This window comes from Pseudomonas sp. MPC6 (assembly GCF_006094435.1).
Classification (GTDB): domain Bacteria; phylum Pseudomonadota; class Gammaproteobacteria; order Pseudomonadales; family Pseudomonadaceae; genus Aquipseudomonas.
The window spans coordinates 1132719-1362618 of sequence record NZ_CP034783.1; the positions used below are offsets into that span (position 1 = coordinate 1132719).

Sequence of the window (229900 nt, forward strand, 5' to 3'; positions counted from 1 at the left end):
TCCGGTTCGGACCTTAAGGCTTCGCCGGTCACCGAGCGTCTCGAGTCCTTTGGCGCCCAGATCTTTATCGGCCACCGTGCCGAGAACGCCGCGACCGCCGATGTACTGGTCACCTCCAGTGCCGTGAACACGTCCAACCCGGAAGTCGCCACCGCCCTGGAACGCCGGATTCCGGTGGTGCCGCGGGCAGAAATGCTCGCCGAGCTGATGCGTTATCGCCACGGCATCGCCGTCGCTGGTACCCACGGCAAAACCACCACCACCAGCCTGATCGCTTCGGTGTTCGCCGCCGGTGGCCTGGACCCGACATTCGTGATCGGTGGCCGTCTGAATGCAGCGGGCACCAATGCCCAGCTCGGTTCCAGTCGTTACCTGATTGCCGAAGCCGATGAAAGCGACGCCAGTTTCCTGCACTTGCAGCCGCTGGTGGCCGTGGTCACCAACATCGACGCCGATCACATGGCGACCTACGACGGTGACTTCAACAAGCTGAAGAAAACCTTCGTCGAGTTCCTGCACAACCTGCCGTTCTACGGTCTGGCGGTGGTGTGCCTGGACGATCCGGTGGTGCGCGAAATCCTGCCATTGGTCAAGCGCCCGACCGTCACGTACGGCTTCGACGACGACGCCGACGTGCGCGCGATCAATGTACGCCAGCAAGGCATGCAGACCTTCTTCACCGTGCTGCGCCCTGACCGTGAACCGCTGGATGTCTCGGTGAACATGCCGGGCAACCACAACGTGCTCAACTCGCTGGCGACCATCTGCATCGCCACTGACGAGGGCGTCAGCGATGAAGCCATCGTCCAGGGCCTGTCCGGGTTCCAGGGTGTCGGCCGACGCTTCCAGGTCTACGGCGAACTGCCGGTAGAAGGCGGCAGCGTGATGCTGGTCGACGACTACGGTCACCACCCGACCGAAGTGGCAGCGGTCATTAAAGCCGTGCGCGGTGGCTGGCCGGAGCGCCGCCTGGTGATGGTTTACCAGCCGCACCGCTACAGCCGTACCCGCGACCTGTACGACGATTTCGTCAATGTATTGGCCGATGCCAACGTGCTGCTGCTGATGGAAGTCTACCCGGCCGGTGAAGAGCCGATTCCGGGCGCAGACAGCCGCAAGCTGTGCAACAGCATCCGCCAGCGCGGCCAGCTCGACCCGATCTACATCGAGCGCGGGGTCGACCTCGCGCCGATCGTCAAGCCACTGCTGCGTGCCGGCGACATCCTGCTGTGCCAGGGCGCCGGTGACATCGGTGGTCTCGCACCGAAGCTGTTGAAGAGTCCGTTGTTCGCTGGCGCCGTTGCTGCGCCGAGCGTGGGGAAGTTGAAATGACTGCTGCTTACGCCAACCTTGTCTCCACTATTGCACCGAAAGACTTCGGCCGCGTCGCCGTGCTCTTCGGCGGCAAGAGTGCCGAGCGTGAGGTCTCCCTGAAGTCGGGTAACGCCGTGCTCGACGCGCTGCTGAGCGCCGGTGTGGATGCGTTCGGTCTCGACGTCGGCGATGACCTGTTGCAGCGTCTGCTCAACGAAAAAATCGACCGCGCCTTCATCATCCTCCACGGCCGTGGCGGTGAAGACGGCAGCATGCAGGGCCTGCTGGAATGCCTGGGCATTCCATACACCGGCAGCGGCATCCTGGCCTCGGCACTGGCGATGGACAAGCTGCGCACCAAACAGGTCTGGCACAGCCTCGGCATTCCGACGCCACGCCATGCGGTGCTGAGCTGCGAAGCCGATTGTATTTCGGCGGCGACGGAACTGGGCTTCCCTTTGATCGTCAAACCGGCCCATGAAGGTTCAAGTATCGGGATGGCCAAAGTGACCTCCGCGTCTGAATTGATCGACGCGTGGAAAGCGGCCAGTACCTACGATTCGCAAGTGTTGGTCGAGCAATGGATTCAAGGTCCGGAGTTCACCATCGCCACCCTGCGTGACCAGGTGTTGCCACCGATTGCCCTGGGCACGACGCACAGCTTCTACGACTACGACGCCAAGTACGTGGCATCCGATACCCAGTACCGGATCCCCTGTGGCCTGGACAGCAGCAAAGAACAAGAACTCATGGACCTCACGGCCAAAGCCTGTGAGGCGCTGGGTATCGCCGGTTGGGGCAGGGCGGACGTGATGCAGGACGCCGACGGGCAGTTCTGGTTCCTGGAAGTCAACACCGCGCCGGGCATGACCGATCACAGTCTGGTGCCGATGGCGGCCCGTGCCGCCGGCCTGGATTTCCAGCAACTGGTATTGGCGATCCTGGCGGCCAGTGTTGCCGGTAACGCTGCCAGCCACGTAGCCAATAACAAAGAGCCGCGAGGTTAAGACCATGCAAGGCGCCCAGCTGAGACATCAGCCCCCCGCACCGACCGGCCGCAAGCCGGTGCCGCGGGGTGCCAGCCGAATGGTGGCCAAAGAGCCGATGTCTGCGCGCCTGCCGAAAGCCAATTTTGCTTTTGTCAAAAGCCTGTTCTGGCCGGTGCTGCTGGTAGTGCTGGGTTTCGGCACCTACGAAGGCACGCAGCGCTTGTTGCCGTATGCCGATCGGCCGATCAGCAAAATCGCCGTGCAGGGCGACTTGAGTTACATCAGCCAGCAAGCGGTGCAGCAGCGGATAGCGCCATTCGTGGCGGCGAGCTTCTTCACCATCGACCTGGCGGGCATGCGCACCGAGCTGGAACAGATGCCATGGATTGCCCACGCGGAAGTGCGCAGGGTGTGGCCGGATCAAGTGGTGATCCGCCTGGAAGAACAACTGCCGGTGGCCCGTTGGGGTGATGAATCGCTGTTGAACAACCAGGGTCAGGCGTTCACCCCGCGTGAACTGGCGAACTACGAACACTTGCCACAGTTGTTCGGTCCACAACGGGCTCAACAGAAAGTGATGCAGCAATACCAGGTGCTGAGCCAGATGCTCAGGCCATTGGGCTTCTCGATTGCACGGCTGGAGTTGCGTGATCGAGGCAGCTGGTTCCTGACCACCGGCGCCGGCAGCGCGGGTCCGGGGATTGAACTGCTGCTGGGACGCGGCAACCAGGTGGAAAAGATGCGCCGCTTCATTGCCATCTATGACAAGACGCTCAAAGAACAGATTACGAACATTGCGCGCATCGATCTGCGCTACGCCAACGGCCTCGCTGTTGGCTGGCGGGAACCTGTAGCGCCCACGACGGCCCAACCCGCTGTCGCGAAGAATTAAGAAGAGGCAGGACCAATGGCAAACGTGCAAAGCGGCAAAATGATCGTCGGTCTCGATATCGGCACCTCCAAGGTGGTGGCGCTGGTCGGCGAGGTCTCGGACGACGGCACGCTGGAAATTGTCGGGATCGGTACTCATCCGTCCCGTGGCCTGAAGAAAGGCGTGGTGGTGAACATCGAGTCCACCGTGCAGTCGATCCAGCGCGCGATCGAAGAAGCGCAGTTGATGGCCGGTTGCCGGATCCACTCGGCGTTCGTTGGTGTGGCGGGCAATCACATCCGCAGCTTGAACTCCCACGGCATCGTCGCTATTCGCGATCGCGAAGTCAGCGCCGCCGACCTTGAACGTGTGCTCGACGCCGCCCAGGCTGTGGCGATCCCGGCCGACCAGCGCGTGCTGCATACTCTGCCGCAGGATTATGTGATCGATAACCAGGAAGGCGTGCGTGAGCCGCTGGGCATGTCCGGCGTACGCCTGGAAGCCAAGGTCCACGTGGTCACCTGTGCCGTCAACGCTGCACAGAACATTGAAAAATGCGTGCGTCGCTGCGGCCTGGAAATCGACGACATCATTCTCGAGCAGCTGGCATCCGCGTACTCGGTGCTGACCGACGACGAGAAAGAGCTGGGCGTGTGCCTGGTGGACATCGGCGGCGGCACCACCGACATCGCGATCTTCACCGAAGGCGCGATCCGTCACACCGCGGTGATCCCGATTGCGGGCGACCAGGTGACCAACGACATCGCCATGGCGTTGCGCACCCCGACCCAGTACGCCGAAGAAATCAAGATTCGCTACGCCTGCGCCCTGGCCAAGCTGGCCGGTGCCGGTGAAACCATCAAGGTGCCAAGTGTCGGCGACCGTCCGCCGCGCGAGCTGTCCCGCCAGGCCCTGGCCGAAGTGGTCGAGCCGCGTTACGACGAGCTGTTCACGCTGATCCAGGCCGAACTGCGTCGCAGCGGCTACGAAGACCTGATCCCGGCCGGCATCGTGCTGACCGGCGGTACTTCGAAAATGGAAGGCGCGGTCGAACTGGCCGAAGAAATCTTCCACATGCCGGTCCGCCTGGGCGTGCCCCATGGCGTCAAGGGCCTGGACGACGTCGTCCGCAACCCGATCTATTCCACCGGCGTCGGCCTGTTGATGTACGGCCTGCAGAAGCAGTCCGACGGGATTTCGTTCTCGGGCATCAGCAGCCGCGACAGTTACAGCAATGAAGAGCCGAAAGTCGCCTTGCTCGATCGCTTCAAGAGCTGGGTCCAGGGCAACTTCTAAAGATTTACCGCAGCACCGTTGTAGATACAGGCAGTAGGCGCAAAAACTAGAGAAATGAAAGGAGAGGGAAAATGTTCGAACTCGTAGACAACATCCCCGCAAGCCCGGTTATTAAAGTTATCGGTGTTGGCGGAGGCGGCGGCAACGCCGTCAACCACATGGTCAAGAGCAACATTGAAGGCGTTGAATTCATCTGCGCCAACACTGATGCCCAGGCGCTGAAAAGCATCGGCGCGCGGACCATCCTGCAACTGGGCACCGGCGTGACCAAAGGTCTCGGCGCTGGCGCCAACCCTGAAGTAGGTCGTCAGGCCGCTCTCGAAGACCGTGAGCGCATTGCCGAAGTCCTGCAGGGCACCAACATGGTGTTCATCACCACTGGCATGGGCGGCGGTACCGGTACCGGTGCTGCGCCGATCATTGCTGAAGTGGCCAAGGAAATGGGGATCCTCACCGTTGCGGTGGTGACCCGTCCGTTCCCGTTCGAAGGCCGCAAGCGCATGCAGATCGCCGACGAAGGTATCCGTCTGCTGTCTGAAAGCGTCGACTCGTTGATCACCATTCCCAACGAGAAGTTGCTGACCATCCTCGGTAAAGACGCGAGCCTGCTGTCGGCTTTCGCCAAGGCCGACGATGTACTGGCTGGAGCCGTTCGCGGTATCTCCGACATCATCAAGCGTCCGGGCATGATCAACGTCGACTTCGCCGACGTCCGTACCGTGATGAGCGAAATGGGCATGGCAATGATGGGCACTGGCTGCGCCAGCGGTCCGAACCGTGCACGCGAGGCCACCGAAGCGGCCATTCGCAACCCGTTGCTCGAAGACGTGAACCTGCAAGGTGCACGCGGCATCCTGGTGAACATCACCGCCGGTCCTGACCTGTCCCTGGGTGAGTACTCCGACGTGGGTAGCATCATCGAAGCCTTCGCTTCCGAGCACGCGATGGTCAAGGTCGGTACCGTTATCGATCCGGACATGCGCGACGAGCTGCACGTGACTGTGGTTGCCACAGGTCTGGGCGCGAAAATCGAGAAGGCTGTGAAGCTCATCGACAATACCGTTCATACCTCCATGGCTTCCCAGCCACAACAACAAGCCCCTGCACGCCAGGAACAGCCAGCGGTAAACTACCGTGACCTGGACCGTCCGACCGTCATGCGCAACCAGGCTCAGGCCGGTGCTGCGGCTGCCGCGAAGATGAATCCGCAAGACGACCTGGACTACCTGGACATTCCGGCTTTCCTGCGTCGTCAGGCCGATTGATGGAATGTATCAGGGCTATGAAGGTGATTGGTGTTCAGCAAAGGCGTGGTCTGCTATTATCGCCAGCCTTTGTTGATACCAGTTCGCAATTTGCGCTGAAGCGGCCCAAGCCATGATTAAACAACGCACACTGAAAAATATTATCCGTGCCACAGGTGTAGGTCTGCACTCCGGGGAGAAGGTATACCTGACCCTCAAGCCTGCACCTATCGACACCGGCATCGTGTTTGTTCGTGCCGATCTGGACCCTGTGGTGCAGATCCCTGCTCGCGCGGAAAACGTTGGTGAAACCACGATGTCGACCACATTGGTCAGTGGTGACACCAAAGTGGATACGGTGGAGCACTTGCTCTCGGCCATGGCTGGCCTGGGCATCGATAACGCCTACGTCGAGCTCTCCGCGTCCGAAGTCCCGATCATGGATGGTAGCGCTGGACCTTTCGTATTCCTGATTCAGTCGGCGGGCCTGGAAGAACAGGACGCCGCCAAGAAATTCATCCGCATCCTGCGCGAAGTGACAGTGGAAGACGGCGACAAGCGCGCCACTTTCGTCCCTTTCGAAGGCTTCAAGGTGAGTTTCGAGATCGATTTCGATCACCCGGTTTTCCGTGACCGCACACAAAGTGCAAGCGTGGATTTTTCCAGTACTTCGTTCGTAAAAGAAGTCAGCCGCGCCCGTACCTTTGGTTTCATGAGTGACATCGAGTATCTGCGCAAGCACAACCTCGCACTCGGCGGCAGCGTTGAAAACGCTATTGTGGTCGACGCGGATGGTGTACTGAACGAAGACGGCCTTCGTTATGAAGACGAATTCGTGAAGCACAAGATCCTCGATGCTATTGGTGACCTCTACCTGTTGGGCAATAGCCTGATTGGTGAGTTCAAGGGCTTCAAGTCCGGACATGCTTTGAACAACCAGCTGCTGCGCAAGTTGATTGAGCAGACAGATGCCTGGGAAGTCGTGACTTTTGAAGACGCCAGCACTGCACCGATCTCTTACATGCGCCCAGTTGCGGCCGTGTAAGTAAAAAACCTCTCTAGTTTTTCAAGGCTGCCTTCGGGTGGCCTTTTTTTATGCCCCGAATTGGCGGTGTCTGGAAGGGCCTCATCGCCACAGCATTATTTCTCAGCCGGTAGCGACGACCCGATTACGCCCACTTTCCTTGGCCTGATACAACGCCTTGTCCGCGGCAAACAGCAATTGCTCCAGGCTCAAGTCGCTCTGCGGGGTCCAGGTGCTGATCCCGATACTGACAGTCATCGGCGACTCTGCATCCGCCCTCAACGGCAACTGCTCGACCGCTGAACGGAGCTGTTCGGCAATCCGCAGCGCACCCTGGCTGCCGGTTTCGGCAAGAATCACCGAAAACTCCTCGCCGCCATAACGGGCAACCAGATCCGCCGGCCGTCGGACATGGGCGCTGATCACCCGGGCCACCGTGCGCAGCGCATCGTCGCCAGCCTGATGCCCGTGGCGATCGTTGAACGCCTTGAAGTGGTCGGCATCGATCATCAGCAGCGACAGCGGCAAGCCCGAGCGTTGGGCACGAAACCATTCATGGCGCAGGACCTGATCCAGGGTTCGGCGGTTGGCCAGGCCGGTCAACGCATCCGTGGCGGCCAGTTGCGCCAGTTCCTGCTCGGCGTTATGCCGCAGGCGCAATTCCCGGCTGAACAACCAGGTCAACCAGAGCAGGCTCACGCACAGGGCCAGGGTCGCCAGGCTGACCACCAGCGCCGTGCGCTTCCACGCCGCATAGACTTCGTCGCTGGACAGGGCAACGATGACGATCAACGGCAAGTCGCCCACCTGGGAGAACGTGTACAGGCGTTCATCCTGGTAGAGGCTTGAAGTGCCGGTGAAGCTGCCGTTGCCTTCTTTGACGATGCGCTGGAAGTTAGGACGGCTGCTGAAGTCCTTGCCGGTCATGTCCTCGGCCGGGCGCGGTTGCAGGGCCAGGAGGATCCCGTCCTTGCTGATCAGGGTGATGGTGCTGTCCCGACCTATGTTCAAACTGTTGAACAACTGATCAAAGTAGTTCAAGCGCATCGCGGCTTCGGCCACACCCAGGAATTCGCCTTGGGCGCCACTGATCCGGCGGCTGAAGCTGATACGCCATTCCTGTCCTGCCTCTGCGGACTTGAACGGGCGGCTGATGAGCATGCCCGGGGTCCGCTTATTCACATGGGAGCGGAAAAATTCACGGTCGGCAAAGTTGCCCTTTCTGGGTACCACCGAGGCCGAGTCGGCCATCACGTTGCCCTGGTTGTCGAGCAACAGAATGTCGCCTTTATAGGGCGCAGCCGTGGCGCGGTCGAACAAGGCCAGGTGACGAATGAGCGGGGATACGGATTTGAGGTCTTCACGCTGCGAGGCGGCAATCAGGCCCAGCAACGACAGATCATAGAGTTGTATGTTGCGCAGGACGTCGGCGTCGATCAACTGCACGATATTGGATGCTGCGCGAGTGGCGGACAGCTCGGCGTTGGCGCGTTCACGGATCAGCAGGAAGGCGACAATGCTCATGATTGCAATCGCCAGCAGTAAACTGCCGAGAGTCAGAATCCGTTCCGGTCGCGTCGAACGGATCGAGTGGTGAGGTATCGCATGGCGCACACTCATGGTTCTGACTTCTACTGACAAGGCGATAAGAGACTTCTGGTGCAATCGCCGGGGCAGAGCGCCGGACACCGATTGCGTATACAGCGCCTGTATAAATCCCAAGCAAAAAAAAGGCCAGCAAAACATGCAGGCCTTTTTTGAAACGGGGGTCAGAAAAAGCTGAACGGGTCGTCGATGATCGCTCGGTTATCGTTACATCAATTGCAACGAACCGGCGAAAAAAAGCCGCTGATAGCAGCGGCTTGAAGACAACTTTCAACGGAAAGAGCCGATAAAAGTGTCGAGGGAAACAGAGTGGTTTCTAACGGTCAGCTGTCGTTCTCGAGTCCTGTCTGGGACCGGCTGGTCGACGCCTGAGGGGTTTGCGCGGCATCCTGAGCCTTGGCCGTCATTTCGCTCTGATACTCTTCGAACGCCGCGGCGCGTGCGGTGTTGTGCGCGGCGAAAGTCTGCGACTCTTCAGCCATGGCGACCGGAGACAGGAACAACGAGGACAAAACGAAAGCGCTGGCAATACCCATGGTGTTGGACATCTCTAAAACCTTCTTGCTTGGCAAGTGCTGTTTGGTGCGGCAAAGATAAGGCGCAATCAGGCGGGGAAAAAGAGCGAATTCATGAAAGGACTGTTGCGGAAAATACAAGGATCGAGTCTGTAGGAGCCGGCTTGCTGGCGAAGGCGTCCTCATGGGCGGTGCAAGGCTCGAGGGCCTCTTCGCTGGCAAGCCAGCTCCTACAGGGGGGCGTCAGACGGGGAGGTGGATACCGAAGGTATTCATGCCGTGATCACTGCGCACAAACACGTCCCCGCCATGCATCAGTGCAATCGCCTTGACGATCGCCAGGCCCAGGCCGTGGTTGTTGCCACTGTTGCTGCGCGACGCATCGACCCGATAGAAGCGCTCGAACAGTCGCGGCAGATGCTCGCTGGCAATCGGCGATCCCGGGTTTGCGACACCGATGCTGACCTGGTGCGCCTCGACCTCGATCCGCACCTGAATCACTTGGCCGGGTTCGGTATGCTGCACGGCATTGCTCAGCAGGTTGATCAACGCCCGACGCAGATGAGCGATTTCGATCCGCACCTGGGCATCGCCACTGACCTGCACCTGGACCTGGGCGTCTTCGAGGATGAAATCCAGGTATTCCAGGGTGGTTGCCACTTCATCCGCCAGGGAGGTGGACATCAGTTTGGTGGCCTTGCTGCCCTGGTCGGCGCTGGCGAGAAACAGCATGTCATTGATGATCGAACGCAGCCGTTCCAGCTCTTCGAGGTTCGATTGCAGCACTTCGAAGTAGTGTTCGGCTGAACGGCCACGGGTCAGTGCCACCTGCGTCTGGCCGATCAGGTTGGTCAGTGGCGAGCGCAGTTCGTGGGCAACGTCGGCGTTGAATGATTCCAGGCGCGAGTAGGCCTGTTCGACGCGTTCCAGCGTGGAGTTGAATGAGTTGACGAACTGATTGAGTTCCGGCGGCAGCGAGGCCAGTCGCAACCGCCCGGAACGCAATGGCGGGGCCAGGCGCTGGGCTTCCTGGGACAGCTTGATCAATGGCTTGAGGCCGATCCGTGCCACCCAATAGCCAAGTGCCGAGGCCAGTAACACCCCGATGATCGCCAGGCTGATCAAGGCGATCAACAAGTGGTGCTGAGTCTGGAAAAACGTTTCGGTGTCGATGCCGATCATGAAACGCAGCGGCGGTCGCTGATCCTTGGCGGGAAACTGGCTGACCAGCACCTTCAATGGATAAGGCTGATCCGGCAGTTTCAGGTCGCGCATGCCCAGCGGCCCCTGGGCAAAGGCGCGGATCTGCGGCGTCAGGTTGCCGTATTCGTAATGGGGGTCGCCGCTGATGATCCAGAAACTGATGCGCTTGTCTTCTTCACCCAGCAGCTTGAGCTTGTTGTTGATCTTCACCCAATGCTCCGGCGTGCCGTAACGGCCGACGGTGGATTCGAGCACGCTGTAGCGCGCATCCAGCTCGGCTTCGGGCAACAAGCCCAGGCCTTTGTCGACTTGCTGATAGAGCGCCCCGCCGATCAACAGGAACACCAGCAGCGCGACCAGGGTGAACATCCCGCTCAAGCGCAGGGCAATCGAATTACTGGACACCACGGCTCTCCAGCACATAACCCATGCCACGGATGGTGTGCAGCAATTTCTCCTCGAACGGCCCGTCGAGCTTGGCCCGCAGGCGCTTGATCGCGACTTCGACCACGTTGGCGTCGCTGTCGAAATTGATGTCCCAGACCATCTCGGCAATGGCGGTTTTCGAGAGGATTTCACCTTGTCGACGGGCCAGCACACTGAGCAGCGAGAACTCCTTGGCCGTCAGGTCCAGGCGCATGCCGGCGCGGGTGGCCTTGCGGCTGATCAAATCGATCCACAGGTCGGCGACGCTGACTTGCACCGGTTCATGGCCGCCGCTGCGACGCGTCAACGCCTGTAGCCGTGCCACCAGTTCGAGGAAGGAAAAAGGTTTGCCGAGGTAATCGTCGGCGCCGTCGCGCAGGCCTCTGATGCGGTCTTCCACGCGCTCGCGGGCGGTGAGCATGATCACCGGGGTTTGCTTGCGCGCACGCAACGCGCGCAATACGCCGAAGCCGTCCAGGCCCGGCAGCATGACGTCGAGGACGATCACCGCGTAGTCGCTTTCCAGCGCCAGGTGCAAGCCGCCGACGCCGTCGCGCGCCAGGTCCACGGTGTAGCCCTGTTCCGTCAGGCCGCGATGCAGGTAGTCCGCGGTTTTTTCCTCGTCTTCGATAATCAGAACGCGCATGACCCCGCCTCAGTCTGTGGTCGCCAGCACCGGTACCGGCGTTGGCTTGGGCCTATGGAATAGCCGCTCGAGCCACAAGTATATGACCGGAGTGGTGAACAGCGTCAGCGCCTGGCTTACCAGCAAGCCGCCGACGACCGCGATCCCCAGGGGCTGGCGCAGTTCGGCGCCGGTGCCGTAACCGAGCATCAGCGGCAGTGCGCCGAGCAGGGCGGCGAGGGTGGTCATGATGATCGGCCGGAACCGGGTAAGACAGGCCTGGTAAATCGCCTCTTCCGGTGGCAAGCCGCCTTTGCGCTGGGCTTCGAGGGCGAAGTCGATCATCAGGATGCCGTTTTTCTTGACGATCCCGATCAACAGCACCAGCCCGATCAGCGCCATGATCGAAAAGTCCTGGCCCCAGATCCACAGCATGATCACCGCGCCGAGCCCCGCCGACGGCAGGGTCGAGATGATCGTCAGCGGGTGCACGAAGCTCTCGTAGAGCACGCCGAGAATGATGTACACCGCCACCAGCGCCGCCAGAATCAGCCAGGGCTGGCTGGCCAGCGAACTCTGGAACGCCTGGGCCGCGCCCTGGAAGTTGCCGCTGATGGCCGTCGGCATGCCGATGTCGGCCTTGGCCTGATTGAGCATGATCACCGCATCGCCCAGGGCCACGCCGGGTGCCAGGTTGAACGACAGGTTGGCGGCCGGAAACATGCCGTCGTGGGCGATGGACAGCGGACCGATGGTCGGCGCATCGAATTTCGCCAGCGCCGAGAGCGGCACCATTTCCCCACTGAGCGGCGAGCGCAAGTAGAAGTAGTTGAGGCTTTCGGCTTTGCCGCGTTGCTGGGTGTCCAGCTCCAGGATCACGTTGTACTGGTTGGTCTGGGTCTGGAACTCATTGATTTGCCGCTGACCGAAGGCGTCATACAGCGCTTCGTCGACATCACTGGCCGTCAGGCCGAATCGTGCCGCCGCGCTGCGGTCGATGTTGATGTGGGTAATGCTGCCGCCCAGCTGCAAGTCGTTGGAAATGTCGCGAAAGGCCGGGTTGCCGCGCAGTTTTTCCGTCAGACGCTGGGTCCAGGTGCTGAGGGTCGCGCCGTCGTTGCTCTTGAGCACGTATTGGTACTGGGCGCGACTCGGGCCGGAACTGAGGTTGATGTCCTGGCCGGCGCGCAGGTACAGCACGATGCCCGGGACTTTCATCAGTTGCGGGCGAATCCGGTCGATGAACTCGCTGGCGGAGACGTCGCGATCGCCGCGTTTTTTCAGGGAGATCCAGAAGCGTCCGTTGGCAATCGTCTGGTTACTGCCCGAGACGCCGACCGAGTGGGAAAACGCCTCCACGGCCGGGTCGGCAGCGACGATTTCGGCCATTGCCAGGTGTTTTTTCACCATGTCGCCGTAGGAAATATCAGCGGCGGCCTCGGTGGTGCCGAGGACAAAGCCAGTGTCCTGCACCGGGAAGAAACCCTTGGGAATAAAGATGTAACCGGTGACGGCCAGCACGAGGGACAAGCCGAACACGCCGATCATCAATTTCTGATGGGCGAGGGCGCGACGCAGGCCTTTCTCATACCACGCCAGCAAGCGCTCGCCGAAACCCGGTTTGTCGTGGGGGTGATGCACCGGCGCACGCATGAACAATGCGGCGAGGGTCGGCGCCAGGGTCAGGGACACCACCACCGAGATCATGATGGTCGAGGTCGCGGTCAGGGCAAATTCCTTGAACAATCGCCCGACCACGCCGCCCATGAACAGCAACGGAATGAACGCCGCCACCAGCGAGACACTGATCGAGACCACGGTAAACCCGATCTCGCCGGCGCCCTTGATCGCCGCCTCGCGCATGCCGTCGCCCGCCTCCAGGTGCCGGTGGATGTTCTCCACGACCACGATCGCATCGTCGACCACAAACCCCACGGCCACCACAATCGCCACCAGCGTCAGGTTGTTCAGGCTGAACCCCATGATGTACATCAGGGCGAAACTGGCGATCAACGACACACCGAGCACGGCGGTCACGATCAAGGTCGCCGAGAGTTGGCGCAGGAACATCGCCATCACTGCCACCACCAGCATGATCGCAATCAGCAAGGTGATTTCCACTTCGTGCAACGAGGCGCGGATGGTCTGGGTCCGGTCGACCAGCACCCCGACCTGGACCGAGGCGGGCAGCATGGCCTCCAGCGTCGGCAAGGCTGCCTGAATCCGGTCCACGGTCTCGACGATGTTGGCGCCTGGTTGCCGGAAGATCACCAGGTTGACCCCCGGTTGATCGCCAGACCACGCCTGGACGTAGGCGTTTTCCGCGCCGTTGACCACTTTCGCCACATCTCTGAGATGAACCGGTGCTCCGTCTTTGTAGGAAACGATGAGTTGGCTGTATTCCTCAGGGTGGAACAACTGGTCGTTGGTGGACAGGGTCGAAATGCTCGACTCACCGTACAACGCACCTTTGGCCAGGTTGAGGCTGGTCTGTTGCAGCGCCAGGCGAATGTCCGCCAGGGTCAGGCCGATGGCCGCGAGTTTATCCGCCGACGCCTGGACGCGGATGGCCGGACGTTGCTGACCGGTGATGTTGATCTGGCCAACACCATCGATCTGGCTGATCTGACGGGACAGCAGGGTTTCGACCAGGTCGCTGAGTTCCGTGCCGGGCATTTGGGACGAGTTGACGCTGAGGATCAGCACCGGGCTGTCCGCCGGGTTGACCTTGCGCCAGGTGGGCAGGGTCGGCATGTCCTTGGGCAGTTTGCCAGCGGCGGTGTTGATCGCTGCCTGGACTTCCTGGGCCGCGGTGTCGATGCTTTTGTCGAGGGTGAACTGCAGGGTCAGGTTGGTCGAGCCCAGGGCGCTGCTCGAGGTCATCTGGGTCACGCCGGGAATGGCACTGAATTGCACTTCAAGCGGTGTGGCGACCGATGACGCCATGGTTTCCGGGCTGGCGCCGGGCAGTTGCGCGGCCACCTGGATGGTCGGGAATTCAGCTTCCGGCAGCGGCGCGATCGGCAGTCGCGGGAAGGCGATGGCACCGAGCAATACCAGGGCGAAGGTCAGCAGGATCGTCGCCACCGGGTGATCGATGCACCACGCCGAAACCGAGCCGTGCCCTTTCATGGTTGCACCTGCGACTGGACCACTTGTGGTGGCTCGGTCAGGACCTGGACGGTGGAGCCTTGCTTGAGGCGCGACTGGCCATCGCTGACGAGCACGTCGCCCGGCTTGACGCCTTTGATGATGTCCTGGCCGCTGCCTTGGTAAACCATTTGCACCTGGACGGTTTCGACCTTGTCACCGTTGACCCGGTAGACGAAATGTTGATCGAGGCCGCGTTGTACGACAGTGGGTGGCACTACCAGCGCGTCTTTATCCAGCGCTGTCTGAATCTTTACCGTCACCAACAGGCCCGGCCAGAGTTTTTGCCCGGCGTTGTTGAATTCGGCCTTGGCGCGGATCGTTCCGGTGTTGGCGTTGATCTGGTTGTCGATCAGGGTCAGATGGCCTTCGCCCAGCAGGTTGCCGGTTTCGCCATCGGTGTCGGCGCCGATGTAGGCCTTGACCCGGGCACGCTGTGGGTCGTTGATCAGGCCTTGCAGGGTCGGCAGCATTTGCTGCGGCAGGGAAAACTCCACGGCGATGGGGTCGATCTGGGTCACGGTGAACAAGCCTTGGGTATCGCTCATGCGCAGGAAGTTGCCTTCGTCCACTGTACGAATCCCGACGCGACCGCTGACGGGGGAGCGAATCTGTGTGTAGGAAAGCTGCACTTGGGCGGCGTCGATCGAGGCCTGATTGCCCTGGGCGGTGGCCTTGAGTTGATTGACCAGGGCTTGTTGCTGGTCGTAGGTCTGCTTGGACACGCCGTCGTCGACACTCAGCAGTTTGTAGCGCTTGAGGTTGACCAGCGCGACCTGCAACTGCGCCTGGCTTTCGCCCAGTTGCGCCCGGGCCAGGTCGAGGCTGGCGCGGATCGAACGGTCGTCGATGGTCGCCAGCAGGTCGCCTTTGTTCACCAGTTGGCCTTCCTTGACCAGGATTTTGGTGAGAATGCCGTCGATCTGCGGGCGCACGACGACGCTGTGCAGGGACAACACCGAGCCAATCCCGCTGACGTAGCGAGGCACATCTTTTTCAGCGACGGCGACCACCCGCACGGGGATGGCGGTGGGGGCGGCCAGTTTTGCCGTAGCGGGCTTGGTCAGGTACCAGGTGCCCAGCGCTGCCAGGGCAATCAGCAGACCGGCGATCAAGGCGGGTTTTTTCTGAATTCGCATGCGAGTGGGGCGCCGGGCTGGGTGGTCGGAGTGTTGTCAGGTTTATACCTTCCTTTATAAACCTGTTCGCCCGTCAGGAAGGTGACGGCTAACTGACGGCGCTGTCAGTTTGGGTGCTGTGGTGCCTGTTCTGGCCTCTTCGCTGGCGAGCCAGCTCCTACACGGGATTTGCGTACACCACGATCCCTGTAGGCGCTGGCTTGCCAGCGAAGGCGTCAGCCCCGTCACCCCAAAACCCGACAGACTTTCCTGCGGCGTGAAGCTTGCCGCTCCCGAGACAGGTATACTGCCGCCTTTCGTGGCTCGCTGACCGGGCCCGACTCTTTTGCATCACCCGGAGCTTTCATGACTTCCCCGACACAACCGCCGGTTGCCGACGCCTTGAGCGACGACCAGGCAGACCTGCCAGACAGCGTCGACTCCAGCGCAGACAGCGAAACCAAAGCCGCGATTCCGGCATTCAAGTTCCCGTTCAAACCGGGCGATCTGGCTGCAGCGAAGAATGCCAGTCAGCCCTGGTACAAGAATGGCGCGAAGAATGGCCATACCAAGACGCCGGGCGCTGCGCCTCCCGGCACGCGTCGTTCGATGGGCAAGCGTTAAGTTTTTTGATTCCTGCGGCGCCTGATCTGCCGTCTTCGCGAGCAAGCCCACAGTTCTGACCGCATCCCATCCTTGGAACGCGGTCAAAATGTGGGAGCGGGCTTGCTCGCGAAGGGGCCATCACAGGCGGCACACCCCTTGAATCAAGCCGCCCGCAACGAAATAAACGCATAGTTCAACGGCGCATCAGTCGCCACTTGCGCCCCAGCCTCCAGCACTTGCCCGGCGATGTCGTCGCCCGACAGATGGAACAGCCATTCGCTGCCCCAGTCATCCAGCGTCTGTCCAGCCACCTGGTCGATCACTGAAGCAAACGCAGCCATATCCGGCAGGTAAGCGGTGAATCCATCGCCCTTCAGTGCTGTCGTGCGAATGCCCAACAGCGCGCAAATGGCATCCTTGGTCCGGATATCGTCACGGTCCGCCTGACGGGAGCGCTGAATCAGGTCCACCAACCCCTGATCGACCAATTGGTTACCCACTATCAGATCCGGCCCTTTTTCCCATGACTCGGGCGGACATTCCTTCACCGCCGTGTTCAGGGGTATGTGCGGATTGATTTCCATCGGATAGATGCGGCACACCAGCGGCCGGCGATCATAGATGCGGCAGCGGTTATCGTCGTCAAGATTCCGGCAGGGACCGGCGTTGTAGGCGGCAAAGGTGATCGCCACGCAGGCCTCGGATACGCCACTGCGAACCCTCACCGAACGGCGTTCGGCGTGTTCGCGTTGCTCCACCGGCAAGCCCAGGCCATTGCCCAGGAAACCTTCCACCAGCACGATGACTTGACCGCCGTCGGCCACCCACATCCGGGTCTCGGCCAGGGTCAGGGGGACGTGGTGGTCGTTGCAGCATTTGCCACACCCTACGCAGGAAAACGTCGTATTCATTGAGCAGTCGGTCGCATTTGAGGGTAGGAAATGGCGACAGAAAGCCACCGTTGAGGCGGAGGTCAAAGCAAGTAATGCGCCAGTCACTGCGCCTTGGCGGTTGGGCGGATGGAGTCCCACTCGGTCACGTAGGCGGTTTTGCTTTTTTTGTTGAACAGGCACAGCTCGGTGCCTTGCTGGCCTTTCATGTGTTTTTGCGGGTATTGGCCTTGCAGCAGCAGTGCGGTGTAGCCGACCCGGTCATCGAACTGAGCGGCGTTGCCGACGGGTTTGGCATTCTTCAGGCCGCTGGCCTTGGTGCAGCCGGCGAGCACGGCTTTGTCGTAGGCGGCCCAGGCGTCGGGGCTGGAGGCCTGGGCGTGGGTGGCGAGGGCGGTAAGGCAGAGGAAAGTCAGGGTTGCAGCTTTCATGGGTGAGGCATCCTTGGGCATTTGGTTGGCCGAATGCCTGAAGTATGCCTGATGGTTTTGTGTTGAATGTGTCGGCCCCTTCGCGGGCAAGCCACGCTCCCACAGGTTTTGTGTCGTATTTATCCTTCGCGAACGACATACATCCTGTGGGAGCGTGGCTTGCCCGCGATGGCGGTGTGTCAGACCGGAACCGTTTCCCGGCGAACCACATACATCCCGGCACTTTCATACAGCCGCAGCGCCCGAAGATTGCCCTCCAATACCTTCAAATCCACATAACCTTCGCGCCGCTGCTGAAACACCTTGAAAGCATGCAGCAGCAAAGCACGCCCCAATCCCCGGCCCTGAGCTCGCGGATGCACCACCAGGCTCTTGATAAAGGCGCTGGTCCAGCATTGGCACACGCCCACGATGCCCTCGGCATCCAGGGCGATGAAGCACAAGGTCGGATCGTATTCGGGGTCGGTCTCGAAGCGCTGTTGCCAGACTTCCAGCGCCGGCACCCGACCGCCACCTTCCTGGTAGCCCAGTTGCATCAAGTGATGCACGGCGCTCGCTCGCTCGGGGCGATAGTCGCTCAGGACCACCCCTTGAGGCCAGGGGATAGCGGGTAGCGCCTCGGCAAGGTTACGCCTCAGCAGAAAGCAATAATCCTCGGCCAAAACTCAATGACCTTGTTCGGCGACGGCCTTGGCCGCTGCGATCAGGCATTTGGTCAGTTCTGGCGAGGAGAACTTGGTCAGTACCGCATTGGCCCCGGCCAGCCGGGCTTTCTCGCTGTTCATCGCACTGTCGAGCGAGGTGTGCAGCAGTACATACAGGTGCGAAAAGTCCGGCGTTTCGCGCAGGGTGCGGGTGAAGGCATAGCCGTCCATCTCCGACATTTCGATGTCGGAGACGATCAGGTTGATCTGCTGGGCGGTGCCTTGCAGGTCCAGCAGGCAGTCGATGGCTTCCTTGGCACTGCGGGCGGTGTGGACCTGCAGTCCGAGATTGCGCAGGGTGTGCACCGATTGCTGCAGGGCGACCTGGCTGTCATCGACCACCAGGATCCGCGCATTGCCGAGGATTTCGGCATCTTCCATGCTGAGTTCGGTCGGGGCCGTTTCGATCTGCGCCGGGGCGATGCCGTGGATGACTTTTTCGATGTCCAGCACCTGCACCAGGGCACCGTCGACCGAGGTCACGCCGGTGATGTACGAGCGCCCGCCGCCGGAGCCGAAGGGTGGCGGACGGATGTCGGTGGACAGGCAGTGGACGATCTTGCTCACCGCCTGAACGTGCAGGCCCTGCTTGGAGCGGCTGACGTCGGTGACGATCAGGCAGCCACCGTTGGGGTCTTCCAGGGGGCGCTCGCCGATGGCGCGGCTGAGGTCGATCACCGACAACGCAGTCCCGCGCAGGGTGGCGATGCCTTTGACGTGGGGATGCGATTCCGGCAACCGGGTCAGCGGCGGGCAGGGGATGATTTCACTGACTTTCAGCAGGTTGATCGCCATCAGCTTGCCGCTGCGCAAGGTAAACAGCAACAGCGAAAGTGAGTCTGCGCGGGCTTTGTTGGAAGACATAAATACCTTCTGTGGAAAAAGGTGGTGGGCGATCGCGGGATCGCCAACAGCTATCGTTGCCGGGTTATCGACTTGTCCGGGGCAGGCTTTAGCAATTTGGGTGAACCTTAGGGCCCCAGCGAGCGAGCTTGCTCGCGATGGGGCCATTACTTCATGCCCAATCGTTTGGCCATCCTTCCAAGGTTCGCCCGGTCCAGGCCCAGCTCACGCGCCGCACTCGCCCAGTTGTCATGGTGGCGTTCCAGGCATGCGCTGATCAATTGGCGCTGATAATTTTCGGTGGCCTCGCGTAAATCCCCCGATACCCCTGCCACGGGAACGGCAGTCGGTTGCTCGGAGGCGACTTCAACGCTGGCATTGGGCAAATCCAGGTCCGCCGCACTCAAACTGAGGATCTTCGGCCGTTCCTTGCAGCTACCCAATGCCTTCAGCGCACTGCGGCCGATCAAGTGTTCCAGCTCCCGCACGTTCCCTGGCCACGCATACGCCAGCAGTGCAGCCTGGGCGTCGTTGCTCAGGCGCAGGCTGTTGAGCCCCATGCGCGAGCGGTTCTGTTCCAGAAAAAAGCCGCTGAGCAGCAACACATCGCGCCCGCGATCGCGCAATGCCGGCACCAGCAAGGGGTAGACACTCAGCCGATGGTAGAAGTCGGCGCGGTAGCGCCCGCTGCGCACTTCCTCGGCCAGGTCGCGGTTGGTCGCGGCAATCAATCGCACGTCGACCTGATGCTCCTTGTCCGAGCCCAGGCGCTGCAACTGACCGCTTTGCAACACGCGCAGCAATTTGGCCTGCACGGTCAGGGACAGCTCGCCGACTTCATCGAGAAACAGCGTGCCGCCATTGGCCAATTCGAACTTGCCGCGCCGATCGTTCATCGCCCCGGTAAAAGCCCCGCGGACGTGACCAAACAGTTCGCTCTCCACCAACGTCTCCGGCAGTGCGGCGCAGTTGAGGCTGATGATCGGCTTGTCCGCCCGAGGCGAGGCGGCGTGGATGGCTTGGGCCACCAGCTCCTTGCCGACCCCGGTTTCGCCGGTGATCAGCACGGTCAGGTCGCTGCCGCCCACCAGATTGATCTCTTCCACCAACCGTTTGTGGGCCTTGCTCTGGCCGATCATCTCGCGGTTCTGCTGACCGCTGGCCTGGCGATAGACTTCGGCACGCTGATGTTCGTCTTCGACACGATTGGCCAGGCGCTCGATGCGCTCGGCGGCGTTGACCGTGGCGGCGGCAAGGCTGGCGAAGGCTTGCAGGGCATCCAGTTCGATGGGTTCGAAGCGCTCGGGGTCGAGGGCGTCGAGGGTCAGCAAGCCCCAGGGACGCTCGTCGATGAACAGCGGGCAGCCGATGCAATCGTGGACTTCCAGATGCTCCTCGAGGCCATCGACCAGCCCGTCGTAGGGGTCGGGCAAGTTGCTGTCGGCTGCAAACCGGGTCGGCCCCGGGCTGCTGAGCAACGCTTCGAATCGTGGGTGCTCGCTGATCTTGAAACGTCGACCGAGGGTGTCGGTGCTCAACCCGTCGACGGCCAACGGCACCAGCCACTCGCCATCGATGCGCAGCAGGGCGGCGGCGTCGCACGGCAGCAGGGCACGCATGGCTTCGAGCAGGCGCCGATAGCGCTCGCCTTCGGGCAATTCGCGGGACAAATCGGAAACCAGTGGCAGCAGGGCGGTCAGCAGGGATTTTGCAGTCATTGTGACTCCGTGTAGTCGTTATGACTATAAGCCTGACTAGGTCGTTATGACTATCTTATTTTTAACTTATTGATTTATAACGATTTAATTGTTGGCATGAAAGCTGATAAGTCTAGGGTATCCCATTAGATATCCGTCGTTCAGGAGTCACTTAATGCTTAGCGTTCAAGACCGTGCAATCGTCAAATCTACCGTGCCGTTGCTGGAAAGCGGTGGCGAAGCCTTGATCACTCACTTCTACCGCATGATGCTCTCCGAATACCCGGAAGTACGCCCGCTGTTCAACCAGGCCCACCAGGCCAGCGGCGATCAGCCCCGCGCCCTGGCGAACGGGGTCCTGATGTACGCGCGGCACATCGACCAGCTCGACCAACTGGGCGACCTGGTGGCCAAGATCATCAACAAGCACGTGGCCCTGCAGATTCTGCCGGAACACTACCCGATCGTCGGCAGCTGCCTGTTGCGCGCCATTTCCGAAGTGCTGGGTGACGAGATCGCCACGCCGCAAGTGATGGCGGCCTGGGGCGCTGCCTACGGTCAGTTGGCCGACATACTGATCGGTGCCGAAACCAGCATCTACGATCAGAAAGAACAGGCGCCGGGTGGCTGGCGCGGGGCGCGGGAATTCATCGTGGTGGCCAAGGTTGAAGAGAGCGCGGAAATCACTTCGTTCTATTTCGAACCGGCTGACAAAGGCGCGATTCTGGCGGCAGAGCCAGGCCAGTACATCGGTATGAAGCTGATCCTCGATGGCGAAGAGATTCGCCGTAACTATTCGCTGTCGGCCCTGGCCAACAAAGGCCAATACCGCATCAGCGTCAAGCGCGAAGAGGGCGGTCGCGCTTCCAACCACCTGCACGATCAACTGCACGTCGGCTCCAGCATCCAGCTGTTCCCGCCATCGGGCGAGTTCACCCTGACGGTCAGTGACAAGCCGCTGGTATTGATCAGCGGCGGCGTCGGCATCACCCCGACCCTGCCGATGCTCGAAGCCGCGCTGGCGTCCGAGCGCCCGGTGCACTTCATCCACTGTGCCCGCAACGGTAGCGTCCACGCCTTCCGCGACTGGATCGACGGCTTGGCCGAGCGTCATCCGCAGCTCAAGCGCTTCTATTGCTATGACGAAGACGATGGGGTCAGTCCGGCGGCGGACAAGGTCGGGCTGTTGAGCCAGGAGCAACTGGGCGAGTGGTTGCCGCAGCAGCGCGACCTGGATGCTTACTTCCTCGGGCCCAAGGGTTTCATGACGGCGGTCAAGCGCCACCTCAAAGCGCTGGGTGTGCCGGAGAAGCAAAGTCGTTACGAGTTCTTCGGGCCGGCTTCGGCATTGGAATAAGTCCGCAAATTAATTGTAGGAGCGAGCTTGCTCGCGATAAACCCGAGAACGCCTCGGGGTGTCAGGCAAGCAGCGTTATCGTTGGCGACCATCGCGAGCAAGCTCGCTCCTACAGGGGCTTGGCTTGCTGGCGATGGCGATCTTGAAGGCGCCTTCGCCAGCAAGCCGGCTCCTACAGGTTCGGATTTGCGTCAAATCCCGTGGCCGGCGCGATCCCCTGTAGGAGCTGGCTTGCCAGCGAAGGCGGCCTTGAGCCTTGCCGCGCCAATGAAGACGCCTTGGCCAGCAAGCCGGCTCCTACAGGTTCGGATTCGCGTCAAATCCCCTGGCGGCGCGGTCCCCTGTAGGAGCTGGCTTGCCAGCGAAGGCGGCCTTGAGCCTTGCCGCGCCAATGAAGACGCCTTCGCCAGCAAGCCGGCTCCTACAGGTTCGGATTCGCATCAAATCCCGTGGCCGGCGCGGTCCCCTGTAGGAGCTGGCTTGCCAGCGAAGGCGGCCTTGAGCCTTGCAGCGCCAATGAAGGCGCCTTCGCCAGCAAGCCGGCTCCTACAGGTTCGGATTTGCGTCAAATCCCGTGGTCGGCGCGATCCCCTGTAGGAGCTGGCTTGCCAGCGAAGGCGGCCTTGAGCCTTGCAGCGCCAATGAAGGCGCCTTGGCCAGCAAGCCGGCTCCTACAGGTTCGGATTTGCGTCAAATCCCGTGGCCGGCGCGATCCCCTGTAGGAGCTGGCTTGCCAGCGAAGGCGGCCTTGAGCCTTGCCGCGCCAATGAAGACGCCTTCGCCAGCAAGCCGGCTCCTACAGGTTCGGATTCGCATCAAATCCCGTGGCCGGCGCGGTCCCCTGTAGGAGCTGGCTTGCCAGCGAAGGCGGCCTTGAGCCTTGCAGCGCCAATGAAGGCGCCTTGGCCAGCAAGCCGGCTCCTACAGGTTCGGATTTGCGTCAAATCCCGTGGCCGGCGCGATCCCCTGTAGGAGCTGGCTTGCCAGCGAAGGCGGCCTTGAGCCTTGCCGCGCCAATGAAGACGCCTTGGCCAGCAAGCCGGCTCCTACGGATTCGGGTCGCATCGAATCGCACGACCTGCGTGGAACCTGCCTATTCGTATCAGCCCTTCAATTCCTTCAAATGCTTGTACACCGTCGCCCGCCCCATATTCAGCACGTTCGCCACATAGTTGGAGGCGCTTTTGCCTTTGAAGGCGCCTTCGGCGTGCAGGGCCAGGACCAGTTCGCGTTTGTGGTCGCGGGTCAGCAGGTTCAGGCTCAGCTGGCGCTCGCGTAGCCAGGCGTGGAGGAAGGTATTGATCCGCTCCTGCCAGTCATCGCGAAACAGTGAGTCCGGCTGCGGAATCAACTTGCTCGGCGACAGGAATAGATCCAGCGCCGCCTTGGCATTCTCGAACAGCGAAATATTCAGATTGATGCACAGCACGGCCAGCGGGTGACCTTCGCTGTCGCGCAGCACACTGCTGAGGCTGCGAATTTTCTGGCCATCCCAATTGAGCTTTTCGTACGGCCCGATGTTGCGTTCGCTGATGTCGTCGCTGAGCATGTCCTCCAGTGCCGAATCGTCACCGATTTCCCGTTTCGACAGGTTGTTGGCGATGTAGTCGACCTTTTGCGTGCGCAGATCGTGCAGCACCACTTCAGCATGAGGGAAGAACAGCGTGGCGATGGCATCGGCAATTGCGCGGAAGTTGTCCAGCGGCGAACTTGCCGGCGCAGAGGCATCCATTGCCGGATCTTGTTCGTGGGCGTTCATAGTGGAGCTCCAGGCAGCATCGGCACCCTGTGAAACAGGGTGCCGGAAGTTTGCCGCAATCGTGGGCAGACGTCACCTGAGGACGCCACTCAGCCCAGGCGGGCGGGGGAGAGCATGGCGGCGTTCAGGCCGAATTGCGTGAGTGGCTCGGGCAAGGCTTCACCGCGAACCAGCGCGGCGCTCGCCTGACCCATGGCGGGCGAAGTCTGGATGCCGTAACCGCCCTGTGCCGCGACCCAGAACAGCCCGGGCACGTGCGGATCGAAACCGGACAGCAAGTCACCGTCAGGGACGAAACTGCGCAGGCCGGCCCAGGTGCGGGTCGGACGGCGGATGGTCAGGGTGGTGGCTTCTTCGATCTGGTAGATGCCCATGGCGATGTCCAGTTCTTCAGGCTGCACGTCGTGGGGTTCTACCGGGTCGGCGTTGGCCGGCGAGCCGAGGAACATGCCGGCGTCGGGTTTCATGTAGAACGATTCGTCGAGACTGACCAGCATTGGCCAGTGGTGGATGTCCACGCCTTCGGGGCCAGCGAAAATGAAGGCGGCGCGGCGCTTCGGTTGCAGGCCCAGTGGTTTGGCGCCTGCCAGTTCACCGATCTTGTCGGCCCAGGCGCCTGCGGCGTTGATGATGATCGGGGCGCTGAACGTCTGGCCGTTGGTTTGCACCTGCCACACGCCTTCGGCATCACGGGTCAGACTCAGGACTTCGCTGTCGGTATGCACTTCACCCTGGTTGCGGCGGATACCGCGCAGGTAACCCTGGTGCAAGGCATCGGTGTCGATATCGCTGGCGGTCGGGTCGTAGATCGCGCCGTGGACTTTTTCCCGGCGCAGGATCGGCAGGCGCGCGCAGGCTTCGTCGGCGCTGAGCAGTTGCATCTCGGGCACTGTGGCTTTGGCGCTCAGGTATTGATTGTTCAATTCGGCCGGATCGCCGGTGAAATCCACGGTCATCTCACCGCGCGGGGTCAGCAGCGGGTGCTCGCAGAACCCGGCGGGTGGGGCGTCGAAGAAATCACGGCTGGCCTGGGTCAACGCCCGCACTTGAGGCGTGCCATAGGCGGCGGTGAACAAGGCAGCCGAACGTCCGGTGGAGTGGTAAGCCGGATGGGACTCGCGTTCGAGCACAATCACCCGGGCGTGCCGGGACAGCCAGAAGCCGGTGGAAGCGCCGGCAATCCCGCCGCCGATGATGATGAAGTCTGCCTGGCTCATGAACGTCTCCTGTGGGGGCGCAAATGCCGAAAATTGTCGAGATCCCCTAGTGGGAGCGGGCTTGCTCGCGAATGCGATTTGTCAGTCGACATTAGCGGTGGATGTCAGACCGCATTCGCGAGCAAGCCCGCTCCCACAGGTTTTGTGGTGTTAGGGCTGCAGGTGATAGATGGCGTTAGCCAGCGCGATGTCTTCCAGGCCCAGGCCGATCGAGCGGAAGAACACGTGACGGTCGTAGTCCGGACGCTGGACTTTTTCACTGAGCAGATCCGGCAGATCGCCGATGATCGAGCCCTTGTCCCAGCCATGCCGTTCCCCGGCAATCAGCATCTCGCCGGCCGAACCCGGCGTGGTCAGGCGATAGTCGCAGAACACCTGCATGGCATTGAGGCTTTGCGGCGGCACTTCGTGGGCACGCGGGGCGTTGGTGCTGATGGAGGTGATCAGCGCCGGTTTGCTCAAGCTTGAAGGGTCGATCACCGGGCCTGCGGACGAGGTGCAGAGCATGATCACGTCGGCGTCTTGAACGGCCGCCTCGCGACTGTCGACGATGGTCAGGCGTGGGTCGAGGGCTCGCAGCGATGCCAGTGCCTGGGCATTCTTGCCGCTCAGGCTCGGCGAGTAGAGGCTGATGCTCTGCCAGTCGCGCAGACCCTTGACGTAGTGCAGATGCGCCTGGGCCACCTTGCCACTGCCGATAATCGCCAGGCGCTGCGCCTTCAGCGGCGCGAGGGCATCGACCGCCACCGCCGTCGTCGCCGCAGTGCGGGCGGTGGTCAGTTCGCCGGCATCGCACAGCAGCAGCGGCTGACCGGTCTGCATCGACATCAACAGCGTCCAGGCCGTCACCAGTGGACCTTGCTCGCGCACGATGTAAGGCGAGGTCTTGACCCCGTAAACGCCGTCTTCAGCCAGCACACCCAAATAGTTGATGAAGTCGCCAGCGCCCTGGGGAAACTCCACCAGTTGCTGCGCCGGTTGCACCGCTTGCCCGGCAGCCAGGTCGCGGAACAGTTTGCGCAGGATCTGTGGCACGTCGACCTGTGCCAGCAGCTCGCGGGCCTGGTGTTGGGTGATCACGTAAGGCGTACTGGACATGGTCGGCTCCGAAGGCGGATAAACTAATTTGTCCATTATGGACTTTTAGTTTCTCCGGGCAATATGCAAGCGAAAAAAAAGCGCAGTCCGTTGCCGGCCGCGCCTTTTTTCAATGCGCCCGCGTTACGGGCGCTTGCGCTCTACCGCCCGCAGCAAATGCGTCGGAGGCGTTTCACAGCTGATCTTGCGGCCCAGCAGCGCCTCGATGGACGGTAGCTGGTAGGAGTCGTCTTCACCGGCAAAACTGATGGATACACCTTCGGCGCCGGCCCGACCGGTACGGCCGATGCGGTGCACGTAGTCGTCCGGGACTTCCGGCAGGGTGAAGTTGATCACATGGCTGATGCCGTCGATGTGAATGCCGCGACCGGCAACATCGGTGGCGACCAGCACGCGGATCTTGCCTTCGCGGAAACCTTCCAGGGTCTTGATGCGCTTGTGCTGCGGCACGTCGCCGGACAGCTGCGCGGCATTGACGCCATCGCGCACCAGGCGTTCTTCGATGCGCCGCACTTCATCCTTGCGGTTGGCGAACACCATCACCCGCTCCCAACCGTTATCGTTGACCAGGTTGTAGAGCAGTTTGTACTTGTCGGCACCGGCTACGGCGTAGATGTGCTGTTCGACGTTTTCGCTGGCCACGTTCTGCGACTCGATCTCGACGATCGACGGGTCGGTGGTCCATTGCTTGGCGAGGTTCATCACGTCTTCGGTGAAGGTCGCGGAGAACAGCAGCGTCTGACGCTCGTTCTTCGGCGGCGTCTGGCGAATGATCTGACGCACTTGTGGGATGAAACCCATGTCGAGCATCCGGTCGGCTTCGTCCAGGACCATGACTTCGACCATGTCCAGGTGCACGTCGCCGCGCTGGTTGAAGTCCAGCAGACGGCCCGGTGTGGCGACGAGGATGTCGCAGTGACGGGCTTCGAGGTTTTTCAGTTGCTTGTCGAAGTCCATGCCGCCAACAAACGTCATGACGTTGAGGCCGGTGTACTTGGTCAGGTCGGCCGCGTCCTTGGCGATCTGCACCACCAGTTCCCGGGTCGGCGCGATGATCAGCGCCCGCGGTTCGCCCATGTAGCGTTCTTTAGGCGGCGGGGTTTCCAGCAATTGGGTGATGATCGAGATCAGGAATGCCGCGGTTTTGCCGGTGCCGGTCTGGGCGCGACCGATGGCGTCTTTGCCCGCGAGGGTGAAGCCAAGCACCTGTGCCTGGATCGGCGTGCAATATGGAAAGCCCAGGTCCTGGATGGCATGCATCAGTTCGGGGGCGAGTTTGAAATCGTGGAAACGGGTTTTGCCTTCCTGGGGTTCGACGGCGAAGTCTTCGAGTTTCCAGGGAATGACCGGCGCTTTTGGCTTGGGTTCGCGACGCGGTTTTGCGGGTTTCGGCGCTTCGCTGCGCGGCGGCTCGGCGGCGATGGCCGGGGCAGAGGGGATGGCCGATGGGGGCGTCGGCGCGTGCTTCGGTGCCGCTACGGGGGCGGTCCGGCCAGGCTGATTACCGTCGGTGCGGTGGCTGGGGATGTGAGACGGAGCGCTGGAGACTGGCGCGAGCTGCTCAGTCTCGCTTTTACCGAACATTTTCTTGAGTGCTTTGAGCACGGTCATCTCATCAATTGATTAAGGAATATACGCCGGCCAGTGTAATGCAAGAACCGGGCGCGGCGTAGTGGGATGGATCAATGGGCTGTTTTTCACCTGAACCGTTAACGCAAACGCTCGGCGAGCCAGACGCCGATGTCGCGAATCTCCTCGGGTAACACTTCATGCCCCATTGGGTATTCCTGCCATGTCACGGTGACACCACGCTGCTTCAGATGCTCGTAGGCGGTCCGGCCCATGGAATTTTGCACCACGTCGTCGTACTGGCCGTGCAGGGACAGCACGGGAATGCGCTGCTGGCTGGCGGACAGTTCCAGTTCGTCGCTGAAGGTCGGTGCATAGGTCGAGAGGGCAAGTACGCCACCCAACGGCCCCTGCCATTTCACAAACGCGGTGTGCAATACCACGGCGCCGCCCTGGGAAAAACCTGCCAGGAAAATCCGCGAGGCTTCTATTCCGACGGCGCGCTGCACTTCGATCAGATTTATAACCCTCTGGGCCGACTCTTCCAGCTGCTCGCGGTTGATCGCGCGCGCGGGGCTCATGGCCAATATGTCGTACCAGCTCGGCATCTCGTAACCACCGTTGATGGTCACGGCGCAGGTCGGTGCCTGAGGGAAAACGAAGCGAGTGGTCAGCAGTGTCTCCTGCAACGCTTCGGCCACCGGCAGGAAGTCGTAGCGGTCGGCGCCCAGGCCGTGCAGCCAGATAACGCAGGCGTCTGCGGGCTTGACGGGTTCAAGAATCAAGGGCTCGGTCATGGGTGCTCCATATATGTGCGTGCGCTCCCGATCAGTGCGAGATCCGGGGGCGCGTCTGGTTGATCAGTTAAGAAGATGTCGCAAGGCTACAAGTTTTGCTATTGACCTGTCGCTTAAGCGCATTCCTGAGCGCTCTGGTACGGGCTTTGCTATGGGAAATCGGTACAACCGATCCCGCGCCTGGCGGTAACACTATCAGTGTACCGCTGGCGGTGGGATAGCAAAAAATCCGGTGATGGATGTTCGCCAGTGGCCGCTACGGGCTTCGCGAACGTGAAAGGGCTACCGCCCGTTCGGCCGATTGGTGAGAAGTGAGTTATCCATGCTGTGGATTTTCTCCTACTAGACTCATGGCGCAGGTCCGACGTCGGTTGACCCAAAAAAAAGCCAACATGGGTCTACAACGCCTCACAAGGGTGCGACAGGACTTACGCTCCGACACAACAAGAGCAAAACTGGAGGTTTGAATGAAGATGTTGAAATCCACCCTGGCCGTCGTGACTGCAGCCGCAGTGCTCGGCGTCAGTGGGTTCGCTCAGGCGGGTGCGACCCTGGATGCAGTGCAGAAGAAAGGTTTCGTACAGTGCGGCGTCAGTGATGGCCTGCCTGGTTTCTCGGTTCCGGACTCCACTGGCAAGATCCTCGGCATTGATGCCGACTTCTGCCGCGCTGTGGCTGCCGCGGTATTCGGCGACGCAACCAAAGTGAAGTTCAGTCAACTGAACGCCAAGGAGCGCTTCACCGCGCTGCAGTCCGGCGAAATTGACATCTTGTCGCGCAACACCACCATGACCAGCTCCCGTGATGCGGGCATGGGCCTGAAGTTTCCTGGTTTTATCACTTACTACGACGGCATCGGCTTCCTGGTAAACAAAAAGCTGGGCGTCAAGAGCGCGAAGGAACTCGACGGTGCAACCATCTGCATCCAGGCCGGCACCACCACCGAGCTGAACGTTTCCGACTATTTTCGAGGCAACGGTCTGAAATACACGCCGATCACCTTCGACACCTCCGACGAAAGCGCCAAGTCGCTGGAATCCGGTCGTTGCGACGTGCTGACCTCCGACAAGTCCCAGCTGTTCGCCCAGCGCAGCAAGCTGGCCGCTCCGAAGGACTACGTGGTTCTGCCGGAAACCATTTCCAAAGAGCCACTGGGCCCTGTCGTGCGTAACGGTGACGACGAATGGCTGGCCGTGGTCCGCTGGACTGGCTACGCCATGCTCAACGCTGAAGAAGCCGGCATCACTTCGAAAAACGTCGAAGCCGAAGCCAAGTCCACCAAGAACCCGGACGTCGCTCGTATGCTGGGGGCTGACGGTGAATACGGCAAGGATCTGAAGCTGCCGAAAGACTGGGTCGTCCAGATCGTCAAGCAGGTCGGCAACTACGGCGAAGTGTTCGAGAAAAACCTCGGTAAAGACACTCCGCTGGAAATCGACCGCGGCCTGAACGCGCTGTGGAACAACGGCGGCATTCAATACGCACCACCAGTGCGCTGATGGTTCTATCACCCGGTGGGCCAACCACCGGGTGATGTTCTGTTCCATTCTTTGCGGGGCACTTCATGCAAAATTCAATCGGCGCACCAAAGCAGAGGCTCAGCCTCAGCGATCCGAAAGTGCGTGCGTGGCTATTTCAGATCATCACCATTGTCGCGGTGGTCTCGATGGGCTGGTATCTGTTCGACAATACGCAGACCAACCTTGAGCACCGGGGCATTACCTCCGGTTTCAGCTTCCTGGAGCGCAGTGCCGGTTTTGGCATCGCCCAAACCCTGATCGACTACACCGAATCGGACAGCTATGCCCGGGTGTTTGTCATCGGTCTGCTCAATACCTTACTGGTGACTGTCATCGGCGTAGTCCTGGCGACGATCCTCGGGTTCATCGTCGGCGTGTCACGATTGTCGAAGAACTGGATCATCAACAAGCTGGCGACCGTCTACGTCGAGGTCTTCCGTAACATTCCGCCACTGCTGCAAATCCTGTTCTGGTACTTCGCGGTGTTCCTGACCATGCCAGGGCCGCGCAACAGCCATAACTTCGGTGACACCTTCTTCGTCAGCAGCCGCGGCCTGAATATGCCAGCAGCATTGGCTGCGGACGGGTTCTGGCCGTTTGTGGTCAGCATCGTTGTGGCCATTGTCGCCATCGTGCTGATGTGTCGTTGGGCCAACAAGCGCTTCGAGGCCACCGGCGTGCCATTCCGCAAGTTCTGGACTGGGCTGGCGCTGATGCTGGTGATTCCGGCACTGTGCGCGCTGATCTTCGGTGCGCCATTGAAGTGGGAATATCCTCACCTGCAAGGCTTCAACTTTGTCGATGGCTGGGTGTTGATCCCCGAATTGTTGGCCTTGACCCTGGCCCTGACGGTCTACACGGCAGCATTTATTGCCGAAATCGTGCGTTCGGGCATCGCCTCGGTCAGTCACGGCCAGACCGAAGCCGCTCACTCGTTGGGATTGCGCAACGGTCCGACCCTGCGCAAGGTGATCATCCCGCAAGCCCTGCGCGTGATCATTCCGCCGCTGACCAGCCAATACCTGAACCTGGCAAAGAACTCCTCGCTGGCAGCCGGTATCGGTTACCCGGAAATGGTCTCGTTGTTTGCCGGTACGGTGCTGAACCAGACCGGGCAGGCGATCGAAGTCATTGCCATCACCATGAGCGTGTACCTGGCGATCAGTATCAGCATTTCCTTGCTGATGAACTGGTACAACAAGCGCATTGCGCTGATCGAGCGGTAAGGAAAAGCGCATGACGACTCATACTTTCAAACCTGACATGCCACCGCCGAACCGCAGTATCGGCGTGGTGGCGTGGATGCGCGCGAACATGTTCTCCAGCTGGCTCAACACCCTGTTGACCCTGTTCGCGTTCTATCTCATCTACCTGGTGGTCCCGCCGATCCTGAGCTGGGCGATCCTCGACGCCAACTGGGTCGGCACCAGCCAGGCCGACTGCACCAAGGACGGCGCCTGCTGGGTGTTCATCCAGCAACGCTTCGGCCAGTTCATGTATGGCTACTACCCGGTGGACCTGCGCTGGCGCGTGGACTTGACCGTGTGGCTGGCGGTGATCGGCGTGGCCCCCTTGTTCATCTCGCGCTTCCCGCGTAAAGCGGTGTACGGGCTGAGCTTTCTGGTGCTGTATCCAATCATTGCCTACTTCCTGTTGCATGGCGGTCTCTTTGGCCTGACTAACGTCCCGACCAGCCGATGGGGTGGGCTGATGCTGACGCTGGTGATCGCCACCGTCGGTATTGCCGGTGCATTGCCGCTGGGTATCCTCCTGGCGCTGGGGCGTCGGTCGGACATGCCGGCGATTCGGGTGGTCTGCGTGACCTTCATCGAATTCTGGCGCGGTGTACCGTTGATCACGGTGCTGTTCATGTCCTCGGTGATGCTGCCGTTGTTCCTGCCTGAAGGCATGAACTTCGACAAACTGTTGCGGGCATTGATCGGCGTGATCCTGTTCCAGTCGGCGTACGTCGCCGAAGTGGTGCGCGGTGGTCTGCAAGCGATTCCCAAAGGTCAGTACGAAGCGGCTGCAGCGATGGGCCTCGGCTACTGGCGCAGCATGGGCCTGGTGATTCTGCCGCAAGCCCTGAAGCTGGTGATCCCCGGCATCGTCAACACCTTCATTGCGCTGTTCAAGGACACCAGCCTGGTGATCATCATCGGCCTGTTCGACCTGCTCAACAGCGTCAAGCAAGCCGCCGCCGATCCGAAATGGCTGGGCATGGCCACTGAAGGCTATGTGTTCGCGGCCCTGGTGTTCTGGATTTTCTGTTTCGGCATGTCGCGCTATTCCATGCATTTGGAACGCAAGCTCGACACTGGCCACAAGCGTTAGGAGCGTAGTTTATGAGTGAAGCGATCAAGCAGCCTGTGAGCCCTGAAGGCATTATTCAGATGCAGGGCGTGAACAAGTGGTACGGCCAGTTCCACGTGTTGAAAGACATCAACCTCAACGTCAAGCAGGGCGAGCGTATCGTGCTGTGCGGCCCGTCGGGTTCCGGCAAATCCACCACCATCCGCTGTCTCAACCGTCTGGAAGAGCACCAGCAGGGCCGTATCGTGGTCGATGGCGTGGAGCTGACCAACGACCTCAAGCAGATCGAATCGGTACGCCGTGAAGTCGGCATGGTATTCCAGCACTTCAACCTGTTCCCGCACCTGACCATCCTGCAGAACTGCACCCTGGCGCCAATGTGGGTGCGCAAGATGCCCAAGCGCAAGGCCGAGGAAATCGCCATGCATTACCTGGAGCGCGTGCGCATTCCGGAGCAGGCGCACAAATACCCGGGGCAACTGTCCGGCGGCCAGCAGCAGCGCGTGGCGATTGCCCGGGCGCTGTGTATGAAACCGAAAATCATGCTGTTCGACGAACCGACTTCGGCGCTCGATCCGGAGATGGTGAAAGAGGTGCTCGACACCATGATCGGCCTGGCCGAAGACGGCATGACCATGCTCTGCGTGACCCACGAAATGGGCTTCGCCCGCACCGTGGCCAACCGCGTGATCTTCATGGACAAAGGGGAAATCGTCGAACAGGCCGCGCCGAACGACTTCTTCGATAACCCGCAGAATGACCGGACCAAGTTGTTCTTGAGCCAGATCCTGCATTGATCGACGCCTGATAGTGAAATAAACCCGGACCTGTTCCGGGTTTATTTTTTCCCGCAGAAATACGCTGCCTTTGTTGACGCAAACCCTGTAGGAGCTGGCTTGCCAGCGAAGGCGATGTTCCATTCAGCATTAACGGTGACTGACACACCGCTTTCGATGGCAAGCCAGCTCCTACCGGGGGTTGTGAAACGTCGGGTTGCCCTCGTGGATAAAGCTGACTACCATGTCAGAAAATTCATCCTATGATTGGATGAAAGGGCGAATTCCATGTCAGACATGTCTCCATTAATCAAACGATCCCTCGTCGATCAGGCGCTGGACCAGTTGCGCCAGCGCATCAATGCAGGCACCTGGACCATCGGCCAGCGCCTGCCCACCGAACCTGAGCTGTCTGCCGAGCTGGGTATCAGCCGCAACACCGTGCGTGAAGCCATGCGTGTGTTGGCGTTTTCCGGTTTGATCGAGATCCGCCAGGGCGACGGCAGCTATCTGCGGGCAGTCATTGACCCCCTGGACACCATGAAAGCCCTGTCCCGCTGCTCCCATGAGCAGGCGCGGGAGACCCGGCACATCCTGGAAGTCGAAGCCATTGGCCTGGCGGCGTTGCGCCGCACCGATGAAGACCTGGTGGCATTGCGCGAAGCGTTGGGCGTCAGCGGCAGTCACTGCCACGGTGATCTCGATACCTACATCGCCTGCGATCTGGTGTTCCACCGGCGTCTGGTGGATGCGGCGCACAACCCGACCCTCAGCGAGTTGTATCGTTATTTTTCCAGCATCGTCGGCGCGCAGTTGCGCCAGACCCTGAACATCTCACCCCGACGCCAAGCGGTGTTCGACCTTCATGTCGAACTGCTCGATGCCGTCGAGCAACGCGACCCGGAACGGGCCAAAGCCCTGTCGAGGCAGTTGATCAATGAACCTTGAAACCGAGAAACCCATGTCCACCCAGCAGGCCAGCAACAGCAGCATCACGGAGCTCAAGCGTACGGCGGAGCTCGAAGAGCTGTTGATCGACGCCGAGGCCGATGACGAACAGGTTCAGCAAGCCCACCCTGTCCTGCGGCGGCCATGGTTGTTGTTGCTCGGCCTGATTCTGGTGGCGCTGAATTTACGTCCAGCATTGTCGAGCATGGCGCCGATGCTCAGCGAGGTCTCGAAGACGCTGGGGTTATCGGCTGCCCAGGCCGGTTTGCTGACGACCTTGCCGGTCCTTTGCCTCGGGTTGTTCGCCCCACTGGCGCCGGTGCTGGCACGACGTTTTGGTGCCGAGCGAGTGGTGTTGGGGATTCTTCTGATGCTGGCCGGCGGGATCATTTTGCGCAGCTCTTTCGGTGAGGTCGGCCTATTCGCCGGCAGCGTGCTGGCCGGCGCCAGCATCGGGGTGATCGGCGTGCTGCTGCCCGGCATCGTCAAACGCGACTTCCCGAAACAAGCCGGCACCATGACCGGCGTCTACACCATGGCCCTGTGCCTGGGCGCGGCCATGGCGGCTGGCGCGACCGTGCCCTTGAGCGAACATTTCGACAAAAGCTGGGCCCTTGGCCTCGGCTTCTGGGTAGTTCCAGCGTTGGTCGCGGCGATTTTCTGGCTGCCGCAAGTCGGTCAGCAACACGGCGCGCATCATGTTGCCTATCGGGTCCGAGGGCTGTTGCGTGATCCGTTGGCCTGGCAAGTGACCTTGTACATGGGCCTGCAATCGTCTTTGGCCTACATCGTGTTTGGCTGGCTGCCGTCGATTCTGATCGGGCGCGGCCTGACGCCAACCCAGGCCGGTCTGGTGTTGTCGGGTTCGGTGATTATCCAGTTGATCAGCTCGCTGGCAGCACCCTGGCTGGCAACACGTGGCAAGGATCAGCGGCTGGCGATCGTGATCGTCATGGCAATGACCCTCGGCGGTTTGTTCGGTTGCCTTTATGCACCGATCGACGGCTTGTGGGGCTGGGCGATCCTGCTGGGTCTGGGGCAGGGCGCTACGTTCAGCCTGGCCTTGACCCTGATCGTGTTGCGTTCGCGGGATGCCCATGTCGCGGCCAACCTGTCGAGCATGGCCCAGGGCTTCGGTTACACCCTGGCATCCATGGGACCGTTCGCGGTCGGCATCGTGCATGACTGGACCGGTGGCTGGACGGCCCTGGGCTGGATTTTCGGGGTCATCGGCCTCGGCGCGATCATTGCCGGCCTCGGTGCCGGGCGTTCGTTGTACGTTCAGGCGGTCAGCGAAAAGGTCTGACGACCCCGCACTCTCGGTATTCGGCCCACGAATGCCGATAGTGTTCCGCCCATTGGCAGACTATCGTGCAGGCAATCTTTCGTTGTCATCCTGCAAACCCGGGGAGCCTGCCCATGAGTGATGCCCATAACGCATTGATCACCCAGTTCTACCAAGCCTTCCAGCGGCTCGATGCCGAGGCCATGAGCGCCTGCTACACCGATGACGTGGTGTTCAGTGATCCGGCGTTCGGTGAACTGCGCGGCCGCGATGCCGGTGACATGTGGCGCATGCTCACCACGCGGGCCAGGGATTTCTCCCTGACCTTCGATAACGTGCGCAGTGATGAACGCACCGGCGGTGCGCACTGGGTGGCGACCTACCTGTTCAGCCAGACCGGCAACACCGTGATCAATGACATTCAGGCGCGTTTCGTGTTTCGCGACGGCAAGATTTGCGAGCATCACGACAGTTTCGATCTGTGGGCCTGGTCCCGACAGGCGCTGGGTTTCAAGGGGCTGTTGCTGGGCTGGACACCCGCGGTGCGCAACGCCGTCCGCGCTCAGGCCTTGAAGGGGCTGAAGGCATTCCAGGCCAGTCGCTGATAAGATCAGCGCTTGTTTACTTGCCAGCCTTGATCGTTACATGACCAGCCACAGCGAAAATCCTGTCGACGCCGATACCCCGGTGAGCAAATCCTGGTTCGTTTACCTCGTGCGCGCGGCCAACGGATCGCTTTACTGCGGGGTCAGCGACGACCCGGTCCGCCGCTTTGCCACCCACCAGCGTGGCAAAGGTGCGCGGTTTTTCCTGTCCAGCCCGGCCGTGGCATTGGTGTACACCGAAGTCTGCCGCGACAAAAGCGACGCCCTGCGGCAGGAGCGGCTGATCAAAAAACTGAAAAAAAGCGCCAAGGAATGCCTGGTGGCTAGTGAAGCACGCGCACCCCTGTAGGAGCTGGCTTGCCAGCGAAGGCGATATTCCATCCAACATTGACGGTGACTGACACACCGCCTTCGCTGCGGTGCGGCGATCCGAAAAGCCAGCGCCTACAGGTTATCAATCTGACTGATGAGTTCCCATCAGGCAGATGGGTGGGCTGCGTGTGGATTGCGCGCTAAGCTGCGGACTCCTTACCCGTGCGGCGGAGCCGAGCATGTCCGAGTTGATTCTTCATCATTACCCGACGTCCCCTTTTTCCGAAAAGGCCCGCTTGCTGTTGGGCTTCAAGGGGCTGTCCTGGCGCTCGGTGAAAATTTCGCCGGTGATGCCAAAACCCGATCTGACGGCGTTGACCGGCGGCTATCGCAAGACGCCGGTGTTGCAGATCGGCGCTGATGTTTATTGCGACACTGCCCTGATCGCCCGTCGTCTGGAACAGGAAAAAGCCTTGCCGGCGTTCTTTCCGGAAGGTCAGGAAATGATCGCTGCGACATTCGCGGCCTGGGCGGATTCGGTGGTATTCCAGCATGCGGTCAGCCTGGTGTTTCAACCGGAATCGATCGCCGTACGCTTCGGCTCTATGCCGCCGGAAGCGATCAAGGCGTTCATTGCCGACCGCGCCGGGTTGTTCAGCGGTGGCAGCGCCACACGCCTGTCGGCCGAGCAGGCCCGGCATCAATGGCCAACGATCATGGCACGCCTGGAGCAACAGCTTCAGCGCGAGCAGGGCGACTTCCTGTTGGGCGAGCCCTCGATCGCCGACTTTGCCCTGGCGCATTCGTTGTGGTTCCTCAAGGCGACGGCGATTACCTCTGCGTGGGTTGACGCGTATCCGGCGGTTTCGGCGTGGTTGGGGCGCGTAACGGGCTTCGGTCATGGCGCGTTCAGCGAGATGACATCCGGGGAGGCGTTGGAGGTTGCGCGCAATGCCACGCCGGCGGCGTTGCCGGATGAGCAGTTCGATGAGCCAAACGGGTTCGAGGCAGGCCAGCAGGTAGTGATTGCCGCAACCGATTACGGGGTTGACCCGGTGGCCGGTGAGTTGATGTTTGCGGGCTGCGAAGAGTTGATCGTGCGGCGCGAAGACGAACGTGGCGGCGTAGTGCATGTGCACTTTCCGCGGTTTGGATTCCGTATCGAAGCGCAATAAGCGCCAACACGGATCCCCGGTGATACACGGCCCCCTGTAGGAGCTGGCTTGCCAGCGAAAGCGGTGGGTCAGACACCCACTGTGTCGCCTGACACGACGCCTTCGCTGGCAAGCCAGCTCCTACAGGGGTACGTGTCGTTCTTGAGGGTTATTTCAAGGCGGCGAGGATGGCGTCCGGGTCATACCCGCGAATCAACGTCCCGTTCACATCGAGGATCGGAATCCCGCCGCCACCCAACGCCTCATAGGCCTTGCGCGCCTCGGCATCCTTCTCGATATCGAATTCCTTGTATGGAATGCCTTTCTGATCAAGAAAGCGTCGGGCCAGTTTGCAGTAACCACACCATTCGGTGGCGTAGAGTACGACGTTGGCCTTGGCCTGAGTTTGCTCGGATACCACTTGTGACGGGTTGAACAGCCGCTCGATCTTGCCCCAGTGCTGATAGACCACAACCACCAACAGGATCAGCAGGCATTTTTTCAGGACCCCGGTCAGCATCAGTTGCGTCGCTTGAGCTGGTCGGTGAGTTGGGTGGGCAGGCCTTTGATGATCAGCGTGCCGGCTTCTTCGTCATATTCGATCTTCGAGCCCAGCAGGTGCGCTTCGAAGCTGATCGACAGGCCTTCGGCACGGCCCGTGAAGCGGCGGAACTGGTTCAGGGTGCGTTTATCCGCCGGTATCTCCGGTGACAGGCCGTAGTCCTTGTTGCGGATGTGATCGTAGAAGGCTTTCGGCCGTTCTTCGTCGATCAGCTCCGAGAGCTCTTCCAGGCCCATGGGTTCGCCCATTTTGGCCTGGCTGCTGGCATAGTCGACCAGGGTCTTGGTCTTCTCGCGGGCGGACTCTTCCGGCAGGTCTTCGCTTTCGACGAAGTCGCTGAAGGCCTTGAGCAAGGTGCGGGTTTCGCCCGGACCGTCGACGCCTTCCTGGCAGCCGATGAAGTCGCGGAAATACTCCGAAACCTTTTTCCCGTTCTTGCCTTTGATAAACGAAATGTACTGCCTGGATTGCTTGTTGTTCTGCCACTCGGAGACGTTGATCCGCGCCGCCAGGTGCAACTGACCCAGGTCCAGGTGCCGCGACGGTGTCACGTCCAGCTGTTCGGTCACTGCGACGCCTTCACTGTGGTGCAGCAAGGCGATCGCCAGGTAATCGGTCATGCCTTGCTGGTAATGCGCAAACAGCACGTGGCCGCCCACAGAGAGGTTGGACTCTTCCATCAGCTTCTGCAGATGTTCCACCGCCACCCGGCTGAACGCCGTGAAATCCTTGCCGCCATCGAGGTATTCCTTCAGCCAGCCGCTGAAAGGATGTGCCCCGGACTCGGCATGGAACAAACCCCAGGCCTTGCCTTGTTTGGCGTTGTAGCTCTCGTTGAGGTCGGCAAGCATGTTCTCGATGGCGCTCGACTCGGGCAGTGCTTCGTCGCGGGCATGGAGAACTGCAGGTGTGCCGTCGGGTTTTTTGTCGATCAGGTGGACGATGCAATGACGGATCGGCATGGGCTTCTCGGCTGATTGAAGAGAGGAGGGCGTGCTCCCCGAAAAAGCGCTCAGTGTACCGCAACCACTGGTTATGGCGCGGCACGAAGGGCAATTCCAGCCCTCGCGACGGTGCTTATGCGGTTTTTTACAGTTTTAGTGTAATAAAGCTGACCAATTGGGTAGCAAGAGGCGGATATTTCCCCGTCTCTGTGCTAGTTTTGCCCGGTCTTGCGCGAAGTCACTGCGTTAAGCGTGCATTCAGCATTTGTCAGGTCGAACCAAACCCTGATTTCGGTATCTATAACCCCGATCCCGTGGTTATTGGCCGAGGGTGCCAGATCCAGAAGATCGGGCTCGATGGCTGACACTGCACTCTGCAATCCATATGAATTTGATAGGGAAGGAACACTACATGGCTCTTACTAAAGACCAACTGATCGCCGACATCGCTGAAGCTATCGACGCGCCAAAAACCACCGCGCGTAACGCTCTGGACCAACTGGGCCAAATCGTTGCCGATCAGCTGGAAAACGGCGGCGAAATCACTCTGCCAGGTATCGGCAAGCTGAAAGTGACCGAGCGTCCTGCCCGTACTGGCCGTAACCCTTCGACTGGCGCTGCCATCGAAATCGCTGCCAAGAAAGTGATCAAGCTGGTTGTGGCCAAAGGCCTGACCGACGCTGTCAACAAGTAAGATTTGTTAAAAAACCGTGCGACGGAGCAATCCGGGGCACGGTTTTTTTGTGTCTGCGATTTGGCGAATGCCAAGAACACCGCAAAACCAATGTGGGAGCGGGCTTGCTCGCGAAGGCGGTCTATCAGTCGATTATATAGTGACTGACACTCCGCTTTCGCGAGCAAGCCCGCTCCCACAGTTGACCTGCGTTAGCCCTTGCGAACCCAGCGTTCGCGCCAGGTCTGCTGCTCGGACTTGGTCTGGAAGGTCCAGGCGACGAAGCGGCTCTGCTTCTGCCCCTGGGACATTTCCACCACCTGGCTTTCCAGTACGCCAGCCTTTTTCAGCGCGGTCTGGATCACCGGCAGGTTGGAGGCCTTCGACACCAGGGTGCTGAACCACAGCACCTTGTGTTGAAAATGCGCGCTTTCGGCGATCAGTTGCGTCACGAAGCGTGCTTCGCCACCTTCACACCACAATTCAGCCGACTGACCGCCAAAGTTCAGCACCGGCAGTTTGCGTTTCGGGTCGGCCCGGCCCAGCGCGCGCCATTTACGCTCGCTGCCCTTGGTGGCCTCATCCATCGACGCGTGGAACGGCGGGTTGCACATGGTCAGGTCGAAGCGTTCGCCGGGTTCGAGCAGGCCCAGCAGGATGTGCTTGGGATTACTCTGCTGGCGCAACTGGATGGCTTTGTTCAGCCCGTTGGACTGCACGATGGCTTTGGCAGCGGCCACGGCCGTCGGGTCGATTTCCGAACCGAGGAAGTGCCAGCGGTAATCGCTGTAGCCGATCAACGGATAGACGCAGTTGGCGCCCATGCCGATATCGAGCACCTTGACCGGCGCACCCCGAGGGATCTCGCCATCATTGACGCTGGCCAGCAGGTCGGCCAGGAAGTGCACGTAATCGGCACGGCCCGGGACCGGCGGGCAGAGGTAATCGGCCGGGATGTCCCAATGGGCAATGCCGTAGAACGACTTGAGCAGCGCCCGGTTGAACACCCGCACCGCGTCGGGGCTGGCGAAGTCGATGCTTTCCTTGCCATACGGATTGATGATCACGAACTGCGCCAGTTCCGGCGTGGTTTTGATCAGCGCCGGGAAGTCGTAGCGACCCTGGTGGCGGTTGCGCGGGTGCAGGCTGGCCTTCTCGCGTGGTTCCACGGCTTTGGCCGGGGTCGCGGATTCGGGCTTCTTGCGCGCAGGGCGGGGTGTGCGGGGGGCGTTCATGGGCGTGGTCGATTCGGGTATGGCTAAAAGTGGCGGGTATTGTCCCACAGACAATGGCCGCGCGGGGGATCCCGTAGGAGCGAGGCTTGCCCGCGAAGAACGATAACTCGGTATGTCTGTTTGACCGGGTCGCGACCTTCGCGGGCAAGCCTCGCTCCTACAAAAAGCGGGTTTTGGTGTTTGGCGGGCATGAAAAAGGGAGGCCATCTGGCCTCCCTTTTTCAGTGCGATTCGCCGTTACAGGCTGGCAATCCGCGCATGCTGCTCGGCCAATTTGCCCAAAGCCTGTTCAGCTTCAGCCAGTTTGGCGCGTTCCTTGTCGATGACTTCGGCCGGAGCCTTGTCGACGAAACCGGCGTTGGACAGTTTGCCGCCCACCCGCTGGACTTCGCCCTGCAGGCGCAGGATTTCCTTGTCCAGGCGTGCCAGCTCGGCGGCCTTGTCGATCAAGCCGGCCATTGGCACCAGCACTTCCATCTCGCCCACCAGCGCGGTGGCGGACAATGGTGCTTCTTCGCCGGCCGCCAATACGGTGATCGACTCCAGGCGGGCCAGCTTTTTCAGCAAGGCTTCGTTCTCGGTGAGACGACGCTGATCTTCGGCGCTGACGTTTTTCAGGAACAGGTTCAGCGGCTTGCCCGGACCGATGTTCATCTCGGCGCGAATGTTGCGCGTGCCGAGCATCAGCGTCTTCAGCCATTCGATGTCATCTTCGGCGCCCTGATCGATGCGCTCTTCATTGGCCACTGGCCAAGGTTGCAGCATGATCGTCTTGCCTTCGATGCCAGCCAGCGGCGCGATGCGCTGCCAGATCTCTTCGGTGATGAACGGCATGAACGGGTGTGCCAGGCGCAGCGCGACTTCCAGCACCCGAACCAGCGTGCGACGCGTACCGCGCTGACGTTCGACCGGCGCGTTTTCGTCCCACAGCACAGGCTTGGACAGTTCCAGGTACCAGTCGCAATACTGGTTCCAGATGAACTCGTACAAGGCTTGCGCCGCCAGGTCGAAGCGGAACTGGTCGAGCTGACGGGTCACTTCGGCTTCGGTGCGTTGCAGCTGCGAGATGATCCAGCGATCGGCCAGCGACAGCTCAAAGGCTTCGCCGTTCTGGCCGCAGTCTTCGCCCTTGTCCAGCACATAGCGCGCGGCGTTCCAGATCTTGTTGCAGAAGTTGCGATAGCCTTCGACGCGGCCCATGTCGAACTTGATGTCGCGACCGGTGGACGCCAGCGAGCAGAAGGTAAAGCGCAGGGCGTCGGTGCCGTAGCTGGCGATGCCGTCGGCGAACTCGTCGCGGGTCTGCTTCTCGATCTTCTTCGCCAGCTTCGGCTGCATCATGCCGGAGGTGCGCTTCTGCACCAGTTCTTCCAGCTCGATACCGTCGATGATGTCCAGCGGGTCCAGGACGTTGCCCTTGGACTTGGACATCTTCTGGCCCTGGCCGTCACGTACCAGACCGTGCACATAAACGGTCTTGAACGGAACCTGTGGCGTGCCGTCTGCATTTTTCACCAGGTGCATGGTGAGCATGATCATCCGGGCAACCCAGAAGAAAATGATGTCGAAGCCAGTCACCAGCACGTCGGTGGAGTGGAATTTCTTCAGGAATTCGGTCTGCTCGGGCCAGCCGAGGGTGGAGAAGGTCCACAGCCCCGAACTGAACCAGGTGTCGAGAACGTCATTGTCCTGTTGCAGCGCAACGTCCGGGCCGAGGTTGTGCTTGGCACGTACTTCGGCTTCGTCGCGACCGACGTAGACCTTGCCCGACTCGTCGTACCAGGCCGGGATCCGGTGGCCCCACCACAACTGACGGCTGATGCACCAATCCTGGATGTCGCGCATCCACGAGAAGTACATGTTTTCGTACTGCTTGGGCACGAACTGGATACGGCCGTCTTCAACGGCAGCAATCGCAGGCTCGGCCAATGGCTTGGTCGACACGTACCACTGGTCGGTCAGCCACGGCTCGATGATGGTGCCGGAGCGGTCGCCCTTGGGCACTTTCAGGCCGTGATCGTCGACGCTGACCAGCAGGCCGGCGGCGTCGAATGCAGCAACGATCTGCTTGCGCGCTTCGAAGCGGTCCAGGCCGGCGTATTCGGCCGGGATCTTGCCGTCGATGCTTTCGTTCAGCGTGCCATCGAGGTTGAACACCTGGCAGGCGGGCAACACAGCGGCGTTCTTGTCGAAGATGTTCAGCAGCGGCAGGTTGTGGCGCTTGCCGACTTCGTAGTCGTTGAAATCGTGGGCCGGGGTGATTTTCACGCAGCCGGTGCCGAATTCGGGGTCGCAGTAATCGTCGGCAATGATCGGGATGCGGCGGCCGACCAGCGGCAGCTCGACAAATTGGCCGATCAGGGCTTTGTAGCGGTCATCGTTCGGGTTCACGGCGACGGCGGCGTCGCCGAGCATGGTTTCCGGGCGAGTGGTCGCGACGATCAGGTAGTCATTGCCTTCAGCGGTCTTGGCGCCGTCGGCCAGCGGGTACTTCAGGTTCCACAGGAAGCCTTTCTCGTCGTGGTTTTCCACTTCGAGGTCGGAAATCGCCGTGTGCAGCTTGGTGTCCCAGTTGACCAGGCGCTTGCCGCGATAGATCAGGCCGTCTTCGTGCAGGCGCACGAACGCTTCTTTCACCGCTTCCGAGAGGCCGTCGTCCATGGTGAAGCGCTCGCGGCTCCAGTCCACGGACGAGCCGAGACGGCGGATCTGACGGCTGATGTTGCCGCCGGACTGATCCTTCCACTCCCAGACTTTCTCGAGGAATTTTTCGCGACCCAGATCATGGCGATTCTGGCCCTGGGCTTCGAGTTGACGCTCCACCAGCATTTGCGTGGCGATACCGGCATGGTCGGTGCCCGGCTGCCACAGGGTGTTGCGACCCTGCATGCGGCGGAAACGGATCAGGGCGTCCATGATCGCGTTATTGAAGCCGTGACCCATGTGCAGGCTGCCGGTGACGTTCGGCGGCGGGATCATGATGGTGTAGGACTCGCCCGCGCCTTGCGGGGCGAAGTAATTCTCTGACTCCCAGGTGTTGTACCAGGAAGTTTCAATGGCGTGCGGCTGGTAGGTCTTATCCATGCGCGGCGGGACCCTATTGGCATTTATTCAGGAAAAGCCGGCAAGTATAGCGGGGCATGGGGCAGAGGGCGAGTTGATCGCGGGATGAGCTGACTATCAGCCATTGCACAAAAACAATGTGGGAGCCGGGCTTGCTCGCGAAGGCAGCCTGTCATCCAACACAAATGTTGAATGTTACTGCCTTCGCGAGCAAGCCCGCTCCCACATTGGAATGGTGGTGTCTATTCGTACTGGCTGAGCAACCGATCCATCCGCGCAGCGAGCCGGCGTTTGATTTCGGTTTCGATGTGCGGGGCGAAGTCGTCGATCACGTCTTGCATGATCAGCATGGCGGCGGAGCGCAGTTCGCCGTCCAGATGCAGCAGGGCGTCCGGGCCTTTATCGGCCGCAGGTGAAGGCTCGGCGGCAGGGGTGGGTGGCGTCGGTTCGGCTGTAGGCTGGGAGGCGCTGACCGCATCGAACAACATCGGAATCTGTTCCTGGTCATCGTCCTCGACCGTATCGGTCAGCAGGGGCGGTTGCAGGTTGTCGTCGCCGAGCAGTTGCCGGATCGACTCGAGGTCGTCCAGCAGGTGCGCGGACTGTTGCTGTTTTGGAGTGTCCATCGGAATGCTCAGAGTCGCTGTAGACGGTGATCTTGCAGAGGATAGCCCTGTTCGCGGTAGAAGCGGAAACTCTCCCGCGCGGCCTGACGAATTGTCGGATCTTCAACCACCACTTCCGCCACGCGGGCGAATTGCCCGGCGAAGGTCGGGATTTTCAAGTCGAGGTTGACCAGCAGATCCTGGTGCAGACCGCAGTCATCGCCAAGGCCCAGCACGATCACCCCCTCGGGCTCGCTTTCGGCGGGACCATGAGGCACGAAGCTTTCGCCCTTGAAGGCCCACAGGCGCGCATCGAGATCGTCACGCTGGGCGGCATCGCTGCAATGCAGGTAGATGCGGTGGCCCATGCGCCAGGCTTTCTCGGTGAGCTTGCAGGCGAAATCCAGCCGCGCCGACGGATCGGCGCTGGGCAGGATGTAGAAGTCGACTTTGGTCATTGCGGTTCCTGGAATCAACTTCCGCGGAATCTGTAGGAGCGAGCTTGCTCGCGAAGGTCGTCAACGATTACGCGGGAAACCAGGTTAATCGCGGCGATCTTGAGTTTTTCGCGAGCAGGCTCGCTCCTACAGTGGTCAGTGAGCGATATTTAGGCTTTGGCGCGGTCCAGCAGGTATTGGGTCAGCAGTGGAACCGGACGGCCAGTGGCGCCCTTGTCCTTGCCGCCACTGGTCCACGCCGTGCCGGCGATGTCCAGGTGCGCCCAGTTCAGGTTCTTGGTGAAGCGCGACAGGAAGCAGGCCGCGGTGATGGTGCCGGCTTTCGGGCCGCCAATGTTGGCGATGTCGGCGAACGGGCTGTCCAGCTGTTCCTGGTACTCATCGAACAACGGCAGTTGCCAGGCGCGGTCGTCGGCGGACTGGCCGGCGCTCAACAGTTGGCCGATCAGTTCGTCGTTGTTGCCCAGCAGGCCCGAGGTATGGGAGCCCAGTGCGACGACGCAAGCGCCGGTCAGGGTGGCGATGTCGATGACCGCTTGCGGCTTGAAGCGCTCGGAGTAGGTCAGGGCGTCGCACAGCACCAGACGGCCTTCGGCGTCGGTGTTGAGGATTTCCACGGTCTGGCCGCTCATGGTGGTGACGATATCGCCAGGGCGCGCAGCGTTGCCGCTCGGCATGTTCTCGGCGCAGGCCAGGATGCACACCAGGTTGATCGGCAGTTTCAGTTCGAGCACGGCTCGCAGGGTGCCGAAGACGCTGGCGGCGCCGCCCATGTCGTACTTCATTTCATCCATGCCGGCGCCTGGTTTCAGGCTGATGCCGCCGGTGTCGAAGGTGATGCCTTTGCCGACCAGTGCGTACGGCTTCTCGGATTTCTTGCCGCCGTTGTACTGCATGACGATCAGGCGCGGTGGCTGGGCACTGCCCTGGCCGACGGCGTAGAACGAGCCCATGCCCAGGTCCTTGATCTTCTTCTCATCGAGGACTTCGACTTTCAGGCTCTTGAATTCCTTGCCCAGGTTCTTGGCTTGTTCGCCGAGGAAGGTCGGGTGGCAGATGTTCGGCGGCAGGTTGCCCAGGTCGCGGGTAAACGCCATGCCATTGGCGATGGCGGTGGCGTGGGCCACGGCGCGCTCGACTTCGGCCTGGGCTGCCTTGATGGTCACCAGGGTGACTTTCTTCAGGCTGCGTGGCTCGGCTTTCTGGCTCTTGAACTGATCGAAGGAGTATTCGCCGTCCACCAGGGTTTCGGCCAGCAGGCGGGTCTTGCCATAGCTGTCACGGCCTTTGACCGCGACTTCGTCCAGGGCCAGCACGGCATCGCTGCCGCCCAGGCCTTTAAGGGTATTGAGGATGCCGGCGATGATCTTGCGGAACGGGCGGTCGCCCAGCTCTTCGTCCTTGCCCACGCCCACCAGTAGCACGCGTTCGGCCTTGAGGTTCGGCAGGCTGTGCAGCAACAGGCTCTGGCCGACCTTGCCGGCCAGGTCGCCGCGCTTGAGCACCGCGCTGATGGCGCCACCGCTCAGTTCGTCGAGCAGGCGAGCAGTAGCGCCAAGCTTGCGGCCTTCGCCGACGGCGACTACCAGCGTGGCGGTCTTCAACGTTTCTGGGTTAACGCTTTTTACAACCAGTTCCATGTCCGGGTCCCTGAATGAATGGTCAACAACGCAAGCGTATGAACTTGCTTATAAATAGAAAGACGCAAGACGCGGTCTGCGACAAAGGCCGCAGTTTGAACCTCGCTGCCCGCGCCTGACAACCCTTGGCCTTACGATTGTAGGAGCGAGCTTGCTCGCGAAAAACCCGAGGCCGCTGGGGGGGGATCAGGCTCCCCGCGTTATCGTTGACGTCCATCGCGAGCGAGCTCGCTCCCACACGCACCCCGCACCATTGCGCAGTGACAGGCGCACCCAATCACAGGATAATGCGCCAACTTTTTCGGCGGCTCTGCCCTGCGGGCCGTCTGATACGTTTGCTTGTTTGGCCGCCTTAGCCTGACAACCCTGGAGTGTCTGGTTTGATTGTCTTTCGTTATCTGTCCCGAGAAGTCCTGTTGACCTTGAGCGCCGTCAGTGCGGTGCTGCTGGTCATCATCATGAGTGGACGCTTCATCAAGTACCTCGCCCAGGCGGCTGCCGGTCTGCTGGATCCGGGCTCGCTGTTTCTGATCATGGGCTTTCGCCTGCCGGGTTTCATGCAGTTGATTCTGCCGTTGGGCCTGTTTCTCGGGATTCTGCTGGCCTACGGCCGTTTGTACCTTGAAAGCGAAATGACCGTACTGTCGGCCACCGGCATGAGCCAGCAGCGACTGTTGGCAATGACGTTGTTCCCCGCCACCCTGGTTGCATTGGTGGTGGCGTGGCTCAGCCTGAGCCTGGCGCCGCAAGGGGCCAATCAGTTCCAGTTGCTGTTGAACAAGCAGGATGCCCTGACCGAGTTCGACACCCTTGAGCCTGGCCGTTTCCAGGCGCTGCGCGACGGAACGCGGGTGACCTACACCGAAACGTTGTCGGATAACCGCGTCAACCTTGGCGGCGTGTTCATTTCGCAGAAGAACATCTCCTCGGACGACAAGAAGGATCGCGGGATTTCCGTGCTGGTGGCCGAGAAGGGGCGCCAGGAAATTCGCGCCGACGGCAACCGCTACCTGATTCTCGAGAACGGTTATCGCTATGACGGTAACCCGGGTCAGGCCGACTACCGGGCGATCAAATATGACGAGTATGGCGTATTGCTACCTAAGCCGGACGTCAGCGATGAAGTCACCGACCGTGACGCGATGACCACCAGTTCGCTGCTGGGCAGTGACGACATCCGCTCCCGCACCGAATTGCAGTGGCGCCTGTCCTTGCCGTTGCTGGTGTTCATCGTGACCCTGATGGCGGTGCCGTTGTCGCGGGTCAATCCGCGCCAGGGCCGTTTCCTCAAGCTGTTGCCGGCGATTCTTCTCTATATGGCTTACCTGACGATCCTGATTGCCGCCCGCGGCGCCCTCGAGAAGGGCAAGATCCCGCCGGCACTGGGGTTGTGGTGGGTGCATGCGATCTTCCTGGTCATCGGCCTGGGCCTGCTCTATTGGGAACCACTGCGCTTGAAAATGGCGAGTCGCCGCAGCGCGCTGGAGGTGGCCCGTGGTTAAACTCGATCGCTACATCGGCAGCAGTGTGTTCATGGCGATCCTGGCGGTACTGGGGATCATTCTCGGTCTGGCGACGCTGTTTGCCTTTATCGACGAGATGAGCGACGTCAGCGATACCTACACCCTGGTCGATGTGTTGAGCTACGTCCTGCTCACCGCGCCGCGCCGTCTCTATGACATGTTGCCGATGGCGGCGCTGATCGGGTGCCTGATCGGCCTCGGCAGCCTGGCCAGTCACAGCGAGCTGACCATCATGCGCGCAGCGGGTGTATCGGTCGGACGGATCGTCTGGGCGGTCATGAAGCCGATGCTGGTGCTGATGGTCGTGGGGCTGCTGATTGGCGAGTACGTCGCCCCGGCGGCGGAAGTCACTGCCCAGGCCAATCGCTCCCTGGCCCAGGGCAGCGGCGATGCGCAAAGCGCCAAGCACGGCCTGTGGCACCGCCAGGGTGACGAGTTCATCCATGTCAACTCGGTGCAGCCCAACGGCCTGCTGTATGGCGTGACCCGCTATCGCTTCGATGATCAACGCCACATGCTGTCTTCGAGCTTCGCCAAGCGCGCGGAATTCGACAAGGACCACTGGCAGTTGAGCGAAGTCACGACCACGGTATTCCATGAAAAAAGCACGGAAGTGGTGACGGCCCCGGTCGAGCGCTGGAATGTGGCGCTGAGCCCGCAATTGCTCAGTACGGTGGTGATGTCCCCCGATTCGCTGTCGATCACCGGCTTGTGGGGTTACATCCACTACCTGGCCGACCAGGGCCTGAGCAATGGTCGTTATTGGCTGGCATTTTGGGTCAAGGTGTTGCAGCCGCTGGTCACCGCTGCCCTGGTGCTGATGGCGATTTCCTTCATCTTCGGTCCGTTGCGTTCGGTGACCCTCGGCCAGCGGGTGTTCACGGGGGTGCTGGTGGGCTTTACCTTCCGCATCGTCCAGGATCTGCTGGGGCCTTCGAGCCTGGTGTTCGGTTTTCCGCCACTCCTGGCGGTGCTGTTGCCGGCCAGTGTCTGTGCCCTGGCCGGGCTCTGGATGCTGCGCCGGGCCGGTTGATCCCGGGTATTTGCGGCTCCAGTCGATGATAAAAAAACGCCCCTGTCGCAAGACCGGGGCGTTTTTGTACGTGCCGTCTGACCTGTAAACGTGACGCTTGGGCCGTGGATCAGGTACAATTCCCGGCTATTTTTCGGCGGGCTATGCCTGCAGCCTTTTTGAGTGTTGATCCGTGAGTGATTTGAGTCATATCCGCAATTTCTCCATCATCGCCCACATTGACCATGGCAAGTCGACGCTGGCCGATCGCTTCATCCAGATGTGCGGCGGCCTTGCCGAGCGCGAAATGGAAGCCCAGGTGCTGGACTCCATGGACCTGGAACGTGAACGCGGGATCACCATCAAGGCCCACAGCGTCACCCTGTATTACACCGCTCGCGATGGCATCAAATATCAGCTGAACTTCATTGATACCCCGGGCCACGTCGACTTCACCTATGAAGTCAGCCGCTCGCTGGCGGCGTGCGAAGGTGCGTTGCTGGTGGTCGATGCCGGCCAGGGTGTTGAAGCGCAGTCGGTTGCCAACTGCTATACGGCGATCGAACAGGGCCTGGAAGTCATGCCGGTCCTGAACAAGATCGACCTGCCGCAGGCCGATCCGGACCGCGTCAAGGACGAAATCGAGAAGATCATCGGCATCGACGCCACCGATGCGGTCGAGTGCTCTGCCAAGACCGGCCTGGGCGTCGACGAAGTGCTCGAGCGTCTGGTTCACACCATTCCCGCGCCGACCGGCAACTACGAAGATCCGCTGCAGGCGTTGATCATCGATTCCTGGTTCGACAACTACCTGGGCGTTGTGTCCCTGGTACGCGTGCGTCACGGCCGTGTGAAGAAGGGCGACAAGATCCTCGTCAAATCCACCGGCAAGATCCACCTGGTGGACAGCGTCGGTGTGTTCAACCCGAAACACACCGCCACCGTTGACCTGAAGGCTGGCGAAGTGGGCTTCATCATCGCCGGCATCAAGGACATTCACGGTGCGCCGGTCGGTGACACCCTGACCTTGAGCTCCACCCCCGACGTTGATGTGCTGCCCGGCTTCAAACGCATCCAGCCGCAGGTTTATGCCGGTCTGTTCCCGGTCAGCTCCGACGACTTCGAAGATTTCCGTGAAGCCCTGCAAAAGCTCACGCTCAACGACTCGTCCCTGCAGTACACCCCGGAAAGCTCCGATGCCCTGGGCTTCGGCTTCCGTTGCGGGTTCCTCGGCATGCTGCACATGGAAATCATCCAGGAGCGCCTGGAGCGCGAGTACGACCTGGACCTGATCACCACGGCGCCGACGGTAATTTTCGAGCTGTTGCTGAAAACCGGTGAAACGATTTACGTCGACAACCCGTCGAAGCTGCCGGACCTGTCCTCGATCGAAGACATGCGTGAGCCGATCGTGCGGGCCAACATTCTTGTGCCGCAAGAGCACCTGGGCAACGTCATTACCCTGTGCATCGAAAAGCGTGGCGTACAACACGACATGCTGTTCCTCGGTACCCAGGTCCAGGTGAGCTACGATTTGCCGATGAACGAAGTGGTGCTCGACTTCTTCGATCGTCTGAAATCCACCAGCCGCGGCTATGCTTCGCTGGACTACCATTTCGATCGTTATCAATCGGCTAATCTGGTGAAACTGGATGTGCTGATCAACGGTGACAAGGTCGATGCCCTGGCGTTGATCGTGCACAAGGATAACGCGCACTACAAAGGTCGCCAGTTGACCGAGAAGATGAAAGAACTGATTCCGCGCCAGATGTTCGACGTCGCGATCCAGGCCGCCATTGGCGGGCAGATCATCGCGCGGACTTCGGTCAAGGCACTCAGAAAGAACGTATTGGCCAAATGCTACGGCGGTGACGTTAGCCGTAAGAAAAAACTGCTGGAGAAGCAGAAGGCCGGTAAAAAACGCATGAAGCAAGTCGGCAACGTGGAAATTCCACAAGAAGCCTTCCTTGCAGTGCTCAGGTTGGATAGTTAGGTCCTATGTCACTAAATTTCCCGCTGTTGCTGGTCATCGCCGTGTTCGTCTGCGGCCTGTTGGCGTTGCTCGATCTGGTTTTCCTGGCGCCGCGTCGGCGTGCGGCCATTGCCTCCTATCAGGGAAGCGTCAGCCAGCCTGACGGGATGGTGGTCGAGAAACTGAACAAAGAGCCGCTGCTGGTCGAATACGGCAAGTCGTTCTTCCCGGTGTTGTTCATCGTGCTGGTCCTGCGTTCGTTCCTGGTGGAACCGTTCCAGATTCCTTCCGGCTCGATGAAACCGACCCTGGACGTCGGCGACTTCATTCTGGTGAACAAGTTTTCTTACGGGATCCGCTTGCCGGTGCTCGACAGGAAAGTCATCGCAGTGGGTGATCCGCAACGCGGCGATGTGATGGTGTTCCGCTACCCGAGCGACCCGAACGTCAACTACATCAAGCGAGTCGTGGGCCTGCCGGGTGACCAGATTCGCTATACCGCCGACAAGCGTCTGTTCGTCAACGGTGAGTCCATTGCCGAGCAACTGGTCGGCTCCGAGCCGGGCACGCTGGGCAGCGCCGAACTCTACAAGGAGAAACTCGGCATTGCCGAGCACCTGATCCGCAAGGAGATGAGCCGCTACCGCGCCGCGCCGGACCATTCGTGGACCGTGCCCGCCGGGCACTACTTCATGATGGGCGACAACCGGGACAATTCGAACGACAGTCGCTTCTGGGATGATCCGAGCATTCCCAAGGACCTGCTGGGCATGGTTCCCGACAAGAATATCGTCGGCAAGGCCTTCGCAGTCTGGATGAGCTGGCCAGAACCCAAACTCAGTCACCTGCCGAATTTCTCGCGGGTTGGCCTGATCAAGTAATCACTCACGGCGCTGTTGAACACAGCGCCGAATGCATTTCTGGAGTCGGCACAATCGGCGCCAGAAGCATGAAACAATGATATTCAGGACGTAATTTTTGAACACAGCGTTAATTGTCCCAAGCCTGCGCCGCACCACGGCGATGGCGGTGGAATCCAGCCACGAACTCAGCGTGGGTAAACCGTGAGCGTCTCCTTAAGCCGTCTAGAGCGTCAGCTCGGCTACACTTTCAAGGATCAGGAACTGATGGTCCTGGCCCTGACTCACCGCAGTTTTGCCGGGCGCAACAACGAACGCCTGGAATTCCTCGGTGATGCCATCCTTAACTTCGTCGCCGGCGAGGCGCTGTTCGATCGCTTCCCGCTGGCTCGCGAAGGCCAGTTGTCACGTTTGCGTGCCCGCCTGGTGAAAGGTGAGACCCTGGCCGTGCTGGCCCGTGGTTTCGATCTGGGTGATTACCTGCGTCTGGGTTCCGGCGAGTTGAAGAGTGGCGGTTTCCGTCGCGAGTCGATTCTGGCCGATGCCCTGGAAGCGCTGATCGGTGCGATCTACCTGGACGCCGGCATGGACATGGCACGCGAGCGCGTGCTGGCCTGGCTGGCCGGAGAGTTCGAAGGCCTGACGCTGGTCGATACCAACAAAGATCCGAAAACCCGTCTGCAGGAATTCCTGCAGTCGCGGGGTTGTGAGCTGCCGCGTTACGAAGTGGTGGATATCCAGGGTGAGCCGCATTGCCGGACGTTCTTCGTCGAATGTGAAATCACCTTACTGAACGAAAAAAGCCGAGGTCAGGGTGTGAGTCGTCGTATTGCCGAACAGGTAGCGGCCGCCGCAGCACTGATTGCCCTGGGTGTGGAGAATGGCAATGACTGATTCAACCGCAACACGCTGTGGCTATGTTGCCATCGTCGGCCGTCCCAACGTGGGCAAGTCCACGCTGCTGAACCACATTCTCGGCCAGAAACTCGCGATCACGTCGCGCAAGCCGCAGACCACCCGCCACAACATGCTCGGCATCAAGACCGAAGGCGCCGTTCAGGCGATCTACGTCGACACCCCGGGCATGCACAAAGGTGGCGAGAAGGCGCTGAACCGCTACATGAACAAAACCGCTTCGGCGGCGTTGAAAGACGTCGACGTGGTGATCTTCGTGGTTGACCGCACCAAGTGGACCGACGAAGACCAGATGGTCCTCGAACGCGTCCAGTACGTCACCGGCCCGCTGATCGTCGCGTTGAACAAGACCGATCGCATCGAAGACAAATCCGAGCTGATGCCGCACCTGACCTGGTTGCAGGAACAGCTGCCGAACGCGCAGATCATGCCGATCTCGGCCCAGCACGGGCACAACCTCGAAGCGCTGGAGCGGGTGATTGCCGGTTACCTGCCGGAAAACGATCACTTCTTCCCCGAAGACCAGATCACCGACCGCAGCAGCCGCTTCCTTGCCGCCGAGCTGGTGCGCGAGAAAATCATGCGCCAGTTGGGCGCCGAGCTGCCGTACCAGATCACCGTGGAAATCGAAGAGTTCAAGCAGCAGGGGAAAACCCTGCACATCCATGCGTTGATCCTCGTCGAACGTGACGGCCAGAAGAAAATCATCATTGGCGACAAGGGCGAGCGCATCAAGCGCATCGGCACCGAGGCGCGCAAGGACATGGAGCTGCTGTTCGACTCCAAGATCATGCTCAACCTGTGGGTCAAAGTGAAAGGCGGCTGGTCCGACGACGAACGCGCCTTGCGTTCGCTGGGTTACGGCGACCTGTAACACACCGCAGGACCCCTTGTAGGAGCGAGCTTGCTCGCGATGGACTTGAGAGCGCCGCGTTCATTCAGAAGGCCCGCGTCATCGTTATCCACCATCGCGAGCAAGCTCGCTCCTACAGTTCGGCGAGAACCCATGTCCCAAACCCCACCTACCGGCCAACCCGCCTTCGTGCTCCACTCCCGCGCCTACCGCGAAAACAGCGCATTGGTGGATTTCCTCACGCCACAAGGTCGGCTGCGGGCGGTGTTGCGCAGTGCGCGGGGCAAGACGGGGACGCTGGCGCGGCCGTTCGTGCCACTGGAAGTCGAATTCAGGGGGAGGGGGGAGCTGAAGAACGTCGGGCGCATGGAAAGTGCCGGCGTTTCCACCTGGCTCAACGGTGAGGCGCTGTTCAGTGGCCTCTACCTCAACGAACTGTTGATCCGCCTGTTGCCCGCCGAAGACCCGCATCCCGCTGTCTTCGATCACTATGCCGCCACGTTGCTCGCCCTGGCTGAAGGCCGTCCGCTGGAGCCGCTGCTGCGATCCTTCGAATGGCGGCTGCTGGATGACTTGGGTTACGGCTTCGCCTTGACCGCCGACATCCACGGCGAACCCATCGCGCCGGACGGTCTGTACCGCTTGCAGGTCGATGCCGGCCTGGAGCGGGTCTACCTGCTGCAACCCGGTCTGTTCAACGGTACCGAACTGCTGGCCATGGCCGACGCCGACTGGTCCGCGCCCGGCGCACTGTCTGCCGCCAAGCGCTTGATGCGCCAGGCGCTGGCCGTACACCTGGGCGGTCGTCCGCTGGTCAGTCGCGAGTTGTTTCGCAAGCCATAAGGGTCTGTTGACGCTTGATGGTGACCGCGACGACGCTCGTCGCGACCACCACCAAACGTCAACAGACCCTGGCTCCCCGTGTATGCTGTGCACCGAACTTTCCCTTCTTCAGGAGCGCTTCCGTGACCACCAGCAATCGCATTCTTCTTGGCGTTAACATCGACCACGTTGCCACCCTGCGCCAGGCCCGGGGCACTCGTTACCCGGATCCGGTCAAGGCAGCACTCGACGCCGAAGAGGCGGGCGCTGATGGCATTACCGTGCACCTGCGTGAAGATCGCCGGCACATCCAGGAGCGCGACGTGCTGCTGCTCAAGGACGTGCTGCAAACCCGCATGAACTTCGAGATGGGCGTCACCGAGGAAATGATGGCCTTCGCCGAGCGCATCCGCCCGGCGCACATTTGCCTGGTCCCGGAAACCCGCCAGGAACTGACCACCGAAGGTGGCCTCGACGTAGCGGGGCAGGAAGCGCGGATCAAGGCGGCGGTGGATCGCCTGGCGCAGATCGGCTGTGAAGTGTCGCTGTTCATCGATGCGGACGAGCGGCAGATCGCGGCGTCCCGTCGTGTTGGCGCGCCAGCCATCGAACTGCACACCGGTCGTTATGCGGATGCCGAGACGCCGACGCAAGTGGCTGAAGAATTGAAGCGCGTCGCCGATGGCGTGGCGTTTGGCCTGGCGCAGGGTTTGATCGTCAACGCCGGCCACGGCTTGCACTATCACAACGTCGAAGCGGTCGCCGCGATCAAGGGCATCAACGAGCTGAACATCGGCCATGCGCTGGTGGCGCATGCGTTGTTTGTCGGGTTCAAGTCAGCGGTGTCCGAGATGAAGGCGCTGATCCTGGCCGCTGCATTGAAGGGCTAAGACCGCGGCGCTGCTTTCGCTGGCAAGCCAGCTTCTACAGGTTCGTGTCGGACACATAATTGTCGTTTGACGCGGATCTGTAGGAGCTGGCTTGCCAGCGAAGGCGTCTTCAAAAGCAACACAGAATCAGAGCGGCGGGGTTTCCTGGTTCGGCTTGGTCTTGTCGACCCCCGGTACATGCAGACTGCCCTCGGCGACCTGGTCGCCTTCAAGTTGCGGCTGCGTGACCCAGGTCAGGATGTCGTAGTAGCGACGGATGTTCGCCACAAAGTGCACCGGCTCGCCACCCCGGGCGTAGCCGTAACGGGTTTTGCTGTACCACTTCTTCTCGGACAGCCGCGGCAGGATTTTCTTCACGTCCAGCCACTTGTCCGGGTTGAGCCCTTCCTTGGCCGCCAGTTTGCGCGCGTCATCCAGGTGACCGCCGCCAACGTTGTAGGCTGCCAGGGCAAACCAGGTGCGATCCGGTTCCTGAATCGAGTCGTCCAGCTGTTCCTTCACGTAGGCCAGGTACTTGGCGCCGCCCATGATGCTCTGCTTGGGGTCGAGGCGATTGGACACGCCCATGGCCTGGGCGGTGTTCTGGGTCAGCATCATCAGCCCGCGCACACCGGTCTTGGAGGTGACGGCCGCTTGCCACAGGGATTCCTGATAACCGACCGCGGCCAACAGGCGCCAATCGACTTTCTCTTCCTTGGCGTACGCCTTGAAGTGCTTCTCGTACTTGGGCAGCCGTTGCTGCAAGTGCTGGGCGAAGGTGTAGGCGCCCACATAGCCGAGCACATCGACGTGCCCGTAATAGCGGTCCTTGAGACGTTGCAGGGTGCCGTTCTTCTTCACCTTGTCGAGGTAGCTGTTGATCTCGTTCAGCAGGCTGTTGTCGTCGCCAGGCGCTACGGCCCAGCTCTGGTTGCTGGCATTGCCGAGATCGAAGGCCACTCGCACGTTGGGGAAGTAGACCTGGTTCATCGCGACTTCGTTGGAGTCGACCAGGGTCAGGTCGATCTGATCTTCATCCACCATGCGCAGCAGGTCGACGACTTCAACGGCGTCGGACTCTTCGTATTCAATGGCGGGATATTTCTTTTTCAGTTCCGCCAGCTGCTCGGCGTGGGTGCTGCCCTTGAGCACCATGATCTTCTTGCCCACCAGATCTTTCGCATCGGTTGGCCGCGATTGGCCGTTGCGATAGATGATCTGAGGGGTGACTTCCAGATAGGAGTGGGAAAACCGCACTTGCTTCTTGCGCTGCTCGCTGGCGACCAGGCCGGCGGCAGCCAGCACCGGGCCGTTGGGCTTGCCCACCTGGTTGAACAGGTCGTCGAGGTTGTCGGCGGTTTCAATCTTGAGTTCGACCCCCAGATCGTCGGCGAAGCGCTTCACCAGCTCGTATTCGAAGCCGGTTTCACCGTTGCGATCCTGAAAGTAGGTGGCAGGGCTGTTTCGGGTAACCACCCGCAGCACGCCATCCTCCTTTACGCGCTCCAGTGTGTTGGGTTTATCAACACAGCCACTGAGCATCAGGAAGAGTCCGGTTGCGATCAGCCATTTGGCGAACCGCGGACGCAAAGCCGTTGGGGAAAACATCTGCGCAGTATACGCAAAGGACCACGAGCGCCATATCTCGACAGCGAGCGGCTTGTCTGTTAGAGGGCTAAAAACACGCCCGGCGCCCGCAGGAACGGGCTTTTACGGCACTTAATGACACAAAAAATAACCCCTGGCGCGCCTATCGCAGAGCCCGGGTCACGGCACCGCGCAGGCGCTCCGACGTTCGGGTACAGCCGTGAGTACCGTTTCGAGTGATGTCGCGGTCTGTTTAGGCTAGAATGCACGGCCTCAAAGCACACCCCTTCCCGAGGCTGTCCCGAAGATGTTGATCCTGCGCGGCGCTCCTGCCCTTTCTGCCTTTCGCCACAGCAAACTCCTTGAGCAACTGAGCCAGAAGGTCCCGGCTGTCAGCGGCTTGTATGCTGAATTCGCTCACTTCGCCGAAGTTACCGGCGTCCTGACCGGCGACGAACAGCAGGTGCTCGCGCGCCTTCTGAAGTACGGCCCAACTGTTCCGGTACAAGAGCCGACCGGTCGTCTGTTCCTGGTGTTGCCGCGTTTCGGCACCATTTCGCCATGGTCCAGTAAAGCCAGCGACATCGCTCGCAACTGCGGCCTGAGCAAGATCCAGCGCCTGGAGCGCGGTATCGCGTTCTACGTCGCCGGCCAGTTCAGCGACGCCCAGGCTCAGCTGATCGCTGACGTGCTGCATGACCGCATGACCCAGATCGTCCTCGGCAACCTTGAACAGGCTGCCGGCCTGTTCCGCCATGCCGAGCCGAAACCGCTGACCGCGATCGACGTGCTGGGTGGCGGCCGCGCCGCACTGGAAACAGCTAACACCGAGCTGGGCCTGGCCCTGGCCGATGACGAGATCGACTACCTGGTCAATGCCTTCGTCGGCTTGAAGCGCAACCCGCACGACATCGAACTGATGATGTTCGCCCAGGCGAACTCCGAGCACTGCCGTCACAAGATCTTCAACGCCAGTTGGGACATCGACGGCCAGAGCCAGGAAAAAAGCCTGTTCGGCATGATCAAGAACACCTACGTGATGCACAGCGAAGGCGTGCTGTCGGCTTACAAGGACAACGCCTCGGTGATCGTCGGCAACGTTGCCGGCCGTTTCTTCCCGGACCCTGAAACCCGCCAGTACGGCGCGGTGCAGGAACCGGTGCACATCCTGATGAAAGTCGAAACCCACAACCACCCGACCGCGATTGCCCCGTTCCCGGGCGCTTCCACCGGTTCCGGTGGCGAGATTCGCGACGAAGGCGCAACCGGTCGTGGTGCCAAGCCAAAGGCTGGCCTGACCGGCTTCACCGTGTCCAACCTGCAGATCCCGGGCTTCGAACAGCCGTGGGAAGTGCCGTACGGCAAGCCTGAGCGCATCGTCACCGCGCTGGACATCATGATCGAAGGCCCACTGGGCGGCGCCGCGTTCAACAACGAATTCGGTCGTCCGGCCCTGACCGGCTACTTCCGTACCTTCGAACAGTCGATCACCACCCCGCGTGGCGACGAAGTTCGCGGTTACCACAAGCCGATCATGCTGGCTGGCGGCATGGGTAACATCCGTGCCGAACATGTGCAGAAAGGCGAGATCACCGTCGGCTCCAAGCTGATCGTGCTCGGCGGCCCGGCAATGTTGATCGGCCTGGGCGGCGGTGCCGCCTCCTCCATGGCTACCGGCACCAGCTCGGCAGACCTGGACTTCGCATCGGTTCAGCGTGAAAACCCTGAGATGGAACGTCGCTGCCAGGAAGTCATCGACCGCTGCTGGCAACTGGGTGACAAGAACCCGATCAGCTTCATCCATGACGTCGGCGCGGGCGGTCTGTCCAACGCCTTCCCGGAACTGGTCAACGACGGCAACCGTGGCGGTCGCTTCGAACTGCGCAACATTCCAAACGACGAGCCGGGCATGGCCCCGCACGAAATCTGGAGCAACGAATCCCAGGAACGTTACGTTCTGGCGGTGGGACCTGCGGACTTCGAACGCTTCCAGGCGATCTGCGAACGCGAGCGTTGCCCGTTTGCCGTGGTCGGCGAAGCCACTGCCGAGCCGCAGCTTACTGTCACGGATAGTCACTTCGGCAACAGCCCGGTGGACATGCCACTCGAAGTGCTGCTGGGCAAAGCGCCACGCATGCACCGTTCGGCCGTTCGCGAAAACGAGCTGGGCGACGATTTCGATCCGTCGACCCTGGAGATCGCAGACTGCGTCGAGCGCGTCCTGCATCACCCGGCCGTGGCGAGCAAAAGCTTCCTGATCACCATCGGCGACCGCACCATCACCGGCCTCGTGGCCCGTGACCAAATGGTCGGCCCGTGGCAAGTCCCGGTGGCCGACGTTGCCGTCACCGCCACCAGCTTCGACGTCTACACCGGCGAAGCCATGGCCATGGGCGAGCGCACTCCGCTGGCCCTGCTGGACGCTCCGGCGTCGGGCCGCATGGCCATCGGCGAAACCCTGACCAACATTGCCGCGTCGCGCATCAACAAGATCTCCGACATCAAATTGTCGGCGAACTGGATGTCCGCCGCCGGTCACCCGGGTGAAGACGCGCGTCTGTACGACACCGTGAAAGCGGTCGGTATGGAACTGTGCCCGGACCTGGGTATCACCATTCCGGTGGGCAAGGACTCCATGTCCATGGCCACCCGCTGGAACGACGACGGCGTCGACAAGACCGTGACCTCGCCGATGTCGCTGATCGTGACCGGTTTCGCGCCCGTGGCTGACATCCGTCAGACCCTGACGCCGGAACTGCGCATGGACAAGGGCACCACCGACCTGATCCTGATCGACCTGGGTCGTGGCCAGAACCGCATGGGCGCCTCGATCCTGGCCCAGGTTCACGGCAAGCTCGGCTCGCAAGCGCCGGACGTCGATGATGCCGAAGACCTCAAAGCCTTCTTTGCGGTGATCCAGGGCCTCAACGCCGATGGCCACCTGCTGGCTTACCACGACCGTTCCGACGGCGGCCTGCTGACCAGCGTGGTGGAAATGGCGTTCGCCGGCCACTGCGGTCTGAGCCTGAACCTCGACGGTCTGGCAGAAACGTCCGCCGACATCGCCGCGATCCTGTTCAACGAAGAGCTGGGTGCGGTGATCCAGGTTCGCCAGGACGCTACTCCAGACATCCTCGCGCAGTTCAGCGCTGCCGGTTTGGGCGAGTGCGTGTCGGTGATCGGTCAGCCGATGAACAACGGCCAGATCAACATCACCTTCAACGGCGAAACCGTGTTCGAAGGTCAGCGTCGTCTGCTGCAACGTCAGTGGGCTGAAACCAGCTACCAGATCCAGCGTCTGCGTGATAACGCCGACTGCGCCGAACAAGAGTTCGACGTGCTGCTGGAAGAAGACAACCCGGGCCTGAGCGTCAAGCTGAGCTACGACGTCAACCAGGACGTCGCCGCGCCTTACATCAAGAAAAACATCCGGCCACAGGTTGCCGTGCTGCGTGAGCAGGGCGTCAACGGTCAGGTGGAAATGGCGGCTGCGTTCGACCGCGCCGGTTTCAACGCGATCGACGTGCACATGAGCGACATTCTGGCCGGCCGTGTCGACCTGAACGAGTTCAAGGGCCTGGTCGCTTGCGGCGGTTTCTCCTACGGCGACGTACTGGGTGCCGGTGAAGGCTGGGCCAAGTCCGCGCTGTTCAACAGCCGCGCCCGCGATGCGTTCCAGGGCTTCTTCGAACGTAACGACAGCTTCACCCTCGGTGTGTGCAACGGTTGCCAGATGATGTCCAACCTGCACGAGCTGATCCCGGGCAGCGAGTTCTGGCCGCACTTCGTGCGTAACCGTTCCGAGCAGTTCGAAGCGCGTGTGGCGATGGTTCAGGTCCAGGAGTCGAATTCGATCTTCCTGCAAGGCATGGCCGGTTCGCGCATGCCGATCGCCATCGCTCACGGTGAAGGTCATGCCGAGTTCGCCAGCGAAGAAGCGTTGCTGGAAGCCGATCTGTCGGGTTGCGTGGCGATGCGTTTCGTCGACAACCACGGCAAGGTCACCGAAAGCTACCCGGCCAACCCGAACGGCTCGCCGCGCGGGATCACCGGGCTGACCAGCCGCGACGGTCGCGTCACGATCATGATGCCGCACCCGGAGCGGGTGTTCCGCGCCGTGCAGAACTCGTGGCGTTCGGAAGACTGGAACGAAGATGCACCGTGGATGCGCATGTTCCGTAATGCCCGCGTCTGGGTGAACTAAGCGCCGTGTACAAACTCGGCTTCTTTGTTCCCGACAGTCATGTCGAAGGGGTCAAGAGCGCCGTATTCGCCGCCGGTGGCGGACGGATCGGTGCTTATGACCATTGCGCCTGGCAAGTGCTGGGCCTGGGCCAGTTTCGACCATTGGATGGCAGTCAGCCGTTTATTGGGGAAGCGGGACAGGTCGAGCAGGTTGAGGAATGGAAGGTCGAGCTGGTGGTGGCGGATGAGTTGATCGTGGCTGTGGTGGCTGCGTTGAAACTCAGCCACCCCTATGAAACGCCGGCTTATGAGGTGTGGCGGTTGGAGGATTTCTGATCTTCCGGCTGCTGAAACAAGAAACCCGCTGAAAGTGATTTCAGCGGGTTTTTTGTTGATCGGTTTTTTGTGGTGTTGCTTATGGCCTCATAGCGGCCTACCAGGCACCGAGGATCTAAACCTTGGCACTCACTTCACTGCGATTGACCAACGCTTGCAGGGCATCACTCAAACTCGGCGCCTTGTCGCCAATCAGCAGATGCCACACGCCACCGTCCAACTGGCTGACACCCTGGCAACCCAACGCTTTCAAATCGCATTCCGACAACACCTTGCCATCCGCCAGCTGCAGGCGAATGCGGGTCATCGCGATACAGTCCATTTGCAGCACATTTTCGCCACCGCCCAACGCCTTCAGCCATTGCTGCGCTTCTGTTGACGCCACGGTGGCAGGCTTCGGCGCATCGACAACAGCTGCAGGAGGGGAGACCAGCGCTCGACCCAATGCCGGCATCGCCAGGCGAATCTCATCGGCAATGCTGTCCGCCATCGGCCCGACGACCACTTGCAAACTCCCGCCTTTACCCGGACGCACCACCGCCATCGCGCCCAGCGCTTTGAGCTCAACATCCGAAGCCTTGGTGCGATCCACCATGTCCAGGCGCAGCCGGGTGGTACAGGCTCCAACGGTGATCAGATTCTGCGCACCACCCAGCGCCTTGATGTAGGCCTCGGCCCGTTCACTCTCGGCGATCACCACTTTATCGCCCGCTGGAACATCTTCACGCCCGGGCGTCTTGAGGTTGAACCGGCGAATGCAGAAATCAAACACCAGATAGTAGATCACCGCATAAGCCACCCCCACCGGCAATACCAGCCAGCCGTTGGTGGATTTCCCCCAGCCCAGAATCATGTCGATGAAACCGCCGGAGAAGGTGAACCCCAGATGGATGTTCAGCAGGTTGGTGATGGCCATCGACAGCCCCGTCAGCAGCGCATGCAGCAAATACAACAGTGGTGCGAGGAACATGAAGGCGAATTCGATCGGCTCGGTCACGCCGGTCAGAAACGAAGTCAGCGCCATCGACAGGAAGATCCCTCCCATGATTTTGCGCCGTTCCGGCAGGGCGTTGCGATACATCGCCAGGCAGGCGGCGGGCAGGCCGAAGATCATCATCGGGAACATGCCGGTCATGAATTGGCCGCCTTTCGGATCGCCAGCGAAGTAGCGCGACAGGTCGCCGGTGACGAGGGCGCCGGTGGTCGGGTCGGTGAAGTTGCCGAAGACGAACCACGCCATGTTGTTGAGGATGTGGTGCAAGCCGGTGACGATCAGCAGGCGGTTGAACACGCCGAAGACGAACGCACCCAAGCTGCCGCTCTCCATCATTAGCGCGCCAAAGCCATTGATGCCGTGCTGGATCGGCGGCCAGATCAGGCCGAACACCACGCCCAGGCCGACGGCGGCGAACCCGGTCACGATCGGCACGAAGCGCCGGCCACCGAAGAACGCCAGGTATTCCGGCAACTTGATGTCTTTGAAGCGGTTGTACAGCGCGCCGGCCATCAAGCCGCTGACGATCCCGGCGAGCATGCCCATGTTGATGCTCGCATCGAGCACCTTGAGGGTGGAGATCATCACTAGATAGCCAATGACGCCGGCGAGGCCTGCGGTGCCGTTGTTGTCCTTGGCGAACCCGACCGCGATGCCGATGGCGAAGATCATCGCCAGGTTGGCGAATATGACCTGGCCGGCGTCATGGATGATCGCGATGTCCAGCAGGTCGGTGTCGCCCAGACGCAGCAACAGGCCGGCAATCGGCAGGATCGCAATCGGCAGCATCAGTGCGCGGCCGAGGCGCTGCAGGCCTTCGATGAAGTATTGGTACATGGCGGATCTCCCTGGATTATTGTTGTTGTTCAGCTCAGAGGCCATTGCTGGTGACAGGCGCGACGCACGGCCGCGGCACTGCTCAGCTTGAGCAAGTCCTGGCTGAAGCGTCGGCATTCGGCGGCGTCGAGGTGACGGACGCGATCCTTGATTTCACCGATCTGCACCGGGCTCACCGACAACTCGCTGACACCCAGACCGATCAGTACCGGCGTCGCCAGGGGGTCAGAGGCGAGCGCCCCGCAGACCCCGACCCAACGGTGATGCACCGCCGCACCGGCACAGGTCTGGGCGATCAGTCGTAGCAGCGCCGGGTGCAAAGCATCGACCCGCGAGGCGAGACCGGCGTGGTCACGGTCCATGGCCAGGGTGTACTGGGACAAATCGTTGGTGCCGATGGACAGGAAGTCCGCATGCTCTGCCAGCTGTTCGGCCAGCAACGCGGCGGCCGGCACTTCGATCATCACCCCCAGCTCCGGGCGCTGAGTGAGCTCAAGCTCAGTGCACAGAGCGTCGAGGCGCTGGCGGATGTGGAGCAGCTCATCGACTTCGGTGACCATCGGCAACAGGATCCGGCAACGGGCCAGCGGGCAGACATGCAGCAGAGCGCGCAGTTGCTGATCCAGCAGTTCCGGCCGAACTTGAGCCATGCGAATGCCGCGCAGACCGAGCACCGGATTCGCTTCGGCGGGAAGGGGCAGATAGTCCAGTTGCTTGTCGCCACCGACGTCGATGGTGCGGATGATCACCGACTTGTCGCCCATGGCATCGAGCACGGCTTGATAGGCGAGGCGCTGTTCCTCTTCGTCCGGTGCGGTGTTGCGGTCCACAAACAGGAATTCGGTACGCAGCAGGCCTACGCCGTCGGCGCCATTGGCCAGCGCGTCAGCCGCTTCAGTGCTGGAGGCGACGTTGGCGGCGACTTCGATCTGCACGCCGTCGCGGGTCAGCGCCGGGGTGTGCGCCTGAGTCTGTTGTGCGGCACGACGTTGTTGATGATCGAGTTGCGCCTGACGGACCTCGGCCAAGCGTGCACTGCCGGGCATCCATTCGAGACGCCCGCCATCGGCATCCAGTACCACCGACTGGCCTTGTTGCTGATCCAGCAGTGTTGAGCCCAGTGCCACCAGGCATGGCAAGCCTTTGCCCCGAGCGAGAATCGCGACATGGGAAGTTGCGCCACCCTCGACCATGCACAACCCGGCGACACCTTGCGCGCTCAGTTGCAACAGATCGGACGGGGTCAGTTCATGGGCAGCAACGATAGCCCCGGCGGGCACGTCGTAATGCCAGGTTTCACCGAGCAGGGCGCGCAACACCCGTTGCTTGAGATCGCGCAGGTCGTTGGCGCGTTCGGCCAGCAGTGGGCTGCCCAGTTGCTGCAGCACCTCGCACTGCGCGTCGATCGATCGACACCAGGCATGGGTCGCGGCCATGCCCTGGTCAATGGACCGATTGGCGGCGTCGAGCAACGCCGGGTCTTCGAGCAACGCGAGGTGAGCGGCGAAGATCGCTTCCTCGGCGGTGTTCTTGTGCTTTTTGGCCCGGGCCAGGGTGCTGTCGATTTCGCTGCGGACTTGGTTCCGCGCAGTGTCGAGGGCTTGCAGTTGTTGCTCGGGATCATGGTTGCCGGCGTCCACCGGCAGGCTGATCGCGTTCAGGCGAAACATTGGCCCGCCGACCAGGCCGGGCGCGGCGCAGACGCCGTGCAGCACGCCCGCTTCTGCCGCACGTTTATGCTGGGCAATGGGTGTCGGCGCCATGGCATGGCTGTCTTCGGCCAGCGCTGTGGACAATGCGGCCAATATCGCTTGCACGGCCGCTTCGGCGTCCGGGCCCCGACAACTGACCTGAACTTCGTCGTGCTCGCCGACGGCCAGACCCATCAGCCCGATCAAGCTGTCGCAGGTCGCCGATTTACCGCCGAAATGCAGTCGGGATTTACTCTTGAAGCCTTGCGCCGTCTGCCGGATCAGCGCCGCCGGCCGGGCGTGCAATCCGCCGCGATGGGCGATGCGGATGTGGCCATGGATTTCTTCTCCCTGCACGTCCACTTCAGCCTGCGCACCCATTGGGTGGCGGCGAATGATGTGCAGCAGCGGTTCACCCACCTTGACCGACTTCAAGGTGATCGCTCGTACCTGGAAGTCCTGGCTGTTGGTCAGGATCATCAGGCTGACCAGGCTTTTGCACTGCTGCGCGACCTGGTCCAGGTCGTAGCGCAACAGCGGCTCGCCGTTGGCGACTCGCGCACCTTCCTTGACCAGCATGGAGAAGCCTTGGCCCTGCAACTCGACCGTGTCCAGGCCCAGGTGGAGCAATAGTTCGGCGCCATTGTCGGCGCGCAGGGTCACGGCATGGCCGGTACGGGCCACATGCACCACCACGCCGGCGCAGGGGGCGTGAAGGGTGTCGTTCAGCGGATCGATGGCGATTCCGTCACCCATGGCGCCGCTGGCGAACACCGGGTCAGGGACATCGACGAGCGTGAGCACCGGGCCGCTGAGCGGGGCGCTGAGGGTCAGCTCTTTATTGTTGTTGTGCATGGCTCGGTCTCATCAATAAAAACTACGGATCGGATCATCGCGCCCCTGTAGGCGCTGGCTTGCCAGCGAAGAGGCCCTTGAGGCAAGCGTCGTCGTTGAGGCCGCCTTCGCTGGCAAGCCAGCTCCTGCAGGGGGGGATTCGTTCGGTATTTGAGTTAGTGGGTGCGCGTGACTTTGCTCAAGTGGCGCGGCTGGTCCGGGTCCATGCCTCGGGCGACCGCCAGACCGGCAGCCATGACGTAGAAACTCTGGATCGCCAGGATCGGGTCGAGAGCCGGATGTTCGGCGCGGGTCAGGGTGAGGTCGCGTTCGATGACATCCTCCGGGGCCGCCAGCAATACCCGGGCGCCGCGCTGGCGCATGTCGGCAGCGAAACTCAATAACCCGGCCTGCTCGGCACCGCGCGGGGCGAATACCAGCAATGGATAGTGCTCATCGATCAAGGCCATCGGGCCGTGACGGACTTCGGCGCTGCTGAAGGCTTCGGCCTGGATCGCCGAGGTTTCCTTGAATTTCAGCGCCGCTTCCTGGGCGATGGCGAAACCGGCGCCACGGCCGATCACCATCAGGCGCTGGCAATCGCGCAGGGCGTCGATGGCCAGGCTCCAGTCCTGTCGTGCCGCCTCGCGCAGGCCTTCCGGCAGGGCCAGGCCGGCTTCCAGCAACTCCGCATCTTGTTTCCAGTGCGCGACCAGCCGGGCGCTGGCGCTGAGGGTGGCAATGAAACTCTTGGTCGCGGCGACGCTGCTTTCGATGCCGGCGCACAGCGGCAGGCTGAATTCGCAGGCCGCTTCCAGTGGCGAACTCTCGGCGTTGACCATCGAAATGCTCAGGGCGCCGCGCTTGCGCAGCAGGCGCAGGCTGTTCACCAGATCCGGACTTTGCCCGGACTGCGAGAAAGCGAAGGCCACCTGGCCGCTGACCTTCAGCGGCGCCTGTTGCATGGTCACCACCGACATCGGCAACGACGCCACCGGAATGCCCAGTTGCTGCATGGTCAGGTAGGCGAAGTAACTGGCCGCATGGTCGGAACTGCCGCGGGCGACCGTCATCGCCACTTGCGGCGGCTGACGACGCAGGCGTCCGGCGATCTCGATCATCTGCGGGTCGAGGTGTTGCAGTTGGGCTTGCACGGCCTCGAACGAGGACAGCGCCTCTTCAAGCATTTTTGAAGTCAATGTCTTCTCCTTCGACCATGACGGCGGTCAGTGTGAGTGTGCGATCGAGCCGCACGCAGTCGGCCCAGCTGCCAGGTGCAAGGCGGCCGCGTTCTTGAAGGCCGAGGTAGTCGGCGGGAAATTGCGAAAGACGTTGCGAGGCCTCGGCGATCGGCAGGCCGATCTTCACCAGGTTGCGCAGGGCCTGGTCCATGGTCAGGGTGCTGCCGGCCAGGGTTCCGTCAGGCAGACGCACACCGCCCAGGCATTTGGTGACGGTGTGGCTGCCGAGCTTGTATTCACCGTCGGGCATGCCCGCGGCGGCGGTGGAATCGGTGACGCAATACAGGCACGGGATCGAACGCAGAGCCACGCGGATGGCGCCGGGGTGGACGTGCAGCAAGTCGGGAATCAGCTCGGCATATTTCGCATGAGCCAGCGCCGCGCCGACGATGCCCGGCTCGCGGTGATGCAGCGGGCTCATGGCGTTGTACAGGTGGGTGAAACTGGTCGCACCGGCCTCCAGCGCCGCCACGCCTTCCTCGTAACTGCCGAGGGTGTGGCCGATTTGCATGCGTACTCCGCGACTGCTGAGGCTGCGGATCAAAGCGTCGTGACCGGCAATTTCCGGGGCGATGGTGATGACGCGGATCGGTGCCAGCGCCAGGTATTCTTCGACTTCGGCCATCAACGCGGTGTGGGCAAAGTTCGGTTGGGCCCCGAGTTTGCCGGGGTTGATGTACGGACCTTCCAGATGCACGCCGAGGACTCGGGCGCTGCCTTTGGGCCGCTGCTCGCAAAACTCGCCGACGTCTTTGAGTACACGGGAGATCTCTTCGCCCGGTGCGGTCATGGTGGTGGCCAGCAGCGACGTGGTGCCGAAACGCACATGGGTTCTGGTGATGGTCTCGAAGGCGGTTGCACCTTCCATGATGTCTTTGCCGCCACCGCCGTGAACGTGCAGGTCGATGAAGCCCGGTAGCAGGTAAGGCAAGTCATTGTCCGCCGGATCGCAAGGCTGGCCTTCGATGGACACGACCCTGCCGTGTTGATGGATCAGCCGGCCGCGAACCCAGCCGTGGGCGGTGAGGATGTTGTCTTCGGACATGATCGGTTCTCTCGTTCAGCGGCGCGGCTTTGAGCGGCGAAGCTCTTTATCGGGGAAGCTCTTTATCAACGAAGCTCTTTATCTACGGAGCTCTTTATCTACGGAGCTCTTTACCTGCGAAGCTCTGCGACAAAATCGTAGTAGTCGTTGCGGCAGTAGGTGTCGGTGACTTCGATCGGCGTGTTGTCTTCCAGGTAGCCGACCCGGGTCATCAGCAGCATCGCGGTGCCGGGGGCGATCCCCACCAGCGCGGCGAATTCGTCCGAGGCGTTGATCGCCTGGATGTGCTGCAAGGCGCGGACTACCGGTTTACCGATGCCGTCGAGGTATTCGTAGAGGGAGTCGCCCACCGCCTGCGGCTTGGGAATAATCGTGGCGGGCAGGGTGCTCATCTCGATCGCCATCACCGTGTCATCGGCCTTGCGCAGGCGTTTGAGCCGCGCGACCTTGTCGTTGGGTGAGAGTCCCAGGCGGATCAGTTCTTCGTGGGTCGGCGGCGTGATTTCCCGCTCCAGCCATTGCGAACCGGGGACAAAGCCCTTGAGCCGCAACATCTCGCTGAAGCCTGAAAGGCGCGACAGCGGCTGCTCCAGACGCGGGGTGATAAACGTGCCGGAACCTTGATTGCGCCGGATCAGCCCTTGTTCGAACAGCACTTCCAGCGCCTTGCGTGCCGTGACGCGGGAAATGCCCAGCGTTTCGCTGAGATTGCGCTCCGACGGCATGGCCTGTTCGGCTTTCCACTGGCCGGCATGGATCGCCGCTTCCAGATTGCGCGCCAGTTGCAGGTACAGCGGCGTGGGCTGGGTATCGTCAGGGCGTAGCGCCTGGAGGTCATTCATAGAGGGTGTCCGATGCGGATATTGGAGTGTTGTCGCCCGGTAATGCAGCGAAAACTAATACCACTTAAATACCATGTCAATCAGACCACTTGGCTTGAAGCGCAGGAATACCGGGCCTTATGAGCGCCTTTATCAGGCGTCGGCTTTAAGTGGTATTAGCGAGGGGGATTTTGAAAGCAAAGATCGCAGCTTGCGGCAGCTCTTACACGTGGCAGTGGTATCACCCCGGTAGGAACTGCCGCAGGCTGCGATCTTTTGATTTTATTTTTCGATGGCGACCGAAGGTAGCGGTCAAAACACGAAGCTGGAGGAGGGGCGCCACAAAAGCGCCTTTGCCAGAGAGAGGGATGCTACGGACGAATCTCGATCATCGTGCCATCCGGCACCAGCCCCCAGACCTCGCGCATGTCCATGTTGCGCATGGCGATGCAGCCGTCGGTCCAGTCCAGGGTGTGGAACAGGGCTTCGGGGTTGTCTTCGGTATCCGGAGTGCCGTGGATCATGATCATGCCGCCGGGTTCGACGCCTTCGCGCCGGGCGCGGGCGGCGTCGCTGATGTTCGGGTAGGAAATGTGCATCGACAGGTTGAAACGGTCGCTGGTCTTGCGCCAGTCCACCCAGTAAAAACCTTCAGGTGTGCGTTTGTCGCCTTCCATGAGTTTCGGACCGACCGGTCTTTTTCCCAATGAAATGCGATAAGTCCTGAGCGGCTTGCCGTCGTTGATCAATTGCAGTTGATGGGCCGACTTGAGCACCAGGACTTTTTCGACGACTTTGCCATCCAGGGTTTCCGCCGTGGAGGCCTGGGAAATAGCGACGAACGACATGCAAAACACGGCAAGCAACCAGCGCATTGAAACGATATCCCTGAAAGGTGTCGTGACTATTTTATTTATAGAAGGTTTTTTAACGGATGGCAGGTTGAGCGAGCGGCGGGATCGATTCGGACCGCACGGGGTAGGTCTCGGTCCGCCGGTCTGCGAAGTAGCATTCTAGGGTACGGCCTACCGTACGGAAAGCCAGCTCGGACCAAGGGATGTCGGCCTCTTCGAACAGTGCCACTTCCAGGCTTTCGGGGCCGGCGGCAAAATCCAGGTCCACCAGCTCGGCACGAAAGAACACGTGTACCTGACTGATGTGCGGCACGTCGATCAAGGTATAGATGCTCAGATTGCGCACCCGGGCACACGCCTCTTCAGCGGTCTCGCGAATCGCCGCCTGCTCGATGGTTTCGCCGTTCTCCATGAAGCCTGCGGGCAGGGTCCAGTAACCGAGCCTCGGCTCGATGGCGCGTCGGCACAGCAATACCTTCGAGCCCCAGACCGGCACGCAACCGGCGACGATATTGGGGTTCTGGTAATGAATCGCATGACAGCTATCGCAGACATAACGCAGGCGCGAATCGCCTTCTGGGATGCGCTGGGTTACCGGGTTGCCGCACTGACTGCAAAATTTCATGCTTGGGTTCCTGAATGCTGTGCCTATCTTGGCGTGCGGCGGTGTCAGTCGGCAAGTTGTCGTTTAGCGACATGCTGCGGTTATGGGGTTGGGCGGTCGGTTCGATTGGTGCATGATGCAAGGTAGAGAATAAGTCGAGAAGTCTCATGCTGGACGAGCTACTGCATCGAGTAAGCAACCACACCCCACGCACACTGGAAACCGACATGCGTTTTCCTGAGGCCGCGGTCCTGGTGCCCATCACTCGCAGTGATGAACCGGAACTGGTTCTGACCCTGCGCGCCAGCGGGCTTTCGACCCATGGTGGCGAAGTCGCGTTTCCCGGCGGTCGCCGCGACCCCGAAGACCCGGACCTGGTGTTCACCGCCCTGCGCGAAGCTGAAGAAGAAATCGGCCTGCCGCCGGGGCTGGTCGAAGTGATCGGCCCGCTGAGTCCGCTGATCTCCCTGCATGGCATCAAGGTCACGCCCTATGTCGGGGTGATTCCGGACTTCGTCGACTATCAGGCCAACGATGCCGAGATTGCCGCGGTGTTCAGCGTACCCCTGGAGTTCTTCCGCACGGACCCTCGGGAACATACCCATCGCATCGATTACCAGGGCCGCAGTTGGTACGTGCCGAGTTACCGTTATGGCGAATACAAGATCTGGGGCCTGACCGCGATCATGATCGTGGAGTTGATCAACCTGCTTTATGACGCCAGAATCAGTCTGCACCAACCACCCAAGCGTTTTACCGACACCTGAAGCCATCGTTCGAAATGGCCGAATCTTTTTTGCAAGTGAGCCTGCCTGAGCCTCGAGGGAACATAGATGAAATATCGCTTGGGCGACGCCCGCGTCGAAACCCATCCACAGAGCTGGGTCGCACCCAACGCCGTACTGGTCGGCAAGGTCAAGCTGGAAGAGGGCGCCAACGTCTGGTTCAACGCCGTGCTGCGTGGCGACAACGAATTGATCCTGATCGGTAAGAACAGCAACGTCCAGGATGGCACGGTGATGCACACCGACATGGGCTACCCGCTGACCATTGGCACCGGTGTGACCATTGGCCACAACGCCATGCTCCACGGATGCACGGTCGGTGATTACAGCCTGATCGGGATTAACGCGGTGATTCTCAACGGCGCGAAAATCGGCAAGCACTGCATCATTGGCGCCAACTCGCTGATTGGCGAAGGCAAGGAGATTCCGGACGGCTCATTGGTCATGGGGTCGCCCGGCAAGGTGGTGCGCGAGTTGACCGAAGCGCAGAAGCAGATGCTGGAGGCCAGTGCCGCTCACTATGTGCATAACGCTCAGCGTTACGCCCGCGATCTGGCTGAGCAGGAACCATGAACACCGCCGAACGGCCGGTCCGATCGCCCTGTGTGAATATCTGTGCGCTGGACGAGGACGATGTGTGCACCGGGTGCCAGCGCACGGTGGAAGAGATCACGCGCTGGAGCCGGATGGACAACGAGGAGCGGCGCAGGGTGTTGGGGTTCTGTCATGAGCGGGCCAAGGCCAGTGGGATTATCTGGATGCTGCCTGCGAAATCCGATTCCTGAACCTTGCAGGAGCGAGCTTGCTCGCGATGGTCGTCAACGATAACGCACCCAATCTGAATGAATGCGGTGCCTTGACGTTTCTCACGAGCAAGCTCGCTCCTACAATGTCCTCAGGTCGTCGCCAGCTGAAGCCAAAGCCTGCGGTTCATGTAAAATGCCGCGCTTTCTCCCCATGGGAAGCGCGCTTTCGCTGCAACCCTCGATGATCCGCTCCATAGAGGACCTGAGATGACCCGTATCGGAACGCCATTGTCGCCAACCGCGACCCGCGTCTTGCTGTGTGGCTGTGGTGAGTTGGGCAAGGAAGTGGTGATCGAGCTGCAACGCCTGGGCGTTGAAGTGATTGCCGTGGATCGCTATGCCGACGCGCCGGCCATGCAGGTTGCGCATCGCAGCCACGTGATCAACATGCTCGACGGCGCTGCCCTGCGTGCCGTGATCGAGGCCGAGAAGCCGCACTTCATCGTGCCGGAAATCGAAGCCATCGCCACCGCGACCCTGGTCGAGCTGGAAGCCGAAGGTTTCACCGTGATCCCGACTGCGCGCGCCACGCAGCTGACCATGAACCGCGAAGGCATCCGTCGCCTGGCCGCCGAAGAGCTGGACCTGCCGACCTCGCCGTACCACTTCGCCGACACCTTCGAAGATTACAGCAAGGCTATCGAAGACTTGGGTTTCCCCTGTGTGGTCAAGCCGGTCATGAGTTCCTCGGGCAAGGGCCAGAGCCTGCTGCGCAGCGCCGATGACGTGAAAACCGCGTGGGATTACGCGCAAGAAGGCGGCCGCGCCGGTAAAGGGCGGGTGATCATCGAAGGCTTCATCGACTTCGACTACGAAATTACCCTGTTGACCGTGCGTCACATCGGCGGCACGACGTTCTGCGCGCCCGTCGGCCATCGCCAGGAGAAGGGCGACTACCAGGAATCCTGGCAACCACAGGCCATGAGCCCGGTTGCCCTGGCGGAATCCGAGCGCGTGGCCAAAGCGGTCACTGAAGCCTTGGGCGGCCGTGGTCTGTTTGGCGTCGAGCTGTTCATCAAGGGCGATCAGGTGTGGTTCAGCGAAGTGTCGCCGCGTCCGCATGACACCGGTCTGGTGACCCTGATTTCCCAGGACCTGTCGCAGTTCGCCCTGCATGCGCGGGCGATCCTGGGCCTGCCGATTCCGTTGATCCGTCAGTTCGGGCCTTCGGCTTCGGCGGTGATTCTGGTGGAAGGGCAATCGACCCAGACCGCTTTCGCCAACCTGGGCGCGGCGTTGAGCGAGCCGGACACGGCGTTGCGCCTGTTCGGCAAGCCTGAGGTCAATGGTCAGCGTCGGATGGGCGTGGCGTTGGCGCGGGATGAGTCGATCGAGGCGGCTCGTGCCAAGGCAACCCGCGCTTCCCAGGCCGTCGTAGTCGAGCTCTAACCGAGTCGCGGCATTCGTCGGATCGCCGCCCGGAGCAAGCCCGCTCCCACATTGACCGCATTCTTGCTGTTAGAACTCGGTCACCTGTGGGAGCGGGCTTGCTCGCGAAGCTTTTGCCGTTGCCGTTGCCGTTGCTTCAGGCCACCCGATTCAGATCGTTGTTACGCGTCTCCTTCAGGCACAGCACCGCGATCAAGCTCAACACCGCCGCCCCCGACACATACCCGCCGACATAACTCAGCCCCCCCATCGCCACCAGTTTCTGCGCAAAGAACGGCGCCGCCGAGGCCCCGACGATTCCGCCAAGGTTGTAGGCTGCCGACGCCCCGGTATAACGCACGTGAGTCGGAAACAGCTCCGGCAGCAGCGCCCCCATTGGCGCGAAGGTCACGCCCATCAGAAACAACTCGATGCACAGGAACAGCGCCACACCCCACGTTGACCCTTGGGTCAGCAGCGGTTCCATCAGGAATCCGGACAGAATCGCCAGCACGCCACCGATGATCAGCACCGGTTTGCGCCCGTAACGGTCGCTTGCCCAGGCCGACAATGGCGTGGCCGCGGCCATGAACAGGACCGCGAAGCACAACAGCGCGAGGAAGGTTTCGCGGGTGTAACCGAGTGTCGACACGCCATAGCTCAATGAAAACACGGTCGAGATGTAGAACAGTGCGTAACACACCACCATCGACCCGGCACCCAGCAGCATGGGCGCCCAGTATTGGCTTAACAGCTCCACCAGCGGAATCTTCACCCGTTCCTGGCGAGCCATGGCATTGGCGAACACCGGCGTTTCGTGGAGCTTGAGGCGCACGTACAGCCCGACCATCACCAGCGCGGCACTGAGCAGGAACGGAATCCGCCAGCCCCACGAACGAAACTGTTCATCGTCCAGGGTCATGGCCAGGGTCAGGAACAGCCCGTTGGCCGCGAGAAAGCCGATCGAAGGGCCGAGCTGTGGGAACATGCCGAACCAGGCGCGCTTGCCTTTGGGCGCGTTCTCCGTCGCCAGCAGCGCTGCGCCGCCCCATTCACCCCCCAATCCCAGGCCCTGACCGAAGCGCAGCACGCAGAGCAGGATCGGCGCCCACGCCCCGATGCTGTCGTAGCCCGGCAGTACGCCGATCAGCGTGGTGCATACGCCCATCAGCAACAGGGAGGCCACCAGGGTCGATTTGCGTCCGATGCGGTCACCGAAGTGGCCGAACAGCGCCGAACCCAGCGGTCGGGCAAGGAAGGCGATACCGAAGGTCAGGAACGCCGACAGCATCTGCGCGGTGCCGGAGGTCTGCGGAAAGAACACCGGGCCGATCACCAGCGCTGCCGCCGTGGCGTAGACGTAGAAGTCGTAGAATTCGATGGCGGTACCGATGAAGCTCGCGGTGGCCACCCGGGTGGCGGAGTTCGTCGGTTGCGCAGGCGTGGTGTCGTTATAGGTCGTGCTGGTCGTCATGCGGTTATCCCTGACAGTCATGTGCCCCAGTGGAGCTAATTATTATGGTCGAACACCCAGGGATGTGGGTTTTAACGCAGCGTGCGGGTAGCACAGGGGTATGATTTCAAGCAGGGGTTTGCACTGTGGCGGTATGCCAGATCAACACGCGCGTGACGCGGTTGTCTTCGGTTTCGAGGATTTCCAGCCGATACCGCCCGATCTTCAGGCACACCGCGCTCTCGGGAATCGTCTCCAGCGCCTCGGTGACCAACCCGTTGAGGGTTTTCGGACCATCACTGGGCAGGTGCCAGCCCAGGCTCTTGTTCAGGTCGCGAATCGACGCCGCGCCATCGATCACCAGTCGCCCATCGGCCTGGGGATGGATATGCGGGTTATCCAGGCTGTGCTGGCTTTCGAACTCGCCGACGATTTCTTCGAGAATGTCTTCCAGGGTCACGATGCCGAGCACTTCGCCGTACTCGTCGACCACCATGCCCAGGCGTCGCTGCTGTTTGTGAAAATTGAGCAACTGCAGTTGCAGCGGTGTGCTTTCAGGCACGAAGTACGGCTCGTGACTGGCCGCCAGCAGCGATTCCAGGGTCAGGCTGCCGTCGGGCAGCAAGTGGCGGATCTGCCGGGTGTTGAGCACCGCTTCGACCTGGTTGATATCGCTGTGGAACACCGGCAGGCGCGTGCGTTTGTTGTGACGCAGTTGTTCGATGATGTCCGGGAGGGCGTCGTCGAGGTTGATCCCGTCGACGTCACTGCGCGGAACCAGAATATCGTTGACCGTGATGTCGTCCAGCGCGTGGATACCCGAGAGCGGGTGCGGGCGGCAGACGGCGTGTTCGCGATCGTCGTGCCTATCGTTCGGCGCTTCGTCTTCGCTCTGTTGCACCACTTTGGCTTTGCGCACGAACGGTCGCATCAGCAACTGGCTGATGCCATGAAGTAGCCAGGCAGCCGGGTAGATGATTTTCAGTGGCGCGCCAAGCAAGGTGTTGCCCAGCGCCAGGACCGCGTCCGGGTAGCGCACGGCGAGGGTGCGTGGCAGGTAGTCGGCGAACACCAGCAGGATGGCGCCGGCACCGACGCAAGCGGCCCATGGACCGTTCTCGGCCCAGGTGAAAATCGCCAGCAACGTGCTGATGACCACCACCAGCGCGCGGCACAGGGTGTTGCAGAGGATCAGGCTGTTCAGCGGGAAGTTTAGTTTCGCCACGGGTTTGTCGCTGGAGCGCGAGGCGGTGCGCTGGGCCAGCAAATGTTGTTGTGCCGCTTCGATGGCGGTAAACAGCCCCGACCATAAAATCAGCAGGGCCATGACTGCAAGCATCGGCCCTATGGGCAATTCGTCCATTAATGCCGCCCGTCAGATGTGCAGGATGTATTCACGGACCAGCTTGCTGCCGAAGTACGCCAGCATCAGCAGGCAGAAACCGGCGAGGGTCCAGCGAATGGCCTTGTGTCCGCGCCAGCCCAGGCGGTTGCGGCCCCAGAGCAGCACGCTGAAGACGATCCAGGCCAGGCACGCCAGCAAGGTCTTGTGCACCAGATGCTGGGCGAACAGGTTGTCGACGAACAGCCAGCCGGAGATCAGCGACAACGACAGCAGGGTCCAACCCGCCCAGAGGAAGCCGAACAGCAGGCTTTCCATGGTTTGCAGCGGCGGGAAGTTCTTGATCAGCCCGGACGGGTGCTTGTGCTTGAGTTGATGGTCCTGAACCAGCAACAGCAGCGCCTGGAACACCGCAATGGTGAACATGCCATAGGCGAGGATCGACAGCAGGATGTGGGCGAGGATGCCTGGCTCCTCGTCGATGATCTGCACTGTCCCTGCGGGGGCGAACTGCGCGAGCAACACGGTCGCCAGGCCCAGCGGGAACAGTAATATCAGCAGGTTCTCCACCGGAATCCGCGAGCAGGCCAGCAGGGTCAGGGCAATGACCGCCGCGGCGATCAGGCTGGCGGCGCTGAAAAAATCCAGGCCCAGGCCGATCGGCGTCAACAGATGGGTGACCAGGCTGGCGCCATGGGCCAGCACGGCCAGCACGCCGAGCGTGACCAGCAGGCGTTTGTTGGCCTTGGCGCCGGTGGCCAGACGAGTGCCCTGATAGAGGGTCGCAGCGGCATACAAGCAGGCGGCGGCGAGGGTGGTAAGCAAGCTGGGTGACAAGGGGAGCATAAATCCTGTTAGGCAAGCCCGAAAGGCGCTGAGTTTGGCATAGAACCCACGCCGCACGAAAGTGCGAGGTGTCCGCCAGACGCAGTCTTCGCTATAATCCGCGACCTGCCCACGCCGCAGGCTCGCCGAGCACATGTTGATTCCGGTCTGGGCCGCCATTATCCCGGTCTACACAGGGCCTGAAAGGATCGCGCAATGTTTGAAAACTTAACCGACCGTCTCTCGCAGACGCTGCGCCATGTCACCGGCAAGGCCAAGCTGACCGAGGACAACATCAAAGACACGCTGCGTGAAGTGCGCATGGCGTTGCTCGAAGCCGACGTCGCCTTGCCGGTGGTCAAAGACTTCGTCAACTCGGTCAAGGAACGCGCCGTCGGCACCGAGGTGTCGCGCAGCCTGACGCCGGGCCAGGCCTTCGTGAAGATTGTCCAGGCCGAACTCGAAAGCCTGATGGGCGCGGCCAACGAAGACTTGAACCTGAGCGCCGTGCCGCCTGCCGTCGTGCTGATGGCCGGTTTGCAGGGGGCGGGTAAAACCACCACCGCCGGCAAACTCGCGCGCTTCCTTAAAGAGCGCAAGAAGAAATCGGTGATGGTCGTCTCCGCGGACGTTTACCGTCCGGCGGCGATCAAGCAGCTGGAAATGCTTGCGGGCGAAGTCGGCGTGACCTTCTTCCCGTCCGACCTGAGCCAGAAGCCGGTCGACATCGCGCAAGCAGCCATTAAAGAAGCGAAACTGAAATTCATCGACGTGGTCATCGTCGATACCGCCGGTCGCTTGCACATCGACGAAGAGATGATGGGCGAGATCAAGGCGCTGCACGCCGCGATCAACCCGGTCGAAACCCTGTTCGTGGTCGACGCCATGACCGGCCAGGATGCCGCCAACACGGCCAAGGCCTTTGGCGACGCGCTGCCCCTGACCGGTGTGATCCTGACCAAGGTCGACGGCGACGCCCGTGGCGGTGCCGCCCTGTCGGTGCGTGCCATCACCGGCAAGCCAATCAAGTTCATCGGTATGGGCGAGAAGAGCGAAGCGCTCGAGCCGTTCCACCCTGAGCGTATTGCTTCGCGCATCCTCGGCATGGGCGACGTGCTCAGCCTGATCGAGCAGGCCGAGCAGACCCTCGACAAGGACAAGGCCGACAAGCTGGCCAAGAAGCTGAAGAAGGGCAAGGGCTTCGACCTCGAAGACTTCCGCGATCAGCTGCAACAGATGAAAAACATGGGCGGCCTCGGCGGCCTCATGGACAAACTGCCGAACATCGGCGGCGTGAACCTGGCGCAAATGGGCAACGCCCAGGGCGCGGCAGAGAAGCAATTCAAGCAGATGGAAGCCATCATCAATTCCATGACCCCGGCCGAGCGCCGCGACCCTGAGCTGATCAGCGGTTCGCGCAAACGCCGGATCGCTATGGGTTCCGGCACCCAGGTGCAGGACATCGGTCGCTTGATCAAGCAACACAAGCAGATGCAGAAGATGATGAAGAAATTCTCCGCGAAAGGCGGAATGGCCAAAATGATGCGCGGCATGGGCGGTATGTTGCCCGGCGGCGGCATGCCGAAAATGTAAAGAATCCGCGCCGCCAGAGATGTCGGCGCAGTACCACAGAGATGTGGGAACTCCAGCAAACCCGCACTTGGCGGGAGCTGACTGGCCGTTTTCAACGACGGCTCTATAGCAAATCTGGATGGCGACCGGAAGGCCGCCGGAAAAAGACATTTGCAAAAGTCCGGATATTCCTTAGAATATGCGGCCTTTCGGGCACCTATGCCCGCTGTGCCTTTAGATTTGCAGCACCGACTACAGGAACGATGTTCACATGCTAACAATCCGTCTTGCCCTTGGCGGCTCCAAAAAGCGCCCGTTTTACCACTTGACCGTAACTGACAGCCGCAACCCACGTGACGGCTCTCACAAGGAACAAGTTGGTTTCTTCAACCCGATCGCTCGTGGTCAAGAAGTCCGCCTGTCCGTGAACCAAGAGCGCGTAGCCTACTGGCTGAGCGTTGGTGCACAACCATCTGAGCGTGTTGCTCAGCTGTTGAAGGACTCGGCTAAGGCCGCAGCCTGAGCAATATGAACGCGACGCCAGCTGTTGCTGATGATTTGATCGTTATCGGCAAAATTTATTCGGTTCATGGCGTTCGCGGCGAAGTGAAGGTGTATTCCTTTACTGATCCGACTGAAAACCTGTTGCAGTACAAAACCTGGACGCTCAAGCGCGAAGGCAATGTGAAACAGGTCGAGCTGGTCAGCGGACGTGGGAACGACAAGTTCCTGGTCGCAAAGCTCAAGGGTCTCGATGATCGTGAAGAAGCGCGTCTTCTGGCCGGTTATGAGATCTGCGTGCCGCGCAACCTGTTCCCTGAATTGACCGACGGCGAGTACTACTGGTACCAGCTGGAAGGTCTGAAGGTTATTGATCAACTCGGGCAATTGCTCGGGAAAATCGATCATCTTCTGGAAACCGGCGCCAATGATGTAATGGTGGTCAAGCCTTGCGCTGGCAGCCTGGATGATCGCGAACGCCTGTTGCCCTATACGGAGCAATGCGTGTTGGCCGTCGACCTGGCCGCGGGCGAGATGAAGGTGGAATGGGATGCGGACTTCTAAACGTGGCTAACCTGCGCGTAGAAGTGATCAGTTTGTTTCCCGAGATGTTCTCCGCCATCAGCGAGTACGGCATCACCAGTCGTGCGGTGAAACAGGGGCTGTTGCAGCTCACCTGTTGGAATCCGCGAGACTACACGACGGATCGACATCACACTGTGGACGATCGCCCATTTGGCGGTGGTCCGGGCATGGTGATGAAGATCAAGCCCCTGGAAGATGCGTTGGTTCAGGCCAAGGCAGCAGCCGGGGAGGCGGCGAAGGTGATTTACCTGTCCCCCCAAGGCCGTCAACTGAATCAGTCGGCGGTACGCGAGTTGGCGAATCTGGATGCATTGATCCTGATTGCCGGCCGCTATGAAGGCATTGACGAGCGTTTTATTGAAGCTCATGTCGATGAAGAGTGGTCGATTGGCGACTATGTACTGTCTGGCGGTGAGCTGCCGGCGATGGTCCTGATCGATGCGGTTACACGACTGCTGCCTGGAGCTTTAGGGCATGCGGACTCCGCCGAGGAAGATTCCTTTACGGATGGTTTGCTGGATTGCCCGCACTACACCCGACCGGAGGTGTATGCGGATCAGCGTGTTCCCGACGTATTGCTAAGTGGCAATCACGCGCATATCCGGCGTTGGCGTTTACAGCAGTCCCTTGGTAGGACCTTTGAACGACGCGCCGATCTTCTGGAAAGCCGCTCGCTTTCTGGAGAAGAGAAGAAGCTGCTCGAGGAATACATCCGCGAGCGGGACGATAGTTAACAACGTATCGATGGTAGATCCGACGATCTACCTTAGGAGCACAGCATGACTAACAAAATCATCCTTGCACTCGAAGCAGAGCAGATGACCAAAGAGATCCCTACCTTTGCCCCGGGCGACACCATTGTCGTTCAGGTGAAAGTGAAGGAAGGCGACCGTTCGCGTCTGCAAGCGTTCGAAGGTGTTGTTATCGCCAAGCGTAACCGCGGCGTAAACAGTGCTTTCACCGTGCGTAAAATCTCCAACGGTGTTGGCGTAGAGCGTACTTTCCAGACCTACAGCCCGCAAATCGACAGCATGGCCGTTAAACGTCGTGGTGACGTACGTAAAGCCAAGCTGTACTACCTGCGTGACCTGTCCGGTAAAGCAGCTCGCATCAAGGAAAAACTGGCTTAAGTCCAGCTTCCGATGCAGAAAAAAGCAGCCTGCGGGCTGCTTTTTTGTTGCCTGCGATTTACCCGATACAAACCTGACCTGTAGGCGCGAGGCTTGCCCGCGAAGACGTCATATCAGCCAACATAAATGTTGAATGTAAGTCCGTCTTCGCGGGCAAGCCTCGCTCCTGCAAGAGATCACGCCATCACCCAATCAATTGCATCAGGCTCTATAAAGCCACAGCAGGCTATGAAAGACTTGCCGTCAGTTTTCCAGTGACCTGAGCCTCTATGCCCGCCATTGACCACCCACGGATAGACCAATTTCTCGACGCCCTGTGGTTGGAGAAAGGCCTGTCCGATAACACTCGCGATGCCTATCGCAGCGATCTCGCCTTGTTCAACGGCTGGCTGCAGGAGAAAGGCCTGGAGCTGATCAACGCCGGACGCGAGTTGATCCTCGATCACTTGGCCTGGCGCCTGGAACAAAACTACAAGCCCCGTTCAACTGCACGATTTCTCTCCGGCGTGCGTGGGTTTTATCGCTATTTACTGCGGGAAAAGCTGATTGCCGTCGATCCGACCTTGCGCATCGATATGCCTCAGCTCGGCAGGCCATTGCCTAAATCCCTGTCGGAAGCCGATGTCGAGGCGCTGCTCAAGGCACCGGACTTGAGCGAAGCCATCGGCCAGCGCGATCGCGCCATGCTCGAAGTGCTTTACGCCTGCGGCTTGCGGGTGACGGAGCTGATCAGCCTGACCCTGGAGCAGGTCAACCTGCGCCAGGGCGTGCTGCGGGTGATGGGCAAGGGCAGCAAGGAGCGACTGGTGCCGATGGGCGAGGAGGCGATCGTCTGGGTTGAGCGCTATATGCGTGATGGCCGCCATGAACTGCTTGGGGGGCGTCCAAGTGATGTGATGTTCCCCAGTCAGCGCGGCGAGCAGATGACCCGCCAGACCTTCTGGCACCGCATCAAGCACCAGGCCAAGGTCGCCGGGATCGGCAAGTCGCTGTCGCCGCATACGCTGCGTCACGCCTTCGCCACGCACCTGCTCAACCACGGCGCCGATTTGCGGGTGGTGCAGATGCTGCTGGGCCATAGCGACTTGTCCACCACGCAGATCTACACCCACGTCGCCCGGGCGCGCCTGCAAGACCTGCACGCCAAACACCACCCGCGCGGCTGAGCGGGTCCCTGTGGGAGCGCCCTCAAGATGTCTTGCGTCAGGCGCATTCGGCCACAGGGGCCTTATGTGGTAGGCTTTGCCGGTTTGCACGATGGGCGATTATGACCCGGTGTTTCGGCACGGGCGTTCTGATCGTCCCATTTGTCCGCCTTCAGGAGTTCTCATGCGTCTGACCCAGATTTTCGCCGCCGCAGCCATTGCGTTGGTCAGCACCTTTGCCGTCGCCGATGACGCGGCCGACAAAGCGATTCGTAAAAGCCTGGAAAGCCTCCAGCTTGAAACCCCGATCGAAGCCATCAGCGCCAGCCCGCTGGCCGGTCTGTATGAAGTCAAGCTCAAGGGCAGCCGCGTGCTCTACGCCAGCGCCGACGGCCAGTACGTGATGCAGGGCTACATGTTCCAGCTCAAGGACGGCAAGCCGGTCAACCTGACCGAGAAGACCGAACGCCTGGGCGTTTCCAAACTGGTCAACGCGATTCCGGTAGCGGAAACCGTGGTTTACCCGGCGATCGGCGAAACCAAATCGCACATCACCGTGTTCACCGATACCACGTGCCCGTATTGCCACAAACTGCACGCCGAAGTGCCTGAGCTGAACAAGCGCGGTATTGAAGTGCGCTACGTGGCGTTCCCGCGCCAGGGCCTGGGGTCGCCGGGTGACGAACAGCTGCAAGCGGTCTGGTGCTCGAAAGACAAGAAGGCCGCCATGGACAAAATGGTCGACGGCAAGGAAATCAAGGCCGCCAAGTGCGATAACCCGGTTTCCAAGCAGTTCGCCCTCGGTCAGTCGATCGGCGTGAACGGTACACCGGCCATCGTTTTGGCTGATGGCCAGGTCATTCCGGGCTACCAGCCAGCACCACAAGTCGCCAAACTGGCGCTGGATGCGAAATAAAGTTCGTATCGTCACGGTCAGCCTTTGACGATCATGGTCGGGCGGTCATCCGCCTGGCCATTAATAGAGAACCGCAACTATGCGGTTGTTTTCACGGCCGGCCTCGAGTCGGCCGTTTTATGGGGAGTTCACAGTGAAACCGGTCAAAGTAGGCATCTGTGGGTTAGGGACCGTCGGTGGCGGTACCTTCAACGTACTTCAGCGCAACGCCGAGGAAATTGCTCGTCGTGCCGGGCGTGGAATCGAAGTGGCACAAATTGCCACGCGCACGCCAAAGCCTCAGTTCCAAACGACCGGTATTGCGATTACCAACGATGTGTTCGAAGTGGCCACGAACCCTGAGATCGACATCGTCATAGAGCTGGTGGGCGGCTACACCGTTGCCCGTGAGCTGGTACTCAAGGCCATCGAGAATGGCAAGCATGTGGTCACCGCGAACAAGGCACTGATTGCCGTTCACGGTAACGAAATTTTCGCCAAGGCTCGCGAGAAGGGTGTGATCGTCGCGTTCGAAGCGGCCGTGGCCGGTGGCATTCCGGTGATCAAGGCGATCCGCGAAGGCCTGTCCGCCAACCGTATCAACTGGGTGGCCGGCATCATCAACGGCACCGGTAACTTCATCCTGACCGAAATGCGCGAAAAGGGCCGGACGTTCGAAGACGTCCTCGCCGAGGCGCAAGCCCTGGGTTACGCCGAAGCCGATCCGACTTTTGACGTCGAAGGCATCGACGCCGCCCACAAGCTGACGATCCTCGCGTCCATCGCGTTCGGCATCCCGCTACAGTTCGACAAGGCTTACACCGAAGGCATCACCAAGCTGACCACCGCTGACGTGAACTACGCCGAAGCGCTGGGTTATCGCATCAAGCACCTCGGCGTGGCACGCAGCACTGCTGCCGGCATTGAACTGCGCGTGCACCCGACGCTGATCCCGGCCGATCGCCTGCTTGCCAACGTCAACGGCGTGATGAACGCGGTGATGGTCAACGGTGACGCTGCCGGTTCGACCCTGTTCTACGGTGCTGGCGCCGGCATGGAGCCGACGGCTTCGTCGGTGATCGCCGACCTGGTTGACGTGGTTCGCGCCATGACCTCCGACCCGGAAAACCGCGTGCCGCACCTGGCCTTCCAGCCGGATTCGCTGTCGGCCCACCCGATCCTGCCGATCGAAGCCTGCGAAAGCTCCTACTACCTGCGCATTCAGGCCAAGGACCATCCGGGCGTATTGGCTCAGGTGGCGAGCATTCTGTCGGAGCGTGGCATCAACATCGAATCGATCATGCAAAAGGAAGTCGAAGAACACGACGGCCTGGTGCCGATGATTCTGTTGACTCACCGTGTGCGTGAACAGCGCATGAACGACGCGATCGCCGCCCTGGAAGCCTTGGCAGGCGTGGTCGGTCCGGTCGTACGGATCCGTGTCGAGCATTTGAACTAAGTCGTTTTTGTTCACCGGGCTCGTGAGCGGGCCCGGGTTAACGAACACAGTCTATTGGAGCCAGTCATGCGTTATATCAGTACCCGCGGCCAGGCACCGGCCCTGAATTTCGAAGACGTCCTGCTGGCAGGCCTAGCCACTGACGGCGGCTTGTATGTGCCGGAAAACCTGCCTCGTTTCACCCAGGAAGAAATCGCTTCCTGGGCCGGCCTGCCGTATCACGAGCTGGCCTTTCGGGTGATGCGCCCGTTCGTGACTGGCAGCATCCCTGACGCCGATTTCAAAAAGATTCTCGAAGAGACATACGGCGTGTTCTCGCACAACGCCGTGGCGCCGTTGCGTCAGCTGAACGGCAACGAATGGGTGCTGGAGCTGTTCCACGGCCCGACCCTGGCGTTCAAGGACTTCGCCCTGCAACTGCTCGGTCGCCTGCTCGACTACGTGCTGGAAAAGCGCGGCGAGCGCGTGGTGATCGTCGGCGCCACCTCCGGTGATACCGGTTCGGCTGCCATCGAAGGCTGCAAGCACTGCGATAACGTCGACATTTTCATCCTGCACCCGCACAACCGCGTGTCCGAAGTGCAGCGTCGCCAGATGACCACCATTTTCGGCGAAAACATCCACAACATCGCCATCGAAGGCAACTTCGATGACTGCCAGGAAATGGTCAAGGCCAGCTTCGCCGACCAGAGCTTCCTCAAGGGCACGCGCCTGGTCGCGGTGAACTCGATCAACTGGGCGCGGATCATGGCCCAGATCGTTTACTACTTCCATGCAGCCCTGCAGTTGGGCGGCCCGGCCCGCTCGGTATCGTTCTCGGTGCCGACCGGCAACTTCGGTGACATCTTCGCCGGCTACCTGGCACGCAACATGGGCCTGCCGATCAACCAGTTGATCGTCGCCACCAACCGCAACGACATCCTGCACCGCTTCATGAGCGGTAATCAGTACGTCAAGGAAACCCTGCACGCCACGCTGTCGCCGTCCATGGACATCATGGTTTCGTCGAACTTCGAACGCCTGTTGTTCGACCTGCACGGTCGCAACGGCGCGGCGATTGCCGGCCTGATGGACACCTTCAAGCAAGGTGGCGGTTTCAGCGTCGAACAGGAACGCTGGACCGAAGCCCGCAAGCTGTTCGACTCCCTGGCCGTGGATGACGCACAAACCTGCGAAACCATCGCCGAAGTCTACGAGCAGACCGGTGAGCTGCTGGATCCGCACACGGCCATTGGCGTCAAGGCCGCGCGCGAATGCCGGCGCAGCCTGGATATTCCGATGGTGATCCTGGGCACGGCCCACCCGGTCAAATTCCCGGACGCGGTGGAAAAAGCCGGTGTAGGAAAAGCGCTTGAACTGCCTGTGCATCTTGCTGATTTGTTTGAGCGAGATGAGCGCTGCACCGTTCTGCCGAATGACCTGAAAGCCGTGCAGGCCTTTGTCAGTCAGCATGGCAACCGCGGCAAGCCCCTGTAACCGGCATAAGCTGTCACATATAAAGCCCGTCTCCCGACGGGCTTTCTCGTTTCCGGGTGTCACACTTATCGTGTGTCTACATGAAGAATCGTCCCATCAAGGACAGGCGATTCGATGACCAGGGAAGGGGCAATGCTATTTTTCAGAGGATTGAAACCAGTCGCGCGCTGGATGTTTTTGCTCAGCGCCATCGGCGTTGCGCATTGGGTGATGGCGATGCATCTGGCGACACCTGATCCCAGGGGCGCAGTCGCAGGCGCGACGATCGGACTGAGCGCTCAGGAGCGGCAATGGATCGCCGAGCACCCGCGAGTCGTTGTCGCGTCGAAGCACTTCCCGCTGTTTCTGTTCAAGGACGAGTACGGGCAGTGGAGCGGGCTGTACAACGATGTGCTCAATCGCATCAGCGCCATGACCGGTCTGCAATTTGTGTACGAAGAGACGTTTTCCACCGAGCAGATGCTGGCGCAACTGGAAAGCGGCGCGGCGAATATGAGTCCGTCGCTGTCGATGAATGACGAGCGCAAGGCGTTTCTGGATTTCAGCCATGCGTTCGGTGGCGCAGGTTGGGTATTGGTCGGGCGGGTGGGGGAACCCCGGGTAGAATCTCTGCAGCAGCTGTCACAGCAAGTATTGGTGCTGCCGGCCAGGCATGCGCTCGAATCCATGATTCGCCGTGACTATCCGGCCATCCAATTGCGTTCGGTCAAGACCTACGCCGAGGCCCGGGCGCTGGTCGTCAGTGGTGAGGCTTATGCCACCATTGAAAATGAAATCGCGGCGCAATTTTACCCGGCGGGACAGCTCGAGGTCGGGCAAGCGGTGGAGGGACTCTGGACCGCCGATTATCTGTCGGTAGGCAAAGGCCAGCCGCAGTTGTTGAGTATCCTCAACAAGGCGCTTGCAGCATTTGCGCCTGCGGAGTTACGCGCCATTCGCCTGAAATGGACCACTGGAAGTGTTCCGGTACAAGCGCCCACTGCCTGGCAGCGGCTCACGAAGTGGGGCTGGTGGGGTGTGTTGGCGGTCGGCGTATCCGCACTGTCGATAGGTTGGAGTCATCGGCGCAGGACCCTGCTCCAGCGGCGTCTGGAGGCCGAGACAGACCTTCGTGATCAGTTGGCCTTTCAACGAGCGTTGATGGACGCCATGCCCGATCCGATGTTCGTTCGTGATCTGGAAGGACGGTTGGTCATGTGCAACAAAAGTTATGAAGAAAGCCTGTCGACTCGTTTCGACCAGGTCAAGGGACGGCAATTGATCGAACTCGATACCTTGCCCAGGGAGACTGCCGAACGGCTGCATGCCGAGTTGATGGCACAACTGGCGACTCGCAAGACGAGCTTCAGCCTGTGTCAGTTGTTATTCAAGAGTGGGCCCAGGGATATTTACCAGTGGACGGTGCCGCTTTACGGTGCAGACGGCAAGTTGCGCGGTCTGTTGGGTGGATGGAGCGATATCGGCAAGTGTAAAAAGCAGGATTGATGCGGCTGATCTGCCGCCGCTGTTTTGTCTTTGTCATCTTCGCCATGCATGCTCCATCGACCAGCGACGCCGATGTGTCTGCAATCGGCATCCAGAACTTTCCCCCGAGGCCAGTGGTCATTTACAGTGGACACGCCCCAGGCACTTTGTTTTCGGACTATTGAGTGGTGATCGAGATGGAAAGTATCAGTCTATTGCTCGGTGAGGCTCTGAGCCCGTATCAGGTGACGTTGACCCCATCGGGACCCCAGGGCAAATGCCTGGTGACCCTGAAAAATTCGACTGGCGCCATTGCGGTCGAACGGGAATTCAACCAGGCACAGTTGACCGATAAGCGTCTGCTGACGGATGTGGTCGACGGATTGCATCGCGATGTGCTGATTGCCGAAGGGCGTCTGGAGCCCTGCGTTATCGCAGCGTTGCGCAATGCTGCTCAGGGCAAGCCCCTGGCCAGCCGAAAATGAAATTATGTTTTGCGGGAACCTTCCTGCTCCAAGGTCGGTCAGAGCATGTAACAGCAGGATCAAGCATTGTGCTCCGGTGCTTGTAGCTTGCTGTTACTGGTCTTTATGTAGGCCACGTTTAACCCCGAGTCGTCTCCCCACTTCTCGGGGTTTCTTTTTGCCCGCGATTTGTCATTGCCCGGCCTGCTGGCTGAAAAATGCCTTGCTGGCTTGCAGGTAGTCGCTGCGACTGTCCGGGTCCAGCCAGGCGGCGTAGGCCTCGCTCAAGCGCTCGTGGGGCAGGTCGCGCAGCAGTTGGTTGATCTCGGCGATGGCCTGGCGGCCCTGCGGGGTGTCGGTACAGCCGATGTAACCGGAAAGGTATCGGCCGGTGCCGCGGATCGGGTAGAACTGCAATTCGTCTTCCGCGAGCCCCTGCTGCCGGGCCTGGTAGCGGATCTCCGAGCGGTACCCCAACAGCAGTCGCAAGCGTCCCAGGCGTTGCATCTGTAACAGGCTGCCCAACGCGTCGTTGCCGTAGTGGAGCGTCAGCGCATGGGCGGGTGCTTGTTTGAGCAGTGCATCGAGGTACTCGCCGTAGTTGCGCTCGGCAATGATTCCCAGCTTTTCGTCGCCGCTGGCGAGCAGGGCCGCCAGGTCCACTTCGCCGTCCTTGATAAAGGGCGTCAGCAGCTCCCGATCAACGCGCCGCACTGCCAGGCCATTACTGATGGCCCGAAAGACCGGGATGGAAAACGCCATCCAGCTGGCGCGTTCCTGGCTCCAGTTCAGCGCCGCATCGCACGTGAGGGACGGCTCGCGGAGCATTTGCGAGCCGCGAGCGCGATTGACCCGCATCAGGGTGTGTTGGTATTGCGGCATGCGAGCGATCAGCAACGGCAACAGTTGATCGATGACGCCCCGGCCCTTTTCCGGTCCTTCGAAAATCATCAGCGGTGGCAGGTCGCGCAACAGCCAGACCAGGGTTTCCTTGGGCTGCGCCCACGTCGATTGAGCCTGACTGGCCAGCAGGAGGAAAACCGCGAGTGCGCGCAGCGTTCGTCCGCCGCTCGACAGGCAGTGTTTGATGAGCCGCGCAGGCAGGCGCTGCAGCTTAGATGGCGCCGTCTTCACGCAGCTTTGCGATCTGTTCCCTGTCGTAACCAAGGTCGTTCAGTACCTGCGTATTGTGTTCGCCCAGCTGCGGTCCGACCCATTCCGATGTGCCAGGCGTTTCTGAAAGTTTCGGCACGATCCCCGGCATCTTGAAATCCTTGCCGTCAGGCAGCTTGGCCTTGAGAAACATTTCCCTGGCCAGGTACTGCGGATCGCTGAACATATCTTCGGCACTGAAGATCCGGCTGGCCGGTACATCAGCCTGATTCAACTGCTCGATGATGGCATCCAGTGGCAGCGAGTTGACCCAGCGATCAATCACCCCGTAAATCTCGTCGCGTCGGCTGTCGCGCCCGTCGTTGCTGGCCAATAGCGGGTCGCTGGCCAGGTCTTCCCGGCCAATGAGCAGCATGAAGCGTTTGAAAATGGCATCGCCGTTGGCACCGATCTGCACATGTTTGCCGTCGGCGCTGGTGTGGATCGAAGAGGGGGTGATGCCGGGCATGATGTTACCGGTGCGTTCGCGGATGAAACCGAACACGTCGAACTCCGGGACCATGCTTTCCATCATGGCGAAGATCGCTTCATACAGTGCCACATCGACCACTTGGCCCAGGCCACCGTTGACTTCGCGATGACGCAGGGCCATCAGCGCGCCAATCACGCCCCAGAGTGCGGCAATCGAATCGCCGATGGAGATGCCGGTGCGCACCGGTGGTCGGTCTTCGAAGCCGGTGATGTAGCGCAGGCCGCCCATGGATTCACCGACGGCGCCAAACCCTGGTTGATCCTTCATCGGTCCGGTCTGACCGAATCCCGATAGACGCACCATCACCAGTTTCGGGTTCAGTGCGTGCAGGACTTCCCAGCCCAGGCCGAGTTTTTCCAGGACGCCGGGGCGAAAATTCTCGATCAGAATGTCCGCTTCGCCGAGCAGCTTTTTCAAAATCGCCAGACCGTCCGGATGCTTGAGGTTCAGCGTCAGGGACTTTTTGTTGCGAGCCTGGACGAACCACCACAGCGAGGTGCCTTCGTACAACTTGCGCCACTTGCGCAAGGGGTCACCACCGTCCGGGGATTCAATCTTGATCACTTCGGCACCGAATTCACCGCAGATGCGCGAGGCAAACGGCCCGGCGATCAAGGTGCCCAATTCAATGACTTTCAGACCTGAGAGCGGTTTGGCGGTGAACGGCATGCTGGATCCTTTAGGACAAAGGCTTAACGGGTAGAGCGTTTTAGCATAGCCCGGTGTCAGCCGCCCAAGGTTGATTCGCCTTCAATTCGTTGATTGCCTGTCGCATCGGTTAGACTTGCCGCCTTTCCACGTATCAAGAAGCCCGTTCATGGCCCAGCCGTCCACGACCTACAAGTTTGAACTGAACCTCACCGACCTCGACCGCAGCGTCTACGAGAGCGTGAAGCAGACCATCGCCCGTCACCCTTCGGAAACCGAAGAACGCATGACCGTGCGGCTGCTGGCCTACGCCTTCTGGTACAACGAGCAGCTGTCGTTTGGTCGCGGTCTGTCAGACGTCGATGAACCAGCCCTGTGGGAAAAGAGCCTGGATGACCGTGTCCTGCACTGGATCGAAGTCGGCCAGCCGGACGCCGATCGCCTCACCTGGTGCTCGCGCCGCACCGAGCGCACCAGCCTGCTGGCCTACGGCAGCCTGCGCGTCTGGGAAACCAAAGTGATCCCGGCGATCAAGAATCTGAAAAACGTGCACATCGCCGCGGTACCCCAGGACGTCCTGGAGACCCTGGCCAAAGACATGCCGCGCGTGATCAAGTGGGATGTGATGATCAGCGAAGGGACGATTTTCGTCACTGACGACCGTGGTCAGCACGAAGTGCAGCTGCAGTGGCTGAGCGGCGAACGCGGCTGATCGATCTGCGCGGTACCGCACCCACCGGTTTTGTCCCACCTATCCAAGAGAAGCACCTGTCACCCCATGCGCATCGAACCTCGCCTGTTGCCCGACACCCTGCCATTCCTCGGTGATCTGCCGCCGCTGCTGACCCGTCTGTACGCGGCGCGGGGCGTACAGTCCGAAGCCGAGCTGGACAAGAGCCTGGCGCGGCTGATTCCGTTCCAGCGGCTGAAGGGCATCGAGGGCGCGGTGGATTTGCTGGTGGCGGCGCTGGAGCAGCGTCAGCGGATTCTGATCGTCGGTGACTTCGACGCCGATGGGGCGACGGCCAGTACCGTGGGCATGTTGGGGCTGCAGCTGTTGGGCGCGGCTCACGTCGACTATCTGGTGCCGAACCGCTTCGAATACGGGTATGGCCTGACCCCGGAAATCGTCGAAGTCGCACTGACCCGCGACCCTCAACTGCTGATTACCGTGGATAACGGCATCTCCAGCGTCGAAGGCGTGGCGGCGGCAAAAAAAGCCGGGCTCAAGGTCCTGGTTACCGATCACCACTTGCCTGGCGACGAGCTGCCATTGGCCGATGCCATCGTCAATCCCAACCAGCCGGGTTGTGAGTTCCCGAGCAAGGCACTGGCCGGTGTCGGGGTGATTTTCTATGTACTGATGGCCTTGCGCGCGCGTTTACGCAGCCTCGGCTGGTACGCGAGCACGCCGCAGCCGAATATCGGCGAGTTACTGGACCTGGTGGCCCTCGGCAGCGTCGCCGACGTCGTGCCGCTGGATGCCAACAACCGGATTCTGGTGCATCAGGGTCTGGAACGCATTCGCGCCGGACGTGCTCGACCGGGGATCAAGGCGATCCTCGAAGTGGCCAAGCGTGACCCTGCGCGCATCACCTCCACCGATCTGGGGTTCATTGTCGGGCCCCGCCTGAACGCCGCCGGTCGGCTGGATGACATGAGCCTGGGCATCGAATGCCTGCTCACCGAAGACGTCGGGCTTGCACGTGAAATGGCCGCACAGCTGGACGGCATGAACCAGGATCGCAAATCCATCGAGCAGGGCATGCAACGTGAGGCGCTGGCCCAGCTCAAGGACTTGCCGGTGGAATCGATGCCGTTCGGTTTGTGCCTGTTCGATCCCGAGTGGCACCAGGGCGTCATCGGCATCCTCGCCTCGCGAATGAAAGAACGCTATTTTCGTCCGACCATCGCCTTTGCCGATGCCGGCGATGGCCTGCTCAAGGGCTCGGGACGTTCGGTCCAGGGGTTTCATATTCGCGACGCGCTGAGTGTGGTGGCGGCGCAACATCCGAACCTGATCAGCAAATACGGCGGCCATGCCATGGCGGCAGGCCTGACGCTGCCGGAAGCGAATTTTCCGTTGTTCGCCGAAGCCTTCGATGCCGAAGTCCGTCGGCAATTGCGCGAAGAGGACCTGACCGGTCGGCTGTTGTCGGACGGCACCCTGGCAGTCGAGGAGTTTCACCTGGAACTGGCTCGTGCCCTGCGTCATGCCGGCCCTTGGGGGCAGCACTTTCCGGAGCCGCTGTTTCATGGGGTGTTCCAGTTGGTCGAGCAGCGCATCGTCGGCGAGCGGCACCTCAAGGTGGTGCTGAAAAGCGAATGTGGCTCGGTGAAACTCGATGGCATTGCCTTTGGCATCGACCGCGACATCTGGCCGAACCCGACCATCAAATGGGTGGAACTGGCCTACAAGCTCGACCTCAACGAGTTTCGCGGGAATGAGACGGTGCAGTTGATGATTGCCCACATCGAACCGCGTTGACCCTATCGCGGGCTTGCCCGCAATAGCGATCTCTCTGATACCGAATTCATCTGAACCCTCCACCAACCCCCGATGTCGACTAGGCTCTAAGCACTGCTTGATAATCCTTGTGACGTCTTGTCAATTTTTTTACCCGCGGGGGCGGGTGCTGCAGCTTTTTTTTCCTGTCACTCGTCGACTTTCAAACAGAACCCTGGAGCCTGCCCACTGATTCGAGAGGTGCCCCATGAGTCTGCTGCTTGAACCCTATACCCTTCGCCAATTGACCCTGCTCAACCGCATTGCGGTCTCGCCGATGTGCCAGTATTCGAGCGTGGATGGCCTGGCCAATGACTGGCACCTGGTCCACCTTGGCAGCCGCGCTGTCGGCGGCGCCGGCCTGGTGTTTACCGAAGCCACGGCGGTCACGGCCGACGGACGGATCACCGCCGAAGACCTCGGTCTGTGGAACGACGAACAGATCGAACCCCTGCAACGTATCACCCGCTTCATCACCGCTCAGGGCGCCGTGGCCGGCATTCAGTTGGCCCACGCCGGGCGAAAGGCCAGCACTCACAGGCCGTGGCTGGGCAAGCATGGCAGCGTCAAACCCGATGAAGGAGGCTGGGTTCCGGTCGGTCCTTCGCCGATCGCTTTCGATCCCCAGCACACCCAACCCAGGCAGCTTGATGAAGGCCAGATCGCCGACGTCATCCAGGCCTTTGTCGAGTCAGCCAAAAGAGCGCTGACCGCCGGTTTCAAAGTGGTGGAAATACACGCCGCCCATGGCTATCTGTTGCACCAGTTCCTGTCCCCCCTGAGTAATCAGCGACGCGATCAATATGGCGGTTCATTCGAGAATAGAATCCGGCTGGTGCTGCAAGTCACCGAGGCGGTGCGTGCAGTATGGCCCGAGGAACTGCCGCTGTTTGTGCGGGTGTCGGCCACCGATTGGGTGGAAGACGGCTGGAACCCCGATGAAACCGTCGAACTGGCGCGGCGCCTTCACGCGTTGGGCGTGGACCTGATCGACGTGTCGTCGGGGGGTACGGCGGTCAACGCCGAGATCCCCACAGGGCCGGGTTATCAGACCCGCTTCGCCGAACGTGTGCGCAAGGAGTCGGGCATTGCCACCGGCACGGTAGGCATGATTACCGAACCCGCTCAGGCCGAGCACATATTGCGCACCTGCCAGGCCGACATCATCTTCCTGGCTCGGGAACTGTTGCGCGATCCGTATTGGCCGCTGCATGCCGATGACGACCTGGGTGGGCGCAAGGCCATCTGGCCAGCGCAGTATCAGCGGGCCACCCATCGGGAGCAGCCGATTCATGAGTCGGATCTGCGTGATTGAGTGAGGCTGTAAAACCAAAAAGCCCCGGTCGAGTTGATCGGGGCTTTTGTATTTCTGTGCCGGGATATTTGTTGCCTGTTCAGCCGCCTTCGCGGGCAAGCCCGCTCCCACAGTTAACCGCGATCATCCAGATGGAATGCGATCCAATGTGGGAGCGAGCTTGCTCGCGAAGGGGCCGGTTCAGCCAACCCCTTCCTGTCAGGTGTACTTACGCTTCTCCGGCGCCGGCGGGAAATACTGGTACAACCAGGTTTCACTCAAGGTCCGGTCATTGGTGCGAATGAACAAGCGCAGCTCCACCGGCGCCACGCTGTCATTGGTCGGGTACCAGTCAAACGTGATCCGATAGCCCTTGATGGCATCCAGGACCAGCACGTTGAAGTCTTTCACCTCGCCGTTCGAGCAAGTGATCACAGGCTCGATCCCCGTACCCTCCGGCAAGCGATCAAGACCGCCGCCCGTGAAGTCCACGGCAAACCGGCGTGCCCAGACTTCCGGGTAATGTTCGCCAGGCGCCCAGCCTTCGATGAAGCCGCCCATGCCCGAACGGGTCGCGTTGACCCGCGCCAGCGGCGTACTCACCGGTGGCAATGCGCTCCAGTACAGCTTGTAGCCGTAGTTCAGCGAGTCGCCGGCCGCCACCGGTTTTTTCGGGGTCCAGAAGGCGACGATGTTATCGAGGGTTTCGCCGGTCGTAGGAATTTCCAACAGATCGATCGAGCCTTCGCCCCATGCAGTCGTAGGTTCTACCCACAGGCTTGGGCGCTTGCTATACCAGTCGACGGTATCCTGATAGTTGGCGAACTCGTGATCGGTCTGTACCAGGCCGAAACCTTTTGGATCGGTGTCGGCGAAGGCGTTGAATTGCAGGGTGGCCGGGTTGTTCAACGGGCGGCAGATCCACTCGCCATTACCACGCCACATCGCCAGGCGATCGGAGTCGTGGATTTGCGGATGAATGGTGTCGCACATCCGCCGCTCATGGGTGCCGCAGCTGAACATGCTGGTCATCGGCGCGATGCCCAGCTGTTCGATGGTGGTGCGCGCATTGATGTGAGCATCGATCTCCATCACCACGCGTTCGGCCTGGCAATCGATGTCGAAACGGTAGGCGCCGGTGGCGCTCGGCGAATCCAGCAGCGCATAGACCACGAAACGGGTGCTGTCCTTGCCCGGCGTCTCGAACCAGAACTTGGTGAAGTCCGGGAATTCCTCACGCTTTTTGGCATAGGTATCGATCGCCAGGCCGCGGGCCGACAGACCGTACTGGCCAGAGGCGTCTACCGCGCGGAAATAACTGGCGCCGAGGAAGGACAACACGTCATGCCGGTCCAGCTCCGGGGCCTTGAACAGCTTGAACCCGGAAAAGCCCAGGTCGCCGGTGAGTTGCTTGGTGTCGACCGTGGTTTTTTCATAGTTGAACAGGGACGGGCGGAAATGCACCTCGCGCGCCTGGCGCGTCTTGGGGTCGACGCTGTACATGCGCACCGGCTGTTTGAAACCCATGCCGACGTGGAAGAACTGCACATCCAGTTGACCGTTCAGGTCTTTCCACAGGGAGTGGTTGCCGTCATAGCGGATTGCGTTGAAGTTCTGCGGGGTCATGGTCGCCAGGGTCGGCGGCAGCACCTGTTTGGTGTCCTGATAGCGGTTACCGGCGAGTTGTTTGGCCTGGATCTTCAGGGCTTCGAAATCGAACGCCTGAGCTTCTCCATCCGCCGCGCCGTTACCGGCCCAGGCTCGAGCGGCCAGCAGGCCAGTGGCCGATAGACCGGTATAAGCCGCGATGGCCATGGACGCTTTGAGCAAATTCCTGCGATGCATAGGTACAACCTGTCGTGAACAATCCCGCACCGTTCCTGGCACATTGGATCAAAAATGGAGGTTCGGACATGCCTTCGGCCAAACGCAACGGACTTTAAACAGATGCCAAATAGCTTAAACCGTTCGGTCGCAGAGAAAAAATGATTGATGGCATGACGATTGCGCGGCAATGAAACAAGACATGTCAGGAACAATTTCCGACAGCGCTTTCTGATTTACAGGGCATTTCTGCTTTTTTCGATTAATTACTCTAAAAATCGCTTTTCAGTCCGGATAACTTCCTATTCTATGGACATGACCGGTTTCTGCCCTCAGGCCGGTGGGATTCAGTTGGCACCAGGTGACCGCTGAAAAAGGGTAGGGCGATGCGGCTTTTCAAGTTTTCTCTGACGTATAGAAGGACATCGTCCATGTCGAAAGTACAAGGCATCACCGAACTGTTGGGAATCTTTCCGTGCCTGATGACCGGGCGGAGGAGGCGTCGGCTCAATTCCGAGGAGATGAAACTGGTTGAGCGCTATCGCGAGTTGTCGGAGAGCGACCGGATTGCCATGCGCTATCTGGTGGACGCGATGCGCAGTGTTTCGCGGTTTTAAGCAGGCATTGGATATGGCCGTGGCACGGGTGCCACGGTCGGATCCTTCAGATTGAGAGGAAAATGCCTACGATGAGCGTCGATTCGACTTGCCCGCGAAGCTTTTAATGCTTGAACATCACATGCCGCACCACCGTGTAGTCCTCCAGCCCATACAAGGACATGTCCTTGCCATACCCGGACAGTTTCTGCCCGCCATGGGGCATTTCGCTGACCAGCATGAAGTGTGTGTTCACCCAGGTGCAGCCATAGTGCAAGCGGGCCGACAGGCGATGCGCACGACCGACGTCCGAGGTCCAGACCGACGACGCCAAACCGTAGTCCGAATCGTTGGCCCAGCCCAGCACCTGCGCCTCATCGGTGAATCGGGTCACCGACACCACCGGCCCGAACACTTCGCGGCGGACGATCTCGTCGTCCTGTTGCGCGTCGGCGAGCACCGTCGGCTCGAAGAAGTAGCCATCGCCTTCCACTACGTTGCCACCGGTGATCAAGCGGATGTGCGGCTGTGCCACGGCACGCGCGACGAACCCGGCCACGCGGTCGCGATGCTGCGCGGTGATCAGCGGACCCAGTTCGGTCGACGGATCATCCTGTACGCCATGCTTGATGCTGCTGACCGCCGCGCCGAGCTTCTCGACGAACCTGTCGTAAATGCCATCCTGTGCATAGATGCGGCACGCGGCGGTGCAGTCCTGGCCGGCGTTGTAGAAGCCGAAGGTGCGAATGCCTTCCACGGCGGCATCGATGTCGGCGTCGTCGAAGATGATCACCGGCGCCTTGCCGCCCAGTTCCATGTGCAGGCGCTTGACGCTGTCGGCGGTGCTGGAAATGATGTTCGAGCCCGTCGCGATCGAGCCGGTCAGCGACACCATGCGCACTTTCGGATGGGTGACCAGCGGGCTGCCGACCGTAGGGCCACGGCCGAACACCAGATTGAGCACGCCGGCCGGTAAAATGTCCGACGCCAGTTGCGCCAGACGCATCGCGGTCAGCGGGGTTTGTTCCGACGGCTTGAGCACCACGGTATTACCGGCGGCCAAGGCTGGGGCGATTTTCCAGGCGACCATCATCAGCGGGTAGTTCCACGGTGCAATGGAGGCGATCACGCCCACGGGGTCGCGACGGATCATCGAGGTGTGGCCGGGCAGGTATTCACCGCCGGCCGAACCGCTCATGCAACGGCTGGCGCCGGCGAAGAAACGGAACACGTCGGCAATCGCCGGGATCTCGTCGTTCAGCGCGGCGCTGTAAGGTTTGCCGCAGTTGTCCGATTCCAGTTTGGCCAGCTCTTCGCCGTGGGCTTCGATGGTGTCGGCGAGTTTGAGCAGCAACAGCGAGCGCTCTTTCGGCGTGGTCTGCGACCAGCTTTCGAAGGCGCTGTCGGCGGCACGTACGGCGGCATCGACCTGGGCTTCGCTGGCTTCGTTGATGTCCACCAGTACCCGCCCCAGCGCCGGGTTGAACACCGGTTGGGCCGGGCCTTCGCCGTCGATCAGCTGGCCGTTGATCAAGAGTTGGGTTTGCATGGCTGTGTCCTCTTCGAATCCATTATTTTGCTGCGTGGAAACCGGTCCCCTGTAGGAGCTGGCTTGCCAGCGAAAGCGGTATGTCAGCTACATTGATGCTGGCTGACCTGACGCCTTCGCTGGCAAGCCAGCTCCTACAGTATTCAGCGTCTACATGAGATATGGGGCCAGCTATTTCCCGCCGCTCCCCGCCACACTTTCCCCACCACGGGTCAAGTAATACGCGCCGAGGATCGGCAACATGGTCACCATCATCACCAGCATCGCCACGACGTTGGTCACCGGCACGTCCCGCGGGCGGCTGAGCTGGTTGAGCAGCCACAGTGGCAGGGTGCGTTCATGGCCGGCGGTAAAGGTGGTGACGATGATCTCGTCGAACGACAACGCAAAGGCGAGCATGCCGCCGGCCAGCAACGCCGAGCCGAGGTTCGGCAGGATGATGTAGCGGAAGGTCTGCCAACCGTCGGCGCCAAGGTCCATCGAGGCTTCGATCAAACTGTGCGAAGTGCGGCGCAACCGGGCGATGACGTTGTTGTAGACGATCACCACGCAGAAGGTCGCGTGACCGACGATGATGGTGAACATTCCCGGCTCGATGCCCAGCGTCTTGAACGTCGCCAGCAGCGCGATACCGGTAATGATCCCCGGCAAGGCGATCGGCAGGATCAACATCAGCGAGATGCCCTGCTTGCCGAAGAAGTCGCGGCGGTACAGCGCCGCCGACGCCAGCGTGCCAAGGACCAGCGCTATAAGTGTAGCAACGGCCGCAATCTGCAAGGACAGCTTGATCGCTTCCAGCACGTCGGGCCGCGAGAACGCCACGCCGATCCATTTGAGGGTGAAGCCCCTGGGTGGGAAACTGAACGCCGCGTCTTCGGTGTTGAAGGCGTACAGGAAGATGATCAGGATCGGGAAGTGCAAGAACACCAACCCGCCCCAGGCTGCGATGCGCAGTCCCCAGGAAGCCTTTTCAGAGTGCATCGAAAGCTCCCAGTCGTTTGACGATTGACAGGTAAATGGCGATCAGCACGATCGGCACCAGCGTGAAGGCCGCGGCCATCGGCATATTGCCGATCGCGCCTTGCTGGGCGTACACCATGCTCCCGACGAAGTAACCCGGCGGGCCCACCAGTTGCGGCACGATGAAGTCGCCCAGGGTCAGGGAAAACGTGAAGATGGAACCGGCGGCAATGCCCGGAATCGACAGCGGCAACGTCACCTGCATGAAGGTCTGGCGTGGCGTCGCCCCGAGGTCGGCGGAGGCTTGCAACAGCGACGGCGGCAGACGTTCAAGGGAGGCCTGGATCGGCAGGATCATGAACGGCAGCCAGATATAGACGAAGACCATGAAGCGCCCCAGATGCGAGGTCGACAAGGTGCTGCCGCCCACCCCCGGGATGGCCAGCACCCACTGCAGCACCGGCTCCAGCCCCAGGTGTTGGACGAACCACTGCGCGACGCCGCCCTTGGCCAGCAGCAAAGTCCAGGCATACGCCTTGACGATGTAGCTGGCCCACATGGGCATCATCACCGCGATGTAGAAAAACGCCTTGGTCTTGCCGCTGGTGTAGCGCGCCATGTAGTAGGCAATCGGGAAGGCCACGACGGCGCTGGCGATCGACACGGCGACGGCCATGCCCAGGGTGCGCGCAATGATGTCGAAGTTCGACGGCTGGAACAGCGCTGCGAAGTTGGCCAGGGTCAGGTCGGGCGTGACCGCCATGGTGAAGTCATCGAAGGTGTAGAAACCTTGCCACAGCAGCACCAGCAGCGAACCGAGGTAGATCGCGCCGAACCACAGCAGTGGCGGTATCAGCAGCATCGACAGATACAGGTTGGGCCGGCGATACAGCAGGTTGGACAACCTGCGCAACGGCGAACCGTCGGCCGGGGTCTGCGCAACTGTCACGGGGTTCATTTCACACCCCGCCGACAACGTTGTCGTGTAGCGCCACCATGGCTTCGCGCGCCCAGCGGGCACTGACGCGTTGTCCGGTCTGATGCCGCGCGCCGACGTCCAGCCATTGGTTGTTGGCCTGGCTGATGTTCAGGGTCTGGCCGTTTTCCAGCGTCAGTTCATAGCGCGTGGCGCTGCCCTGGTACTGGATATCGTGCAGCAGGCCGCTGACTTCGATCTCGTGGCTGGCCAGCGGACCCTCGGCGAAGCGCACGTGTTCCGGACGGATCGAAAACGGCTGTGGCTTGCCGCTCAACTGTCGCGCCAGGTCACCGCGAATCACGTTGGAGGTGCCAACGAATTCGGCGACAAAAGTGGTCGCCGGTTTCATGTACAGGTTGCGTGGCGTGTCGACCTGCTCGATGCGACCCTTGTTGAACACGGCCACGCGGTCTGACATCGACAGCGCTTCGGTCTGATCATGGGTGACGAAAATGAAGGTAATGCCGAGCTGGCGTTGCAGCTTCTTCAACTCGCCCTGCATTTGTTCGCGCAGCTTGAGGTCGAGTGCACCCAGGGGTTCGTCGAGCAGCAGCACCCGAGGGCGATTGACCAGCGCCCGGGCCAGGGCCACACGCTGGCGTTGTCCGCCGGACAGTTGCACCGGCTTGCGCTCGCCGTAGCCGCCGAGGGCGACCATGTCGAGGGCTTCTTCGGCGCGTTTACGCCGTTCGGCCTTGCCCACCCCTTTGACTTTCAAACCATAAGCGACGTTGTCGAGGACGTTCATGTGCGGGAACAGCGCGTAATCCTGGAAGACGGTGTTGACGTCACGCTGATAGGGCGGCAGCCCGGCGGCCTCGACACCCTGAATCCGAATGGAGCCTGCGCTCGGCTGTTCGAAACCGGCGATCAGGCGCAGACAGGTGGTTTTGCCCGAGCCGGAAGGGCCCAGCATGGAGAAGAACTCACCGTCCTGGATATCGATGGAAACCCGGTCAACGGCTTTAACTTCACCGAACTGCCGGGAAACGTTGGTGAACTGGACTGCAGGCGTCATTGCGCGGTGCTCCGAAAATCTGAATCTTTAAAGGCATCGCGAGCAAGCTCGCTCCCACAGGTTCGCGATGAAACTTGTGGGAGCGAGCTTGCTCGCGAAGAGGGCTTAACGGCCGCCCATGATCGCAATGTAATCCTGGGTCCAGCGGCTATACGGCACGAACTTGCCGCCTTCGGCCTGGGGTGTTTTCCAAAAAGCCAGGTTGTCGAATTGATCGTAACCATTGGTCGCACAGCCTTGGGCACCCAGCAGCTCACTGGACTTGCAGCCCTCGGCCACCGCGGGCAACGAACCGAACCATGCCGCGAGGTCTCCCTGGACTTTCGGTTGCAACGACCAGTCCATCCACTTGTAGGCACAGTTGGGGTGCTTGGCTTGCGCATGCAGCATGGTGGTATCCACCCAGCCGGTTGCGCCTTCCTTGGGAATGACGTAAGCGACCGGCTGCTTGTCCGCCACCAACCCATTGACCATGTAGCCCCAGGTGCTGGACGCCACGACGCCTTCGTTCTTGACGTCGCTCATCTGCACGGTCGCGTCATGCCAGTAGCGGTGGATCAGGGGCTGTTGCTTGCGCAGCAGGTCCAGTGCCGCCTTGTATTGCGCTTCGTTGAGCTGGTACGGATCCTTGATCCCCAGTTCCGGCCGTTTCGCCTTGAGGTAGAGCGCCGCGTCGGCGATATAGATCGGACCATCGTAAGCCTGGACCCGGCCCTTGTTGGACTTGCCGTCTGGCAACGTCTGTTCCTCGAACACCACACTCCAGCTGTCCGGGGCTGTCTTGAATACGTTGGTGTTGTACATCAACACGTTCGGGCCCCATTGGTACGGGGTGCCGTAGGTCTGTTTATCGACGACGTACCACGGGCCATCCTTGAGGCGAGGGTCAATGTTCTTCCAGTTTGGAATCAACGCCGTGTTGATCGGCTGCACCCGTTTTCCGGCGACCAGGCGCAGGGAAGCATCACCCGACGCGGTGACCAGGTCGTAACCGCCCTTGGTCATCAAACTGACCATCTCGTCGGACGTAGCGGCCGTCTTGACGTTGACCTTGCACCCGGTTTCCTTCTCGAAACCGGTCACCCAGTCGTAAGCCTTGTCGCTCTCGCCACGTTCGATGTAGCCAGGCCAGGCGACGATATCCAGCTGGCCTTCGCCGGTACCGACGGCCTTCAGCGGTTCGGCCGCCTGGATGCTGGCACTGGTCAGCAGCGCGGTGGTGATTGCACTGAGCAGTGCGGTCTTGTGCACGAACATGGTGTATCCCTCTTCTTTAATTATGGTCGGGGCCGTTTCTGAACGTGGGAAGCAATGCCGGTACGGCTAATTGTTAGCGTAGTGCGCTTTTATCAATGCGGTCCGTGGCGAGCTGGATTGCCGCGCAGCACTTCGGCCCTGCGGCGACTCGCCGGTGCGCTTGAGGCCGCCATGGATCAAGCAACATCTGGAAGCACTCTCGCGGACGGATCTGGGGCACTTTCGATCTAGTCTGGTGGCCTTATTGATCCGGATAAGCCCTTTTTGGAGGCGGAACATGAACACCCGTGGATTGCTCGATCAGCTACTCAAGTCCGGTCAGGACCTGTTGCAGAAAAAGAACGGCGGGTCGCAGAACAAATCGTCTGCCGGTGGGCTGGGCGGTCTGCTCGGCGGTGCCGGTGGTTCGGGCGGCCTGGGCGGCATGCTCTCCGGCGCTGGCGGTGGCGCCCTGGCGGCTGGGGCCATGGGCCTGCTGCTGGGTAACAAAAAGGTGCGCAACGTCGGCGGCAAGGTCGCGATCTACGGCGGCCTGGCGGCACTGGGCGTGATTGCCTACAAGGCGTATGGCAATTGGCAGGCCCAGCAGGGCACGGCACCGACCACGGAACCCCAAACCATCGACCGCTTGCCGGCTGCCCAGGTCGAGCAGCACAGCCAGGCGATCCTCAAGGCACTGGTGGCGGCGGCCAAGGCTGACGGCCACGTCGATGCACGGGAACGCGAATTGATCGAAGGCGAGTTCACCAAACTCGACAACGATCAGGAACTGCAGCACTGGCTGCACGCCGAACTCAACAAGCCCCTGGACCCCGCCGACGTCGCACGCGCCGCCAGTACCCCGGAAATGGCCGCCGAGATGTACATCGCCAGTGTGATGCTGGTGGACGAGGAGAACTTCATGGAGAAGTCCTACCTGGATGAACTGGCGCGTCAGCTGAAGCTCGATCCGGGGTTGAAGGCCGAGCTGGAGAAGCAGGTGCGCCAGGCTTCGATGTAGTAGCCGGCCTGGCGAAAGGCCCCTGTAGGAGCTGGCTTGCCAGCGAAGGGGCCCTCACGTCTTGCATCGCTCTCTAGGTCCCCTTCGCTGGCAAGCCAGCTCCTACAGGGGGGGATTCTCAGTCCTCCCATATCCTCGACTTTCCAATTTGGGACCTGCCACGAATCTGTTTTAAAAATGAAACACCACCCTCGGCTATACTCCGCAGCATTTGGAAATACCTCGAGGACTGACTGTGAAGAACTGGACGTTGCGCCAACGGATCTTGGCGAGCTTTGCGGTAATTATCGCCATCATGTTGCTGATGGTCGTCGTCTCATATTCCCGGCTGTTGAAGATCGAGGCCAGCGAAGCCAGTGTTCGAGAAGACGCACTTCCCGGGGTGTATTACAGCTCGATGATTCGTGGCGCCTGGTCCGACAGCTATCTGCGGATCCAGGAAATGCTCGGTTTGAAAGAGGGACAGGGCATCAGCGCCGAGGATGCCGCCGACTTCAAATCGTTCGAGTCTCGTCTGCAAGAACAGATAGGTAACTATCGCGGTACTGTCACTACGGATGAAGACAAGGTTGAGTTCGCCGCCTTTGAAAAACACAACGAGCATTACCACAAGGTCCTGGCGGCGGTGCTCGACTTGCATCAGCGCAATGAGGAAACGCAAGCCATCAAGCTGTTCAACGAACAGCTCACCCCTATCTGGACAGCGGGGCGCGTGAAGCTCAATGACATCCTGCGCGAAAACAAGGCCGTGGCGGACCAGGCCGTCATCGCCATTGACGACGCGGTGTTCACCGCAAAAATCATCATGGGCATCTCCCTGCTGGTTGCGGTATTGGCCGCCGGCCTCTGCGGCCTGCTGTTGATGCGCGCCATCATGGCACCGATGAACCGGATCGTTGAAATACTCGAAATCATGCGCACCGGTGACCTCAGCCGTCGCCTGGACCTCGCCCGCAAGGACGAATTCGGCGCGGTGGAAACCGGCTTCAATGACATGATGGCCGAGCTGACGTCCCTGGTGTCCCAGGCCCAGCGCTCGTCGGTGCAGGTCACCACCTCGGTGACCGAGATCGCCGCCACCTCCAAGCAACAGCAAGCCACTGCCACCGAAACCGCCGCCACCACCACGGAGATCGGTGCAACGTCCCGCGAGATCGCCGCCACGTCCCGCGACCTGGTGCGCACCATGACCGAAGTCTCCACCGCCGCCGATCAGGCCTCGGTGCTGGCCGGTTCCGGGCAACAAGGCCTGGCGCGGATGGAAGAGACCATGCACTCGGTCATGGGCGCCGCGGATCTGGTCAACGCCAAGCTGGCGATCCTCAACGAGAAGGCCGGCAACATCAATCAAGTGGTGGTGACCATCGTCAAGGTGGCCGACCAGACCAACCTGTTGTCGCTGAACGCCGCCATCGAAGCGGAAAAGGCCGGTGAATACGGCCGCGGGTTTGCCGTGGTGGCGACCGAAGTGCGCCGTCTGGCGGACCAGACCGCCGTCGCCACGTACGACATCGAACAGATGGTGCGCGAGATCCAGTCGGCCGTGTCGGCCGGGGTCATGGGCATGGACAAGTTTTCCGAAGAAGTGCGCCGCGGCATGTCCGAGGTGCAGCAGGTCGGCGAACAGCTGTCGCAGATCATCCATCAGGTCCAGGCGCTGGCGCCACGGGTGTTGATGGTCAACGAAGGCATGCAGGCCCAGGCCACCGGCGCCGAGCAGATCAACCATGCGTTGGTTCAGCTGGGCGATGCCAGCAGCCAGACCGTCGAGTCCCTGCGCCAGGCCAGTTTCGCCATCGACGAACTGAGCCAGGTCGCTGTAGGGCTGCGTGGCGGCGTTTCGCGATTCAAAGTCTGATGAGCGAACTCACGGTCAAGCGCGCCGCCGTGAAACCGGCGATGCACGCGTTGTTCCTGGTGTTCCGCATCGGTAACGAGCGCTATGCCTTGCAGGCCATCGAGGTGGTGGAAGTGCTGCCGCGCCTGCCGTTGAAATCGATTGCCAAGGCACCGGCCTGGGTGGCCGGGGTGTTCGCCTATCGCGGCTCGGTCGTGCCGGTGATCGACCTCAGTGCGCTGACGTACGGTACACCGGCCCAGGCGCGCACCAGCACCCGACTGGTCCTGGTCAATTACCGTCCGGGTGAGACCCGCCAGGCGCAAGTGCTCGGGCTGGTTCTGGAACAGGCCACCGACACGTTGCGCTGTAACCCGGCAGATTTTCAGCCCTATGGCCTGGATAATCGCCAGGCCCCCTACCTCGGGCCTGTGCGTGAAGACGCGCAAGGGCTGCTGCAATGGGTCCGGGTCGCGGACCTGTTGAGCGAACAGGTCCGCGCGCTGCTGTTTCCGTCACCGCCGCTGGCCCCGGCGCTGCTTGAGGCGCGCCCATGAGCAGTGATCAACGGTTCTTCGATTTCCTCAAGGAACGCATCGGCCTCGACGTGACCTCGGTGGGCCCGGCCATCATCGAGCGTGCGGTGCGCCAACGCAGCGCAGCCTCCGGAGCGGCGTCGGCCGATGAGTACTGGCACGTCCTGCAAGGCTCGCGGGATGAACAGCAGGCGCTGATCGAAGCGGTGATCGTTCCCGAAACCTGGTTTTTTCGGTATCCGGAATCGTTCGTCACGCTGGCGAAACTGGCCGCCAAGCGTCTGGCCGACATCAACCACAGGCGTGCCCTGCGGATCCTCAGCCTGCCGTGTTCCACTGGTGAAGAACCCTATTCCATTGCCATGGCGCTGCTCGATGCCGGGTTGCAGCCGCATCAGTTCAAGGTCGATGGCATGGATGTCAGCCCGTTGTCGGTGGAAAAAGCCAAGCGTGCGCGGTATGGCAAAAACTCATTTCGAGGTCAGGACATCGAGTTTCGCGACCGGCATTTCACTGCCGAAAACGACGGCTATCGCCTCGACGAGCGAGTGCTAGAACAAGTGCGGCTGGAGGTCGGCAACGTGCTCGATCCAGCCCTGGCCAATGAGCCGCCCTATGACTTCGTGTTCTGCCGCAACCTGTTGATCTATTTTGACCAGTCGACCCAACAGCAAGTGTTCGAAGTGCTCAAGCAGCTGACCCAGGTTGACGGCGTGCTGTTCATCGGCCCTGCGGAGGGCAGTTTGCTGGGGCGTTTCGGCATGCGCTCGATCGGCGTTCCGCAGTCCTTTGCGTTCAGTCGCCAGCATGCGCCGCCGCCGGCGACAGCGACGTTCGTGCCAACCCCGCTTCCCGTACGCCAACCGGTGCGCAGTGTGATGCCACCGCCCATTCGCAGCCGCCCGTTCGCAACGGTGGCGCCGCTACCGGTCATGGCCAGAACGACCAACCCGGAGGCTGCCGTACTGCTGGCGAACATCGCCGCACTGGCCAACGAAGGCAAAAGTGCCGAGGCCCGCGCTGCCTGTGACAGCTATTTGCGCAGTCACGAGCCGGTAGCCCAGGTGTTTTATTGGCTGGGGTTGCTCAGCGACGTCGCCGGCAGTGCCCTCCAGGCGCAGGGGTTTTACCGCAAGGCGTTGTACCTCGAACCGCAACACCCCGACGCGTTGATGCACCTGGCCGCCTTGCTGCAATCCCAGGGCGACACGGCGGGTGCCAGGCGATTGCAGGCCCGCGCCGCCCGTAGCGAGCGCGCCGCTGACAGTGAGCGTAAACGATGACCGCTAGCCTCACCCATGAAGATGCCCAGGCCATCGACGACTGCTGGAACCGCATCGGTGTCCACGGCGACAAGTCCTGTCCGCTGCTGAGCGAGCACATTCACTGCCGCAACTGTGCGGTGTATTCGGCTGCCGCGACGCGCCTGCTCGACCGCTATGCATTGCAGCAGGATGATCGCGGGCCAGTGTCGACAGCGGTCGAGAGCGACGTGCAAACCCGTTCGCTATTGATGTTCCGTCTTGGCGAGGAATGGTTGGGCCTGGCCACCCGCAGTCTGGTGGAAGTGGCGCCGCTGCAAGCGATCCACTCGTTGCCGCACCAGCGCTCCCGGGCCTTGCTCGGTGTGGCGAACGTGCGCGGTGCCTTGGTGGCATGCCTGTCCCTGGTCGAACTGCTCGGCCTCGACGGGACGGCTGGCGTGGCGTCGGGCGCGCGGGTCATGCCGCGGATGCTGATCATCGCCGCCCACGGCGGGCCGGTGGTGGTGCCGGTGGACGAGGTGGACGGGATCCATGCCATCGACGAGCGCATCCTCGAGGCGGCGTCCCGATCCGGCACCCAGGCCAGCGCGAAGTACACCCGTGGCGTATTGCCATTCAACGGGCGCAGCCTGCGTTGGCTGGATGAAGAACAACTGCTGTCCGCCGTGACCCGGAGCCTTACATGACCCCAGAGCAGTTGCGCGACTCCTCTTTGCTGGAGCTGTTCAGCCTCGAAGCCGAAGCCCAGACCCAAGTGCTGAGCGCAGGTTTATTGGCGCTGGAGCGCGATCCGACCCAGGCCGACCATCTCGAATCGTGCATGCGCGCGGCGCATTCGCTCAAGGGCGCCGCGCGGATCGTCGGAGTCGATGCCGGCGTCAGCGTGGCGCATGTGATGGAAGATTGCCTGGTCAGCGCTCAGGAAGGGCGCCTGTACCTGCGCCCCGAGCACATCGATGCGTTACTGCAAGGCACCGATCTGCTGATGCGCATCGCAACGCCCGACAACAATCCGGGCCCTGCGGATATCGAGGCCTATGTCGCCTTGATGGCTCGATTGCTGGATCCGCTGGCGCTAGCCGCGCCGATCAGCACCCCCATCGCGCCGTTCATGGCCGCGGATTTGCTGCAAGCCACCGGGGTTGAGCTGTCGATGCCGGAGCTGGAAGTCGAACCGCCACCCGGTGCACCCGTCGAGCCAGCGCCCAGGGCCAGACGCTCCACCGATAGCGGTGAGCGAGTCCTGCGGGTCACTGCCGAGCGTTTGAACAGCCTGCTCGACCTGTCGAGCAAATCCCTGGTGGAAACCCTGCGGCTCAAGCCGCACCTGGCCACCATGCAACGGCTCAAGCGCCTGCAGAACAATGGCCTGCGGGCCCTGGAAAATCTCAACGTCCATCTCAAGGAGCATGCCTTGAGCCTGGAGGCCCGGGAAGCCCTCGACGATGCCCGTCGGCTGTTGGCCGAATCCCAGCGAATGCTGGTGGAAAAGAACGCCGAACTGGATGAGTTCGCCTGGCACGCCGGTCAACGGGCGCAAGTGCTGTACGACACGGCGTTGGCGTGTCGCATGCGCCCGTTTGCCGACGTGTTGACCGGGCAAGTGCGGATGGTCCGCGACCTTGGCCGTAGCCTGGGCAAGCAGGTGCGACTGGAGATCGAGGGCGAGAAAACCCAGGTCGATCGCGACGTCCTGGAAAAACTCGAAGCGCCGCTGACGCACCTGCTGCGCAACGCCGTGGACCATGGCATCGAATCCCCGGAGCAACGGCTGCTGGCCGGCAAGCCGGCTGAAGGCTTGATCCGCTTGCGTGTCTCGCATCAGGCCGGCCTGCTGGTGTTGCAGTTGAGCGATGACGGCAACGGTGTCGATCTGGAACAGGTCCGCCGCAGCATCATCGAGCGGCAGTTGTCCCCGGCTGAAACGGCTGCGCAGTTGAGCGAAGAGGAGCTGTTGACGTTCTTGTTTCTGCCGGGCTTCAGCTTGCGGGACACGGTCACCGAGGTGTCCGGACGCGGGGTCGGACTGGATGCGGTGCAACACATGGTCCGGCAGTTGCGCGGCGCGGTGGTGCTGGAGCAGACGGCGGGCGAGGGCAGCCATTTCCATCTCGAAGTGCCGCTGACCCTGTCGGTGGTGCGCAGCCTGGTGGTGGAAGTCGGCGACGAAGCGTATGCGTTTCCACTGGCTCACATCGAGCGCATGTGCGACCTGGAGCCGGCGGACATCGTCCAGGTCGAGGGCCGTCAGCACTTCTGGCACGAAGGCCGGCATGTCGGGCTGGTCGCCGCCAGCCAGCTATTGCAGCGCCCGGTGAGCCAGCACAGTCAGCAGACCCTGAAGGTGGTGGTGATCCGGGAGCGCGAGGCGATCTACGGCGTGGCCGTCGAACGTTTTATCGGCGAGCGGACGTTGGTGGTGTTGCCGCTGGACGAACGCCTGGGCAAGGTCCAGGACATTTCTGCCGGGGCCTTGCTGGACGACGGTTCGGTGGTGCTGATCGTCGACGTCGAAGACATGCTGCGTTCGGTCGACAAACTGCTCAACACCGGGCGTCTGGAGCGAATCTCGCGCCAGGGCAACCAGGTCGTCGAAGCCGCTCGCAAACGGATCCTGGTGGTCGACGATTCGCTGACCGTTCGCGAGCTGCAACGCAAGTTGCTGCTCAATCGCGGGTATGACGTCGCCGTGGCGGTGGACGGCATGGACGGCTGGAACGCCCTGCGTTCGGAGGATTTCGATTTGCTGATCACCGACATCGATATGCCGCGCATGGACGGCATCGAACTGGTGTCTTTATTGCGCCGGGACAATCGCCTGCAATCCCTGCCGGTCATGGTGGTGTCCTATAAGGATCGCGAAGAAGACCGCCGTCGTGGACTGGACGCCGGAGCCGACTATTATCTAGCCAAAGCCAGTTTTCATGACGACGCCCTGCTTGATGCAGTGGTGGAGCTCATCGGAGGAGCACGGGCATGAAGATAGCCATCGTCAACGACATGCCCATGGCGCTGGAGGCCCTGCGCCGCGCCCTGGCGTTCGAGCCGGCACACGAGGTGGTCTGGGTGGCCGGCAACGGCGCCGAGGCGGTGCAGCGCTGTGCCGAACTCACCCCGGACCTGATTCTGATGGACCTGATCATGCCGGTGATGGACGGTGTGGAAGCCACCCGGCGCATCATGGCCGAGACCCCTTGCGCGATCGTCATCGTCACGGTCGACCGCCAGCAGAATGTGCATCGAGTGTTCGAGGCCATGGGCTACGGCGCGCTGGACGTCGTCGACACGCCGGCACTGGGTGCGGGTAACGCGCAGGATGCGGCCGCTCCGCTGCTGCGCAAGATCATCAACATTGGCTGGCTGATCGGTGACCGCGGTAATCGAGAGCGAGCGGCCCCGAGCCTCTTGCGCAGTTCGGCTTCGCGTCAGCGCCTGATCGCCATTGGTTCGTCCGCGGGCGGGCCGGCGGCGCTGGAAGTCTTGCTCAAGGGCCTGCCGCGCAACTTTTCGGCAGCGATCGTGCTGGTGCAGCACGTCGACCAGGTATTCGCCGCCGGCATGGCCGAATGGCTGAGCAGCGCCAGCGGCCTGAACGTGCGCCTGGCCCAGGAAGGCGAACCGCCGCAGCCCGGCACCGTATTACTGGCCGGCACCAACCACCATATCCGCTTGTTGAAAAACGGCACGCTGGCCTACACCGCCGAACCGGTCAACGAGATCTATCGGCCCTCGATCGATGTGTTTTTCGAGAGCGTCGCCCAGTACTGGAACGGCGATGCCGTAGGTGTTTTGTTAACCGGAATGGGACGCGATGGCGCTCAGGGGCTTAAACTCATGCGCCAGCAGGGCTACCTGACCATCGCTCAAGACCAACTCAGCAGTGCGGTGTACGGCATGCCGAAGGCAGCTGCCGCCATCGACGCTGCCGTGGAAATTCGTCCATTGGACAAGATCGCGCCACGATTGCTGGAAATTTTCAGCAAATGACTCTCTTTAACAGCAATTCCGGCCCAGGCAGTACTCAGGTGACCGCACATGAATGACTTACAGCTCGACGGCTTCAAAACCGACGAAGACGCCGCCATGGTGTTGTTGGTGGACGATCAGGCAATGATCGGCGAAGCCGTGCGCCGCGGCTTGTCGAATGAAGAAAACATCGACTTTCACTTTTGCGCCGATCCGCACCAGGCCATCGCCCAGGCGATTCGCATCAAGCCGACGGTGATCCTGCAGGACCTGGTCATGCCCGGGCTCGATGGCCTGAGCCTGGTGCGCGAATACCGCAATCATCCGGCGACCAAGGATATTCCGATCATCGTCCTGTCGACCAAGGAAGACCCGCTGATCAAGAGCGCGGCGTTCGCGGCCGGGGCCAACGATTACCTGGTCAAGCTGCCGGACAACATCGAACTGGTGGCGCGCATCCGCTATCACTCGCGTTCCTACATGACCCTGTTGCAGCGTGACGCGGCTTACCGGGCGCTGCGGGTCAGCCAGCAGCAGTTGCTCGACACCAACCTCGTGCTGCAGCGCTTGATGAACTCCGACGGCCTGACCGGGCTGTCGAACCGCCGGCACTTCGATGAATACCTGGAACTGGAGTGGCGACGCGCGCTGCGTGACCAGAGTCAACTGTCGTTGCTGATGATCGATGTCGACTTTTTCAAATCCTACAACGACAGCTTTGGCCACCTGGACGGCGATGAAGCCCTGCGCAAAGTGGCCACGGCGATCCGTGACGCCAGCGCCCGACCGTCGGACCTGCCGGCCCGTTACGGCGGCGAAGAATTCGCCCTGGTCCTGCCCAACACTTCCCCGGGCGGCGCGCGGCTGGTGGCGGAAAAACTGCGCCAGTCCGTGTCCGCACTGAAGATCGCGCATAATCTCCCTGTCGAAGGTTCGCACCTGACCATCAGCATCGGCCTGTCGACCATGACCCCCCAGCAGGGCGGCGACTGCCGTCAATTGATCCTGGCGGCGGACAAGGGGTTGTATCTGGCGAAACACAATGGGCGTAATCAGGTGGGGATTGACTGAATTCCGGGGTTCATTCGCCGCTAAAGCCGCCAGGCGGGCTGCCGTGACAGCCTGATTACGGTATACTCGCCGGCTTTCAAAAGTTCGCCAACGAGTGCTGCCCGCCATGGAAATCAACCCGATCCTTAACAGCATCAAGGACCTGTCCGAGCGCTCCGAAACTATTCGGGGGTATCTTTGACTACGATCAAAAGCATGAGCGTCTGACTGAAGTCAATCGCGAGCTTGAAGATCCGTCTGTCTGGAACAACCCGTCGTACGCTCAGGAGCTGGGTCGCGAGCGGTCCCTGCTGGCTCAGATCGTCGACACCCTCGACGAAATGCACAGTGGCCTGGCCGATGCCAAGGACCTGCTGCTGATGTCCGCCGAAGAAGAAGACCAGGCCGCCGTCGATGACGTCGCTGCCGAAGTCGAGCGTCTGCGCGAGTCCCTGGAAAAACTCGAATTCCGTCGTATGTTCAGCGGCGAGATGGATGCCAACAACGCCTACCTGGACATCCAGGCCGGCTCCGGTGGCACCGAGGCCCAGGACTGGGCCAACATCCTGCTGCGCATGTACCTGCGCTGGGCCGACAAGCGCGGTTTCGACGCGACCATCATGGAACTGTCCGCCGGTGAAGTCGCCGGGATCAAGGGCGCGACCGTGCACATCAAGGGCGAATACGCCTTTGGCTGGCTGCGCACCGAAATCGGCGTGCACCGTCTGGTGCGCAAGAGCCCGTTCGACTCCGGCAACCGTCGTCACACCTCGTTCTCGGCCGTGTTCGTGTCGCCGGAAATCGATGACAACATCGAAATCGACATCAACCCGTCGGACCTGCGCATCGATACCTACCGCTCCTCCGGTGCCGGTGGTCAGCACGTAAACACCACCGACTCGGCCGTACGTATCACCCACGTACCGACCAACACCGTGGTCAGCTGCCAGAACGAACGTTCCCAGCACGCCAACAAAGACACCGCGATGAAAATGTTGCGGGCGCGCTTGTACGAGCAGGAAGTGCAGAAACGCAACGCTGCCTCGCAAGCCCTGGAAGAAACCAAGTCGGATATCGGCTGGGGCCACCAGATTCGCTCCTACGTGCTCGACGCGTCGCGGATCAAGGATTTGCGCACCAACATCGAACGCAGCGACTGCGACAAGGTGCTCGACGGCGACATCGACGACTACCTGATAGCAAGCTTGAAACAAGGGCTCTAAGGCACGCGCTACAGGATCGGCGGACTCCGCGATCCTGTAGGAGCGAGGCTTGCCCGCGAACCCTGCCGCCAGGCAGGGGCAACGAACCCGTGATGGAATATTTAAAGACATGAGCGACCTAGAACTCGACCCGCAAGCCCTGCAACAGGAAGAAAACTCCCTGATCGCCCTGCGCAAGGAAAAGCTGGCTGCCGAGCGCGCCAAGGGCAATGCCTTCCCGAACGACTTCCGCCGCGACAACTACTGCGAAGACTTGCAGAAGCAATACGCGGACAAGACCAAGGAAGAGCTGGCAGAGGCTGCAATCCCGGTCAAGGTTGCCGGTCGCATCATGCTCAACCGTGGCTCGTTCATGGTGATCCAGGACATGACCGGTCGCATCCAGGTTTACGTCAACCGTAAAACCCTGTCCGAAGAAACCCTGGCCTCGGTGAAAACCTGGGACATGGGCGACATCATTGCCGCCGTTGGCACCCTGGCGCGTTCCGGCAAGGGCGACCTGTACGTCGAAATGACCGAAGTGCGCCTGCTGACCAAATCCCTGCGTCCGCTGCCGGACAAGCACCACGGCCTGACCGACACCGAGCAGCGCTATCGCCAGCGTTACGTCGACCTGATCGTCAACGAAGACGTGCGCCAGACCTTCCGCGTGCGTTCGCAAGTGATTGCGCACATCCGCAGCTTCCTGATGCAGCGTGACTTCCTTGAAGTCGAAACGCCGATGCTGCAAACCATCCCGGGTGGCGCGGCGGCCAAGCCGTTCGAGACTCACCACAATGCGCTGGACATGGAAATGTTCCTGCGTATCGCACCGGAGCTGTACCTCAAGCGCCTGGTTGTCGGCGGCTTCGAGAAAGTGTTCGAGATCAACCGCAACTTCCGTAACGAAGGCGTTTCGACCCGGCACAACCCTGAGTTCACCATGTTGGAGTTCTACCAGGCCTACGCCGACTATGAAGACAACATGGACCTGACCGAAGAACTGTTCCGCGAACTGGCGCAGCTGGTCCTGGGCAGCACCGACGTCCCTTACGGCGACAAAGTGTTCCACTTCGGCGAACCCTTCGTGCGTCTGTCGGTGTTCGACTCGATCCTCAAGTACAACCCTGAGTTGACCGCTGACGACCTGACCGACATCGACAAGGCTCGCGCGATCGCCAAGAAGGCCGGGGCCAAGGTGCTGGGCTTCGAAGGCCTGGGCAAGCTGCAGGTGATGATTTTCGAAGAGCTGGTCGAGCACAAGCTGGAGCAGCCGCACTTCATTACCCAGTACCCGTTCGAAGTGTCGCCGCTGGCTCGCCGCAACGACGAGAACCCGAACGTCACCGACCGTTTCGAGCTGTTCATCGGCGGCCGTGAAATCGCCAACGCCTACTCCGAGTTGAACGACGCGGAAGACCAGGCCGAGCGCTTCATGGCGCAGGTGGCCGACAAGGACGCCGGCGACGACGAAGCCATGCACTACGACGCCGACTTCGTTCGCGCGCTGGAGTACGGCATGCCGCCAACGGCCGGTGAAGGGATCGGCATCGACCGCCTGGTGATGCTGCTGACCAACTCCCCGTCGATCCGCGACGTGATCCTGTTCCCGCACATGCGGCCGCAAGCGTAAGTGTTTCAAATAAAAAGCCGCCCGAAATGGGCGGCTTTTTATTGCCTGTCTGGTACAAACGTATCAATTGGTTACTTTTGAATTGAGAGAGGAATACCTGTCGTGAACCGTGCAATGGCTCAAGAGGGTGCAGTGGGTATCGCTACTGCGGTCGCTGAAAGTGTTCAGTACCAGGGCCGCAAGGCCAGCCGCCAGGGCAGCGAGCAGCGTCGACAGGACATTCTCGATGCGGCCATGCGCATTGTCGTGCGCGATGGCGTGCGGGCCGTACGGCACCGTGCAGTGGCCGCCGAGGCCGGAGTGCCGCTGTCGGCCACCACTTACTACTTCAAGGATATCGATGACCTGCTCACCGATACCTTCGCCCAATACGTGGAGCGCAGCGCGGCCTTCATGGCCAAGTTGTGGGCCAACAATGAAGGCTTGTTGCGGGAGATGGTCGCCTATGGCGATGGCAGTCCCGAGTCCCGCTCGCAACTGGCGGACGACATTGCGCGGCTGACGTCCGACTATGTTCATCGCCAATTGCAGAACCGTCGCGAACACTTGATGGCCGAGCAGGCGTTCCGCCAGGAGGCACTGTTGAACCCGCGCCTGGCGAAGTTGGTGCGCTCGCACCAGCAGATTCTGCTGCAGGGCACCTGCCACTTTTTCGAAGTATTGGGTTCCCGCGAGCCGCAACAAGATGCCAAAGTGTTGACGGCGATTATCGGACGGATGGAATATCAGGGCCTGCTCAACGACGCCGAGCCTGCCGCCGAAGCGGAAATGCTCGGTATCCTGACCCGGTATATGCACCTGGTCCTGGCGTCGGTGTGATCCCATTTGGGAACCGTATCCCCTGTGGGAGCGGGCTTGCTCGCGAAGGCGGTGTATCAGACAACGGAAATGTTGAATGTTAAACCGCTTTCGCGAGCAAGCCCGCTCCCACAGGGTCGGTGGCCACATGAGGTCGGCGTATATTCCATAGGGAGTGTTGAATGAAAGCCTGGCGTGTCGTTGTGATCGCCTTGTCGTTCCTGCTGCTCAGTGGCTGTCTGGTGACCTTCAAGGAGCCGCTGCCCGCCAGCGACCCCGCGCCCAAAGGGTTGCTCGGCAAATGGACCAGCACCAACGCCTGGGGCGAACCGATGAACCTGGAATTGACACGCATCAGTGACAATCGCTATCAGGCGGTCAGCTATTTCAAGGCCAAACCCCGGGAGCGCGAAGCCTATCCCTTCACGGTAACGCGCCATGGCAGCCGCTGGTATCTGTCAGCGAAGGTGCCGGCGCAGTTCGGCGGACACTTCATCATCGCCGGGTTCGAACTCACCGATAAGCAGGAACTGGTGGTCTACAGCCTCGACCTCGAGCAGATCAACCAGGCCCTGGGGCAGAACGTCCTCAGCGGCGAAGGCTTCCAGACCGACGATGGCGATGGCGTGCTGATCAACACCGGCATGGACCAGGTGTTCGCCTACCTCGACGATCCGGCCAATTCCGATGTGTTCGTCGAGGCGGTGCGCTATCAGCGCCTGGCCAAAGCTACAGTCAAATAAATCCAGCATGTAACGGTTTTTCTACAGGAGTTTCGGGTGGACGATTACCAGCAGTCGATACGCATTTTATCCGATCGCATTGTGCTGGCGCAGACGCCGATTCGCGTCCTCGATGCGGTCAAGTGGGACGACACCATTCGCAAGGGTTTCCTCAAGGCCAAGGGCAAGGAAATGCCGGCGGTGGACCGCGATTACTACTTGAACCGGCCGCTGTCCTTCGACTCCAGCAAAGTGAAGCTGGAATTCCAGAACATCGAACGCGACATCACCCGTCAGCTCGGCCAGTTCAACCCGGTCGGCCAGATCATGCGCCGCATGTGCAAGGAATACCGCATGGTGGTGCGCATGCTCGAGGCGCGTGGCACCGAGGATTTCGGCCTGATTTCCCAGGAACTGTACGGCGCTGCGTCCGACGCATTCCATGCTGGCGACCCGACCCTGTCCGACCTGGGCCTGATGCTCTCCGATTACCTGAACAACATCGACGGTCGCGGCGACCTGAAGGACGAACCGAAGCTCCTCACCGCCAAGGACGCCGTGGATTTATTGCAAAATCGGCTGAGCAAGGTATTTGGCGAGGCCGAGGACACCATTCGGGTGTTCGAGTCCGACGGCATCGTTGCCGATGCGGCGGCCGGCGCCGACTACATCAAGATCCGCACCGACGCGATGTTCAACGAGCGTGACGTGCGCGCGCTGGAAGTCCACGAAGGGCTGGTGCATGTGGGCACCACGCTCAATGGCTTGAACCAGCCGATCTGCACCTTCCTGTCCAAGGGGCCGCCTTCATCGACGGTGACCCAGGAAGGCCTGGCGATCCTGATGGAAATCATCACCTTTGCCTCCTACCCGAGTCGCCTGCGCAAACTCACCAACCGCACCCGGGCCATTCATATGGTGGAGGAGGGCGCCGACTTCCTGCAGATCTTCGAGTTCTTCCGCGAGCAGGGTTTCGAAATGGCCGAAAGCTATGGCAACGCCAGCCGGGTGTTCCGCGGTTCGGTGCCGACAGGCCTGCCATTTACCAAAGACTTGTCCTACCTCAAGGGCTTTATCATGGTCTACAACTACATTCAGTTGGCCGTGCGTAAAGGCAAGCTGGAGCAGATACCGCTGTTGTTTTGCGGCAAGACCACGCTGGAAGACATGCGCACCCTGCGCCAGTTGGTGGATGAAGGCCTGGTCGTGCCGCCCAAATACTTGCCGGAGCAGTTCCGCGACATGAACGCGCTGTCGGCGTGGATGTGCTTCTCCAACTTCCTCAATCACCTGAGCCTGGACCGGATCGAGGCGGATTACTCCAATATCCTGTGAACAACACAACACCTGTAGGAGCTGGCTTGCCGGCGAATGCCTCACTGCGGTTCACCTGACACACTGCGCCATCGTTCTTCGCTGGCAAGCCAGCGCCTACAGAGGTTTCATCGGATGAGGATCCTCAGCATCGTCTGCCTTCTTCTGACCTTGAGCGGGTGCAGCTCCTTGCTGTTCTACCCGGAGCCAGGCCAACTGTTCACCCCGGAAAAAGCCAAGCTCGAATTCCGCGACGTCACCCTCACCACCGCCGACGGCCTCAAGCTGCATGGCTGGTGGCTACCGGCGAAACCAGGCGTCGAGGTCAAGGGCACGGTGCTGCACCTGCATGGCAACGGCGGCAATCTGCCCATGCACCTTGGGGGCAGTTGGTGGTTGCCGAAGCAGGGCTATCAAGTGCTGCTGGTGGACTATCGCGGTTACGGCCTGTCCGAAGGCGAGCCGTCGCTGCCGGCGATCTATCAGGACATCGATGCCGCGTTCAAATGGCTCGACCAGGCCCCCGAGGTTCAGGGCAAGCCGTTGATCCTGCTGGGCCAGAGCCTTGGCGGTTCGATGGCCGTGCATTATCTGGTCCAGCACCCTGAACGCCAGAAGCAACTCAAGGCCGTGGTCCTCGATGGCGTGCCCGCCAGTTACCGCAGCGTCGGCCGGTTTGCCCTGAGCAACTCATGGTTGTTCTGGGCGTTCCAGGTGCCGCTGTCGTGGCTGGTGCCGGACGGCGATAGCGCCATTCACTCGATGGCGCAGCTCAATGGCGTGCCGAAACTGATCTACCACAGCATCGATGATCCGATCGTGCCCCTTTCCAACGGCATCCGACTGTATCAAGCTGCGCCGCCGCCGCGGGTGCTGCAACTGACCCGTGGGGGGCATGTGCAGACGTTCGCCGACCCGGTCTGGCGCCAGGTCATGCTGCGTTATCTCGACGATCCGCAGCATTTCAACGGCCTGCGCCGCCTGGGTGAAATCCCCAATTACCCGGCAAACCCGAATTCCGAAGATGAACCACCAGAGAGTCCGCAATGAGTGAAGAACGTAACGCCATCCCGCTGATCATCACCGGTATCTGCAGCATCCTCGGCACCGTCGGCGCCCTGTGGTGGTATGGCTACCTGCACTTTGCCAAACCGGAAGACGCGCTGCTGCTCAGCGACTTCACCCTGCTCAAGACCGTGCCCGGCGAAGACTACAAGGTCTCCCTGGAACCGGCCGCGCAAGTGGCCCAATGCATCGATGGCGTGCTGGTGATGTTCGACACCGAGCAGAAAGGCCTGAGCGGTGTGCTGGTCAACAACAAGAAAAAAGCCGTGCGCTGCATCGGGCAGGAAACGCCGCAGAAGCTGGAACCGTAGCGCAATCCTGGTCGCAGCACTGATCAAGGGTGGGAGCTGGCTTGCTCGCGAAAGCGGTGTGTCTGGCAACATACATTTTGAATGTTAAATAGCTTTCGCGAGCAAGCCCGCTCCCACAGGGTTGAGTGATCGCCAGCAAAAAAAGCCCCGCCTGATCGGATCAGGCGGGGCTTTTGCGTTACAGCAGGTTCAACTCAGTTCGAGCTGACCGCCGAACGCGGGATCACCGGCTGGTTGTCGTTGGAAATGGTCACTTCCACCCGACGATTCATTGCACGACCCGAAACGCTGCCGTTTTCAGCAACCGGGTATTCCTTGCCATAACCCTGGGCCACGATGCGCGCTGGATCAACGCCCATCTTCACCAACGCCATGCGCACGGAACCGGCGCGGCGCTCGGACAGGGACTGGTTGTGCGAAGCCGTACCGGTGCTGTCGGTATAACCTTCGACAATCACCTTGCGGTCCGGGTTTTCCTGGAGGAACTGCGCCAGTTTGTTGATGTTGACCAGACCGCTGGATTTCAGGTCAGCCCGATCGGTGGCGAACAGCACGTCGCCGAAAGTCACCAGGGTGCCGCGATCGGTCTGCTTGGCGTTCAGGCTGTCCTGCAGCTGCTTGATCTGCTGGTCGCGGGCATCCAGGCGGGCCTGGGCACGTTGAGCGGAAGCGTTCTTCAGATTGGCTTCAGCGGTGCGCAGGGCGATGGTCTGCTTCGCCACTTCAACCCGCTGGTTGGCCAAATAGGCAAGCTGATCGACTTTGGCCTGGTTTTCCTTGTCCATGTAGGCTTTGTCGGCCTTGTCCAGGTAATCGCTGGCGTCCTTGGTTTCCAGCGCCGCGACTTTACTGGCTTGCGGGTCGGCCTGCAGGCCGCTGTAGTTGGTGCGGGCCTGTTCCAGGTTCGCGTTGGGCGGCGTAGAGCAGGCAGCCAGTGCAACACTTGCCGCCAGCAGGGCAGGGATCATCAATTGTTTACGCATAATGGTTTCGTCCTTTTAGTCGAGTAAGAAGTACGTCGTGCCGCGCCGCTTATTGCACAGTGCGCTGACTTTCCTGACGCAGTTCCTGAACCCCTTTCTGAGAGTCCTTCACAGCCTGTTCGGCTTTCATCGCCTGGGCTTTGCGCTCAGCTACGCGAGCGTCCCACTCGGCCTGTTCGGCGAGAATCTTCGCCTCGTCATACTTCTTGTCGTGCATGGCGATTTCAGCTTGCTTGAGCTTGTCCTGGGCGGACTTCATTTCCACGGCGGCGAATTCGGTACCGCCGGCGCTGACGGCGCCATTCACGGCGGATTGGGTCACAGCGAATTGTTCGCTAGGCGGGTTACCGGCACAACCGGCCAGGACCAGGCTGCTGCCGATGGCCAGTGCCGCCAGTTTCAGACCGCGCAGGCGGGTCGACGGGGATTGGGCAGTTCGGGTCTTCATGGTCTTCAACTCCATTGGTATAACTCCTGAAAAACTTAAAAATCCATCCTGGGCAAGGAGCCGCAACCGACAATTTCCGTGGTGTTCTGACACGGCCGTCCCAAGCGTGGTTACTGGGTGTGACCCGAGGCGTTTTTCAAAAGTTCAGAGAAGATGGCCCATCGCCCGAAAAAATATTGACCGAGCGGACAAGGCTCTGGGACGGGAACTTTGGCGATGCGCAGCGGTATCCCCGACCGGTTTCGGATCGGGAACACGCATTTGTAGGCGCGAGCTTGCTCGCGATGGACGTTAACGATGACGCGTTTATTCTGAATGAACGCGTCGCCTTTGAGACCATCGCAAGCAAGCTCGCTCCTACAGGGATCAGGTGCAGATCAGTGTTTCGGTTTGTCGCCAGCACTCGACAAGTCTTGCAAATGCCGACGGGACAACGCGAGAAAACGCGGCGTCGGCCCCACATCTTCGTACAGCGGATCACCTTCTTCATCGGTAGCCACGACGGTCGAGCCCTTCACGTAGGGGAAGCTTTTCTCGAGCTCTTCCAGGGCGGCGCCGATCAGTTCGCCGAGCAGTTCTTCGGGATGCCGTTTGGGGTACATCTCGACGATCGCAGCCAGCCGCGCGGCAGCCTCCACATCCAGATGAATCTTGTAGCCGGTGTCGGTCAGGCGACCCTTGGCGTTTTCTTCCCAGTGCTGGGCTAGCTCGCGGATTTTCATAAAGACCTCAGTGCGCGCCTGCTCGTGGCAGGCAGGGAGAGTGCCGGCGTTGGCCGGCGGCGGCCGTTGTACGGCTTACTCTTCAGATTAGCTATAACGGCAAAGGTTTAAAGTCCCTTCGTCGTCTTGCTTGTAAGAACCGGTCTGGAGCGGCACTCTTAAAGATCTTAGCCGCCCGGATTTATCGCTGGAGAACTGCTGATGACCGATATCGATGCACGCTTGCGCGAGGACGTTCACCTGTTGGGTGAGCTGTTGGGCAACACCATTCGTGAACAGTATGGGGACGGTTTTCTCGACAAGATCGAGCAGATCCGCAAGGGCGCCAAGGCCGACCGTCGCGGGTCGATGGATGCCGAGCTGAGCGCCAGCCTCAACCAACTGAGTGAAGACGAGTTGCTGCCGGTTGCGCGGGCGTTCAACCAGTTTCTCAACCTGGCCAATATCGCCGAGCAATATCAGCTGATCCACCGCCGCGAAGAATCGCAGCCGGCACCGTTCGAAGCGCGGGTGCTGCCGGAGCTGCTGGCACGCCTGCGCGCCGAAGGGCATGGCGCCGAATCCCTGGCGCGGCAACTGGGCCGGCTGGAGATCGAACTGGTCCTCACGGCTCACCCGACCGAAGTGGCACGGCGCACGCTGATCCAGAAATACGACGCCATCGCCGCGCAACTGGCTGCCCAGGACCATCGCGACCTGACCAGCGCCGAGCGCGAGCAGATCCACACGAAGTTGCAACGCCTGATCGCCGAAGCCTGGCACACCGAAGAGATTCGCCGCACCCGACCGACGCCGGTGGATGAGGCGAAGTGGGGCTTCGCGGTGATCGAGCACTCGTTGTGGCAGGCGATCCCCAATTATTTGCGCAAGGCTGATAAAGCCCTGCATGACGCCACTGGCCTGCACCTCCCGCTGGAGGCCGCGCCGATTCGCTTTGCCTCGTGGATGGGCGGCGACCGGGACGGCAACCCCAACGTGACCGCTGCCGTGACCCGTGAGGTCCTGCTGCTGGCGCGCTGGATGGCGGCTGATTTGTACGTGCGCGATGTCGATCATCTGGCGGCCGAATTGTCGATGCAGCAAGCCAGCGATGCCCTCAAAGCCAAGGCCGGGGACAGCGCCGAACCTTATCGCGCCGTGCTCAAACAACTGCGCGAGCGCCTGCGCGCCACCCGTAACTGGGCGCACGCGTCCTTGACCGCGGCCACGCCGGCGCCAGCGAATGTGTTGCAAAACAACCGCGACCTGCTCGATCCGCTGGAGCTGTGTTACCAGTCGCTGCACGAGTGCGGCATGGGGGTGATCGCCGACGGCCCGTTGCTCGATTGCCTGCGCCGGGCCGTGACCTTCGGCCTGTTCCTGGTGCGCCTGGACGTGCGCCAGGATTCGTCCCGACACTCGGCGGCGATGACTGAAATCACCGATTACCTCGGTCTTGGTCGCTACGAAGACTGGAACGAGGAAGAGCGCATCGCCTTCCTGATGCGTGAACTGAACAACCGTCGGCCATTGCTGCCTGCGTATTTCAAGCCGTCCGCCGACACTGCAGAAGTGCTGGCGACCTGCCGGGAAATCGCCTTGGCACCGGCGGCTTCACTTGGCTCCTATGTGATTTCCATGGCTGGAGCCGCTTCCGACGTGCTGGCTGTGCAACTGCTGCTCAAGGAGTCCGGCGTGTTGCGGCCCATGCGCGTGGTGCCGCTGTTCGAAACCCTGGCCGACCTCGATAACGCCGGTCCGGTGATTGAGCAACTGTTGCTGCTGCCGGGCTATCGCGCGCGCCTGCAGGGGCCGCAGGAAGTGATGGTCGGTTATTCCGACTCGGCCAAGGACGCCGGCACCACCGCGGCGGCCTGGGCGCAGTATCGGGCGCAGGAGCGGCTGGTCGACATCTGCCGTGAGCAACAAGTGGAGCTGCTGCTGTTCCACGGTCGCGGTGGCACCGTTGGCCGTGGTGGCGGTCCGGCCCACGCGGCCATCCTGTCGCAGCCGCCGGGCTCGGTGGCGGGGCGTTTCCGCACCACTGAGCAGGGGGAAATGATCCGTTTCAAGTTCGGCTTGCCGGACATCGCCGAGCAGAATCTCAATCTGTACCTGGCCGCCGTGCTGGAAGCGACCTTGCTGCCGCCGCCACCGCCCACACCCGAGTGGCGGCACTTGATGGACGAATTGGCCGCCGATGGCGTCAGCGCCTACCGCGCCGTGGTGCGGGAAAATCCGCAGTTCGTTGAGTATTTCCGCCAGTCCACGCCGGAACAGGAACTGGGACGCTTGCCGTTGGGCAGCCGTCCGGCCAAGCGCCGCGCGGGCGGGATCGAAAGCCTGCGGGCGATCCCGTGGATCTTCGGCTGGACCCAGACACGCCTGATGCTGCCGGCCTGGCTCGGCTGGGAAGCCGCCCTGAGCAAGGCGCTGGAACGCGGCGAAGGCGAGCTGCTGGGGCAGATGCGCGAGCAGTGGCCGTTCTTCCGTACCCGCATCGATATGCTGGAAATGGTCCTGGCCAAGGCCGACAGCGATATCGCCCGGTCCTATGATGAGCGGCTGGTCGAACCGAATCTGCTGCCTTTGGGGGCGCATTTACGCGACCTATTGTCGCAGGCCTGCGCGGTGGTCCTGGGGCTGACCGGTCAGTCTCAGCTACTGGCACATAGCCCAGCCACCCTTGAATTCATCCGCTTGCGCAACACCTACCTCGACCCGCTTCATCTATTGCAGGCCGAATTATTGGCGCGCTCCAGGCAACAGGAGGTGGAGCAGGGCAGCCCGGTAGAACAGGCGCTGCTGGTGTCTGTGGCGGGGATTGCCGCCGGATTGCGCAATACCGGCTAAGGTTTTTGCCGTGGGTCCAGGCACCCGATGCGGGCATCGGGTGCCTGCTGGCGCAGGCGTGAAAAGTGCTGCCAGGCGACAGTTAATGATGGGGTTGCGACTTGGGGTACCCCGTCGCACAGGTCACATCAGGCGCGGGTTTCTCCGACTTTCGGCGGCTTGTGTGGTCAGGGCCTGCTGTGTATCTTGATCAGCCTCTGGCCGTTTGGGCGGTCACGATCCTTTTTTTGAGGTTGGCCCCACGAGGCGAATCTGACGTTATTTATATAAAAAATTGAGGAGCACATCGATGCGCGTCATTCTGCTGGGAGCTCCCGGGGCCGGTAAAGGTACTCAGGCAAAGTTCATCACCGAGAAATTCGGCATTCCGCAAATCTCCACTGGCGACATGCTGCGTGCCGCGGTCAAGGCCGGCACCGAGCTGGGCCTGATCGCCAAGAGCGTCATGGACAGCGGTGGTCTGGTTTCCGATGACCTGATCATCAATCTGGTCAAGGAACGTATCAGCCAGGCCGATTGCGCCAACGGTTTCCTGTTCGACGGTTTCCCGCGCACCATTCCTCAGGCTGAAGCCCTGGTGAAAGCTGGTGTAGAGCTGGATCACGTGATGGAAATCGACGTTAAAGACGAAGACATCGTTCAGCGTATCGCTGGCCGTCGTGTTCACGAGGCCAGCGGCCGCGTGTACCACATCGTCTACAACCCGCCGAAAGTTGCCGGTAAAGACGACACCACCGGTGAAGAGTTGGTGCAGCGCAAAGACGACACCGAAGAAACCGTGCGTCACCGCCTGTCGGTCTACCACGCCCAGACCGAGCCTCTGGTGAAGTTTTACCAAGAGCTGTCCACCGCTCAAGGCAAACCGAAGTACAGCCACATCGAAGGTGTTGGTTCGGTTGAAGCGATCACCGGCAAGGTGCTTGAAGCGCTGAGCTGAACATTGCCTGATCTTCTACGGCCCGCTTGCGGGCCGTAGTTGTTTATACTGGCGCACTTTTTCTGACCTCTCTTACGGAAACATCGATGAGCACCTTGCTGGCCCTGGACACCGCGACTGAAGCCTGCTCCGTTGCCTTGCTGCATGACGGCAAGGTCACGAGCCATTACGAGGTGATCCCGCGCCTGCATGCGCAGAAGCTGTTGCCGATGATTCAGCAATTGCTGGCCGAGGCCGGGACGACCTTGCAAGCGGTCGATGCGATCGCCTTCGGTCGCGGGCCGGGGGCTTTTACCGGCGTGCGGATCGCCATCGGCGTGGTACAGGGGCTGGCGTTTGCACTGGAGCGCCCGGTATTGCCGGTGTCGAACCTGGCGGTGCTGGCACAGCGAGCGTATCGCGAACACGGCGTCAGCCAGGTCGCAGCGGCCATCGATGCGCGGATGGATGAGGTGTATTGGGGCTGCTACCGCGAGACGGCAGGGGAGATGCGCCTGGTCGGCAATGAGGCGGTGTTGCCGCCGGAAGCGGCAGCGTTGCCGGCCGATGCCAGCGGTGACTGGTTCGGTGCAGGCACCGGTTGGGGATATGCCGAGCGCATCGCGGTCAGTTTGACCGGGCAGGATGCGGGCATGCTGCCGCATGCTGAAGACTTGCTGACCCTGGCGCGATTTGCCTGGGAACGGGGTGAGGCGATTGTGGCGGATGAGGCGCAGCCGGTGTATTTGCGCGATAAAGTGGCGACGCCCAAGGCCCGTTAATTCTTTGAACCGGGTTGGTCCTTTCGCGAGCAAGCCCGCTCCCACAAGTTTTGCGTCGAGCACAGCATCGTAGAACTCCCCAGAACCTGTGGGAGCGGGCTTGCTCGCGAAAGCGGTATAAGCAACACAGCCAATCGTCGTTTTTTGCTCGCACTGTCAAACCTTTCGTCGTTTCTGTGTTCTAGTGATCATTCGGCTGTTTGCGCAGTGGCTTGTGCGCCACTAAACTGCCATTATCAATACCGAGCCCCGCAATCATGCGTATAGACGGCCTTTCCTCCCAGTCCTACCCCATCAAGCGCCAGCCTCGCAAAGGCCGCGTAGTGGAGGACGAATCCGTCGATATCGACGGCGAGCTGGAATTTCCGTCCGAAGAGCAACTGGCCGCCCGCGCCGCCAAAGCCTCAGCGCAACGCTTGAGCAATCTACCTGCCCGTCAGCAAGACATGGTTTACCACCGCGCCATGAGCAAAACCGTATCCATGGCCTTGGCCAGCTACCTGAGCACCGCCGGTTTTGTCGATTGGGATGCGGATGTGCTGGGTCTCGACCTGTACATCTGATGGGGCTGCCTTACTACCTCGGCTGCCCGTCCTGGAGTGAAAACGCCTGGCGCGACTACCTGTATCCGCAAGACGCCAAGCCCGCCGAATTTCTGAACCTCTATTCCCAGGTGTTCAACGCCGTGGAAGGCAATACGACCTTCTACGCCAGCCCCTCTGCCGCCACCGTGCAGCGTTGGGCCGACAGCATGCCGCGGCACTTTCGCTTTACCGCCAAGTTTCCCGGCGACATCAGTCACAGCGGCGACCTGCGGGAACAACTGACGGCTGCCGAAACCTTCCTGCAATTGCTCAGCCCCTTGGGTGAGCGGGTTTCGCCGCTGTGGCTGCAACTGTCGAAAAGCTTCACGCCGCAACGGCTGGCGGAGCTGGCCGGTTTTATCGATGCCGTGGACCGACCCCTGGCAGTCGAAGTGCGGCATGACGCGTTCTTCGCCAAGGGCGATGACGAGCGCCGGCTCAATCGCCTGCTGCTGGATCGCGGCGTCGAGCGCATCTGCCTCGATCCGCGTGCGCTGTTCAGCTGCACCTCGACTGATCCGTCAGTGCTCCACGCCCAGTCGAAAAAACCTCGGGTTCCACCCCGTCCGGCGGCATTTACCCAATTTCCGCAGGTGCGTTTCATCGGCCATCCGCAACTGGAAGCCAACGACCCGTTCCTGGTGCCCTGGGTCGAGAAAATCGCCCTGTGGATCGAAGAAGGCCGCACGCCGTATATTTTCCTGCACACCGCCGACAATCTGCTGGCCGCCAGGCTTGCTCAACGCTTCCACGCACAGCTGATGCTGCGAATGCCTGGCCTGTCGCCGCTGCCTGAGCTATACAGAGAGCCCGCCGCGGAGCAACTTGGCCTGCTCTGAAGCGGATTTTTCCTCTTCCCGGGAGCCTGCCAATGGATGCGCAAACCCTTCGAGCCCAGGCGTTCAGAGCCCTGCATGAACGCGACGGCGCTTTTGTGATTCCCAACCCGTGGGACGCCGGTTCGGCGATCATGCTCGCCAGCCTTGGTTTCGAGGCGCTGGCGACCACCAGCGCCGGTTATGCCTTTTCCCAGGGCCGTCCCGATGGTGGGCTGACCCTGGAGCAGACCCTGGCGAACGTCCAGGCGATAGTCGCGGCCACCGATCTGCCGGTCGCGGTCGATCTGGAAAACGGCTTCGCCGACGATCCTGCCGAATGCGCGCAAAGTATCTTGCGGGCCGCCGCAGCAGGCGCGGTCGGCGGCTCGATCGAAGATGCCACGGGACGCGAAGACGGCCCGATCTACTGCTTCGACCATGCAGTCGCCCGTATCGAAGCCGCGGTCGCGGCCGCCCGCAGCCTGCCTTTCCCGTTCACGCTGACGGCCCGGGCGGAAAACTTCCTGCATGGCATCCCCGATCTGGACGAAACGATTCGCCGCTTGCAGGCGTTTGCCGAAGCCGGCGCCGACGTGCTGTATGCGCCGGGCCTGCGCAGCGCTGAAGAGGTGTTGGCGGTGGTGCGGGCGGTAGCGCCCAAACCGGTCAACGTGTTGATGTCCGGCGGGCTCAAGCTGACCGTCGAGCAATTGAGCGAGATGGGCGTCAAGCGGATCAGCGTGGGTTCGGCACTGGCCCTGGCGGCGTATGGCGAGTTCTTTCGTGCCGCGCAAGAGATCCGGCAGTCGGGCACCTTCGGCTTCACCTCGCGCTCCATGCCGTTCCAGCAGGCCAATCAATTGTTCAAAGGCTGACGATGCGGGCGCTGCAGGTGATGTTGGTGCTGGTGTTGATCATCGGCACGGCGGCGGTGAGTGTCTGGCGTGGCTGGATCTCGCTGCCGCCGCCATGGAACCCTTGGGCGCCGCTGGACGTGAAGGCCCAACCCAATTTCCTGACGGGCTACAAGCTGATGCGACTGCGTGATGATCCGCAGCTGTGCGATCAGGTCCTGGGCAGCTCCGGATTACGTGTGTCGCGCCAGGCCGACAGCCCAGGCGCGACCTGCCCGTTGCTCAACACCTGGCGCGTGCAAGGCGGCGCAGTGGCCCTGAGCAGCAGTTTCCTCGCCAGTTGTCGGTTGGCGGTGTCCTTCGCCCTGTTCGAACATCACGCGCTGCAACCCGCCGCCCAGGCGGTCTATGGCCAGCCTGTGACCCGCGTCGAGCATCTCGGCAGCTTTGCCTGCCGCAACGTCTACGGTCGCGAGAACGGCAGGCGCAGCCAGCACGCCGGCGCCAATGCGCTCGATATCGCCGGTTTCCGCCTGGCCGACGGCCGCGCCGTCAATGTGCTCAAGGATTGGCCGAAGGATAATCAGGACGCACGGTTTCTGCGCCAGGTGCGCGATGGTGCCTGCGACCTGTTCAGTGGGGTATTGAGCCCGGACTACAACGCCGCCCATCGCGATCACTTTCACTTGGATGTCGGGCCGTGGCAGGTCTGTCGCTGAGACTCAGGCGGCGATACGCAGGTTCTGCAGCACGATCGGGCGCGCCCAGCCGGTATCGAAATCGAAGCGTTGCTGTTGTTCCATCAGCTCTTCGGCCGAGAACGGCGGGAAGGGCTTGTCCAGCAGATGGAGTTCGAACTCGGCGATCGGCAAGTGCAGTGCACGCGGTTGGGGTGCCGGGCCGGCTTGCGGCACGGGCTGGCCTGCGGTCAGCACGATCGGGCGCACCCAGGCGCTTTCGAAGTCCTGCTGTTGCTGCTGAGCGATGATGGCCTCCTCCGGGAACGGTGGGAAGGGTTTGTCCGCCAGGTCCGTTTCGAACTCCGCAATCGGCAGGAACAAGGGCTCGGGCGGGCGTACTTCGTTGTCCTTCACTTCACAGTCGCGCTGGGCGACGATGTGCGCCAGCAGATCGCTGCCCACCGTGGGTTCGACCGGGCTGTCGAGATCGACCGCTGGAAAGTTGAGCGATTCGGGCAGTGCCTCACCCGAATGATCGGCCAGCGCCCGGGCAAAAAAATCCTGCCACAGGTGACTGACACCGCTCAGTGCCTGGGTATTTTGCCGGCTGTAATCGCCGTAGGGCGAGATAAAGCCGGTAATGGAGGGTTGAAAGTCTGACATTTTTCTCGGTCGACGCTCAGCTCTGGCAAAATGCTCGATAGTGTTGTTATCGGCCGTTTTTGCCGATCATTAATTTTTTGAGCGTGTTCCCATGATTGAGCAACCTGCGGTCTGCCGCATTCACGTCGAGGCTTCGACCCCGGCCTTTCAGCCACAGGCCGAACAATGGGCCGAGCGCCTGGGCTTGCCGATGCAGGTGGCGGATGCTGAGTTTGCCTTGCAGGTGGGCGAGCAGGGTTTGCAGCTGCAACAACTGGGTGCCGATGCGCCGGGCCCGGTGCGGGTGGACTTTGTCGAGGGCGGCGCGGCCCACCGTCGGTTATTCGGTGGCGGCACGGGGCAGATGATCGCCAAGGCGGTGGGCATCGCCCAAGGCGTGCGTCCGCGGGTGCTGGATGCCACGGCCGGGTTGGGCAAGGACGCGTTCGTGCTGGCGAGCCTGGGCTGCGAGATGAGCCTGATCGAGCGTCAGCCGTTGATCGGCGCCTTGCTTGAAGATGGCCTGGCCCGTGGCGCGGAAGATTTCGACGTGGCGCCGATCGTGGCGCGGATGAGATTGCTCAAGGGCAATTCGATCGAAGTGATGCGCAACTGGGAAGGTGAGCCGCCGCAGGTGATCTACCTCGACCCGATGTTTCCCCATCGGGAGAAAACCGCGCTGGTGAAGAAGGAAATGCGTCTGTTCCGGCCGTTGGTGGGGGATGACCCCGACGCACCGGCGCTGCTTGAAGCGGCGTTGGCGCTGGCCAGCCACCGGGTGGTGGTCAAGCGCCCGCGCAAGGCGCCGTGCATTGCGGGGCCGAAGCCGAGTCATGCGCTGGATGGGAAATCCAGTCGGTATGACATTTATCCGAAGAAAGCGCTTAAGCCCTGAGACCGCGTCGCCTCCTTCGCGAGCAAGCCCGCTCCCACAGTTGATCTCTGCCGTTCACAAAATAGGTGTTCACCGCAGATCCAATGTGGGAGCGGGCTTGCTCGCGAAGGCGCCGGACCAGACACCCAAAAACTATCAGACAGCTTCCCGCCGATAAGCCCGCATAAACAACCCCACCACTTCCCGCACATGGCTCTCGGCCGCGTCCCCGGTCAGCGGCTCGCCACAGCCATAAAGCAGCCTGAAATTCCCCGCACCCTTGAGCAAGCAGAAAAAATGCTCTGCTGCGTGGCGCGGTTTGTCGATGCTCAGCGCGCCGCTCTGATCGACCTTGCTCAGCAATCTTTCCATCCCGTGCAGCATGCGCTCCGGCCCGGCCTCGAAGAAAATCTGCGAGAGTTTCGGGTCCTGGCTGCCCAGGGTCATCATCAACCGGTGCAGGTTCACCGATTCGTCGCTGTTGATCAGCTGATGAAAGCCGCGCGCGATGTTCAGCAGCACCGTTTCCACGGCGATGCCTTCCGGCAATTCGAAAAACGGCGTTGGCAATTGCTCTTCACACTTGGCCATCACCGCGGCGGAGAACAGCCTCTCCTTGTCGTTGAAATGGCTGTAGACCGTCAGTTTCGACACCCCGGCCTCGGCCGCCACGGCGTCCATGCTGGTGTTGGCGTAACCATTGCTCAGAAACAGGATTTTCGCCGCTTCGAGGATCGCCTGGCGCTTGGCCAGATCCTTGGGGCGGCCCGGACCGTTGGGGGCTGAAAGATTGTTTGGCATTCTTCGCTTTAATACTGGACTGGTGAGTTTGCTATTAATAACATACTGGTCAGTATAATTATTCCAAGCACCATTAGCGAAAGGTCCTTCACCATGTTCCGCTATGCCTTGCCCCTCGCATTGCCGGTCAGTCTGGCGTTTTTATTGTCTGCGTGCGGTCATGAAGAGGCGCCTCAAGTCACCGTCAAACCGGCCATGGTGGTGCAACCAGAGCCGTCGGCCCGGGCGCTGGAAAGCTTTCCCGGTGAAGTCCGGGCGCGCTTCGAGCCGGAGCTGGCCTTTCGCATTGGCGGCAAAGTCAGCCGACGACTGGTCGAGGAAGGACAGCGGGTCAAGGCTGACCAACCGCTGGCGGAGCTCGATCCCCAGGACGTGCGCCTGCAACTGGAAGCCACCCGCGCCCAGGTCGCCGCTGCCGAAGCCAATCTGAACCTGGTGCGCGCCGAGCGCGATCGCTACAAGACCCTGATGGACCGGCAGATGGTCAGTCGTTCGCAGTACGACAATGCGGAAAACCTGTTCCGCTCCGGTGAAGCCCGCCTGAAGCAGATCAAGGCCGAGTTCAACGTCTCGACCAACCAGGCCAGCTACGCGGTGCTGCGCGCGCCTCAGGACGGCGTGGTGGCCAAGCGTGCGGTGGAAGTCGGGCAAGTCGTGGCGGCGGGGCAAACCGTGTTTACCCTGGCCACCGATGGCGAGCGCGAAGTGTCGATCAGCCTGCCGGAGCAGAGTTTCGGCCGGTTCAAGGTCGGCCAGCCGGTGTCGGTGGAGCTCTGGACCCAACCCGATCAACGTTTCGCCGGGCGCATCCGCGAGTTATCCCCGGCGGCCGATCCGAAATCGCGCACCTTCGCCGCGCGCATCTCATTCACTGAAGGCAAGGTTCCCGCCGAACTCGGCCAGAGTGCCCGGGTGTTCGTGCAGGCCGCCGACGTGGTGACGCTGTCCGTGCCGCTTTCGGCGCTGACCGCGGAAAACGGCGCGACCTACGTCTGGGTCGTCAGCGCCAACAACACCTTGAAGAAAACCCCGGTGCGGGTCGGTGCCTTCGGCGAGAAGACCGTGCCGGTGCTTGAAGGCTTGAACGCCAGTGACTGGGTGGTGGCGGCCGGTGTCCATGTGCTGCTTGAAGGGCAGCAGGTGCGCCCCGTGGATCGCGCCAACCGTGTGGTCAATCTGGCGGACAAGGAGTAATCCCGATGGGTTTCAATCTGTCCGCATGGGCGCTGCGTAATCGCCAGATCGTGCTGTTCCTGATGCTGTTGCTGGCGGTCGTGGGAGCACTGTCCTACACCAAGCTCGGCCAAAGCGAAGACCCGCCGTTCACCTTCAAGGCCATGGTGATCCGTACTCTCTGGCCAGGGGCGACGGCGCAGGAAGTGTCGCGCCAGGTCACCGAACGCATCGAAAAGAAGCTGATGGAAACCGGCGAGTACGAGCGCATCGTGTCGTTCTCGCGCCCCGGCGAATCCCAGGTGACGTTCATTGCCCGGGACTCCATGCATTCGGTGGACATTCCCCAGCTCTGGTACCAGGTCCGCAAGAAGACCAGCGATATTCGCCACACCCTGCCACCGGGGGTTCAGGGGCCGTTCTTCAACGACGAGTTCGGCACGACATTCGGCAATATCTACGCCCTGACCGGTGAGGGCTTCGACTACGCGGTGCTCAAGGATTACGCCGACCGCATCCAGATCCAGCTGCAACGGGTCAAGGACGTGGGCAAGGTCGATCTGCTCGGGCTGCAGGACGAGAAGATCTGGATCGAACTCTCCAACGTCAAGCTCGCCACCCTCGGCCTGCCCCTGGCGGCAGTGCAGCAAGCGCTCGAGGAGCAGAACGCGGTGTCCACCGCCGGCTTCTTCGAAACTTCCAGCGAGCGCTTGCAGCTACGGGTTTCGGGGAATTTCCAGAGCGTCGACGAGATCAAGAACTTCCCGATCCGCGTAGGCGATCGCACGTTCCGCATAGCCGATGTCGCGAACGTGCGCCGTGGTTTCAACGATCCTCCCGCGCCGCGCATGCGCTTCATGGCCGAAGATGCCATCGGTCTGGCCGTGGCCATGAAGGAGGGGGGCGACATTCTGGTGCTGGGCAAGGCGCTGGAAGTCGAGTTCGCCAGGATCCAGAAAAACCTTCCGGCCGGCATGCAACTGCGCAAGGTTTCCGACCAGCCGGCGGCGGTGAAAACCGGGGTCGGCGAGTTCGTTCAAGTGCTGGTGGAAGCCCTGGCCATCGTGCTGTTGGTGAGCTTCTTCTCCCTCGGCGTGCGCACCGGCATGGTGGTTGCCCTGGCGATCCCGCTGGTATTGGCGATGACGTTCGCCTGCATGTATTACCTCGGCATCGGCCTGCACAAGATCTCCCTCGGCGCACTGGTGCTGGCCCTGGGCTTGCTGGTGGACGACGCGATCATCGCCGTGGAAATGATGGCGATCAAAATGGAGCAGGGCTTCGACCGGATCAAGGCCGCCAGCTATGCCTGGACCAGTACCGCGTTCCCGATGCTCACTGGCACGCTGATCACCGCGGCCGGCTTCCTGCCGATTGCCACTGCGCAATCGGGTACCGGCGAATACACCCGCTCGATTTTCCAGGTGGTGACCATTGCGTTGCTGGCTTCGTGGATTGCCGCTGTGGTGTTCGTGCCCTACCTGGGGGAAAAACTCCTGCCGGACCTGGCGAAAATTCATGCGGCCAAGCACGGGACCGCCGGCGGCCAGACCGACCCCTACGGTACGCCGTTCTATCAACGGGTCCGGCGCCTGGTGGAGTGGTGTGTGCGCTGGCGCAAGACGGTGATCCTGCTGACCGTGGTGTTGTTCATCGGCTCCATCGTGCTGTTCCGCTTTGTTCCACAGCAGTTTTTCCCGGCGTCCGGGCGTCTTGAGTTGATGGTCGACCTGAAACTGGCCGAAGGCGCTTCCCTGAGCAACACCGCCGACGAGGTCAAGCGTCTTGAAGCGTTGCTGAAGGATCACGTCGGTATCGACAATTACGTGGCCTACGTCGGCACCGGTTCGCCGCGCTTTTACCTGCCGCTGGATCAGCAACTGCCGGCGGCGAGCTTCGCCCAGTTTGTCGTCCTGGCCAAGACCATCGAGGACCGTGAGCCCCTGCGAACCTGGCTGATCGACACCCTCAACGAACAATTCCCGGCCCTGCGCTCGCGGGTCACGCGTCTGGAGAACGGCCCGCCGGTCGGCTATCCGGTGCAGTTCCGGGTCACCGGCGAGCACATCGAGGAAGTCCGTGCGCTGGCGCGCAAAGTCGCGGCCAAGGTTCGCGAGAACCCGCACGTGGTCAACGTCCACCTCGATTGGGAAGAGCCGAGCAAAGTCGTGTACCTGAACGTCGATCAGGACCGCGCCCGGGCGCTTGGCGTGAGCACGGCGAACCTGTCGAGGTTCCTGCAAAGCTCCCTGACCGGTTCCAGCGTCAGCCAGTACCGTGAAGACAACGAGTTGATCGAGATCCTGCTGCGCGGCACCGTGCACGAACGCACCGAGCTGTCGTTGCTGCCCAGCCTGGCGGTGCCGACCGACAACGGTCGCAGCGTGGCGCTGTCGCAGATCGCGACCCTGGAATACGGCTTTGAAGAAGGCATCATCTGGCACCGCAACCGCTTGCCCAACGTGACAGTCCGCGCCGACATCTATGGCAAGGAGCAGCCGGCGACCCTGGTGCAACAGATCATGCCGACCCTCGATCCGATTCGCGCCGAATTGCCGGACGGCTATCTGCTGGACGTCGGTGGCACCGTGGAAGATTCGGCCCGGGGACAGAATTCGGTGAAGGCCGGGGTGCCGTTGTTCATTGTGGTGGTGCTGACCTTGCTGATGCTGCAATTGCGCAGTTTCTCGCGCACGGTGATGGTGTTTCTCACTGCGCCATTGGGGTTGATCGGGGTGACTTTGTTCCTGATGGTGTTTCGTCAGCCGTTTGGTTTTGTGGCCATGCTCGGGACTATCGCCTTGTCCGGGATGATCATGCGTAACTCGGTGATTCTGGTGGATCAGATCGAGCAGGATATCGCGGCCGGGCTCAAGCCTTGGCAGGCGATTATCGAAGCTACGGTGCGTCGGTTCCGGCCGATCGTGTTGACGGCGCTCGCGGCGGTGCTGGCGATGATTCCGCTGTCGCGCAGCGTGTTTTTCGGGCCGATGGCGGTGGCGATCATGGGGGGGTTGATTGTGGCCACTGCGTTGACGTTGCTGTTTCTTCCTGCGCTCTACGCCGCCTGGTTCCGAATCAAGAACGAGTCGGTATGATCTTTTGACCTTGGCGGCCTTCGGGCCGACCAGGTTCTTGTTGGCGGAGTACATATCCGTTGCTGCGGTAACGGCCGCCTATGGTTTCGCCCTTACGGCGAGGCACTTTTTTCAAACGCCAAAAAAGTACCCAAAAAGGCTCGCCCCGGCGTCCGGCCCCTCGCTAAGGCTCGGCGTTCCTTCGCTCCGGTGTCCATCCGGGGACACTGCCCTCCGGTCTGCTTCGCGACGACCTACATGCAGCGTGTTCGACTGCGTCGAACGGCGCTACGCGCCACTCCCCGGATGAACACCTCCACTCAGCCTCCCGAAGGGGCGGGTGGATCAAGATCAAGCGCTGCAGGCGAGCTAACGCTCGGCCTGATGAGTGGTGATAAGCGCCGGTGTACGCCGATCCTTTGTAGGAGCTGGCTTGCCAGCGAAGACGGCCTGCCAGCCGACCAATCTCTTTCGGATGTACGCTGACCCAAGGTAGGAGCTGCCGAAGGCTGCGATCTTTTGACCTTGATCTTCGGCGGCCGCGAAAGCGGCCTCAAAATCGACGATGTTTATCAATTAGTCAAAACAGCAGAACTTTCCCACAAGATTTTCAGGTTGTCCGTCGGAAGCCCGATCTCTAGCCTTTGATTGTCGCTGCCGATTCAGCGACCGGGACTGCAAGCCCGCCGATAGTTTGTTAGGCGCCTACAGGCGCACCTATAATCGTGGCGCTTCATTTAGCGTCCACCGATTTATGGTGGCTGTGTGCGGGAGATCTTCGGGTCTGCCGAGGTTGCCTAACGACTCGGTCTTGCAGACCCGCATACAGCTGCCACCCATCATCTGCAAGTGATGCTGGCCGCTCCAACGTTCGTTAGGAGCTACAAAATGATCAAACACAGCCCAAATCCCCCCGATCCAGAAACCGAAAAACTGGCCAGACCCGCTCACCGTCCCAACCCGATTTTCACTATCCGCCTCAACGTCAATTCCGAAACCCTCCTGGTCCATGCCTGTGAAACCCTTGCCTCAGCCAACGTGATGGCCACCGAGTTGTCATCCTCCCTGACCGGCCCGACGTGCAATCTGGTGTTGGGCATCCAGCAGATGATTGTGCTGGCAGAGCTGTCCGTGAATCGCGTGCTGGATCATCTCGATCCGCAGCAGTAGCACAACCAAAAAGCCCGCTGAACCTGTGAAGGCCAGCGGGCTTTTTGTGAATGAGCGTCGTCCGATCAGGCTGACCGAGTCGTGATCATCGCGAGCGAGCATTGCTCCTACACCTATCTCAGACTTGTCTGATATTGAGATGTGGAGAGCAAAATGCTGTACTCAAGACTCAGTTTCATGAGTTTTTGAGACAGCGCCAGTGAAAAAGCCACCCATTCTGAAGGGCAAGTCCGACCCGATTTTCGACCTGTTGGCGCGATCGCCCCACAAGGAACGTCTCTCGGACTACCTCGCCCTGCTTATGCCGATGGACGATCAGGGGCGTTACCTTCCGTTCGATGAATTGCGCTACCGCTGGCCGCCGGGGCTGGATTCGAAGCTGTGCTGGGCTCTGGTCAAGAAAGCCCGTACTGCCCAGTACTCAACCCTTCTGCCCTTGGGCGAGCCGATCCAGTGGGGCAAGTGTGTACTGACGCCACTGGCGCAAAAGGCGATGTCCATCGTCGACCGACAAGCGACGACTGCCGCGCTGGAATACATGACCAGCCAGATCGGTGAGCACGCGCACTTCAGTTATCTGCTCAACGATTTGATTGAAGACGAAGCCATCAGCAGCAGCCAGCTTGAAGGCGCGGCAACCACCACGCGGGTGGCCAAAGACATGCTCAAGCGCAAGCGCCTGCCGCGTACGCCGGATGAGCGCATGGTGATCGGCAATTACAAGATGATGAACTTCGCCTGGGAGCACCGTTATGAACCCTTGAGTCTCGAGCTGATCACAGCGATGCATCGCGTCGGTGTGGAAGGCATTGATGACGCGCAATATTCGCCGGGGGATTTCAGGGATAACGATGACGTGGTGGTGCAGGATGGCGAAGGCAACACCGTCCATGCGCCACCCCCGGCAGCGGGGCTGGCTTTACGATTGCAGATGTTGGCGAAGTGGATCAATCAGTCTCACAACGATCCCGATCACGCGGATTACCTTCATCCGTTGATCAAAGGCATCGCCCTGCATTTTGCACTGGGCTATGAACATCCTTTTCGCGATGGTAACGGCCGGGTCGCGCGCGCGTTGTTTTACTGGTTCATGTTCAAGAATGACTTCTCGGCCTTTCGCTACATCGCGATCAGCATTTTGTTGCGCAACGCGCCGCTGAAGTACGGGCGCTCGTATCTGAATACCGAAGCCGACGATCTGGACCTGACCTATTTCATCGATTTCCAGTGCTCGGTCATCCTGCGGGCTGTCAGCAGTTTTACCGAGGCTTATCGGAAGAGCCTGGCCTATGCCGACACCTTTGATCGATGGCTAATGGCGTCAGGCTTTTTCGACCAGCTCACCGAGAAACAGCGAACCGTGTACCAAGTGGCCAAGAGTGGCATGGCCAAGGAGTTCACGGCGGTCAATGTGAAGGAGAATCTGGGTTGTTCCTACAACACCGCGTCGGCGACCTTGAACGGGTTGGTGGCGCTGAAGGTGTTCGAGAAGAGGAAGATGGGACGGGAGTGGGTGTTCTTTCTGCGGGCGGCATCGACGCCCTGAATCATTGCGTGAGCGCGTGCTCCGGGCGGTGTTCCGATGAAGGCGGGCTGACTGCCGACCAACCTCTTGCAGATATACCCGGTCAGCTGTGGGAGCGAGCTTGCTCGCGATGGACGGCAACGATGACGCGGGCTGTCTGGATGAACGCGCCGTTCTGGAGCCCATCGCGAGCAAGCTCGCTCCTACAGGTGTTTTGTGCTGAAGCCTAGAGCGTACCGAAGACTTTTTTCGCCAGGCTGGTCGCCGCAGCTGCCGGGTTCTGGCGAATGGTTTCTTCCTGTTTGCCGATCATCTCGAACAAACCGTTCAATGCCTGCTCGGTTACATAGCTTTCGATGTTGGCATTTTTCGCATCCACTACACCCAGCGTTGCAGCCTGGCCCGCGAACGAGTTGTACTGCTTGGCCAGGCCAACCTGGTCGGTGGCTTGCTTGACGATCGGCAGGAACTTGACGCGGATCTGTTCGCGACTGGTTTTGCTCAGGTACTGCGTGGCCGAGTCATTGCCGCCGCTGAGAATTCCTTTGGCATCCTCCACGCTCATCTTCTTCACCGCGTCCACCAGGATCGGCTGGGCCTGGGTGACGGCGGTTTCCGCCGCCTTGTTCATGCTGGTTTCCAGTTGATCGACCTGGGCGCCCATGCCGAACTGTTTCATTTTGCTGGCGACCTTGCCCAGGTTGCCCGGCAATTCGATTTTCACCTCCGGGTTGTTGCTGAAGCCGCCAGGCGTGCCCAGCTGCTTCACGGCCAGTTGCGCGCCCTGGGTCAGGGCATCTTTCAGGCCGCCGGTGGCGTCCTTTTGCGACAGGTCGCTGAGCGACAGCGCCAGGGCGCTGGCGCAGAACATCAAACCTGCGCACAGGCCGGCGAGACGAAGGGTAGGGCGGAGCATGGTGGCTTCCTTGTTCGAAAAAATTAGCGGACGGCGTGGACGCGGACTTTCAGCGATTGCGGGTCGCTGCCATCAAGCTGTACGGCGTGTTGAGTGGTGGTGGTATACATCAGTTTGCCATCCACCTCGATCCGCGCGCTGACCGAATATTGATGGCCGGGTTGGACCTGGGCCGGATCGTAGCTCAGTTGAAACGGCAGCGGCACCTGGCCTTTGACCGGGCCTTTCTGTTCGTCGAGAACCACGGCGGGGGCGTCGGCCAGGGACACGTCCTGCAGGCTGACGCTCAAGGTGGCGTTCGGCGGCAGGGCGATGCGTTGCAGGTAATATACTTCGCCTTCGAGGCTGGGTTTAGCGGCAGGTTGTATCAACTGACAGGCACCCAGCAAGGTGGCGATGGCCAATAGAGAAAGTTTTTTCATCGTAAATCTCCGTATTTAAGGCGCCAGAAGAAGATGACGCCTGTGGGAATTTAGTCGGTCTTTGCCGGGTCCGCGACCTGATCCGCCGCATCTTCACTGCGATGCAGCGCGACCTGCCGGATCGATAAACGAATTTCCGCCGGCAACACCCTTTTTGCTGCGCCTTCGGCCAGCTCACCGAGCAGTTCGTGATAGCCCAGCTTGCCGGCTTCATCGCGCTTGAGCACGTCGAGGTCGAGCAGGGTCTGGATGAAGTGGCGGAACAGGCTCTTGTCGAAGAATTCCGGGGCGTTCAGGCCATGCAGGATCGACAGGCGCTGGGCCATGACCGTGCACAGGTCTTCCAGTTCTTCGGCAGTGATGCTGTTCTGGCCGCTGTTGAGCAGCAGGGACACGGTCATGTAGAAGCGTTGCAGGGTCTGGGCGATGCTTTTCGACAGCAGGGTCAGCAGCACGAAATGCCGTGAGCTCGGTGCCGGACGCAGGTAGACGTCGTTCTCGAAGCGCAGCAGACCTTGTTCGACGAACGCCTCGAGCCACTGATCGATTACCGCATCCAGTTCTTCCAGCGGCCAGCGAATGAACAGCTCCGCTTGCAGGTACGGATACAACGCGCGGCTATAGCGCAGGATCTGCTCGCGGCTCATGCGCGACGCGCTCTGGAAGAAGCTCGCCAGCAATGATGGCAGGGCGAAGATGTGCAGCACGTTGTTGCGGTAGTAGGTCATCAGGACGGCGTTCTGCTCGTCCAGGTATAGAATCTTGCCCAGGGCATCGCTCTGCTCGGACAACAGGTTCATGTCTTTCACATGCTCGATCAGCGCCCGGCCGTCACCTTCCGGCAGGGTGGTGTGCGGCGAGTACGGGACTTTGCGCAGCAGCGCCAGGTACAGGTCGAGTACCCGCGCCATGGCGCGATCATCCAGGGCCAGGCGGCTGGTGGACAGCAGCGCCAGGGCCACCAGGTTGACGGGGTTGATCGCCGCGGCTTCGTTCAGATGCTGCGCGACTTTCTGACCGAGACGGTGGGTGGTTGCGTTGAGCCAGGCGGGTTTGAACTGCGGGCCTAGTTCCTGCTGGCGCCAATCAGGCTGTTCGCTGTCGAGGAATTGCGCCAGTTTGATTGGCTCGCCGAAGTTCACCGCCACCTGGCCGAAACGCTGCTTGAGCGCACCGATGACGTTGAAAATGTCGAAGATCGATTCTTTCTTCTTGCTCGCGCCACGCAGTTCGCCGAGATAGGTCCGGCCTTCCAGCACGCGCTCGTAACCGATGTACACCGGGATGAATACGATCGGCATCCGCGACGAACGCAGGAAGCTGCGCAGGGTGATCGCGAGCATCCCGGTTTTTGGCTGCAACATGCGTCCGGTGCGCGAGCGACCGCCCTCGACGAAATACTCGACCGGGAAGCCTTTGGTGAACAGGGTGTGCAGGTATTCGTTGAACACCGAGGTGTACAGCGGGTTGCCCTTGAAGGTGCGGCGCATGAAGAATGCACCGCCGCGCCGCAACAGGCCGCCGATCAGCGGCATGTTGAGGTTGATCCCGGCGGCGATGTGCGGCGGGGTCAGGCCGTTGCGGAACAGCAGATAGGACAGCAGCAGGTAGTCGATGTGGCTGCGATGGCACGGCACGTAGATCACTTCGTGACCCTGGGCGACGTTCTGCACGCCTTCGATGTGGTTGACCTTGATCCCGTCGTAGATCTTGTTCCAGAACCAGCTCAGCACCACTTCCAGGAAGCGGATCGCGGTGTAGGTGTAGTCCGAGGCGATCTCGTTGCCGTAGCGCAGGGCCTGGGCCTTGGCTTTCTCCGGGGAGATGTTCTCGCGCTCGGCTTCGTCGAGGATCGCTTGCTTGACCAGTGGCTGATTGAGCAGACCCTTGACCAGGTTGCGCCGGTGGGAGATGTCCGGGCCGATGACCGCCGCTTTGAGGTTGCGGAAATGCACCCGCAGAATCCGCTGGGCCATGCGCACGGTGCGCTCGTGGCCCTTGTTGTGATCGATCAGCTCGCGCAAGTTGATCGGCGCCGAAAACTGCACGCGGGTCTTGCGCCCGAGCACGATGATGCTGAGCAACCGGCGCAGGCGCCCGGTGACCGCCCAGCTGTCGGCGAACAGCAGTTTCCACGGGCTCGATTCGCTGTCCGGCGACTGACCCCAGAACACGCTGACCGGAATGATTTGCGCGTCTTCGGCGGCGTTCTGGCTCAGCGCGCTGACCAGACGGGTCAAGGTCGGTGGCGCCCCGCGTTTGTCCTGACGTCCAAGCCAGTCGGGCGCTGGTGTCAGGTAGAAGAACGCGGCGGGTTCTGCAAGATTGCCCACCGAGACCGGCAGCACCGGGCGTGGCAAACCGGCCTTGCGGCACTCGGTGTCGACCACGGCGAGGTCGGTCAGCGAAGGATTTTGCAGGACGTAGAACACCGGACGGCTGCGGTCGAGGTTGAGGGTGAGCGACGATTGGTTGATCGTCTCCGAGCGAACCCAGAGGTACAACAGTCGGCGCAGGGTGCCAAACACAAGACGACGGAGCGGGGAACGGGTCATACGACTTCTGCGTGAGTGGTTGAAACCGAGCAAATGCTCGGGCGGCCGATAGTGTGCCGTATTCGTCGAAAATCGGCAAAAAAGCGGCTAAGTAAAGTTGAGTTGAGAGATTTCGTGACTGTCATATACTCGCCGCTCAACAATAAAAACAAGGGGGTACCGATTCATGGCTACGCGCGAAACCGGCAATGTGAAGTGGTTCAACGACGCCAAGGGTTATGGCTTCATCCAGCGCGAGGACGGGGTGGACGTGTTCGTGCACTACCGCGCGATCCGCGGGGAGGGGCACCGTTCGCTGGCGGAAGGTCAGCAGGTGGAATATGCGGTGGTGACCGGCGAGAAGGGCTTGCAGGCTGAGGATGTGGTGGGGTTGTAATCCACTCTTCAGATCACCCAAAACCCTGTAGGCGCTGGCTTGCCAGCGAACGCGGTGTGTCAGGCATACCGCGTCGCCAGGTTCGCCAGCAAGCCGGCTCCTACAGGTTTGCTGTGTTGCGGGTTAGGCGGTTTTCCAGGTGATTTCTTCTTCACCGTCGGCGCTGATGCGCATCCAGCGGTCCGCCGTTTCTTCACCTTCTTCTTCGACCCACGTCCCGGGCGCGCAACGCACTTCGACGTTCAGCGCGGCGAAGGCTGCGCGGGCGCAGGCGATGTCGTCTTCCCACGGGGTCTGGTCGCTGTCCAGGAACAGGCTGTTCCACTTGCCCACGGCTTTCGGCAGCCAGGTCACCGGTACATTGCCGGCCTTGCACTTGTAGGTCTGGCCTTTCTTGACCCATTCACTGCACTGGCCCAACGCCTCGCTAAGCCAGTCTGCGACGGCTTTGTAGTCGACGTCGGCGTCTTTCAGGTAAATCTCGATATCGGGTTGGCGCATGGATGTCCTCACTGCGGTCTGAAAAATCCATTCGCGGATTTAGCCGGCCTCGAGCTGTTGCTCGAGACCCAAAATTATTGAAGTACGAAGTAATCGTAGCGCATCGAAACAGTGACCTCGAAAGGCTCCACTTGCTCAATGACCGCCGCCCGGCGTTCAGCACTGGCGCGCCAGCCGTGGGGCGTCATGGCGAGCAGGTTCGCGCGGTCCTGACCCTTTTCCAGGGTCAGTTTGAATTCCAGGGTCTCACTGTGTTGCAGCGTCATGCCTTCCGGCACCAGGGCCAGATGCTTGTCGTCGGTGTACTCACGGACTTCGTCGTAGAGGCTTTCGCGCAATTCCATCAGATGGCCGCGAGTCGGCCCGACTTTCATCAAGCCGCCGCCAGGGCTGAGCAGGCGTTTGGCTTCTTCCCAGTCCAGCGGGCTGAAAACGCTCGCGAGGAACTGGCAACTGCCGGACGCCAATGGCACCCGCGCCATGCTGGCGATCAACCAGGTCAGTTGCGGATTGCGTTTGCAGGCACGTTTGACCGCTTCGCGGGAGATGTCCAGCGCGTAACCATCGGCGTTCGGCAAGGCCTCGGCAATTTGCGCGGTGTAGTACCCCTCGCCACAGCCGATGTCCAGCCAGCGCTGCGGCGCATACCCGGCAGCCAGCTCCGCCAGACGCTTGGCCACCGGCGCGTAATGGCCGGCATTCAAGAAGTCGCGGCGGGCTTCGACCATTGCCAGGTTATCCCCGGGGTCGCGGCTGTTTTTGTGCTGCACCGGCAACAGGTTCAGGTAACCCTGGCGTGCGCGGTCGAATCGATGCCCGGCGGGGCAGGCCACGCCGTTGTCCACCGCGTTCAGCGGTTCGCTGCAGATCGGGCAGGCCAGCATCAGGCGAGCAACTTGATCAGGGTCTGGTAGTAGATGTCGGTCAGCACGTCGAGGTCGGCGGCCAGCACGCGCTCGTTGACCTGATGGATCGTCGCGTTGACCGGGCCCAGTTCAACCACTTGCGTGCCCATGGTCGCAATGAAACGTCCGTCGGACGTGCCACCACTGGTAGAGGCTTTGGTGGCGCGACCGGTGACGTCCTTGATGCTCGACGCGACGGCATCCAGTAGCGCGCCCGGCTCGGTCAGGAACGGCAGGCCGGACAGCGCCCAGTCGATGTGCCAGTCCAGGCCATGCTTGTCGAGGAGATCGGCAACGCGCTTTTGCAGGCCTTCGACGGTCGACTCGGTGGAGAAGCGGAAGTTGAACACGGCCACCAGGTCACCGGGGATCACATTGGTCGCGCCGGTGCCGGAATTGACGTTGGAGATCTGGAAGCTGGTCGGCGGGAAGAAGTCGTTGCCGTGGTCCCAGTGCTCGGCGGCCAGTTCGGCCAGCGCCGGTGCGGCGAGGTGGATCGGGTTCTTCGCCAGGTGGGGATACGCGACGTGACCCTGCACTCCGCGTACGGTCAATTTGGCGCCGAGGGAGCCGCGACGACCGTTTTTGACTACGTCACCGACCAACGTGGTGCTCGACGGTTCGCCGACGATGCACCAGTCCAGGCGTTCCTTGCGGGCGGCGAGGCGTTCGATCACCGCCTTGGTGCCGTGATGGGCCGGGCCTTCTTCGTCGCTGGTAATCAGGAACGCGACCTTGCCCTTGTGATCCGGGTAGTCGGCGACGAAACGCTCGGCTGCCACCGTCATGGCGGCGAGGCTGCCTTTCATGTCCGCCGCGCCACGGCCGCAGAGCATGCCGTGTTCGTCGATCAGCGCGTTGAACGGGTCGATCTGCCAGGCGGTGACCGGGCCGGTCGGCACGACATCGGTGTGGCCGGCGAAGCACAGCACCGGGCCGTCGTGTTTGCCGTGGGTCGCCCAGAAGTTATCCACATCTTCGATGCGCATCGGTTCCAGCGCAAAACCGGCATCGCCCAGGCGCTGCATCATCTGCTTCTGGCAATCAGCGTCGACCGGCGTCACGGATGGACGGCGGATCAGGTCGATGGCGAGTTGAAGGGTCGGCGAAAGGTCGGCGTGGGCCGTCATGGAAAACTCCGGAAAACTTGAATATGGGCGCGGTCTTAATGTGGGAGCGGGCTTGCTCGCGAAGCTTTTGACGTCAGTGATGACGCCTTCGCGAGCAAGCCCGCTCCCACAGGTATTGAGTTCGGCCGTTAAACCGAGTCCCGCCAAGGCCTGCAAAATGGCGGTTATCTTAAAGCAAAACGGCGACCATTGGCCGCCGTTTAGTGCATCCGCAGCGATTTAGACCGCTGGTAGCGGCTCGGCTTCGACCGAAGGTTTCGGCAGCGAAGACAGGAACGCCATGATCAGCGCCGCCAGGTAAGGCAGCGACTGCACCAGCAGCATGGTCACCCAGAAGCGCATGTCGTTGCTCGGCATGCCGTTCACCAGGAAGATCCCCAGCGCCGCACCCCACAACAGCAGCATGATGAACACTTCTTCCCGCGCCTCGGAGATGGCCACCCAGAAACCGTGGTTATCGGCGTTTTTCGGGGTGCGGAAGAACGGAATGCTGCTGGTGAAGAAGCCGTACAACACCGCCTTGGCGATGGTGTGCGACAACGCCAGCCCGGCCAGTGCCGCGCAGAAGGCATCCTTGAGGTTGACCCCCACCGCACGACGGTAGAGGAAGATGATCTTGCCGACCTTGAACACAAACAGCGCCAATGGCGGGATCGCGAAAATCAACAATGGCGGATCGACCCGTTGCGGCACGATGATCATCGCCGCCGACCACAACAGCGCACCGACGGTGAAGAAGATGTTCATGCCGTCCGCCACCCACGGCAACCAGCCCGCGAGGAAGTGGTAACGCTGGCCACGGGTCAGTTCGGTGTCCTTGCCGCGCAACAGGCTGGCGGTGTGACGCTTGATGATCTGAATCGCGCCATAGGCCCAGCGGAATCGCTGTTTCTTGAAGTCGATAAAGGTATCGGGCATCAGGCCTTTGCCGTAGCTGGTGTGGTAATACGCCGCCGACAGGCCTTTTTCGAACACGCGCAGGCCCAGCTCGGCGTCTTCACAGATGCACCAGTCGGCCCAGCCGAGCTCCTCGAGCACCGAGCGCCGGGTCATGGTCATGGTGCCGTGCTGGATGATCGCGTCACGGTCGTTGCGAGTGACCATGCCGATGTGGAAGAAACCTTTGTATTCCGCGTAGCAGAGCTTCTTGAAGGTGCTTTCGTTCTGGTCGCGGTAATCCTGTGGCGATTGCACCACGGCGATTTTCGGATCGGCGAAGTGCGGCACCATGTGCTTGAGCCAGTTCGGATCGACGCAGTAGTCCGAGTCGATCACCGCAATCACTTCGGCATCCTTGGCGGTGTGCGGAATCAGGTAATTCAGCGCGCCGCCCTTGAAACCGGCCAGCGGCGCGACATGGAAGAACTTGAAGCGCGGGCCGAGGGTTTCGCAGTAATCGCGCACCGGTTCCCAGACCGCCGGGTCCTTGGTGTTGTTGTCGATGATCAGGACTTCGAAGTCCGGGTAATCGAGGTTGGCCAGGGCGTTGAGGGTCTGTTTGACCATCTCCGGCGGCTCGTTGTAGCAAGGGACGTGAATCGACACTTTCGGTCGGTAGTCCGAATCCCCCACCACCGGCAGGAATTCGCGCCGACGCTTGTGGGTCCAGACCGCTTCGGCCAGTTCGTGGGCCTCGGTCAGCAGCACGATAAACACCCCGAGCGCGCCGAGGCCGAGCAGGAAACCCACCGTCAGGCTGAACCAGGTGCTGTATTGCAGGCTGTAGTCGTAACCGATCCACACCAGTACCGAACCGCAGAGGAACGCGATGAAGGTCAGGAAGGTGCGACCGCGTTGGCGCAGGGCCGAGCCGTCGATCATCAACAGGGTCAGGGACAGCAGGGCCAATACCACCGAGCCGACAGCCAGCACCCGCCATTGCGGAATTGCGACGACCGGACCGTCGAAGTTGAATTTCTGCTGGCGTGCGGCGTTGAACACACCCCAATAAGCGCCTACCGAGCCTTCATCGCTGGCCTTCCAGGGCTGGTCAAACGCTTCGATGACGAAGTAGTTGAAACCCTGGCGGTTGAGCTTGTTGACCAGTGTACGCAGGTAAATCGCCTGGTCTGCCGGTGACGCATCGGCGCCGCCGCGCATACGGCCGTTGCTCGGCCAGCCGACTTCCGACAGCAACAGCGGTTTTTTCGGGAACATTTTTTTCAGGTCGCGGGCGCGGTCGAGCACGAACTGCCCGGCCTGTTCCATCGGCACATGCTCCCAATAGGGCAGGACGTGCGCGGCGATCAGGTCTACGTGCTTGGCCAGGCTGGGGTTTTCTTCCCAGACGTGCCACTGCTCGGAGGTGGTCACCGGCACTTTCACCGCCGCGCGCACGCGATCGAGGATAATGCTGAGCTCCGGGGCGGTAATTTCCTTACGGAAGATCGCCTCGTTGCCTACAACCACCCGGACCACGCTGCGCGAACTGTTGGCGATTTCGATCGCACGCGTGATCTCGCGCTCGTTACGCTCCTCGTCCGGGCTGATCCAGATGCCGAGGGTGACCCTCAGGCCGAATTCTTCTGCCAGTTTGGGAATGTTTCCCAGGGTGCCATCGACCGAGTACGTACGGATGTTGTCCGTCAGCTTGCTCAGGATCTCCAGATCGCGACGCATTTCATCGTCGGTCGGATACTGCTCTTTCTGCGGGTACTGGCCTTGCTGGAACGGCGAGTATGAAAAGCCGGAGATCTGTTCGGGCCAGTTGGGGGCGGTAACCGGGCGATTGATCAGCGCCCAGAAGCCGGTAAACAAGGCAGCGATGGCGAGCACCACCACCAGGTTGAGTCCAAATTTACGCGATGACATAGCTATTTCGGGTTCCAAAGGCTGTGGAACTAAGGACCGGTCGGCGAGCGCCAAGGGGCGCGCATCCTACACCGGGCATCGCCTGAGCGTACAGCTGACAGGGAAATGCCCTACGTTTGGCAATCCAACTCGGCTTAAGTTCTTTCGTTGCCCTTCGTAGGATGATTCCTGGTTCTGTGTAGCCTGAATGAAGAAATCAAGACGCCGTTCATAGCCCAAAGATGCTCTTGGCCGACTTCGGCCCTATAATGCGCGCCGGTTTTTGGGGTAATGGTCATGAGTACAGAAGATCCGCGGTTTGCTGGCATCGCCCGGTTGTATGGCATCGAGGGCCTGGAGCGCTTGCGCGCGGCCCATGTGGCGATCGTCGGTGTCGGCGGCGTCGGCTCCTGGGCGGCGGAAGCCGTTGCCCGGTGTGGCGTGGGCGAAATTTCGCTGTTCGACCTGGACGATGTCTGTGTCAGCAACGCCAATCGTCAGCTGCATGCGCTGGACAGCACGGTCGGCAAGCCCAAGGTCGAGGTGATGGCCGAGCGCCTGCGCGGGATCAACCCGGACTGCACGGTGCACGCGGTGGCGGATTTCGTCACCCGCGAGACCATGGCCGAGTACATCACGCCGAACATCGACTGCGTGATCGACTGCATCGACAGTGTGAACGCCAAGGCTGCGCTGATCGCCTGGTGCAAGCGGCGCAAGATCCAGATCATCACCACCGGCGGCGCGGGCGGGCAGATCGACCCGACGCTGATCCAGGTGTGCGACCTGAACCGCACGTTCAATGACCCGCTGGCGTCGAAAGTACGCTCGACCCTGCGCCGCGATTACAACTTCTCCCGCACCGTGACCCGCCATTACAGCGTGCCCTGCGTGTTTTCCACCGAACAGCTGCGCTACCCGAAACCGGACGGCAGCATTTGCTTGCAGAAGAGTTTTGTCGGCGATGGCGTGAAGCTGGACTGCGCCGGCGGGTTTGGCGCGGTGATGATGGTGACGGCGACGTTCGGCATGGTCGCGGCGACCAAGGCTGTGGATAAGATTGTGGCTGGGGTGCGGCGGCCGGCGGATCGCGTTAAGCCTGAAGTTTAACTGTTGTGGCTGATGGCCTCTTCGTCGGAACGCCGCCCGGAGCAAGCCCGCTCCCACATTTGATCGGTGTCGGTCACAAAAACCAGGTGCGCCACAAATCCAATGTGGAAGCGGGCTTGCTCGCGAAGGCGATTAGCCCGCCAACTCATTCATCCGCTGGAGCACGGCGTTCAGGCCATTACTGCGCGACGACGACAGATGGCGGCTCAGCCCCAACTGACTGAACCACTCCGGCAAATCCACCTGCCGCAACTCAGCCGCGGACAACCCATTGACCCGTGCCAGCAACAACGCCACCAACCCGCGAATCAACCGCGCATCGCTGCTCGCGGCGAACTGCCAATGACCATCCTGCAACGCGCCCACCAGCCACACCTGACTTTCACAGCCGTGCACCCGATTGGCATCAACCTTATCCACATCGCTCAATGCAGGCAGACGGTCGCCCCACTGCATCAGCAGCCGCGCCCGCTGTTCCCATCCGGCGGCAGCCTGGAAGGTTTCGAGCGCGGCAACCGCATCGGCCGGCAAGTTCACCGCAACAACTCCAGCGCCTGATCCAGCGCGTCAAAGAACCGCTCCAGGTCTTCGGAGTCGTTGTACAGCGCCAACGACACCCGAATCGCCCCGGCCAGTTCAAAGCTTTTCAACAGCGGCATTGCACAGTGATGGCCCGCACGCACGGCAATCCCTTGTTCCGTCAGCAGATGGGCCAGGTCGGAGTTATGCACACCCTCGACCACAAAACTGACCAGCGCCAACTGCGGCTTGCCCAGCAGGCGGATGCCAGTGCGCGCTTCAAGGCCTTTGAGCAAATAGTCATGCAACGCCGCTTCGTGGGCGGACACGGCTTCCTGATCGAGCCCGGCCAGGTAATCGAGGGTCGCCCCCAGGCCGATCACACTGGCAATCGGCGGAGTACCGGCTTCAAAACCCAGTGGCGCCGGACGAAAGCGGGCGTCGTGATAATTGGCCTCCATCACCATTTCACCGCCAAACTGCCAGTGGCGCAGTTGCTCCAGCGCTTTATCACGCCCGAACAGCACGCCGAGGCCCTCGGGGCCATAGAGCTTATGGCTGGAAAACACATAGAAGTCGCAACCCAGCGCTTGTACGTCATGTCGACCATGAACGACGCCCTGGGCGCCATCGACCACGGTCAATGCGTCATGTGCCTGGGCGATTGCCAACAACGCGGGCAACGGCTGCCAGGCGCCAAGCACGTTGGACAGCTGGCTGACTGCCACCAGGCGGGTTCGTGGATTGATCAACTGCGCAGCGGCATCAAGATCAATCAAGCCACTGGCATCCAGCGGCAGGACCACCAGCTTCAGGTCGCGACGGTGGGCCAGTTGCTGCCACGGCAGCAGATTGGCGTGATGCTCCAGGGCGCTGATGACGATTTCATCGCCCGGATTGAACAGGTGTTCCAGGCCATAGGCCAGAAGATTCAGCGCGGACGTCGCGCCGTGGGTAAAGATGATCTGCCCGCAATCGCCGGCATTGAGCCATTGGGCAACCTTGCGGCGGCTGTCCTCGAACGCCTGGGTGGCATGCGCGCCGGGCAAGTGTTGCGCCCGATGCACGTTGGCCGCGCCGTTGGCGTAGTAATGCGCCAGGGCATCCAGCAGGGCTTGGGGTTTTTGCGTGGTGGCGGCGTTGTCCAGATAGGTCTGGTCTTGCCGTTGCAATGCGGCGATGGCCGGAAAATCGGCGCGCCAGGGAGAGGGAATCATCATGGTGTTCGGCCCTGATAAACATGGGCGGGGGTACGCCTGACCCTGTGTAGGAGCGAGCTTGCTCGCGAAAAACCCATGGACGACACGTGCTGTCTGGTGCCGCGCGTTATCGTTAACGTCCATCGCGAGCGAGCTCGCTCCTACAGAGGTGATCGTGTGACGCTGCCAGCAGCGCTGCTTAGTTGTGAGCGTGCAGCGCTTCGTTCAGTTCGATGGCCGATTTGTGGGTTTTGCATTCCACGGCACCGGTCTGCGAATTGCGGCGGAACAGCAGGTCCGATTGGCCGGCCAGTTCACGGGCTTTCACCACTTTGACCAGCGCGTTGTGCTCGTCCAGCAAAGCCACCTTGGTCCCGGCGGTGATGTACAGGCCCGATTCAACGGTGTTGCGGTCGCCCAACGGAATACCGATACCGGCGTTGGCGCCGATCAGGCAGCCTTCGCCGACCTTGATCACGATGTTACCGCCGCCCGACAGGGTGCCCATGGTCGAGCAACCGCCGCCCAGGTCCGAGCCCTTGCCGACGAATACGCCCGCGGAAACACGGCCTTCGATCATGCCCGGGCCTTCGGTGCCGGCGTTGAAGTTGACGAAACCTTCGTGCATCACGGTGGTGCCTTCGCCGACATAGGCGCCCAGGCGCAGACGTGCCGCATCAGCGATACGCACACCGGCCGGCACCACGTAGTCGGTCATTTTCGGGAACTTGTCCACCGAGAACACTTCCAGCAGCTCGCCACGCAGGCGGGCTTCCAGTTGACGCTCGGCCAGTTCGGCCAGGTCGATGGCGCCCTGGCTGGTCCACGCCACGTTCGGCAGCAACGGGAAAATCCCGGTGAGGTTCAAACCGTGCGGCTTGACCAGGCGATGGGACAGCAAGTGCAGCTTGAGATAAGCCTCAGGCGTGGAAGACAGTGGCGCATCTTCGGCCAGAACGGTGGCGACCAGCGGCTTGTGGCTTTCGGCCAGACGGGTGAGCAGGGCGGCCTGGACAGCGTCGACGCCTTTGAGCGCGTCGGCCAGTTGCGAAGCCTGAGCGAGGGTGAAGGTGATGGCCTGGTTGCCTTCGGTGTAGCCCAGAATGGGCGCAATGGCGGCGACCAGTTCGGCCGACGGGTTGAGCAGTGGCTGCGCGTAAAACACTTCCAGCCATGCGCCTTGACGGTTTTGAGTGCCGACACCAAAGGCCAGGCTGAACAGGGTAGTGGACATGTAAATACCTCTAACAAAATTGAACGGGCTGCCTTACTTGAGTGCTGCCGCGTAGATATCTGGCTTGAAGCCAATCAGGGTTCGGTCACCGAGATCGAGCACCGGGCGCTTGATCATCGAAGGTTGTGCGAGCATCAGTTCGATGGCTTTGCGCTGGTCGAGATCGGCTTTGCGTTCGTCGTCGAGCTTGCGAAAGGTCGTGCCTGCACGGTTCAACACCACTTGCCAGCCGTGCTCGTCGCACCATTGGGTCAGGTGTTCACGGTCGATTCCGGCCGTTTTGTAATCATGGAAGTCATAGCTGACAGCGTGTTCATCAAGCCAGGTGCGCGCCTTTTTCATGGTGTCGCAGGCTTTGATGCCGAAAAGGTGCAACGTTTTACTTGAAACGGTCAAGGAATTGCCCCCTTTGCAGGTGCTGGAAATTAAAGGTGGAGGATTATGCCATGGAAGCGCAAACCCTGTGGGAGCGAGCTTGCTCGCGATAGCGGAGGGCCTGTCGACATAGATGCTGAATGTTATGCCGCAATCGCGAGCAAGCTCGCTCCCACAAGGGAATACGCTGGTTCGTGAACCCGGTGCTACATAGGTACAAGGGTCAGGGATCCGACCAAGCAGCTAATATGCCACTTCAATACTGTCGATTTTTCGGGAACCACGCTTTATGCAAACCGCCTACACCGTCCTGATCCTGTTGATGCTGGTCAGCGTTTCACGCCTTGTCGGACGGGTGATTCCGTTACCGTTGCCACTGGTGCAAATCGCCGCGGGTGCCTTGTTGGCCTGGCCGACCCTCGGGCTGCATGTGGCGCTGGATCCCGAATTGTTTCTTTTTCTGTTCCTGCCGCCGCTGCTGTTTTCCGACGGTTGGCGCATGCCCAAGCGAGAGTTGTGGCGTTTGCGCGGACCGATCCTGACCCTGGCCGTCGGCCTGGTGCTGTTCACCGTGGTCGGTGCCGGCTATTTCATTCATTGGTTATTGCCGAGTGTTCCGCTGCCGGTGGCGTTTGCCTTGGCGGCGGTGCTGTCGCCGACGGATGCCGTGGCGGTGTCGGCGATTGCCCAGAACCGCTTGCCGACACCCCTGATGCATATGCTGCAGGGCGAAGCGCTGATGAACGATGCCTCGGGCCTTGTGACCTTCAAGTTTGCCTTGGCGGCGGCGGTGACGGGCGTGTTCTCGCTGGCCAACGCCAGTGTGACCTTTGTCCTGGTCGCGGTCGGCGGCCTGGCGGTCGGGGTGGCGCTGAGCTGGCTGGTGGGGCGCTTGCGGTCCTGGATGATCGCCCGTGGCTGGGATGACCCGGCGACGCACGTGGTGTTCATGTTGCTGCTGCCGTTTGCGGCGTATGTGCTGGCCGAGCGACTGGGTGCATCGGGCATCCTGTCGGCGGTGGCGGCGGGGATGATGCAGAGCTGGCTCGATCTGCTGCCGCGCCAGACCAGTACCCGCCTGCTCAATCGCAGCGTCTGGTCGTTGCTGGAATTTGCCTTCAATGGCCTGATCTTCCTGCTACTGGGCCTGCAATTGCCGGACATCATCAAGGCCGTGGCCAGCCATGAAACCTCGTTGTGGCCGACATTGCTCTACCGCTGCCTGGACGTGGTGGCGATTTTCCTGGTGCTGCTGGTGTTGCGGTTTATCTGGGTGCAGAGCATCTGGCGCTTGTCGGTTCTGCTACGACGCTGGCGCGGCAAGGGTGCAATGACCCAGGTGCCGACGGCGCGCTCGTGCTGGTTGCTGACGGTTGGCGGCGTGCGCGGTGCGGTGACGCTGGCGGGTGTGATGTCTGTGCCGCTGTTGATGGGGGCCGAGGCCTTTCCTGAGCGGGATCTGCTGATTTTCATCGCGGCCGGGGTGATCTTGCTGTCGCTGATTGCGGCGTGTATCGCTTTGCCGCTGTTGCTGCGCGGTATCGAGAAAAGCCCGGACGACAAGCGTCGCAATGAAGTGCGCGACGCCTGGCGCAAAACTGCCGAGGCCGCCATCCATGCGCTCGAAGCCGAAGAAGCCAATCCCCAGGATGCGGCGCAGGCCGCGCTGGCGGTAGAACTCAAGGCGCGGATCATGTCCGAGTATCGGCAACAGCTGGAGGTGTTCAACGATTCGGCGGAAGCCCAGGCGCTGGCGTTTCAGATGGATTTGCTTGAGCGGCGGCTACGCTTGAAGGCGCTGCGGGCGCAACGCCTTGAACTGTATAGCCTGAGCCGTCAGCACCAGATTGGCGATGACGTATTGCGGGAGGTGCTGGCTGACCTGGACTTGAGCGAAGCCAATCTCGGCCAGGTGAAATGACCCCTGGATTTTGTAGGAGCGAGCTTGCTCGCGATGGACTCAATAGCGCCGCTGTTAACCAGTAAACACGCGTTATCGTTAACGACCATCGCGAGCAAGCTCGCTCCTACAGCGGAGCGTATTCGGTAGGGCAAGCTTCTTTCTTACCGGCGCTGGATAAAGGCGCGGATCCGCTCTGCGGCTTCAACACATTCGGCCAGCGGCGCAACCAGTGCCATGCGCACTCGTCCGGCACCCGGATTGGTCCCCTCGACGTCGCGGGACAGATAGGAACCCGGCACCACGGTCACGTGTTCTTCAACGAACAGATCACGGCAGAATGCCTCGTCATCGCCTGCAACGTTCGGCCACAAATAGAAGCCGCCGTCCGGGCGCTGTACATCCATCACCGGGCTGAGGATCTCAAGTACCGCGTCATATTTCTCGCGATACAGCGCACGGTTGGCGCGCACATGCACTTCATCATTCCAGGCAGCGACGCTGGCCAGTTGGGTCTGAACCGGCATCGCGCAGCCGTGGTAGGTGCGATACAGCAGGAAGCCCTTGAGAATGTCGGCGTCACCGGCGACGAAGCCCGAACGCAGGCCCGGCAGGTTGGAGCGCTTGGACAGGCTGTGGAACACCACGCAACGCTTGAAATCCTTGCGGCCCAGTTCCACACAGGCGCTGAGCAGACCGGCCGGCGGGGTCTGTTCGTCGAAGTACAGTTCGCTGTAGCACTCGTCCGCGGCGATCACGAAGTCGTGTTCGTCGGCCAGGGCGATCAGTTTTTTCAGGGTCTCGACCGGAATCAGCGCACCGGTGGGGTTGCCCGGCGAGCACAGGAACAGGATCTGGCAGCGTTTCCAGATGTCCGGGGAGACGGCATCGAAATCCGGGTTGAAGCCGTTTTCATCCAGGCACGGCAGGTAGTGCGGCTTGGCCCCGGCGAGGAACGCCGCGCCTTCGTAGATCTGATAGAAAGGATTCGGGCTGACCACCAGGGCGTCGTCGCCACGGTTGACCACGGTCTGGGTGAAGGCAAACAGCGCTTCACGGGTGCCGTTGACCGGCAGCACGTTGCGCGCCGGGTCGAGCCAGCCGCTCGGGACGCCGAAGCGGCGCTCGCACCAGGCCGCGATGGCCTCACGCAGGGCGGGGATGCCCAGGGTGGTCGGGTAGACGGCCATTTGATCCAGGTTGCTGGCCAGGGCTTCGGCGACAAAGCTCGGCGAACGGTGCTTCGGCTCGCCGATGGACAGCGCGACAGGGCGCTTGTCAGGGTTTGGCGTGACGCTGCCGAGCAGGGCGCGGAGCTTCTCGAACGGGTAGGGCTGCAACTGGTTCAGAGCGTTGTTCATCGGTAGATCTCGTTCGGTTTGGGCAAACCCCCTGTAGGAGCTGGCTTGCCAGCGAAGCGGTGGGTCAGTCGACACATTCATCGACTGAGCGGACGTCTTCGCCGGCAAGCCAGCGCCTACACAGTGGGCAGGCAATTTGTTGATTCAGATACTCAAGCGCGACAGTTTGATTTCGGATTCCTGGTTGACCGTCAGCTGTTCGACGATCGCATCCTGCAAACGGCTGCACAGCAACGGGTCGGACAACGGCTGGTTGTTCGCATCGGTGATGAAGAACACGTCTTCCACGCGCTCGCCCAGGGTGGCGATCTTGGCGTTCTGCAGCGACAGGTCGAATTCCAGGAATATCGTGCCGATCCGAGCGAGCAAGCCCGGGCGATCCGGGGCGCTGAGCTCCAGCACGGTGACCGGACGCTGGGCGTCGTTGTGGATCGTCACCTGCGGCGCAAACGCGAAATGCTTGAGCTGGCGCGGCACCCGACGCTGAATGATGGTCGGGTAGTCGTCCGGATTGCGCAGGGCTTCGGTCAGGCCGTCACGGATCTGTTTGACCCGCGCCGGATTATCGCCGATCGAGTCGCCGTCGGTATCGAGCACGATGTAGGTGTCGAGGGTGAACTGGCTGCTGGAGGTGATGACCCGGGCGTCGTGGATGTTCAGGTTGAGCTGGTCCATCGCGGCCACGGTCACGGCGAAGAAGTCGTGCTGGTCCGGGGCGTAGATGAAGATCTGCGTGCCGCCCTCGAACTCGCGCTGGGTGGTTTCCTTGATCAGCACCAGTGGCCCGCCGTCGGCCGGCTGCTGGAGGATCGCATCACTGTGCCAGGCCACATCGCCGGCGGTGTGCCGCAGGAAGTAGTCGTCGCCCAGTTGCGACCAGAGTTGCTCGACGTCGTCCGGATCGGTGCCGCCGCGCACCAGGATGTCCAGGGCGGCGCTCTGGGTCTGGCGGATCTGTTCTTCGCGGTCCACCGGGTTTTCCAGGCCACGGCGCAAGGCCCGCTTGGTCTCGGTGTAGAGCTGGCGCAACAGGCTGGCGCGCCAGGAGTTCCATAGCGTCGGGTTGGTTGCGTTGATGTCGGCGACGGTCAGTACATACAGATAATCGAGGTGGGTTTCGTCGCCGACGGTCTGCGCGAAATCGTGGATCACCTGCGGGTCGGACAAATCCTTGCGCTGGGCGGTGGTCGACATCACCAGATGATTCTGCACCAGCCAGACGATCAGGCGGCTGTCCCAGGCCGGCAGCTGATGGCGCTGGCAAAAGGCTTCGGCATCCACCGCGCCGATTTCCGAATGGTCGCCATGCCGGCCCTTGCCGATGTCGTGGTACAGCCCGGCCAGGTAGATCAGCTCCGGCTTGGGCAGCTTGCCCATGAGCTTGCTGGCCAACGGGAATTTTTCCGACACCTGGGTGTACTGCAACTTACGCAGGTGCTTGATCAGGTTCAGGGTGTGGGCGTCGACCGTATAAATGTGAAACAGGTCGTGCTGCATCTGCCCGACAATGAATCCGAACTCCGGCAGATAGCGGCCGAGGATGCCGTAGCGGTTCATCCGGCGCAGGTTGCGATGGATGCCGATCTTGCACTTGAACAGTTCGATGAACAGGCTGGTGTTGCGAATGTCGTTGCGAAAATCGTCGTCGATCAGGTGCCGGTGTTCGCGCAGCAGGCGAATGGTGTCGGCGCGCACGCCCTTGATTTCCGGTTGCTGCGCCATCAGCACGAAGATTTCGAGCATGGCGAAAGGCGTACGACGGAATACGTTGTCGTTGCGCGCCTCGATATAACCGTCGTGCAGCTGGAATCGCGAGTTGATCGGTTGCGGCGGCGTCTGGTCTTGCGGCGCGAGAATGACTTCTTCGAAGTGCTGGATGATCAGGTCGCTGAGCTGGGCAATGCTCATGACCACCCGGTAATACTGCTGCATGAAGTTTTCGATGGCTTGCTTGGCGTCATCGCCCTGGAAGCCCAGCAGCCCGGCAATGGTGCGCTGGTGATCGAACAGCAAGCGGTCTTCGGAGCGGCCGGCGAGCATGTGCAACGCGTAACGAACCTTCCACAGGAATTCCTGGGAGGAGGCCAGCAGGGCATTTTCGCTCTCGACCAGGAAACCTTCCCCGGCCAGCGCCCGCAGGTTCAGGGTGCCGTATTCGCGACGGGCCACCCACAGGATGGTCTGGATGTCCCGCAGGCCGCCGGGCGAACCTTTGACGTTGGGTTCCAGGTTGTATTCGGTGTCGTTGTACTTGTGGTGCCGGGCCTTTTGCTCGGCGCGCTTGGCCAGGAAGAAGTCTTTGCTCGGCCACATGTGCGCGGTGCTGGTAACGTCCAGCATGCGCTGGCGCAGGCGCTCGGGGCCGCAAATGGTGCGGCTTTCCATCAGGTTGGTGACGACCGTCAGGTCGGCGCGGGCCTCAATGGCACACTCGTCGACCGAGCGCACGCTCTGACCGACTTCCAGGCCGATGTCCCACAGCAGCGTCAGAAAACGCTCGATGGAATCCCGGAAAATCTCATGATCGGCGCTGTCCAGCAGGATCAGCAGGTCGATATCGGAAAAGGGGTGCAGCTCACCACGACCGTAGCCGCCGACCGCGACCAGCGCGATGTCGGCGTCTTCGCTCCAGTCGAACTGTTCCCAGGCCTTTTGCAGGATGTTATCGACGAACCAGGCGCGATCCTCGATCAGCCGGCGAATCTCCCGGCCGCCGCGAAAGCGCCCGTCGAGCACCTCGCGGGCCTGGCGGATCGCCTTCTTGAAGGCCGCGATCGGGCTTGCCTTCAGGGCCAGTTCCGCCTGGAACTGGCCTCGGTCGAAGAGTTCTGGATCCACCTGCGGCATCGATTGGCTTTCCTGTCTATAAAAGGCTGGGACCTGCGCGCTCTGGATCAGGCCGAAACGCGCGGGATGGTGTCGTCGGCGCGCAAGGTGAAGATTTCGTAACCGGTTTCGGTCACCAGCAAGGTGTGTTCCCACTGCGCCGACAGCTTGCGGTCCTTGGTGATCGCGGTCCAGCCGTCGCCCAGCACCTTGGTGTCGGCCTTGCCCTGGTTGATCATCGGCTCGATGGTGAAGGTCATGCCAGCCTTGAGTTCCATGCCGGTGCCGGCACGGCCGTAGTGCAGGATCTGCGGTTCTTCATGGAAGACCTTGCCGATGCCGTGGCCACAGAACTCGCGGACCACCGAGAAACCATTCTTTTCAGCGTGTTTCTGGATGATTTCACCGATGTCGCCCAGGCGGCAGCCGGGCTTGACGATTTCGATGGCCTTGTACATGCATTCCTGGGTCACCTGCGACAGGCGCTCGGCCCAGACCGGCACGGTGCCGACGTGGAACATGCGGCTGGTATCGCCGTGAAAGCCATCCTTGATCACGGTGACGTCGATGTTCAGGGTGTCGCCATCCTTCAACGGCTTTTCGTTCGGGATGCCGTGGCAGACCACGTGGTTGATCGAGGTGCAGATCGACTTCGGGTAGCCCTTGTAATTGAGCGGGGCAGGGATGGCCTTCTGCTCGTTGACGATGTAGTCGTGGCAGATGCGGTCCAGCTCTTCGGTGGTGATGCCCGGTTTGACATGTTCGGCAATCATTTCCAGCACATCGGCGGCCAGTTTGCCGGCGACACGCATTTTGGCGATGTCCTCCGGGGTTTTGAGGGTGACGGTCATACAGGCTCTCTCTGCGCTCGATGGCGCTTGCTAAAACAAAATGGGCGTTGCGCGATCGATGCCGCGGCCCTGAAAAACCCGATTCTATCAGACGAACAGGGCAAATCTGAGCCTCTGTGCGTCGCTTCTCTCTTATAGCAGGGTGCATTCCTGGCGAATTGCAGGGTGCGCCAGAAAAGCCTCGGTCAGGAATTCAGAATCCGGGTTCCGTTTTTTTGCGCCTTGTGGTATAAAATGCGCCGCTTTCCGGGGATCCCCTGGGAAGCCTAAATCCACACACGTGTCGACACGATGACCTGGGTGCCTGAAGCGTAATGCTGCTGGTTGGTCATTGGGATACGTGGAGGCCAAACCCGACTTATTAAGGAACTATCATGTCCCAAGTCAACATGCGCGATATGCTGAAGGCCGGTGTGCACTTCGGTCACCAGACCCGTTACTGGAACCCGAAAATGGGTAAATACATTTTCGGCGCGCGTAACAAGATCCACATCATCAACCTTGAAAAAACCCTGCCAATGTTCAACGAAGCTCTGACTTTCGTAGAGCGTCTGGCCCAGGGCAAAAACAAGATTCTGTTCGTCGGCACCAAGCGTTCCGCTGGCAAGATCGTTGCTGAAGAAGCAGCACGTTGCGGTTCGCCGTACGTCGATCACCGCTGGTTGGGCGGCATGCTGACCAACTTCAAAACCATCCGTGCTTCCATCAAGCGTCTGCGTGACCTTGAAGTGCAAGCCGAAGACGGTACTTTCGCCAAGCTGACCAAGAAAGAAGCGCTGATGCGCACTCGCGATCTTGAGAAGCTCGATCGTTCCCTGGGTGGTATCAAGGACATGGGCGGTCTGCCAGACGCTCTGTTCGTTATCGACGTTGATCACGAGCGCATCGCGATCACCGAAGCCAACAAGCTGGGCATCCCGGTTATCGGCGTAGTCGATACCAACAGCAGCCCGGAAGGCGTTGACTACATCATCCCAGGCAACGATGACGCAATCCGCGCTATCCAGCTGTACATGGGTTCGATGGCTGACGCAGTCATCCGTGGTCGCAACCACGTTGCTGGCGGTACCGAGCAGTTCGTTGAAGAAGCTCCGGCAGCTGCAGCTGAGTAATTGACGCCTTGGCGTTGACTCAGTAAGCAAAAAGGGGGCTTGGCCCCCTTTTTGCCACCTCGAAAACCGTTTGTCGGCGCCCACATGTGGCAGCGCAACATAGCGACTGTAACGTGCAGCGGCCTACAACGGAGATTCGGGAAGAATTGATCGCCCGTTTGATCGGGTGGAATGGTTGAAAACCTATCCAAGAGGATTTTGAAATGGCAGAGATTACTGCAGCGTTGGTCAAAGAACTGCGTGAGCGTACCGGCGAAGGCATGATGGATTGCAAAAAGGCCTTGACCAAGGCCGGCGGCGACATCGAAAAAGCCATTGATGACATGCGTGCTTCCGGCGCCATCAAGGCTGCCAAAAAAGCTGGCAACGTTGCCGCTGAAGGCGCGATCGCTCTTAAAGAAGACGGTAAATCCGCCGTTCTGCTGGAAGTGAACTCGCAGACCGACTTCCTGGCTCTGCAGGACGACTTCAAGGCATTTGTTGCTGCAAGCGTTGAAAAAGCGTTTGCTGACAAGCTGACCGATGTCGCTCCGCTGATCGAAGCTCAAGAAGCCGATCGTCTGGTTCTGGTCGGCAAGGTTGGCGAAAACGTCAACATCCGTCGCCTGGCACGCGTTGAAGGTGATGTTGTCGGTGGTTACCTGCACGGCAACAAGATCGGTGTTGCGGTTGTTCTGAAGGGCGGCAGCGTTGAGCTGGCCAAGGACATCGCTATGCACGTAGCAGCCACCAACCCTGAATTCCTGCTGCCATCGGAAGTTTCCGCTGAAGCGGTCGAGCGTGAGAAGGGCGTGTTCCTGACCCTGAACGCCGACAAGATCGCTGGCAAGCCAGAAAACATCGTTGAAAACATGGTCAAAGGCCGTATCAGCAAGTTCCTGGCTGAAGCGAGCCTGGTTGAGCAGGCGTTCGTCAAGAACCCTGAAATCAAGGTTGGTGAACTGGCGAAGAAAGCCGGTGCCGAAATCGTTTCTTTCACCTACTTCAAAGTAGGCGAAGGCATCGAGAAGCCGGTCGACAACTTCGCTGAAGAAGTTGCTGCCCAGCTGGCCGCCGCCAAGCAATAAGACAGTCCTCAACTGTCGCCCTGAAGAGGCTGCCCGCTCACGCGCGCAGCCTCTTTTCAGATGGGGTGCCCAATTTTAATTGGTTTCCCCCTGGAACTGGCTTACAAAGCCATGTTCCGATGGCGCTGAAGCAGCGTCACGCTAGAGTGAACGCCGGCTGTAAACAGCGGGCAAAGAATTTTTTAAAATACGCCGCAGGAGAGATTCGCAATGGCTCAGCAGGGCAGTGGTTATCAGGCTCGCTATAAACGCATTCTACTCAAGCTTAGCGGCGAGGCCCTGATGGGCTCGGAAGAGTTCGGGATCGATCCGAAAGTTCTGGATCGCATGGCGCTGGAAGTCGGCCAGCTGGTCGGCATCGGTGTTCAGGTCGGTCTGGTGATCGGTGGTGGTAACCTGTTTCGCGGTGCGGCGCTGAGCGCGGCCGGCATGGATCGGGTCACTGGCGACCACATGGGCATGCTGGCCACTGTGATGAATGCCTTGGCCATGCGTGATGCGCTGGAGCGTGCCAATATCTCCGCCATCGTGATGTCGGCCATTTCCATGGTTGGTGTGACCGATCACTATGATCGCCGCAAAGCCATGCGCCACCTGAACGCCAAGGAGGTTGTGATTTTCGCGGCGGGTACGGGTAACCCGTTCTTCACCACGGATTCGGCAGCCTGCCTGCGTGCAATCGAAATCGATGCCGATGTGGTGCTCAAGGCAACCAAGGTCGATGGCGTCTACACTGCGGACCCATTCAAGGACCCGCATGCCGAGAAGTTCGATCATCTGACGTACGATGAAGTGCTGGATCGCAAGCTGGGCGTGATGGACCTGACGGCCATTTGCCTGTGCCGCGACCACAAGATGCCGTTGCGCGTATTTAACATGAACAAGCCCGGCGCCCTGCTGAACATCGTGCATGGCGGCGCTGAAGGGACCCTGATCGAGGAAGGCCAACAATGATCAACGAAATCAAGAAAGACGCTCAAGAGCGCATGAAAAAATCCGTGGAATCGCTGGCGCACAACTTCGGCCGTATTCGTACCGGCCAGGCGCACCCAAGCATTCTTGAAGGCGTGATGGTGCCGTATTACGGTTCCGACACCCCGATCAAGCAAGTGGCGAACATCACCGTCAAGGACGCCCGTACCCTGCAAGTCGTTGCCTTTGAGCGCAACATGCTGGGTGCTGTCGACAAAGCCATCGGTAGCGCAGGTCTGAACCTCAACCCGACCAACCTGGGTGAGTTGCTGCTGATCTCCATGCCGGCCCTGACCGAAGAAACCCGCAAGGGCTTCACCAAGCAGGCGCGCGATGTCGCTGAAGACGCTCGTGTTGCCGTGCGCAACATCCGTCGTGATGCGAATAGCCAGCTCAAGGATCTGGTCAAGGAAAAAGAAATCAGCGAAGACGAAGAGCGTCGCGCCACTGGCGAGATCGATGATCTGACCAAAAAGTACGTGGCTGAAATCGACGCGAATCTGGCGCAGAAAGAAAAAGACCTGATGGCCGTATAAGGGTCGCGTTGTCATGGATAAGATCAAGCAGAGTGCGCCGACCGCGGTGCCGCGCCATGTCGCGATCATCATGGATGGTAATAATCGCTGGGCGAAAAAACGCTTTATGCCGGGTGTCGCCGGTCATAAAGCGGGGGTGGATGCCGTTCGGGCAGTGATCGAGGTCTGTGCCGAGGCCAAGGTCGAGGTATTGACGCTGTTTGCCTTCTCCAGTGAGAACTGGCAGCGTCCGGCCGCCGAGGTCAGTGCCTTGATGGATCTGTTCTTCAGGGCGCTGCGGCGTGAAGCCAAGCGCCTGAACGAGAACAACATCAGTTTGCGCATCATTGGCGACCGTTCGCGTTTTCACCCAGAGTTGCAGGCTGCCATGCGTGAGGCCGAGGCCATGACGGTGGGCGCCAATCGCTTCATCCTGCAGATCGCCGCCAACTACGGCGGTCAGTGGGATATCGCGCAAGCCGCGCAACGTCTGGCGCGGGAAGTTCAGGCCGGGCATCTGCAGCCGGAAGACATTACCCCGGAACTGTTGCAAACCTGTCTGGTCACCGGTGACCTGCCGTTGCCGGACTTGTGCATCCGTACCGGTGGCGAGCATCGCATCAGTAACTTCCTGCTGTGGCAACTGGCTTACGCCGAGTTGTACTTCTCCGACCTGTTCTGGCCGGACTTCAAACACGATGCCATGCGTAACGCGCTGGCCGATTACGCTTCTCGCCAGCGCCGCTTCGGTAAAACGAGCGAGCAGGTCGAGGCTGGAGCCCGGGTTTAATGCTTAAACAACGAATCATCACCGCACTGATCCTGCTACCGATTGCGTTGTGCGGGTTTTTCCTGCTTGAAGGCAGCGGTTTTGCCCTGTTCATCGGGCTGGTCGTGACCCTCGGAGCCTGGGAATGGGCACGCCTGGCGGGCTTCACCGAGCAGCCGATCCGCGTCGGCTATGCGGCGGTGGTCGCATTGATGCTGTTTATCATGCATATCCTGCCGGGGCTGGCACCGTGGGTGTTGGGCGCTTCGGTGCTCTGGTGGGGGGTTGCGACCTGGCTGGTCCTGACTTACCCGCGCTCCAGCGAACATTGGGCCAGCGCTGCCTGCAAGCTGGTGATCGGTCTGCTGATTTTGTTGCCGGCCTGGCAAGGTCTGGTCCAGATCAAGCAGGAGCCCCTGGGTAACTGGCTGATCATGGCGGTGATGGTGCTGGTCTGGGGCGCCGATATCGGGGCTTACTTTTCCGGTCGGGCGTTCGGCAAGCGCAAGCTGGCCCCCCAGGTCAGTCCCGGCAAAAGCTGGGAAGGCGTGTATGGCGGGTTGGCGGCGAGCCTGGTGATCACGGCGATCGTCGGGATCGTTCGCGACTGGAGTGTCGCCCAGATGCTGATCGGTCTGATCTGCGCCGCCGTGATCGTGTTTATCTCGGTGGTGGGTGACCTCACCGAAAGCATGTTCAAGCGTCAATCCGGGATCAAGGACAGCAGCAACCTGCTGCCGGGTCACGGCGGGGTGCTCGATCGCATCGACAGTCTTACGGCGGCGATTCCAGTGTTTGCCGTATTGCTGTGGATGGCCGCACCGTGAGCCGCCCACAGCAGATTACCGTACTGGGGGCGACCGGTTCGATCGGTTTGAGCACGCTCGACGTCATTGCGCGTCACCCTGAGCGTTATCAAGTGTTCGCCTTGAGCGGCTTCACCCGCCTGAGTGAGTTGCGGGCGCTGTGCGTGCGTCATGCGCCGCGGTTTGCCGTGGTGCCCGAGGCGAGCGCTGCCCGAGGCTTGCAGGACGACTTGCACGCGGCGGGCCTGTCGACCCGTGTGCTGGTGGGGGAGGAGGGGTTGTGCCAGGTGGCGGCCGATCCTGAAGTGGATGCCGTGATGGCCGCTATCGTCGGTGCGGCGGGCTTGCGTCCGACCCTGGCGGCCGTCGAAGCCGGCAAGAAAATCCTCCTGGCCAACAAAGAAGCGCTGGTGATGTCCGGCGCGCTGTTCATGCAGGCCGTGCGTAAAAGCGGTTCGGTGCTGTTGCCGATCGACAGTGAGCACAACGCGATTTTCCAGTGCATGCCAGGGGATTTTGCCCGTGGCCTGGGGGCCGTCGGCGTGCGTCGGATTTTGCTGACAGCTTCGGGTGGTCCGTTCCGACAGACACCTATGGCTGAGTTGGTGCATGTCACCCCCGATCAGGCGTGTGCCCATCCGAACTGGTCCATGGGGCGCAAGATCTCGGTGGATTCGGCCAGCATGATGAACAAGGGGCTCGAATTGATCGAGGCCTGCTGGCTGTTCGATGCCAAGCCATCCCAGGTCGAGGTGGTGATTCACCCGCAGAGCGTGATTCATTCGCTGGTCGATTACATCGACGGTTCGGTATTGGCCCAGCTGGGCAATCCGGACATGCGTACGCCCATCGCCAATGCACTGGCCTGGCCGGAGCGGATCGACTCGGGCGTGCCGCCGCTGGATCTGTTTGCCATCGCGCGTCTGGATTTCCAGGCACCCGATGAACATCGCTTCCCTTGCCTGCGCCTTGCGCGTCAGGCGGCCGAAGCGGGTAACAGTGCGCCGGCCATGCTCAATGCGGCGAATGAAGTGGCGGTCGCGGCCTTTCTCGACGGACGGGTTCGTTACCCGGAAATCGCGAGTATCATCGAGGAAGTGTTGAATCTCGAGCCGGTGGTTGCGGTGGACGATCTCGACGCGGTGTTTACGGCGGACACCAAGGCCCGTGAGCTGGCCGGGCAATGGTTGAGTCGTCACGGGCGGTAAGTGCTGCAATACGTTGGCCCATGCAGCAACGAACAGGATTGCGGAGAAAGTAGATGAGCGCGCTCTATATGATTGTCGGCACCCTGGTAGCGCTGGGCGTGCTGGTCACCTTCCACGAATTCGGCCATTTCTGGGTCGCGCGTCGCTGTGGGGTCAAAGTGCTGCGCTTTTCCGTGGGCTTCGGCATGCCACTGCTGCGCTGGCACGACAAGCAAGGCACCGAATTCGTGATCGCCGCCATCCCGCTGGGCGGCTATGTGAAGATGCTCGACGAACGCGAAGGCGAAGTGCCTGCCGAGCAGATCGAGCAATCCTTCAATCGCAAATCGGTCCGTCAACGCATCGCTATCGTCGCGGCCGGCCCGATTGCCAACTTTCTGCTGGCGATGGTCTTTTTCTGGGTGCTCGCGATGCTTGGCAGCGAGCAGGTGCGACCGGTCATCGGTGCCGTCGAGTCCGGCAGTATCGCCGCCAAGGCCGGCCTGAGCGCCGGTCAGGAAATCATTGCCATCGATGGCGAGCCCACGTCCGGCTGGGCGGCGGTGAATCTGCAGCTGGTGCGTCGTCTGGGCGAAAGCGGTGCCCTGCAGTTGCTGGTTCGCGATCAGGGCTCCACGGCCGAATCGCCTCGTGAGCTGGTGCTGGACAAATGGCTCAAGGGTGCCGATGAACCGGACCCGATTCGCTCGCTGGGCATTCGCCCCTGGCGTCCGGCCCTGCCACCGGTGCTGGCCGAACTCGATCCAAAAGGCCCGGCCCAGGCTGCCGGCCTGAAGACCGGCGATCGATTGATCGCCCTGGATGGCAAGGCATTGGACGACTGGCAGCAGGTGGTCGATACCGTCCGCCTGCGCCCCGATAGCAAAATCATCCTGCGCATCGAGCGCGACGCGGCTCAACTCGACATCCCGGTGACGCTGGCCGCGCGTGGCGAGAAGAAGGCGCCCAGTGGTTATCTGGGGGCAGGGGTGAAGGCAGTCGACTGGCCGCCGGAGATGATTCGCGAGGTCAGTTACGGTCCCGTGGCAGCGATCGGGGAGGGTGCTCGACGCACCTGGACCATGAGTGTGCTGACCCTCGATTCGCTGAAGAAAATGTTGTTCGGCGAGCTCTCGGTAAAAAACTTGAGTGGACCGATAACCATTGCTAAAGTGGCGGGCGCTTCTGCCCAGTCGGGTGTCGCTGATTTCCTGAATTTCCTTGCTTATCTGAGTATTAGCCTGGGGGTTCTGAATTTGTTGCCCATTCCTGTACTGGATGGGGGGCATCTGTTGTTTTATCTGATCGAGTGGGTGCGTGGTCGCCCCTTGTCGGATCGGGTGCAGGGTTGGGGGATACAGATCGGTATCAGTTTGGTGGTCGGGGTGATGTTGCTTGCTCTGGTCAATGATCTGGGTCGACTGTAACGCTTCGCTGAATTGCGAATCTGCCGCATTTTGCGGCAGTTTGTTTATTGCCAGTTGGAATAAGAAAGGACTTCATGAAACGTCTGCTGCTAACTGCGGTTCTCACCGTATTGATGATCGCCGAAGTTCACGCCGAGTCCTTCACCATCTCTGATATTCGCGTCAATGGCCTCCAGCGGGTCTCCGCGGGGAGTGTCTTTGGTGCCTTGCCGTTGAACGTCGGTGAAAAGGCGGACGATCGTCGCCTGGTGGAATCCACTCGTGCGCTGTTCAAAACCGGTTTCTTTCAGGATATCCAGTTGGGTCGCGACGGCAACGTCCTGGTCATCACGGTCGTCGAGCGACCCTCGGTCGCCAGTATCGAGATCGAGGGCAACAAAGCGATCTCCACTGAAGACCTGATGAAGGGCCTCAAACAATCCGGTCTGGCCGAAGGCGAGATCTTCCAGCGCGCCACCCTCGAAGGTGTGCGTAACGAACTGCAGCGCCAGTACGTCGCTCAGGGTCGCTACTCGGCCACTGTCGACACCGAAGTGGTGCCGCAGCCGCGTAACCGCGTTGCGCTGAAGGTCAACATCAACGAAGGCACCGTCGCCGCTATCCAGCACATCAACGTGGTGGGTAACACGGTCTTCGCCGACGAAGACCTGATCGACCTGTTCGAACTCAAGACCAGCAACTGGTTGTCGTTCTTCAAGAACGACGACAAGTACGCTCGTGAAAAACTGTCCGGTGACCTCGAGCGCCTGCGCTCCTACTACCTGGACCGTGGCTATATCAACATGGATATCGCTTCGACCCAGGTGTCCATCACCCCGGACAAGAAACATGTCTATATCACCGTCAACGTCAACGAAGGCGAGAAGTACACCGTTCGTGACGTCAAGCTGAGCGGCGACCTGAAAGTCCCTGAAGACCAGGTCAAGTCCCTGTTGCTGGTGCAGAAAGGCCAGGTGTTCTCGCGCAAGCTGATGACCACCACCTCGGAACTGATCACCCGCCGCCTCGGTAACGAGGGTTACACCTTCGCCAACGTCAACGGCGTGCCTCAGCCTCACGAAGACGATCACACGGTAGACATCACGTTCGCCGTCGATCCGGGCAAGCGTGCCTACGTCAACCGTATCAACTTCCGTGGCAACACCAAGTCGGAAGACGAAGTGCTGCGCCGCGAAATGCGTCAGCTGGAAGGCGGCTGGGCTTCGACCTACCTGATCGACCAGTCCAAGACCCGTCTTGAGCGCCTGGGCTTCTTCAAGGAAGTCAACGTTGAAACCCCGGCCGTACCGGGCGTCGACGACCAGGTTGATGTGAACTACAGCGTGGAAGAGCAAGCCTCTGGTTCGATCACCGCCAGCGTCGGTTTCGCCCAGAGCGCCGGTCTGATCCTCGGTGGTTCGATTACCCAGAACAACTTCCTCGGTACCGGTAACAAGGTCAGCATCGGCCTGACCCGCAGTGAATACCAGAGCCGCTATAACTTTGGTTATGTCGACCCCTACTGGACGGCTGATGGCGTGAGCCTGGGCTACAACGCGTTCTACCGCACCACCGACTACAAAGACCTCGATGTCGACGTAGCCAGCTATGCCGTAGACAGCCTGGGTGCTGGCGTGAGCGTCGGCTACCCGATCAGCGAAACGTCGCGCCTGACCTTCGGCCTGACGGCGCAACAAGACAAGATCAAGACGGGCGTCTACACCGTTGACGAGATCTTCGACTTCGTGAACAAGGAAGGCGACAACTACCTGAACTTCAAGGCCTCGGCCGGCTGGTCCGAATCCACCCTGAACAAGGGCGTACTCGCTACCCGTGGCCGTTCCCAGAGCCTGGTGCTGGAAACCACCACCCCTGGCAGCGACCTGTCGTTCTTCAAGCTCGATTACCGTGGCCAGCTGTTCCAGCCATTGAGCGAGAACTACACCATGCGCCTGCACACCGAATTGGGTTATGGCGACGGTTACGGTTCGACCGATGGCTTGCCATTCTATGAAAACTACTATGCTGGTGGTTTCAACTCGGTGCGTGGCTTCAAGGACAGTACGTTGGGTCCACGCAGTACGCCTAGCCGTGGTACAAACCCGGGTACATTGGCCGATCCGGACCAGGATCCGCTGCCGTTTGGTGGCAACGTCCTGATCCAGGGCGGTGTGGAGCTTCTGTTCCCGCTGCCGTTCGTCAAGGATCAACGTTCCCTGCGCACGTCGGTATTCTGGGATGTGGGTAACGTCTTCGACTCGAAATGCGAAGACACCACCAACGCAAACGGTTCGTCGTCCAATACCAAGTGCAACGATATCAGTCTGAGCAACATGGCCAGTTCCGTCGGTGTCGGCGTGACCTGGGTCACCGCACTGGGTCCTCTGAGCTTCGCGTTGGCCATGCCGGTCAAGAAACCGGATGACGCTGAGACTCAAGTGTTCCAATTCTCCCTCGGCCAGACGTTCTAAGCGTCTGACCCAAGATAACGACAATGGATTTTGTAGGAGTGCATCGTGCGTAAGTTGACTCAATTGGTTCTCCTGGCGACCGTACTGGTAGCAGGTCCGGCTTTTGCCGACATGAAAATCGCCGTTCTGAACTATCAGATGGCGCTGTTGGAATCCGACGCGGCCAAGAAATACGCCGTGGATGCGGAGAAAAAATTCGGTCCCCAGCTGTCCAAGCTCAAGACCCTGGAAAGCAGTGCCAAGGGCATCCAGGATCGTCTGATGGCGGGCGGCGACAAGATGCAGCAAGGCGAGCGTGAGCGCTTGGAACTCGAGTTCAAGCAAAAGGCTCGTGACTTCCAGTTCCAGTCCAAGGAGCTGAACGAAGCCAAGGCTGTTGCCGACCGTGAAATGCTGAAGCAGCTCAAGCCGAAACTGGACAGCGCTGTGGAAGAAGTCATCAAGAAAGGTGCTTTTGACCTGGTCTTCGAGCGTGGCGCAGTGATTGATGTCAAGCCTCAGTACGACATCACTCGCCAGGTTATCGAGCGCATGAATCAGCTGAAGTAATCCATGACAGCGACCATAAAACTCGGCCAGTTGGCCGAGTTCCTCGACGCCACCCTGCGTGGCGACGCGGAGAAGGAAATTACTGGGCTAGCCACTTTGCAAGAGGCTGGCCCAGCTCAGTTGAGCTTTCTGGCAAATCCTCAATACCGTAAATACCTGGCTGACAGCCGGGCCGCAGCCGTGTTGCTGAAGGCCGCTGACGCTGAAGGTTTCGTCGGTGATGCAGTGGTGGTGGCCGATCCGTACCTGGCCTACGCCCGTATTTCCCACCTGTTCGATCCCAAGCCCAAAGCGCTAGCCGGGGTTCACCCGACGGCGGTCGTGGCGGCGGATGCGGTGGTCGATCCGGCGGCGAGCATCGGGGCCTTTGCCGTGATCGAAAGCGCAGCCCGCATTGCCGCTGGCGTGACCGTCGGCGCCCATTGCTTTGTCGGTGCCCGCAGCGAGATTGGCGAGGGTGGTTGGCTGGCCCCGCGCGTCACGCTGTATCACGACGTGCGCATCGGCAAGCGGGTGGTGATCCAGTCCGGTGCCGTGCTTGGTGGTGAAGGTTTCGGTTTCGCCAACGAGAAAGGTGTCTGGCAGAAAATCGCCCAGGTCGGTGGAGTGCTGGTCGGCGATGATGTAGAGATTGGCGTGAATACCGCTGTCGATCGCGGTGCATTGGCCGATACTGTCATCGGCAATGGCGTCAAGCTCGACAATCAGATTCAGATCGCCCACAACGTCCAGATTGGTGATCACACCGCCATGGCAGCGTGCGTGGGGATCTCCGGCAGCAGCAAAATCGGCAAGCATTGCATGCTCGCCGGTGGCGTCGGGCTGGTGGGGCATATCGAAATCTGCGACAACGTTTTCATCACCGGGATGACCATGGTGACCCACTCGATTACCGAGCCGGGTTCCTATTCTTCCGGTACGGCCATGCAGCCGGCTGCCGAATGGCGCAAAAGCGCGGCACGCCTGCGTCAGCTCGATGACATCGCGCGACGGCTGCGACAGCTGGAAAAGCGAGTAGGGGAAGTGACCCCTGACGATAATGCTTCATCAGATGGCTGATACCATTTCCATATCAAGTGTGCACAGCCGCTAGTCGGCCTCCTTGATTTGCTAGAGGAATGCGCGTCAGTCGCGCGTTACCAATCTTTACATAGGCTTCCCCCCGAAATGATGGACATCAACGAGATTCGCGAATACCTGCCTCACCGTTACCCGTTCCTGCTGGTGGACCGGGTGGTGGATCTGGATGTGGAAGGCAAGCGCATTCGCGCCTACAAGAATGTCAGCATCAACGAGCCGTTCTTCAATGGTCACTTCCCTGCGCATCCGATCATGCCGGGCGTGTTGATCATTGAAGCAATGGCTCAGGCTGCCGGGATCCTTGGTTTCAAAATGCTCGACGTGAAACCGGCCGACGGCACCCTCTATTACTTCGTCGGCTCCGACAAGCTGCGCTTCCGCCAGCCGGTCCTGCCGGGCGATCAGTTGATCCTTGAAGCCAAGTTCCTGAGCTGCAAGCGCCAGATCTGGAAGTTCGAGTGCCAGGCTTCGGTTGATGGCAAGCCAGTCTGCTCCGCTGAAATCATCTGCGCGGAACGCAAACTATGAGTTTGATTGACCCTCGCGCAATCATCGATCCGGCGGCCATCCTGGCCGACGACGTCGAGGTCGGCCCCTGGTCGATCATCGGCGCAGGTGTGGAAATCGGCGAGGGGACAGTGATCGGGCCGCATGTGATTCTCAAGGGCCCGACCCGAATCGGTAAGCATAATCGCATCTACCAGTTTTCTTCGGTAGGCGAGGACACGCCCGATCTGAAATACAAGGGTGAAGAGACTCGCCTGGTCATTGGTGACCACAACGTCATCCGTGAAGGGGTGACGATTCACCGCGGCACCGTCCAGGACCGTTCGGAAACGACCCTGGGTGATCACAACCTGATCATGGCCTATGCCCACATCGGCCACGACAGCGTCATCGGCAACCACTGCATTCTGGTCAACAACACTGCGCTGGCAGGCCATGTGCACGTCGAGGACTGGGCGATCCTGTCCGGCTTTACCCTGGTCCACCAGTATTGCCACATCGGCGCCCACAGCTTTTCCGGCATGGGTACCGCCATCGGCAAGGACGTACCCGCGTACGTCACGGTGTTCGGCAACCCGGCCGAAGCGCGCAGCATGAACTTCGAAGGCATGCGCCGTCGCGGGTTCAGCGAAGACGCGATCCACGCGTTGCGTCGTGCCTACAAGGTGGTTTACCGCCAGGGCCTGACGGTTGAACAGGCGCTCGCCGAGCTGACCGAACCTTCGGCGCAGTTTCCTGAAGTCGCGGTGTTCCGTGATTCCATCCAGTCTTCGACCCGCGGCATCACTCGATAATCATGGCTAATCTGCGTATAGCGCTGGTAGCCGGTGAGGCTTCCGGCGACATTCTGGGCGCCGGTCTGATGCGCGCGCTCAAGGCTCGGCATCCAACGGTGGAGTTCATCGGAGTCGGTGGCCCATTGATGCAGGCCGAAGGCCTGACCTCGTATTTCCCCATGGAGCGTCTTTCCGTGATGGGCCTGGTGGAAGTGCTGGGTCGCTTGCGTGAGTTGCTCAAGCGCCGCAAGAAACTGGTTGCGGACCTGATCGCCGAGAAGCCGGACGTGTTCATCGGCATCGATGCCCCGGACTTCAACCTCACGATCGAACTCAAATTGCGTCAGGCCGGGATCAAGACCGTGCATTACGTCAGCCCGTCGGTCTGGGCCTGGCGGCAGAAACGGGTGCTGAAGATCCGCGAAGGCTGCGACCTGATGCTGACGCTGTTCCCGTTCGAAGCGAAATTCTATGAAGAGAAGGGCGTGCCGGTGCGGTTTGTCGGGCACTCCCTGGCCGATGCGATTCCGCTCGAAGCCGATCGCGCCGCCGCTCGTGCCGAACTCGGCTTGCCGGACGGACCGCTGGTCGCACTGATGCCCGGCAGTCGCGGTGGCGAGGTAGGGCGCCTGGGTGCGTTGTTCCTCGATACCGCCCAGCGTCTGCGGGCCCTGCGCCCTGGCGTGCGGTTCGTCGTGCCTTGCGCCAGCCCCGAGCGGCGCAAGCAGCTCGAGGAGTTGCTGGCCGGTCGCGACCTGCCGCTGACCTTGCTCGACGGCAAATCCCATCTGGCCCTGGCGGCCTGCGATGCGGTTCTGATCGCCTCGGGTACAGCGACGCTTGAAGCCTTGTTGTACAAGCGGCCGATGGTGGTTGCGTATCGCCTGGCGCCACTGACGTTCTGGATTCTCAAACGCATGGTGAAAAGCCCGTACGTGTCCTTGCCGAACCTGCTGGCCCAGCGCCTGCTGGTGCCCGAGCTACTGCAGGACGAGGCGACGGTCGAAGCGCTGGCCCAGACCCTGTCGCCGCTGATCGAGGGTGGTGAAGAGCAGACCCGCGGTTTTGACCAGATACACCGGACCCTTCGTCTGGATGCCTCCAACCAGGCTGCGGATGCAGTGCTGAACCTGATCGGTCAAGTACAATGAAAAAAACAAGCATGCAAATGGGGCTGGATTTCAACTTGGTCGCTGAAGTCGAAGCATTGGTTGCCGGTGTCGACGAAGTCGGCCGTGGCCCGCTCTGTGGCGCCGTGGTGACCGCAGCGGTGATCCTCGATCCGAGCCGGCCGATTCTCGGTCTGAACGACTCGAAGAAGCTGACCGAGGCCCGTCGCGAAAAGCTGTATGACGAAATCTGCGAAAAAGCCCTGAGCTGGTGTATCGCTCGCGCCGAAGTCGAAGAAATCGACCAGTTGAACATCCTCCACGCCACCATGCTGGCCATGCAGCGCGCCGTCGAGGGCCTGCACATCACGCCAAGACTGGCGATGATCGACGGCAACCGCTGCCCGAAACTGTCGATGCGCGCCGAAGCGGTGATACAGGGTGACGCCCTGGTACCGGCCATCGCCGCGGCATCGATCCTGGCCAAGGTCAGTCGCGACCGTGAAATGGCTGCTTTCGAATTGGTGTACCCGGGGTACGGCATCGGCGGCCACAAAGGCTACCCGACTCCCGTTCATCTGGAAGCCTTGGCCCGCCTGGGGCCGACGCCGATTCACCGGCGTTCGTTCGCCCCGGTCCGCCTGGCTTACGAAGCGCGGGCACACTTGATCGTGGGCTAGTCGCAGGCTGATGTTTTCGCCAAGGCCCGGTACAATCCGGGCCTTGTTGTTTTTATGAACATACGCAGGATCACTATGCCGGCTTCATTCGTTCACCTACGCCTGCACACTGAATATTCCCTGGTCGACGGTCTGGTGCGGATCAAACCGCTGGTCAAGACCCTGGTCGGCATGAACATGCCCGCCGTAGCGGTCACGGACCAGAACAACATGTGTTCCCTGGTCAAATTCTATAAAGCGGCCATGGGTGCGGGGATCAAGCCGATCTGCGGCGCCGACCTGTGGCTGTCGAACAAGGATCCGGATAACGCCCTGAGCCGGATCAGCCTGTTGGCGATGAACGCCGTGGGCTATCGCAACCTGACCGAACTGATCTCCCGCGGCTTCATCGACGGCCAGCGCAATGGCTCGATCATCATCGAGCGCGAGTGGGTGGCCGAAGCCAGCGAAGGCTTGATCATGCTGTCGGCGGCGAAAGAGGGCGAGATCGGCCTGGCCATGCTCAGTGGCAACCCGGCTGAAGCGGAAAACCTGGCGCGCGAATGGATGACGGTCTTCCCGGATCGCTTCTACCTGGAAATCCAGCGCACCCATCGTCCCAACGATGAAGAACAACTGCACGGCGCCGTGGCCCTGGCCGAGAAGATCGGAGCGCCACTGGTGGCGACCAACGATGTGCGCTTCATCAAGCAGGAAGACTTCGCCGCTCACGAAACCCGTGTCTGCATCGGTGAAGGTCGCGCCCTCGACGATCCGCGACGTTCCAAGAATTACAGTGACCAGCAATACCTCAAAAGCGCCGAGGAAATGGCTGAGCTGTTCAGCGACATTCCCGAGGCATTGGCGAACACCGTCGAGATCGCCAAGCGCTGCAACATCGAAGTGAAACTGGGCAAGCACTTCCTGCCCAACTTCCCGATTCCCGATGGCATGACCATCGACGAGTATTTCCGCAAGGTTTCGTTCGATGGCCTGGAAGATCGCCTCAGCGTTCTGCTGCCCAGGGACACCACCGAAGATTACGAAGCCAAGCGTCAGGTCTATGTCGACCGGTTGAATTTCGAGCTGGATATCATTATCCAGATGGGCTTCCCCGGTTACTTCCTGATCGTGATGGACTTTATCCAGTGGGCCAAGAGCAACGGCGTGCCAGTCGGCCCAGGCCGTGGGTCGGGTGCCGGGTCGCTGGTGGCCTATGTACAGAAGATCACCGACCTCGATCCGCTGGAATATGACCTGCTGTTCGAACGTTTCCTTAACCCGGAACGGGTCTCCATGCCCGACTTCGACGTCGACTTCTGCATGGATGGCCGTGACCGTGTGATCGACTACGTGGCCGAGAAATACGGCCGTAATGCGGTGAGCCAGATCATCACGTTCGGTTCCATGGCGGCCAAGGCTGTGGTCCGTGACGTGGCGCGGGTGCAGGGCAAGTCCTACGGCCTGGCGGATCGTCTGTCGAAGATGATTCCGTTCGAAGTCGGCATGACCCTGGAAAAGGCCTACGAACAGGAAGAAATCCTCCGCGACTTCATCAAGGTCGATGAAGAAGCCGCGGAAATCTGGGAAATGGCGCGCAAGCTGGAAGGCGTTGTGCGTAACGTCGGCAAGCACGCCGGTGGTGTGGTGATCGCGCCGACCAAGCTGACTGACTTCTCGCCGATTTATTGCGATGAGGCGGGTGACGGCCTGGTGACCCAGTTCGACAAGGATGACGTTGAAGCCGCCGGCCTGGTGAAGTTCGACTTCCTCGGTCTGCGAACCCTGACGGTCATCGACTGGGCGCTGAAAACCATCAACCGCGAGCGCGCCAAGGTCGATGAGCCGCCGCTGGACATCGCGTTCATCCCGCTGGATGACAAACCGACCTACCAACTGCTGCAAAAGGCTGAAACCACCGCGGTGTTCCAGCTCGAGTCGCGCGGCATGAAGGAGCTGATCAAAAAGCTCAAGCCCGACTGCCTGGAAGACTTGATCGCACTGGTGGCCCTGTTTCGTCCGGGCCCTCTGCAATCGGGCATGGTGGATGACTTCATCAACCGTAAGCACGGTCGCGCCGAACTGGCGTATCCGCACTCGGACTACCAGTACGAAGGCCTCAAGCCGGTGTTGGCACCGACTTACGGCATCATCCTGTATCAGGAACAGGTGATGCAGATTGCCCAGGTCATGGCCGGTTACACCCTCGGCGGTGCGGACATGCTGCGTCGGGCCATGGGCAAGAAAAAGCCCGAAGAAATGGCCAAGCAGCGCGGCGGTTTCATTGAAGGTTGCACCGCTAACAACATCGACCCGGACCTGGCCGGTAACATTTTCGACCTGGTGGAAAAATTCGCCGGTTACGGCTTCAACAAATCCCACTCCGCTGCTTACGGCCTGGTGTCGTACCAGACCGCGTGGCTGAAGACCCACTACCCGGCACCGTTCATGGCCGCGGTGCTGTCGGCGGATATGCACAACACCGACAAGGTCGTGACCTTGATCGAAGAAATTCGCACCATGAAGCTGCGCCTCGACGCGCCGGATGTGAATACCTCGGAGTTCAAGTTCACGGTGAACGACGAAGGCCGGATTATCTACGGCCTCGGCGCGATCAAGGGGGTGGGTGAAGGTCCGGTGGAAGCGATCACCGAGGCGCGCCAGGCGGGTCCGTTCAAGGACCTGTTCGACTTCTGCGCACGTGTCGATCTCAAGCGCATCAACAAGCGCACCTTGGACGGGTTGATCCGCAGCGGTGCGCTGGATCGTCTCGGTCCTTACTTCCATGACGAGCAGAAAGCCTATCAGGCCAATATCGACCGTAACCGGGCGGTCTTGCTGAACGCCATGGAAGGGGCGATCAAGGCGGCCGAACAAACCGCGCGTACCAAAGACAGCGGTCACGTCGATCTGTTTGGCGGCCTGTTCGTCGAAGAAGACGCCGATGTCTACGTCAATCACCGCAAGGCCAAGGAATTGACCCTCAAGGAACGCCTCAAAGGCGAGAAAGATACCTTGGGCCTGTACCTGACCGGTCACCCGATCGACGAGTACGAAGGCGAGATCCGCCGTTTCGCCCGTCAGCGCATCATCGACCTGAAACCGGCCCGGGATACCCAGACGGTCGCGGGCATGATCATCGCCCTGCGCGTGATGAAGAACAAAAAGGGCGACAAGATGGGGTTCATTACCCTTGACGACCGCTCTGGCCGGATCGAAGCCTCGTTGTTTGCCGAAGCGTTCCATTCCGCACAGTCGCTGTTGCAGACCGACGCGATGGTGGTGGTCGAAGGCGAAGTGAGCAACGACGACTTTTCCGGTGGCTTGCGCCTGCGGGTCAAGCGGGTGATGAGCATGGAAGATGCGCGCACCAACCTGGCTGAAAGCCTGCGCCTGAAGCTGCAGACCAAGGACCTCAAGGGCGATCAGCTGCGCTGGCTGGGGGAGCTGTTCAAGCGTCACCGCGGTGCGTGCCCGATCACCATGGAATACACCAGTCCCGACGCGAAGGCCTTGCTGCAGTTCGGCGAGACCTGGCGGATCGACCCGGCGGACGCCTTGATTCAAGCCCTGCGTGACCAGTTCGGGCGAGACAACGTCTTCCTCCAATACCGTTGACGGTCAGGCCTCATTCTTCTCCATCAAGAGCGTGGCCTGATCTCGACCGAATTTTTTAATCTCGACCTGAACGCGCCTGTCCCTTAAGGTAGGGCGCGAATAGACAACCGGCCGGCCCAAGTTCCCTTGGAGGTCGACCCAAGACGGACGCCTATGAACCCGAATTTTCTAGATTTCGAACAGCCGATCGCCGACCTGCAAGCCAAGATCGAAGAGTTGCGCTTGGTCGGTAATGACAATTCGCTGAATATCGGCGATGAGATCTCCCGCCTGCAGGACAAGAGCAGCACGCTGACCGAAGACATCTTCGCCAAGCTGACCAGCTGGCAGATCGCACGCCTGGCGCGTCACCCGAAACGTCCGTATACCCTGGACTACATCGAACACATCTTCACCGAGTTCGACGAACTGCACGGCGACCGTCACTTCTCCGACGACGCGGCGATCGTGGGTGGCATTGCCCGTCTGGACGACCAGCCGGTGATGATCATAGGCCACCAGAAAGGCCGGGAAGTGCGCGAGAAAGTTCGCCGCAACTTCGGCATGCCGCGCCCCGAAGGCTACCGCAAGGCGTGCCGCCTGATGGAAATGGCCGAACGCTTCAAAATGCCGATCCTGACCTTCATCGATACGCCGGGCGCCTACCCGGGCATCGACGCCGAAGAGCGCAACCAGAGCGAAGCGATCGCCTGGAACCTGCGCGTCATGGCGCGCCTGAAAACCCCAATCATCGCCACCGTGATCGGTGAGGGTGGTTCCGGTGGCGCGCTGGCGATTGGCGTGTGCGATCAGTTGAACATGCTGCAGTACTCGACCTACGCGGTGATTTCGCCGGAAGGTTGCGCCTCGATTCTGTGGAAAACCGCGGAAAAAGCCCCGGATGCCGCTGAAGCCATGGGCATCACCGCCGATCGCCTCAAGGGCCTGGGCATCGTCGACAAGGTGATCGGCGAGCCGTTGGGTGGCGCACACCGTGATCCCGCCAAGGCGGCAGCCTCGATCCGTGCCGAGCTGAGCTCGCAACTGTCGATGCTGAAGAAGTTCGATAACGAAGCGCTGCTGGCCCGCCGTTACGAGCGCCTGATGAGCTACGGTCTCTGATCTGACCTGGTCTCTTCCAGCGACGCAAAACCACTGTGGGAGCGGGCTTGCTCGCGAAAGCGGTATAACAGTCAACACGATGTGTTGAATGTTGCACCGCTTTCGCGAGCAAGCCCGCTCCCACATTTGATTTGTGCAAAGTGATCGATATGAGCCAGCCCATGATTGATCTGCCAGCCAGGCTTCTACTCAACCTTGCTCCTTGGCGCTCCGCCACCACCTGGCGCATCGCCTTCTCCGGTGGCCTCGACTCCACCGTCCTGCTGCACCTGCTTGCCTACCTCGCAAAAACCGAATCCCTGCCCGCGCTAAGCGCTATCCATGTCCATCACGGCCTTCAGGCTGCGGCCGATGCGTGGCCGGCGCATTGTCAGGCGGTCTGTGATGCGCTGGGAGTGCCGCTGGCGGTGATTCGCGTCCAGGTTCAACCCGGCGCCAGCCAGGAGCGAGCCGCCCGGGAGGCGCGGTACGGTGCGTTCATCGAGGCGACTCAGGCCAATGAAGTGCTGCTGACTGGCCAGCACCGTGACGATCAAGCGGAAACCCTGTTGTTTCGGCTAGTGCGGGGAGCCGGGGTGAGGGGGCTTTCGGCGATGCCGCGCCAGCGACCGCTGGGTAAAGGGCATCTGTTGCGGCCCCTGCTCGATGTCACGCGGGCGGAATTGGAAGCCTATGCGACCGCGCACGGGCTCGGCTGGATTGAAGACCCCTCGAATCAGGACCGGCAATTCTCGCGCAATTACCTGCGTCATCAGGTGTTCCCGGTATTGACCGAGCGCTGGCCGCAAGCGGTGGCGACCATGGCCCGCAGCGCCGCGCATCTGAGTGAAGCGCAGGCATTGCTCGATGAGCTGGCGCAAATCGATCTGGCCGGCGCGAGCACGGTCAGTGAGTTCGACTGGCTGGGTTTGCCGTCTCTGGAGCTGGCGTCGCTGGCAACACTCTCCGCTGCTCGCCAGCGAAATGCACTGAGTCACTGGCTCGCGGCGCTGACGCGGCTGCCGGACAGCGACCATTGGTCGGGTTGGGAGGATTTGCGCGATGCTTCCGGCGATGCGCGTCCGAGCTGGCGATTGGCGGACGGCGAACTCCATCGGGCAGGTAGGCGGATCTGGTGGTTGTCCGGCCACTGGTTGCGCACTTCTTCCGCCGCTGAAGAATGGCCTGATGCCTCGCGATCACTGGCGTTGCCGGGCAATGGCGTACTGACACTCGCCGGTCAAATCCCCGCTGGCCCGCTGCATATCCGCTATCGTGAAGGCGGTGAAGTGATGAATCTGCCGGGTCGCGGGCACCGTGATCTGAAGCGTTTGCTCAATGAGCGCGGGGTCCCGAACTTTGCCCGTGGCAGATTGCCGCTGCTGTACCAGGGCGAGCAATTGCTGGCGGTGGCGAACCTGCGGGGCTTGAACGGCAGCGCACAGGATGGCTGGAATTTACATTGGCAGCCGCCACCTGCGATCAAGGTTTGAGCTGAAAGGGGCTTTCCGGTAGACTACGCTCCCTTCTTGATACAACTTCTGTGGATTCGCCTGAATTGCAGGAGTTGCCGATTACCAAGCAGTCTTTGCTGGGCGATTCCAAAAAATGTGTAGCGAGCAACGTACCGGTGTTCCACCTTCCGGTCTGTCCCAACGCGGCGGTTTTTTTGAAAGATGCACTGTGATTGATGCAGGTGATCGGGGGCTTCGGCCTTCCTTCGCTTTCCCCGGCGGCTCGGACCGCTTTAACGCAGACTTCTAGGGTTTTTCATGACGCGCTACATATTCGTCACGGGCGGTGTTGTTTCTTCATTGGGGAAAGGCATTGCATCGGCTTCATTGGCGGCCATCCTGGAGGCGCGGGGACTTAAGGTCACCATGCTGAAGCTGGACCCGTACATCAACGTTGACCCGGGCACCATGAGCCCGTTCCAGCACGGTGAAGTGTTCGTCACCCACGACGGCGCCGAGACCGACCTGGACCTGGGCCACTACGAGCGGTTCATCCGCACGACCATGACCCAGAACAACAACTTCACCACCGGCCGTGTCTACGAACACGTCCTGCGCAAAGAGCGCCGTGGTGATTACCTGGGCGCCACCATCCAGGTGATCCCGCACATCACCGACGAAATCAAGCGCCGGATCATCAAGGGCGCCGGCGATGCCGACGTGGCCATGGTCGAGATCGGTGGCACCGTGGGTGACATCGAATCGCAACCGTTCCTCGAAGCGATCCGTCAATTGCGTTTCGAAGTCGGCGCCAAGCGCGCGATGCTGATGCACCTGACGCTGGTGCCGTACATCGCCACCGCCGGCGAGACCAAAACCAAGCCAACCCAGCACTCGGTCAAGGAACTGCGTTCCATCGGCCTGCAGCCAGACGTGCTGGTGTGCCGTTCCGATCACCCGATCGACCTGTCCTCGCGCCGCAAGATCGCGCAGTTCACCAACGTTGAAGAACGTGCGGTGATCGCGCTGGAAGACGCCGACACCATCTACAAGATCCCGGGCATCCTGCACGCCCAGGGCCTGGATGATTTCGTCGTCGAGCGTTTCGGCCTGCAATGTGGCGGCGCCGATCTGTCCGAGTGGGAAGCCGTGGTCGACGCCAAGCTCAACCCCGAGCACGAAGTCACCATCGCCATGGTCGGCAAGTACATGGAGCTGCTGGACGCCTACAAGTCGCTGATCGAAGCGATGAGTCACGCCGGCATCAGCAACCGCACCAAGGTCAACCTGCGCTACATCGATTCCGAAGACATCGAAAACCAGGGCACTGCGCTGCTGGAAGGTGTCGACGCGATCCTCGTACCGGGCGGCTTCGGTCTGCGCGGCGTGGAAGGCAAGATCACTGCCGTTCAATTCGCTCGCGAAAACAAGGTTCCGTACCTGGGTATCTGCCTGGGCATGCAAGTGGCCGTCATCGAGTTCGCACGTAACGTGCTGGGCTGGAAAGACGCCAACTCCACCGAGTTCGATCGTGCCAGCGGTCACCCGGTCGTGGGCCTGATCACCGAGTGGGAAGATGCCACCGGCGCCGTCGAAACCCGTACCGAAGCGTCCGACCTGGGCGGCACCATGCGCCTGGGCGCACAGGATTGCCTGCTCGAAGCCGGCTCCCTGGTACACGACTGCTACGCCAAGGACGTGATCGTCGAACGTCACCGTCATCGCTATGAAGTGAACAACAACCTGCTGCCGCAACTGATCGAGGCCGGTCTGAAAATCTCCGGTCGTTCCGGTGATGGCGCGTTGGTTGAAGTGGTCGAAGCCCCGGATCATCCGTGGTTCGTCGCTTGCCAGTTCCACCCGGAGTTCACTTCGACGCCACGCGACGGTCACCCGTTGTTCAGCGGTTTCGTTAAAGCAGCTTTGGTTCAACACCAGAAGAAGGCGTAAATCCAATGGCGCAGAAGATCATCCGTGTAGGCGATATCGAGATTGCCAACGACAAGCCAATGGTGCTTTTCGGTGGCATGAACGTGCTGGAAAGCCGTGACATGGCGATGCAGGTCTGCGAAGAATACGTGAAGGTCACCGAAAAACTCGGTATCCCTTACGTGTTCAAGGCCAGCTTCGACAAGGCCAACCGTTCCTCCGTGACCTCTTACCGTGGCCCCGGCCTGGAAGAGGGCATGCGGATTTTCCAGGACATCAAGCAAGCCTTCGGCGTGCCGATCATCACCGACGTCCACGAGCCCGAGCAGGCCGCGGTCGTTGCTGAAGTCTGCGACATCATCCAGCTGCCGGCCTTTTTGTCGCGCCAGACCGACCTGGTGGTCGCGATGGCCAAGACCGGTGCGGTGATCAACATCAAGAAAGCCCAGTTCCTCGCGCCTCAGGAAATGAAACACATCCTGAGCAAGTGCGTGGAGGCGGGCAACGATCAGTTGATTCTCTGCGAACGCGGTTCGAGCTTCGGCTACAACAACCTGGTCGTCGACATGCTCGGCTTCGGCATCATGAAGCAGTTCGAATACCCGGTGTTCTTCGACGTGACCCATGCGTTGCAGATGCCGGGTGCTCGCTCCGATTCTGCCGGTGGTCGCCGCGCCCAGGTGCTCGATCTGGCGAAAGCCGGGATCAGCCAGTCGCTGGCCGGTTTGTTCCTCGAAGCCCACCCTGATCCGGACAACGCCAAATGCGACGGCCCTTGCGCCTTGCGTCTGGACAAACTGGAGCCATTCCTGGCCCAGCTCAAAGCGTTGGACGACCTGGTGAAGAGTTTTCCTGTCGTAGAAACCGCGTAATATCGGCAAACCCGAACTTGTAGGAGCTGGCTTGCCAGCGAAGAGGCCCTCAAGCCTTGCGGGAATTTCGAGACCGCCTTCGCCAGCAAGCCGGCTCCTACAAAGTGAGCCACACGTTATAAATCGAGCGGTACAGAGCGTTTTCGTCAACTTTGGAGTGTTTACAACAATGGCAAAAATCGTCGACATCAAAGGTCGTGAAGTTCTCGACTCCCGTGGCAACCCCACCGTGGAAGCGGACGTGCTTCTCGATAACGGCATCATCGGCAGTGCTTGCGCGCCGTCCGGTGCTTCCACTGGCTCGCGTGAAGCGCTCGAGCTGCGTGATGGCGACAAGAGCCGTTACCTGGGCAAGGGCGTACTCAAAGCCGTCGCCAACATCAACGGTCCGATCCGCGACCTGTTGAAAGGCACAGACCCAAGCGACCAGAAAGCGCTGGATCACGCGATGATCAAGCTCGACGGTACTGAAAACAAAGGTTCCCTGGGCGCCAACGCGATCCTCGCCGTTTCCCTGGCTGCGGCCAAGGCAGCAGCACAGGATCAGGACCTGCCGCTGTACGCTCACATTGCCAACCTGAACGGCACCCCGGGTGTCTACTCGATGCCGGTTCCGATGATGAACATCATCAACGGTGGCGAGCACGCCGACAACAACGTCGACATCCAGGAATTCATGGTTCAGCCGGTTGGCGCCAAGTCTTTCTCGGAAGGCCTGCGCATGGGCACCGAGATTTTCCATCACCTCAAAGCCGTACTGAAGGCCCGTGGCCTGAGCACTGCCGTGGGTGACGAAGGTGGTTTCGCACCGAACCTGGCTTCCAACGAAGACGCTTTGAAAGTGATCTCCGAAGCCGTGGCCAACGCCGGTTACAAACTGGGCACCGACGTGACCCTGGCCCTGGACTGCGCGGCCAGCGAATTCTACGAAGACGGCAAGTACAACCTGTCCGGCGAAGGCCAGGTGTTCACCGCTGAAGGTTTCGCCGACTACCTCAAAGGCCTGACCGAGCGTTATCCGATCATCTCGATCGAAGATGGCCTGGACGAGTCCGACTGGGCTGGCTGGAAAATCCTCACCGACAAGATCGGCGAGAAAGTCCAACTGGTAGGCGACGACCTGTTCGTGACCAACACCAAGATCCTGAAAGAAGGCATCGATAAAAAGATCGCCAACTCGATCCTGATCAAGTTCAACCAGATCGGCACCCTGACCGAAACCCTGGAAGCCATCCAGATGGCCAAGGCCGCTGGTTACACCGCCGTGATCTCGCACCGCTCCGGCGAAACCGAAGATTCGACCATCGCCGACCTGGCCGTGGGCACCTCGGCTGGCCAGATCAAGACCGGTTCCCTGTGCCGTTCCGACCGTGTTTCCAAGTACAACCAACTGCTGCGTATCGAAGAGCAGTTGAATGGCAAAGCCAAGTACAACGGTCGCAGCGAATTCCGCGGTTAATCGTTAACTGGTAAAAAGACACCGGATTGTGTCGGAAAAATCGCTACAGCGACGTTTTTGCCACTAATCTGATGCCTTAACAGCACAAGCCTGGTTCTTCCAGGCTTCGTGCTATCAGCAGCTTCAAAGTGTTGGCATGGCTGTCTTTTTTCACTGGATACCTGATATTCGATGCGCAGTCCCAATTGGTTGTTCCTCGTCTTGCTCCTGCTGCTGGCTGGCCTGCAATACCGCCTGTGGGTGGGTAATGGCAGCCTGGCGCAAGTGGCCGAACTGACTCAGCAGATCGCAGATCAACACGCTGAGAACGAGGGCCTGCTTGAGCGCAATCGGGTGATGGACGCTGAAGTCAGTGAGTTGAAAAAGGGCATGGAGACCGTTGAAGAGCGGGCTCGTCATGAGCTGGGCATGGTCAAGGATGGTGAAACCCTTTACCAGCTGGCTCAATGAACCCTTCGTTACCGGCCTTCTGGGCCGTGATTCCTGCCGCGGGCGTCGGTGCCCGTATGGCCGCGGACCGTCCCAAGCAATATTTGCAACTGGGCGGGCGCACTATTCTCGAACACAGCCTTGGCTGTTTCCTTGATCATCCTTGCCTGAAGGGCCTGGTGGTCAGTCTTGCTGTCGATGATCCTTATTGGCCGAACCTGGCGTGTGCTGGCGATTCGCGTATTCAGCGGGTTGAGGGCGGTGCCGAGCGTTCCGGGTCGGTACTCAATGCGCTGCTGCATTTGCATGCCCAGGGCGCTGACGATGAAGATTGGGTGCTGGTCCACGATGCCGCGCGACCGAATCTGAGCCGTGATGATCTGGACAAGTTGCTCAGCGAGTTGGCGGACGACCCGGTGGGCGGTCTGCTGGCGGTGCCAGCACGCGATACCCTCAAGCGGGTCGACAAGCAGGGCCGTGTTGTCGAAACCGTGGACCGCAGTGTGATCTGGCAGGCTTATACGCCGCAGATGTTTCGCCTGGGTGCATTGCATCGGGCATTGGCCGACAGCCTGGTGGCGGATGCGGTCGTCACCGATGAGGCTTCGGCGATGGAGTGGGCAGGCCTGGCGCCACGTTTGATAGAAGGTCGGTCCGACAACCTGAAAGTCACTCGGCCCGAAGACCTTGAATGGTTGCGCCAGCGATGGGCTAACCGCCGCTGACTGCTGTGGTGTCTGTCAGACCGCTTTCGCGAGCAAGTCGAATCGTCGCACCGCCGCTCCCACACTCGATCGCATTCTTCTGATAGAACTCGGTCAACTGTGGGAGCGGGCTTGCTCGCGAATGCGGTGGCCCAAGCAATCAGGATCTTGGTGACACAGCAATGGATTCGCTAGCTGCGATACTCCGGCCGCTCGGCCAGCCCCTCCTTCAAAAAGTCCACCAACTTGCGCACCTTCGGCGACAGATGCCGCTGCTGTGGATAAAGCGCCCACACCGCCGTATTCGGCGGCTGATGCGCTTCCAGCAACGAAATCAACGCACCGCTGTTCAAATGCTCCAACACGTAATAATCCGGCAACTGACACAACCCGACACCTTGTAACGCCGCATCCAGCACCGCTTGCCCACTGTTGCAGCGCCAGTTTCCCTGTACCCGCTGGGAAAATTCCCGTCCGTTCTGTTCCAGTTGCCAAATGTCCGAACTGCCGATGAGGCAATTATGCCGGCTCAGTTCCGACAGACTGTGCGGGCGACCATACCGTTCCAGGTAGGACGGTGATGCGCACAAGTACATTCGCCGTGGTGCCAGGCGTGCCGCCACCAGCCGGGAGTCCTGCAAGCGGCCAAGACGGATCGCCAGGTCCAGGCCCTCGTGCACCAGGTCCAGTTGGCGGTTGCTCAGTTCGATGTCGATCCGCAGCTGCGGATAGAGCCCCATGAAGCGGGTCACCAGCGGCACGATGAAGCGTTCGCCATAAGCCACGGCGCACGTCATGCGCAGCATGCCTTTGGGTTCGCTGGTCAGGTCGCCGACCGCTCGCAAGGCTTCTTCCCGGCCATCCTGTAATCGTTGGCAATGTTGTAGAAACGTCTGCCCGGCTTCAGTCAGGGTGACGCGACGGGTGCTGCGATAAAGCAGCCGCGTCTGAAGGCGCTCTTCGAGGCGTACGATTTGTCGACTGACATGGGAGGACGAAACCCCGAGACGTTCGGCAGCAGCGGTGAATTGGCCGCACTCGGCGACCGCTACAAACTCGTCGATCCCTTCCCAGCGGTTTTCGGACATCAAGGATTATCCCTGTATGGCAATAATGTTTTGCTTTTGTCCGGATTATTCACCGTGGAGCGCTGTATTACACTCACTGTCTTGTTTTTATTCACTGGAGAATGCACATGATCAAGTCGCGCGCAGCTGTAGCCTTCGAGGCGAAGAAACCCCTCGAGATCGTCGAAGTCGATGTCGCCATGCCCAAGGCCGGTGAAGTCTTGCTGCGCGTGGTGGCTTCCGGTGTTTGCCATACCGATGCCTACACGCTGTCCGGCGCTGACCCGGAAGGCATCTTCCCGTCGATCCTCGGTCACGAAGGTGGCGCGGTGGTTGAAGCGATCGGCGAGGGCGTGACCTCCGTGGCGGTCGGCGATCACGTGATCCCGCTGTACACCCCGGAATGCCGCCAGTGCAAATTCTGCCTGTCGGGCAAGACCAACCTCTGCCAGGCCATTCGCGCCACCCAAGGCAAAGGCCTGATGCCGGATGGCACCTCGCGCTTTTCCTACAAGGGCCAGCCAATTTTCCACTACATGGGTACCTCGACCTTCTCCGAGTACACCGTGCTGCCGGAAATCTCTGTCGCCAGGATTCCTAAAGAAGCGCCACTGGAAAAAGTCTGCCTGCTGGGCTGCGGTGTCACCACCGGCATCGGCGCAGTCCTCAATACGGCCAAAGTAAAACCTGGTGACACCGTCGCTATTTTCGGTCTCGGCGGCATCGGTCTGTCGGCGATCATCGGCGCGGTCAAAGCCAAGGCCGCGCGCATCATCGCGATCGACATCAACCCGGCCAAATTCGAGATCGCCAAACAGCTGGGTGCAACCGATTGCGTGAACCCGAAAGACTTCGATCGGCCGATCCAGGAAGTCATCGTCGACATGACCGATGGCGGCGTCGACTTTTCCTTCGAGTGCATCGGCAATGTGCAATTGATGCGCGCGGCACTCGAGTGCTGCCACAAGGGTTGGGGCGAGTCGGTGATCATCGGCGTGGCCGGTGCCGGCCAGGAAATCTCCACTCGTCCATTCCAGCTGGTCACCGGCCGCGTCTGGCGCGGTTCGGCATTCGGCGGAGTGCGCGGCCGTACCGAATTGCCGAGCTACGTCGAAATGGCCGAGACCGGCGAAATTCCGCTGGATACGTTCATCACCCACACCATGGGCCTGGAAGATATCAACAAGGCGTTTGACCTGATGCACGAAGGCAAGAGCATCCGTTCCGTCATCCATTTCTGAGGTCGGACATGAACCTGGAAAATATCTCCTGCCAGAAAAGCTTCGGCGGCTGGCACAAACGCTATAAACACCGCTCCGAGGTGCTCGGCTGCGACATGGTGTTTGCCGTGTACCTGCCGCCGCAAGCGGAGCAGGGCGGCAAACTGCCGGTGCTGTACTGGTTGTCCGGCCTGACGTGCACCGACGAAAACTTCATGCACAAGGCCGGCGCCATGCGCATGGCCGCCGAGCTGGGGCTGATCATCGTGGCTCCGGACACCAGTCCTCGCGGCCCTGATGTGCCGGGTGATCCGGAGGGCGCCTGGGACTTCGGTCTCGGCGCCGGGTTCTATCTGAATGCCACCCAGGAGCCCTGGTCGCGGCACTATCGGATGCATGACTATGTCGTGCAGGAATTGCCCGCATTGGTCGAAGCCCATTTCCCTGCATCGGACAAGCGCGGCATCAGCGGGCACTCCATGGGCGGCCACGGCGCGCTGGTCTGCGCCTTGCGCAATCCGGGACGTTATCAGTCGGTGTCGGCGTTCTCGCCGATCAACAATCCGATGGATTGTCCTTGGGGGCAAAAGGCCTTCTCTCGTTACCTGGGCGAAGACCGCTCGAAATGGCGCGAATGGGATGCCTGTGCATTGATCGCCGAGGCTGATGAGAAATTGCCGCTGCTGGTCGACCAAGGTGATCGCGACGATTTCCTCGCCACCCAGCTCAAGCCGGAAGCCCTGCAACAGGCCACCAAACTGGCGGGTCATCCGCTGACGCTGCGACTGCAGCCGGGCTACGACCATAGTTATTTCTTCATCGCCAGCTTCATCGACGACCATCTGCAACATCACGCGCGCGCTCTAAGCTGCTAATGCAGGTAGAATCACGCCCTGACAAAAATCGGGGCGTTTTTTTATGCGTATTGGCCACGGCTATGATGTGCACCGTTTCGCTGAAGGCGATTTCATTACTCTGGGCGGCGTGCGGATTGCACACGGCTTCGGGCTGCTCGCTCATTCCGACGGTGACGTCCTGCTGCACGCCTTGAGCGATGCCTTGCTGGGCGCTGCCGCGTTGGGCGACATCGGCAAGCATTTCCCGGACACCGACCCGACATTCAAGGGCGCCGACAGCCGCGTGCTGTTGCGCCATGTCGTTGCACTGATCCACGCCAAGGGCTGGAAAGTCGGGAACGTCGATAACACCATCGTCGCCCAGGCGCCGAAAATGGCCCCGCATATCGAATCGATGCGCGCGCTGATTGCCGCGGATCTTCAAGTTGAGTTGGATCAAGTGAACGTAAAAGCCACCACCACCGAAAAGCTCGGCTTCGTCGGTCGCGAAGAAGGCATCGCCGTGCATTCCGTTGCCTTGTTGCTGCGCGCATGAACGACCTGCAATTGCTCGGTCCGCGGGCCTACGGTGAAGCCCTCGGCAGCGCCGTACTGAAAGCGACGGCGGAAGATTTTCAGGTCGATGAAGTCCTCGATATCCCCCTCAGTGGCGACGGCGAGCACCTGTGGATCTGGGTCGAGAAGCGCGGGCTGAATACCGAGGAAGCGGCACGGCGGATCGCCAAGGCAGCGGGTGTGCCCTTGCGCACCGTCAGCTATGCGGGCCTCAAGGATCGTCAGGCGCTGACGCGTCAGTGGTTCAGCGTACAGCTGCCGGGCAAGGCCGATCCGGATTTGTCGCCGGCAGAAAACGACACGTTGAAAATCCTCAAGACCGGCCGGCACAAACGCAAGCTGCAACGCGGTGCCCACTCGGCCAACGGCTTCACCTTGCGCCTGACGCAGTTCACGGGCGACAAGGCGGCGATCGAAGAGCGTCTGCAGCTGATCGCCAAACAAGGTATTCCCAATTATTTCGGCGCCCAGCGCTTCGGGTTTGACGGCGGCAACGTGGTCGATGCCCGCGCCTGGGCCGCGCGCAAGGCGTTGCCGGAGCAGCGCAACGTGCGTTCGCGCCTGCTTTCGACGGCCCGTAGTTTTTTGTTTAACCAAGTGTTGGCGGCGCGTGTCGCCGATGGCACCTGGCAGCGCGCCCAGGTCGGCGATTTGCTGGCGTTCACCGACAGCCGCAGCTTCTTTCCCGCAGGCGTTGCCGAGTGCAGCGACCCGCGCCTGGCGATTCTCGACCTGCACCCGACCGGTCCGCAGTGGGGCGAAGGTGACTCGCCGGCCTCGGGCGCTGTCCATGAACTGGAGCAGGCAATCGCCGCACGCGAGGCGGATCTTCGCGATTGGTTGATTAACGCCGGAATGAGCCACGAACGTCGCATCCTGCGGCTGCCCATTGGTGGGTTGACGTGGCATTATCCCGAGCCTGACATTCTGCAACTGGAATTCATCCTGCCGGCCGGATGCTTCGCCACCGTATTGGTGCGCGAACTCGTCGATCTGGTGCCGGTGGGGCAGACGGACAGCCCATGCGTATTCTGATTTCTAACGACGATGGGGTAGCCGCACCCGGTCTCGCCGCGCTTTATGCTGCGCTGGCGGATTACACCGAATGCGTGGTTATCGCCCCGGACCAGGACAAGAGCGGCGCCAGCAGTTCGCTGACGCTCGACCGTCCGTTGCACCCGCAAACCCTGGCCAACGGCTTTATCAGCCTTAACGGCACGCCCACCGATTGCGTACACCTGGGGCTCAACGGTTTGCTGGAGCAAGCCCCGGACATGGTGGTTTCCGGGATCAACCTGGGCGCCAATCTGGGGGACGACGTGCTGTATTCCGGCACCGTAGCCGCAGCCCTGGAAGGACGCTTCCTGGAACGTCCTTCGTTCGCCTTTTCGTTGGTCTCACGGCAAGTGGAGAACCTTTCCACCGCCGCTTATTTTGCGCGCAAACTGGTAGAGGCTCACGCGGACCTCGAACTGCCACCGCGCACGGTGCTGAACGTGAACATTCCCAATTTGCCGCTGGACCACATCCGCGGAATCCAACTGACTCGCCTTGGCCATCGCGCACGCGCTGCAGCACCGTTGAAGGTGGTCGATCCGCGGGGCAAATCCGGTTACTGGATCGCCGCGGCGGGGGACGCCGAAGATGGCGGCCCGGGCACCGACTTCCACGCGGTCATGCAAGGCTATGTTTCAATCACTCCACTGCAACTGGATCGCACCTTCAATGATGCCTTCAGAAGCCTGGATGGCTGGCTGGAGGGGCTGCGCTGATGGCTCGTGAACAAGACCCTATGCATCGCGGCATCGGGATGACCTCGCAACGCACCCGTGAACGCCTGATTCAGCGTTTGTATGAAGAAGGCATCTCCAACGCCAAGGTGCTGGAGGTGATTCGCCGTACACCGCGTCACCTGTTCGTCGACGAGGCGCTGGCCCACCGTGCCTATGAAGACACGGCGTTGCCGATCGGGAACAACCAGACCATCTCCCAGCCTTACATGGTCGCGCGCATGAGCGAGCTGCTGCTGGAGGCAGGTCCTCTGGACAAGGTCATGGAGATAGGCACGGGGTCGGGTTATCAGACCGCGATCCTGTCGCAACTGGTTGAACGGGTGTTTTCGGTCGAGCGCATCAAGGTGCTGCAGGACCGGGCCAAGGAGCGTCTGGTCGAGCTCAACTTGCGCAACGTGGTGTTTCGCTGGGGCGATGGCTGGGAGGGCTGGCCGGCGCTGGCGCCGTACAACGGTATTATTGTTACCGCAGTGGCGACCGAAGTGCCTCAGGCGTTGCTCGATCAGTTGGCGCCGGGGGGGCGATTGGTGATCCCGGTCGGGTCCGGTGAGGTTCAACAATTGATGTTGATCATTCGCGAAGATCAGGGTTTTTCCAGACGCGTTCTCGGCTCTGTGCGCTTCGTTCCATTGCTCAACGGGCCTCTGGCCTGAGCATTTGTTTCGGCGCGCTGAATTCTCTTCGATTGCCCCTGTCTTACAGCGGCAACGATCCATTAACGGGATTTATCGTCAGGTAGCAAACGTGTGCCTGCGTCATTAAAGGTAAAGCCTGCACGGCCCGTTATACTTGCGACATTTCGTGCCGTAACACGGCAATCCACATTTTCAGCCACCACAAAGGGAGCGGCGGGTGAGTCTCACAGTCATTGCGCACCGAATGGGTATAACGAGCTTTCAGCGCCTGGTGACTGGCCTCGTCTTGAGCACCTTGCTGGTTGGTTGTTCCAGCAACAAGTCGAGCGACGTGCGCGTCATCGATCGCAACAATTCCGTCGCGCAGCGTCCGGCAGTGACGACGGGTCAATACGTCGTCCGCCCCAAGGACACTCTGTTCTCCATCGCCTTTCGCTACGGTTGGGACTACAAGGCGCTGGCTGCACGCAATAACATTCCTGCGCCTTATACGATCCATCCGGGGCAGACGATTCGCTTCGATGGTCGCACCGGTTCAACGCCGACCACCGTGGTCAGTTCGGCCAGTTCAACGCCTTCGTCGTCGAGTAGAACCACGGTCTTCCGACGTCCTGCCAACGGTGCGACTACCAGTACAGCGGTGGTTGTACCGTCCGTCGCGAACAAACCTGCAGCCGCTCCGATGCCCGCGGCGGGTCCCGCCCCGACCGGCTGGGGGTGGCCATCTAATGGCATTCTTATTGGTAAATTCTCTTCAAACGGGAGTTTGAATAAAGGAATTGATATCGCCGGGGATTTGGGACAGCCTGTTTTAGCTGCGTCTGATGGGACGGTGGTGTACGCCGGGAGTGGCTTAAGGGGCTACGGCGAATTAGTCATCATCAAACACAGCGATACCTACGTCAGTGCCTACGGACATAACCGCAGGCTGTTGGTTCAGGAGGGGCAGCAGGTCAAGGTCGGACAGACAATTGCCGAAATGGGGTCAACGGGTACAGACCGGGTGAAACTGCACTTTGAGATTCGCCGACAAGGTAAACCTGTAGATCCGCTGCAATTCCTGCCGCGGCGTTGATCGCTATCCAGCCTGTTCCGTCACGTAGAGGGGACAGGCTTCAGCGTTGCCAAGGATAAAGGCGCCGCTAGAGCTTGGGGTCGAACTCACCAAAGGACTATAACAATGGCTCTCAGTAAAGAAGTGCCGGAGTTTGACATCGACGATGAGGTTCTCCTTATGGAGACCGGCATCGACACGGATTCGATGTCGAATGATGAAGGGGCTGCTCCACCTTCCGTTCGTGCCAAATCCAAACACTCCGCCTCGTTAAAGCAACACAAGTACATTGATTACACGCGTGCGCTCGATGCCACGCAGTTGTATCTCAATGAGATTGGTTTTTCCCCTCTGTTATCTCCCGAAGAAGAAGTTCATTTTGCGCGATTGTCGCAAAGTGGAGATCCTGCCGGTCGCAAACGCATGATTGAAAGTAACCTGAGGCTGGTGGTGAAAATCGCCCGGCGTTACGTCAATCGTGGCCTGTCGCTGCTGGACTTGATCGAAGAGGGCAACCTCGGACTGATCCGGGCGGTAGAGAAGTTCGACCCTGAACGTGGCTTCCGCTTTTCGACCTACGCAACCTGGTGGATTCGTCAGACCATCGAGCGCGCAATCATGAATCAGACCCGGACCATCCGGTTGCCGATCCATGTGGTCAAGGAGCTTAACGTCTACCTGCGGGCTGCACGGGAACTGACGCAAAAGCTCGATCATGAACCCTCACCCGAAGAAATCGCCAACCTGCTGGAAAAACCAGTGGCAGAGGTCAAGCGCATGCTCGGCCTCAACGAGCGGGTATCTTCGGTCGACGTTTCGCTGGGCCCGGATTCGGACAAAACCCTGCTGGACACCCTTACCGATGACCGCCCAACCGATCCATGCGAACTGTTGCAGGATGACGACCTGTCCCAGAGCATCGATCAATGGCTCTCGGAACTGACCGACAAGCAACGCGAGGTGGTCATCCGCCGCTTCGGCCTGCGCGGGCACGAGAGCAGTACGCTTGAAGATGTAGGCCTGGAAATTGGCCTGACCCGGGAGCGGGTCAGACAGATTCAGGTTGAAGGCCTGAAACGTCTTCGAGAGATTCTCGAGAAGAATGGCCTGTCGAGCGAGTCGCTGTTCCAATAATAAGTAGTTGCCAGGCATGCAACAAAAGCCCCGACTGGTTCGGGGCTTTTTGTTATCTACCAGACGGGTTTTGCCCGGTCTGCGACATCACCTCAGCTTTGTAGTCTCGTGCTGTAAGTCTTTGCTTACCCTGTTGTAAGTGTTCGTTATTTTTACAGTGTGGCAGTCTTCCATTCTCCGCCCACGGATTTCTTATCCGGTTGATTCATAGACTTATTTTATTAAGTTACGAGCATATGACAGCGCATTCTGGCGTTTGTGGCCGCTTGCTCCCGGCCGGGAACGCTCTAGTATTCAGGTTGTGTCAACGGACAGACACGCCCTTCAAGGATGAGGGGAAAGGACATCGCAGGACGCGATTCATCAGGACGATGAAAAGGAACACAGGGACTAGGGAAAAAAATGTGGGCGGGTCAAACCGCCCCTTTTTTTGCCTGCAGAAAAGCAAAAAGGCCCGCAAGGGGCCTTTTCGAGAACGCGGGAGCAATCAGCGTTCGAGGTCTTTGATCTTGCCTTTGACGCCATCCCACTCTTCGGCGTCGGGCATCGATTCTTTCTTCTCGGTGATGTTGGGCCAGATTTCGGCCAGCTCAACGTTCAGCTGAATGAACTGCTGCATATCTTCCGGGACTTCATCTTCGGAGAAGATGGCCACGGCAGGGCATTCAGGTTCGCACAGTGCGCAGTCGATGCACTCATCCGGGTGAATCACCAGGAAGTTCGGGCCTTCGTAAAAGCAGTCCACCGGACAGACTTCTACGCAGTCGGTGTACTTGCACTTGATGCAGTTGTCGGTGACGACGAAGGTCATTTCTAGATTTCTCCTCAGGCGGCGGCAGCGGAGCCCCTTCACGTTGGGGTCGCCAGGTTCGGGAGCGATAGTCTGCTGGCCAGGCTATTAGCCAGCAGCATCCCAAACCGCGCGAGATTCTAACAGCTTGCAGGCAAGTGCGTTAGACCCGTGTCTTTAGTGCATAGAGCATTTCGAGTGCACGACGCGGGGTCATGTCATCCAGGTCGAGTTTGGCCAGTTCGTCCAGCACCGGATGCGGCAGGCTGGCGAACATGTCGCTCTGCTGCGGCACGGCCGGTTTGCCCTTGGCGGGCTTCGGCGTTTCGTGAGGCAGGGCAGTGGCCTCCAGTCGGCCCAGATGCTCGCGAGCCCGCACGATCACTTCGCTCGGCACACCGGCCAATTGCGCAACCGCCAGGCCGTAGCTTTGGCTGGCAGGCCCCGGCAGCACGTGATGCAGGAACACGATTCGCTCGTTGTGCTCGGTGGCATTGAGGTGCACGTTGGCCACCAGCGGCTGGGCTTCCGGCAACACTGTCAGCTCGAAATAGTGGGTGGCGAACAGCGTGTAGGCACGCAGGTGCGCCAGGCGTTCGGCGGCGGCCCAGGCCAGGGACAGGCCGTCGAAGGTGCTGGTGCCGCGACCGACTTCGTCCATCAGCACCAGGCTGCGCTCGGTGGCATTGTGCAGGATGTTGGCGGTTTCGCTCATCTCGACCATGAAGGTCGAACGGCCGCCCGCCAGGTCATCGCTGGAACCGATCCGGGTAAAGATCCGGTCCACCAGCGACAATTCGCAGCTGGCTGCCGGCACGAAGCTGCCAATGTGCGCCAGCAGCACAATCAAGGCGGTCTGGCGCATGTAGGTGGATTTACCGCCCATGTTCGGGCCGGTGATCACCAGCATGCGCGTATTGTCGTCGAGGCTCAGGTCGTTGGCCACGAACGGCGTGGTCAACACTTGCTCGACCACCGGGTGACGACCCTGGCTGATGCGCATGCAGGGCTCGTCGACGAAACGCGGGCAGTTCAGGTCCAGGTTCAGTGCACGCTCGGCCAGGTTGCTCAGCACGTCCAGCTCGGCCAGGGCGGCGGCGGTGTCTTGCAGAGGCGGCAGTTGGGCGATCAGGTCTTCGAGCAGTGCTTCGTAGAGCATCTTCTCGCGGGCCAGGGCGCGGCTCTTGGCCGACAGGGCCTTGTCTTCGAACGCCTTCAGTTCCGGGGTGATGAAGCGCTCGGCACCTTTGAGCGTCTGACGGCGGATGTAATCCGCGGGCGCCGATTCGGCCTGTTTGCTCGGCAATTCGATGAAGTAACCGTGGACACGGTTGTAGCCGACCTTCAGGTGTGACAGGCCGGTGCGGGCCTTTTCGCGCGCTTCGAGATCGATCAGGAACTGCCCGGCGTTTTCGCTGAGCGATTGCAGGTCGTCGAGTTCGCTGTCGTAGCCGGTTTTCAACACGCCGCCGTCTCGAATGACCGCGGGCGGGTTGTCGACGATGGCTTTTGCCAGCAGGGCCGCCAGTTCCGGATAGGTGCTGGTGGTCCCGGCCAGTTGAATGATGTGTGGCGCTTCAAGTTCGCTCATCGCCACTTGCAGTGCTGGCAGTGCACCGAGTGCGTCGCGCAGGCGAGCCAGGTCGCGAGGACGGGCATTGCGCAGACCGATCCGCGCCAGGATCCGCTCGATGTCCCCGATTTCCTTGAGCTGCGGTTGCAGTTTCTCGAAGCGGTAGCCGTCGAGCAGGCAGGTGATCGACGTCTGGCGCGCCAGCAATACCGTCAGATCGCGCAGCGGGCGGTTCAGCCAGCGGGTCAGCAAGCGGCTGCCCATGGCGGTCTGGCAACGGTCGACTACCGATTGCAGGGTGTTATCGCGACCGCCGGCCAGGTTGGTGTCCAGTTCCAGGTTGCGCCGGCTCGCGCCGTCCAGCACGACGGTGTCGTCCAGGCGCTCATGACGCAGGCTGCGCAAGTGGGGCAGGGCAGTGCGCTGGGTTTCCTTGGCATAGCTGAGCAAGCAGCCGGCAGCGCCGATGGCCAGCGTCAGGTTTTCGCAGCCGAAACCTTTCAGGTCCTGGGTCGAGAATTGTTGGCAGAGGCTTTTCAGCGCCGAGTCACGCTCGAAATCCCACGGCGCACGGCGACGAACCCCGCGACGTTTCTCCGCAGGCAAATCTTTCGGCCAGTCGTCCGGGATCATCAGCTCCACCGGATTGACCCGCTCCAGTTCGGCGAGCAGGTTTTCCCAACCCTTGATTTCCAGCACCGTGAAATTGCCGCTGGTGATATCCAGCACGGCCAGACCGAACAGGCGCTCGTCACCCAGCACCGCAGCGATCAGGTTGTCCCGACGCTCATCCAGCAGCGCCTCGTCACTCACCGTGCCCGGGGTGATGATCCGCACCACCTGGCGATCCACCGGTCCTTTACTGGTAGCCGGGTCGCCGACCTGCTCGCAAATCACCACCGACTCGCCGAGCTTAACCAGTTTCGCCAGATAACCTTCCGCGGCGTGGTAAGGAATCCCACACATCGGAATCGCCTGACCGGCCGACTGCCCACGGGCGGTCAGGGTAATGTCCAGCAATTTGGCGGCCTTCTTCGCGTCTTCATAGAAGATCTCGTAGAAGTCGCCCATGCGGTAGAACATCAGCTGGTCGGGGTGCTGGTTTTTCAGGCGCCAGTACTGCTGCATCATTGGCGTGTGGGAGGACAGATCGGAGAGCGCTTTATTCATCGGATAATCAGGCAAATTCGTTGAAAGGTGTAGGGCAAAGGAGGGGCGACGGCCCGGCTTTTCCGCGATGGGCGCAAGGTTAACATGGGCGGTCCACCCGACGCAGGCATGAAAGCCCGACAAAAATAGCGCCCAGATCATTAAGCCCCGCCAATGGATGGCCGAGAGCGAGCCGGCGTCATCTTTGGCCGTTAACATCTTGATTGATGCCGTGCCTTGCAAGCGCGATCCGCTCGTGTACGGTAGTCCCATTCAGCCTTTCAGGAGAGGACCGTGAAAGAAATCACCCAACTGGCCGCTGAACTTGGCAGGCGCCTGCAGGTTCTCAATACCCACGTCACGGCCGCCGAGTCCTGTACCGGTGGCGGGATTTGCGAGGCCATTACCCGCATTCCCGGCAGCTCGGCGTGGTTCGAGGCGGGTTATGTCACTTACTCCAACCGCCAGAAAATCGAGCAATTGAATGTCCCTGCGCAGTTGTTTGCGACGGTTGGGGCGGTCAGTCGCGAGGTGGTCGAGGCGATGGTGCGGGGCGCGCAGGAAAAAAGCCGCGCGCATTTTGCCGTGGCGGTCAGTGGCGTCGCCGGGCCCGATGGCGGGTCGCCCAGCAAGCCGGTGGGCACGGTGTGGCTGGCATGGGGCGTCGGCGAGCGGGTATTCAGCGAGGTGCAGCACTTCCCCGGCAACCGCGACGAAGTTCGCCGACAAACGGTGAAGGCCGCGCTAGAGGGGCTACTGCGCCATGCAGCTGGAGAAATCTCAAATCAGGGGTAGGCGATCCTCAAGCGCTGTGGAATAATACTGGCTACTTATACAGGTGTTGGCCGTCAGGCCTTATTGATTACGTGAGGACTTTAATGGACGACAACAAGAAGAAAGCCTTGGCTGCGGCCCTGGGTCAGATCGAACGTCAATTCGGCAAGGGTGCCGTAATGCGTATGGGCGATCAGGACCGTCAGGCGATCCCGGCTATCTCCACTGGCTCTCTGGGGCTGGACATCGCGCTCGGCATTGGCGGTCTGCCAAAAGGCCGTATCGTTGAAATCTACGGCCCTGAATCCTCGGGTAAAACCACGCTGACACTGTCGGTGATCGCCCAGGCTCAAAAAGCCGGCGCGACCTGCGCATTCGTCGACGCCGAACACGCCCTCGACCCTGAATATGCCGGCAAGCTGGGCGTCAACGTCGACGACCTGCTGGTTTCCCAGCCGGACACCGGCGAGCAGGCCCTGGAAATCACCGACATGCTGGTGCGTTCCAACGCGGTTGACGTGATCATCGTCGACTCCGTGGCGGCATTGGTGCCAAAGGCTGAAATCGAAGGCGAAATGGGTGACATGCACGTGGGCCTGCAAGCCCGTCTGATGTCCCAGGCTCTGCGTAAAATCACCGGTAACATCAAGAACGCCAACTGCCTGGTTATCTTCATCAACCAGATCCGCATGAAAATCGGTGTGATGTTCGGCAGTCCGGAAACCACTACCGGTGGTAACGCGCTGAAGTTCTACGCCTCGGTTCGTCTGGACATCCGTCGCACTGGCGCGGTGAAAGAAGGTGATGAAGTCGTTGGTAGCGAGACCCGCGTCAAGGTCGTGAAGAACAAGGTGGCTTCGCCGTTCCGTCAGGCCGAGTTCCAGATTCTCTATGGCAAGGGCATCTACCTCAACGGTGAGATGATCGACCTGGGTGTGCTGCACGGTTTCGTCGAGAAGTCCGGTGCCTGGTATGCGTACAACGGCACCAAGATCGGTCAGGGCAAAGCCAACTCGGCCAAGTACCTGGCAGAAAACCCGGACATCGCCGCGACCCTCGAGAAGCAATTGCGCGACAAATTGCTGTCTCCAGCACCGGACGTCAAAGCTTCGCCGGCCAAAGAGAAAGCGGATGACCTGGTAGAAGTGGACGTCTGATTGATCCGATGACTGCTGTACTCGATACACTCGTCGCAGTGCGGCGAACCGCAATGGACCTGCTCGCGCGACGCGAGCATGGTCGAGTCGAGCTGACGCGTAAACTGCGTCAGCGCGGCGCTCTTCCTGAAATGATCGACACCGCACTCGACCGCTTGACGGAAGAGGGCCTGTTGTCCGAATCCCGTTACCTGGAAAGTTTCGTTTCCTACCGTTCCCGTTCCGGTTATGGCCCTTTGCGTATTCGCGAAGAGTTGAGCCAGCGCGGACTGCAACGTACTGACATCGAACTTGCGTTACGCGAGAGCGGTATCAACTGGCAGGAACAACTGGAAGATACCTGGCGGCGCAAATTCTCCGGACATTTACCCATAGACGCCAGGGAGCGCGCCAAACAAGGCCGGTTCCTGAGTTATCGGGGATATTCCATGGAGATGATCAGCCGCTTGTTCAGCGGCCGAGGGATGGACGATTGAATGAAACGGCTCGCTATTTCGATAGCGGGCCGTTTTTTTGGCTCACGTAACTTTTGACGGTTCCCGCGTGCGCTGTTGCGCCTGGGGTTTTGACTGCGCCCAGTTTTCCGGCAGGTTGATGTAGTCCACCAGTTCCCGCAGGCGTCCATGATCACGGGCATTGAACGTGAAGGCCAGTCGCGCCAGGTGGCTGAACTGCGGTTCGTCGTGCTCCTCGCCGCTGTAGGCATGCTGGTGGAAGTGATCGCTCAGGCACAGGTCGGCGAATGCGCCTTGCATGTGTTCGAGCGCGTCGTCGCTGAGCTTGTGGTTCATGCGGATCACGAACTGATGCTTGAGCCAGCGGCTTGAGTGGAAGTTGCGGTAGAACTGATTGATCTGCTCCACCGCCTCTTCGGCGCTATAGACCAGGCTCAACAGCTTCATGTCGGTGGGCAGGATGTAGCGATTCTCCTCCAGTTGCTGGTGAATGAAGTCCAGTGCGCCTTGCCAGAACTTGCCGCCCGGCGCATCCAGCAGCACCACCGGTACCAGCGGGCTCTTGCCGGTCTGGATCAGGGTCAGTACTTCCAGCGCTTCATCCAGCGTACCGAAACCGCCGGGGCACAGGACCAGCGCATCGGCTTCCTTGACGAAGAACAGTTTGCGGGTGAAGAAGAAGTGGAAGGGCAGCAGGTTGGTCGTGCCATTGACGGTGGGGTTGGCATGCTGCTCGAAGGGCAGGGTGATGTTGAACCCCAGGCTATGTTCCAGGCCGGCACCTTCGTGGGCCGCCGCCATGATGCCGCCACCGGCGCCGGTGATGACCATCAGGTCCGAGCGCGCCAGCGCCGCGCCGAGCTCTCGGGCCAAGCCATACAGCGGATGTTCTATCGGCGTTCGGGCCGAGCCGAAAACCGTGACTTTGCGTCGTCCCTTGAACTGTTCCAGCACCCGGAAGGCATGTTCCAGTTCGCGCAAGGCTTGCAGGGTTATCTTGGCATTCCAGCGGTTGTGATCTTCCTGGGCCATGCGTAGCACGGTCAGGATCATGTCGCGGTAAATGGGGATGTTCGGGCTGTTGGGTGAAACCAGGTTGAGTTGTTCTTCGACCTTGCTGGTGAGGTCGTGGCCGCTTTCTTCAAAATGACGGCTCAGGAGGTCATTCGGTTGGTAAGGCATTCAGCTTCTCCTTCTGCACACTATGACTCTAGACCCTCGCGAGGATTTGCGCTGACTTGATCATTGCGCCGCAAAGTCTTTCCTGGCAACCGCTTATTGACGGTTTGCAAGGTGATTTCACCGCTCGTCTGAACGGAAAGCTGACTGTGCATCACTCTGATTTACTAAAAGACAGGTGTGACATGACAACTTTGCGTCAATGGCTGGACGCACGACACAAGCGGTTGAAGGATTTTATCGCTCACGCAGGGCGAGGCGCAGGGAGCCGGAAGCAATGACGAGAGTCATTCTGGAAATCGAAATCGATACGCAACTGTATCGATTGCTGAAGTCATCGGCCGAGAATCACCATTTGAGTCTCGAGGAGGAGTGTTGCCGGCGTCTTGAGGCTGCCGAGCGACGCTCTTGCTACTTGCAGGCGCTGTTGGCAGAACTGCGCGCCGAGGATGAGCAGCGGCGCGCCAATTCCCAATGATTACTTTTTCTTCGCGGGTGCAGCTTTCGGGCAATCCGATTCCTGGAAGCGCTCGCTCGCGACCGGACGGTTGGTCTTCACCTCGGTGAACTCGTAACGCATGATTGCGCCCTTGGCCATCAGCTTGCGAAAGCCCGGGTTGTTGCAGACGGTGGAGCCGAGCTGGAAATACACCGCTTTCGGGTCGGCGCGCATTTTGTCGGCGTGGCTGCTCTGGACGCTGAGGTGGTTGATCAACTCTTTACCTTCAACGGTATAGCCCTGATCGAGAATGTCTTCGTTGATCGCTCGTGGAGTGCCGACGCTGCTTTGAGCGGCAACGTTTTGCAGCATTTTGCTCAGTTCCATGTCTTTCAAGGAAGCAGCCTGAGCGTTGAAGGACGACGCCAGCAAAATGGCGGCGGTAGGAACGATAAGGCGCAGCATGAAACTCTCCTGGTTCAGTGACTGGTGGTTCGACCAGCCACATGACTGTGCGTTCAGTGGCGGCGAATTATAGGGGAGGTGGCCTGGACGGTACAGGCTTGCGCCGGCCGGTCTGATAAACTGCGGGCACTTCCTGTCTTGCCGAGTATTTTCGTGTCGATTTCCTACCCCTTCCGGTGTTGCCTGCGATGAGCCATGCACTCAAGCCTTTTGCGTTGAATGCTGTCGCGCGCCTGCGCGACCAGCGCGAAGATGAAGGCATCAGGCCGATCCAGGCTCGTGGCTGGCGAGCCCCGCGTTGCCGTGCCTGCCGTGTGATCGAGAGCCACTGCCTGTGTGCCTGGCGTCCGCAGGTCGAGACTCGCTCCGGGGTGTGCCTGATCATGACCGGCAAGGAAGTGTTCAAGCCCAGTAATACCGGGTGGCTGATCGCCGATGTGGTGCGGGACAACCATGCGTTCATTTGGTCACGGACCGAAGTCGACCAGCAACTGTTGCAGCTGCTGTCCGATCCGCAATGGCAACCCTATCTGGTGTTCCCGGGCGAGTACGTCGAGCCTGAGCGAGTGACCCATGGTGTCAAGGCTGATAGCAGCCGGCGGCCGTTGTTCATCCTGCTGGATGCAACCTGGACCGAAGCCCGAAAGATTTTCCGCAAAAGCCCCTATTTCGATGCGCTTCCGATCCTGAGCCTGCTACCCGAAAAACTCTCCCGGTACCGGCTGCGACGCTCGACCCGCAGCGAGCACCTGTGCACGGCGGAAGTGGCGGCGCTGTGTCTCGATCTGGCGGGCGATGTCGAGGCTGCGTCGGCACTGGACGCTTATTTCGATGTGTTCAGTCAGCATTACCTCGATGCGAAACATCAGCTGGAGATGAACGTTGCGACACCGGCACACGCCGAGCTGATGCCCTTCGTGCAGAACGCGGCTGCGGTGACGTGCTGAGCGTCGTCCATACTGCAAGCGACTGGACGGGCTACGTCGCTTGACCACCCCGGCTTCGCTGGGCATGCTTGGCGCCGATCAGGGCGCGGCCAGGTTTGATACGCCGTTTTTCTTTGCGCGAATAGCTGCGTGAACAGCTATGTAATTGGCGTTGAACGTGCCCTGTCGATGCAGCTCCGTGGCTGCACCTCGTTTGAAAAACAGGATCATTTTAAAAATGGCCACATACGAAATCCTGATTGCCGATGACCATCCTCTTTTCCGTAGCGCCCTGCATCAAGCGTTGACCCTCGGCCTCGGTCCGGAGGTCCGGCTGGTGGAAGTGGCGAGCATTGCCGAACTTGAAACCCGTCTGGACGAAAAGGCCGATTGGGATCTGGTGCTGCTGGACCTGAATATGCCGGGGGCCTACGGATTTTCCGGGCTGGTGCTATTGCGGGGTCAGTATCCGCAGATTCCGGTGGTCATGGTCTCCGCCCAGGAAGAAGCATCGATCATGGTGAAGTCCCGTGAATTCGGGGCCAGCGGTTTCATTCCCAAGTCGAGCGACCTGAGCGTCATTCAAAAAGCGGTGCGAGCGGTACTCGATGGCGACGTCTTCTGGCCACCCCAGGCGTTCGAAGACGTGAGCGTTTCCGCTGAAGCCAAGGCTGCCAGCGCCGGACTTGCCAGTCTGACACCGCAGCAGTTTCGGGTGTTGACCATGGTCTGCGAAGGTTTGCTGAACAAGCAGATCGCCTACGAGCTGAGCGTCTCGGAAGCGACGATCAAGGCCCACGTCACGGCGATTTTCCGTAAGCTGAATGTGCGGACCCGGACCCAGGCGGCATTGCTTCTGCAACAACTCGAGTCAATTTCGAGCCACTAAAGCCTGACCGTTCACGCTTTTTTGACCGGGCTTGGTCTAGCTTTCCCACTTCTTTTCAGTCAGTTGCCTACTCTATGTCACCTTTCAAAGGCCAGACCGGCCTCAAACGTATCCTCAACGCCTCCGGTTACTCGTTCGATGGCCTGCGCGCAGCCTTCACCGGCGAAGCGGCCTTTCGGCAACTGGTTCTGCTCAATGTCATCCTGATCCCGATTTCGTTCTTCCTGAACGTCAGCCGTGTCGAGCAGGCGCTGCTCATTGCCGTCTGTCTGTTGGCTTTGATTGTCGAATTGCTCAATTCGGCAGTGGAAGCGGCCATTGACCGCATTTCCCTTGAGCTGCATCCGCTGTCGAAGAATGCCAAAGACATGGGCAGCGCCGCGCAGTTGGTGGCGTTGACCATGATCGCCTTGGTGTGGGCGGTGATCCTGCTTTAAGCGATGGTGGGCAGCACGATCTCGTCGCTGCGCTGAACCCCTGCGGTGAACGCGCGGCACAGGTCGAGGAATTCGCGCATCGCCGAGGTCTGGTATTTCTGTTTGTGCCAGATGAAATAGAACTGCCGCGCCAGGTCCAGGTCCGGGGTTTCCACCGGTACCAGGCTGCCGCGGCGGAAGGCATCGCGCAGCGCCAGCCGCGAAATGCAGCCAATCCCCAACCCTGATTCCACTGCGCGCTTGATCGCTTCGGTGTGTTCCAGTTCCAGGCGAATATTCAGTCCGCTACGGTGGTGACGCATGGCCTGGTCAAACGTCAGCCGTGTGCCCGAGCCTTGCTCCCGCAGGATCCAGGCCTCGTGGCTCAGCTCATCCATGGTCGCCGTGCCCCGCTTGGCCAGTGGATGCTGGGGCGCGCAGAACACCACCAGCTCATCCTCGACCCAGCTCTGCACTTCGATGTCCGGATGACTGCAGTCGCCTTCGATCAGACCCAGATCAATTTCATAGTGGGCAACCTGCTGCACAATGTTGGCGGTGTTCTGCACATGCAGCTTCACCTGGCTTTCCGGATGACGCTGCATGAAGCTGCCGATCAGCAGGGTGGCCAGGTAATTGCCGATGGTGAGGGTCGCGCCGACCGCCAGGGAGCCAAAACCGGACTTGCCGTTGAGCAGGTCTTCGATTTCCTTGGCCTGATCGAGCAGTGCCACCGCTTGCGGCAACAGCTGTTTGCCGAGGGCGTTGAGGGCCAGCCGTTTGCCTGCGCGGTCGAACAGCTGGCAGCTGCATTGGCGCTCGAGCTCGGTGATCGAGGTGCTCGCCGCCGATTGCGAGAGGTTGAGCAGACCCGCCGCGCGGGATACGCTTTCCTGCTGGGCGACGGCGACGAATACTTGAAGTTGACGGAGAGTAAATCGCATATCGATATAACCGATAACCCTTATCTTAATAATCCAGTTAACAGATATTGTGGCTGCCATTAGAATGCGATGCAATTGCGCACAGCAGCTCATTTTTTTCAGAGCAGGCGCAGAGCGCGCGCAGACAAATCTCCAGGAGTCCCACGTACATGAGCAACATGAACCACGAGCGTGTCCTCAGTGTTCACCACTGGAACGACACTCTGTTCAGCTTCAAGTGCACCCGCGATCCGGGCCTGCGCTTCGAGAACGGTCAGTTCGTGATGATCGGCCTGCAACAGCCCAACGGCCGCCCGCTTATGCGTGCTTACTCGATTGCCAGCCCGAACTGGGAAGAGCATCTGGAGTTCTTCAGCATCAAGGTGCCTGATGGCCCGCTGACTTCCCAGTTGCAGCACCTGAAGGAAGGCGACGAGATCATCATCAGCAAGAAGCCTACCGGCACGCTGGTGCTGGACGACTTGAAGCCTGGCAAACATTTGTACCTGCTCAGCACCGGTACCGGCCTGGCGCCGTTCATGAGCGTCATCCAGGACCCGGAAACCTACGAGCGTTTCGAAAAAGTGATCCTGTGCCACGGCGTGCGTTACGTCAACGAAGTCGCCTATCGCGAATTCATCACCGAGCACCTGCCGCAGAACGAGTTCTTCGGCGACGCCCTGCGTGACAAGTTGATCTACTACCCGACCGTGACCCGTGAGCCGTTCGAGAACGAAGGTCGCCTGACCGACCTGATGCGCAGCGGCAAGCTGTTCAGCGATATCGGCCTGCCACCGATCAACCCGCAGGACGATCGCGCCATGTTGTGCGGCAGCCCGAGCATGCTCGACGAGACCAGCGAAGTGTTGAACAGCTTCGGCCTGAAAGTCTCGCCGCGGATGCGCGAGCCGGGTGACTACCTGATCGAGCGAGCGTTCGTCGAAAAGTGACCGCAGGTCACTTGTGTAGGAGCTGGCTTGCCAGCGAAGGTCGTTAACGATAACGCGTGTTTACCGGGTAAACGCGGCGCATTCAGGACCTTCGCTGGCAAGCCAGTTCCTACAGAAAGCCCGCATGACCTGAGAAGGTCATGCGGGCTTTTTTATGGCCGACGCACGGGAATGACTTCAAGGACGCGGATCAGGCCCGCCTCGGGGTAATGCCACCGCACGTCCACATCCCACAACTGCGCCCCATATTCCCGCTCTGGCGCAGGCGTCTGGTAAGCCGGGCGCGGATCCTGCGCCAGGCATTGCTCGATCAGCTCCACCAAGGGCTCGCCAAGGCGCTGAGCGTGCCCGTGCGCCTGTTGCAATGCCGAAGCCGTCCACTGCACTGGAATCATCAGCGGCGCAGCGCTGGCGATGCTGTTGGACGCCGTATCGATGATATCGGCGTACGGCACGTAAGGTTTGATGTCGAGGATCGGCGTGCCGTCGAGCAAGTCGATGCCGGATATCCACAGGCGACCGGCTTCGACCTTGTCCAGCTTCACCACGGATTGCCCGATGCCATTGGGCCGATGGGTCGCACGGGTGGCAAATACCCCCATGGACTTGTTGCCGCCGAGGCGAGGCGGGCGGACTTTCAGGCGGGGCTTTTCTTCCAGGGCCTGATGAAACAGGAACAATAGCCAGACGTGGCTGACCTGCTCCAGGCCCTGCACCGCGTCACCCTGATCGAACGGTGCCACCAGTTCCAGCACGCCGCGAGCGGCGGGGGCCAGTTGCGGCTGGCGCGGAATGGCGAACTTCTCCTTGAAACAGGAGCGCACGAAGCCGATGGGGGAGACGCTGTAGGTCATGGGTTGGGGTCGAAGGGGAATGAGGGTGGGCATGATAACCCGAGCCACCGCTGGGTCGGTGGCGATGGTGTGATCGCCATCGCCAGCAAGCCGGCTCCTACACGCGCACGCGCAGGGTCAGGCCCTTGAGGAAGTTGCGCAGCAACTGGTCGCCGCACGCACGGTAGTTGGTGTGGCCGAACTTGCGGAACAGCGCGCTCAGCTCCGGCTTGGACACCGGGAATTCGGAGGCCTTGAGGATCGCGTGCATGTCGTCTTCCTTCAGTTCGAAGGCTACGCGCAGTTTCTTCAGGATGATGTTGTTGGTCACCGGCGTTTCGATCGGCTGCGGCGGACGGCTTTCGTCCTTGCCGCGCTTGAAGATCACCAGGCCATCGAGAAAATGCGCCATGACGTCGTCCGGGCAGCGGACGAAGCCTTCTTCGTCTTCTTCTTTCTTGTCGAGGTACGTCAGCAGGTCTGGCAGGGTCACGTCCATGCCGCCGAGCTTGATGATCTCGATGACTTTCTTGTCGCTGATGTCGAGCATGTAGCGCACGCTGCGCAGTACGTCGTTATGAATCATGGTGTGCAATCCTGATAATCGGCAGTGGGCGCCGCATAAACAGCGGCGCCAGAATGTGTGGCGGCGTGAGCAGTCTCAGAACTTCTCTTTGCCGGACAGGTAGCGCCATTGCCCCAAGGGTACTTTGCCAATGGATACACCGCCAATGCGGATGCGGCGGATGGCGACGACCTTCAGGCCGACGGCCTGGCAGAACAGGGCGATCACTCCCGGTTGTGGGTTCTTCATCGCAAAACGCAGGCGGTTTTCGTTCTGCCAGCTGGCTTTGACCGGCGGCAATTCCTTGCCCTTGTAAGTCAGGCCGTGGTTCAGGCGATTGAGGCCGTGCGCCACCATGTCGCCTTCAACCTCGACCACATACTCTTGCTCGATCTTGGCGGAGTCGGCGGTGAGCTTGCGCAGGATCTTCCAGTCCTGGGTGAACACCAGCAAACCGCTGGCGTTGGCCTGCAGGTCAGTACTGGCGGTCAGGCGCAGGAAGTGGCCCTTGAGCGGGCGTTTGCTGAAGCGGTGTTCTTCGCTCAGGGTCTCGGCGCTGATGGTCGCCAGGGCCGTGTCCGCATCCATGCCCGCCGGAACGTTGAACAGGATGGTCACCGGCTCGGGCGCAGTGGCTTTCGCTTCTGGATCGAGCTCGACTTTCTGGGTGTCGACCTTGAACTGCGGCTCGTCGATGACTTCACCGTCCACGGTGACCCAGCCGCCCTCGATGAACAGCTCAGCCTCCCGACGGGAACAGCCGACGAGTTCGATGAGGCGTTTGGAGAGTCGAATCGGGTCAGTCATGACAGGGCCGTAACAAAAAAGGGGTGGGCATTGTACCTGCTGGGCGCCGGTTAATCCCGGCTCCATTTGCGCCGTACAGCTTTTTGTGTGTGGCTTGGCGGATCACCGCACCGCAGCGAAGGGACCTTGTAGGAGCCGGCTTGCCAGCGAAGGCGTCCTCATAAGCGCTGTATGGCTTGAGGCCGCCTTCGCTGGCAAGCCCGCTCCTACAGGGTTCTGTGTTGTGTCAGGCATTGCGTTTCAATTGCTGTGCCTGACGCAGGCGCATATGCAACAGCGGATACGGCTGGCCCATGCCATCGACTTCCGAACGGCCGATCACCTCGAAGCCCTGTTTGAAGTAGAACCCCAGGGCTTGCGGGTTCTGTTCGTTGACATCCAGTTCGTTGGCATTCAGGTGCTCCAGGGCATGCCGCAACAACTGCTTGCCCAGCCCCTCGCCGCGATGCGCCGGGTCGATGAAGAGCATTTCGATCTTGCCCGCCGCGACCCCGGCAAACCCGGTGATGCGCTGGCGCGAGTCTTTGGTGCAGATGAGCATGACCGCATCGAGGTAGCGGGTCAGCACCAGGTTCTTCAGCAGTTCGATGTAACTGTCGGGCAGAAAGTCGTGGGTGGCGCGCACCGAGGCTTCCCACACCTGCGTCAGTTCTTTGTAGTCGCTCTGTTTCGGCGTTTGGACGACCGAATGTTGGCGCATGGCCGAATGCCCCTTTTGGCAGTTGATCGTGCGAGTCCTTTCTCCCACAAAACGATAGTCGTAAAAAAGCCCCGCATCTCGTCAAGAGAGCAGGGCTTTTCGTATTTATTGCGTTTAGATCTGTTCAGCCCACAGGTCGTATTCGTCGGCGTCAGTCACTTTGCACCAGACTTTATCGCCTGGTTTCAGGTTGCTGCCGTTGTCGATGAACACGTTGCCGTCGATTTCCGGGGCATCGAAGAAGCAGCGGCCGACCGCGCCTTGCTCGTCGACTTCATCGACCAGCACTTCGATTTCACGGCCGACGCGCATTTGCAGGCGCGCCGAGCTGATGGCCTGCTGGTGCGCCATGAAGCGGTCCCAGCGGTCTTGCTTGACGTCGTCCGGCACGATGGCCGCGTCCAGCAGGTTGGCCGGTGCGCCTTCGACCGGCGAGTACTGGAAGCAGCCGACACGGTCGAGCTGGGCTTCGGTCAGCCAGTTCAGCAGGTACTGGAAATCTTCTTCGGTTTCGCCAGGGAAGCCGACGATGAAGGTCGACCGGATGATCAGGTCCGGGCAGATCACGCGCCAGTTCTTGATGCGGGCCAGGGTCTTGTCTTCGAAGGCCGGGCGTTTCATGGCTTTCAGGACTTTCGGACTGGCGTGCTGGAACGGGATGTCCAGGTACGGCAGGATCTTGCCGGCGGCCATCAGCGGGATCAGCTCGTCGACGTGCGGGTACGGGTATACGTAGTGCAGGCGCACCCAGACGCCCAGGCTGCTCAGGGCTTCGCAGAGTTCGGTCATGCGGGTTTTCACCGGCGCGCCGTTCCAGAACCCGGTGCGGTACTTCACGTCGACGCCGTAGGCGCTGGTGTCTTGCGAGATCACCAACAGCTCCTTGACCCCGGCCTTGACCAGGCGCTGGGCTTCGTCGAGCACGTCACCGACCGGACGGCTGACCAGTTTGCCGCGCATCGACGGGATGATGCAGAAGCTGCAGCTGTGGTTGCAGCCTTCGGAAATCTTCAGGTAGGCGTAGTGACGCGGGGTCAGCTTGATCCCCTGCGGCGGCACCAGGTCGATCAGCGGGTTGTGATCCTGGCGCGGCGGCACGGCGTCGTGCACGGCGTTGACCACTTGCTCGTACTGTTGCGGGCCGGTCACGGCCAGCACGCTCGGATGCACCTTGCGAATGTTGCCTTCTTCGACGCCCATGCAGCCGGTCACGATGACCTTGCCGTTTTCCTTGATGGCTTCGCCGATCACCTCCAGGGACTCGGCCTTGGCCGAATCGATGAAGCCGCAGGTGTTGACCACCACGACGTCGGCGTCCTGATAGGTGGACACGACGTCATAGCCTTCCATGCGCAGCTGGGTAAGGATGCGCTCGGAATCGACCAGTGCTTTGGGGCAACCCAGGGATACGAAGCCAACCTTTGGATTGGCCGGCGCAGGAGTGGTGGACATGTCTAACCTCGGTATTTGTGACGCCTCCAGCCGTGATCGGCAAGGCGACAGACGGACGCTTTATCGCGTCTCTGATCAAAAAGTGCGCAATTCTAGCGATGAGAGGCGCACTTGACCAGCTTTATACGGGGAAATACGACGAGTGCTGCGCTATGCTTCGCGCTGTTACGCTTTACCGATTTCTACAGTCAATAAAACGTCTGTAACAACAAGTAAAACAGCGCATGCTGCACGGTAAAGCATAGTGCTTCTTTCAAAGAAGTCCGGATCTGGGTGTAGGAGTGGTGGATGGGTCAGGCAAGTAGTCAGGCAGCGGGTGCCGAGCATTCGGCGGCCAAGCCGATCGGCATGCTGGTCGCGGCGGCGGGGGTGGTTTACGGCGACATCGGCACCAGCCCGTTGTACACCATCAAAGAAGTGTTCTCCGGACAATACGGCGTGCAAGTCAATCATGACGGTGTCTTCGGTATCCTGGCGTTGATTTTCTGGTCGCTGATCTGGGTGGTCTCGATCAAGTACGTATTGTTCATCCTGCGTGCCGACAACCAGGGCGAAGGCGGCATCATGTCGCTGACCGCGCTGGCTCGTCGGGCTGCGGCGCCCTATCCAAAATTGCGTTCCATATTGGTGATTCTCGGGCTGATCGGTGCCTCGCTGTTTTATGGCGACAGCATGATTACCCCGGCGATTTCGGTTCTATCGGCAGTGGAAGGTCTGGAAGTCGCCTTCGATGGCCTTGAGCACTGGGTTGTGCCGATGTCGTTGGTGATATTGGTGGCCCTGTTCCTGATCCAGAAACATGGCACCGACCGGATCGGCAAACTGTTCGGGCCGGTGATGGTGCTGTGGTTCGTGGTGCTTGGGGGCTTGGGCATTCACGGCATTGCCCAGCACCCGGAAGTACTCAATGCCCTGAACCCGGCCTGGGGTGTGCGCTTTTTCGTCGTTCACCCGGGCATGGGCGTGGCGATTCTCGGCGCAGTGGTGTTGGCCTTGACTGGCGCTGAAGCGTTGTACGCCGATATGGGCCATTTTGGCCGCAAGCCGATTGCCCGTGCCTGGTTCGCCTTGGTGCTGCCGGGTCTGGTGCTCAATTACTTTGGTCAGGGGGCTTTGCTGCTGGAAAATCCAGAGGCGGCGCGCAACCCGTTTTACCTGCTGGCCCCGAGCTGGGCCCTGGTGCCACTGGTGGTGCTGTCGACCCTGGCCACGGTGATCGCTTCCCAGGCGGTGATCTCCGGAGCATTTTCGCTGACCCGCCAGGCCATCCAGCTGGGTTACATCCCGCGCATGCGTATTCAGCATACCTCTAGTGCCGAACAGGGGCAGATATACATTGGTGCGGTGAACTGGGCGCTCATGGTAGGCGTGATTCTGCTGGTGCTGGGCTTTGAATCGTCGGGTGCCCTGGCATCGGCTTATGGCGTAGCCGTAACCGGAACCATGTTGATCACCAGCATCCTGGTATCGGCAGTGGCGCTGCTGTTGTGGAAATGGCCGCCGCTACTGACCGTGCCGCTGCTGATCGGCTTCTTACTGGTGGACGGGCTGTTCTTCGCCGCCAACGTGCCGAAGATCATCCAGGGCGGTGCGTTTCCGGTGCTGGCGGGGATTGTGCTGTTTATCCTGATGACCACCTGGAAGCGCGGCAAGCAACTGCTGGTCGACCGAATCGACGAGGGCGGATTGCCGCTGCCGATCTTCATCAGCAGCATCGCCGTCCAACCACCCCATCGCGTCCAGGGCACCGCGGTGTTCCTCACCGCCCGCCCGGACGCCGTGCCCCACGCGTTGCTGCACAACCTGCTGCATAACCAGGTGTTGCACGAGCAAGTGGTGCTGCTGACGGTGGTCTACGAAGACATTCCGCGGGTACCGCCGACGCGGCGCTTCGAGGTCGAATCCCACGGCGAAGGCTTCTTCCGGGTGATCCTGCACTTTGGTTTCATCGATGAGCCGGACGTGCCGCAGGCGCTGAAACTGTGTCATCTCGATGACCTGGACTTCAGCCCGATGCGCACCACCTACTTCCTCAGCCGCGAGACGGTCATCGCTTCCAAGCTCGAAGGCATGGCCCGCTGGCGCGAGGCGCTGTTCGCCTTCATGTTGCAGAATGCCAATGGCAATTTGCGGTTCTTTAATCTGCCATTGAACCGGGTGATTGAGTTGGGTACCCAGGTGGAAATGTAAGCCCCATCAAAAAGCCCCCGTTGCCGTAAAGGCAGCGGGGGCTTTTTTGTGGGCGGGGCGCCTGATCACCTGTAGGAGCGAGCTTGCTCGCGAAGGACTCGAAAGCAACACGTTCATCCAGGATGAATGCGTTATCGTTGACGTCCATCGCGAGCAAGCTTGCTCCTACAGCGCCGTTTCCTTCGCCTGGCGCTTCTCGATCACATCCACCAACCGCTGGGCCAAAGCCGGGTAGTTCTCATCAAAGTGATGCCCGCCAGGCAGCTTCATCGCCTCGCCCACGGCCGTCTTGTCGGTACAGCCGCTCTCATCGACTTCTTCTTCCCCGTAGATGCACACCACTTTCTCCGCCGGCAGCTTGGCCATTTCCGGGCCGGTGGCGGCTTCCTTGCCAGCGTTGCCGAGCCAGCCTTCGACTTCGATTTCGAAGCTGCCGGTGCGGGCGAAGGCCAGCAGGATAATGGCGTCGACCCGTTGTTGCTCCGCGGGCTCCAGGCGGTTGTAGATCGCCGGGAGGACGTCGGCGCCGAACGAGTAACCCGTGAGGATGAAGCGTTTGGTGCCCCATTTCTGCCGGTAATGCTGCATCAGTTCGGCCAGGTCCAGCGCGCTTTGCTCAGGGCTCTTGTGCTGCCAGTAGTAGCGCAGGGTATCGATGCCGACCACCGGATAGCCGATCTTGGCCATCTCGCCCGCCACGTCGCGGTCCAGGTCGCGCCAGCCGCCGTCGCCGGACAGGAACAGGGTGACCGTGTCCCGGGCCTGGCCGGCCGGCACTTCGACCACCGGGATCTGCAGGCCGCCAGCGGCTTTGTCGCCACCGACCAGGAACTTGCGCAGTTCGTTGTTCAGCACTTGCGGCAGGTTGATGTCGTAGTCGCTGATGCTGGTTTCGGCGTTCGGCTGATCGCGCACGAAGCCGGCGCTGGTGTCATCCGGATTGTCGTTCCAGGCCACCAGCCAGTGACCGTGGGAGGCGCTTTTCGGCAGCAGATGCGTGCAACCGGGTTTTTCCAGGGCCAGGTCCACCGAAACGGCCTGGGCCTTGTCGTTCTTCTGTTCGGACAGCCAGCGCCAGGCGAGCACGGCGCCTGGGCCGATGCCGCTGACCAGCGTCGCCGGGCCCTTGAGTTCTCTCAGGCCGGATTGCAGGGCACGACTTTGCAGCAGGCAATCTTTGGGCAGGATCACCTGGACGATCTGCGCCGAGCCGCTGCGGCTGAGGGTCAGCAGTTGTTTGTCGCTGAGCTTCTGGTCTGCGTTGACCGCCACCAGCACCTGGGCGCGCGGTGTGTTGCCGGGGATGACTCGAGTCATCGCCGCACCGTCGGCGGGTGCCAGCTGTTCGAGGGTGGGTTCGGGTGCCGGACGTTTGAGGTACCAATAACCGCCGCCAAGGACCAGGGCCAGCACTACCAGTGTGCTCAGTACGTACCGCAGGGAGCGTTGAATCATCAGCGTTTCACCAATCCAGTCAAGCCGCCCGCAATCAGGGCGGCAGTGTCGGCCAGGGCTACCAGCGGATCGAGTCCGGCGGGCACGGCCATATAACGGGGTTCCCAGTCAGGCTGGAACTTGTCTTTGAAGCGGCGCAAGCCTTGGAAGTTGTAGAGCTGCTCGCCACGGCGGAACACCATCGAGCCCAGGCGCTGGGTCAGCGGTGCGCCGCGACGGGGTTGCAACCCCGACAACGGCACCATACCCAGGCTGAAACGCGCGTAGCCATGATTTTTATAATGTTGGATCAGGCCGACCATCATGAACTCCATGGTCAGCTTGGGGGCCTCCGGGTGCGCGCGCATCAGGTCGAGGCTGGCCAGGTCATGGCCGAAGGTCTCCAGCAGGTTGGCGAACGCCACCGGGCGACCTTCGAACCGAATCACCGCGATGCGGAAATGCTTGAGGTAGGCATCGCTGAAACGGCCGAGGGAGAAACCCTTCTCGCGCACGTGCTTGCCGGTCAGCCAGGCATCGGAGATCACCTTGAGCTCATCCATCGGCGCTTGCCCCGGCTCATGGATCTCCAGCGACAGGCCGTCGCGGGTGCCACGGTTCCAGGTGTAGCGCAGGTCCTTCATCTCTTTGCCCTTGGCTTCGAGGTCGAAGCGCTGCAGATCGACCCGGGCTTCTTCGCCGAGCTTGATCGCCGTCAGGCCGATGTCCATGTAGTACGGCAGGTTCTCGGCGCGCACCTGATAGAACACCGGGCGGGCGTGGTGAAGGTCACACAGGTCGCGGAACTGCCAGATCATCTCGGCCCGTTGCTGGGCCGGGCCGATCGGGTCATACAAGGCCACCAGGCTGCGACCACGGCGTGCGTACATCAGGAACGCCTGGTCGTCAGGGTGGAACAGCAGCGCCTTGTCACCGGTCAGGGCCAGGCCGCCATCCGGTTGGGCGGAAGCCATGAGGATTTTGGTCGCGCGATCCAGCTCATCGGGCGTGGGTAGATGGATCACCGGGCGCGCGGTGCGCAGCAGCCAGGTCAGGGACACCACCAGCAGCAGGACGGCGGCCCCCAGCAGCGAACGCAAGCCACGGGGGGCATCGGCGTCGAGGGTGAACTGCCACCAGAGTTGATGGCTGTAGGGAACGTCCTGATAGGCGAATAGCAGCAGCCAGATCGACGCGCCGAGCACGCACAGGCTGGACACCAGATACAGCGGCGAAAAGGGCAGTTCGGTCAGGCGGCTGGGGCGATAGAACGAGCGCCGGAAAACCCCCAGCAGGCTCGCGGTCAGGGTCATCAGGCAGGCTTCCTCCCAGTCGAAGCCCTTGAGCAGCGAGAGCAGGGCACCCACCAGCAACAGAATGGTGGTCAGCATCCACGCGGCCGACAGGCGCCGGCGCAGACCTTGGGCCAGCAGCAGGCACAGCACGCCGACCAGGCTGGCGCCGAAGTGCGAGGCGTCGACCAGTCGATGCGGGATCAGAAAACCGATGTGTTCCAGGCGCGTATCGATTTCCGGGGTCACGCCGGAGAACAGCAGCACCACGCCGGATAGAAACACCAGCACCGCCAGGATCGGTGCGGCCAGGCCGGATGCGGCGCGCAGTGTCTGGCGGGTCTGAAACAGACGCTGGCCTTCGTTGATCAGCAGCAGCAGACAGGCCACCAGCAACGGCAGCACCACATAGATCAGGCGATAGAGCAGCAGCGCGGCAGCCAGTGGCGCGGCACCGAGCTTGTCGGCGAAGGCGGCCAGCAGGATGGCCTCGAACACCCCGACACCGCCGGGCACGTGGCTGAGCACCCCGGCCGCCAGGGCCAGCAGGTACACCAGCAAGAAGGCGCCAAAGGGCGGGGCTTCGGGCAGCAACAGATACAGCACGGTCGCGGCGGCGGCCACGTCCAGGGCAGTGATGACCAATTGCAGGAACGTCAGGCGACGCCCTGGCAGGCGCAAGGTGCGGCGACCGACCTTGACCAGCAGATTATCCGGGTAAGGCTGTTCCGGCAGGCGACGGCGGTAGATGCCGATCGCCAGCACCGTAAAAAGCAGCAGTACGGCGACGGCGATCGCCCCCAGCACTAGCTCGGACAGGCCCAGGGCGACGGAAGCGGCCGGCAGGTCGCTGAGGGTGGCGAGCGCCGCGAGCGGGGGCAGGGCACACCCGAGCGAGAGGCTGGCAAAGAGCGTCATGTGGGCGACTTCCGAAGCCCCCAGGCCATGACGCGCATATAAACGGTAGCGGACCGAGCCTCCCGAGAGCATCGAAAGACCGATGGCATTGCCGATGGCGAATGCGGTGAACCCGCCCAGGGCGAGAATGCGCGGCGCCAGTGTCACGCCGGCATACCGACTGGCGGACCATTCGTAGCCGAGCAAAATGATGAAGCCGACCAAGGTCGCAGCCAGTGCGCCGAGCAGCGCCGGTTGCGGTACTTCGAGAATCGAGTCGTGCAGCGCGTACAGATCGAGTTCGCTCAGCAGGTGGCGACAGGCAATCAGCGCGATAGCGAACAACAGCAGAGTGACGGCCAGGCCCAGGGGTTGGCGGTATTTGCTGATCAGGTCCAGCAAGCGCAGACGCTCGGCCTTGATCGGTTGTGTCGCTGTGACGGTGTCTTGTGGATCAGACGAGTTGGCGCGCATCAATCACCTCTTGGATTGTGCGCGACAGGATGGGGGTATCCAGCCAAGTTACCAATCCCTGTAGAAAAAATAATTACAAATATTAATGCCTCTCACCGGGATCCGGCGACGGCACATCGTCAGTCATAGAGGGTTTTGTCTGCGGTCGCAGGAAATTGTCGGAGCGAGCCTCATTCGCTGATGGCAGGTCATTGTTGCGAAAGGACTTTTTCAACAGATACAAAAAAGGCCACTCTTTCGAGTAGCCTTTTTTGATGTTTGGTTGCGGGAGCCGGATTTGAACCGACGACCTTCGGGTTATGAGCCCGACGAGCTACCAGACTGCTCCATCCCGCGTCTGTGTGGCGGCATTCTACAGGCGAACGGCGGAGTGTCAACCGTTAATCCTGAACCTGGTCAAATAAGTGCAAATGAATGGCACGCCGCGACAGGGGAGACCTAAGTTCAGGAATCAGAACGATTTCTCTTTCCGCACTGCGATGGGTAAGCGCTGCCCCCGTACAAAACGGGCGCGCACAAAAAAGGCCACTCTTTCGAGTAGCCTTTCTTGGTGTTTGGTTGCGGGAGCCGGATTTGAACCGACGACCTTCGGGTTATGAGCCCGACGAGCTACCAGACTGCTCCATCCCGCGTCTGTGTGGCGGCACTTTACAGGCGCACGGCGCAGAGTCAACCTTTAATCCTGAAACGGGTCGAATAAGCGCAAATCAGTCGCAAATCGTCGCAGGGAAGACCTAAGTTCAGGAATCAGAACGATTTATCTTCCTGGGCTGGCGATGGGTAAGCGCTGCACTCGTACAAAACAGGCGCGCACAAAAAAGGCCACTCTTTCGAGTAGCCTTTCTTGATGTTTGGTTGCGGGAGCCGGATTTGAACCGACGACCTTCGGGTTATGAGCCCGACGAGCTACCAGACTGCTCCATCCCGCGTCTGTGTGTCGGATTCTACAGAGGATGGCGCGGGTGTCAAGCCTAATCCTGAAAAAACCTGTTCCTGTTCAATCGCTTAGCTCTCCAAGGGGGTGGGTCTTAACGTCTGTGAGGCAGGTGTGGCAAGGCCTGCGGCTCTATTGGGTGAAATGGTTCGATTGAGTCATTAAATTCATCCGATACTTTTCCTACGTATGAAAAAGAACATTCCGAGTACTGGTGCTATATACAGGTGTCGGTGAGATACTGCCTGTCCGACACGGCCTGACCGCATTTCCAGCCCATGAATACCGCTTTTATATGACCCAGCGAAAAATCATTCACGTCGATTGTGACTGTTTCTACGCCGCCATCGAGATGCGTGACGACCCGCGCCTGGCCGGTAAACCGCTGGCGGTGGGTGGGGCGGCCGATCGGCGGGGAGTGATCGCTACCTGCAATTATGAAGCGCGGGCGTACGGCGTGCGTTCGGCCATGTCGTCGGGGCATGCCTTGAAGCTGTGCCCGGACCTGACCATCGTCAAGCCGCGCATGGACGCCTATAGAGAAGCGTCCAAGGAAATTCACTCGATCTTTCGCGATTACACCGACTTGATCGAGCCGCTCTCCCTCGATGAGGCGTACCTCGATGTGTCGGACAGTGCGCATTTCGGTGGTAGCGCCACACGCATTGCCCAGGACATCCGGCGACGGGTGTCCAATCAGTTGCACATCACCGTCTCGGCCGGCGTCGCACCGAACAAGTTTCTTGCCAAGATCGCCAGCGACTGGAAGAAACCCAACGGCTTGTTCGTCATTACACCGGATCAGGTGGAGGACTTTGTCAGCGGTCTGCCGGTCAGTAAGTTGCACGGGGTGGGCAAGGTCACTGCCGACAAGCTGGGCCGGCTGGGTATCGTCGACTGCTCGCATTTGCGCGAATGGGACAAGTTGGCACTGGTGCGCGAATTCGGCAGCTTTGGTGAGCGGCTCTGGAGCCTGGCCCGTGGGATCGATGACCGTCTGGTGCACAACGACAGTCGTCGCCAGTCGATCAGCGTGGAAAACACCTACGACGTGGATTTGCCAGATCTGGTGAGCTGCCTGGATAAATTACCCGAGCTGCTGGAGACCCTGGCCGGACGGATGGCGCGAATCGACAGCAGTTATCGGCCGGGCAAGCCGTTCGTCAAAGTGAAATTCCATGACTTTACCCAGACCACGCTGGAGCAGGCCGGGGCAGGTCGGGATCTGGGAAGTTATCAGCTGTTGCTGACCCAGGCGTTCAATCGCGGCGGGAAGCCGGTGCGGTTGTTGGGGATTGGGGTCAGGCTGGAGGATTTGCGCGGTGGGTTTGAGCAGATGGAGTTGTTTGAGCGGTAGTGGCAGAGTTTTGATGGGGGGATGAATGTGAGGCCGCCTTCCTCGGAACGCCGCCCGGAGCAAGCCCGCTCCCACAAGGGATTTGCAGCAGACACATGATTTGTGACCGCCTCAAATCCCTTGTTGGAGCGGGCTTGCTCGCGAAGCTTTTTGCTTTTGCTTTTGCTTTTGCTTTTGCTTTTAATTCGGTCCCGGATCCGCCACCAATCGCCCGGCATCCCGGGTCAATGACTTGAGGAATTCGGTCTGCAGCTCCGGATCGTTGCGGGTCAGTTCGATCAGGCTTTGCTCCAGCTCCGTGGCTTCTTCTTCCAGACCCAGTTCCGACAGACGCTTGACCCGGTGTACCCACTGGCTCACTTCGTCGTCTTCGAGGTCGTCGTAAATCAGCCCGTGCGCTTCGAGCAGTTTGCCGCGCAAGCCACTGCTGACCGCCAGGGACGAGTCGGAGTGCACGTCGTCCTGGGCGTCCGCGACCGTGATCAGCAGTCGGCTCAGATGGTTGATGTCATGTTCGGCGAACGGGCTGTCCAGCAGGTTCACGCGCAAAATGCCGTTTTTGTCGGTATTGAGCTGGAAGGTTTCCTTGCCGGCCTTGACCTCGACCGGGCGCTCGCTCCACGGCAGGCTCGAGTACTCGGTGCGCTTGTCCAGCTGGACTTCGTCGATGCCGGCCAGGTTCTGCTGCGCACGACCATTGGACTGCGCGTTCATGAACGGGTTGAGCCCGGCGAAACCGTAGCTGAACCAGTCCCGGGTCACACTGTCCGGAAGGTTGCCGAGGGCGAACACGTTGAGCACATTGGCGCCGACACCGCCCACCACCGCCACCGCGCCCAGCGGAATCTCATAGATCTCCCGCCAGGGTTGGTAAGGCGTGTAGCGATCATAGTGGCGCGTGACTTCGAATTCGGTGACTTCGAAGGTCTTCTGCTCGTGGATTTTCACCCGCCGTTGCGGCAGCTCAAGCACCTTGGGCTCGCCGACATCGATCTGCAGGCTGTGATCGAGCAATTTGCGCTCGACACGTTCCTCGTGCTCGCTGCGTTGCGACATGTGATTGGCACAGCCGCTGACCAGCAGGGTGCCGCACAAGGCGGCACCACCGAGGCCTAAGGTGTTTCGCTTGAACATGACTTCTCTATCTGGTGTCAGCGGCGGATACGGGCCTGGAGGAAAGACAGCACGTCAGCGACCGGCAGCGCTTGCGCCTCGGGCTCGGTGCGGCTCTTGTATTCCAGATTGCCATCGGCGAGGCCGCGGTCACTGACCACGATCCGGTGCGGAATGCCGATCAGCTCCATGTCCGCGAACTTGATGCCCGGGCTGGTTTTCTTGTCGCGATCGTCCAGCAGCACTTCGAAGCCGGCGGCAGTCAGTTCTGCATACAGCTTGTCGGTGGCTTCGCGAACCTGTTCGGTTTCGTAGCGCAGCGGTACCAGGGCGACCTGGAAGGGGGCCAGGGTGTCGCTCCAGATAATGCCGTTTGCATCGTTGTTCTGTTCGATGGCCGCAGCCACCACGCGGGACACGCCAATGCCATAGCAGCCCATTTCCAGGGTCACCGGCTTGCCGTTCTCGCCCAGCACTTCGCACTTCATCGCTTTGCTGTATTTGTTGCCCAGCTGGAAAATGTGCCCGACTTCGATGCCGCGCTTGATTTCCAGGGTGCCCTTGCCATCCGCGCTTGGGTCACCGGCCACGACGTTACGCAGGTCGGCCACGGTCGGTACCGGCAGATCACGCTCCCAGTTCACGCCGAAGTAGTGCTTGTCGTCGATGTTGGCGCCGATGCCGAAGTCGCTCATCAGCTCGACGGAGCGGTCGATGATGATCGGCAGCGGCAGGTTCAGCGGGCCGAGGGAGCCGGCACCGGCGCCAATGGCGTCGCGCAGTTCGGCTTCGGACGCCATCACCAGCGGGCTGGCAACGCCTGGCTGGTTGGCGGCCTTGATTTCGTTCAGCTCGTGGTCGCCGCGGATGATCAGGGCAATCAGCTTGCCTGGCTCTTCGGCGTGAACCACCAGGGTCTTGATAGTCTTCTCGATTGGCAGGTTGAAGCCTTCGACCAGTTGCGCGATGGTCTTGGCGTTCGGCGTGTCGACCAGGCGCAGCTCTTGCGTTGCGGCTGCACGGGACGTTTCCCGGGGCACGGCTTCGGCTTTCTCGATGTTGGCCGCGTAGTCGGAACCGTTGCTGAAGACGATATCGTCTTCGCCGGATTCGGCCAGCACGTGGAACTCGTGGGAGCCTGCGCCGCCGATGGAACCGTTGTCGGCTTCAACCGCACGGAACTTCAGGCCCAGACGGGTGAACACGTTGCAGTACGCCTGGTACATGCGGTCGTAAGTGACCTGCAGCGAAGGCTGGTCGGCATGGAAGGAATAGGCGTCCTTCATGATGAATTCGCGGCCGCGCATCAAACCGAAGCGTGGGCGGATTTCGTCACGGAATTTGGTCTGGATCTGATACAGGTTGATCGGCAGCTGCTTGTAGCTGCTCAACTCGTTGCGCATCAGGTCGGTGATGACTTCTTCGTGGGTCGGGCCGGCGCAGAAGTCGCGGCCGTGGCGATCCTTGAAGCGCAGCAATTCCGGGCCGTATTCTTCCCAGCGACCGGATTCCTGCCACAGCTCGGCCGGTTGCGTGCTCGGCATCAACACTTCAAGAGAGCCCGCGGCGTTCATTTCTTCGCGAACGATGGCTTCGACCTTGCGCATCACTCGCAAGCCCATCGGCAGCCAGGTGTACAGGCCCGAGGCGAGTTTGCGGATCATGCCGGCGCGCAGCATCAGCTGATGGCTGATCACGACCGCATCGGAAGGCGTTTCTTTCTGTGTGGCGAGCAAAAATTGACTGGTGCGCATGGTTGGCCGTTGTCGGTTGCTGATGACTAGAAATGACGGAGCATTGTACGGGCGAGATCTTCTGGCGTACAGGCGTGCGGTCGGCGGGGTGGCAAAGGGCGGGAATCGACCCGCCCTTTGCGAAACTTCCTACGTAAAGCGCCTAGGATTCTTCCGCGACCTGGGTCGGCACCGGCTCCGGTGTCGGGGTCGGACCGGCGCGGCGGTTCTCCTGGTACCAGTGCACGGCGATCAACACCAGCGTCGGAACACCCAGGAGCGCGGTAATCAGGAAGAAGTCGTGGTAGCCGTATTTCTCCACCATCACCCCTGAGTAGCCGCCGATCAGGCGTGGCAGCAACAGCATGATCGAGCTGAGCAGCGCGTACTGGGTGGCGGAGAACTTGAGGTTGGTGAGGCTCGACAGGTAGGCGACGAAGGCCGAAGTCGCCAGGCCCGAGCTGAAGTTGTCCAGGGAGATGGTGCCGATCAGCATGTTCAGGTTGGCGCCCATGTCGGCGAGCATCAGGAACAGCAGGTTGGTACTGGCCGACGTGATCCCGCCGATGAACAGGATCGGCAAGATGCCGAAGCGCACGATCAGCAAGCCGCCCATGCCGGCGCCGACCAGGGTCATGATCAGGCCGAAGATTTTGCTGACGCTGGCAATCTGATCCTTGGTGAAACCCTGGTCGATGTAGAACACGTTGGCCATCACGCCCATGACCGTATCGGACATCCGGTAGGTGGCGATCAGTCCGAGCAGCAGCAGCGCCTGCCAGCGGTACCGCAGAATGAAGTCGTTGACCGGCGTCAGCACCGGCGCCAGGCCGCGGCGGCCCACGGACGACAGGCACAGGACGGTCAAGGTGGTGTAGAGGATGGCCCGCAGGAATGCGCGGTCTTCGAGCAGCAGGTCGAGCAGGCTTTCGTCCTGGAACAGCACGCTGGCGAAGTCGGTGTTATAGAGCTGGGTGAACAAGGCCGGGACGGAGACCAGCAGCACGATCAGCACGAAGACCGACGCCAGTTGATGCACAAAGCTGTAGCGGCCGGCCTGCAGTTGCGTGCGCAGCGGCACCGGCGGTTCGCGCATGAAAAAGGACGTCAGCAGCGCTGGGATCATCAGTGCGCCGAACAGGATGTAGGTGCCGGCCCAGGCCGAATGCTGGTAATTGAAGCCGGTGGAGCCGAAGCCTTCGGCGAAGAACAGCGCGCCAGCGGTGGCCAGCAACGCGGCGATCCGGTAACCGGACATGTAACTGGCGGCCAGCGCTGCCTGGCGGCTGTCTTCGGCGATTTCCAGGCGATAAGCGTCTACGGCGATGTCTTGCGTCGCGGAGGCGAAGGCGACGACCACGGCGATAGCGATGAGCCAGGACAGATGTTTTTGCGGGTCGCAGAAACCCATCCCGATCAGGCCGAGGATCACCAGTGCCTGGGAGAGCACCAGCCAGGAGCGACGGCGACCGAGCTTGCCGAGCAGTGGCAGGCGCCATTGATCGAGCAACGGCGACCAGACCCATTTAAAGGCGTAGGCCAGACCGATCAGGCTTGCATAGCCGATGGTTTCGCGAGCCACGCCGGCTTCACGCAGCCAGACTGAAAGTGTCGAAAACACCAGCATGTAGGGTAAGCCGGCGGCGAAACCAAGCAACAACAGCACAAGCGTTGAAGGGCTGGCATAGGCGGCGAGCGCGGCGCGCCAGGTTTTACGGGGCATGGGCTGGAGTCTGCCTCAAGAATTACGGAAACAAAGCGCGCACTCTAACCGCTGTGCTCTACCGGGCGCCAGCCATGGCGCTGAATATCAACACGATTGTTCTGGACACTGATGCCTTCCATGCGCAAACGCGCTCGCTGTTCATCCCCTGAAACACTGCCCGCCGGCAGGCTGATGCGCCCGCCGGCACCGAGCACGCGGTGCCAGGGTAATTTGCTGTCAGGGGGCAGTTGGCTCAGTGTCCGACCGACCCAGCGGGCGGCGCGACCCAGCCCGGCCAGTTCGGCGAGTTGACCGTAACTCACCACCTTGCCCGCGGGCACTTGCGCCAAGGTCAGGTAGAGAGCCGTGCGTCGGATTTGCGCCGGGCTTTGATGTTCAGCGGTTGAGTCGGTCACGTCCGCAATTCCTGGGGGGATTCGCATTACCGTCTGTAGAGTAATGCCTGGGTCTGCAATTGAGAAATGAACTCAATAGAAATAGTCGGGTCAGTGCTTGCTGGGGTCTTATTCCTATGGATAATGCCGACTTTTTTTCGCAATCTTGAGCCTGTCTTTGCTTATGGTGTCCAGAACCCTGCTGTGCCTCGCTGTCTTCACGGCTTCCACGCCCCTGCTTGCCGACACCGTCTGGTTGAAGAACGGTGACAAACTGAGCGGCAAGATCACCTTGTTCGACGGTGGCAAGCTGCTGATCCAGACCGAGTATGCCGGTGCGGTCCCGATCGACTGGAAGCAAGTCAAAACTTTGGAAAGCGATCAGCAATTGCTGGTCAAACAGGATGCCTACACCGGCGAAAAGGCCAAGGCGCTGCATGCGGCGGAAGACGGCAAGGTGACCCTTGCCAACGGCGACGGTCCCAAGACCGTGGAGCTGGCCAGCATTCAGCAGATGCTCAAGCCCAAGCCGGTGGTCGAAGATCTGGTGTGGAAGGGCAATATCGATGTGGCGCTGGACTATCAGCGCGCAGAAAACGATACCGATGACTACGACGTCGACTTCAAGACCAGTGCCCGTCATGGCAGATGGCGTCACACCGCAGAAGGCGAGTACAACCGCGAATTCCAGGATGACGTGGTCACCACGGACAACTGGCGCGGCGAGTACTCCCTCGACCGCTTCCTGACCGACAAATGGTTCTGGCAGGGCCGCCTGGTGTACAAGCGTGACAAGGTCGAAGACCTTGCCCGTCAGCGCACTGTCGGTACCGGTCCCGGTTATCAGTTCTGGGATGACGAGCTGGGTGCATTCTCCCTGGGCTCGCTGCTCAACCGCACAGATTACGAATACAGTGACGGCGGCAAGGACAACTTCTACTCGGTCGCCATGAAGTGGGACTACAACCGCTATCTGGTCGCAAAGAAGGTGGAGTTCTTCACCAATGGCGAGGTGGGCAAGCCGCTGGGCAGCGTGGCGGATTATGCGCTGGATGCCGAGGTCGGGTTGCGCTACAAGGTGACCGATTGGGCGTCACTGAACCTGAAGGCCGAGAGGGACATCATCAAGGGTAGCGATGAGGCTGACCTGAGCAAGACGCGTTATACGGCTGGGTTTGGCGTTACCTGGTAACCGCTGAAGGTCAAAAGATCGCAGCCTGCGGCAGCTCCTACGTTGGATTGATGGATATCCTGTAGGAGCTGCCGCAGCTGCGATCTTTTTTGGTGCCGGCAAAAACATACGGGCACAAAAAAGCCCCGCTTTTGAGGGCGGGGCCTTTTACTAAAGCAAGTACAAGTTAGATAACTTGAACTTCTTCAGCTTGCATGCCTTTCTGACCGCGGGTAGCGATGAAAGAAACCTGTTGGCCTTCTTTCAGGCTTTTGAAGCCGTCGGATTGGATAGCTTTGAAGTGAACGAACAGGTCGTCACCGGATTGTGGAGTGATGAAGCCGAAGCCTTTTTCATCGTTGAACCACTTAACGGTACCGGTTTGGCGATTAGACATGGTGTAACTCCTTGGACAAAGATAACTGCGACGCAGGAAGAACCCTGGCCGAGACTGAGTGCAAAGAGCAGGAAAAATTCTTGTAGATGGTTGGATCGAAATTCAACATATCGTGTAGAGATTCTCAGTGACACAAGCAGCACAGTGGCGCCACCTTAACCCTTTTTCCGGAACGTGCCAATGTTTCTTGCGAAGGTTTCTTTGTTTTCGTGACTGACGGTGCATTGTTCTGTGCCGAAGGTCCGCAAATTAAGGGGTTGGCGCCGAGAATCGTACCTCGGACTTTGAACCCGGCGGCGCGCCCGGTAAGATGCCGGACAGAATTTTTCCACCTCGCTATTCAGGACACCCGCCATGAGCATCAAATCGGACAAGTGGATTCGCCGCATGGCGCAAGAGCACGGCATGATCGAACCGTTCGTCGAGCGCCAGGTGCGTGGCGAAGGCGCCGAGCGAGTGATTTCCTACGGTGTGTCGAGCTACGGCTACGACGTGCGTTGCGCCGATGAATTCAAGGTGTTCACCAACATCAATTCGGCGACCGTCGATCCGAAGAACTTCGACGAGAAGAGCTTCGTCGACGTCAAGAGCGACGTGTGCATCATCCCGCCGAACTCCTTCGCCTTGGCGCGCACCGTGGAATTCTTCCGCATTCCCCGCAACGTGCTGACCATCTGCCTGGGTAAAAGCACCTACGCCCGTTGCGGCATTATCGTCAACGTGACGCCGCTCGAGCCGGAGTGGGAAGGCCATGTGACCCTGGAATTCTCCAACACCACCACGCTGCCGGCAAAAATCTACGCCAATGAAGGCGTGGCGCAGATGCTGTTTTTCGAATCCGACGAAGAGTGCGAAGTCTCCTACAAGGACCGTGGCGGCAAGTATCAGGGGCAGCGCGGCGTCACTTTGCCACGCACCTGATCCATTTCATCGGGCGGCTGGCGGGAATTCTTGGGCGGGTAGACACTCTATTGGGTGTACTGCCCGGTTCGCGCACAGCGGACGAGGCCATTGCTCAGGAGTGTCCCATGAAGATCGATCCGCGAATAAGTGCCGAACTGGCAAGGCTTGAACCCAATCAGGTTGGCGTCTTGGCCTGGTCCTTGTTGGCGCACCCGCCAATCATGGCGGGGGGCATCCCCGGTCAGCCCGATCCCGATACCCCCAACGAACAACCGACGGAACCGGGAGAGCCCACCCTGCCGGATGAGCCGCCACCCGCGCCAGTTGCCTGATTACACCCCGCCCCCCTGTAGGAGCGAGCTTGCTCGCGATGGTCGTCAACGATGACTCGATAAGCCTGACACCCCGCGGTGGTCTCAGGTTTTTCGCGAGCAAGCTCGCTCCTACAGGCCGATGGGCCAGATTTCGTTATCGCCGATGACGAATATCCTGCAACTGTCATCCTGCTCTACCTGATAACCCCCGGTAAACGCGCCGAAGGCAGGTAACAGGCTGATCTCGTCACCGAGCCTGAAACAGGCCAGGCGCAAGCTTTGTCGACCTCGACCGTGCAATCGGTAGACGGGGTGTACATGCCCGGCCAGCACGTGCCGACTCCCATGCGGGGTCGGTTCGTGCTGCAAGGCAAACGGTCCCAGCAGCAAAGGCTCGGGCACCACTCGAATATTCAGCGAAGCGGGCGGGTCGCCGGCGCGCTTGTCATGGTTGCCGCGGATCAGCGTCATGGGCAGGTTGCTGTGCTGCGCTCGCCACTCGGCTAAAGCGCTTAGCGTGGCTTTCGCGTGGGAGCCGGGCCCGTGTAGGAAATCCCCGAGAAAAATCAGCTGTCGACAGGGCAGGGCTGCCAGTAACCCGTTCAACACCGCAATATTGCTGGCGGTGGTGCCCCGCGGCACCGGTTGGCCGAGGCTGCGATAAGCGGCGGCCTTGCCGAAATGCACATCGGCGATCAACAACGCCTGTTGCGCTGGCCAATAGACAGCCTTTTCTGGCAGCAACCAGAGGTCTTCACCGGCCAGGCGGACCGGATAGGGTGTACTCATCAGGCTTTCCCGGTTTCGGCGGTTTTCTCGAGATCGCTGACCATGCGTCTGATGCGGTCGGCAAGTTTTTCCGAGCTCATGCTTTCGCGCATCCGCTCCACCAGCAGCGGAAACCCGAGGGGAGTAGGGCGTTTGACAGGATGCAGGTCCAATTGCAGGCGATTGAGCCGCTCCAGGGTCTGTTCCAGGCGACGAATATCCAGTTCCTCCCGCAGGACTTCTTCCCCGGCCTGAGCCAGCAGCAGATTCCCGGCGTCGTACTGTTTAAACACTTCAAAGTACAAGCCGCTCGACGCCTGAACCTGGCGCGTGCTTTTCGGCGCGCCGGGGTAGCCGGCGAACACCAGCCCGGCGATGCGCGCGATTTCCCGAAAGCGGCGCAACGCCAGTTCACCGGCATTCAGGCTGGCGAGGACGTCCTTCAACAGACAGTCAGGGCTCAACAGTTGCGGATCCAGCTGCGTCGACCAATCGACGCGAGTGGCGCTGAGCAGTTCCAGGCCGTAGTCGTTGACCGCAATCGAAAAGGTGACGGCCTGCCGTTGACTGACCCGCCATGCCAGCAGGCTCGCCAGGCCCAAATGCACCTGGCGTCCGGCAAACGGGTAGAGGAACAGGTGCCAGCCTTCGCGGGATTTGAGCACCTCGGCCAGCAGGCTGGTCTCGGTGGGCAGCCCGGACCAGCGTTTCTGTACCGCTAATAACGGGCGCAGGGCCTGCATTTCCGGGCCGATGAAAGTGCCCTGGTCGGCTGCACTGAAACGCGCTACCACGGCGTGCGCCAACTCGCTGGACAATGGCATGCGCCCTCCATTCCAGCGCGGCACTGCGGCTTTTTTCGTGGCGCTGCGTTTGACATAGGCCGTCATGTTTTCCACCCGGACCAGCTCCAGCAAGCGTCCGGCAAACAGAAAACCGTCACCCGGCTTGAGCCTGGCGATAAAGCCTTCTTCGACACTGCCCAGCTGTTTGCCACCGCCGCCTTTGCTCCAGAACTTCAGCTGGATGCTCGCGTCGCTGACGATGGTGCCGATGTTCATGCGATGCCGTCGGGCCAAGCGCGCATCCGGCACGCGCCAGACGCCGTCCTCATCCGGTTCGACCCGGCGATAGTCCGGATAGGCTGTCAGAGAAAGCCCGCCGTGGCGTACGAACGCCAGGGCCCAGGTCCAATCTTGCGGAGTGAGATCACGATAAGCCCAGGCGCCGCGCACTTCTTCGTACAACTCATCGGGCAGGAACCCGCCGCCCAATGCCATGCTCACCAGGTGTTGAACCAGCACATCCAGCGGCTTGTGCGGCGACTCGCGGGGTTCGATCCGACGTTGCGCCACCGCGTCCTGTGCCGCGGCGGCTTCGATCAATTCCAGGCTGTGCGTCGGCACCAGCGTCACCCGCGAAACCCGGCCCGGCGCGTGGCCGGAACGCCCCGCACGCTGCATCAGCCGCGCCACGCCTTTGGCCGAGCCGATCTGCAGGACCCGTTCGACCGGCAGGAAGTCCACGCCCAGGTCCAGGCTCGAGGTGCAGACCACGGCTTTGAGCTGACCTTCCTTGAGCGCTCGTTCGACCCAGTCGCGGGTGTCCCGGGACAGCGAGCCGTGATGCAGGGCGATCAGGCCGGCCCAGTCCGGGCGAGCCTCGAGCAGCGCCAGGAACCAGATTTCCGATTGCGCACGGGTGTTGGTGAACACCAGGCTGCTGGGGCTGGATTCGAGCTCGGCCACGACCGCCGGCAACATTTTCAAGCCAATGTGCCCGGCCCACGGAAAGCGCTCGAGGGCAGGCGGCAGCAACGTGTCGACCTGCAGTGCCTTGGACGTTTGCCCCTGAACGTTGATACCACCGCCCTGTGGGATTAATACCTGCTCGGCGTGGGCCTGATTACCCAGGGTTGCGGAAACGCCCCAGACGATCAGCTCCGGATGCCAGCGGCGCAACCGGGCGAGGGCCAGTTGCAGTTGCACGCCACGCTTGTTGCCGAGCAATTCGTGCCATTCGTCGACCACCACCATGCGCAAGGTCGACAGTGCTGTGAACGCATCGGCGCGGGCCAGCATCAGGGTCAGGCTTTCGGGGGTGGTGATCAGTGCGGAGGGCAGGCGCCGACTTTGCCGTGCGCGTTCGCTGCTGCTGGTATCGCCGGTGCGCAGGCCAACGCTCCAGGGGACCTGCAAGTCGTGCAACGGCGCTTCCAGCGCGCGGGCGGTATCGGCGGCCAGGGCGCGCATGGGGGTTATCCACAGCACTGTCAAGGGCTCGGCGACCGGTTTGCGTTTGCGCGGTTTATCGTCGGGAGGGGTGGCACGGGCGAAGCGATCGAGCGCCCCCAACCACACGGCATAGGTTTTACCGGCGCCGGTGCTGGCGTGCAGCAACCCGGACTGGCCGTTTTTTATCGCTGCCCATACCTGTTTCTGAAAGACGAACGGCTTCCAGCCGCGAGCGGTGAACCAGTGTCTGGCGAAGTCGGGGGAGGTTCCCATGCCGGCGGTGTGCGCTCTGAAAGTCTTCTTTCAGTGACCACGCCGGCATGCGAAAGGTTTAATGACACAACGCGGTCCTGTAGGAGCCCGGCTTGCCGTAATGCCAGTCAGATAAGGAAATTGTAGGGGCGAGCTTGCTCGCGATGGATCCAAAAGCGCCGCGTTTAATCAGTAAACACGCGTTGTCGTTAACGACCATCGCGAGCAAGCTCGCTACTTCAAGTTACCGCTGAGGAACTGCTTCAGGCGTTCACTTCTCGGATTGCCCAGCACGGCGTCCGGCGCGCCTTCCTCCTCGACCAACCCCTGGTGCAGAAACAGCACCTGGCTCGATACCTTGCGGGCGAAGCTCATTTCGTGGGTGACCATGATCATGGTCCGGCCTTCTTCGGCCAGGCCCTGGATCACCTTGAGCACTTCACCGACCAGTTCCGGATCGAGCGCCGAGGTCGGTTCGTCGAACAGCATGACTTCCGGCTCCATGGCCAGTGCGCGGGCGATGGCGACCCGCTGCTGCTGCCCGCCGGACAGGAACGCCGGGTACTGATCAGCCACCCGCGCCCCCAGGCCGACCTTGTCCAGGTAGCGTCGGGCGCGGTCCTCGGCTTCTTTCTTGTCACAACCCAACACCCGGCGC

General features: G+C 60.7%; 203 protein-coding genes, 3 tRNA genes and 2 pseudogenes (2 of these 208 only partly in view). 122 read left to right on the forward strand and 86 right to left on the reverse strand.

Features of this window, described 5'->3' with window-relative positions; genetic code table 11:
• The 6 genes from murC to lpxC all read left to right on the forward strand — a co-directional run.
• Positions 1-1332 carry the 3' portion of a UDP-N-acetylmuramate--L-alanine ligase gene (gene murC, locus ELQ88_RS07250; protein WP_128873755.1) on the forward strand. 129 nt of this gene lie to the left of the window's left edge, so 1332 of the gene's 1461 nt are visible here — the last part of the coding sequence; the start codon falls outside the window, past its left edge; the stop codon is at positions 1330-1332.
• Positions 1329-2321 carry a D-alanine--D-alanine ligase gene (locus tag ELQ88_RS07255; protein ID WP_128873756.1) on the forward strand — a complete coding sequence of 331 codons (993 nt, stop codon included), beginning with the start codon at positions 1329-1331 and terminating at the stop codon, positions 2319-2321. The genes murC and ELQ88_RS07255 overlap by 4 nt, the downstream gene beginning before the upstream one ends.
• A 4-nt stretch (positions 2322-2325) precedes the next feature.
• On the forward strand, positions 2326-3195 hold the full coding sequence (locus ELQ88_RS07260) for a cell division protein FtsQ/DivIB (RefSeq protein WP_128873757.1): 870 nt from the start codon (positions 2326-2328) through the stop codon (positions 3193-3195).
• A gap of 15 nt (positions 3196-3210) precedes the next feature.
• Positions 3211-4470 carry a cell division protein FtsA gene (gene ftsA / locus ELQ88_RS07265; RefSeq protein ID WP_128873758.1) on the forward strand — a complete coding sequence of 420 codons (1260 nt, stop codon included), beginning with the start codon at positions 3211-3213 and terminating at the stop codon, positions 4468-4470.
• 71 nt (positions 4471-4541) lie between these two features.
• A complete protein-coding gene (gene ftsZ / locus ELQ88_RS07270) occupies positions 4542-5735 on the forward strand; it encodes a cell division protein FtsZ (RefSeq protein WP_064675982.1) in 1194 nt (397 codons plus the stop codon).
• Positions 5736-5847: 112 nt separating this feature from the next.
• Positions 5848-6759 carry a UDP-3-O-acyl-N-acetylglucosamine deacetylase gene (gene lpxC / locus ELQ88_RS07275; RefSeq protein WP_095130494.1) on the forward strand — a complete coding sequence of 304 codons (912 nt, stop codon included), beginning with the start codon at positions 5848-5850 and terminating at the stop codon, positions 6757-6759.
• A gap of 102 nt (positions 6760-6861) precedes the next feature.
• On the opposite strand, the gene ELQ88_RS07280 is transcribed toward lpxC, so the two are convergent.
• From ELQ88_RS07280 to ELQ88_RS07310, 6 genes are all read right to left on the reverse strand, one after another.
• Positions 6862-8358, reverse strand: a complete 1497-nt coding sequence (locus tag ELQ88_RS07280; RefSeq protein ID WP_138964351.1) for a sensor domain-containing diguanylate cyclase — start codon at positions 8356-8358, stop codon at positions 6862-6864.
• 308 nt (positions 8359-8666) lie between these two features.
• Positions 8667-8891, reverse strand: a complete 225-nt coding sequence (locus ELQ88_RS07285; protein WP_138964353.1) for a hypothetical protein — start codon at positions 8889-8891, stop codon at positions 8667-8669.
• A 210-nt stretch (positions 8892-9101) separates the two neighbouring features.
• Positions 9102-10466 carry a heavy metal sensor histidine kinase gene (locus ELQ88_RS07295; protein WP_128873760.1) on the reverse strand — a complete coding sequence of 455 codons (1365 nt, stop codon included), beginning with the start codon at positions 10464-10466 and terminating at the stop codon, positions 9102-9104.
• Complete coding sequence (locus ELQ88_RS07300; protein WP_128873761.1) at positions 10456-11133, reverse strand: heavy metal response regulator transcription factor; 678 nt, start codon at positions 11131-11133, stop codon at positions 10456-10458. Before ELQ88_RS07300 ends, ELQ88_RS07295 begins: the two co-directional genes overlap by 11 nt.
• A gap of 9 nt (positions 11134-11142) precedes the next feature.
• On the reverse strand, positions 11143-14244 hold the full coding sequence (locus tag ELQ88_RS07305) for a multidrug efflux RND transporter permease subunit (RefSeq protein ID WP_138964355.1): 3102 nt from the start codon (positions 14242-14244) through the stop codon (positions 11143-11145).
• Positions 14241-15401, reverse strand: a complete 1161-nt coding sequence (locus ELQ88_RS07310; protein ID WP_128873762.1) for an efflux RND transporter periplasmic adaptor subunit — start codon at positions 15399-15401, stop codon at positions 14241-14243. The genes ELQ88_RS07305 and ELQ88_RS07310 overlap by 4 nt, the downstream gene beginning before the upstream one ends.
• 345 nt (positions 15402-15746) lie before the next feature.
• Here ELQ88_RS07310 and ELQ88_RS07315 point away from each other — a divergent pair, with 345 nt between their 5' ends.
• Positions 15747-16004, forward strand: a complete 258-nt coding sequence (locus ELQ88_RS07315) for a hypothetical protein (protein ID WP_007943495.1) — start codon at positions 15747-15749, stop codon at positions 16002-16004.
• Between the two features lie 143 nt (positions 16005-16147).
• On the opposite strand, the gene ELQ88_RS07320 is transcribed toward ELQ88_RS07315, so the two are convergent.
• From ELQ88_RS07320 to norR, 5 genes are all read right to left on the reverse strand, one after another.
• Positions 16148-16897 carry a YkgJ family cysteine cluster protein gene (locus ELQ88_RS07320; RefSeq protein WP_138964357.1) on the reverse strand — a complete coding sequence of 250 codons (750 nt, stop codon included), beginning with the start codon at positions 16895-16897 and terminating at the stop codon, positions 16148-16150.
• Positions 16898-16980: 83 nt separating this feature from the next.
• The gene (locus ELQ88_RS07325) at positions 16981-17307 is read right to left on the reverse strand and encodes a hypothetical protein (protein ID WP_138964359.1); all 327 of its coding nucleotides are present in this window, start codon (positions 17305-17307) and stop codon (positions 16981-16983) included.
• A 179-nt stretch (positions 17308-17486) separates the two neighbouring features.
• Entirely contained in the window at positions 17487-17969 is a 483-nt protein-coding gene (locus ELQ88_RS07330) for a GNAT family N-acetyltransferase (RefSeq protein ID WP_228761590.1), read from the reverse strand.
• A gap of 3 nt (positions 17970-17972) precedes the next feature.
• Entirely contained in the window at positions 17973-18875 is a 903-nt protein-coding gene (locus tag ELQ88_RS07335) for a chemotaxis protein (protein WP_128873765.1), read from the reverse strand.
• A 146-nt stretch (positions 18876-19021) separates the two neighbouring features.
• A complete protein-coding gene (gene norR / locus ELQ88_RS07340; protein WP_138964361.1) occupies positions 19022-20572 on the reverse strand; it encodes a nitric oxide reductase transcriptional regulator NorR in 1551 nt (516 codons plus the stop codon).
• 154 nt (positions 20573-20726) lie between these two features.
• Between norR and hmpA the strand changes: the two genes are divergently transcribed.
• Positions 20727-21908 carry an NO-inducible flavohemoprotein gene (hmpA, locus tag ELQ88_RS07345; RefSeq protein WP_138964364.1) on the forward strand — a complete coding sequence of 394 codons (1182 nt, stop codon included), beginning with the start codon at positions 20727-20729 and terminating at the stop codon, positions 21906-21908.
• Between the two features lie 1102 nt (positions 21909-23010).
• On the opposite strand, the gene ELQ88_RS07360 is transcribed toward hmpA, so the two are convergent.
• The 5 genes from ELQ88_RS07360 to ELQ88_RS07380 all read right to left on the reverse strand — a co-directional run bounded on the left by ELQ88_RS07360 (position 23011) and on the right by ELQ88_RS07380 (position 28348).
• On the reverse strand, positions 23011-23667 hold the full coding sequence (locus ELQ88_RS07360; protein ID WP_128873768.1) for a PAS domain-containing protein: 657 nt from the start codon (positions 23665-23667) through the stop codon (positions 23011-23013).
• Between the two features lie 89 nt (positions 23668-23756).
• Complete coding sequence (locus ELQ88_RS07365) at positions 23757-24884, reverse strand: FAD-binding oxidoreductase (protein ID WP_138964368.1); 1128 nt, start codon at positions 24882-24884, stop codon at positions 23757-23759.
• Positions 24885-25034: 150 nt separating this feature from the next.
• A complete protein-coding gene (locus ELQ88_RS07370; protein ID WP_178084676.1) occupies positions 25035-25982 on the reverse strand; it encodes an ornithine cyclodeaminase family protein in 948 nt (315 codons plus the stop codon).
• 123 nt (positions 25983-26105) lie between these two features.
• On the reverse strand, positions 26106-27593 hold the full coding sequence (rhlB, locus tag ELQ88_RS07375; protein ID WP_128873771.1) for an ATP-dependent RNA helicase RhlB: 1488 nt from the start codon (positions 27591-27593) through the stop codon (positions 26106-26108).
• A gap of 98 nt (positions 27594-27691) precedes the next feature.
• Positions 27692-28348 (reverse strand): alpha/beta hydrolase, encoded by a 657-nt coding sequence (locus tag ELQ88_RS07380; protein WP_128873772.1) that lies wholly within the window; start codon positions 28346-28348, stop codon positions 27692-27694.
• A 467-nt stretch (positions 28349-28815) separates the two neighbouring features.
• Here ELQ88_RS07380 and ELQ88_RS07385 point away from each other — a divergent pair, with 467 nt between their 5' ends.
• The 9 genes from ELQ88_RS07385 (at position 28816) to ELQ88_RS07425 (ending at position 37282) form a co-directional block, all read left to right on the forward strand.
• The gene (locus ELQ88_RS07385) at positions 28816-29847 is read left to right on the forward strand and encodes an amino acid ABC transporter substrate-binding protein (RefSeq protein WP_138964372.1); all 1032 of its coding nucleotides are present in this window, start codon (positions 28816-28818) and stop codon (positions 29845-29847) included.
• A gap of 65 nt (positions 29848-29912) precedes the next feature.
• Entirely contained in the window at positions 29913-31094 is a 1182-nt protein-coding gene (locus tag ELQ88_RS07390) for an amino acid ABC transporter permease (protein WP_138964374.1), read from the forward strand.
• Between the two features lie 10 nt (positions 31095-31104).
• Complete coding sequence (locus tag ELQ88_RS07395) at positions 31105-32202, forward strand: amino acid ABC transporter permease (protein WP_138964376.1); 1098 nt, start codon at positions 31105-31107, stop codon at positions 32200-32202.
• Between the two features lie 11 nt (positions 32203-32213).
• Entirely contained in the window at positions 32214-32978 is a 765-nt protein-coding gene (locus tag ELQ88_RS07400) for an amino acid ABC transporter ATP-binding protein (protein ID WP_064676004.1), read from the forward strand.
• 267 nt (positions 32979-33245) lie between these two features.
• Positions 33246-33905, forward strand: coding sequence for a FadR/GntR family transcriptional regulator (locus ELQ88_RS07405; RefSeq protein ID WP_138964378.1), 660 nt, complete (start codon positions 33246-33248; stop codon positions 33903-33905).
• Positions 33895-35211, forward strand: a complete 1317-nt coding sequence (locus tag ELQ88_RS07410; RefSeq protein WP_138964380.1) for a CynX/NimT family MFS transporter — start codon at positions 33895-33897, stop codon at positions 35209-35211. The genes ELQ88_RS07405 and ELQ88_RS07410 overlap by 11 nt, the downstream gene beginning before the upstream one ends.
• A gap of 113 nt (positions 35212-35324) precedes the next feature.
• Positions 35325-35795 (forward strand): nuclear transport factor 2 family protein, encoded by a 471-nt coding sequence (locus ELQ88_RS07415; RefSeq protein ID WP_138964382.1) that lies wholly within the window; start codon positions 35325-35327, stop codon positions 35793-35795.
• A gap of 40 nt (positions 35796-35835) precedes the next feature.
• On the forward strand, positions 35836-36144 hold the full coding sequence (locus ELQ88_RS07420; protein ID WP_138964384.1) for a GIY-YIG nuclease family protein: 309 nt from the start codon (positions 35836-35838) through the stop codon (positions 36142-36144).
• Positions 36145-36346: 202 nt separating this feature from the next.
• Positions 36347-37282 carry a glutathione S-transferase family protein gene (locus tag ELQ88_RS07425; RefSeq protein WP_128873779.1) on the forward strand — a complete coding sequence of 312 codons (936 nt, stop codon included), beginning with the start codon at positions 36347-36349 and terminating at the stop codon, positions 37280-37282.
• Positions 37283-37430: 148 nt separating this feature from the next.
• Here ELQ88_RS07425 and ELQ88_RS07430 read toward each other — a convergent pair whose 3' ends face one another.
• Positions 37431-37781 (reverse strand): glutaredoxin family protein, encoded by a 351-nt coding sequence (locus ELQ88_RS07430; protein WP_128873780.1) that lies wholly within the window; start codon positions 37779-37781, stop codon positions 37431-37433.
• A complete protein-coding gene (gene yejK, locus ELQ88_RS07435) occupies positions 37781-38785 on the reverse strand; it encodes a nucleoid-associated protein YejK (protein WP_128873781.1) in 1005 nt (334 codons plus the stop codon). The genes ELQ88_RS07430 and yejK overlap by 1 nt, the downstream gene beginning before the upstream one ends.
• Before the next feature lie 394 nt (positions 38786-39179).
• On the opposite strand from yejK, the gene ELQ88_RS07440 reads away from it, so the two are divergent.
• On the forward strand, positions 39180-39461 hold the full coding sequence (locus ELQ88_RS07440) for an HU family DNA-binding protein (protein ID WP_007905514.1): 282 nt from the start codon (positions 39180-39182) through the stop codon (positions 39459-39461).
• A gap of 191 nt (positions 39462-39652) precedes the next feature.
• Here ELQ88_RS07440 and rlmF read toward each other — a convergent pair whose 3' ends face one another.
• The 5 genes from rlmF to ELQ88_RS07470 form a co-directional block, all read right to left on the reverse strand.
• Entirely contained in the window at positions 39653-40675 is a 1023-nt protein-coding gene (gene rlmF, locus ELQ88_RS07445; RefSeq protein ID WP_128873782.1) for a 23S rRNA (adenine(1618)-N(6))-methyltransferase RlmF, read from the reverse strand.
• A 237-nt stretch (positions 40676-40912) separates the two neighbouring features.
• Positions 40913-43759 carry a valine--tRNA ligase gene (locus ELQ88_RS07455; protein ID WP_138964386.1) on the reverse strand — a complete coding sequence of 949 codons (2847 nt, stop codon included), beginning with the start codon at positions 43757-43759 and terminating at the stop codon, positions 40913-40915.
• Positions 43760-43980: 221 nt separating this feature from the next.
• Positions 43981-44364, reverse strand: coding sequence for a DNA polymerase III subunit chi (locus ELQ88_RS07460; RefSeq protein WP_128873784.1), 384 nt, complete (start codon positions 44362-44364; stop codon positions 43981-43983).
• Between the two features lie 8 nt (positions 44365-44372).
• Positions 44373-44801, reverse strand: coding sequence for a DNA polymerase III subunit chi (locus ELQ88_RS07465; protein WP_128873785.1), 429 nt, complete (start codon positions 44799-44801; stop codon positions 44373-44375).
• Positions 44802-44950: 149 nt separating this feature from the next.
• Positions 44951-46441, reverse strand: coding sequence for a leucyl aminopeptidase (locus tag ELQ88_RS07470; protein ID WP_138964388.1), 1491 nt, complete (start codon positions 46439-46441; stop codon positions 44951-44953).
• Positions 46442-46821: 380 nt separating this feature from the next.
• On the opposite strand from ELQ88_RS07470, the gene lptF reads away from it, so the two are divergent.
• The 8 genes from lptF to pdxJ all read left to right on the forward strand — a co-directional run bounded on the left by lptF (position 46822) and on the right by pdxJ (position 55288).
• Complete coding sequence (gene lptF / locus ELQ88_RS07475) at positions 46822-47943, forward strand: LPS export ABC transporter permease LptF (protein ID WP_138964390.1); 1122 nt, start codon at positions 46822-46824, stop codon at positions 47941-47943.
• Positions 47936-48997, forward strand: coding sequence for an LPS export ABC transporter permease LptG (gene lptG, locus ELQ88_RS07480; protein WP_138964392.1), 1062 nt, complete (start codon positions 47936-47938; stop codon positions 48995-48997). The genes lptF and lptG overlap by 8 nt, the downstream gene beginning before the upstream one ends.
• A 172-nt stretch (positions 48998-49169) precedes the next feature.
• Entirely contained in the window at positions 49170-50969 is a 1800-nt protein-coding gene (gene lepA / locus ELQ88_RS07485; protein WP_128870813.1) for a translation elongation factor 4, read from the forward strand.
• Between the two features lie 5 nt (positions 50970-50974).
• The gene (gene lepB / locus ELQ88_RS07490) at positions 50975-51829 is read left to right on the forward strand and encodes a signal peptidase I (RefSeq protein ID WP_128870814.1); all 855 of its coding nucleotides are present in this window, start codon (positions 50975-50977) and stop codon (positions 51827-51829) included.
• A 183-nt stretch (positions 51830-52012) separates the two neighbouring features.
• Positions 52013-52702, forward strand: a complete 690-nt coding sequence (gene rnc, locus ELQ88_RS07495) for a ribonuclease III (protein ID WP_027924885.1) — start codon at positions 52013-52015, stop codon at positions 52700-52702.
• On the forward strand, positions 52695-53597 hold the full coding sequence (gene era, locus ELQ88_RS07500) for a GTPase Era (RefSeq protein ID WP_128870815.1): 903 nt from the start codon (positions 52695-52697) through the stop codon (positions 53595-53597). Before rnc ends, era begins: the two co-directional genes overlap by 8 nt.
• 132 nt (positions 53598-53729) lie before the next feature.
• Positions 53730-54419 (forward strand): DNA repair protein RecO, encoded by a 690-nt coding sequence (gene recO / locus ELQ88_RS07505; RefSeq protein WP_138964394.1) that lies wholly within the window; start codon positions 53730-53732, stop codon positions 54417-54419.
• Between the two features lie 122 nt (positions 54420-54541).
• Entirely contained in the window at positions 54542-55288 is a 747-nt protein-coding gene (pdxJ, locus tag ELQ88_RS07510; RefSeq protein ID WP_128870817.1) for a pyridoxine 5'-phosphate synthase, read from the forward strand.
• Between the two features lie 126 nt (positions 55289-55414).
• Here pdxJ and mltF read toward each other — a convergent pair whose 3' ends face one another.
• Complete coding sequence (gene mltF, locus ELQ88_RS07515; RefSeq protein WP_128870818.1) at positions 55415-56875, reverse strand: membrane-bound lytic murein transglycosylase MltF; 1461 nt, start codon at positions 56873-56875, stop codon at positions 55415-55417.
• 286 nt (positions 56876-57161) lie between these two features.
• Here mltF and purL point away from each other — a divergent pair, with 286 nt between their 5' ends.
• Together purL and ELQ88_RS07525 are read left to right on the forward strand one after the other, a co-directional pair.
• Positions 57162-61058: a phosphoribosylformylglycinamidine synthase gene (purL, locus tag ELQ88_RS07520; protein WP_128870819.1), complete on the forward strand. Its 3897-nt coding sequence runs from the start codon at positions 57162-57164 to the stop codon at positions 61056-61058.
• 5 nt (positions 61059-61063) lie between these two features.
• Entirely contained in the window at positions 61064-61375 is a 312-nt protein-coding gene (locus tag ELQ88_RS07525) for a YqfO family protein (protein WP_128870820.1), read from the forward strand.
• Positions 61376-61490: 115 nt separating this feature from the next.
• Here the strand turns inward: ELQ88_RS07525 and nagE are convergent, their stop codons facing one another.
• The 7 genes from nagE to ELQ88_RS07560 form a co-directional block, all read right to left on the reverse strand.
• The gene (gene nagE, locus ELQ88_RS07530) at positions 61491-63206 is read right to left on the reverse strand and encodes an N-acetylglucosamine-specific PTS transporter subunit IIBC (RefSeq protein ID WP_138964396.1); all 1716 of its coding nucleotides are present in this window, start codon (positions 63204-63206) and stop codon (positions 61491-61493) included.
• A 29-nt stretch (positions 63207-63235) separates the two neighbouring features.
• Complete coding sequence (ptsP, locus tag ELQ88_RS07535) at positions 63236-65752, reverse strand: phosphoenolpyruvate--protein phosphotransferase (RefSeq protein ID WP_138964398.1); 2517 nt, start codon at positions 65750-65752, stop codon at positions 63236-63238.
• Positions 65753-65907: 155 nt separating this feature from the next.
• Entirely contained in the window at positions 65908-66930 is a 1023-nt protein-coding gene (locus ELQ88_RS07540; RefSeq protein WP_138964400.1) for an SIS domain-containing protein, read from the reverse strand.
• On the reverse strand, positions 66911-68017 hold the full coding sequence (nagA, locus tag ELQ88_RS07545) for an N-acetylglucosamine-6-phosphate deacetylase (protein WP_128870823.1): 1107 nt from the start codon (positions 68015-68017) through the stop codon (positions 66911-66913). Before nagA ends, ELQ88_RS07540 begins: the two co-directional genes overlap by 20 nt.
• 110 nt (positions 68018-68127) lie before the next feature.
• Positions 68128-68859 (reverse strand): GntR family transcriptional regulator, encoded by a 732-nt coding sequence (locus ELQ88_RS07550; protein ID WP_128870824.1) that lies wholly within the window; start codon positions 68857-68859, stop codon positions 68128-68130.
• Between the two features lie 350 nt (positions 68860-69209).
• Positions 69210-69713: a L,D-transpeptidase family protein gene (locus tag ELQ88_RS07555; protein ID WP_128870825.1), complete on the reverse strand. Its 504-nt coding sequence runs from the start codon at positions 69711-69713 to the stop codon at positions 69210-69212.
• 52 nt (positions 69714-69765) lie between these two features.
• Entirely contained in the window at positions 69766-70317 is a 552-nt protein-coding gene (locus tag ELQ88_RS07560) for an NUDIX hydrolase (protein WP_128870826.1), read from the reverse strand.
• A 146-nt stretch (positions 70318-70463) separates the two neighbouring features.
• On the opposite strand from ELQ88_RS07560, the gene ELQ88_RS07565 reads away from it, so the two are divergent.
• From ELQ88_RS07565 to purT, 4 genes are all read left to right on the forward strand, one after another.
• Positions 70464-71063, forward strand: a complete 600-nt coding sequence (locus ELQ88_RS07565; protein ID WP_138964402.1) for a CoA pyrophosphatase — start codon at positions 70464-70466, stop codon at positions 71061-71063.
• Positions 71064-71129: 66 nt separating this feature from the next.
• Entirely contained in the window at positions 71130-71654 is a 525-nt protein-coding gene (locus ELQ88_RS07570; RefSeq protein ID WP_138964404.1) for a gamma carbonic anhydrase family protein, read from the forward strand.
• A complete protein-coding gene (locus ELQ88_RS07575; protein ID WP_138964406.1) occupies positions 71651-71866 on the forward strand; it encodes a DUF1289 domain-containing protein in 216 nt (71 codons plus the stop codon). Before ELQ88_RS07570 ends, ELQ88_RS07575 begins: the two co-directional genes overlap by 4 nt.
• 228 nt (positions 71867-72094) lie before the next feature.
• Complete coding sequence (purT, locus tag ELQ88_RS07585; protein ID WP_128870831.1) at positions 72095-73276, forward strand: formate-dependent phosphoribosylglycinamide formyltransferase; 1182 nt, start codon at positions 72095-72097, stop codon at positions 73274-73276.
• 136 nt (positions 73277-73412) lie between these two features.
• Here purT and ELQ88_RS07590 read toward each other — a convergent pair whose 3' ends face one another.
• The 3 genes from ELQ88_RS07590 to ccsA all read right to left on the reverse strand — a co-directional run bounded on the left by ELQ88_RS07590 (position 73413) and on the right by ccsA (position 76896).
• The gene (locus tag ELQ88_RS07590; RefSeq protein WP_128870832.1) at positions 73413-74729 is read right to left on the reverse strand and encodes an MFS transporter; all 1317 of its coding nucleotides are present in this window, start codon (positions 74727-74729) and stop codon (positions 73413-73415) included.
• Positions 74730-74835: 106 nt separating this feature from the next.
• Complete coding sequence (locus ELQ88_RS07595; RefSeq protein ID WP_128870833.1) at positions 74836-76071, reverse strand: transporter associated domain-containing protein; 1236 nt, start codon at positions 76069-76071, stop codon at positions 74836-74838.
• Positions 76072-76083: 12 nt separating this feature from the next.
• Entirely contained in the window at positions 76084-76896 is an 813-nt protein-coding gene (gene ccsA, locus ELQ88_RS07600) for a cytochrome c biogenesis protein CcsA (protein WP_128870834.1), read from the reverse strand.
• Positions 76897-77091: 195 nt separating this feature from the next.
• On the opposite strand from ccsA, the gene ffh reads away from it, so the two are divergent.
• The 11 genes from ffh (at position 77092) to ELQ88_RS07655 (ending at position 87587) form a co-directional block, all read left to right on the forward strand.
• Positions 77092-78468, forward strand: a complete 1377-nt coding sequence (gene ffh, locus ELQ88_RS07605; protein ID WP_008014733.1) for a signal recognition particle protein — start codon at positions 77092-77094, stop codon at positions 78466-78468.
• 250 nt (positions 78469-78718) lie between these two features.
• A complete protein-coding gene (rpsP, locus tag ELQ88_RS07610) occupies positions 78719-78970 on the forward strand; it encodes a 30S ribosomal protein S16 (RefSeq protein ID WP_025854836.1) in 252 nt (83 codons plus the stop codon).
• Between the two features lie 5 nt (positions 78971-78975).
• A complete protein-coding gene (gene rimM, locus ELQ88_RS07615; RefSeq protein WP_008014731.1) occupies positions 78976-79512 on the forward strand; it encodes a ribosome maturation factor RimM in 537 nt (178 codons plus the stop codon).
• Positions 79494-80267: a tRNA (guanosine(37)-N1)-methyltransferase TrmD gene (gene trmD / locus ELQ88_RS07620; RefSeq protein ID WP_178084677.1), complete on the forward strand. Its 774-nt coding sequence runs from the start codon at positions 79494-79496 to the stop codon at positions 80265-80267. The genes rimM and trmD overlap by 19 nt, the downstream gene beginning before the upstream one ends.
• A 45-nt stretch (positions 80268-80312) precedes the next feature.
• Complete coding sequence (gene rplS / locus ELQ88_RS07625) at positions 80313-80663, forward strand: 50S ribosomal protein L19 (protein ID WP_003175895.1); 351 nt, start codon at positions 80313-80315, stop codon at positions 80661-80663.
• A gap of 269 nt (positions 80664-80932) precedes the next feature.
• Positions 80933-81829 carry a site-specific tyrosine recombinase XerD gene (xerD, locus tag ELQ88_RS07630; protein ID WP_128870835.1) on the forward strand — a complete coding sequence of 299 codons (897 nt, stop codon included), beginning with the start codon at positions 80933-80935 and terminating at the stop codon, positions 81827-81829.
• Between the two features lie 163 nt (positions 81830-81992).
• Entirely contained in the window at positions 81993-82724 is a 732-nt protein-coding gene (gene dsbC / locus ELQ88_RS07635; protein ID WP_128870836.1) for a bifunctional protein-disulfide isomerase/oxidoreductase DsbC, read from the forward strand.
• A gap of 133 nt (positions 82725-82857) precedes the next feature.
• Entirely contained in the window at positions 82858-84162 is a 1305-nt protein-coding gene (locus tag ELQ88_RS07640) for a homoserine dehydrogenase (protein WP_128870837.1), read from the forward strand.
• Positions 84163-84228: 66 nt separating this feature from the next.
• The gene (gene thrC / locus ELQ88_RS07645) at positions 84229-85638 is read left to right on the forward strand and encodes a threonine synthase (protein WP_128870838.1); all 1410 of its coding nucleotides are present in this window, start codon (positions 84229-84231) and stop codon (positions 85636-85638) included.
• Between the two features lie 132 nt (positions 85639-85770).
• Positions 85771-87123, forward strand: a complete 1353-nt coding sequence (locus tag ELQ88_RS07650) for a transporter substrate-binding domain-containing protein (RefSeq protein ID WP_138964410.1) — start codon at positions 85771-85773, stop codon at positions 87121-87123.
• A gap of 176 nt (positions 87124-87299) precedes the next feature.
• Positions 87300-87587 (forward strand): DUF3509 domain-containing protein, encoded by a 288-nt coding sequence (locus tag ELQ88_RS07655; RefSeq protein ID WP_128870840.1) that lies wholly within the window; start codon positions 87300-87302, stop codon positions 87585-87587.
• Positions 87588-87758: 171 nt separating this feature from the next.
• On the opposite strand, the gene ELQ88_RS07660 is transcribed toward ELQ88_RS07655, so the two are convergent.
• Together ELQ88_RS07660 and ELQ88_RS07665 are read right to left on the reverse strand one after the other, a co-directional pair.
• Entirely contained in the window at positions 87759-88700 is a 942-nt protein-coding gene (locus ELQ88_RS07660) for a TIGR02285 family protein (protein ID WP_138964412.1), read from the reverse strand.
• Complete coding sequence (locus ELQ88_RS07665) at positions 88681-89880, reverse strand: CaiB/BaiF CoA-transferase family protein (RefSeq protein WP_128870842.1); 1200 nt, start codon at positions 89878-89880, stop codon at positions 88681-88683. Before ELQ88_RS07665 ends, ELQ88_RS07660 begins: the two co-directional genes overlap by 20 nt.
• 148 nt (positions 89881-90028) lie before the next feature.
• On the opposite strand from ELQ88_RS07665, the gene ELQ88_RS07670 reads away from it, so the two are divergent.
• The 3 genes from ELQ88_RS07670 (at position 90029) to ELQ88_RS07680 (ending at position 93680) form a co-directional block, all read left to right on the forward strand.
• A complete protein-coding gene (locus tag ELQ88_RS07670; RefSeq protein WP_008151638.1) occupies positions 90029-90571 on the forward strand; it encodes a YaeQ family protein in 543 nt (180 codons plus the stop codon).
• 66 nt (positions 90572-90637) lie between these two features.
• Entirely contained in the window at positions 90638-92347 is a 1710-nt protein-coding gene (recJ, locus tag ELQ88_RS07675) for a single-stranded-DNA-specific exonuclease RecJ (RefSeq protein ID WP_128870843.1), read from the forward strand.
• 226 nt (positions 92348-92573) lie between these two features.
• Positions 92574-93680, forward strand: a complete 1107-nt coding sequence (locus ELQ88_RS07680) for an NADH:flavin oxidoreductase/NADH oxidase (protein ID WP_138964414.1) — start codon at positions 92574-92576, stop codon at positions 93678-93680.
• Positions 93681-93878: 198 nt separating this feature from the next.
• On the opposite strand, the gene ELQ88_RS07685 is transcribed toward ELQ88_RS07680, so the two are convergent.
• On the reverse strand, positions 93879-95504 hold the full coding sequence (locus ELQ88_RS07685; RefSeq protein WP_138964416.1) for a glucan biosynthesis protein D: 1626 nt from the start codon (positions 95502-95504) through the stop codon (positions 93879-93881).
• A gap of 410 nt (positions 95505-95914) precedes the next feature.
• On the opposite strand from ELQ88_RS07685, the gene ELQ88_RS07690 reads away from it, so the two are divergent.
• A complete protein-coding gene (locus tag ELQ88_RS07690; protein ID WP_128870038.1) occupies positions 95915-96100 on the forward strand; it encodes a hypothetical protein in 186 nt (61 codons plus the stop codon).
• Positions 96101-96203: 103 nt separating this feature from the next.
• Here the strand turns inward: ELQ88_RS07690 and ELQ88_RS07695 are convergent, their stop codons facing one another.
• The 5 genes from ELQ88_RS07695 to ydcS all read right to left on the reverse strand — a co-directional run bounded on the left by ELQ88_RS07695 (position 96204) and on the right by ydcS (position 101842).
• Positions 96204-97628: a gamma-aminobutyraldehyde dehydrogenase gene (locus ELQ88_RS07695; protein WP_138964418.1), complete on the reverse strand. Its 1425-nt coding sequence runs from the start codon at positions 97626-97628 to the stop codon at positions 96204-96206.
• A 171-nt stretch (positions 97629-97799) separates the two neighbouring features.
• Positions 97800-98609, reverse strand: coding sequence for an ABC transporter permease (locus ELQ88_RS07700; protein WP_128870041.1), 810 nt, complete (start codon positions 98607-98609; stop codon positions 97800-97802).
• Entirely contained in the window at positions 98599-99546 is a 948-nt protein-coding gene (locus ELQ88_RS07705) for an ABC transporter permease (RefSeq protein WP_138964420.1), read from the reverse strand. The genes ELQ88_RS07700 and ELQ88_RS07705 overlap by 11 nt, the downstream gene beginning before the upstream one ends.
• 1 nt (position 99547) lies before the next feature.
• Positions 99548-100585: an ABC transporter ATP-binding protein gene (locus ELQ88_RS07710; RefSeq protein WP_138964422.1), complete on the reverse strand. Its 1038-nt coding sequence runs from the start codon at positions 100583-100585 to the stop codon at positions 99548-99550.
• Between the two features lie 105 nt (positions 100586-100690).
• A complete protein-coding gene (gene ydcS / locus ELQ88_RS07715; RefSeq protein ID WP_128870044.1) occupies positions 100691-101842 on the reverse strand; it encodes a putative ABC transporter substrate-binding protein YdcS in 1152 nt (383 codons plus the stop codon).
• A gap of 277 nt (positions 101843-102119) precedes the next feature.
• On the opposite strand from ydcS, the gene ELQ88_RS07720 reads away from it, so the two are divergent.
• The 15 genes from ELQ88_RS07720 (at position 102120) to ELQ88_RS07790 (ending at position 118541) form a co-directional block, all read left to right on the forward strand.
• On the forward strand, positions 102120-102842 hold the full coding sequence (locus tag ELQ88_RS07720) for a tellurite resistance TerB family protein (protein ID WP_138964424.1): 723 nt from the start codon (positions 102120-102122) through the stop codon (positions 102840-102842).
• Between the two features lie 235 nt (positions 102843-103077).
• Positions 103078-104700 (forward strand): methyl-accepting chemotaxis protein, encoded by a 1623-nt coding sequence (locus tag ELQ88_RS07725; RefSeq protein WP_138964426.1) that lies wholly within the window; start codon positions 103078-103080, stop codon positions 104698-104700.
• A complete protein-coding gene (locus tag ELQ88_RS07730; protein WP_138964428.1) occupies positions 104700-105236 on the forward strand; it encodes a chemotaxis protein CheW in 537 nt (178 codons plus the stop codon). Before ELQ88_RS07725 ends, ELQ88_RS07730 begins: the two co-directional genes overlap by 1 nt.
• Positions 105233-106498, forward strand: a complete 1266-nt coding sequence (locus ELQ88_RS07735; protein WP_138964430.1) for a protein-glutamate O-methyltransferase CheR — start codon at positions 105233-105235, stop codon at positions 106496-106498. The genes ELQ88_RS07730 and ELQ88_RS07735 overlap by 4 nt, the downstream gene beginning before the upstream one ends.
• Positions 106495-107166 carry a chemotaxis protein CheW gene (locus tag ELQ88_RS07740; RefSeq protein WP_138964432.1) on the forward strand — a complete coding sequence of 224 codons (672 nt, stop codon included), beginning with the start codon at positions 106495-106497 and terminating at the stop codon, positions 107164-107166. The genes ELQ88_RS07735 and ELQ88_RS07740 overlap by 4 nt, the downstream gene beginning before the upstream one ends.
• Entirely contained in the window at positions 107163-109460 is a 2298-nt protein-coding gene (locus ELQ88_RS07745; RefSeq protein ID WP_138964434.1) for a hybrid sensor histidine kinase/response regulator, read from the forward strand. The genes ELQ88_RS07740 and ELQ88_RS07745 overlap by 4 nt, the downstream gene beginning before the upstream one ends.
• A complete protein-coding gene (locus ELQ88_RS07750; RefSeq protein ID WP_138964436.1) occupies positions 109457-110467 on the forward strand; it encodes a chemotaxis response regulator protein-glutamate methylesterase in 1011 nt (336 codons plus the stop codon). The genes ELQ88_RS07745 and ELQ88_RS07750 overlap by 4 nt, the downstream gene beginning before the upstream one ends.
• A gap of 48 nt (positions 110468-110515) precedes the next feature.
• On the forward strand, positions 110516-111517 hold the full coding sequence (locus tag ELQ88_RS07755) for a PleD family two-component system response regulator (protein WP_138964438.1): 1002 nt from the start codon (positions 110516-110518) through the stop codon (positions 111515-111517).
• A gap of 106 nt (positions 111518-111623) precedes the next feature.
• Positions 111624-112719 (forward strand): peptide chain release factor 2 gene (gene prfB / locus ELQ88_RS07760; RefSeq protein WP_128870051.1). Its coding sequence is split into 2 segments (ribosomal slippage): positions 111624-111695 and positions 111697-112719, totalling 1095 coding nucleotides; the frame shifts between segments, so codons are not numbered across the junction.
• 109 nt (positions 112720-112828) lie between these two features.
• Positions 112829-114331 (forward strand): lysine--tRNA ligase, encoded by a 1503-nt coding sequence (gene lysS, locus ELQ88_RS07765; protein WP_128870052.1) that lies wholly within the window; start codon positions 112829-112831, stop codon positions 114329-114331.
• A gap of 102 nt (positions 114332-114433) precedes the next feature.
• On the forward strand, positions 114434-115150 hold the full coding sequence (locus tag ELQ88_RS07770) for a TetR family transcriptional regulator (RefSeq protein ID WP_168187313.1): 717 nt from the start codon (positions 114434-114436) through the stop codon (positions 115148-115150).
• A gap of 161 nt (positions 115151-115311) precedes the next feature.
• On the forward strand, positions 115312-115872 hold the full coding sequence (locus ELQ88_RS07775) for a hypothetical protein (RefSeq protein WP_138964440.1): 561 nt from the start codon (positions 115312-115314) through the stop codon (positions 115870-115872).
• Between the two features lie 36 nt (positions 115873-115908).
• Positions 115909-117186, forward strand: a complete 1278-nt coding sequence (locus ELQ88_RS07780) for a flavohemoglobin expression-modulating QEGLA motif protein (protein WP_128870054.1) — start codon at positions 115909-115911, stop codon at positions 117184-117186.
• 114 nt (positions 117187-117300) lie between these two features.
• Entirely contained in the window at positions 117301-118215 is a 915-nt protein-coding gene (locus tag ELQ88_RS07785; RefSeq protein ID WP_138964442.1) for an alpha/beta hydrolase, read from the forward strand.
• Entirely contained in the window at positions 118212-118541 is a 330-nt protein-coding gene (locus ELQ88_RS07790; protein ID WP_064676066.1) for a hypothetical protein, read from the forward strand. The genes ELQ88_RS07785 and ELQ88_RS07790 overlap by 4 nt, the downstream gene beginning before the upstream one ends.
• A 194-nt stretch (positions 118542-118735) precedes the next feature.
• Here the strand turns inward: ELQ88_RS07790 and ELQ88_RS07795 are convergent, their stop codons facing one another.
• From ELQ88_RS07795 to ELQ88_RS07805, 3 genes are all read right to left on the reverse strand, one after another.
• Positions 118736-119524, reverse strand: coding sequence for an OmpA family protein (locus ELQ88_RS07795; protein WP_138964444.1), 789 nt, complete (start codon positions 119522-119524; stop codon positions 118736-118738).
• Between the two features lie 49 nt (positions 119525-119573).
• A complete protein-coding gene (locus tag ELQ88_RS07800; protein WP_128872751.1) occupies positions 119574-119987 on the reverse strand; it encodes a DUF4398 domain-containing protein in 414 nt (137 codons plus the stop codon).
• 362 nt (positions 119988-120349) lie between these two features.
• Positions 120350-120694 carry a pilin assembly protein gene (locus tag ELQ88_RS07805; RefSeq protein WP_128872752.1) on the reverse strand — a complete coding sequence of 115 codons (345 nt, stop codon included), beginning with the start codon at positions 120692-120694 and terminating at the stop codon, positions 120350-120352.
• A gap of 201 nt (positions 120695-120895) precedes the next feature.
• Between ELQ88_RS07805 and ppc the strand changes: the two genes are divergently transcribed.
• The 7 genes from ppc (at position 120896) to ELQ88_RS07840 (ending at position 128199) form a co-directional block, all read left to right on the forward strand.
• Positions 120896-123526, forward strand: a complete 2631-nt coding sequence (gene ppc, locus ELQ88_RS07810; protein WP_138964446.1) for a phosphoenolpyruvate carboxylase — start codon at positions 120896-120898, stop codon at positions 123524-123526.
• A gap of 289 nt (positions 123527-123815) precedes the next feature.
• Complete coding sequence (adk, locus tag ELQ88_RS07815; RefSeq protein ID WP_128872754.1) at positions 123816-124463, forward strand: adenylate kinase; 648 nt, start codon at positions 123816-123818, stop codon at positions 124461-124463.
• A gap of 86 nt (positions 124464-124549) precedes the next feature.
• Positions 124550-125224, forward strand: coding sequence for a tRNA (adenosine(37)-N6)-threonylcarbamoyltransferase complex dimerization subunit type 1 TsaB (gene tsaB, locus ELQ88_RS07820; protein WP_128872755.1), 675 nt, complete (start codon positions 124550-124552; stop codon positions 125222-125224).
• Between the two features lie 257 nt (positions 125225-125481).
• Complete coding sequence (locus ELQ88_RS07825; protein WP_128872756.1) at positions 125482-125787, forward strand: hypothetical protein; 306 nt, start codon at positions 125482-125484, stop codon at positions 125785-125787.
• A complete protein-coding gene (locus ELQ88_RS07830) occupies positions 125787-126647 on the forward strand; it encodes a DUF72 domain-containing protein (protein ID WP_128872757.1) in 861 nt (286 codons plus the stop codon). The genes ELQ88_RS07825 and ELQ88_RS07830 overlap by 1 nt, the downstream gene beginning before the upstream one ends.
• A gap of 32 nt (positions 126648-126679) precedes the next feature.
• Positions 126680-127501, forward strand: coding sequence for an isocitrate lyase/phosphoenolpyruvate mutase family protein (locus ELQ88_RS07835; protein ID WP_128872758.1), 822 nt, complete (start codon positions 126680-126682; stop codon positions 127499-127501).
• A 2-nt stretch (positions 127502-127503) separates the two neighbouring features.
• Positions 127504-128199 (forward strand): extensin family protein, encoded by a 696-nt coding sequence (locus tag ELQ88_RS07840; RefSeq protein ID WP_128872759.1) that lies wholly within the window; start codon positions 127504-127506, stop codon positions 128197-128199.
• A 3-nt stretch (positions 128200-128202) separates the two neighbouring features.
• Here ELQ88_RS07840 and ELQ88_RS07845 read toward each other — a convergent pair whose 3' ends face one another.
• Positions 128203-128823, reverse strand: coding sequence for an energy transducer TonB (locus tag ELQ88_RS07845; protein WP_138964448.1), 621 nt, complete (start codon positions 128821-128823; stop codon positions 128203-128205).
• Between the two features lie 91 nt (positions 128824-128914).
• On the opposite strand from ELQ88_RS07845, the gene ELQ88_RS07850 reads away from it, so the two are divergent.
• Positions 128915-129697 (forward strand): class I SAM-dependent methyltransferase, encoded by a 783-nt coding sequence (locus ELQ88_RS07850; protein WP_138964450.1) that lies wholly within the window; start codon positions 128915-128917, stop codon positions 129695-129697.
• A 135-nt stretch (positions 129698-129832) separates the two neighbouring features.
• Here ELQ88_RS07850 and ELQ88_RS07855 read toward each other — a convergent pair whose 3' ends face one another.
• Positions 129833-130477, reverse strand: coding sequence for a TetR/AcrR family transcriptional regulator (locus ELQ88_RS07855; protein ID WP_128872761.1), 645 nt, complete (start codon positions 130475-130477; stop codon positions 129833-129835).
• A gap of 93 nt (positions 130478-130570) precedes the next feature.
• On the opposite strand from ELQ88_RS07855, the gene ELQ88_RS07860 reads away from it, so the two are divergent.
• The 4 genes from ELQ88_RS07860 (at position 130571) to ELQ88_RS07880 (ending at position 137443) form a co-directional block, all read left to right on the forward strand.
• Positions 130571-131671, forward strand: a complete 1101-nt coding sequence (locus tag ELQ88_RS07860) for an efflux RND transporter periplasmic adaptor subunit (RefSeq protein WP_138964452.1) — start codon at positions 130571-130573, stop codon at positions 131669-131671.
• A 5-nt stretch (positions 131672-131676) separates the two neighbouring features.
• Entirely contained in the window at positions 131677-134748 is a 3072-nt protein-coding gene (locus ELQ88_RS07865; RefSeq protein WP_138964454.1) for an efflux RND transporter permease subunit, read from the forward strand.
• 867 nt (positions 134749-135615) lie between these two features.
• Positions 135616-135897, forward strand: a complete 282-nt coding sequence (locus ELQ88_RS07875) for a DUF6124 family protein (RefSeq protein WP_138964456.1) — start codon at positions 135616-135618, stop codon at positions 135895-135897.
• Between the two features lie 199 nt (positions 135898-136096).
• Positions 136097-137443 carry a Fic family protein gene (locus ELQ88_RS07880; RefSeq protein WP_138964458.1) on the forward strand — a complete coding sequence of 449 codons (1347 nt, stop codon included), beginning with the start codon at positions 136097-136099 and terminating at the stop codon, positions 137441-137443.
• Between the two features lie 205 nt (positions 137444-137648).
• Here the strand turns inward: ELQ88_RS07880 and ELQ88_RS07885 are convergent, their stop codons facing one another.
• Genes ELQ88_RS07885 through plsB form a run of 3 tightly spaced genes read right to left on the reverse strand, consistent with a single transcriptional unit; the run spans position 137649 to position 141315 of the window.
• On the reverse strand, positions 137649-138338 hold the full coding sequence (locus tag ELQ88_RS07885) for a DUF4197 domain-containing protein (protein WP_138964460.1): 690 nt from the start codon (positions 138336-138338) through the stop codon (positions 137649-137651).
• Positions 138339-138361: 23 nt separating this feature from the next.
• Complete coding sequence (locus ELQ88_RS07890) at positions 138362-138760, reverse strand: YbaY family lipoprotein (RefSeq protein WP_128872766.1); 399 nt, start codon at positions 138758-138760, stop codon at positions 138362-138364.
• 50 nt (positions 138761-138810) lie between these two features.
• Positions 138811-141315 carry a glycerol-3-phosphate 1-O-acyltransferase PlsB gene (gene plsB / locus ELQ88_RS07895; RefSeq protein ID WP_138964462.1) on the reverse strand — a complete coding sequence of 835 codons (2505 nt, stop codon included), beginning with the start codon at positions 141313-141315 and terminating at the stop codon, positions 138811-138813.
• A 166-nt stretch (positions 141316-141481) separates the two neighbouring features.
• Here plsB and ELQ88_RS07900 point away from each other — a divergent pair, with 166 nt between their 5' ends.
• On the forward strand, positions 141482-141691 hold the full coding sequence (locus ELQ88_RS07900) for a cold-shock protein (RefSeq protein ID WP_010462862.1): 210 nt from the start codon (positions 141482-141484) through the stop codon (positions 141689-141691).
• 123 nt (positions 141692-141814) lie between these two features.
• Here ELQ88_RS07900 and ELQ88_RS07905 read toward each other — a convergent pair whose 3' ends face one another.
• From ELQ88_RS07905 to ELQ88_RS07920, 4 genes are all read right to left on the reverse strand, one after another.
• A complete protein-coding gene (locus ELQ88_RS07905; protein WP_128872768.1) occupies positions 141815-142192 on the reverse strand; it encodes a hypothetical protein in 378 nt (125 codons plus the stop codon).
• A gap of 74 nt (positions 142193-142266) precedes the next feature.
• The gene (locus ELQ88_RS07910; RefSeq protein ID WP_128872769.1) at positions 142267-143076 is read right to left on the reverse strand and encodes a putative RNA methyltransferase; all 810 of its coding nucleotides are present in this window, start codon (positions 143074-143076) and stop codon (positions 142267-142269) included.
• Positions 143076-144227 (reverse strand): succinyl-diaminopimelate desuccinylase, encoded by a 1152-nt coding sequence (gene dapE, locus ELQ88_RS07915; protein WP_138964464.1) that lies wholly within the window; start codon positions 144225-144227, stop codon positions 143076-143078. The genes ELQ88_RS07910 and dapE overlap by 1 nt, the downstream gene beginning before the upstream one ends.
• Before the next feature lie 219 nt (positions 144228-144446).
• Positions 144447-147038 carry a glycosyltransferase gene (locus ELQ88_RS07920; RefSeq protein WP_128872770.1) on the reverse strand — a complete coding sequence of 864 codons (2592 nt, stop codon included), beginning with the start codon at positions 147036-147038 and terminating at the stop codon, positions 144447-144449.
• A 276-nt stretch (positions 147039-147314) separates the two neighbouring features.
• On the opposite strand from ELQ88_RS07920, the gene tcdA reads away from it, so the two are divergent.
• Positions 147315-148127 carry a tRNA cyclic N6-threonylcarbamoyladenosine(37) synthase TcdA gene (gene tcdA, locus ELQ88_RS07925; protein WP_168187397.1) on the forward strand — a complete coding sequence of 271 codons (813 nt, stop codon included), beginning with the start codon at positions 147315-147317 and terminating at the stop codon, positions 148125-148127.
• Between the two features lie 132 nt (positions 148128-148259).
• Here the strand turns inward: tcdA and ELQ88_RS07930 are convergent, their stop codons facing one another.
• From ELQ88_RS07930 to ELQ88_RS07945, 4 genes are all read right to left on the reverse strand, one after another.
• On the reverse strand, positions 148260-148664 hold the full coding sequence (locus ELQ88_RS07930; protein ID WP_138964466.1) for a SufE family protein: 405 nt from the start codon (positions 148662-148664) through the stop codon (positions 148260-148262).
• Complete coding sequence (locus ELQ88_RS07935) at positions 148661-149866, reverse strand: cysteine desulfurase (RefSeq protein ID WP_138964468.1); 1206 nt, start codon at positions 149864-149866, stop codon at positions 148661-148663. Before ELQ88_RS07935 ends, ELQ88_RS07930 begins: the two co-directional genes overlap by 4 nt.
• 178 nt (positions 149867-150044) lie before the next feature.
• Positions 150045-151079 (reverse strand): 2,3,4,5-tetrahydropyridine-2,6-dicarboxylate N-succinyltransferase, encoded by a 1035-nt coding sequence (gene dapD, locus ELQ88_RS07940; RefSeq protein WP_138964470.1) that lies wholly within the window; start codon positions 151077-151079, stop codon positions 150045-150047.
• A gap of 33 nt (positions 151080-151112) precedes the next feature.
• Positions 151113-151475 carry an ArsC family reductase gene (locus ELQ88_RS07945; protein WP_064676097.1) on the reverse strand — a complete coding sequence of 121 codons (363 nt, stop codon included), beginning with the start codon at positions 151473-151475 and terminating at the stop codon, positions 151113-151115.
• Positions 151476-151743: 268 nt separating this feature from the next.
• Between ELQ88_RS07945 and ELQ88_RS07950 the strand changes: the two genes are divergently transcribed.
• Positions 151744-153375 (forward strand): Na+/H+ antiporter, encoded by a 1632-nt coding sequence (locus tag ELQ88_RS07950; RefSeq protein WP_138964472.1) that lies wholly within the window; start codon positions 151744-151746, stop codon positions 153373-153375.
• 143 nt (positions 153376-153518) lie between these two features.
• Here ELQ88_RS07950 and dapC read toward each other — a convergent pair whose 3' ends face one another.
• The 3 genes from dapC to map form a co-directional block, all read right to left on the reverse strand.
• Entirely contained in the window at positions 153519-154715 is a 1197-nt protein-coding gene (gene dapC, locus ELQ88_RS07960) for a succinyldiaminopimelate transaminase (protein WP_128872775.1), read from the reverse strand.
• A gap of 144 nt (positions 154716-154859) precedes the next feature.
• On the reverse strand, positions 154860-157562 hold the full coding sequence (locus tag ELQ88_RS07965; RefSeq protein ID WP_128872776.1) for a [protein-PII] uridylyltransferase: 2703 nt from the start codon (positions 157560-157562) through the stop codon (positions 154860-154862).
• A 47-nt stretch (positions 157563-157609) separates the two neighbouring features.
• Positions 157610-158392: a type I methionyl aminopeptidase gene (gene map / locus ELQ88_RS07970; protein ID WP_128872777.1), complete on the reverse strand. Its 783-nt coding sequence runs from the start codon at positions 158390-158392 to the stop codon at positions 157610-157612.
• Positions 158393-158766: 374 nt separating this feature from the next.
• On the opposite strand from map, the gene rpsB reads away from it, so the two are divergent.
• The 23 genes and pseudogenes from rpsB (at position 158767) to ispD (ending at position 184943) form a co-directional block, all read left to right on the forward strand.
• Entirely contained in the window at positions 158767-159504 is a 738-nt protein-coding gene (gene rpsB / locus ELQ88_RS07975; protein WP_007907989.1) for a 30S ribosomal protein S2, read from the forward strand.
• 203 nt (positions 159505-159707) lie between these two features.
• Positions 159708-160571 (forward strand): translation elongation factor Ts, encoded by an 864-nt coding sequence (gene tsf, locus ELQ88_RS07980; protein WP_128872778.1) that lies wholly within the window; start codon positions 159708-159710, stop codon positions 160569-160571.
• A 210-nt stretch (positions 160572-160781) separates the two neighbouring features.
• Positions 160782-161525 carry a UMP kinase gene (gene pyrH / locus ELQ88_RS07985; protein ID WP_003172271.1) on the forward strand — a complete coding sequence of 248 codons (744 nt, stop codon included), beginning with the start codon at positions 160782-160784 and terminating at the stop codon, positions 161523-161525.
• Positions 161522-162079, forward strand: coding sequence for a ribosome recycling factor (gene frr / locus ELQ88_RS07990; RefSeq protein ID WP_007907979.1), 558 nt, complete (start codon positions 161522-161524; stop codon positions 162077-162079). The genes pyrH and frr overlap by 4 nt, the downstream gene beginning before the upstream one ends.
• A 13-nt stretch (positions 162080-162092) precedes the next feature.
• A complete protein-coding gene (gene uppS, locus ELQ88_RS07995; protein WP_128872779.1) occupies positions 162093-162848 on the forward strand; it encodes a polyprenyl diphosphate synthase in 756 nt (251 codons plus the stop codon).
• Complete coding sequence (locus tag ELQ88_RS08000) at positions 162848-163654, forward strand: phosphatidate cytidylyltransferase (protein WP_138964476.1); 807 nt, start codon at positions 162848-162850, stop codon at positions 163652-163654. Before uppS ends, ELQ88_RS08000 begins: the two co-directional genes overlap by 1 nt.
• A complete protein-coding gene (ispC, locus tag ELQ88_RS08005; protein WP_138964478.1) occupies positions 163651-164841 on the forward strand; it encodes a 1-deoxy-D-xylulose-5-phosphate reductoisomerase in 1191 nt (396 codons plus the stop codon). The genes ELQ88_RS08000 and ispC overlap by 4 nt, the downstream gene beginning before the upstream one ends.
• A gap of 53 nt (positions 164842-164894) precedes the next feature.
• Positions 164895-166247: a sigma E protease regulator RseP gene (rseP, locus tag ELQ88_RS08010; protein WP_138964480.1), complete on the forward strand. Its 1353-nt coding sequence runs from the start codon at positions 164895-164897 to the stop codon at positions 166245-166247.
• A 74-nt stretch (positions 166248-166321) separates the two neighbouring features.
• The gene (gene bamA / locus ELQ88_RS08015; protein WP_138964482.1) at positions 166322-168697 is read left to right on the forward strand and encodes an outer membrane protein assembly factor BamA; all 2376 of its coding nucleotides are present in this window, start codon (positions 166322-166324) and stop codon (positions 168695-168697) included.
• A gap of 45 nt (positions 168698-168742) precedes the next feature.
• Entirely contained in the window at positions 168743-169246 is a 504-nt protein-coding gene (locus tag ELQ88_RS08020) for an OmpH family outer membrane protein (RefSeq protein WP_010462812.1), read from the forward strand.
• Between the two features lie 3 nt (positions 169247-169249).
• Positions 169250-170305 carry a UDP-3-O-(3-hydroxymyristoyl)glucosamine N-acyltransferase gene (gene lpxD / locus ELQ88_RS08025; protein WP_138964484.1) on the forward strand — a complete coding sequence of 352 codons (1056 nt, stop codon included), beginning with the start codon at positions 169250-169252 and terminating at the stop codon, positions 170303-170305.
• Between the two features lie 108 nt (positions 170306-170413).
• Positions 170414-170854, forward strand: coding sequence for a 3-hydroxyacyl-ACP dehydratase FabZ (fabZ, locus tag ELQ88_RS08030; RefSeq protein WP_007907157.1), 441 nt, complete (start codon positions 170414-170416; stop codon positions 170852-170854).
• Positions 170851-171627, forward strand: a complete 777-nt coding sequence (gene lpxA, locus ELQ88_RS08035; protein ID WP_128872784.1) for an acyl-ACP--UDP-N-acetylglucosamine O-acyltransferase — start codon at positions 170851-170853, stop codon at positions 171625-171627. The genes fabZ and lpxA overlap by 4 nt, the downstream gene beginning before the upstream one ends.
• 2 nt (positions 171628-171629) lie before the next feature.
• The gene (gene lpxB, locus ELQ88_RS08040; RefSeq protein WP_128872785.1) at positions 171630-172760 is read left to right on the forward strand and encodes a lipid-A-disaccharide synthase; all 1131 of its coding nucleotides are present in this window, start codon (positions 171630-171632) and stop codon (positions 172758-172760) included.
• 11 nt (positions 172761-172771) lie between these two features.
• Positions 172772-173398, forward strand: a complete 627-nt coding sequence (gene rnhB, locus ELQ88_RS08045; RefSeq protein ID WP_128872841.1) for a ribonuclease HII — start codon at positions 172772-172774, stop codon at positions 173396-173398.
• Positions 173399-173473: 75 nt separating this feature from the next.
• A complete protein-coding gene (gene dnaE, locus ELQ88_RS08050; protein ID WP_138964486.1) occupies positions 173474-176995 on the forward strand; it encodes a DNA polymerase III subunit alpha in 3522 nt (1173 codons plus the stop codon).
• A gap of 153 nt (positions 176996-177148) precedes the next feature.
• Entirely contained in the window at positions 177149-178096 is a 948-nt protein-coding gene (locus tag ELQ88_RS08055; protein WP_128872787.1) for an acetyl-CoA carboxylase carboxyltransferase subunit alpha, read from the forward strand.
• 149 nt (positions 178097-178245) lie between these two features.
• A pseudogene (gene tilS, locus ELQ88_RS08060) lies at positions 178246-179573 on the forward strand (tRNA lysidine(34) synthetase TilS).
• A gap of 274 nt (positions 179574-179847) precedes the next feature.
• Positions 179848-181479: a CTP synthase gene (locus ELQ88_RS08065; RefSeq protein WP_064676116.1), complete on the forward strand. Its 1632-nt coding sequence runs from the start codon at positions 179848-179850 to the stop codon at positions 181477-181479.
• Positions 181480-181484: 5 nt separating this feature from the next.
• A complete protein-coding gene (kdsA, locus tag ELQ88_RS08070; RefSeq protein ID WP_128872789.1) occupies positions 181485-182330 on the forward strand; it encodes a 3-deoxy-8-phosphooctulonate synthase in 846 nt (281 codons plus the stop codon).
• A gap of 169 nt (positions 182331-182499) precedes the next feature.
• Positions 182500-183789: a phosphopyruvate hydratase gene (gene eno / locus ELQ88_RS08075; protein ID WP_138964488.1), complete on the forward strand. Its 1290-nt coding sequence runs from the start codon at positions 182500-182502 to the stop codon at positions 183787-183789.
• A 171-nt stretch (positions 183790-183960) separates the two neighbouring features.
• Positions 183961-184239 carry a cell division protein FtsB gene (gene ftsB, locus ELQ88_RS08080; RefSeq protein ID WP_008028992.1) on the forward strand — a complete coding sequence of 93 codons (279 nt, stop codon included), beginning with the start codon at positions 183961-183963 and terminating at the stop codon, positions 184237-184239.
• Positions 184236-184943 carry a 2-C-methyl-D-erythritol 4-phosphate cytidylyltransferase gene (gene ispD / locus ELQ88_RS08085; protein WP_128872791.1) on the forward strand — a complete coding sequence of 236 codons (708 nt, stop codon included), beginning with the start codon at positions 184236-184238 and terminating at the stop codon, positions 184941-184943. The genes ftsB and ispD overlap by 4 nt, the downstream gene beginning before the upstream one ends.
• Before the next feature lie 170 nt (positions 184944-185113).
• On the opposite strand, the gene ELQ88_RS08090 is transcribed toward ispD, so the two are convergent.
• On the reverse strand, positions 185114-186010 hold the full coding sequence (locus tag ELQ88_RS08090; RefSeq protein ID WP_128872792.1) for a LysR substrate-binding domain-containing protein: 897 nt from the start codon (positions 186008-186010) through the stop codon (positions 185114-185116).
• Between the two features lie 107 nt (positions 186011-186117).
• On the opposite strand from ELQ88_RS08090, the gene ELQ88_RS08095 reads away from it, so the two are divergent.
• The 8 genes from ELQ88_RS08095 (at position 186118) to rpoS (ending at position 193237) form a co-directional block, all read left to right on the forward strand.
• Positions 186118-187230: an S-(hydroxymethyl)glutathione dehydrogenase/class III alcohol dehydrogenase gene (locus ELQ88_RS08095; RefSeq protein ID WP_138964490.1), complete on the forward strand. Its 1113-nt coding sequence runs from the start codon at positions 186118-186120 to the stop codon at positions 187228-187230.
• 8 nt (positions 187231-187238) lie between these two features.
• Positions 187239-188084, forward strand: coding sequence for an S-formylglutathione hydrolase (fghA, locus tag ELQ88_RS08100; protein WP_128872793.1), 846 nt, complete (start codon positions 187239-187241; stop codon positions 188082-188084).
• A gap of 43 nt (positions 188085-188127) precedes the next feature.
• A complete protein-coding gene (gene ispF / locus ELQ88_RS08105) occupies positions 188128-188601 on the forward strand; it encodes a 2-C-methyl-D-erythritol 2,4-cyclodiphosphate synthase (RefSeq protein ID WP_010462780.1) in 474 nt (157 codons plus the stop codon).
• The gene (gene truD, locus ELQ88_RS08110) at positions 188598-189656 is read left to right on the forward strand and encodes a tRNA pseudouridine(13) synthase TruD (protein ID WP_138964492.1); all 1059 of its coding nucleotides are present in this window, start codon (positions 188598-188600) and stop codon (positions 189654-189656) included. The genes ispF and truD overlap by 4 nt, the downstream gene beginning before the upstream one ends.
• Positions 189644-190393 (forward strand): 5'/3'-nucleotidase SurE, encoded by a 750-nt coding sequence (surE, locus tag ELQ88_RS08115; RefSeq protein WP_128872796.1) that lies wholly within the window; start codon positions 189644-189646, stop codon positions 190391-190393. Before truD ends, surE begins: the two co-directional genes overlap by 13 nt.
• A 38-nt stretch (positions 190394-190431) precedes the next feature.
• The gene (locus ELQ88_RS08120; RefSeq protein WP_178084743.1) at positions 190432-191067 is read left to right on the forward strand and encodes a protein-L-isoaspartate(D-aspartate) O-methyltransferase; all 636 of its coding nucleotides are present in this window, start codon (positions 190432-190434) and stop codon (positions 191065-191067) included.
• Positions 191068-191266: 199 nt separating this feature from the next.
• Entirely contained in the window at positions 191267-192124 is an 858-nt protein-coding gene (locus ELQ88_RS08125) for a peptidoglycan DD-metalloendopeptidase family protein (RefSeq protein WP_128872798.1), read from the forward strand.
• A gap of 105 nt (positions 192125-192229) precedes the next feature.
• Complete coding sequence (rpoS, locus tag ELQ88_RS08130) at positions 192230-193237, forward strand: RNA polymerase sigma factor RpoS (protein ID WP_138964496.1); 1008 nt, start codon at positions 192230-192232, stop codon at positions 193235-193237.
• 487 nt (positions 193238-193724) lie between these two features.
• Here rpoS and fdxA read toward each other — a convergent pair whose 3' ends face one another.
• Positions 193725-194048, reverse strand: a complete 324-nt coding sequence (gene fdxA, locus ELQ88_RS08135; protein WP_128872800.1) for a ferredoxin FdxA — start codon at positions 194046-194048, stop codon at positions 193725-193727.
• Between the two features lie 142 nt (positions 194049-194190).
• The gene (gene mutS, locus ELQ88_RS08140; protein WP_138964498.1) at positions 194191-196770 is read right to left on the reverse strand and encodes a DNA mismatch repair protein MutS; all 2580 of its coding nucleotides are present in this window, start codon (positions 196768-196770) and stop codon (positions 194191-194193) included.
• A gap of 273 nt (positions 196771-197043) precedes the next feature.
• Here mutS and ELQ88_RS08145 point away from each other — a divergent pair, with 273 nt between their 5' ends.
• The 3 genes from ELQ88_RS08145 to recX all read left to right on the forward strand — a co-directional run bounded on the left by ELQ88_RS08145 (position 197044) and on the right by recX (position 199156).
• On the forward strand, positions 197044-197544 hold the full coding sequence (locus tag ELQ88_RS08145) for a CinA family protein (protein ID WP_138964500.1): 501 nt from the start codon (positions 197044-197046) through the stop codon (positions 197542-197544).
• 83 nt (positions 197545-197627) lie between these two features.
• On the forward strand, positions 197628-198680 hold the full coding sequence (gene recA, locus ELQ88_RS08150; protein ID WP_128872803.1) for a recombinase RecA: 1053 nt from the start codon (positions 197628-197630) through the stop codon (positions 198678-198680).
• A gap of 8 nt (positions 198681-198688) precedes the next feature.
• On the forward strand, positions 198689-199156 hold the full coding sequence (gene recX, locus ELQ88_RS08155) for a recombination regulator RecX (protein WP_046046277.1): 468 nt from the start codon (positions 198689-198691) through the stop codon (positions 199154-199156).
• A 42-nt stretch (positions 199157-199198) separates the two neighbouring features.
• On the opposite strand, the gene ELQ88_RS08160 is transcribed toward recX, so the two are convergent.
• Positions 199199-200317, reverse strand: a complete 1119-nt coding sequence (locus ELQ88_RS08160; protein WP_128872804.1) for a TIGR00730 family Rossman fold protein — start codon at positions 200315-200317, stop codon at positions 199199-199201.
• Positions 200318-200591: 274 nt separating this feature from the next.
• On the opposite strand from ELQ88_RS08160, the gene ELQ88_RS08165 reads away from it, so the two are divergent.
• Positions 200592-200792 (forward strand): hypothetical protein, encoded by a 201-nt coding sequence (locus ELQ88_RS08165; RefSeq protein ID WP_064676132.1) that lies wholly within the window; start codon positions 200592-200594, stop codon positions 200790-200792.
• Here the strand turns inward: ELQ88_RS08165 and ELQ88_RS08170 are convergent, their stop codons facing one another.
• On the reverse strand, positions 200793-201218 hold the full coding sequence (locus ELQ88_RS08170) for a quorum-sensing-regulated virulence factor family protein (RefSeq protein WP_128872805.1): 426 nt from the start codon (positions 201216-201218) through the stop codon (positions 200793-200795). It abuts the gene before it with no gap.
• A 188-nt stretch (positions 201219-201406) separates the two neighbouring features.
• On the opposite strand from ELQ88_RS08170, the gene ELQ88_RS08175 reads away from it, so the two are divergent.
• Positions 201407-202165, forward strand: coding sequence for a tRNA-uridine aminocarboxypropyltransferase (locus tag ELQ88_RS08175; RefSeq protein ID WP_138964502.1), 759 nt, complete (start codon positions 201407-201409; stop codon positions 202163-202165).
• A 78-nt stretch (positions 202166-202243) separates the two neighbouring features.
• Here the strand turns inward: ELQ88_RS08175 and ELQ88_RS34065 are convergent, their stop codons facing one another.
• Positions 202244-202390: a hypothetical protein gene (locus ELQ88_RS34065; protein ID WP_161599949.1), complete on the reverse strand. Its 147-nt coding sequence runs from the start codon at positions 202388-202390 to the stop codon at positions 202244-202246.
• On the opposite strand from ELQ88_RS34065, the gene erdR reads away from it, so the two are divergent.
• Complete coding sequence (gene erdR, locus ELQ88_RS08180; protein ID WP_128872807.1) at positions 202383-203033, forward strand: response regulator transcription factor ErdR; 651 nt, start codon at positions 202383-202385, stop codon at positions 203031-203033. The two genes, ELQ88_RS34065 and erdR, sit on opposite strands and share 8 nt — an antisense overlap.
• A gap of 74 nt (positions 203034-203107) precedes the next feature.
• Positions 203108-203470 carry a diacylglycerol kinase gene (locus tag ELQ88_RS08185; protein ID WP_064676136.1) on the forward strand — a complete coding sequence of 121 codons (363 nt, stop codon included), beginning with the start codon at positions 203108-203110 and terminating at the stop codon, positions 203468-203470.
• Here the strand turns inward: ELQ88_RS08185 and ELQ88_RS08190 are convergent.
• Positions 203467-204393: a LysR family transcriptional regulator gene (locus tag ELQ88_RS08190; protein WP_128872808.1), complete on the reverse strand. Its 927-nt coding sequence runs from the start codon at positions 204391-204393 to the stop codon at positions 203467-203469. The two genes, ELQ88_RS08185 and ELQ88_RS08190, sit on opposite strands and share 4 nt — an antisense overlap.
• 149 nt (positions 204394-204542) lie before the next feature.
• Here ELQ88_RS08190 and fpr point away from each other — a divergent pair, with 149 nt between their 5' ends.
• Positions 204543-205322 carry a ferredoxin-NADP reductase gene (gene fpr, locus ELQ88_RS08195; RefSeq protein ID WP_008054100.1) on the forward strand — a complete coding sequence of 260 codons (780 nt, stop codon included), beginning with the start codon at positions 204543-204545 and terminating at the stop codon, positions 205320-205322.
• 152 nt (positions 205323-205474) lie between these two features.
• On the opposite strand, the gene tsaA is transcribed toward fpr, so the two are convergent.
• From tsaA to rimO, 5 genes are all read right to left on the reverse strand, one after another.
• The gene (gene tsaA / locus ELQ88_RS08205; protein ID WP_138964506.1) at positions 205475-206176 is read right to left on the reverse strand and encodes a tRNA (N6-threonylcarbamoyladenosine(37)-N6)-methyltransferase TrmO; all 702 of its coding nucleotides are present in this window, start codon (positions 206174-206176) and stop codon (positions 205475-205477) included.
• 97 nt (positions 206177-206273) lie between these two features.
• Positions 206274-206741: a DUF1456 family protein gene (locus ELQ88_RS08210; RefSeq protein WP_128872811.1), complete on the reverse strand. Its 468-nt coding sequence runs from the start codon at positions 206739-206741 to the stop codon at positions 206274-206276.
• 75 nt (positions 206742-206816) lie between these two features.
• Positions 206817-207527 carry an rRNA pseudouridine synthase gene (locus ELQ88_RS08215; RefSeq protein WP_138964508.1) on the reverse strand — a complete coding sequence of 237 codons (711 nt, stop codon included), beginning with the start codon at positions 207525-207527 and terminating at the stop codon, positions 206817-206819.
• Between the two features lie 226 nt (positions 207528-207753).
• Positions 207754-208227 carry an acetyltransferase gene (locus tag ELQ88_RS08220; protein ID WP_138964510.1) on the reverse strand — a complete coding sequence of 158 codons (474 nt, stop codon included), beginning with the start codon at positions 208225-208227 and terminating at the stop codon, positions 207754-207756.
• A 114-nt stretch (positions 208228-208341) separates the two neighbouring features.
• Positions 208342-209679: a 30S ribosomal protein S12 methylthiotransferase RimO gene (gene rimO / locus ELQ88_RS08225; protein WP_128872814.1), complete on the reverse strand. Its 1338-nt coding sequence runs from the start codon at positions 209677-209679 to the stop codon at positions 208342-208344.
• Positions 209680-209967: 288 nt separating this feature from the next.
• On the opposite strand from rimO, the gene ELQ88_RS08235 reads away from it, so the two are divergent.
• Complete coding sequence (locus ELQ88_RS08235; RefSeq protein ID WP_138964512.1) at positions 209968-211869, forward strand: potassium transporter Kup; 1902 nt, start codon at positions 209968-209970, stop codon at positions 211867-211869.
• 165 nt (positions 211870-212034) lie between these two features.
• Here the strand turns inward: ELQ88_RS08235 and ELQ88_RS08240 are convergent, their stop codons facing one another.
• From ELQ88_RS08240 to ELQ88_RS08260, 5 genes are all read right to left on the reverse strand, one after another.
• The gene (locus ELQ88_RS08240; protein WP_128872817.1) at positions 212035-213324 is read right to left on the reverse strand and encodes an AcvB/VirJ family lysyl-phosphatidylglycerol hydrolase; all 1290 of its coding nucleotides are present in this window, start codon (positions 213322-213324) and stop codon (positions 212035-212037) included.
• Positions 213324-215966: a bifunctional lysylphosphatidylglycerol flippase/synthetase MprF gene (mprF, locus tag ELQ88_RS08245; RefSeq protein ID WP_138964514.1), complete on the reverse strand. Its 2643-nt coding sequence runs from the start codon at positions 215964-215966 to the stop codon at positions 213324-213326. The genes ELQ88_RS08240 and mprF overlap by 1 nt, the downstream gene beginning before the upstream one ends.
• Before the next feature lie 259 nt (positions 215967-216225).
• Positions 216226-216302 (reverse strand) — tRNA-Met (locus ELQ88_RS08250).
• A gap of 219 nt (positions 216303-216521) precedes the next feature.
• A tRNA-Met gene (locus tag ELQ88_RS08255) sits at positions 216522-216598 on the reverse strand.
• A gap of 220 nt (positions 216599-216818) precedes the next feature.
• Positions 216819-216895, reverse strand: a tRNA-Met gene (locus tag ELQ88_RS08260).
• Positions 216896-217195: 300 nt separating this feature from the next.
• Here ELQ88_RS08260 and dinB point away from each other — a divergent pair.
• Entirely contained in the window at positions 217196-218257 is a 1062-nt protein-coding gene (gene dinB, locus ELQ88_RS08265; protein WP_138964516.1) for a DNA polymerase IV, read from the forward strand.
• A 180-nt stretch (positions 218258-218437) separates the two neighbouring features.
• Here dinB and ELQ88_RS08270 read toward each other — a convergent pair whose 3' ends face one another.
• The 4 genes from ELQ88_RS08270 to ELQ88_RS08285 form a co-directional block, all read right to left on the reverse strand.
• Positions 218438-219391, reverse strand: coding sequence for a hypothetical protein (locus ELQ88_RS08270; protein ID WP_138964518.1), 954 nt, complete (start codon positions 219389-219391; stop codon positions 218438-218440).
• 17 nt (positions 219392-219408) lie between these two features.
• Positions 219409-221124, reverse strand: coding sequence for a proline--tRNA ligase (locus ELQ88_RS08275; RefSeq protein WP_128872820.1), 1716 nt, complete (start codon positions 221122-221124; stop codon positions 219409-219411).
• 142 nt (positions 221125-221266) lie between these two features.
• A complete protein-coding gene (locus tag ELQ88_RS08280; protein WP_138964520.1) occupies positions 221267-222826 on the reverse strand; it encodes an AmpG family muropeptide MFS transporter in 1560 nt (519 codons plus the stop codon).
• 44 nt (positions 222827-222870) lie between these two features.
• Positions 222871-223251, reverse strand: coding sequence for an MGMT family protein (locus ELQ88_RS08285; protein WP_228761591.1), 381 nt, complete (start codon positions 223249-223251; stop codon positions 222871-222873).
• Positions 223252-223387: 136 nt separating this feature from the next.
• Here ELQ88_RS08285 and ELQ88_RS08290 point away from each other — a divergent pair, with 136 nt between their 5' ends.
• Positions 223388-224395, forward strand: coding sequence for a DUF481 domain-containing protein (locus tag ELQ88_RS08290; RefSeq protein WP_128872823.1), 1008 nt, complete (start codon positions 223388-223390; stop codon positions 224393-224395).
• Positions 224396-224561: 166 nt separating this feature from the next.
• Here the strand turns inward: ELQ88_RS08290 and ELQ88_RS08295 are convergent, their stop codons facing one another.
• On the reverse strand, positions 224562-224771 hold the full coding sequence (locus ELQ88_RS08295; protein ID WP_002554837.1) for a cold-shock protein: 210 nt from the start codon (positions 224769-224771) through the stop codon (positions 224562-224564).
• A gap of 354 nt (positions 224772-225125) precedes the next feature.
• Here ELQ88_RS08295 and dcd point away from each other — a divergent pair, with 354 nt between their 5' ends.
• The 3 genes and pseudogenes from dcd to ELQ88_RS35030 all read left to right on the forward strand — a co-directional run.
• Positions 225126-225692: a dCTP deaminase gene (gene dcd / locus ELQ88_RS08300; RefSeq protein WP_028622498.1), complete on the forward strand. Its 567-nt coding sequence runs from the start codon at positions 225126-225128 to the stop codon at positions 225690-225692.
• 107 nt (positions 225693-225799) lie between these two features.
• Complete coding sequence (locus ELQ88_RS08305) at positions 225800-226006, forward strand: hypothetical protein (RefSeq protein ID WP_128872824.1); 207 nt, start codon at positions 225800-225802, stop codon at positions 226004-226006.
• A 38-nt stretch (positions 226007-226044) separates the two neighbouring features.
• Positions 226045-226122: pseudogene (locus tag ELQ88_RS35030) on the forward strand (outer membrane lipoprotein carrier protein LolA); the annotation flags it as partial.
• Here ELQ88_RS35030 and pdeM read toward each other — a convergent pair.
• The 3 genes from pdeM to ELQ88_RS08320 form a co-directional block, all read right to left on the reverse strand.
• The gene (gene pdeM, locus ELQ88_RS08310) at positions 226118-226777 is read right to left on the reverse strand and encodes a ligase-associated DNA damage response endonuclease PdeM (protein ID WP_138964524.1); all 660 of its coding nucleotides are present in this window, start codon (positions 226775-226777) and stop codon (positions 226118-226120) included. The pseudogene ELQ88_RS35030 and the gene pdeM sit on opposite strands and share 5 nt — an antisense overlap.
• The gene (locus ELQ88_RS08315; protein ID WP_138964526.1) at positions 226777-229263 is read right to left on the reverse strand and encodes a ligase-associated DNA damage response DEXH box helicase; all 2487 of its coding nucleotides are present in this window, start codon (positions 229261-229263) and stop codon (positions 226777-226779) included. Before ELQ88_RS08315 ends, pdeM begins: the two co-directional genes overlap by 1 nt.
• Positions 229264-229476: 213 nt before the next feature.
• Positions 229477-229900, reverse strand: partial view of an ATP-binding cassette domain-containing protein gene (locus ELQ88_RS08320; RefSeq protein ID WP_138964528.1) — the 3' portion only. 341 nt of this gene lie beyond the right edge of the window; only the last 424 of its 765 coding nucleotides appear in the window; its start codon lies beyond the right edge, outside the window — the gene reads right to left on this strand; it ends in the stop codon at positions 229477-229479.

What these genes read in the sequence shown, in the direction of transcription:
- ELQ88_RS07255 (WP_128873756.1), top strand. Translation starts at nt 1,329, where the DNA reads ATGACTGCTGCTTACGCCAACCTTGTCTCCACTATTGCACCGAAAGAC.
- ELQ88_RS07260 (WP_128873757.1), top strand. Translation starts at nt 2,326, where the DNA reads ATGCAAGGCGCCCAGCTGAGACATCAGCCCCCCGCACCGACCGGCCGC.
- ftsA (WP_128873758.1), top strand. Translation starts at nt 3,211, where the DNA reads ATGGCAAACGTGCAAAGCGGCAAAATGATCGTCGGTCTCGATATCGGC.
- ftsZ (WP_064675982.1), top strand. Translation starts at nt 4,542, where the DNA reads ATGTTCGAACTCGTAGACAACATCCCCGCAAGCCCGGTTATTAAAGTT.
- lpxC (WP_095130494.1), top strand. Translation starts at nt 5,848, where the DNA reads ATGATTAAACAACGCACACTGAAAAATATTATCCGTGCCACAGGTGTA.
- ELQ88_RS07280 (WP_138964351.1), bottom strand. Translation starts at nt 8,358, where the DNA reads ATGAGTGTGCGCCATGCGATACCTCACCACTCGATCCGTTCGACGCGA.
- ELQ88_RS07285 (WP_138964353.1), bottom strand. Translation starts at nt 8,891, where the DNA reads ATGTCCAACACCATGGGTATTGCCAGCGCTTTCGTTTTGTCCTCGTTG.
- ELQ88_RS07300 (WP_128873761.1), bottom strand. Translation starts at nt 11,133, where the DNA reads ATGCGCGTTCTGATTATCGAAGACGAGGAAAAAACCGCGGACTACCTG.
- ELQ88_RS07305 (WP_138964355.1), bottom strand. Translation starts at nt 14,244, where the DNA reads ATGAAAGGGCACGGCTCGGTTTCGGCGTGGTGCATCGATCACCCGGTG.
- ELQ88_RS07310 (WP_128873762.1), bottom strand. Translation starts at nt 15,401, where the DNA reads ATGCGAATTCAGAAAAAACCCGCCTTGATCGCCGGTCTGCTGATTGCC.
- ELQ88_RS07315 (WP_007943495.1), top strand. Translation starts at nt 15,747, where the DNA reads ATGACTTCCCCGACACAACCGCCGGTTGCCGACGCCTTGAGCGACGAC.
- ELQ88_RS07320 (WP_138964357.1), bottom strand. Translation starts at nt 16,897, where the DNA reads ATGAATACGACGTTTTCCTGCGTAGGGTGTGGCAAATGCTGCAACGAC.
- ELQ88_RS07325 (WP_138964359.1), bottom strand. Translation starts at nt 17,307, where the DNA reads ATGAAAGCTGCAACCCTGACTTTCCTCTGCCTTACCGCCCTCGCCACC.
- ELQ88_RS07335 (WP_128873765.1), bottom strand. Translation starts at nt 18,875, where the DNA reads ATGTCTTCCAACAAAGCCCGCGCAGACTCACTTTCGCTGTTGCTGTTT.
- norR (WP_138964361.1), bottom strand. Translation starts at nt 20,572, where the DNA reads ATGACTGCAAAATCCCTGCTGACCGCCCTGCTGCCACTGGTTTCCGAT.
- hmpA (WP_138964364.1), top strand. Translation starts at nt 20,727, where the DNA reads ATGCTTAGCGTTCAAGACCGTGCAATCGTCAAATCTACCGTGCCGTTG.
- ELQ88_RS07360 (WP_128873768.1), bottom strand. Translation starts at nt 23,667, where the DNA reads ATGAACGCCCACGAACAAGATCCGGCAATGGATGCCTCTGCGCCGGCA.
- ELQ88_RS07365 (WP_138964368.1), bottom strand. Translation starts at nt 24,884, where the DNA reads ATGAGCCAGGCAGACTTCATCATCATCGGCGGCGGGATTGCCGGCGCT.
- ELQ88_RS07370 (WP_178084676.1), bottom strand. Translation starts at nt 25,982, where the DNA reads ATGTCCAGTACGCCTTACGTGATCACCCAACACCAGGCCCGCGAGCTG.
- rhlB (WP_128873771.1), bottom strand. Translation starts at nt 27,593, where the DNA reads ATGACCGTGCTCAAAGCACTCAAGAAAATGTTCGGTAAAAGCGAGACT.
- ELQ88_RS07380 (WP_128873772.1), bottom strand. Translation starts at nt 28,348, where the DNA reads ATGACCGAGCCCTTGATTCTTGAACCCGTCAAGCCCGCAGACGCCTGC.
- ELQ88_RS07385 (WP_138964372.1), top strand. Translation starts at nt 28,816, where the DNA reads ATGAAGATGTTGAAATCCACCCTGGCCGTCGTGACTGCAGCCGCAGTG.
- ELQ88_RS07390 (WP_138964374.1), top strand. Translation starts at nt 29,913, where the DNA reads ATGCAAAATTCAATCGGCGCACCAAAGCAGAGGCTCAGCCTCAGCGAT.
- ELQ88_RS07395 (WP_138964376.1), top strand. Translation starts at nt 31,105, where the DNA reads ATGACGACTCATACTTTCAAACCTGACATGCCACCGCCGAACCGCAGT.
- ELQ88_RS07400 (WP_064676004.1), top strand. Translation starts at nt 32,214, where the DNA reads ATGAGTGAAGCGATCAAGCAGCCTGTGAGCCCTGAAGGCATTATTCAG.
- ELQ88_RS07405 (WP_138964378.1), top strand. Translation starts at nt 33,246, where the DNA reads ATGTCAGACATGTCTCCATTAATCAAACGATCCCTCGTCGATCAGGCG.
- ELQ88_RS07410 (WP_138964380.1), top strand. Translation starts at nt 33,895, where the DNA reads ATGAACCTTGAAACCGAGAAACCCATGTCCACCCAGCAGGCCAGCAAC.
- ELQ88_RS07415 (WP_138964382.1), top strand. Translation starts at nt 35,325, where the DNA reads ATGAGTGATGCCCATAACGCATTGATCACCCAGTTCTACCAAGCCTTC.
- ELQ88_RS07420 (WP_138964384.1), top strand. Translation starts at nt 35,836, where the DNA reads ATGACCAGCCACAGCGAAAATCCTGTCGACGCCGATACCCCGGTGAGC.
- ELQ88_RS07425 (WP_128873779.1), top strand. Translation starts at nt 36,347, where the DNA reads ATGTCCGAGTTGATTCTTCATCATTACCCGACGTCCCCTTTTTCCGAA.
- ELQ88_RS07430 (WP_128873780.1), bottom strand. Translation starts at nt 37,781, where the DNA reads ATGCTGACCGGGGTCCTGAAAAAATGCCTGCTGATCCTGTTGGTGGTT.
- yejK (WP_128873781.1), bottom strand. Translation starts at nt 38,785, where the DNA reads ATGCCGATCCGTCATTGCATCGTCCACCTGATCGACAAAAAACCCGAC.
- ELQ88_RS07440 (WP_007905514.1), top strand. Translation starts at nt 39,180, where the DNA reads ATGGCTCTTACTAAAGACCAACTGATCGCCGACATCGCTGAAGCTATC.
- rlmF (WP_128873782.1), bottom strand. Translation starts at nt 40,675, where the DNA reads ATGAACGCCCCCCGCACACCCCGCCCTGCGCGCAAGAAGCCCGAATCC.
- ELQ88_RS07455 (WP_138964386.1), bottom strand. Translation starts at nt 43,759, where the DNA reads ATGGATAAGACCTACCAGCCGCACGCCATTGAAACTTCCTGGTACAAC.
- ELQ88_RS07460 (WP_128873784.1), bottom strand. Translation starts at nt 44,364, where the DNA reads ATGGACACTCCAAAACAGCAACAGTCCGCGCACCTGCTGGACGACCTC.
- ELQ88_RS07465 (WP_128873785.1), bottom strand. Translation starts at nt 44,801, where the DNA reads ATGACCAAAGTCGACTTCTACATCCTGCCCAGCGCCGATCCGTCGGCG.
- ELQ88_RS07470 (WP_138964388.1), bottom strand. Translation starts at nt 46,441, where the DNA reads ATGGAACTGGTTGTAAAAAGCGTTAACCCAGAAACGTTGAAGACCGCC.
- lepB (WP_128870814.1), top strand. Translation starts at nt 50,975, where the DNA reads ATGTCACTAAATTTCCCGCTGTTGCTGGTCATCGCCGTGTTCGTCTGC.
- era (WP_128870815.1), top strand. Translation starts at nt 52,695, where the DNA reads ATGACTGATTCAACCGCAACACGCTGTGGCTATGTTGCCATCGTCGGC.
- recO (WP_138964394.1), top strand. Translation starts at nt 53,730, where the DNA reads ATGTCCCAAACCCCACCTACCGGCCAACCCGCCTTCGTGCTCCACTCC.
- mltF (WP_128870818.1), bottom strand. Translation starts at nt 56,875, where the DNA reads ATGTTTTCCCCAACGGCTTTGCGTCCGCGGTTCGCCAAATGGCTGATC.
- purL (WP_128870819.1), top strand. Translation starts at nt 57,162, where the DNA reads ATGTTGATCCTGCGCGGCGCTCCTGCCCTTTCTGCCTTTCGCCACAGC.
- nagE (WP_138964396.1), bottom strand. Translation starts at nt 63,206, where the DNA reads ATGTACCAATACTTCATCGAAGGCCTGCAGCGCCTCGGCCGCGCACTG.
- ptsP (WP_138964398.1), bottom strand. Translation starts at nt 65,752, where the DNA reads ATGCACAACAACAATAAAGAGCTGACCCTCAGCGCCCCGCTCAGCGGC.
- nagA (WP_128870823.1), bottom strand. Translation starts at nt 68,017, where the DNA reads ATGTCCGAAGACAACATCCTCACCGCCCACGGCTGGGTTCGCGGCCGG.
- ELQ88_RS07550 (WP_128870824.1), bottom strand. Translation starts at nt 68,859, where the DNA reads ATGAATGACCTCCAGGCGCTACGCCCTGACGATACCCAGCCCACGCCG.
- ELQ88_RS07555 (WP_128870825.1), bottom strand. Translation starts at nt 69,713, where the DNA reads ATGCGCTGGTTGCTTGCCGTGTTTTGCATGTCGTTCGTCGCTATTTCC.
- ELQ88_RS07560 (WP_128870826.1), bottom strand. Translation starts at nt 70,317, where the DNA reads ATGAAATTTTGCAGTCAGTGCGGCAACCCGGTAACCCAGCGCATCCCA.
- ELQ88_RS07565 (WP_138964402.1), top strand. Translation starts at nt 70,464, where the DNA reads ATGCTGGACGAGCTACTGCATCGAGTAAGCAACCACACCCCACGCACA.
- ELQ88_RS07570 (WP_138964404.1), top strand. Translation starts at nt 71,130, where the DNA reads ATGAAATATCGCTTGGGCGACGCCCGCGTCGAAACCCATCCACAGAGC.
- ELQ88_RS07575 (WP_138964406.1), top strand. Translation starts at nt 71,651, where the DNA reads ATGAACACCGCCGAACGGCCGGTCCGATCGCCCTGTGTGAATATCTGT.
- purT (WP_128870831.1), top strand. Translation starts at nt 72,095, where the DNA reads ATGACCCGTATCGGAACGCCATTGTCGCCAACCGCGACCCGCGTCTTG.
- ELQ88_RS07590 (WP_128870832.1), bottom strand. Translation starts at nt 74,729, where the DNA reads ATGACGACCAGCACGACCTATAACGACACCACGCCTGCGCAACCGACG.
- ELQ88_RS07595 (WP_128870833.1), bottom strand. Translation starts at nt 76,071, where the DNA reads ATGGACGAATTGCCCATAGGGCCGATGCTTGCAGTCATGGCCCTGCTG.
- ccsA (WP_128870834.1), bottom strand. Translation starts at nt 76,896, where the DNA reads ATGCTCCCCTTGTCACCCAGCTTGCTTACCACCCTCGCCGCCGCCTGC.
- ffh (WP_008014733.1), top strand. Translation starts at nt 77,092, where the DNA reads ATGTTTGAAAACTTAACCGACCGTCTCTCGCAGACGCTGCGCCATGTC.
- rpsP (WP_025854836.1), top strand. Translation starts at nt 78,719, where the DNA reads ATGCTAACAATCCGTCTTGCCCTTGGCGGCTCCAAAAAGCGCCCGTTT.
- rimM (WP_008014731.1), top strand. Translation starts at nt 78,976, where the DNA reads ATGAACGCGACGCCAGCTGTTGCTGATGATTTGATCGTTATCGGCAAA.
- trmD (WP_178084677.1), top strand. Translation starts at nt 79,494, where the DNA reads ATGGGATGCGGACTTCTAAACGTGGCTAACCTGCGCGTAGAAGTGATC.
- rplS (WP_003175895.1), top strand. Translation starts at nt 80,313, where the DNA reads ATGACTAACAAAATCATCCTTGCACTCGAAGCAGAGCAGATGACCAAA.
- xerD (WP_128870835.1), top strand. Translation starts at nt 80,933, where the DNA reads ATGCCCGCCATTGACCACCCACGGATAGACCAATTTCTCGACGCCCTG.
- dsbC (WP_128870836.1), top strand. Translation starts at nt 81,993, where the DNA reads ATGCGTCTGACCCAGATTTTCGCCGCCGCAGCCATTGCGTTGGTCAGC.
- thrC (WP_128870838.1), top strand. Translation starts at nt 84,229, where the DNA reads ATGCGTTATATCAGTACCCGCGGCCAGGCACCGGCCCTGAATTTCGAA.
- ELQ88_RS07650 (WP_138964410.1), top strand. Translation starts at nt 85,771, where the DNA reads ATGCTATTTTTCAGAGGATTGAAACCAGTCGCGCGCTGGATGTTTTTG.
- ELQ88_RS07655 (WP_128870840.1), top strand. Translation starts at nt 87,300, where the DNA reads ATGGAAAGTATCAGTCTATTGCTCGGTGAGGCTCTGAGCCCGTATCAG.
- ELQ88_RS07665 (WP_128870842.1), bottom strand. Translation starts at nt 89,880, where the DNA reads ATGCCGTTCACCGCCAAACCGCTCTCAGGTCTGAAAGTCATTGAATTG.
- ELQ88_RS07670 (WP_008151638.1), top strand. Translation starts at nt 90,029, where the DNA reads ATGGCCCAGCCGTCCACGACCTACAAGTTTGAACTGAACCTCACCGAC.
- recJ (WP_128870843.1), top strand. Translation starts at nt 90,638, where the DNA reads ATGCGCATCGAACCTCGCCTGTTGCCCGACACCCTGCCATTCCTCGGT.
- ELQ88_RS07680 (WP_138964414.1), top strand. Translation starts at nt 92,574, where the DNA reads ATGAGTCTGCTGCTTGAACCCTATACCCTTCGCCAATTGACCCTGCTC.
- ELQ88_RS07685 (WP_138964416.1), bottom strand. Translation starts at nt 95,504, where the DNA reads ATGCATCGCAGGAATTTGCTCAAAGCGTCCATGGCCATCGCGGCTTAT.
- ELQ88_RS07690 (WP_128870038.1), top strand. Translation starts at nt 95,915, where the DNA reads ATGTCGAAAGTACAAGGCATCACCGAACTGTTGGGAATCTTTCCGTGC.
- ELQ88_RS07695 (WP_138964418.1), bottom strand. Translation starts at nt 97,628, where the DNA reads ATGCAAACCCAACTCTTGATCAACGGCCAGCTGATCGACGGCGAAGGC.
- ELQ88_RS07700 (WP_128870041.1), bottom strand. Translation starts at nt 98,609, where the DNA reads ATGCACTCTGAAAAGGCTTCCTGGGGACTGCGCATCGCAGCCTGGGGC.
- ELQ88_RS07705 (WP_138964420.1), bottom strand. Translation starts at nt 99,546, where the DNA reads ATGAACCCCGTGACAGTTGCGCAGACCCCGGCCGACGGTTCGCCGTTG.
- ELQ88_RS07710 (WP_138964422.1), bottom strand. Translation starts at nt 100,585, where the DNA reads ATGACGCCTGCAGTCCAGTTCACCAACGTTTCCCGGCAGTTCGGTGAA.
- ydcS (WP_128870044.1), bottom strand. Translation starts at nt 101,842, where the DNA reads ATGTTCGTGCACAAGACCGCACTGCTCAGTGCAATCACCACCGCGCTG.
- ELQ88_RS07720 (WP_138964424.1), top strand. Translation starts at nt 102,120, where the DNA reads ATGAACACCCGTGGATTGCTCGATCAGCTACTCAAGTCCGGTCAGGAC.
- ELQ88_RS07730 (WP_138964428.1), top strand. Translation starts at nt 104,700, where the DNA reads ATGAGCGAACTCACGGTCAAGCGCGCCGCCGTGAAACCGGCGATGCAC.
- ELQ88_RS07735 (WP_138964430.1), top strand. Translation starts at nt 105,233, where the DNA reads ATGAGCAGTGATCAACGGTTCTTCGATTTCCTCAAGGAACGCATCGGC.
- ELQ88_RS07740 (WP_138964432.1), top strand. Translation starts at nt 106,495, where the DNA reads ATGACCGCTAGCCTCACCCATGAAGATGCCCAGGCCATCGACGACTGC.
- ELQ88_RS07745 (WP_138964434.1), top strand. Translation starts at nt 107,163, where the DNA reads ATGACCCCAGAGCAGTTGCGCGACTCCTCTTTGCTGGAGCTGTTCAGC.
- ELQ88_RS07750 (WP_138964436.1), top strand. Translation starts at nt 109,457, where the DNA reads ATGAAGATAGCCATCGTCAACGACATGCCCATGGCGCTGGAGGCCCTG.
- ELQ88_RS07755 (WP_138964438.1), top strand. Translation starts at nt 110,516, where the DNA reads ATGAATGACTTACAGCTCGACGGCTTCAAAACCGACGAAGACGCCGCC.
- lysS (WP_128870052.1), top strand. Translation starts at nt 112,829, where the DNA reads ATGAGCGACCTAGAACTCGACCCGCAAGCCCTGCAACAGGAAGAAAAC.
- ELQ88_RS07775 (WP_138964440.1), top strand. Translation starts at nt 115,312, where the DNA reads ATGAAAGCCTGGCGTGTCGTTGTGATCGCCTTGTCGTTCCTGCTGCTC.
- ELQ88_RS07785 (WP_138964442.1), top strand. Translation starts at nt 117,301, where the DNA reads ATGAGGATCCTCAGCATCGTCTGCCTTCTTCTGACCTTGAGCGGGTGC.
- ELQ88_RS07790 (WP_064676066.1), top strand. Translation starts at nt 118,212, where the DNA reads ATGAGTGAAGAACGTAACGCCATCCCGCTGATCATCACCGGTATCTGC.
- ELQ88_RS07795 (WP_138964444.1), bottom strand. Translation starts at nt 119,524, where the DNA reads ATGCGTAAACAATTGATGATCCCTGCCCTGCTGGCGGCAAGTGTTGCA.
- ELQ88_RS07800 (WP_128872751.1), bottom strand. Translation starts at nt 119,987, where the DNA reads ATGGAGTTGAAGACCATGAAGACCCGAACTGCCCAATCCCCGTCGACC.
- ELQ88_RS07805 (WP_128872752.1), bottom strand. Translation starts at nt 120,694, where the DNA reads ATGAAAATCCGCGAGCTAGCCCAGCACTGGGAAGAAAACGCCAAGGGT.
- ppc (WP_138964446.1), top strand. Translation starts at nt 120,896, where the DNA reads ATGACCGATATCGATGCACGCTTGCGCGAGGACGTTCACCTGTTGGGT.
- adk (WP_128872754.1), top strand. Translation starts at nt 123,816, where the DNA reads ATGCGCGTCATTCTGCTGGGAGCTCCCGGGGCCGGTAAAGGTACTCAG.
- tsaB (WP_128872755.1), top strand. Translation starts at nt 124,550, where the DNA reads ATGAGCACCTTGCTGGCCCTGGACACCGCGACTGAAGCCTGCTCCGTT.
- ELQ88_RS07825 (WP_128872756.1), top strand. Translation starts at nt 125,482, where the DNA reads ATGCGTATAGACGGCCTTTCCTCCCAGTCCTACCCCATCAAGCGCCAG.
- ELQ88_RS07830 (WP_128872757.1), top strand. Translation starts at nt 125,787, where the DNA reads ATGGGGCTGCCTTACTACCTCGGCTGCCCGTCCTGGAGTGAAAACGCC.
- ELQ88_RS07835 (WP_128872758.1), top strand. Translation starts at nt 126,680, where the DNA reads ATGGATGCGCAAACCCTTCGAGCCCAGGCGTTCAGAGCCCTGCATGAA.
- ELQ88_RS07840 (WP_128872759.1), top strand. Translation starts at nt 127,504, where the DNA reads ATGCGGGCGCTGCAGGTGATGTTGGTGCTGGTGTTGATCATCGGCACG.
- ELQ88_RS07845 (WP_138964448.1), bottom strand. Translation starts at nt 128,823, where the DNA reads ATGTCAGACTTTCAACCCTCCATTACCGGCTTTATCTCGCCCTACGGC.
- ELQ88_RS07850 (WP_138964450.1), top strand. Translation starts at nt 128,915, where the DNA reads ATGATTGAGCAACCTGCGGTCTGCCGCATTCACGTCGAGGCTTCGACC.
- ELQ88_RS07855 (WP_128872761.1), bottom strand. Translation starts at nt 130,477, where the DNA reads ATGCCAAACAATCTTTCAGCCCCCAACGGTCCGGGCCGCCCCAAGGAT.
- ELQ88_RS07860 (WP_138964452.1), top strand. Translation starts at nt 130,571, where the DNA reads ATGTTCCGCTATGCCTTGCCCCTCGCATTGCCGGTCAGTCTGGCGTTT.
- ELQ88_RS07865 (WP_138964454.1), top strand. Translation starts at nt 131,677, where the DNA reads ATGGGTTTCAATCTGTCCGCATGGGCGCTGCGTAATCGCCAGATCGTG.
- ELQ88_RS07875 (WP_138964456.1), top strand. Translation starts at nt 135,616, where the DNA reads ATGATCAAACACAGCCCAAATCCCCCCGATCCAGAAACCGAAAAACTG.
- ELQ88_RS07885 (WP_138964460.1), bottom strand. Translation starts at nt 138,338, where the DNA reads ATGCTCCGCCCTACCCTTCGTCTCGCCGGCCTGTGCGCAGGTTTGATG.
- ELQ88_RS07890 (WP_128872766.1), bottom strand. Translation starts at nt 138,760, where the DNA reads ATGAAAAAACTTTCTCTATTGGCCATCGCCACCTTGCTGGGTGCCTGT.
- plsB (WP_138964462.1), bottom strand. Translation starts at nt 141,315, where the DNA reads ATGACCCGTTCCCCGCTCCGTCGTCTTGTGTTTGGCACCCTGCGCCGA.
- ELQ88_RS07900 (WP_010462862.1), top strand. Translation starts at nt 141,482, where the DNA reads ATGGCTACGCGCGAAACCGGCAATGTGAAGTGGTTCAACGACGCCAAG.
- ELQ88_RS07905 (WP_128872768.1), bottom strand. Translation starts at nt 142,192, where the DNA reads ATGCGCCAACCCGATATCGAGATTTACCTGAAAGACGCCGACGTCGAC.
- ELQ88_RS07910 (WP_128872769.1), bottom strand. Translation starts at nt 143,076, where the DNA reads ATGCTGGCCTGCCCGATCTGCAGCGAACCGCTGAACGCGGTGGACAAC.
- dapE (WP_138964464.1), bottom strand. Translation starts at nt 144,227, where the DNA reads ATGACGGCCCACGCCGACCTTTCGCCGACCCTTCAACTCGCCATCGAC.
- ELQ88_RS07920 (WP_128872770.1), bottom strand. Translation starts at nt 147,038, where the DNA reads ATGTCATCGCGTAAATTTGGACTCAACCTGGTGGTGGTGCTCGCCATC.
- tcdA (WP_168187397.1), top strand. Translation starts at nt 147,315, where the DNA reads ATGAGTACAGAAGATCCGCGGTTTGCTGGCATCGCCCGGTTGTATGGC.
- ELQ88_RS07935 (WP_138964468.1), bottom strand. Translation starts at nt 149,866, where the DNA reads ATGATGATTCCCTCTCCCTGGCGCGCCGATTTTCCGGCCATCGCCGCA.
- dapD (WP_138964470.1), bottom strand. Translation starts at nt 151,079, where the DNA reads ATGTCCACTACCCTGTTCAGCCTGGCCTTTGGTGTCGGCACTCAAAAC.
- ELQ88_RS07950 (WP_138964472.1), top strand. Translation starts at nt 151,744, where the DNA reads ATGCAAACCGCCTACACCGTCCTGATCCTGTTGATGCTGGTCAGCGTT.
- dapC (WP_128872775.1), bottom strand. Translation starts at nt 154,715, where the DNA reads ATGAACAACGCTCTGAACCAGTTGCAGCCCTACCCGTTCGAGAAGCTC.
- ELQ88_RS07965 (WP_128872776.1), bottom strand. Translation starts at nt 157,562, where the DNA reads ATGCCGCAGGTGGATCCAGAACTCTTCGACCGAGGCCAGTTCCAGGCG.
- map (WP_128872777.1), bottom strand. Translation starts at nt 158,392, where the DNA reads ATGACCGTCACCCTCAAAACCCCGGAGGACATCGCCAAAATGCGTGTC.
- rpsB (WP_007907989.1), top strand. Translation starts at nt 158,767, where the DNA reads ATGTCCCAAGTCAACATGCGCGATATGCTGAAGGCCGGTGTGCACTTC.
- tsf (WP_128872778.1), top strand. Translation starts at nt 159,708, where the DNA reads ATGGCAGAGATTACTGCAGCGTTGGTCAAAGAACTGCGTGAGCGTACC.
- pyrH (WP_003172271.1), top strand. Translation starts at nt 160,782, where the DNA reads ATGGCTCAGCAGGGCAGTGGTTATCAGGCTCGCTATAAACGCATTCTA.
- frr (WP_007907979.1), top strand. Translation starts at nt 161,522, where the DNA reads ATGATCAACGAAATCAAGAAAGACGCTCAAGAGCGCATGAAAAAATCC.
- uppS (WP_128872779.1), top strand. Translation starts at nt 162,093, where the DNA reads ATGGATAAGATCAAGCAGAGTGCGCCGACCGCGGTGCCGCGCCATGTC.
- ELQ88_RS08000 (WP_138964476.1), top strand. Translation starts at nt 162,848, where the DNA reads ATGCTTAAACAACGAATCATCACCGCACTGATCCTGCTACCGATTGCG.
- rseP (WP_138964480.1), top strand. Translation starts at nt 164,895, where the DNA reads ATGAGCGCGCTCTATATGATTGTCGGCACCCTGGTAGCGCTGGGCGTG.
- bamA (WP_138964482.1), top strand. Translation starts at nt 166,322, where the DNA reads ATGAAACGTCTGCTGCTAACTGCGGTTCTCACCGTATTGATGATCGCC.
- lpxD (WP_138964484.1), top strand. Translation starts at nt 169,250, where the DNA reads ATGACAGCGACCATAAAACTCGGCCAGTTGGCCGAGTTCCTCGACGCC.
- fabZ (WP_007907157.1), top strand. Translation starts at nt 170,414, where the DNA reads ATGATGGACATCAACGAGATTCGCGAATACCTGCCTCACCGTTACCCG.
- lpxA (WP_128872784.1), top strand. Translation starts at nt 170,851, where the DNA reads ATGAGTTTGATTGACCCTCGCGCAATCATCGATCCGGCGGCCATCCTG.
- lpxB (WP_128872785.1), top strand. Translation starts at nt 171,630, where the DNA reads ATGGCTAATCTGCGTATAGCGCTGGTAGCCGGTGAGGCTTCCGGCGAC.
- rnhB (WP_128872841.1), top strand. Translation starts at nt 172,772, where the DNA reads ATGCAAATGGGGCTGGATTTCAACTTGGTCGCTGAAGTCGAAGCATTG.
- dnaE (WP_138964486.1), top strand. Translation starts at nt 173,474, where the DNA reads ATGCCGGCTTCATTCGTTCACCTACGCCTGCACACTGAATATTCCCTG.
- ELQ88_RS08055 (WP_128872787.1), top strand. Translation starts at nt 177,149, where the DNA reads ATGAACCCGAATTTTCTAGATTTCGAACAGCCGATCGCCGACCTGCAA.
- ELQ88_RS08065 (WP_064676116.1), top strand. Translation starts at nt 179,848, where the DNA reads ATGACGCGCTACATATTCGTCACGGGCGGTGTTGTTTCTTCATTGGGG.
- kdsA (WP_128872789.1), top strand. Translation starts at nt 181,485, where the DNA reads ATGGCGCAGAAGATCATCCGTGTAGGCGATATCGAGATTGCCAACGAC.
- eno (WP_138964488.1), top strand. Translation starts at nt 182,500, where the DNA reads ATGGCAAAAATCGTCGACATCAAAGGTCGTGAAGTTCTCGACTCCCGT.
- ftsB (WP_008028992.1), top strand. Translation starts at nt 183,961, where the DNA reads ATGCGCAGTCCCAATTGGTTGTTCCTCGTCTTGCTCCTGCTGCTGGCT.
- ispD (WP_128872791.1), top strand. Translation starts at nt 184,236, where the DNA reads ATGAACCCTTCGTTACCGGCCTTCTGGGCCGTGATTCCTGCCGCGGGC.
- ELQ88_RS08090 (WP_128872792.1), bottom strand. Translation starts at nt 186,010, where the DNA reads ATGTCCGAAAACCGCTGGGAAGGGATCGACGAGTTTGTAGCGGTCGCC.
- ELQ88_RS08095 (WP_138964490.1), top strand. Translation starts at nt 186,118, where the DNA reads ATGATCAAGTCGCGCGCAGCTGTAGCCTTCGAGGCGAAGAAACCCCTC.
- fghA (WP_128872793.1), top strand. Translation starts at nt 187,239, where the DNA reads ATGAACCTGGAAAATATCTCCTGCCAGAAAAGCTTCGGCGGCTGGCAC.
- ispF (WP_010462780.1), top strand. Translation starts at nt 188,128, where the DNA reads ATGCGTATTGGCCACGGCTATGATGTGCACCGTTTCGCTGAAGGCGAT.
- truD (WP_138964492.1), top strand. Translation starts at nt 188,598, where the DNA reads ATGAACGACCTGCAATTGCTCGGTCCGCGGGCCTACGGTGAAGCCCTC.
- surE (WP_128872796.1), top strand. Translation starts at nt 189,644, where the DNA reads ATGCGTATTCTGATTTCTAACGACGATGGGGTAGCCGCACCCGGTCTC.
- ELQ88_RS08120 (WP_178084743.1), top strand. Translation starts at nt 190,432, where the DNA reads ATGACCTCGCAACGCACCCGTGAACGCCTGATTCAGCGTTTGTATGAA.
- rpoS (WP_138964496.1), top strand. Translation starts at nt 192,230, where the DNA reads ATGGCTCTCAGTAAAGAAGTGCCGGAGTTTGACATCGACGATGAGGTT.
- fdxA (WP_128872800.1), bottom strand. Translation starts at nt 194,048, where the DNA reads ATGACCTTCGTCGTCACCGACAACTGCATCAAGTGCAAGTACACCGAC.
- mutS (WP_138964498.1), bottom strand. Translation starts at nt 196,770, where the DNA reads ATGAATAAAGCGCTCTCCGATCTGTCCTCCCACACGCCAATGATGCAG.
- recA (WP_128872803.1), top strand. Translation starts at nt 197,628, where the DNA reads ATGGACGACAACAAGAAGAAAGCCTTGGCTGCGGCCCTGGGTCAGATC.
- recX (WP_046046277.1), top strand. Translation starts at nt 198,689, where the DNA reads ATGACTGCTGTACTCGATACACTCGTCGCAGTGCGGCGAACCGCAATG.
- ELQ88_RS08160 (WP_128872804.1), bottom strand. Translation starts at nt 200,317, where the DNA reads ATGCCTTACCAACCGAATGACCTCCTGAGCCGTCATTTTGAAGAAAGC.
- ELQ88_RS08165 (WP_064676132.1), top strand. Translation starts at nt 200,592, where the DNA reads ATGACGAGAGTCATTCTGGAAATCGAAATCGATACGCAACTGTATCGA.
- ELQ88_RS08170 (WP_128872805.1), bottom strand. Translation starts at nt 201,218, where the DNA reads ATGCTGCGCCTTATCGTTCCTACCGCCGCCATTTTGCTGGCGTCGTCC.
- ELQ88_RS08175 (WP_138964502.1), top strand. Translation starts at nt 201,407, where the DNA reads ATGAGCCATGCACTCAAGCCTTTTGCGTTGAATGCTGTCGCGCGCCTG.
- erdR (WP_128872807.1), top strand. Translation starts at nt 202,383, where the DNA reads ATGGCCACATACGAAATCCTGATTGCCGATGACCATCCTCTTTTCCGT.
- ELQ88_RS08185 (WP_064676136.1), top strand. Translation starts at nt 203,108, where the DNA reads ATGTCACCTTTCAAAGGCCAGACCGGCCTCAAACGTATCCTCAACGCC.
- ELQ88_RS08190 (WP_128872808.1), bottom strand. Translation starts at nt 204,393, where the DNA reads ATGCGATTTACTCTCCGTCAACTTCAAGTATTCGTCGCCGTCGCCCAG.
- fpr (WP_008054100.1), top strand. Translation starts at nt 204,543, where the DNA reads ATGAGCAACATGAACCACGAGCGTGTCCTCAGTGTTCACCACTGGAAC.
- tsaA (WP_138964506.1), bottom strand. Translation starts at nt 206,176, where the DNA reads ATGACCTACAGCGTCTCCCCCATCGGCTTCGTGCGCTCCTGTTTCAAG.
- ELQ88_RS08210 (WP_128872811.1), bottom strand. Translation starts at nt 206,741, where the DNA reads ATGATTCATAACGACGTACTGCGCAGCGTGCGCTACATGCTCGACATC.
- ELQ88_RS08215 (WP_138964508.1), bottom strand. Translation starts at nt 207,527, where the DNA reads ATGACTGACCCGATTCGACTCTCCAAACGCCTCATCGAACTCGTCGGC.
- ELQ88_RS08220 (WP_138964510.1), bottom strand. Translation starts at nt 208,227, where the DNA reads ATGCGCCAACATTCGGTCGTCCAAACGCCGAAACAGAGCGACTACAAA.
- rimO (WP_128872814.1), bottom strand. Translation starts at nt 209,679, where the DNA reads ATGTCCACCACTCCTGCGCCGGCCAATCCAAAGGTTGGCTTCGTATCC.
- ELQ88_RS08235 (WP_138964512.1), top strand. Translation starts at nt 209,968, where the DNA reads ATGGGTCAGGCAAGTAGTCAGGCAGCGGGTGCCGAGCATTCGGCGGCC.
- ELQ88_RS08240 (WP_128872817.1), bottom strand. Translation starts at nt 213,324, where the DNA reads ATGATTCAACGCTCCCTGCGGTACGTACTGAGCACACTGGTAGTGCTG.
- mprF (WP_138964514.1), bottom strand. Translation starts at nt 215,966, where the DNA reads ATGCGCGCCAACTCGTCTGATCCACAAGACACCGTCACAGCGACACAA.
- dinB (WP_138964516.1), top strand. Translation starts at nt 217,196, where the DNA reads ATGACCCAGCGAAAAATCATTCACGTCGATTGTGACTGTTTCTACGCC.
- ELQ88_RS08270 (WP_138964518.1), bottom strand. Translation starts at nt 219,391, where the DNA reads ATGTTCAAGCGAAACACCTTAGGCCTCGGTGGTGCCGCCTTGTGCGGC.
- ELQ88_RS08275 (WP_128872820.1), bottom strand. Translation starts at nt 221,124, where the DNA reads ATGCGCACCAGTCAATTTTTGCTCGCCACACAGAAAGAAACGCCTTCC.
- ELQ88_RS08280 (WP_138964520.1), bottom strand. Translation starts at nt 222,826, where the DNA reads ATGCCCCGTAAAACCTGGCGCGCCGCGCTCGCCGCCTATGCCAGCCCT.
- ELQ88_RS08285 (WP_228761591.1), bottom strand. Translation starts at nt 223,251, where the DNA reads ATGCGAATCCCCCCAGGAATTGCGGACGTGACCGACTCAACCGCTGAA.
- ELQ88_RS08290 (WP_128872823.1), top strand. Translation starts at nt 223,388, where the DNA reads ATGGTGTCCAGAACCCTGCTGTGCCTCGCTGTCTTCACGGCTTCCACG.
- ELQ88_RS08295 (WP_002554837.1), bottom strand. Translation starts at nt 224,771, where the DNA reads ATGTCTAATCGCCAAACCGGTACCGTTAAGTGGTTCAACGATGAAAAA.
- dcd (WP_028622498.1), top strand. Translation starts at nt 225,126, where the DNA reads ATGAGCATCAAATCGGACAAGTGGATTCGCCGCATGGCGCAAGAGCAC.
- ELQ88_RS08305 (WP_128872824.1), top strand. Translation starts at nt 225,800, where the DNA reads ATGAAGATCGATCCGCGAATAAGTGCCGAACTGGCAAGGCTTGAACCC.
- pdeM (WP_138964524.1), bottom strand. Translation starts at nt 226,777, where the DNA reads ATGAGTACACCCTATCCGGTCCGCCTGGCCGGTGAAGACCTCTGGTTG.
- ELQ88_RS08315 (WP_138964526.1), bottom strand. Translation starts at nt 229,263, where the DNA reads ATGGGAACCTCCCCCGACTTCGCCAGACACTGGTTCACCGCTCGCGGC.